Consider the following 230,686-nt stretch of genomic DNA (forward strand, 5'->3'; position numbering starts at 1 on the left):
CCGGCCCAGGCATGGTGGGATGTTCCCGTGGCCGAGACCGCGACCCGCGCGGCGGCGGTCAAGGCCCGCGAGGAGTACGACCGGCACACCCGGGCCCGGCGCCGCCACCTGTGAGCACGAGCACGAGCCGTGGCCGCGATCTGTGAGCGCGTCCTGCGAGCAGTGCGTCCTGTGAGCGCGATTTCTGAGGGAGTAACGCAATGAAGACCGTCCACCACTGGATCGGTGGCAAGACCGTCGAGGGCGCCTCGGGCAACTGGGGTCCCGTCACGGACCCGGCCACCGGAGCCGTCACGACCCAGGTCGCGCTGGCCTCCACCGAGGAGGTGGACGCGGCGGTCGCCGTCGCGAAAGCCGCGTACGCGACCTGGGGCACGTCGTCCCTCTCCCAGCGGACGGGCATCCTCTTCCGCTACCGCGCGCTCCTCGACGCCCACCGCGACGACCTGGCCGCGCTGATCACCGCCGAGCACGGCAAGGTCCACTCCGACGCGCTCGGCGAGGTCGCGCGCGGCCTGGAGATCGTGGAGCTGGCCTGCGGGATCACCACGCAGCTCAAGGGCGAGCTGTCCACCCAGGTGTCCAACCGGGTCGACGTGTCCTCGATCCGCCAGTCGCTGGGTGTCGTCGCGGGCATCACGCCCTTCAACTTCCCGGCGATGGTGCCGATGTGGATGTTCCCGCTGGCCGTCGCCTGCGGCAACACCTTCGTCCTCAAGCCCAGCGAGAAGGACCCGTCGGCCGCCAACCTCCTGGCCGAGCTGGCTTCCGAGGCCGGGCTGCCCGACGGCGTGCTGAACGTGGTGCACGGCGACCGGGTCGCGGTGGAGGCGCTGTTGGCCCACCCGGACATCGCGGCGGTCTCCTTCGTCGGCTCCACCCCCATCGCCCGCCACATCCACACGACCGCCTCCGCGAACCACAAGCGGGTCCAGGCCCTCGGCGGCGCCAAGAACCACATGCTGGTCCTGCCCGACGCCGACCTGGACGCGGCGGCGGACGCGGCGGTCTCGGCGGCGTACGGCTCCGCGGGTGAGCGCTGCATGGCCATCTCGGCCGTCGTGGCGGTCGGCGCGATCGGCGACGAGCTGGTCGACAAGATCCGCGAGCGCGCCGAGAAGATCGTCATCGGCCCCGGCAACGACCCCGCCTCCGAGATGGGCCCGCTGATCACCAAGGCCCACCGCGACAAGGTCGCCTCGTACGTCACGGGCGCCGCGGCCCAGGGCGCGGAGGTCGTCCTCGACGGCACGGGCCACACGGTCGAGGGCTTCGAGGACGGCCACTGGATCGGCCTGTCCCTCCTCGACAAGGTCTCCACCGACTCCGACGCGTACCGCGACGAGATCTTCGGCCCGGTCCTGGTGGTGCTCCGCGCGGAGACGTACGAGGAGGGCATCGCCCTGATCAACGCCTCGCCGTTCGGCAACGGCACGGCGATCTTCACCCGCGACGGTGGCGCCGCCCGCCGCTTCCAGCTGGAGGTCGAGGCGGGCATGGTCGGCGTGAACGTACCGATTCCCGTCCCCGTGGGCTACCACTCCTTCGGCGGCTGGAAGGACTCCCTCTTCGGCGACCACCACATCTACGGCAACGACGGCGTGCACTTCTACACGCGCGGCAAGGTGGTCACCACCCGCTGGCCGGACCCGTCGGAGACCCCGGCAGGCGTGGACCTGGGCTTCCCCCGCAACCACTGACGCCTCGCACCCTTACAGGCCGCCCCCGCCGGTGCACTCAACTTCCCGGCGGGGGTTGCCAGTTCATCCCACCGTCACGCGGGTGTCGCGGTCTCGGTGGCCAGGAACGGGCGCAGTAGCGTGAGCAGGGCGCGGGGGCGGTGCAGGGGGATGATGTGGCCGCAGTCCTCGATGACGTGGCCCGTGAGGTTGTCGGTGAGTGGGCGGAGTTGGCGTTCCAGGGCGGTGCCGACCGGGTGGGCGCCCAGTGCCATCGTCGGGACCGTCAGGCGGGACGTGGTGACCGCCTGTTCGATCTGTGCGGCGCTCTCGGGCAGCGCCCGGTAGTACGAGAACGCGCGGCTCAACGCCTCGAGGCCGGTGTACGCGTGGACGAAGGCGTCCCGGAGGGCGGGGCGCACCCGGTCGCCGAGCGTGCCGGCGCGCAGGAACCAGTCGACGTAGTCGGCCTCGTGGCCCTCCAACACGGTCTCGGCGAGACCCTGCGCGGCGGAGTGGAAGCCGAACCACCACGGCGGCCCGCCGGCGAGGAAGTCCTCGGCGCCGGGCAGCGTGCCCAGGAGGGCTTCCATGACGACCAGGCGCCGGACGAGCCCGGGGCGGCGCAGCGCGAGGAGGAAGGCCGGAGCCGTACCCGCGTCGATGCCCACCACCGCGGCCGAGGACACGCCGAGCGCGGTGAGGAGCGCCGCGGCGTCCTTGGCGAGGGTGCCCGCGTCGTAGCCGGTGGCGGCCGGGCCGCTCGCGCCGAACCCGCGCAGGTCCGGTGCGATGACGCGGTAGTGGTCGGACAGGCCGGCCATGACGTCCGTCCACAGCTCCCAGGTGTGCGGGAAGCCGTGCAACAGCAGGACGGCCGGGCCCGATCCGGCGAGGGCGACGTTGAGTTCGACGCCGTTGACGGGGACGCGCCGCAGTTCGGGCATGGAAAGGCTCCCGTTGGGGTGGGGTGAGGAAGGGTGACCAGGTCACGCTAGGGGACTAGGCTGGGCCGCCCAAGACGGCACTTTCCCTTCAGGTGGTGAGCCCGGGGTGACCACGTCGAGGCCCGGTGAGCGCGGCGATCTGCTGGATCCGCTCTGCCCGGTCCGCCAATTGCTCGACCGTATCGGCACCAAGTGGACGTCGATGGTGGTCAAGGTGCTGGCCGAGGAGGCGCCGGACGAGATTCGCTTCGCGGAACTGCGCCGCCGTATCCCCGGCATCTCGCAGAAGATGCTGTCCGTCACCCTCCAGAGCCTGGTCCGCGACGGCCTGGTCGCGCGCCGCGTGGAACCCACCGTGCCGCCCGCCGTCCACTACCGGCTCACCGAACTGGGCCTGTCCCTCGAAGGACCGCTCTCCGCACTGCGGGACTGGGCCGAGACACACATGCCGGAGATCGACCGCAGCAACCAACTCGCCGACGAGCCGGCCCCCGTCCTGTCCCCGCTCGGGGAACACTGATGCCGCCCGGGACGCCCCCGAACCGGATCCGCGCGCTGCACACCGCTGACACGATCACCGTCTACCAGGCGTACGCGCCGGCCATCGGGCTGCCCGCCGCCCGCGACGGGCGGTTTCCCGAGGTCTGGAAGCGGGACCGGATGACGTGGGTCAAGCCGTCGTTCCTGTGGATGATGTACCGCTGCGGGTGGGGTCTCAAGGAGGGCCAGGAGACCGTTCTCGCCGTGGAGATCTCGCGGGAGGGGTTCGACTGGGCGTTGCGGCATGCGTGTCCGGCGCGGTACGACCGGCGGGTGTATGCCGACCAGGCCTCGTGGAAGCGGGAGTTGAAGCGGGCGCCCGCGCGGGTGCAGTGGGATCCGGAGCGGGATCTGCGGCTCTCCGCGCTGCCGTACCGTTCGTTGCAGCTCGGGCTGGTGGGGGAAGCGGCGCGGCGGTACGCGGACGAGTGGACCGTGGGCATCACGGACGTGACGCCGCTCGCCCGGCGGGTGCACGAGTTGGTGCGGGCGGGTGAAGTGGAGGGCGCCGGTGCGCTGTTGCCGGTGGAGACTCCGTATCCGTAAGTACGAGACCTTCGGCGCCGCTAGGCATTGCCTTTCGTGACGGCGCATCGCGGATAATATTCTTCACGCTCCTCGGGCGCCCCGTTCGGAGTAGCAGAGAAACGAAACTTCCGAGGCGTATCGTAAGGACATAGTAAAGTCACGGATGTCCCTGTGACCTGCTGCATTTGATCAAACGGGTACTGCCTTCCCGATTTGTTTTACTACTCCTTGAATCTCTGGAACATTTGAGATCAGAGACGTCGGCCGACGCGCGGCCGCGTTCTTGACTGAGGAGAGCGCATGCAGTACGGAACGAACTTACGCGAGGCCGTCGGGGCGCCCGGGACGACACCCCTCATCGGGATCTACGACATGTATTCGGCCTCCATCGCGGCCCAGCACTACGACGGATTCTTCGTCTCCGGATTCGGTTTCGCCGCCTCGCACTACGGGTTGCCGGACATCGGGTTCATCGCGTGGCCCGACATGGTCGAGTTCACCGAGCGGCTGCGCCTGGCGTTCCCCACCCACCACCTGCTGGTCGACATCGACGACGGGTACGTGGACCCCGAAGTGGCCTGCCACGTGGTGCAACGCCTGGAGCGGGCCGGGGCGTCGGGCGTGATCCTGGAGGACCAGAAGAGACCCCGCAGGTGCGGGCACGCGGACGGGAAGCAGATCCTGCCCCTGGAGGAGTACCTGGAGAAGCTCGACCTCGTGCTGGAGAGCCGCCAGGACCTCCTTGTCGTCGCGCGTACCGACGCCACCGAGGAATCCGAGATCATCCGGCGGGCCGCCGCGCTGGCGGAGACGGACGCGGACGTCGTTCTTGTCGACGGGGTCCGCAGCGTGGAATGGATCAGCCGCATTCGCGAGGTCGTCGGCGGCAAACCGTTGCTGTTCAACCAGATCGCCGGCGGGAAGTCGCCGCGCCTTTCCCTCACGGAACTGACCGACCTCGCCGTCGACGTCGCCATTTACAGCACCCCGTGCCTTTTCGCCGCGCACAGCGCGATCGACAGCGCGCTGCTCGAACTGAAAGCGGCCGACGGCCGGCTCCCGGCGATGGCCCACACCGGCGCCGTCGGGGTGAAAGCCGCGACGGAACTGCTGGAGAAGAACATCAGCAGGCACCACGAGCGCCGCGCGCCGGTCTCGGCCCTGTGAATCCGTTACGATCCCGCGGCGGCCGCCCAGGTCTCCCCGGCGAGCCGGGCGGCGCCCTCACCCTGGCGTCCGCGACCGGACTCCTCGTCATGGCGACCGCGAGCCTGCTGTGCGGCACGGTCGCCGCGCACGCCGCCGACACGGCGCCCCCTCCCGTCGCCCCCCAGTCCCTCGCCGAGGCCGACGGCGACGACGACGATGACGAGTCGGAGGACCGGGCGCGGCCCGGCCAGACCATCGGGCTGCTGGTGGTCGACAACTCGTCCCGGGACTCGATCCTTGAAGTCGACCGGACCTTCAACACGCTGTTCCGCAGCAAGGGCACGGCGGGCAGCGACCACGACGGGGGCGGCGGCGCCATCGACGTACAGTCCCAGGAGGAGCCCGGTCCCGGCACGGCCGCGGTCGGGCATCCACCCTGGCAGGGCGAGGGCAGTGAGTGAGATGACGTCGCCGGCCCCGCGCCCCGAACCCCCGGCCGCGCGCCCCGAACCCTCGCCCCCGGGCGCCTCCCGGCCGCGCCGCCTGCCGAAGCTGGTCGACCCGTACGTCGCGATGCTCCTCGGTACGGTCGGGCTGGCCGTGCTCCTGCCCGCCACCGGCCGGGGCGCCACGGTCGCGGAGGGCACGGCGGACGTCGCCATCGCCCTGCTGTTCTTCCTGTACGGCGCGCGGCTCTCCACCCGCGAGGTGGTGGACGGTCTGCGGCAGTGGAGGCTCCACCTCACCGTGGGGGCCAGCACCTTCGTGCTCTTCCCGCTCCTCGGGCTGGCGGCGGGCCTCTTCGTCCCCCACCTCCTCGGTGAGCGGCTCTACCTCGGCCTGCTCTTCCTCTGTGTGGTCCCCTCGACCATCCAGTCGTCCATCACGCTGACCTCCACCGCGCGGGGCAACGTCCCGGCAGCCGTCTGCGCGGGCACGTACTCCAGCCTGTTCGGGATGATCGCCACCCCGCTGCTGGCCGCCTGGCTCGTCGGCTCCGAGGTCGGATTCTCGCCCCACGGGCTGCTGTCCATCGCCGGCCAACTGCTGCTGCCCTTCCTGGCGGGGCAGTTGGCGCGCCGCTGGATCGGCGCGTTCGTCGGCCGCCACAAGAAGACGCTCGGCGTCCTGGACCGGGGAGTGATCCTCCTCGTGGTCTACACGGCGTTCAGCAGGGGCATGGCCCAGGGCATCTGGCACCAGGTGACCCCTGGCCGGCTGATCGCCCTGTTCTGCCTGACCGCACTCCTGCTGGCCGTGGCCCTCAGCACCACGTCCTTCGCGGCGCGGCGGCTGGGATTCGGCCGGGAGGACCGTGTCACCGTCGTGTTCTGCGGCTCCAACAAGAGCCTCGCGACGGGACTGCCCATGGCGGCGGTGCTGTTCGGGGGATCGGCCGGGCTCGTGATCCTGCCCCTGATGCTCTACCACCAACTCCAGCTCGCGGTCTGCTCGGTGATCGCGAACCGCTGGTCCCGCGTGCCCCCACTCTCACCCGCCCCCGGCTTTCCCTGCGGGGAGGATCTGCGACGAGTCAAGGACTCTTTTACGTGAAAGTTCACACAGATGGCACATAAGGGGTGTACTGGTTGAATTAGCAACATATACCGCTCTCGAACGGATATGCCCCATGGCAACTCTGACCCGGCCCCCAGCGCCAGGACCGCTGGGATCCACGCGGACTCCGCATCCCTCGTCCCCAGGGCTGCGCAGACTCCACGGCGCCGCCGTCGTGCGGATCGGCTTCGGCCTCCTCTGGGCCGCCGACGCCACGTTCAAGTGGCTGCCCGGCTTCATTCACGGGCAGACCATCGGCGCGGACCTGGGCGCGGCCGCGACCGTGCACACGCCCGTCATCCATCAGTGGCTCGACTTCTGGAACACCGTGGGCTCCGCCCACCCCATGCTGTTCGCCGTCGGCACCGCGATCGTGGAGAGCTTGATCGCGCTCGGTCTGATCTTCGGCGCGTTCAGCAACCTGGTCTTCGTGGGCAGTGCGATCTTCTCCCTCGGGATCTGGTCGTCCGCCGAGGCCTTCGGCCTTCCCTGGAGCCCCGGGACGACCGATCCGGGCACGTCGATCGGCTATGTCTTCGCGTCGCTGGCGCTCTTCTACGCGGTCGCCGGCGCCACGTGGAGTCTCGATTCCCGAATCCGGCCGAAGCTCGGCCGCCTCCGCCGGCTCAGCAGCCGGGTCCCCGAGGCCGCCGAGCCGACAGGCATCGACGCCTGACCGTGCCCCGAAGGACCCGCGCGAAAGGCGGGTCCTTCGGGGTGAACGGCCGGGGCGGGCTCAGAACAGCGAGTACAGCAGCTTGTTCGGCGAGCCCGTGCGCGGATCGATGACCTTGTTGTTCGTCGCGCCGGCCACCAGCGCGTCCCTGACCTGCTGCGGGGTCGCCGTCGGGTGCGTCGCCAGGTACAGCGCGCCCACGCCCGCGGTGTGCGGGGTGGCCATCGAGGTGCCGGAGATCGTGTTCGTGGCGGTGTCGCTCGTCCGCCAGGCCGACGTGATGCTCACGCCCGGTGCGAACAGGTCGAGGCACGTACCGAAGTTGGAGAACGACGCCCGGCGGTCGGCGCTGTCCGTCGCTCCCACGGTGATCGCCTCCGCGACCCGCGCGGGCGAGTAGTTGCAGGCGTTCTGCGGAGTGCCGAAGGCGTTGCCGTTGCCCGCGGCGATCGCGTACGTGATGCCGCTGGCGATCGACCTTCGCACCGCGTTGTCGAGGACGGTGTCCGCGCCGCCGCCCAGGCTCATGTTGGCGATGGCGGGCTTCACGGCGTTGGCCGTCACCCAGTCGATGCCGGCGGCGACCCCGGCCGTCGTACCGGACCCCTGGCAGTTCAGGACCCGTACGGCGATGAGCTTGACGCCCTTCGCGACCCCGTACGTACCGCCGCCGACCGTTCCCGCGACGTGCGTGCCGTGGCCCTGGCAGTCCTGGCCGTTCTGACCGCCGCCGACGGTGTCCGTACCGACCGACGCCCGGCCGCCGAACTCGCTGTGCGAGGTCCGGATCCCGGTGTCGATGATGTACGCGTTCACGTTCGACGCCGTCGTGTTGTACGTGTACGAGGCCGACAGCGGCAGGTCACGCTGGTCGACGCGGTCGAGGCCCCAGGTCGGGTTCGCCTGCGTGGCGTTGAGCTGGACGGTCGCGTTCTGCTCGACGTACGACACACGCGGGTCGGCGGCCAGCTTCCGCGCCGAGGCCGTGGACATCGTCGTGGAGAAACCCTTGAGCGCCGTGCGGTAGACGTGCTGGGGGGTGGCGCCGAGATCCGCAGCGCTGGTGGAACCGTCCTTGAGGACCACGATCCAGCTGTTCTGGACCGCCGTCCCGGCGGCGGCGAGACGGACCTCGCCGGTGGGCGCGCTCTGGGCGGCGGGGGCCGCGGCGAACTGGAGGCCGGCGGCGAGGGCGATCACGGGGATCAGCGCGCCGAAGCGGCGGACAGAGGAGGGCATTGTCGTGCACCTGACCTTTCGTTGTCCGGATTGCGGGCAAGTACGGGGTGCGGGGTGCGGGATACGTGGTGCGGGATACGTGCTGCGCGGGCCTGGGGCGCCGCAAGGTGCGTGACGTACGGGGTGGGGATGCGCGCCAGCGTCTCGCGCGGCCGGGGGGCGCACAAGACGCGAATATCGGCCGCCGTTTGCGCGCCATCACTACTACGGCTGCTGTACGGCGGCGCCGTGACGTAATACCAAAGGAGGTCATCCGGCTCAGACCGGCGTCAGCGGCGGATTCCCCAAGGCGCGCTTAGGGTTCCTGTATGGAGACCCCACCCCCACGTCGCGGGCCCCGGCCGCGTGCACGCTGGCTCGCGGGCGCGGCCGCCGTCCTGGTGCTGGTAGGCGCCGGCACCTGGACCGCCGTCGCGTCCGGCGAAGAGCCCACCGTGCGCCGGCAAGACCAGATCATGCAGATGCCCGGCGCCACCATCGACACCTCGTACTTCACCAGCGGCACCGGGCGCAGACCCGCCGTGCTGATCGGGCACGGCTTCGGCGGCGACAAGGACGACGTACGGGCGCAGGCGGAGAGCCTGGCCCGCAACGGTTTCGCCGTCCTGACCTGGTCGGCGCGCGGCTTCGGGAAGTCCACCGGCAAGATCGGGCTCAACGACCCCGACCGTGAGGTCAAGGACGTGTCCCGGATGATCGACTGGCTGGCGAAGCGGCCGGAGGTGGAGCTCGACAAGGCGGGCGACCCCCGGGTCGGGATGACCGGGCAGTCGTACGGCGGCGCGGTCTCGCTGCTCGCCGCGGGCCACGACAAGCGGGTCGACGCGATCGCCCCCCAGATCACCTACTGGAACCTCGCCGACGCCCTCTTCCCCGACGGGGTCTTCAAGAAGCTCTGGGCCGGCATCTTCTTCTCCGCGGGCGGCGGTGGCTGCGCCTCCTACGAGAAGCAACTCTGCGACATGTACGAGCGGGTCGCCGTCTCCGGCACCCCGGACGCCGCCGCCCGTACCCTGCTCGAACAGCGCAGCCCCTCCGCCGTCGGCGACCGCATCGACGTACCCGCGCTGATCGTCCAGGGACAGAGCGACTCGCTCTTCCCCCTCGGCCAGGCCGACGCGATGGCGAAGGCCATCAGCGCCAACGGCGCGCCGGTCGACGTCGACTGGAAGCAGGGCGGCCACGACGGCGGCGACCCCGAGACCGGACGCGTCCAGAGCCGGATCACGTCGTGGTTCGACCGCTACCTCAAGGACGACAAGGGCGCCGACACCGGACCCGCGTTCCGCGTCACCCGGACCGGCGGCGTCGATTCCACCGACGGCGTGGCCGTGTTGCGCGGCGCGAGCAGCACCCGCTACCCAGGCCTGGAGAGCGGCGGCACCGACGTGCCGCTGCGCGGCCGCGCCCAGACCTTCCACAACCCGCCGGGGGCCAGCCCGCCCGCCATCTCCACCGTCCCCGGTCTCGGCGGCGGACTCTCCCAACTGTCCTCGTTCGGCCTCGGGTTCTCCCTCGACTTCCCCGGTCAGTACGCGAGCTTCGACTCCCGGCCGCTCGGCGAGGCGCTGCGGATCACCGGCTCCCCGACCGTCCGGGTCACCGTCACCTCCGACACCGGGGATGCCGTGCTCTTCGGCAAGGTCTACGACGTCGGCCCCGACGGCAGACAGCAGGTCCTGCCCTCCCAACTCGTCGCACCTGTCAGGGTCGAGGGCGCCCGCCAGGGCAAGGCCGTCGAGCTGACCATGCCCGCCGTCGACCACGAGGTCGACGCCGGCCACCGGCTCCGGGTCGTCGTCGCCGCCACCGACCTCGGCTTCGCCTCCCCGGTCGCCCCCGCCACCTACCGGGTCTCCGTGGACAGCCCGCTGACCGTCCCGACCGTGCCCGGCCTCATCACCGCCGCCGCCGGGACGCCCTGGTGGGTCTGGGGATTCCCGGTCATCGGCCTCCTCGTCGCCGCCGGCCTCCTCCTCACGGCCAGGCGCCGCACCGACGCGCCCGCGCCCGACCCGGCACTCGCCGCCGTGCCCCTCCTGATCACCGGCCTGACCAAGCGCTACGCCAAGTCCGCCGACCGCTACGCCGTCCGTGACCTCTCCTTCCAGGTCGAGAAGGGCCAGGTGCTCGGCCTGCTGGGCCCCAACGGCGCCGGCAAGACCACCACCCTGCGCATGCTGATGGGGCTCATCGCCCCGGACGCCGGTGAGATCCGGGTGTTCGGCCACGCGATCCGGCCGGGCGCGCCGGTGCTCTCGCGGGTCGGCTCGTTCGTCGAGGGCGCGGGCTTCCTCCCGCACCTGTCGGGACGCGAGAACCTGGAGCTGTACTGGCGGGCGACCGGCCGCCCCGTCGAGGACTCCCACATCGAGGAGGCCCTGAAGATCGCCGGGCTGGGGGACGCGCTCTCCCGGGCCGTACGCACCTACTCGCAGGGCATGCGCCAGCGGCTCGCCATCGCGCAGGCCATGCTCGGTATGCCGGACCTCCTGATCCTGGACGAGCCGACCAACGGCCTCGACCCGCCCCAGATCCGCGAGATGAGGGACGTCATGATCAGGTACGCGGCCGGCGGCCGGACGGTCATCGTCTCCAGTCACCTCCTCTCCGAGGTCGAACAGTCCTGCACCCATCTCGTGGTCATGCACCAGGGCCGGCTGGTCCAGGCCGGTCCGGTCGCCGAGATCACCGGCTCCGGTGACACGCTGCTCGTCACGACCGCCGAGCCGGTGTCAGAAACCGTCCTGGAGAGGATCACCGCGATGCCGGGGGTCGCCTCCGCCGTCCTGACGGACAACGGCCTCCTGGTCGCCCTCGGCGGAACGCTGTCGACGGGCGCGCTCGTCACCGAACTGGTCCGGCTCGACGTGTCGCTGACGAGCGTCGGACCGCACCGCCGCCTCGAGGACGCGTTCCTCACCCTGATCTCCGGAGGCACCGCATGAGCGCGCTGACCGAACCGGCCACCGGAACCGCCGGGCCCGTCGGCCCCGCGGGGGAGCCGGCCACCGAATCGGCCCCCGGCTACCGCTCCCGCCACACCCTGCCGTTCCGCGTCGAGGCACTGCGCCAGCTCAAGCGGCGGCGCACGCTGGTGATGGGCGCCATCCTCGGCCTCCTTCCCTTCGTCCTCGTCGTCGCCTTCGCCGTCGGTGGCACCGCCGCCGACAACAACAGCGGGGAGGTCGACGACCACCTCAACCTGATGGACACCGCGACCGCCTCGGGCGCCAACTTCGCCGCGACCTGCCTCTTCGTCTCGGCGAGCTTCCTGCTCGTGGTGCCCGTCGCGCTCTTCCACGGCGACACCGTCGCCTCCGAGGCCAGCTGGTCCTCGCTGCGCTACCTGCTCGCCGCGCCCGTGCCGCGGGCCCGGCTGCTCTGGAGCAAGCTGGTGGTCGCGCTGGCGATGAGCGCGGCGGCGATGGTTCTGCTCCCGCTGGTCGGCCTGGCCGTGGGCACGGTGGCCTACGGGTGGGGGTCGTTGAAGCTGCCGGCCGGCGGCTCCCTGGCCGCGGCCGACACCGCGCCCAGGCTGGCGCTGGTGGTCGTGTTCATCTTCGTCTCCCAACTGGTCACGGCGGCGCTCGCCTTCTGGTTGTCGACCAAGACCGACGCCCCGCTGGGCGCGGTCGGCGGTGCGGTGGGGCTCACGATCATCGGCAACGTGCTGGACGCCGTGACCGCGCTCGGGTCGTGGCGGGAGTTCCTCCCCGCGCACTGGCAGTTCGCCTGGGCCGACGCGCTCCAGCCGCAACTGGAGTGGGGCGGCATGCTCAAGGGCACGGTGATCTCGGTGACGTACGCCGTCGTGCTGTTCGCCCTCGCCTTCCGGGGCTTCTCCCGCAAGGACATCGTGTCCTAGATCCACCCACGACGAGCCGCTTCCGCGCCCGCCCGGAAGCGGCTCGTCGTGCCGAGGGCGGTGAGCAGGTCGCACACCCGCCGGCTGTACGTGCGCCCCGACATGCCCAGGCGCGTCGCCGCCGCCTCGTCCGTGAGGCCCGCGAGCAGCGCCTCCAGCACCGGTCGCAACGACTCCGGCAGCAGGCCCGGCGCCGACATCGAGAGCGTGTCGGCGGGCAGCTCCTCACCCGTCTCCCACCACAACTGGTGCGTACGGACCAGGGCCTGGACGATCACGGGGTCACGGATCAGCAGCACACCGTTGTAGTGGAGCTGGAGATCCAGGGGGACGGCGGCGACCGCGCGGTCCACCAGGACCATCTTGAACGGGATCGAGTCCGTCTGCCTGGCCCGGCCCGGCAGCGGCCACGGCGCCGGTATCGGCAGCCCCGCCAGGCCCTGCCTCGGCACGATCCGCCGGACCGTCACGGCGGGACCCCGCGCCGGGGCACGGCCCCCGGAGCCGCCCCCCGCGCCCGGCACGTCACCCCGCGGCAGCCGCTCACCCGCCGCCCGCACGCACGAGTCCGCGAACTCGAGGAACTGCTCCGGGATGCCCTGCCCCAGGCAGCTCCCCGGATCGTCGAAGATCAGGAACTCCCGGCGGGCCGAGCGCACCAACGCCGTGAGCGCGGCCGTCACTTCCCGTATGCCCCGGATCGCCCGGCCCGGCGTCCTGAGCGGATCCATCCCTGCGGACATGGCTGCCACGCCCATCACGCCCGTCTTGCCCGCCTGCGTGATGCTCCTCGTCACGACGCCCTTCGACAGTGACAGCGCGGACCGACTGAGAACCGCGCCTGAAACCTCCGCCACGGCTGACCACCCCCGCATCCCCTCGGAGCCGTACGCCACTCCATGTACGCACATGATTGCGCTCCGTGACAAGTGCCAGTTCAGAGAGTGGCGACTCCATGCCAGTGGCATGCTCGCGTCTTCGAAAAGTGCTCAAGAACCGCACCGGCGTGACCACGTACTGCGACATGATGGTCGCCATGGCCACCTTGCTGCTCGCCCTGTCCGCGATATCCACCGGTCTGTTCGCGGGTTACTTCCTGATCTTTCAGACCGGCATCATGCCCGCCCTGGGCCAGTTGACGGATGAGCAGTTCGTCCCCGCCATGCGCCGGGTGAACCAGTACGTGCCGCGCCCGGTGTTCCTGCTGACCTTCTTTGCCATCGTGGGCTTCCCGGCGGCCGCGCTCGCCGTCCCCGTCGACGGCCGCTCGGACAACCAGAAGTGGCTGCTCGTGGCCGGACTCGTGTGCGCGGTGATCAACCACCTGGTGACCATCGGCGGCAACGTCCCGCTCAACAACGCCCTGGAGTCGTCCCCGGCGCCGGCCCGCGCGGCCCGCCTCGCCTTCGAGGGCCGCTGGAACGCGTTCCACCGCGTCCGCACGCTGTTCTCCGTGGCGGCCTTCGTCCTGGTGGTCAGCGCGACGCTCTCCTGACGCGCCCGTATCCCAGGACCCCGCCGCCGTACCCGTACCCCCGCACCCCGTACAGCAGAGTCCGCTGACCGGCCCCCCGTGGCGTCGGTCAGCGGACTCCGATGGTTCACGCCGAGGCGCGGTTCATGGGGAGGGTGGCACGCGCTCACTATGCGGGCTGAGACTATCCACTCGCAACTGATCGCTCTGATAATTTCAGAATGCGTCCTACCGCACTGGTTCGTGCCCCGGCCAGCTGTCAGAATCGCCGCAATGAGTCGGCGTCAGGAGGCGGCACGTGAGTGACTCCCGTACGGGAACCGCTCCCACGGTCCTGCGTATGGTTCTCGGTAAGCGACTCGGTGCTCTGCGTGAGAAAGCGCGGGTGACCCGCGAGACGGCGGCCGGAATCCTGGACGTGACCCCCCTCACCGTCCGGCGCATGGAAAATTCCGAAGTAGGCCTCAAACTCCCCTATGTCCGGCTGCTCCTGGCCGCGTACGGTGTCGCGGACGCCGAGGCCGAGGAATTCGTCGAGCTGGTGAAGGCGGCCAACAAGCCCGGCTGGTGGCACCGTTACCGCGACGCCCTGCCGAGCTGGTTCAGCGCCTACGTCAGCCTGGAGGACGAGGCCCGTCTGATCAGGACGTACGAACCGCACTACGTACCAGGGCTGTTGCAGACGGAGGACTACGCCCGCGCCGTGCTGCGGGCCGGCGCGCCCCGCAATCCCGCCGAGCTCGAACGGCGCGTGGCGCTGCGCGCCAAACGCCAGCAGTTGCTCACCAAACCCGACGCGCCGATTCTCTGGATCCTCATGGAGGAAGCGGTGTTGCGCCGGCCCGTCGGCGGAGTGGACGTCATGCGCGGGCAGATCGACCGGCTGATCGAGGTGGTCGCCCGGCCCAATGTGACACTCCAGATCATGCCGTTCTCGATCGGTCCGCATCTGGGCGCGTTCGGACCGTTCCATCTCTTCCGGTTCGATCTCGTCGACCTGCCGGACATCGTCTACACCGAGAATCTCACCGGCGCGGTCTATATGGACCAGCGCCCCGATGTCGCCGCCTATCTGGAGGTTCTGGACAACATGTCGGTCCGGGCCTCGGGGGTGGACGGAACAAGAGACTTTCTCCAAGGAATACGCAAGGAGTTCTGATGATCCGGGACATATTCAACGGGATGCCGGCCGACGCCCTCGGGACCGAGGGCTGGGAGCGGCCCTGGAGCGGTCCCAACGGCGGCAGTTGTGTGGAGGCCAAGCGGGTGGACGGCGGGCGCGTCGCGGTCCGCCAGTCCTCGGACCCCTCGGGTCCCGCGCTGATCTGCACGGTGGCCGCCATGGCGGGCTTCGTCGAAGGGGCGAAGAACGGCCTCGCCGACTTCCTGCTCTGAGCCGACCTCCGAGCCGATCTCTGAGCAGATCCTTGAGCCGATCTCTCAGCCGACACCCCGGCCAGGGCCGCCGCCCGAGAAACGGATGGATCCATGACGGACCTCGACCCGCCCCCGGCCGGTGACTTCGACGGCGCGGCGGACCTCGACACCGCACGCCCGCACGCCGCCCGTATGTACGACTACTTCCTCCGCGGCAAGGACTACTACGAGGTCGACCGCCTGGCCGCCGCCCGCGTGGAGGCCATCGCCCCCGGCGCCAGGACGGCCGCCACGATCAACCGGCTGTTCATGCACCGGGCGACCCGCTGGCTGGCCGGCGAGGCGGGCGTCCGCCAGTTCCTGGACATCGGTACGGGCATCCCCGCCAGCCCCAACCTCCACCAGGTCGCCCAGGAGACCGCCCCGGACGCGCGCGTCGTCTACGTCGACAACGACCCGGTCGTCCTGCGGCACGCCGAGGCCCTGATGCACAGCACCCCCGAGGGCCGCACGGCCTTCGTCCACGCCGACTTCCGGGATCCGCGGAGCATCATCGAGTCGGCCCCGCTGCGCCGCACCCTGGACCTGAGCCGCCCGGTCGCGCTGTCGCTGAACGCGCTGCTCCACTTCGTCCCCGACACGGACCGGCCGTACGACGCCGTACGGTTCCTGCTCGACGCGCTGCCCTCCGGCAGCTACCTCGGACTCTCGCACTGCACCCCGGACTTCGACCCGGAGCGGTGGGTGGAGATCCTCGACGTCTACCACAGCAACGGCATCCCCGGGCAGGTCCGCTCCCGTGACGAGATCCTCCGCTTCTTCGACGGCCTCGACCTCGTCGAACCGGGCGTGGAGGTCCCGCACCGCTGGCGTCCGGAGGGCGAGCCTCCGGAAGGTGCCACCGACGGTGCGGTCTCCCTCTACGCGGGCCTGGCCCGCAAGCCGTAGGCCGGTCGCGGTACGGCCCGGCCGACCCCGCCGCCCTGTCCCGCCCGCTCACCGGCGAGCGCGAGGGGAAGGCGGTGGACCGGTGGGTGGTCGACGTCGAGTTCCGGCCGCCAGGTGGTGAGGATCTGGGCGGACGGTACGAACAGCGGGCTGGGCAGCTCGTCCGTCCCCACCCACCGCCACTCGGCGATCGACTCCGGCTCCGCCGCGAACGGGACCCCTTCGTACGCGGTGACGACGGCCGCCATCGTGACGCGTGTGAGGCCGGCCGTGGTGTCGTGGAGCATCGCGAAGACGGTCACGTCCCGCTCCTGGGCGCCCAGCCCGGTCTCCTCGCGCAGTTCGCGCACGGCCGCCGCGGCGACGGACTCGCCGGGCTCCAACTTGCCGCCCGGCAGCTCCCACGTCCCGCCGCGGTGCAGGCCGAGGAGGATGCGGCCGGTCCGGTTCCGCACGATCACGCCGACGCCGATCGTGGAGTGCGCCCGGGGCGGCGCCGCGGCGCGCGCCCGGCTGGTGACGCGCGGGCGCGGGAGCGCCAGGCGCCGGCGTGCGCGGATCAGCCGGCAGAGCACCGGAGCGCCCTGGTCGAGGACGCTGACCGGCACGATCTCGTCCACGATGAAGCCCGCCTCGACGAGGAGGTCCTCCCACAGCTCCTGGGTGAGTTCCCCGGTCCGTACGGTCAGCTCCAGCCGGCCGCCCGGCGGGATCTCGGCGGCCAGGCGCGGGAGCAGCCGCGCCGGGTCGACGGGGTCGGGCGGGCCGCCGGCCGTGTCGACCGAGGTCACGGCGCGATCGCGCGCTGACCCCTCGTGGTCGGTCACTGTCCCCTCGTGATCGCTCATACGAAGAGCCCCCGCTCCAGCCGCTCCAGCGTCCGCGTTCCCCGCGCCGTGACCTCGTCGTCCCCGTGCGCCGGCCCGTACGCCAGGCCGCTCACCGCGTCGAGCGCGGCCAGACACGTCAGCGCCTGGCGCTCGGAGTCGGTGAGGTCGCGCCCGTACCCGTGGAAGAAGGCGTCGCGCAGGTCGGGGCGGTCCTGCCAGGGACCGCAGGCCAGCCGTACGAAGTCCTGCACGGCGGGCGCGTACCGGGACCGCCCGAAGTCGACGACGGCCAGTCGGCCGGATCCCGCGGCCGTCCACAGGGCGTTCCGTTCCCGCGCGTCGCCGTGGATGTGGGCGGGTACGAGCCGGTCGGTCAGCTGGAGGAGATGCTCGGCCGCGCGCCGTACGAGCGCCCGCCGGTGCCCGGTCAGCAGAGCCCCGGCCCGTACGAGATGTGTCTCGACCTCCGTGGTCGCCGTGTGCTCGACGGCCTCCGCCGCGGCCCGGCGGCCCGGGCCCGGCATTCTGTCGCTGCCGTGCAGCCGCCGCAGCAGGGCCCCGAACTGCCGGTGCGCCGACCGGTGCGCGGCCGTGGTGAGGGTGAGCCGGGAGAGCGGGGTGCCCGGTACGGCGGTCAGGAGCAGCGCCAGGTCGCGGGCGTCGCTGGCCACGAGCCGGGGGGCGCCGCCGAAGCCGAGGGCGGGCACGGCCGACTGGTAGCCGAACGTCTCGCACGCGTAGGACGCGGGTGTCGGTGACTGTTTGACGAAGAAGTGCCGGCCTTGTGCGTCCGTGATGTCCCAGACCCGCGAGTCCGCGCGGGGGTGCGAGGCGTCCTGTACGGCTCCGAGGGGGCCGACGGAGCGTTCCGCCCACGCCCGCAGGGGCGGCGGAAGTGTCTTGGCGAGGTTCATGCATCCCTCCCCGGTGTCGGTCGTGATGCCAGGGCCGCGCGGCGGGCGGGGACGTCAACACGACGGGCCGCGGCGAGGGGCGTCGTACCGCCGTTCTCGAACGCGGGATGACCGGGAACAGGGCGGGCGGGAGCGGGGACAGGTCGCATGATTCCTCCGGAGGGCGCGGGGTGATGAGCGGGCGCCCGGACAACGGCCCTGATCAAGGGCCTGTAACGGGGGGCGCCGGGGGAATCATAGAACAAACGTTCGAGTCGGGTCCGGGACCCGTGCGGGGTGGGCGTCAGCGGCTGTGATGGTGCGTTCGAACCACCCGTGAGGTGGGTGGGCACTCTATCGGGGGATTGCGCGGCTGGGTCCGGGTGACGGTACGGGTCCGGCCACGCCCCCGGCGGCCCCGGCGGAGATTGGCCGGATCGCGCGCGCGAGGCGCGGCCTCGCGGGGGCGCGCGGCCCACCCGTACCTCGCCCGTGCCCCGTCCGCGCCCAGCCCGGACCCTGCCGTTTCGTTGACTTTTCGCGGTGAATGATCAGGAGTTTGTGATCGGCCGTACAGAAATTGCACGCACTCATCTTGTCCGTGCGTTGTCATGTCCATATGTTGTCGGCGAGCGGCGGTCCGCCGGGACGCGGGCCGCCGCTCGTACTCCCCGACCGGTACGCCGAGCCGACAGCGAGGAATCCCCCATGGCCATCTCCAGACGCTCCGTCATCGTGTCCGCACTCGCCGGGACCGCCACCGCGGGACTCGGCGGACTGCCGGGCACCCTCACCCAGGCCGCCGCCGCCCCCACCGCCCCGGCCGCCTCCCCGCCCGGCGACGTGGTCGGCAAGGTGACGGTGGGCTACCAGGGCTGGTTCGCCTGCATCGGCGACGGAGCGCCCATCAACAGCTGGTGGCACTACAGCCGGAACGCCGGGCAGCCGCCGTCGCCGAGCAACACCACCCTCGTGTCGTGGCCCGACATGCGGGAGTACACGCGGAGTTACCCGACCGCGTACCCGAACCTCGGCAACGGCCAGCGCGCCACGCTGTTCTCGTCCTGGGACCAGCAGACGGTCGACACGCACTTCCGGTGGATGCGGGAGAACGGCTGCGACACCGCGGCGCTCCAGCGCTTCAACCCGTTCGGCGCCGAGGGCCCCACGCGGGACGGGATGGCCCAGAAGGTACGGCAGTCGGCGGAGGCGTACGGCCGGAAGTTCTACATCATGTACGACGTCACCGACTGGACGAACATGCAGTCGGAGATCAAGCAGGACTGGACGACCAAGATGCGGGCGTACACGGCGTCGAGCGCGTACGCCGTGCAGAACGGCAAGCCCGTCGTCTGCATCTGGGGCTTCGGATTCAACGACCCGGGACGGCCGTTCGCGCCCGCGCCCTGCAAGGACGTCGTCGACTGGTTCAAGGCGCAGGGCTGTTACGTGATCGGCGGGGTGCCCACCCACTGGCGCAACGGCATCAACGACTCACGCCCCGGCTTCCTGGACGTCTACCACTCGTTCGACATGATCTCGCCCTGGATGGTCGGCCGGATCACCAACGTCAGCCAGGCCGACCAGTTCTACCGGGACCTCAACACCCCCGACCAGGCGGACTGCGACGCGCGCGGCATCGACTACCAGCCCTGCGTCATCCCCGGCGACCTCCAGTCGGGGCACCGCGCGCACGGCGAGCTGATGTGGCGTCAGTTCTACAACCTCTGCCGGGTGGGGGTGCAGGGCTTCTACATCTCCATGTTCGACGAGTTCAACGAGGGCAACCAGATCGCGAAGACGACAGAGACGAGCGCGGAGGTGCCCGCGGGGTCCGGCATCCGTGCGCTGAACGAGGACGGGACGGCCTGCTCCGCCGACTACTACCTCCGGCTCACCGCCGACGGCGGGCGCATGCTCAAGGGGCAGTTGGCGCTGACGGCCGTACGGCCCACCGTGCCGTTCCCCGGGGGCGGCGGGCCGACGCAGCCGACCGGTGACCTCGCGCTGAACCGGCCCGCCACGGCCAGCAGCGTCACGCAGAACTACGGCGCGGGCAACGCGGTCGACGGGAACGGTTCGAGCTACTGGGAGAGCGCCAACAACGCCTTCCCGCAATGGATCCAGGTCGACCTGGGGGCGGCGTCGGCCGTCAAGCGTGTGGTGCTCTCGCTGCCGCCGAACCCGGCCTGGGGGAGCCGTACGCAGACCGTGGCCGTACTGGGATCCACCAACGGCTCGGACTTCAGCACCCTTTCGGCCGCCGCGGGCCGCACCTTCGACCCCGCGTCGGGGAACACCACCACGGTGACCCTCGCGACGGCCGCCAACGCCCGTTACGTACGGCTCCAGTTCACCGGGAACACGGGCTGGCCGGCCGGACAGCTGTCGGGCTTCAGCGTGTACGCGTCCTAGGGCGCCCCGGCGGGTCCTTCGATGTGGGGTCCTGTGGCGTGACGTCCTGCGGCGTCGCGTCCTGGGGCGTCGCGTCCTGAGGGGTGCGGTCGCAGGCGCGGAACAGCCGCAGCAGCTCCTGGGCGGGCGGGCTGTCCGCGTCGAAGCCGACGAGGCGCCGGTGCTCCTCGGGCACGGCGGGTCCCCACATCCGGAGGTTGTGGCACTGGAAACAGAAGGCGATCTCGAAGAGCGGGCCGTCCGCGCCGTGCGCCCTGATTCCCCAGCCGGGGAAGAAGCAGCGGTGCATGTCCCGGTCCGGCAGGCCGGCGATCAGCGCCAGGGCCTGCCGGACCTCGTCCGCCGCCCAGACCTCCAGACCGTCGCCGGTCAGGCTGTCGGGCATCGGCGCGCCGCTGAGCCGGACGACCTCGATCAACTCGGTGTGCTCGTGACCCGGTGGCAGATGCATGCCCCCAGGATCCCCCGGCGGCCGCCCCCGGTGCGCCCGGGGATTTCCCCGCGCCCGCCGGGAGCTGCTGTACTTCGGGATGATTGGGGCGAAACGCGGCTGGAGGCATGGAGTGGGACGGTTCGAGATCGCGGGCGCGAGCGCCGACGACATCAGGACGCTCGGCGCGTGGGCGGCCGACGAGGGCTGGAATCCGGGGGACTCCGACGGGCAGGCGTTCTTCCCCGTGGACCCGGAGGGCTTCCTCTTCGGCCGGCTGGACGGCGAGCCCGTGGCCTCGATCTCCGCCGTGCGGTACGGGACGGACTTCGGCTTCGTCGGGTTCTACATCGCCCGCCCCTCCGTACGAGGCCAGGGGTACGGGATCCAGCTGTGGCGCGCGGGCACGGCGCGCCTGGCCGGGCGGAACGTCGGGCTCGACGGGGTGATCGACCAGCAGGACAACTACCGTGCGTCCGGGTTCCGCCGGGCCTGGAACAACATCCGGTACGAGGGGGTGCCGTCGAGCGGGGGCGTCCCGCAGCGTGACGACGTCACGCTGCGGGACGCCCGTACCGTACCGATCGCCCAACTCGCCGCGTACGACCGGCGGTTCTTCCCGGCACCCCGGCCCGGCTTCCTCGCCTCCTGGGTGGGGCTGCCCGACCGGACCGCGCTGGTCGCGGTCCGGGACGGCCGGCTGGACGGCTTCGGCGTCCTGCGCGCCTCCCGGGGCGCCTCCCGCGTCGGCCCCCTCTACGCGGCGTCGCAGGAGGTCGCCGCGGCGCTGGTGAGCGGCTTGGCGGCGGCCTCCCCGGGGTCGCCGGTGGCGATCGACGTCCCCGACGTCAACACGCGATCCGTCGAGCTGATGGAACGACTGGGGCTGCGACCGTCGTTCGAGGCGGCACGGATGTACACCGGCCCCACCCCGGCCGTGGACCTCACCGGCCTGTACGCCGTCACGAGCCTGGAGCTGGGCTGAGGGGGCGGTCCTGCGGCGCTGTCCCAAGGCCGCCGGCTGACGGCCGCCGTCGCGCGGCCGCCGACTTCACGGCCGCGGACGGCCGCAGGCTCATGGCCACAGGAGTTGCTTTGCCCAGACCTTGCCCTGTCGGGCGTACTGGAGGCGGGTGTGGTTGCGTTGTTGGTCGCCCTGCCAGAACTCGACCTGTTCGGCGCGCAGGGAGTACAGCGTCCACTCCGGCGTCACCAGTCCCGGTTCCCGCTCGACGCGTTCCAGGGACGCGGCCGTCGCCGCGTCGCGGGCCGCGAGATCCGTCAACGGGCGGCTCTGGAAGCCGAGCAGTGCCTCCGCCCTGGCCTCGGGGGAGCGGGCGAGGAAGTCGGCGGCACTGCGCTCGGCCGGCTCGGCGGTCACCGGGCCGCGTACCCGTACCTGCCGGGCCAGTTGGGGCCAGTAGAAGGTGAGCGCGGCCCTGCCGTGGGCGGCGAGGTCCCGGCCCTTGGGGCTGGCGGCGTGCACGGCGAACTGCCAGCCGTCCGCGTCCACGTTCTTGAGGATCAACACCCGGGCGTCCGGGTTCCCTTCGGGGTCGACGGTCGAGAGCGTCATCGCGTGCGGTTCGCGCACGCCCACGTCCACGGCCTCGAACAGCCAGTCCACGAAGAGCGGTTCGGGGTCCGAGGGGGCCGTGTGCGGCTCGAAGGAGGGGAGTTCGCCCGCGAACACGTCGAGTGCGCGCAGGGTCTCGCGCAACGACTCGCGGGGAGGGGGCGTGTGGGGGGCGGGGTCGGCTGCGGTGTCGGGGGCGTCGGGGGCGGCCGCCGTGACGAGGGCCAGGGCGAACCCGTCGTACCCCTTGCTTCCCACCGTCTGGATCGCGGTCGCGCTCAACCGGGGCTCGGACGCGACGAGTTCGGTGAAGCGCCGTACCCCCTGGACCTTGGGATCGGGGCTCTCCGGGTCGATCACCTCGCCGGCGCGCACGACGTTGTCCGTGATGATGACGCTGCCGGGCCGGGACAGCGCCAGGGCCCAGGTCAGGTACTCCGGATTGCTGGGCTTGTCGGCGTCGATGAAGATCAGGTCGAACGGCCCGTGTCCGGCCTCCGCCAGCCGGGGCAGCGTCTCCAGCGCCGGACCGGTGATCACCTCGACCGTGCCGGCCAGCCCCGCGCGCTCGATGTTCGCGCGGGCCACGTCGGCGTGGGCCGGGTCGGCCTCCAGGGTGATCAGCTTGCCGCCGGCGGGCAGGGCGCGGGCGAGCCAGATCGTGCTGTACCCGCCGAGTGTGCCGATCTCCAGCACCGTCCGCGCGCCGTGCACGCGGGCCAGCAGGTGCAGCAACTTGCCCTGGACGGGCGCGACATGGATGGCCGGCAGCCCGGCGGCCGTACTGTCCGCGAGTGCCTGGTCGAGGGCGGGGTCGCTGCCCACCAGACGATCACCGAAGTACCGGTCCACATCGGTCCACAGGTTCTGGTCCACGGTGCTCCTTCTTCTCAGCTGTCCGGCTGCCGTACGCCTACTAAGTTCCGCGACTAAACATACTCCCGGGGCGGCCCGGAGCGCCGGATATCATCCAGCCGTGCTTCCTTCCCCCGCCGCCCTGGTCCGTGAATTCCACCAGGCCTTCGGCCTCGACGCCCGTACGACCCCGGCCGAGGTCCCCGCACAACTCGCCGCACACCGGCAGGAGTTGCTGGACGAGGAGGTCGGCGAGGTCGCGGAGGCCTCTCGGGAGGGGGCCCTGGACCATCTCGCCCACGAGCTCGCGGACGTCGTCTACATCGCGTACGGCACCGCCCTGGTCCACGGGATCGACCTCGACGCGGTGATCGCCGAGATCCACCGGGCCAACATGACCAAGCTGGGGCCGGACGGGCGGCCGGTCCTGCGCGCCGACGGGAAGGTGCTCAAGGGGGAGCACTACCGGGCCCCGGACGTGGCGGAGGTGCTGCGCCGGCAGGGCTGGGCGGGCGGGGAGGGGTAGGGGCGCCGCGCCTGGGTGAGGGGTGGCCACTCCCCGGCGGTGGCGCCGCTCCCGCACGGAGGGCGCCTACGGCCGGTCGACGTGCACGTTGGTCGACTTCACCCGGGCCGTGACGGTCACCCCGACCTCGATCCCCAGCTCCTCGACGGCCTCGCGGGTCACCAGCGACACCAGCCGGTGCGGCCCCGACTGGACCTCCACCTGGGCCACGACGTCGTCCAGCACCACCCCGGTCACGATCCCGGCGAAGGAGTTGCGTACGGACGTGGACACCTCACCGGGCACCGGGTGCAGCCCCACGGCCCGGTCCTTCGCGAAACCGGCGAGGCTGACCCCGTCGATCACGCGGTTCCCGGTGCCGTCCCGCTCCATGCGCAACTGACCCCCGTCGGCCCAGCGACGGACGGTCTCCGAACTCACGCCGAGCAGTCCCGCTGCCTGGCCAATGCTGTACGACGGCACGTAGGCACTCTATGCCGGGGCGGAACGGCGCAATTCGCCACTCGCCCCTCCTGCTGCGATGATCGCCCGTGTGCGGCGCGGACAGCAGCGCGGACAACAGCGCGGACGACGGCGCACACCCACAACGGCACGTACGAGGCACGGACAACAGCAGGGAAGCGGGTGCGTGATGTCGGCCGAGCTGATGCGGTTGCGGTGCCGGGGGCACCGGGACATCCGCGCCACCCACACCAAGACCCTCGAATTCACCACCAGCTCCGACATCACCGGCCGCGCGACCTGCGTGATCGGCGTCGGCGCCACGATCGAGGGGCCGGCGCCCGCGCGCCTGGCCGGCCCGCTGCGGATCACCCTGAGCGTCGGCGATCACCGCTTCACCGTCCGGGCGCTGGCCAATTCCGCCTGGCGGCCCGGTTCGGGCGCGGTGGTACGGCTCAGCTCCGAGCGCCTGCCGAACACCCTGGCCACCGACGCCGACCGGGCCTCCGCCGACCTGCCCCGCGAGCTGCTGCACGCGCTCACGGACCCGGACGCCGAGATCACGATCGTCGTCGCGCGGGATACCGAGGCCGCCGACGGCCGGCTGGTCCTCTACCGCGCGGGCGACGAGCGGGACGACCGCCTCGCGGCGGAGATCGCGGCGGCGGACACGGTGATCGCGGAGGACGCGGGGGCCGGCCAGGTCATCACCGCACTGGGGGCGGACGCGGACCCCTGGGACTCGGTCCTGCCGTCCGTCGCGGCGGGCGGGCGGGTCCTGGCCGTGTCGACCGAGGACACCAGGAGCGCGCCGGTCGGCAAACTGCTTGCCGCGCGGGATCGCCCGGCGGTCGAAGTCATCGGTCTCCCGGCGGAGTTGGCGGTGGCGGCGCTGTCGCCGCACCCGGTGCCGGTTCTCCTCGCCCCCCACGAGCGCAGGCGGCAGATCGGCAAGCTGCTCGGCGCGCACCGGCTGTCGCGGGTGGTGTTCCGGGCCCCGGCCGCCGAACTGCCGAAGATCCTCGACGAGGCGGGGCGGACGCTGGGCGCGCGTACCGCCGCGGTGACCGCCGCGACGGCCGCGGCGGCGGAACGCCCCTGGTGGGGCCCGGTGGCGGAGGCCGCGGCGCGGGTCACCGGCGGCGGGGACGTGCTGTGCTGCGTGGACCCGGCGGAGGAGGTCCCCGAGGGGGCCGAGGACTCGGACGTGGACCTGTCCGCCCTGGTCGGAGCGTTGGCGGCGCAATCGGTCTCTTCGAAGACGCTGGCGCTGGCACTGGCGACGCTGCCGACGTGGTCGAGGAAGCGGGCGTACGACTTCGTACTGGAGGCGGCGAAGGCGCGGCAGCCCGCCGGGCCCGACCGGCCGGACTCGCGGGCGACAAAAGGCTGAGCCCGGCCCCCGACCGACCGGGTGGGCTGCCGCTCAGACCCCCGGCGCGGGCGCGGCAGCCCCGTCCCCGTGCCCATCCTCGGGCTCAGCGGCAGGGTCAGGCTCCCGTGTCGGATTGACGACACCGGTCAGGGCGAGGACGTCGAGCTGCGCCCGTGTCGAGTTCAGCCGCCGCGTCCACGACGTCGAGAGCGCGGCGATCTCCTCGGCGTCCAGGTACTTCGCCTCGTCCAGCCGCCACCCGGCCGCCGCCAGCAGCGGGCCGAGCTCCTTGACCGCGGACTCGGGGGTCGGCTCCGGGTGGTCGCCCACCTCGGGTACGGGCGGGCGCCACGCGTGCAGGTTCAGCGTGGTCAGGAAGCGCGCGTCCGGCTCGCAGACCGCCGCCAGCCCCCGCAGCATCGACGGGTCGGAACCGAGCATCCCGCGCAGCAGGCTGCCCCAGGGCATCAGCATGTGCAGCTCGGTGACGCCCCGCAGCCCGGCGGGCAGCTGCTCGGCGGGCGACCACAGGTAGAGCAGGTTGGCCAGCCCGCCCTTGGCGGGGTTCGCGGCCGCCTTCGCCGCGGTCTTGCGGAGGTTGTCCTTGGCGGCGTCCAGGCCGATGACCAGCTGGTCGGGCCGCTGCCGGGCCAAGTGGAACGGGTGCTTCCCGTCGCCCGTACCGACGTCCAGGACCACGCCCTCGTGGCGGGCGAGAAGATCGTCGAAGGCGCCTTCGCCGATCTCCACGATGCGCTTCCCCAGCACGCGACGCATGGCCATGAACAGACGCTCCAGTGGTACTGGGGCGTCGCTCCTGGTCAAGCCCCCGGGGCGTCGAGTCTAGCCGGACGGGAAATCGGGGCGGGCGGGAGAGAAAGCGGGCCGACAAGCGTTCCGTACACGTGGGGCCTGTACGTACGAGCCGGTACGTACGGGCCGATACGTACGGCGCTGTACGTGCGCGACCTGGTGCGCGCCGGGTCCGGTACGTACCGGACCTGCCCGCACGCGCTCCGGCGCCGCGGCTACGATCGCTCGGGGTACAGGTACACGTCACCTTCTCCACGATCATGTGTTTGTCCACGACCACATTCACGATCACGGTCCTCGATCACGTCCGCATAGGAGCGCCTCATGACGGCGAGCACGCCCAAGCCTCAGGTCGACACCAGCAAGCCGCATCCGGCGCGTGTCTACGACTTCCTCCTCGGCGGCAAGGACAACTACCAGGTCGACCAGGAAGTGGGCGAGAAGCTCCCCGCGGAGGCGAAGGCCGCCGCCCGGCAGAACCGCGCGTTCATGCAGCGCGCCGCCGCCTGGCTGGCGCGCAGCGGCGTCGACCAGTTCCTCGACATCGGTACGGGGATCCCGACCGAGCCGAACCTGCACCAGATCGTCCAGGGGATCAATCCCAAGGCGCGGATCGTCTACACGGACAACGACCCCATCGTGCTGCGGCACGCGGAGGCCCTGCTCATCAGCTCGCCGGAGGGCGTCACCGACTACATCCAGGCGGACGTCCGCGAGCCCGAGGTGATCCTCGAACACGCGCGTACGCTCTTGGACTTCAGCCGCCCCATCGCCCTGTCGCTCATCGCGCTCCTGCACTTCATCCCCGAGGACCAGGACCCGTACGGCATCACGGACACGCTCGTGGGCGCCCTCCCCGCCGGCAGCTACCTGGTGCTGTCGCACGCCGCCTCCGACCTCTTCCCGGAGCTGTCGGCGCGTGTGACGGCGGAGTACGCGAAGGGCGGCATCACCCTCGGCTTCCGTACCCGCGACGGCGTGACCCGCTTCTTCGACGGCCTCGACCTGGTGGCCCCCGGCGTGGTGACGGCCACGAAGTGGTTCAAGGACACCGAGGCCCCCGAGGACGAGGACTGCGGCCTGTACGCGGGAGTGGCCCGTATCGGCTGACGCACTTCCAGGGCGCCCGGGACACGGTCCGGGGCGCCCTGTGGCACGGGTCGGCAAGGCCGGGCAACGGGGCAACGGGGGCGGCTCATGAACAGTCCGTCTACCTCGTCTACCTCGTCTACCTCGTCAACACGGCGAACGCGTTCCGGCTCCCGATGCGCCGGGACGAGCACGACCGCCTCATGGAGGCGGCCCGCCGCCTCGATCCCTCGGACCCAACTGCTGTTCCCCGCCTGAGGCGTGGGCGGACAGGTGGCCGCTCGCGACCCGGGCGCGGGGTCAGTCCCAGATCTCCGGTACCTGTGAGGCGATGAGGTGCGCCACGAAGTCGCGGCGGCTGCGGACGCCCGCCTTGGTGAACACCGACTTGAGGTGGTCCTGCACGGTCAGCGGTGTCAGCGACAGGACCCGGGCGATCTCCCGGGTGTCGCTGCCCCGCAGCACGTGCAGGGCCACCTCGCGCTCGCGGACGGTCAGGCCGTACGTGGCGAAGACGACCGGCATGACGTCCGCCGCGGTCGCCGGGGTGATCACCACGGCCGCCAGGTGGTCGGCGCCGCTGCCCATGATCGACGTGCTGAGCACGAGCCACGCCCCCGTGTGGGTACGGACCCGCAGTCGCGGCGCCACCCGCGCGGCGGCCTGCGCCGACCTGGCCTGTTCCACGGCCATCAGCAGCGAGGTCGGTACCTGGAACACCCCCACCGCGTCGTCCGCGATCTCCCGGAGCAGCGCCTCGGCCCGGTCGTCGGCGCGGACGACCCGGTTGCGGGAGTCCAGGAGCAGCACCGCCGGCGGGTGGCCGCCCTCCGATGTGCCCGCGGCGCGCAGCTGGCTGCTCCGCAGGGCCACCCCGAGGACGCGGGCGGCGCGCTCGGCGAGCGCCACCTCGCCGGGCCGGAAGGCGCCCCGCTCCGGGGCCCGCATGAACGCGGCGCAGCCCCAGGAGGCGCCCGCGGAGTCGAACAGGGCCCGCAGTTCGTCCCCGAACCCGGCCGGGGCTATCTGCTCGCGGAAGCGCCGGCTCGTACCGGGGCGTCCGCGCGTGGCCCGGCTGAGGGACTCGGCGTCGCGGCTGCTGCGCCTCAGATCCGCGAACTGGGACACGTCCTCGGTCCAGATCTCCAGCTCCACGGCCTGCCGGAAGTCCTCCAGCTGGAGGTCGTCGGTGAGCACCGAGGTGACCAGGCCGGTCGCGGGGTCGGTGCCGTGCCAGCACACCCCGTCGTACCCGAGGGCCCCGCGCAGCACCTCGTCGGCTCTCCGGAAGATCTGTCCGGTGTCCAGCGGCAGACCGACCAGCTCGCGCAACTCGGCGAGTGCGCGCCGCTGTTGGTCCCTCTGTGAAGTCATGGCCAGAGCATAGGAACGATGATCGCGTTCCGGAAGATCTTCATCTTCCTCGCGGAGCCGACACGTCCGGCGCCGGTCAGGCCGGGTCGGGCCGCCGGGGTCAGGCCGGGATCAAGCCGAGGTCAGGACCGGACGAGCAGGCCCTTCAGCTCGGCCAGTTTGGCCGCGGCGGGCGATCCGGCCGGGGTGCTGTGGACGTTCATCCTCTGGACCGGGTCGCCGGGTACGGGGAAGGCCTCGCAGTCGAGCCGGAACTCGCCGACGGCGGGGTGGCGTATCGCCGTGCTGGCGAAGGTGCACTCGAACGCGCCCTGCTTCGCCCACATCCGGCGGAAGTCCGCGCTGCGCTCGCGCAGGGTCGCGATCACCTCGGCCACCCGCGCGTCGCCGGGCCGGCCCGCCGCCTGCATGCGCAGGCCGTCGGCCATGCCCTGGGCGATCCGCTCCCACTCGACGTACCGCTCCCTGGCCTCCGGGGCGAGGAAAACCCACACGGCGAGGTTCCGCTCGGCGGCCGGTACGGAGGCGGGGTCGAAGAAGATCGCGGCGGCCAGCGCGTTCGCCGCGAGGACGTCCATGCCGCGGCCGGTCACCATCACGGGCACGTCGGCGAAGGAGTCCACGAGGCGCCGGACCGTCGGCCGCACCCGTTCGCCGCGGGGCGGCGGGGTGCCCGGGCGGGACGCGGGGGAGGGGCGGCGCGGCCCCTCCATCAGATCGCGGAGGTAGCGGCGCTCCGCCTCGTCGAGCGCGAGGGCGTTCGCGACGCCCGTCAGGACGGCGTCGGAGACCTGGCCGATGCGGCCCTGTTCGAGCCGGGCGTAGTAGTCGAAGCTGACGCCGGCGAGCTGGGCGACCTCCTCGCGGCGCAGGCCCTTGACGCGGCGTTGCCGGGGGTCGGTGCCGGTGCTGGTACCCGTACCCGTACCCGCACCTGTGCCCGTGGCGGGGGACGTGCGGGCGCGGGCGGCGCGGAGGAATCGGCCGAAGTCTTCCCTGGCGTCCGTCGTGCCCGTGGTGCCCGCCGTGTCCGTCGTGGCGCTGCTGTTCCTGGTGTCCATCGCGCCTCCGGCTCCTCTGCCCGTCGATGCCCGTCGATGCCCGTCGTAATGAGTACTGCCAGTCCTAGGTAACGCAGGGCCGACCGGACCGCATTCCTGACCCCTCGTTCCCGGTTGTGATGGGTGGACGCGCAACACGGCGTCCACCCGTCGTGTCCCGACCGAGTCCGGACCCAGTTCCGACCGAGGAGAAACCATGTCCAAAGTGCTCATCATGCTCACCGGCGCCCGTGTCTGGAGCCAGAACGACGGCGCCCAGCGCCCGACCGGCTTCTGGGGCGAGGAGTTCGCCGTCCCGCACGAGCTGCTGACCGAGGCGGGCGTCGAGCTCACCCTGGCCACCCCGGGCGGCGTGGTGCCCGTCGTCGACGAGCTGAGCCTGTCGGCCGAGTCCAACAACGGAGACGCGGACGCGGCCGCGCGCTTCCGCTCCTACCTCGACCGGGTGAGCGGGTTCCTCGGCCATCCGTCGCGCCTGGAGGACATCGACCCGGCGGAGTACGACGCGGTCCTCGTCCCGGGCGGTCACGGACCGATGCAGGACCTGGCCGTGAACGCCGACGCGGGCCGCATCCTTGCCGCGATGCTGCCGGACGGCGCCAAGACGGTGGCCGCCCTCTGCCACGGCCAGGCCTCCTTTCTCTCCGCGGGCGACGCGGACGGCAAGTGGATCTTCACAGGCCGCAGGATGACCTCGTTCACCGACGAGGAGGAGCACGTCACGGGTCTCGACGCCAACGCGCCGTGGCTCCTGGAGTCGCGGCTGCGCGCGGGTGGCGCCGAGGTCACCGGCGGCCCGGCCTGGCGGTCGCACGTCGTGGTCGACGGCAACCTGATCACCGGCCAGAACCCGGCGTCGGGCGCCGCCGTCGCCACGAGGCTCATCGAGGCCCTCGGCGCACGCAAGACGGCCACCGGGGCGGACGGCGGGAGCGACGGCGGGACCGCGACCGGCACTGACACCGACAGCGGCACCAGGACCGGCACCGACACCGGCACGCCGCGGGACGCCGTACCGAAGGGGACGGCCCCCGCCGGCGTCGCGCCCCGGTCCGTCGAGGAGGCCAACAAGGCGATCGTCCGGCGGGCCTACGAACTCGCCGCAGCCAACGATCTCGAAGCCCTCTTCGAGGTCCGCGCGGCGGACTACCGGCTGACGCTCCCCGACGGCCATCCGGTACCCGGCTCGTGGACGGGTCTCGACGCCAACGCCGCCCGCGAGCGCATCTTCGCCGCCCTCGGCGCCGACGGGGTGACCACGCACGAACTCGTCGCGGACGGCCCCCACCGCGTGATCGCCCTGGTCGAGCCGACCGGCCTCGACGGCGCGGGCGACCGCTGGTCGATGCTGTTGGCCGAGCTGTTCCGGATCGAGGACGGAAAGATCACCGAGATCGAGCCGTTCTGGTGGGACATCGTGGAACTCAACCGGATAGCCGACAGCAGGATCCGCCTCTGACCCGTCCCCGACCCGCCCTGATCCGGGCCTTACGCGGCGCCCGCTACGGTTGCTCTGACCTGCGGAAAGGCTCTCCCTCGGGGAGAGCCGCGCTTCGCGCGTAGAAACGTGCCCCCGGCAGGACTCGAACCTGCGGCCAAGTGCTTAGAAGGCACCTGCTCTATCCACTGAGCTACGGGGGCCGGACGAGCGGCCTCGGGCGGTCCCGGAGCCCCCCGGTGGGCGGTTCCGCGACCTTGCCGGGACAAGGATAGGGCTCCCATCCCCCTGACCCGGTTGCTTCACGTGCGTGGCACGATGTGGAGGTTCAGTGAAGCGAACCGATAATCGCAGGCAGGTGCGAATCCCGCACCGCTTTTTCGCTCTCGCGCCACGGGTGTTGTGCACTCGTTATGCCTGTGTCCCACTCATCCCGTCTGTCCCGAGTGTCTGACCGGCGCGCAGAGATGTCCATACGCTTCAAAAAGCCGCTAAAACCGGGCATTCTTCGCATGTGGTGACCTTGGATGTACGCCCCCAGCTGATCGACGCACTCTCCGCGCTGCGCGACCGTGTCGCGGCGGTGCGTCTTCCACTGCCTCTTCCCGGGGCGCCGCGGGCCCGGCAGACCCGGGCCGAGCTGCTCGCGCAGCTCGACGACTATCTCCTGCCCCGGCTCAGGGAACCCGACGCGCCGGTGCTCGCCGTCGTCGGCGGGTCCACCGGCGCGGGCAAGTCCACCCTCGTCAACTCCCTTGTGGGGCGGCGCGTCAGCGAGGCGGGGGTACTGCGCCCGACCACGCGGACGCCCGTCCTGGTGTGCCACCCCGACGACCACCACTGGTTCGCGGGCATGCGGATCCTGCCGCACCTCACCCGGATCTGGCTGCCCCAGGAGGAGGACGGCGACGAGGGGGAGGCGGCGGGCGAGGACCGGCGGAGGGACGGCACGTCGGTCGGTCGCGAGGCCGGGCAAGCCGGGCAGGGGGGCGGGTCGGGCGTCGGTACGGGGAGTGTTCGTGCCTTCGGGGCCACCGGTAGGCACCCGCGGCCGGCCGGCCGTACCGGTCTCACCGGCAGGCCCCACGGCCGCGACCGCGTCGGCACCGACTCGCTGCGCATCGACACCGCCGCCAGCCTCCCCCGCGGCCTCGCGCTCCTCGACGCCCCCGACATCGACTCGCTCGTGGTGGAGAACCGGGTGCTGGCCGCCGAGTTGATCTGCGCGGCCGACGTCTGGGTCATGGTGACCACCGCCAGCCGCTACGCCGACGCCGTGCCGTGGCACCTGCTGCGTACGGCCAAGGAGTACGACGCCTCGCTCGTCACCGTCCTCGACCGCGTCCCCCACCAGTTGGTGGAGGAGGTGTCGCGGCAGTACGGCGCCCTCCTGACCAGGGCCGGCCTCGGGGACGTACCCCGCTTCACGATTCCCGAGCTGCCCGAGTCGGCGGGCGGGGGCAGCGGACTGCTCCCCACCACGGCCGTCGCCCCGCTGCTCGCCTGGCTCGCGCACCGGGTGCAGGATCCGGCGGCCCGTCAGCAGGCCGTCGTCCGGACGGCGTCGGGGGTCATCGACTCGCTGGACGTACGGATGCCGGAGCTGGCGGGCGCGGTCGCCGCGCAGTACGCCGCGTCCGTACGGCTGATGGCCGCGGTGGAGGACGCGTACACCGCGGAAGGCGAGCGGGTACGCCGTCAGCTCCAGCGCGGCGCCGTCCTCGCCGGGGACGCGCGGACCCGCTGGCGGGGCTATCCGAGGGACAGTTCGTCGCGGGAACTGCTCGACTCGCTCGTGGAGAGCCTCGGCGCGCTCCTCCAGTGCGCCGTCGCCGCCGCCGACGAACGCGTCGAGGAGGCCTGGCGGCGCGAGCCGGCCGCCGGGGCCGTCGACGTGTCCGGCGCGGACGGCGAGGCGACGGAGCGGATCGGGATGGCGGTACGGCGCTGGCGCCGCGTCCTGGAGGAACTGGCCGAGGACGAGGTACGGCAGCTGGAACGCAGCGCCGCGCCCGAACCCGAGGCCGTCGCCGCCCTCCTCGCGGCCGCCCTCCTAGGAGGACGGCGGGCCCGGGTCGCGGGGGAGCGCCTCGCGGAGAGCGTCGGGGCGCAGGGCGCGCTGCGGTTGCGCGACCGGGGCGCCGAGCTGGTGACGACGTACATCGACCGTGTCCTGCACGGGGAGCGCGACCGGCGGCTCGCGCCCCTCGATGCCCTTGAGGTGACCCCGGAGCCCCAGGCGGAACTGATCGCCGCGCTGTCCGTACTCCAGAAGGAAAGCAGGAGGAAAGGTGACCGACGTGACTGAGGTGAACGCCGCGGACGTGACGGAGGGCGCCGACGCCGAGGGCGGGCGCGGGCCCGGCCGGCCGGACGGCACGGGGAAGGGCGCCGGGCGCTGGGACGACGGGCTGATCGCCCGCCGGGCCGGGGAGCGCGGCGCCAGGCGCCGGGCGGGCGGGCGGTCCGGACCGGACGGGCTGGACGGGCTCAACGGGCTCGACGGACTGGACGGCCTGGACGGACCGGACGGGTTGGACGGGCTGGATGGTTTCGACGGGCCGGGCGGGGTGACGGACGGGTCGCGCGGCCCGGGCGGGTTCGACGCGCTCGACGGGACCGGCCGTCCCGGCGGCCCTGACGGGCCTCACGGCGGCTCCGGCGCGCTCGGGGCGGGCGAGTCCCACACCCCCATCGGCGGGCCCTACGGCGGCGCCCTGCGGGTCCGGCTGGACGCGCTGGGCGAGCTGGTCGGCCTGTCCCGTACCCGGCTCGAAGGGTCCATCCTCGCCGAGGCGGGCCGGGTCCTCGACGAGGCGTCGGCCCGGCAGCGGCTGTCCTCGCGCCACACCGTCGTCGCCATCGCGGGAGCGACCGGCAGCGGCAAGTCGACGCTGTTCAACGCCCTCGCCGAGGTGCCCATCTCGGAGACCGGGCTGCGCCGCCCCACCACCTCCGCCCCGATCGCCTGCACGTGGTCGGACGGCGCGGCGGGGCTGCTCGACCGGCTCGCCATCCCGGGAAGGTTGCGCCGCAGGCCGCTGGCGGGCGGGGACGGCGACGAGGAACTGCACGGGCTCGTCCTGGTCGACCTCCCCGACCACGACTCGGCCGTCACCCGCCACCGCGACCAGGTCGACCGGGTGCTGGGGCTCGTGGACGCCGTGATCTGGGTGGTAGATCCCGAGAAGTACGCGGACGCCGCGCTCCACGAGCGCTACCTGCGGCCGCTCGCCGGGCACGCCGAGGTCACGTTCGTCGTGCTCAACCAGGTCGACCGGCTGCCCGGGGACGCCTCCCACCAGGTCCTGGACGACCTGCGCAGGCTGCTGGACGAGGACGGCATGGCCCTGGGCGAACACGGCGAGCCGGGCGCCACCGTCCTCGCGCTCTCCGCGCTCACCGGACAGGGCGTGGGCGAACTGCGCGAGTTGCTCGGCCGGTTCGTCCAGGAGCGGAACGCCGCCGCGCGCCGCCTGTCCGCCGACGTCGACGCCGCCTCCGTACGGATGCGCTCCGCCTACGTCGCCGACGGGCACCCCGGTCTCGGCGAACGCTCGCGCGAGCAGTTCGCGGACCGGCTGGCGTGGGCCGTCGGCGCGGTGGCCGCCGGGGAGGCGGCCGAGCGCGAGTGGCGCAGGAACGCGGGACGGGCCTGCGGCACGCCGTGGCTGCGCCTCTACCGCTGGTACGAGCGGAAGCGGACGCCCGGCGGCGAGGTCACGTCGTCCGAGGTGCTGGTGGAGGAGGAGCTGACGGCCCGCCAGCGGGTCGAGCAGGCCGTCCGTACGGTGTCGGAGGAGGCGTCCGCCGGTCTGCCCGCGCCCTGGGCGCACGCGGTGCGCGAGGCGGCCGTACGGGGCGCGGAGGGCCTGCCCGAGGCGCTGGACGAGCTGGCGGTGACGGTGGGGGCGCCGGCGGGCCGCCCGCCGCGCCCCGCCTGGTGGCCGGCGGCGGTCCTGGCCCAGGCCTCGATGACGCTGCTCCAGATCTTCGGCGCGCTCTGGCTGCTGGGCCAGATCGTCGGGCTCCTGGAACCGGGGCTGCTGCCGCCGGTGCTGGTGATGCTCGCGGGGATCGTCGGCGGGCCGTTCGTGGAGTGGGCCTGCGGGGCGGCGGCGCGGGGGCCGGCGCGGCGGTACGGGCAGGACGCGGAGCGGCGGCTGCGGGAGGCGGCGGCCGGGTGCGGGCGGGCGAGGGTGCTGGACCCGGTGTCGGCGGAGCTGATGCGGTACCGGGAGGTGCGGGAGCAGTACGTCACGGTGTCGGGGGTGGTGCCGTTGGCGCGGTGAGTCGGCGTGTTGCCGCGTCGGGGGTGGTGCCGCGTCGGCGTGTTGCGCGTCGGAGTGCTGCCACGGCGGCGTGTTGCCGCGTCCGGGTGAGCGACTTTTCCACAACTGGCTGGTAATCCACAGGCGTCAGCGGATTCTTTCCGTTCGGCTCAGCATGGGTGCAGTGGCATCACGCAATGCAGTCGGACGGAAGTGGGCGGTTATGAACGACACAGTGGTGACCGTGGTGGGCAATGTCGCGACCGGTGTGGAATTCAGGGAGTCGGCGACCGGGGGAGTGGCGCGGTTCCGATTCGCGGTGAGCGCGCGCCGCTGGGACCGGCAGAAGGAGACCTGGGCGGACGGGCCCACGAGCTTCTACACGGTGTGCGCGTGGCGGACGCTCGGGGCGAATCTCGCCGCCTCGGTGTCGGTCGGCGAGCCCCTCGTGGTGCACGGGCGGCTGAGGGTGCGCGAGGAGGAACGGGAAGGCCAGCGGCGGACGTTCGTGGACATCGACGCGCTGGCGGTGGGCCACGACATGACCCGCGGGACGTCGGCCTTCAGGCGTGTGGCCAGGGCGACTCCCTCTTTGACGGAGCGTCACGGCGTCGCGACCCAGGGCCAGGAGGCCGTGCCGCGGGCGGCCCGGGCGGAGTCGGCGGGGCAGGCACGGCAGGTGCAGGGCCAGTTGCCCGTGCCGGGGGCGGACCCCGGCGGGCGGGAGGAGCCCGTCGGCGTGGGGGCGGGGGCCGGGATGTAGGGGATCGATCCTGAGAGGTCGCTGTGAAGACTTGTCGATACGCGCGGGCGTATGCGGTCGTATTCCAGGGATACGCCGATCATTCGATAACGATTCTGATTCGGAACGGTTGCCTGATCGGTTGATCGGGCACCCGCGACACCCGCCGTCCATAGGATTCCGGTGTACTCACGGGGCACTTGAGTCAGTCGGCGAGGCACAACCCCCCACGCGTCCCACGCGAAACTCCTCGCCCGAAGGGGAATTCTGTGGTCTCTGCGATATCCGAGTCACGCGCGTCGTCCGCTTCCTCCGGGGCGCCCGGGCCGGCCGTCTCCTCTGCGTCGGCGGCGCCGTTCGCGCGTTCCGTGTGGCGCCGGGGCGCCGCCCGTCTCGCCGCCGCCGTGCTGCTCCCCGGGCTCCTCGCGGTGGGCACGCTGGCCGGGGCGGGGACGGCCGCCGCCGACGACGTGCCGCAGCACCTGGGGGGCGCGTCCGCCACGCTCGACGGGCTCAAGACGTTCGGCGGCGCCGTGCTCCACACGGCGGGCGAGGACCAGGAGTTGCCCGCCGGGCTGTTCGAGATGACGGTCGAGGGCGGCGGCACGCTCAAGACGTACTGCATCGACATCCACAACCCGACCCAGGCGCAGGCGAAGTACCAGGAGACCCCCTGGGCCCAGACCTCGCTGGGCGCCAACGACGACGCGGGCCGGATCCGCTGGATCCTGGAGCACTCGTACCCGCAGGTCGACGACCTGGCACACCTCGCGGCGGTCGCGAAGACGGGGCCGCTCACCGACCAGACCGCGGCCGCGGGCACCCAGGTCGCCATCTGGCGCTTCTCGGACGGCGCGGATGTCGACGCGAGCGACCCGGCGGCGGAGAAGCTCGCCGACTGGCTGGAGAAGAACGCGCGGGACACCCCGGAGCCGGCGGCGTCGCTCACCCTGGACTCCGCCGCGGTCTCGGGGCGGGCGGGCGAGAGGCTCGGACCGGTCACCGTCCGCACGAACGCGGACCGGGTCACGGTGACGCCGCCCGTCGACGTCGGCGTGGCGGACGTCGCGAGCGCCGCGGGCGTGAAGATCACCGACAAGGCGGGCAAGGAGGTCACCACGGCGACGAACGGCTCGCAGCTGTTCTTCGACGTCCCTGCGGGCGCCGACGACGGCACCGCGTCGCTCGCCGTGCAGGCCACGACCTCCGTCCCGGTCGGCCGGGCCTTCGCCGGCGTGACCAGGAGCCAGACGCAGATCCTCGCGGGGTCGAGCGACTCCACGGTCTCGGCGACGGCCACCGCCACCTGGGCCGCGAGCGGCGCCATTCCGGCGATCTCGGCGGCGAAGAACTGCGCCAGGAGCGGTGTGGACGTCACGGTCGCCAACGAGGGGGACGCCGAGTTCACCTTCGAGCTGGCGGGCGACGAGCACGCGGTCGCGCCGGGTGAGTCCCGCACGGTCACGGTGCCGGTGGTCGAGGACCAGCCGTACGAGTTCGCGGTGAACGGCCCCGACGGACTCACCAAGACCTTCAAGGGCGTCCTGGACTGCCGTACCACCGGCACCGCGCCCCCGCCGGACGAGCAGATCACCACCCAGCTGGGCACGGACTCGGAGGGCGCGGCGACGGCGGGCCTCACCGACAACCTCGCCGAGACGGGCAGTTCGAGCGCCACCCCCCTGATCGCGGGCATCGCGATCGCCCTGGTAGCCCTCGGCGGCGCCGCGATCTTCCTCCTCCGCAAGAGGAAGCCCACACCCCCGACGGACTAGCCCACACCGCACGAGCAACACCCCGGCGCCCCCGCGCCCCCGCAGCGCGCGGGGCGCGGGGGCGCGGGAGCGTGAGGACCACGCGCGACACGGCGAGGAGTGGGAGAACCCCACCCTCGACCGCTTCCTGGACGCCCTGGGCGCCTGGATCGCCGACGCCCCCGGCTCGTACGCCCACCGCGAGCAGGAGCTGCCCGCCGAAGGTGACTGGACGTTCTTCGCCAGGGCGCTCAGCGCCGCCCGCTTCTACGAGTGACCACGTACCCGGAGTCGCTCCGGGCCCTCCGTCGGGCGGGCGGGGGTTAACCCCAGGGTGCTCAGTGGCCTCAGCGGCACCGCCGACCGGCCTGCCAGCCGGATTCTTCGCGGGGCCGCGTCCCCGAATGATCGGAGAGGCACAGCAGCACCCCTCGAACGCCGAAGGACCACTCATGTCCCGCACTCTCCGCAGGCACCGGACCACGTACCGTGTCCTGTCCTCCCTCGCCCTGCTGACCCTCGCCGCCGGAGCCGTCACGGCGTGCGGCGACAACGGGTCCGGCGCCGCCCGTCCGGCCTCGTCGGCCGTCACCTCGTCCGCCCCGGCGGGGACGGGCAGGGCGGCCGCGGCGAAGCCGTACATGGTCGACAACGGCGGTCACCGCCTGGCCTTCTACGTCACGCGGGGCAGCGCCTCCACGATCGTCCTGGACTCGGGCGGCGGCGAGTACTCCACGCAGTGGAAGGACATCGCCCCCGAGCTCCACGCGGCCACCGGCGCCACCGTCATCACCTACGACCGCGCCGGGCTCGGCAGGAGCGACGTGGTGCCCGGCCCGTGGAAGGCCGAGGACGCCGTCAGCGACCTCAAGGCGGGGCTCGAGCAGCTCGGCGTCACCCATGACGTGACCCTGGTGTCCCACTCCCAGGCCGGTGAGATCGCGAACTACCTGGCCGAGGGCGACCCGCACCTGCTCTCCGGCGCGGTCCTGGTCGACGCCAACCTCCCCCAGTTCTTCACCGACAAGGAGATCCCCCGACTCGTGGCCGCGACCCAGCCCGAGGTCGACGCGGCGAAGAAGGACCCCGAGAAGCCCGAGAACCGCCAGCTCATCGCCACCGCGGAGGGCTTCGCCGCGGCGCACCGGGCGTTCCACCGCGTGACCTGGCCGGACTCGGTGCCCGCGACGGTGATGGTCTCGGAGAAGACCCCGTTCGACGGATCCCCCGAGGACGCGCAGCGCTGGCGCGACGCCGCCGCCTCGTTCGCCCACGAGGCACCCAACCGCACCCTCGTCACCGCCCAGGGCACCTCCCACGAGATCCCGACGGAACGCCCCGACCTCGTGCTCAAGGCGGTCGAAGCCATGTTCGCCGCACACCACTGACCCCGGAACGCGATCTCCCACCGCCCGAGGCGTCCGAGGCGTGGGCGGGCGGTTTCCCCCCGGGGTTGGACGTCAGGCAAGATGGGTGTATCTGCCCTCACGCGGCGGAGCCGCACATTGGCCCTTCTCGATTGCCGGACGGTTTCTCTTGGCTGAGTACATCTACACGATGCGCAAGACGCGTAAGGCGCACGGCGACAAGGTCATCCTCGATGACGTGACGCTGAGCTTCCTGCCGGGCGCGAAGATCGGTGTGGTGGGTCCGAACGGCGCCGGAAAGTCCACCGTGCTGAAGATCATGGCGGGCCTGGAGCAGCCGTCCAACGGCGACGCCTTCCTCTCGCCGGGCTATACGGTCGGCATGCTCCTCCAGGAGCCGCCGCTCGACGAGACCAAGACGGTGCTGGAGAACGTCCAGCAGGGCGCGGCCGAGATCATGGGCAAGCTCCACCGCTTCAACGAGGTCGCCGAGTTGATGGCGACCGACTACTCCGAAGCGCTGCTCGACGAGATGGGCAAGCTCCAGGAGGACCTCGACCACGCCAACGCGTGGGACCTGGACACCCAGCTCGAACAGGCCATGGACGCCCTCGGCTGCCCGCCCGGCGACTGGCCCGTCACCAACCTCTCCGGTGGTGAGCGCCGCCGCGTCGCGCTCTGCAAGCTGCTCCTGGAGGCGCCCGACCTCCTGCTCCTCGACGAGCCCACCAACCACCTGGACGCCGAGTCCGTGCAGTGGCTGGAGCAGCACCTCGCCAAGTACCCCGGCACCGTCGTCGCCGTGACCCACGACCGGTACTTCCTCGACAACGTCGCCGGCTGGATCCTGGAGCTCGACCGCGGCCGCGCCATCGGCTACGAGGGCAACTACTCCACGTACCTGGAGAGCAAGCAGGCCCGCCTCAAGGTCGAGGGCCAGAAGGACGCCAAGCGCGCCAAGCGGCTCAAGGAAGAGCTGGAGTGGGTCCGCTCCAACGCGAAGGGACGGCAGGTCAAGTCCAAGGCCCGCCTGGCCCGTTACGAGGAGATGGCCGCCGAGGCGGACAAGATGCGGAAGCTGGACTTCGACGAGATCCAGATCCCGCCGGGCCCGCGCCTGGGCAACGTCGTCGTCGAGGTCCAGAACCTCACCAAGGCGTTCGGCGACAAGGTCCTGATCGACGACCTCTCGTTCACGCTGCCCCGCATGGGCATCGTCGGCGTGATCGGCCCCAACGGCGCCGGCAAGACCACGCTGTTCAAGATGATCCAGGGCTTCGAGCAGCCGGACTCCGGCTCCATCAAGGTCGGCGAGACCGTCAAGATCAGTTACGTCGACCAGGGCCGCGGCAACATCGACCCCAAGAAGTCGCTGTGGGCCGTCGTCTCCGACGAGCTGGACTACATCAACGTCGGCCAGGTCGAGATGCCTTCGCGCGCGTACGTCTCCGCGTTCGGCTTCAAGGGCCCCGACCAGCAGAAGCCGGCCGGCGTCCTCTCCGGTGGTGAGCGCAACCGCCTGAACCTCGCGCTGACCCTCAAGCAGGGCGGCAACCTGCTGCTCCTCGACGAACCGACCAACGACCTCGACGTCGAGACGCTCTCCTCGCTGGAGAACGCGCTCCTCGAATTCCCCGGCGCGGCCGTGGTCGTCAGCCACGACCGGTGGTTCCTGGACCGGGTCGCGACGCACATCCTCGCGTACGAGGGCAACTCCAAGTGGTTCTGGTTCGAGGGCAACTTCGACTCGTACGAGAAGAACAAGGTCGAGCGCCTCGGCGCGGACGCCGCGCGTCCCACCCGTGCCACCTACAAGAAGCTGACGCGAGGCTGAGATGGCCCGGCACATCTACAGCTGCCCCCTGCGCTGGTCGGACATGGACGCCTTCGGGCACGTCAACAACGTGGTCTTCCTCCGGTACTTGGAGGAGGCCCGTATCGACTTCATGTTCCGACTGGCGCCCGGGGACGGCTCGCCGTCCTTCTCGGGCGGGTCCGTCGTCGCCCGGCACGAGATCGACTACAAGCGCCCGCTGGTCCACCGGCACACGCCGGTGGTCATCGAGTCCTGGGTGACGTCGATCACCGCCGCGTCGCTGACCATCGCGTACGAGATCAAGGACGCCGAGGGCGCCGACGAGGTGTACGTGAAGGCCTCGACGGTGGTCGTGCCGTACAACCTGGAAGCGGGACGGCCGCGGCGCATCACGGACGAGGAGAAGTCGTTCCTCCTCCACTACCTGGACGACGGCGGGAACGGCGCGAACGGCGCCGGCTCCCGGCGCGGCGACAAGAAGAAGGATGCTCTCGCGGCATGACATCGCCTGTCCTGACACTGGACTTCGCCGATGCGAGGGAGGCGGCGGACCTCGCCGCCTTCCTCGGCCGGCTGATCCACTACGACCGCGCCGCGGCGGTCAGGATCCAGGCCGGCGGCGGCGCGCTCGCCGTGTTCGGCAGGCCGGCGTCGTTCGACGTGCTGGCCGTCCGTTCGGCCGGGCTCGCCACCCCGCACGAGCTGGACGTCACCGTCTCCGCCGGTGAACTCCTCGAAGGCATCGAGGAGTCGGCGGGCACGGCACGGGTCCCCGCCGCCGTCACCGGCCCACCGTGGGCCGGGATGCTGCCGCCGCGCGGCGGCTGGCAGCAGCTCCCCGGGCTGCCGGAGGAGGACGCGATACGCGGTGCGGTGTCCGCGGCCGTCGGCGAATTCCGGGCGCGGGACGAGCGGTTGGCGCCCGGCGACCGGACCAGGGCGGCGCGCGACCGGATCGGGCACGAGATCTGGTCCAGGACGCTCGGCGAGACCCCACTCCCGCTGCGGGCCGCGCACGCCGCCCAGTCGCTCGGATTCCTGCGTCCGGTACGGGCGTTGGTGCCGGCGGGCGGGGCCCCGGAGCGGACGGTGGCGCTGCTGGCGTCCGGCAACTGGCTGCGGCTGCGGACGCGTTTCGGCTCGATCGCGGTACGCAGGGCGGGAGTCGGCGGGTTGTCGGTCACGCCCGCGTGAGAGCGCCGGACCGGGGGCCGCGGGCGGTCTGCCCGTCGCCCCGGGTCCGTCCCGGGGCCGGTGGCCTCAGCCCGGGGTGTTCACCATCGACGCCGCCGCGTACGTGAGGTAGTCCCACAGCTGCTTCCTGTGCTCCTCGGACAGCCCCAGCTCGTCGACCGCCACCCGCATGTGCCCGAGCCACGCGTCGTGCGCCGCCTGGTTCACCACGAACGGGGCGTGCCGCATCCGCAGCCGCGGGTGGCCGCGGTGGTCGCTGTACGTGCGGGGGCCGCCCCAGTACTGCATCAGGAACAGCGTGAAGCGCTCCTCGGCGGGACCGAGGTCCTCCTCCGGGTACATGGCCCGCAGCTCGGGGTCCCCGGCCACCCCCTCGTAGAAGCGGTGGACCAGGCGCCGGAAGGTCTGCTCCCCGCCGACCTGCTCGTAGAAGGTCTGCTCCTGAAGCGTGCCGCGCGGAATCTCGTTCACCTGACCATCGTCTCAGACACGACGGGTTCCCTGCCTCGGTCCAGCGACCTAGGGCCCCGGCGCGGAGGAGGCCGCGGAGGCCGCCGTGAGGCCGCCGTACGGACCCGGCCCGCTCGCCTCCCGGCCGCGTACCCAGGACAGTGGGGGGATGGGCGCACACCGGGAGCAGGACGCGTACCGGCCGGACGACGCGGCGGCCGACGAGGCGCGGGCCGCGCTCGTACGGGAGATCGCGCTGTCCGGGGCGCTGGACGATCCGGCCTGGCACCGGGCGTTCGCGCAGGTCCCGCGCCATCTGTTCGTCCCGTACTACTTCGTCGGCCGGCCCGGCGGCTACGACCGGCTCTGGTACGGGGACCCCGACCCCCGGCGGCGGGAGCGCTGGCTGCGCGGGGCGTACGCGGACAGCGCGATCGCCACACGCGTACGGGACGGCGAGCTGATCTCGTCCAGCAGCCAGCCCTCCCTGATGGCCCGCATGCTCCACGAGCTGGGGGTCGGGGACGGCGACCGGGTCCTGGAGATCGGCGCGGGCAGCGGGTACAACGCGGCGCTGCTCTCCCACCGGCTCGGCGAGGACCACGTCACCACCATCGACCTGGACCCGGAGATCACGGAGTCCGCCCGCACCCATCTCGCGACCGCCGGCTACCGCCCCGCCGTCGTCACCGGCGACGGGGTGCGCGGCTGCCCCGAGCGCGCGCCCTTCGACCGGATCATCGCGACCTGCGCCCTGCCGTCGGTCCCCGTCGGGTGGCTGGCGCAGTGCGCCCCCGGGGCCAGGATCCTCGCCCCGCTCGCCACCGGGCTGATCGTCCTGAACGCCGGGGAGGCGAGGGACGCGGGGGAGCCCGGGCGGGCGGGCCGCCCGGACTTCGCGGAGGGGCGTTTCCTCCCGACCCCGGCCTTCTTCGTACCGCTGCGGGGCACGCCCCAGGGGGTGCCCATGGCGGCCCGGCCCCTCGGCGGGCTGCCGAAGGCCGTCAAGGACCACGACCTCTTCCGCTTCCTGCTCGCGCTGACCGAGGGCAGCCTCGACCCGCACGAGGCGCTCTCCCTCTGGGAGCTGGAGGGCCGCCCGGGCCGTGAGCGGTACGGCGTCACCGTCAGCGGCGGCCGGCAGTGGGCCTGGCTGGACGACCCGGCGGGGCCGTACGTATGGCCGCTCGAACCCGCCGATCCGGCGACCGCCGGGCTGATCAGCCCCGGCGGACCGTGATCGTCGTCCAGGCGCCGACGTGCACCCGGTCGCCGTCCGACAGCGGGACGGGGACGTAGGGCTGGATCGGGTCCTCGGCGCCGTTGATCGTCGTGCCGTTCGTGGAGTTCTGGTCGACGACCGCCCAGGTGCCGTCCGGCTGGCGGACCAGGACCGCGTGCTGGTGCGAGACGCCCGGGTCCTCCGGCGGGACGGACAGGTCGATGTCCGGGGACTCGCCGGTGGAGTGCCGGCGGCGGCCGATGGTCAGCTGGTTCCCGTCGAGCGTCAGCCGCTGCTCGGGGGAGTACGCGGGCAGGTTGAGCCCCGTCGCCTCGGGGCCGCTGCGCTGCATCATCGCCATGAAGTACTCACGGTCGGGGCCGACGACGGCCGTCCACCCGGCGGGCGGGGCGTACGCCGAGGGCGGCGGGCCGTGCTGCGGGGAGGGCGGGCCGTGCTGCGGCAGCGGCGACTGGCCGGCCGAGGGCGGCGGGAGCATCCAGTCGTCCTCGGCGGTGCCGCGCGACTGGGGCGGCGCGGGCGGGGCCGACGACTGCTGCTGGAAGACGGGCGGGAGCGGGGGGCCTTGGTGCTGGTACGGCGGCGGGGGCGGCGGGCCCTGCCGGTGCGGGTCGCCCTGGTGCGGGCCCTGCTGGGGCTGGCCCGGCTGCCCTGGCTGAGGTGGGCCCGGCCGCTGGAAGGCCGACGGGGGCGGCGGCCCCTGCGGCGACCCGTGCTGCGGTGCGTGCGGTCCGCCCTGCTGCGGCCCCTGGGGTCCCTGCGGTCCCTGCTCGGGCGCGAGCGGCTCGGCGGGCCGGTTCAGCTGGGAGGGGCGTGAGCCCTGGTACTCGTACGGGTCAGGCTGCCTCGGCGGCCCCTGCGACTGGAACCCCGGGGGCAGGTTGACGCCCGGCACCGCTCCCGTCGGACGGCCGCCGCCTCCCTGCGGGGCGAGCGGGGTGTACGACGTCGCCGTGTTCGTGAGGAAGTTCCACCGGCACTCCTCGCAGAACGGGGCCATCGGCTCGCGCGGGGTGCGGCACTGCGGGCACAGCTGCGCCTGGACGGTCGGGTCGGGCCCGCGCCCGGGAGCGGGGGCGGGCGGGAAGCCGTAGCCCGGCGCGGCCGGCGGCGGGGGAGGGGGCTGGGGCACGGAGCCCGCGGGCGCCTGGCCGGTCATGCGATGGCCGCAGACCTCGCACCAGTCGTCGGATCCCGACTGGTGTCCGTTCGGGCATGTCGGCATATCGGCGCTTCCCCCTTCCTGTGCGGCCCGGAGGCCGGATTCCTCACCGCTGCTTTCCGGACGGTGCCGCTCGGCGCCGCCCGGCCGCTCTACTTCTTGACGCGAACCGTCTTGGTCGAGCGGGTCTCGAGGGTCATCTCGTCCGCTTCCGCGACTTTCGCCTTCAGTCGCACAGTACCGCTCGCTTCGTCGACGACGTCCACCACCTTCGAAAGCAGTTTCGCCGTATCCGCGTTCCCCGAGAAGGCGGCGAGCTGCACGGCGCGGCCCAGTTTCGCCGTCGCCCCGTCCAGATCACCCATCTTCCGTGCCGCCAGGCCCTGTTGGATGACCTGTGCCAGCTCGGCCTGTCCGGTGTAGTGCGCGACCTGGGGATTGATGGAGGTGGAGGCCTCCATGTCGTCCGTCCACACCGCCCGTACCAACCCCTGGGACAGCACCTCGGGGGTGCCGCTGTCCGCCGCCGGGATGATCAGCGACACGCGCGCCGCCAGCATCTCCCTGCCTATCCCGGCTTCCGGGACCCGCACGCACACGTGGTAGTCGCGGGACTCGTCGCCCCAGGAACCGGTCGGGTAGTCGCCCGCGCGCGGCCCCGCCTCCGTACGCCGGTCCGTGAGCTGCTCGACCCGGGGCGCGACCTGCTTGACGAACGCGATCTCCACCCCGACCGGCGTCCACAGCCGCAGCGCCACGTCCGCGACCTCCTTGCCCATCGCGTTCGCCATCATCTGCGTGAAGTCCGCGGCCAGTCCGGCCGGGTCGGCGACGATGTCGGAGGTGCCGAGCAGCGCCGACGCGATGCCGGTGACCTCCTTCACCTCCCAGTCCGTCCCCACGCCCCTGGCGTCACACGTGAAGCGGCCGGCGCACTCGTCCAGCGCCGCCTTGAGTGCCTCCGACGACTCGTGCTCGTTCCGGCCGTCCGTGAGGAGGATGCCGTGGCGGATGGAGACGTCGGCGGTGCCCAACAGCCGGTCGGCCAGGCGCAGCCAGGTGCTGATCGCCGTGCCGCCGCCCGCGCTGAGCCGGCGCAGCGCCTGTCTCGCCTCCTCCCTGGTCCGGGCGTCGGCGACGGCCAGCCGGCCGTTGCCCGGGTAGACCTCCTTCGCCAGGTGCGTACCGGCGACCACCGCGAAGGCGACTCCGTCCCGCAGGGTGTCGACGGCGGCCGCCGTCGCGTCGCGCGCGTTGCGCATCTTCGTCGGCGGGTACTCCATCGAACCCGAACAGTCGACCATGATCACCACGGCCGCGTCGGGACTGCTGCCCGGCACCGCCGAGGGGGTCGCCGAGCCGCCGAGCAGCGGGACGCGGCCCGAGGTGCCGCCGCCCGTGGACGTGACGGTGACGATGGCGTTGACCTCACGGCCGCCCTCGGGCAGGTATTCGTTCTGGTACACGTCGACGGAGAACTGCGGCACGTTCGACTTGGAGAAGTTGGCCATCGCTTATCGCTCCTTGACGCTCCACACAGGAACAAGAGAAGAGGAATCAGGGGGAGGGCAGGGGCCTGGCGGTGCCTAGGCCGATCCTGCCCCTTGCCGCGGTACGGCGAACGGCACCAGGGCCACCGTTACGTTGTCGTGGCCCCCACCGTCGAGCGCGTGTCCGACGAGGACGCGCGCCGCGTGCAGCGGGCGGGCCGCCGCGTCGGGCGGGAGGACCCTCGCCATGTCGTCGGCGCCCTCGGCGTAGTTCCACAGCCCGTCCGTGCAGACCACCACGACGCCGGGGCGGTCCGGTTTGAACGACGCGGTGTGCGGTTCCAGTTCGTACGCGTCGGCGCCGAGCCAGCCCGTGATGGCGTGGGCGCGCTCGTCCGCGTACGCCTCCGCCTCGTTCATCAGGCCCGCCGCGACCATCTGCGCGGCCCACGAGTCGTCCTCGGTGAGGCGGGCCGGCGGGCCGTCGCGGTCGTCGGGGACCCAGTAGGCCCTGCTGTCGCCGATCCAGCCGACGACGAGCAGGCCGCTCGCGACGACGGCGCCGACGATGGTGCACGCGGGGGCGTTCTGGTGGCGGTGCGGCTCGTGCTCCGAGGCCCGGCCGGGCTCGGGGGCCAGCGCGTTGACCGCCTCGGCGGCGGCGACGATCGCCTCGTGCATCGCCTGCTGCGGGTGCGTGCCGCGCGGCAGGGCGGCGAGCAGCGACTCGTTGGCGCGGGCCGCGGCGGCGGCAGAGGCCTCGTCGGGGCGGGTCGCCGAGGAGACGCCGTCGCAGACGATCGCCACGACGGCGGGGGAGGCGTCGGGCAGGGCCGCCTCGGACACGGCGAACGCGTCCTCGTTGCGGTGGTGGCGCAGGCCCCGGTCGCTGACCGCGGCGACGGCGCCCAACTCCTGCTCCATGTGGTCGCGTTCGCGCGGTTGGGCGTGGCCGCAGTTCTCGCAGTAGCCGTCGAGGTCCACGCGGCCGGCGCGGCAGGCGACGCACACCTTGGCGCCGGCGGCGGGGGGCGCGGTACGGGGATCGCCCGCGGCGCTTCCGGCGGGAGCGGGGACGGGGGCGGGGGCGCCGGCCGGGGCGCTCGCGCCCGGTGCGTCGGTCCGTACCGGCGGGTGGGGCGCGGGCAGCTCGAAGTCGCCCGCGTGGGCGGGGCCGGCCGCCGGGGGCGGCAGCGGCGCACCGCTCCCCTGCGCGGGCGCGGGCGGGACGGCCGGGGCGGGTGGCACCGGCGGGTGGGCGGTGGCGGGCTGCTGGGCCGGGCGCGGGGGTACGGGAGGCGGCGGGCCGAACCCCGGTGCCGGCTGCCGGGGGGCCGCCGGGGGCGTGGGCGGGTGGACCGACAGCGGGGTGCCCGCCGAGTCCAGGCCCGGCAGCTCGCCGGGCACATGGACGGGCGCGGGCACGTGGGAGCTGTCCGTCTCGGCGGCGGGCGGCCAGGCGACGGCGCCGGGAGCACCCCCCACGGGAGCACCCCCCACGGGAGCGCCGCCGACAGGAGCGGCGCCCACCGGGCCGCCGCTCAGGGCGACCGTCGGGCGGTCACCGCCGCCCGTGCCCGTGGCCACGGCCGACAGGTCGTACCCGCACGCCCCGCAGAACAGGTCGCCGGGCTCCAGCGGATCCCCGCAGCCGGGGCAGGTCGGGCCATCGGTCGACCGGTGCATCTGCGCCATCACTCACACCCACGTCCGGGGGCGGAAACGGTTGGCCCGTTCCACCAGTTCGATCCTCTCCTCGCCGCGCTGAGCGAGCCGGGCGAGTACCCGGTACGAGCGTTCCAGCCCGAAACGCAGGCCGCGCTCGTCCAACGCGCTGCCGAGCAGCACGGTCCGGCCGGGGTGGCCCCCCGGACTACCGGAGAGTACCCAGTCCAGAGCCGTGCCCAGTACCTCCGTCGACAACTGTTCACGCCGCACCGCGTCCAGGTCGAACTGCTCCAGCGCGGAGACCTGGTGCGCCGCCGCCGTCAGATCGTCGATCAGGGCCGGTTCCGCGCCGCCCGCGCCCGTGCCCGCTCCCCGGCCGGGTGCGGCCACGTCCCGCTCGCGCAGTCTGGCCCGTACGGCCGCCACCCGCGCCGCCGTGTAGTGGATCGACGCCTCGGGCACGGACTCCAGGGTCCGTACCGCCGAGGCCCGGTCACCGGCGGCCAACTGCACCCTGGCCAGGCCGAACGCGGCGCTGACGTAGCTCGGGTCGGTCGTCCAGACCAGGCGGTAGTACTCGGCCGCGTTGTCGAGCTGGCCGAGCACCTCGGCGCAGACCCCCAGCGCCAGCTTGGGCGCGGGCTCGCCCGGGAACGCGTCGTAGATGGCGTCGTACGCCAGCGCCGCGCTCTCGTGGTCGCCGGTGGCCAGGGAGAACAGGCCGCGGTACCAGACGACCCGCCAGTCGTCGGGGTGCTCCGCCTCCAGCGCGCGCACCGCCTCACCGGCGCTGGCCAGGTCGTTCATCTCCAGCCGGGCCCGCAGTTCGCGCAGCCGGCGCTCCACGGTGTCGGCCGGCGCCGACGCCAGCGCGGACATGAGTTCGGCGGGGGCGGCGGCCATCAGGCTCGCCAGGAACCCCGCGTTCGGGTCGTTCGGATCGACCCGGGGCACGGGCAGGGCGAGCGCGGTCGCGGGGGCGTCCATGACGACAAGACGCGGCCCGCCGGTCCCGTACCCGCCGTGGGCCCGGCCGACCGGAGCGGACGCCGGACCCGGAACGGACGCCGGACCCGGGCCGTACGCCGGGGCCTGGACGCCGAGCGCCACCGGCGCCGGGGCCTCGCCCTGGGCCGGGATCGGCAGGGCCGAGCCGTGGCCCTGACCCGGGCCGTACGCCGGGGGTTGGCCCGGGGCCGGCGCCTGGACCGCCGCGTACGCGGGGGTCTGGGCCGGGATCCGGGCCCGGCCCGTCCTGCGGGGGCGGCCCGTACGCCCCCCGGCCGCCGCCGTACGGCCGCCCAGGCGGGACACGTCCTCCGTCGGCCGCGCGAACAGCTCGGTGTCCGTGACCCGGACCTCCGTGCCGAACAGCGTCGACAACGCCGGGCGCGGGCGCCCCGTCTGGACCGCCACGACCTCCCGCAGCACCCCGGTCAGCTGCTCGGCCATCTCCAGGGCCGAGGAGAACCGCCGCGCCGGGTCCGGGTCCGTCGCCCGGACCAGCAGGCGGTAGAACGACTCGTACGTACGGAAGACCTCGATGGTGTCCGGGTCCGGCAGGGAGTCCACGTACACGTTCGTGTAGCCCTGGAAGTCGAAGGTCAGCACCGCGAGCGTGCGCGCCACCGTGTACAGGTCCGACGCGACCGACGGCCCCGTCTCCGCGACCTCCGGCGCCTGGTACCCGACGGTCCCGTAGATCGCCGACTCGTCGTCGTCCACCCGGCGGACCGCGCCCATGTCGATCAGCTTGAGCTGGTTCTCGGTCTGGATCGCGTTGTCGACCTTGAAGTCGCAGTACAGCAGGTTCCGGCTGTGCAGGTGGCCGAGCGCCTCCAGCGCCTCGATGCCGTACGCGCACGCCTGCTCCACCGGCAGCGGATCGCGCTGGCCGGTCGCGGTGCGCCGCTCGTTGGCGATCTCCTTGAGCGACTTCCCGCCCACGTACTCCATGACGATGTAGCCGTCCATGGAGCCGGTCCGCTGGTCCAGGTGCTCCACGAAGTTGTAGATGCGGACGATGTTGGAGTGCTCGATCTCGGCGAGGAAGCGCCGCTCGGAGATCGCCGCCTCCATCGCGTCCTGGTCACCGGTGTCCAGCAGGCCCTTGAGGACGACCCAGCGGTCCGAGACGGCCCGGTCTATCGCCAGGTAGACCCAGCCCAGACCGCCGTGCGCCAGGCAGCCCTTGACCTCGTACTGCCCGTGCACCACGTCGCCCCGGGTCAGCTTCGGCACGAACGAGTACGGGTGGCCGCACTTGGTGCAGAACCCTTCCGTACGGCCGGGCCGGTCGCCGCGTGAACGCCCCACCGGCGCGCCGCAGTCGGAGCGCGAGCAGAACCGCTTGCGCTCCGGCACCTCCGCCTTCTCCATCACCGCGGCCTGCGGGTCGGGCCGCGGCACGTCCGGTACGGAGACCAGCCCGGCGCCCAGCCTGCCGCGCCCCGAGGTCGTCGAGGACACCCCGGAGCTGCGGACCGACACCGACCGGCCGGACGCCGCCGTGCCCGACAGGGCCAGGGAGAGCCGGCCGGACACCGAGCGGCGGGAGGTGGAGGAGCGCGCGGACGCCCGGGAGGAGGCCCGCGACGACGAAGTGCCGCGCGCGGAACGCCCGCTGACCCGGGCGCCGCCCGTGATGCCCGTGGCCGGCGAGGACAGCTCGCCGCGGGCGCCCACCACCGGGGCGAGACCGCAGGTGTCGCAGTACAGCTCCCCGCCGCCCATGTCCTCGTACGAGCCCTCGCACCCGGGGCGCTGGCATGTGCCCGTCCCGCTCATCGGTCCCCTCCTGTCCGTGTCCCTGTCGGTGGATCTGTCCGCGGATCCGTCCGTGGATTCGTCTGTGGATCGGTCTGTGGATTCGCCTGCCGGTCGGCCGGTCGGCCGGTCCGCGTGTCCGCCGCCGGTACGGGCGGCCGCGGGACCAGGAGGTCCGCCGCCGCCTGCTGGTAGCGCAGGACGGCCTGCTCGGCGACGCGCAGGTCGCAGGGCGCGCTCCACAGCATCCGGCGGGCCGCGTCGTACCGCTCGATCAGCAGCGGGTCCTCCGCCATGCCGTGCCGGGCGACCTTCGCCTTGTACGCGTCGAGCCGGCCGCGCAGCTCGGCGCGGACCGCGAGCGGCTGGGTGACGGCGGTCAACGACTCGCGCGCCCGCAGCAGTTCGTCCTCGGCCTCCCGCTCCAGCGACTCCAGCAGCGGGGAGAGCCGGTGCCACTGGGCGTGCCTGCGGTACTCGGCGGCCGTCGACAGCCGTTCGTGGAGGACGGTCGGCGGGCCGCTGACCGCGGGCACCTCCGACGCGGCGATCTTGGCGAGCACCTCGCCGCGCGCGGCGCGGGCCTCGGTGAGGGTGCGGTCGGCGCGCGACACGACGTCACGCAGCCGCATCAGTCGCTCCTCGGAGTCCTGGCGTACGGCCAGGACCGCTTCGATCTCGCGCCGTACGTCCTCCAGCGCGCGGGCCGCCCGGTCGTACCGCTCGGTGTCCGGCCGTCCGCCGCCGGGGGCCGAACTCCCCGACGCGGGCCGCCAGAAGGCCAGCGGGTCGGACACCACCTGGGCGCGCAGGGCGGTCAGTTCGCCGGTGATCGACTCCAGGTCGTCCCCGGCGGGGTGCTCCCCGGGCCGTACGCCCACGGAGTGCGCGAGCGACAGGGTGCGCCGCAGCTCGGTGGAGAGCAGGTCGATCCGGGCGGGCAGCGCCGACCACACCGAGTCGGCGGCCACGACCATGTCGAGCGAGCGCGCGTACAGCTCGTTCATGCGGGTGACCAGCTCCGCGAGCGTGAAGCGCTCGGCGAGCTTGGCGGGGCCGGTGATCGACGCGGGCGGCTGGTGTTCGGCGGAACCGGCGAGGGCGGCGGTGCCCGAGAGCGTGACGCCGCTGCCGCGCAGCGTCTCGGTCAGCTCCACCAGGTCGTCCCGATTGGGCCAGCGGCGCCGGGCGCGGGCATCACGGGCACCGGTCAGGGCCGCGCTGTAGGCGTCGAAGTACGCCCAGAGCAGCGTGATCGACTGCTCGGTCGCCGCCCAGCGCTCCTTCGTGACGCCGGTGAGCCCGGCCCCTTCGAGGAGTCTGCGGCCCGCGTGGTCCTGGAGGGCGAGGAGGGAGGTCTCGATGGCTTCGTGCTCGGCTTCGAGGCGCGCCAGAGCACGGTCCACCTCGTCCCGGTCCATCACCGGTCCCGATGGCACTCCCCTGGAGTCGGGGAAGGAGCCCGCGCCGCCCATCGATCACCTCTCCGCTCGCTCGTGTCCTGCCGGAACTCCCTGTCGAAACACCGCACCTCCCCGGGACCGTGCGCACCCCGGGGACCGCGTACGTCCTGAGGAGCACGCACCTCCCGGGCGCCGCCCGAGCGGTCCGCCTACCCGTTCCTGTACTTGGGCGCGGGCGGCGCCGTGATCCCCGGCAGCCCCGCCGCCAGCCACTTCCGGTACGAGGTCATCCAGGGGCTGTTGTTCCCCCCGGCGCGATACCCCACCAGCACCTCGTTCACCCGGCGGACCAGGTCGTCGTTCCCGAGCTTGACCGCCACGCCGTAGTACTCCGTGGTGAACGGCTTGCCCGTCAGCCGGATCGCCGGGTCCTGCGCGGCCTGGCCGGCGGCGAGCGCGTTGTCCGTCACCACCGCGTCGACCTCGCCCAACTGGAGGCGGACCAGGCAGTCGAGCTGGTTGGGGACCGTCAACAGGTCCTCGTCGCCGGCCTTCCCGTCGTTCTTGTCCTGGAAGATCGCGCCGAACGACTTCGCTTCCAGCGCCTCGTACGCCGTCGAGCCCTCCGCCGTGCAGACCCGCTTCCCGGACAGCGACTTGTCGTAGCCCGTGATCGTCGAGTCCTTCGGGGCGAGCACCTGCTGCCCCGCCTGGAAGTACGCGGTGGAGAAGGCGACCTGCTTGATCCGGGCGCAGTTGATGGTCATCGTCCTGACGACGACGTCCACCGTGTCGTTCTCCAGCGCGGGCACCCGCTGGTTGGTCGGGATGGCGCGGAAGATGACGGCGTCCGGGCTGCCCAGGATGTCGTCGGCTATCGCGCGGGCAAGGTCGATGTCGAAGCCCTGGAGGGTGTTGGTCTCCGGGTCGCGATACCCCCAGCGGTAGCTGTTCTGGTCGACGCCCACGATCAGCTTCTTGCGGGCCTTGATCCGCTCGATCGTGCTGCCGTCGGCGCCGGAGGGGGCCAGGCTGGCTTCCGGGTCGGCGCAGTCCTCCGCGGCGGCGGACACCCCCGTGGTGATGCGCTGGCCCGCCGTGTCCGGGCCCCCGGCCGGCGTGCTGCGGCTGAGCGGCAGCAGCGTGAGCGCCGCCGTCACCACACAGGCCGCGGCCATGGCGGTGACGCCGCCCCAGCCGCGGAGCCTGCCGGAGGCGCGCGGCGTGCCGGACGGGTCCGGTCCGCCGGACCGGCGGAGCCTGTCCATGGAAGTCATGCCTCCGCCTCTCACCGGTACTCCGAAAGCCTGCGGCCTATGCCGAGGATCGCGCCCACCGCGCCGAGCAGGGCCAGGACCCCGGCCCCGACGGCCAGCCCCGTCAGCGCGTTCCTGCCGTCCTCGGCGGACGCGTCGAACTCCACCTGCTCGTGCGCGATCGCCGTCTCCAGGGCCGCGTCCACCTGGTCGAAGCACTCACCGGTGGAGCCCTTGGTGCCGATCACCTTCGCGAGCGCGGCCTCGTAGTTGCCGGCCTTGTCCGTGGCGCTCGCCGACGTGTGGCGCTGCCGCCACTCCCCGGCGGAGGCGATGGCGGCGGCCACCGGCCGCACGCCCGAGCTGTCGTCGGCCAGGTCCTTCGCCCGGTCGAGCGCGGTGGTGAGCTTCGCCATGCCCGCGGTGTAGTCCGTCTCGTACTTGTCGTTCTTGCCGTCCGGCGTGAGGACCGCGCCCCGCGCCACCAGCGTCAGGTTCTCGTTCGCCCGGGCCTTGAGCGAGTTGATCCGCGCCTCGTTGAGGACCGCGAGCGACTCCTGCCCGTGGACCTGCGCGTTGTTCAGCTCGGTGCGCGCGATCGTCTGCCCGACCGCCAGCCAGAGCAGGATGACGGTGGACGCGGCGGTCGCCGCGAGCAGGCCGTGGTTGAACAGCCTGTTCGTCCGGTGGAAGTTGCGCCGCTGCGCCCAGAACAGGACCGCGAAGGCCAGCACGCCCAGCGCGAGGGAGACGAACGGCCACACGCGCGCGTCGTCGTTGTCCCGGTCGAGCCGGGCCGTCTCCTCCGCGTACAGCCTCTCGGCCGCCGGCAGCAGGTCGCTCGTCATCTGCTGGTTCGCGTACCGCAGGTAGGCGCCGCCCAGCGGCAGGCCCTGGCGGTTGTTCGCCCGGGCGCGCTCGATCAGGCCGGTGTACCGGGGGAGGCCCTCGTTGAGCGTGGCTATCTGCCGGGCCGCGTCACCGCCACCGGAACCCCCGGTGTTGGCGGCGGCCTTGACCAGCAGCTTGGACGCCGTCTCTATGTCCTTCTGATACCGGGCCAGGTCCTCGGGGCGCTCCTGCGCGCCCGTCAGGAAGCCGGTCGCCGCGGCCGTGTCCGCGTCGGCCAGCGAGCGGTACAGATTCGCCGCGTCCGCGCTCAGCGGCTGACTGCGGGTCACCACGTCGTCGGCGGCGGCGAAGCGGTCGGACACCTCCCAGGCCGCCACCGAGCCGAAGGCCAGGACCAGCAGGGCCAGGGCGGCCCCGATGATCCGCAGCCGCCCGGGCTCCGTCGTCGCGGAAGCGCGCAGGCGCTCCACGGCCTCGGCCCACGCGCCGCGTGGTGCGGGCGACGGAGACGCTGGGTATGTCACGTGACCTCCCCCTGGGTCTGTCGGACGGTGGCGGCTCACCCCCCTTGCGAGCCCGGGAATCCCTCCCGGCCAGCAGTATGGCCGCAGGGACGGACATTGGCAGCGGCCTTGACGCGATCTTGTACGGATCGGACCGGGCCGGTGCGTGTCCGCGCCTGTGCGGCTTCCCACCATGAATACGTCGCGCACGCTTGATCGGTTCCCGTTCGGGGGTGTTCGCGCGCGTTCGTGGCGATCACTCGCCACGCCTCCGGAGGGGCCTCCTGGGGCGCCGTACGAGGGTGCCGTACGAGGCCGCCGCACGAGGCCGCCGCCCCGGGCCGCCGTACAACGACCGTGCCGCCGCCGGAAGATCCCCGGCGGCGGCACATGTCAGGAACGACGCCTCACCCGAAGTGCTCACCCAGCCGCACGTGCGCCTCCGCGCTCGCGCCCACGTGGTCGAGCCCCAGCAGCGCCGCGCCCAGCACCGGCGGCGCCGTGACGACCTCGACGTACGCCTTCGGCGCCTTCGCCGCGAGCCGTTCCGCGATCCCGTCGTCCAACTGCGGGTGCCGCGCGGCCAGCACGCTGCCGCCGAGGAGCACCGGCGCCTCCTCGTCCAGCAGGTCGAGCTTGCCGAGCGCGACCGTCGACAGCGCCACGACCTCCTCCGCCAGCCGGTCCACGAGCGACCGGGCGACCGGGTCGCCCGCCGCGCTCGTCGCGAACAGCACCGGCGTCAGCTCGTGCCGCCGCGCGTACGGGATGTGCCCCCGGTGCAGCGCCTCGATCAGGTCGTACATGGTCGCGAGCCCGAAGTGCCCGGGCAGCGTCCGGACCAACTCAGTCGGCCCGCCCCGGCCGTCCTCGGCCCTCGCGCCGTGGTACATCGCCTCCTCCGCGAGCCCCGAACCGCCGCCCCAGTCACCGGAGATGCGCCCGAGCGCGGGGAACCGCGCCGTACGCCCGTCCGGCAGCATGCCGACGCAGTTGATGCCCGCCCCGCACACCACGGCCACCCCGCGCGGCGCCGCCCCGCTCGGCAGGCCGGCCCGCAGTATCGCGAAGGTGTCGTTGCGCACGTCGGTCGTACGCCCCCACCCCCGCGCCTGCACGGCCTCCGCCAACTCGGCCTCCTCGACGGGCAGGTCGGCGTTGGCCAGACACGCCGACACGTGGTCCGCGAAGTCCCGCTCCGGCAGACCCGCCGCCGACGCGGCCTCGGCGACCGCCACCTCCAGGATGTCGATCGCCGCCTCGATCCCGACGACCGGCGGCTGGAAGCCGCCCCCGCGGGCCGTGCCCAGCACCGAACCGTCGGCGCCGATCACCGCCACGTCGGTCTTGCTGTTCCCGGCGTCGACGGCGAGGACGCTGCCGCGCCCCGCCGCCGGGCCGGCCGTGCCCGTACCCACGCTCATGCCCACGCGAGGTGCTCCCGGTTGTGCGCGATCAGCTGGTCGGTGAGCGCCTCGGCGTACTCGTACTGCCCGATCAGCGGATGCGACAGCAGCGCCTTGAAGACCCGGTCGCGCCCGCCGTGCACGGCCGCCTGGAGGGCGAGATCCTCGTACGCCGTGACGTTCGCGATCAGCCCCGCGTACAGCGGGTCCAGCTCCGGCACCGCGAGCGGCACCGCGCCGGTCGTGCCGACCTTCGCCTGGACCTCGATGACCGCGTTGTCGGGCAGGAACGGCAGGGTGCCGTTGTTGTACGTGTTCACCACCTGCACCGGGCTGCCGCCGCCGCGCAGCAGCGAGGCGGCCAGGTCCACGGCGGCCTCCGAGTAGAAGGCGCCGCCGCGCTTGGCGAGCAGCTCGGGCTTCTCGTCCAGCGTGGGGTCGCCGTACATCTCCAGCAGCTGCTTCTCCATCGCCGCGACCTCGGAGGCGCGCGACGGCTTCTCCCGCAACTCCCGTACGACGGCGTCGTGCTGGTAGTAGTAGCGCAGGTAGTACGAGGGGACGACGCCGAGCCGGTCGACGATCTCGCGCGGCATGTGCAGGTCCTCGGCCACGGCCGTGCCGTGCTCGGACAGCAGCTTGGGCAGCAGGTTCTCGCCCTCGGGCCCGCCCAGGCGCACGCCCAGCTCCCACGTGAGGTGGTTGAGCCCCACGTGGTCGAGGAAGACCTCGGACGGCGCGACGTCCAGCAGCGCGGCGAACTTGCGCTGGAAGCCGATCGCCACGTTGCACAGCCCGACGGCCTTGTGCCCGGCCTCCAGGAGCGCGCGGGTCACGATCCCCACCGGGTTGGTGAAGTCGATGATCCACGCGTCGGGGTTGGTACGGCGCACCCGCTCGGCGATGTCGAGCACCACCGGCACCGTGCGCAGCGCCTTGGCGAGCCCCCCGGCGCCCGTCGTCTCCTGCCCGACGCAGCCGCACTCCAGCGGCCAGGTCTCGTCCTGGTTCCGCGCGGCCTGCCCGCCGACCCGCAGCTGGAGCAGGACGGCGTCGGCGCCCTCGACCCCGGCGTCCAGGTCGGACGTGGTGGTGATGCGCCCCGGGTGGCCGAGCTTGGCGAAGATGCGCCGGGCCAGGCCCCCGACCAGTTCGAGCCGGTCGGCCGAAGGGTCGATCAGTACGAGTTCCTCGATCGGCAGAGTGTCCCTCAGCCTCGCGAATCCGTCGATGAGTTCGGGTGTGTAGGTCGATCCTCCGCCTACCACTGCGAGCTTCATGGTTCTCAGCCCTTTACTCCGGTGAGCGTGACGCCTTCAACGAAGGCCTTTTGTGCGAAGAAGAACACGATGATGACCGGGGCCATCACCAGCAATGTTGCCGCCATGGTCAGGTTCCAGTTGACCGAGTGCGCGCTCTTGAACGATTCCAGTCCGTAACTCAGTGTCCAGGCACCCGGGTTCTGCGCGGCGTAGATCTGCGGCCCGAAGTAGTCGTTCCAGCAGTAGAAGAACTGGAAGAGGGCGACGGCCGCGATGCCGGGCTTCGCCATCGGTACGACGATCTTGAGCAGCGTGCGCAGTTCGCCGCAGCCGTCGACCTTCGCCGACTCGATGTACTCCTGCGGGATCGTCAGCAGGAACTGCCGCAGCAGGAAGATCGAGTACGCGTCGCCGAACGCCATCGGGATGATGAGCGGCCACAGCGAGCCCGACAGGTGGAACTGCTGCGCCCACACCAGGTACATCGGGATGATGATGACCTGCGGCGGCAGCATCATCGTGGAGATGACGAGGATCATGGCCGTACGGCGGCCCCGGAAGCGGAACTTGGCGAGGGCGTACGCGACCGGGACCGACGAACAGACCGTGAAGACGGTGCCGAGGACCGCGTACACCAGCGAGTTGCGCCACCAGGTCAGGAAGCCCGGCGTGTGGAACACCGTCGAGTAGTTCGACCAGTGCCACGAGGTCGGCCACAGGTCGCCGCTCAGCGCCTGCCCGTCGCTCATCACCGAGGTGAGGAAGACGAACACGAACGGCAGGACGAAGAACAGCGCCAGCGCGAGCGCCACGGAGTGGACCGCTATCCAGTTCAGGATCTGCTTGCGGCGGTGCCGCGCGGCGTCGGGTCCGCGGTCGCGGGTGCGGCCGGCGGCGGTGGCGGGTGGTGCGGTCAGGGTCGTGGTGGTCATCTCAGTCCTCCGCCGGGATGAGGCCGACGCTCTTGCGCATCAGCAGCAGGGTGACGGCCATGGCGATGGCGAAGAGCACGAGCGAGAGCACACATGCCGCGCCGGTGTTGAAGTTCTGGAAGCCCAGCGAGTAGACGAGCTGCGGGACCGTCAGGGTCGAGTGGTCGGGGTAGCCGGGCTGGATCACCGTGCCGGGTCCGATGGAGACACCCGACGCGAGCTTCCCGGCGACCAGGGCCTGCGTGTAGTACTGCATGGTCTGGACGACCCCGGTGACCACGGCGAACAGCACGATCGGGGTGATCGCCGGCCACGTGACGTAACGGAACTTCGACCAGGCCCCGGCCCCGTCGAGGTCGGCGGCCTCGTACTGCTCCTTGGGCACGTCCAGCAGCGAGGCCATGAAGATGACCATCAGGTCGCCGATGCCCCACACGGAGAGCAGCACCAGCGACGGCTTCGACCAGTTGGGGTCGTTGAACCAGTTCGGGCCGTGCAGGCCGATCCAGCCCAGCATCTCGTTGACCGGGCCCGTGGACGGGTTCAGCAGGAAGACGAAGGCCACGGTCGCGGCGACCGGCGGTGCCAGGTACGGGATGTAGAAGGCGGTACGGAACAGGCCGACGCCCGTCTTGATCTTGGTGACCAGCAGGCCGATGCCGAGGCCGAAGGCCACCCGCAGCGCGACCATCACCACGACCAGCCACATCGTGTTCCACAGCGCGGGACCGAAGAGCGGCATCTGCTGGAACACGTACTTCCAGTTCCGCAGCCCCACGAAGTCGGGGGCCTTGATCTGGTTGTAGTGCATGAACGAGAAGTAGACGGTGGCGATCAGCGGATAGGCGAAGAAGACCGAGAAGCCGATCAGCCAGGGGGACAGGAAGCCCAGGGTGCGCAGCCGGTCGCGGTTCTGCTTGCGGCGCAGCGGGGTGTTGCGCGGTGCCCCGGCGGCCCCGGACCTGGCGGTCTTCGCCGAGGTGGTGAGTGACAGTGCCATGACCCGGCTCCTCAGTTCTCGGACTGGACGTTGTCGGCGTCGATCTGGTCGTCGAGTTCTTTCAAGGCGCCGTGCAGGTCCTTGAGCGGCGTCCTGCCCGATTCGACGGACTGCGAGAAGTCACCGAACGAGTTGATGTACTGGCCGCCGTTGTTGGACGGCGGGACCGCCTGGCTGTGCGGGTTCTGGGCGATCTTGAGGAACTCCTGGAACGCCGGGTCCTGGTCCAGCTTCGGCGACCTGAGCGCCTCGTTGGTGGACGGCACGTTGTGGATCGCGTTGGCGAAGCTGACGACCGAGTCGGTGTCGACGGTCAGGAACTTCACCAGCTCCCACGCGGCGTTCTGGTGCATGCTGCTGTGCGCGATCCCGGCGACGGTCCCGGTCAGGTAGCCGCGCCCGTACGTGTCCGCCTGGTCGTCGGGGACGGGCAGCGGGGCCACGCCCCAGTCGAACTTCGCCTTCTCGTCGTCCAGCATCAGCCCGCGCCACTCACCGTCCAGGTGCATGGCGAGCTTGCCGTTGAGGAAGGCGTTGCCGTTGGAGTACTCGTCGCCGAAGGTCTGGCGCAGCCGCTCCATGGCCGCGTAGCCGCCCTGCGCGTCCGCGACGGACTTCATCGTGCTGAAGAAGTCCTCGGTCTTGGACTCGTCGGCGAGCCGCGCCTTGCCCTTGGCGTCGAAGTACTGGGGGCCCCACTGCGCGAACATCCGGTCCGGCGCGTTCTGGTAGAGCTGGTAGTTCGGCATGAAGCCGGCGCGCTTGATCGAGCCGTCCTTGTTCTTCACGGTCAGCTTGACCGCGTCGGCCTTCAGCTCGGACATCGTCCGCGGCGGCCGGGCGATCCCGGCGGCCTTGAACGCGTCCTTGTTGTAGTACATGCCGAACGCGTCCGCGAGCAGCGGCACCGCGCACTGGACGCCCTGGTACTGCGTGTAGTCCAGCAGGGTCTTGGGGAAGACCTTCGCCTTGTCGATCCCGCTCTTCTTGAAGAAGGGGTCGAGGTCCACCCACATGTCGGACGAGCAGTACTGGCCGACGTTGTTGGTGGTGAACGAGGTCACCACGTCGGGAGCCTTGCTGCCGCCGGCGCGCAGCGCCTGGTTGATCGTCTCGTCGCCGACGTTGCCGGTGGAGACGACCTTGATGTTCGGGTGGAGCTTCTCGAAGCGGGCGATGTTCGCGTTGATCGCCTTCACCTCGCCGGGCGCCGACCAGCCGTGCCAGAACTTCAGCGTGACCGGCTTCGTCGGGTCGTCGGTGTCGCTCCCGGTGCTCGGGTTCGCGCAGCCGGACAACAGCAGCGCCGATGCGGCGAGCGCCGCGGACACGCAGGTGCGTATACGCCATCGCGCCATGGCGGACTTCCTTTACGGGGGAGAGGTACGGGAAAACGGCGGCGGGTGGGTTCTGAGGGGACGCGCGAGCGTCGCGGGGACGGCGGGGGGAGCACACGCAAGCGGGTACGCGTGCGGGACAAGGGGCGTGTGGGGGGTGGTGTGGGGTACGGGGGGACGCGGCGCACCGGGCGCCGGTCCGCGCGGGCGCGCCGTCAGGTGGTGTCGAAGACGGTGTCGCGCGCCTGGGTCAGGGCCGAGCGCAGCGCCCCGGTCAGGATCGGGTCGCTGTCCAGGTCACTGATCCGCAGCAGGGGTCTGGGGAGGATGAGCCCGGTCAGTTCGGTCTCGACCCGCTTCCGCAGCGCCTCCCCGCCGGCCTCGGCGACCGCGCCGGAGAGCACGACCAGCTCGGGGTCGACCACCGCGACCACCGCGGCCAGTCCGGTGGCCAGCATCGCCGCCACCTGGTCGAGCACCGCCTCGTCGGCGAGGGCCTCGGCCAGCGGCACCCCGCCGGCGAGCTTGCGTACGGCGGGGGTGGAGACCTGGCTCTGGAATCCGCCGCCCGCGTCGTCGCCGGCCCAGTCGCGGACCCCGCCCCGGGCGAGCGGCGCGCCCGGCAGCGGCATGTAGCCGATCTCCCCGGCGCCGCCGGTGGCGCCCCGGAGCAGGGTGCCGCCCAGCACGATCGCGGCGCCGACGCCCTCGTCCAGGTAGGCGAGCACGAAGTCGTCGTGGTCCTGGGCCGCGCCCTCGTACTGCTCGGCGATCGCCGCGAGGTTCACGTCGTTCTCGATGAAGACCGGGGTGCCCAGCACTTCCGCGAGATCGGCCCGGAGCGTCCGCGAGTGCCAGCCCGGCAGGTGCGGCGCGTACCGCAGCTGGCCGGTGTGCGGGTCGATGGCGCCCGGCGTACCGATGACCGTGCAGCGCAGGTCGTCGTGGTCGAGCCCGGCCGCGAGGAGCGCGCCGTTGACGGCCTCGGCGACCAGTTGCGCGGTGCGGTGGCCCACGTCCTTCGCGGCGGGGCCCGCCTCGACCCGGCAGCTGCCCACGACGGCGCCGGTGATGTCGGCGACCACCGCGTCGATGCCGGTGGGCCCCGCGGAGAGTGCGGCGACGTGGCCGGAGCGCGGGTCGATCTCGTACAGGACGGCGTTGGGTCCCGGCCGGCCGCTCTGGCTGCCGGTCGTACGGACCAGTCCCGCGCTCTCCAGCCGCGTGAGCAGCTGGGACGCCGTGGGCTTGGAGAGGCCGGTCAGCTCACCGATCCGGGTGCGCGTGAGCGGTCCGTGGGCTGTCAGCAGGTCCAGCGCGGCCCGGTCGTTCATGGCCCGCAGCACGCTGGGCGTCCCCGGTGACGGAGTGGATGATCCTGACACTGACCGGACACCTGCCTTGTCTCTGCTCGCTCTCCCGCGTGGCACATCGGTGACACTGTTAGGAAAGTTTCCTATTGGGATGCGAGGAAAGTAGGCCCGCTGTCAGGAATCAGTCAATACCCCCCGACGCAAAGCACCCCCGAGGCAACCAAAGCGTTACCTACGGGGGTGCGGGAGACGGCGATCGGCCGGAGTTTGTTACACGGGCCGTCATCGGTACGGAGGCGGTCATCGCGCCCCGGACGTCACTTGCCCGGCCCCTGGGCGGTCGGCGGCGGCACCTGCGGGGTCAGCGGGGACGCCGCCTGGGACTGCGGTGACGTGGGGCTGGACAGCGCGGAGGGCGCCGACACGCCCGCCGACGGGTCGGCGGGCTCCTCGTCCACCTGGGGCGGGACGCCGCCCACGATCCGTATCCCCTCCTCGTCGAACGCCCGCTTGACCCGCCAGCGCAGCTCACGCTCCACGCTCAGCGACTGGCCGGGCATCGTCTTGGCGGAGAGCCGTACGGTCATCGAGTCCAGCAGGACGGAGTCCAGGCCGAGCACCTCGATCGGGCCCCACAGGCGCTCCGCCCACGGGTCGTCCTTGGCCATCGTCTCCGCGACCTGCCGGATGACCGCGCGGACCTTCTCCAGGTCCTCCGACGGCCGCACCATCACGTCGACGGCCGCCGTGGCCCAGCCCTGGCTGAGGTTGCCGATCCGCTTCACCTCGCCGTTGCGCACGTACCAGATCTCGCCGTTCTCGCCGCGCAGCTTGGTCACCCGCAGGCCGACCTCGATGACCTCGCCGGTGGCCACGCCCGCGTCGATGCTGTCGCCGACGCCGTACTGGTCCTCCAGGATCATGAACACACCGGAGAGGAAGTCGGTGACCAGGTTGCGGGCGCCGAAGCCCAGCGCCACCCCGGCGACCCCGGCGGAGGCGAGCAGCGGCGCCAGGTTGATGTTCAGCGCCCCCAGCATCATCAGCGCCGCCGTGCCCAGGATCAGGAACGACGTCACCGAGCGCAGCACCGAACCGATGGCCTCCGAGCGCTGGCGGCGGCGCTCCGCGTTCACCAGCAGCCCGCCCAGCGCGGTGCCCTCCACCGCCTGCACACTGCGGTTCATCCGGTCGATGAGCTTGGTGAGGGCGCGGCGGATCACATGGCGCAGGACGAGGGCTATGACCAGGATCAGCACGATGCGCAGGCCGACGCTCAACCAGGTGGACCAGTTCTCCTCCACCCAGCCCGCCGCGTCGTTCGCCCGGCCCGCGGCCCCTTCGAGGGTGCCGGGACCGGACGGCGGGGCAGCGGCCGACAGGGCGGACCAGGACACGACGGGAACCTCCGGATAGGGGTCGGGCTGGCCAACCACACTAACGGGGCAGCGGGCGGCACCCTCCGCCACCAGGGGGCGGAGAGACGCTCCTCACGCGGGAGCACGCGATATCGCGCGGGATCGGGCCGCGCGCGGGCGGTGCGGGGGCGTCCTGTGGTCGAAAACACTCCGAGCCCGTTACCTGGACGTGGTGGCGTTTCCACCAGGCATGAGGAGAGACTGAGAGCAGATCGTCCCGGCGCGAGCCACGCGCCGCCGGCGTAATAGGAGGCATCCGTGCCGCATGTCCTGGTCCTCAACGCGTCGTACGAGCCGCTCGGCGTCGTACCGCTCCGCCGTGCGCTCGTCCTCGTCCTGGAGAACAAGGCCACCAGCCTCGAGGAATCCGGCGCCTTCATGCACAGCGCGACCCGCGTCGTCCCAGCCCCCAGCGTCGTCCGGCTGAAGCGGTTCGTGCGGGTCCCCTACCGGGGGCCCGTTCCACTGACCCGCCGTGCGCTCTTCGCCAGGGACGGGGGCCGTTGCATGTACTGCGGCGCCGTCGCCACCAGCGTCGACCACGTCGTCCCCCGCAGCCGCGGGGGACAGCACGCGTGGGACAACGTCGTGGCCGCGTGCCGCAGGTGCAACCACGTCAAGGCCGACCGGCACCTGCGGGAGCTGGGCTGGCGTCTGCACCAACAACCGGCCCCGCCGTCCGGGCTCGCCTGGCGGATCATCGGGACCGGACACCGTGACCCGCGCTGGATGCCGTACCTGCAACCGTACGGCGCGGAGGACGCGGTGGCCCGGATCGACGGCATTTCAGCCTGAGGTCCGGGCCTTTGTCGTTCCCCCTGGCCAGGCGGGTGCCCGCCGGGGGGACCGGCGGCATGCGCCGCGCCGGGGGCGCCGCCGCGCGGGCGGGGAGAGGGAAGCCTGCCGTGGCCGCCGGGCCGGGGAGCCTTGGCACGGCCGCGGGGCCGGGGAGCGCCGGTACGGGCCGGCCGGGGCCGTGAAGCCTTGCCGGCGTCGGGGGGCCGGTCAGCGCCGGTACGGCTGCGGCGCCCGTCGGCCTTGATGCGGCTGCGGGCGTGGGGAGCCTGCCGTAGCCGTAGCCGTAGCCGTAGCCGTAGCCGTAGCCGTAGCCGTAGCCGTAGCCGCAGCCGCAGCCGTCGGCCCGGGGAGCCCTGCCGCAGCCCAGGCGCAGCCGTCGCCCCCGGGAGCCTTGCTACGGCGCGACCGCGTAGACCTCCGCCGAGAACAGTGAGTAGCCGTACTTCGTGGCGCGGGTGTCGCCCTGGACGCGGACGAAGCGGGTGTCCTTCGCGTCCATCCCGATCGCCTCCCGCCCGCCCCGGCCGTCGGTGACCGTCGCCGCGGTCCGCCAGGTGCGGCCGTCGGCGGAGACCTGGACGCGGTAGCGGCTCGCGTACGCCTCCTGCCAGGTCAGGACGACCTGCCCGACCCGCGCCGCGCCCGGCAGCTCCACCTGCCACCAGGCCCCGTCCTCCACCGGGGAGGACCAGCGGGTCGCCGGGTCCCCGTCGACCGCCGCCGACGCCGGGAAGTCCGGGGTCTCGTCGCCCGACGACGAGGCGGCCGCCCCGCGCGCGAGGTCGGGACCCGCGGTGCGCGGCGAGGCCCGTACGGTCAGCGTGCTCCGCTCGTCGCCGAAGGCGACCGGCACCTCGTACGAACCGGCCGGGGTGCCCGCCTTCACCCGCACCTCCAGCGGGACCGTCGTGTCGGCGCCGCGCGGCACGGTCGTCTCCTTGGGCGCCGTCACCCGGATGCCGGACGGCGCCTTCGCGGTGAGCGACCCGCGCACCTCGCCGGGGCGCCGCCCCTCCAGCCGGGCCTCGACCCGCTCCGGCTTCCCGCCGATCTGCGCGTCCGCCTCGCGGGGCGCCAGGTCCAGCCGGGCCCCCGGCTCGTCGGCGAACCACGGCACCACCTTCCGTACGGCCGGGGCGGGCGCGCCCGGCCCCAGCACGCCGGAGGCGGCACCCGCGGCCGGCCACACGATCCGTACCGCGTCGGCCAGGACGCCCTGCGCGTCCGCCTGCGTCCAGCCGCTCGTCGACAGCGCGCCCAGCGGACGCCAGCCCGCACCCGGGACCCGTACCTCGACCCGCGCCCCCGCGCCCGTGCCCGGCTCGGTCATCGCGGTCACCGCCGTCACCGGTCTCGCCCGGTCCAGGCGCACGGTGTAGGACCCGGCGTCCCGGGCGACGTCCCCGCCCGTGTCGCGGTCCGCGCCCGTCCACCCGGCGGCGGCCTTCACGGCCCGGTCCAGGAACGGGCCCAGCGTGCCCTCGCCCACCACGGCCTCGCTCGCGCGCAGCTTCCCGCGCAGCGGCTCCAGCGCCAGCGACGCCCGCCACGCGGCCGCGCCGTCCCCGCGGTCCTGGGCGGTGAGCGTGTCGACGGCCAGCTCCCCGGCCTGTCCGTAGCGCGCCAACTGGTCGAGCCACGGCCGTACTTCGTCGTCCAGCCGGCCCCCGGCCGTCGCCGAGAGCCGCTCGGGCGCCCCGGCCATCACGGTGAAGGCGGCCCGCAACCGGGCCGCGGCCTCGCTCCTGGCGCGCGCGTCCGACGTGGCACGGGACGCCCAGAAAGCGGTGAACAGCGGCTTCAGATAGGCCGATTCGGACCGGTCGAGCAGGGACGAGGCGTCGTTGCCCGCGAGGGCCCGCAGCGCCTCCCGGGCCGCCGTGTCCTCGCCCGCCAGGTCGTCCACGGCCGCCCGCCAGGACTCCGCGGGGACGTAACCCCGCGGATTCCAGGCGTAGTCGGCCGCCGTGAACAGCGGGACCCGGGACGCCGACGCCTGCTCCATGGCGTTGGCGAGCAGCGCGACCGAGCCGCCCGCGACGGCCGGCTCCCGGCCGGTGTACGGGCCGAGGAAGATCCGCCCGGGCTCGTAGTCGTTGACCGGATAGTTGTCCATCGTCACCATCGGATGCGCGAACGCGGCCTTGGCACCGGCCAGTTCACGGCCGGTGATGGTACGGGGCACCACCCCGACACCCGTCCACGCCACATGGACCCCGCCGTCGAGCGTCCCCGCCAGCGCCGTGCGGTACGCGGTGACGCCGTCCTGGTGGTACTCGGTCGGCATGACCGTGAGCGGCTCCGAGTCCGGGTGCCGCTCCGCCAGGTGCTCCGCCACCGCGTTCGCGACCCGGGCCTGCGCCCTCGCCGCCGCCTCGGGGCCCGAGCCGAACGTGTCGGCGTCCGCGTCGCAGTGCCACTCGCTGTAACTCACGTCCTGGAACTGGAGCTGGAAGGCCCGCACACCCAGCGCCCACATCGCGTCGATCTTCCGGTTGAGCGCCCGCAGGTCGTCCCCGGACGTCATGCACATGGACTGCGCGGGCGCCACGGCCCAGGCGAGCGTCACATGGTTGCGCGCGGCCCGCTCGGCCAGCTCACGGAACGCGGCACGCTCCGCCGCCGGGTACGGGTCGCGCCAGCGCGCCTGCCGGAACGGGTCGTCGCCCGGCGCGTAGAGGAAGCGGTTCTGCTTGGTGCGCCCCATGAAGTCGATCTGCGCCAGGCGCTCCCGCGGAGTCCACGGCTCCCCGTAGAAGCCCTCCGTCGTGCCCCGTACGAGCGTGCCGGGCCAGTCGCGCACGACGACACCGGGGACGGTCGCCCCCGCTCCCGCCTTCGCACCGGGCTTCACGTTCCGCGGCTTCACGTTCCGCGGCTTCACGATCAGCTGGCGCAGGGTCTGCGCGCCGTGGAAGAGGCCGTCCTCGCCGACGCCGTCCAGCGCTATCGTGTCGCGCCCCGCGACCTTGCCCACCGCGAGCCGGTACCCCCCGGACGGCAGCCCGGCGCCGTCGCCCGCGCGCAAGGCGCGCAGCGCCTCCCGCGCACGGGTGCCGCCCGCCAGGACGACCGTGCCCGCGCCGAGCGGATCCGTGGCCGCGGCCTGGCCGACCGTACGGACACCGGCGGTACGCAGCAGGTCCGTCAGCGCCTGGACGGCGACCGGGTCGGCGTCCTCGCCCACGACGACGGTGACCAGGTCACCGAGCGGGACCGCCCGCCCCGCCGCCTCGATCGTCTGCGGCCTGGGCCACACGTCCGGCACCGCCGCCCGGCCCGCGTGCGCGGGCGTGGCGGCCACCGGGGCGCCCTTGTCGCCCGGCGCGGCGTACGCGCCCGGTGCCCCGCCGAGGAGCCCGCCGATCACGGCGACCGCGACCGCCGTCGCCGTCCGTCCTGTACGCCCGAGCCGCACGCCGTGCCCCTCTCGTCTTCCCTGGTCCCCCCGTGATTCGCGTCAAGCGGGCACGAGCCCACCACCCCGAGGTCAGGGTGTCAATGCGCGTGGCCGCTGTGTCTCCTTTGCCCCCTGTGACAGGCTGGGGATCCAACTGCCGGGCGGGGAGCGGATCGTGACACGCGGGAGACGAACGGCGGTCCGGACACCTCCTCACCGGCACAGGTTCACCCTTCGTACGTGCCTGGCTCCGCCTACGCTGGGTAGGGCTGTTGTGTCCCGTCCCCTCGCCCGGTCCCGTCCCCCAGCCCCTGGAGAAGCCGTCATGGCCGCACCCGCGCCGCGCCTGGTTCCCGGCCCCTCCGAACGGCCGGCCCCCCGGCCGTCGGTCCCCGGCCCGGCGCAGCCCGCGGGCCCGCTGACCAGCGAGCCCCCGCTCGCCGACGCGGCGCCCCTGACGAGCGAGCCGCCGCTCGCCGACACCGCCCCCCTCACCAGCGAACCGACAGCTCCCGGCACCGCCGGGGGCACGGAGTCCCCGGGAGTCTGAATGGGCCTGGCCAGGCTCGCCGCACTGCACGGTGTCGCCACCTCGTACGCCCCCTCGCCCGACGTCACCGTCCAGGTCCCGGACGACACCGTCGTCGCGGTGCTCGCCGCGCTCGGCGTCGACGCGTCCACGCCCGCCGCGGTGACGGACGCGCTCACCCGCGCGGAGTCCGCCGCCGCCGAGAGGCTGCTGCCCCCGACCGTGGTGCTGTGGAGCGCCCCCGAGGGGGAGCGGCCCGACGTCCCAACCTGGGTGACCGGACTGCCGCCCGGGACGACGCTCCGGGTCGACCCGGAGGACGCCGATACGACCCCACCCCGCGCCGCCGCCCCCGACCCGGGCGCCCCCGCCGCGAACCCAGCTCTCGCGGACCCAGCCGCCGCGGATCCAGCCCCCGCCGACCCGGGCGCCCCGGCCACCGGCGCCCCGGCCGCTCCCGACCCGGCCGCCCCCGACCCAGCCGCCGCTGACCCGGGCACGCCATCCACCGGCGCCCCGGCCACCGGCGCCCCAGCCGCCCCCGACCCGGCCGCCCCCGACCGAGGCGCCCCCGCCGCCGCCCCCGGCGACCCCGCCACCGTCCCGGCCGCCGCCGCCCCCGGCGACCCCGCCGCCGCCCCAGGCATCCCCGCCGTCGTGGCCGCCGCGCCCCTGGGCGTGCACCGGCTCACCGCGCGCGCCCCCGACGGGCGTGAGGCCGCCGCCACCCTGGTGGTCGCCCCCTCCCGGGTGCCGCAGCCCCCGCCCCGTACCCACGGCTTCCTGGTGCAGCTCTACTCGCTGCTCTCGGAGCGCTCCTGGGGCATGGGCGACCTCGGGGACCTCGCCGAGCTGGCCGCCTGGTCGGGCCGGCACCTCGGCGCCGGGTTCGTCCAGATCAACCCGCTGCACGCCGCCGTCCCCGGCGACCCGACCGACCCCTCCCCGTACCGCCCCTCCTCGCGCCGCTTCCCCGACCCCGTCCACCTGCGGATCGAGGCCGTGCCGGAGTACGCGTACGTCCGCGGCGCCGACCGCGAGCAGCTCGACGCGCTCGGCGAGAAGGCCGCGGCCCTGCGCGCGTCCGTCCTCGGCGAGGACGCGCTCATCGACCGCGACGCCGTCTGGGCGCTCAAGCTCCCCGCCCTGGAGATCCTGGCGGCCGTCCCCCTCGGCCCCGGCCGCGACGCCGAGTACCGCGACTTCCTCGCCGCCCAGGGGCAGGCCCTGGAGGACCACGCCACCTGGTACGCGCTCGCCGAGGCGCACGGACCCCAGTGGCAGGACTGGCCGGCCGCCCTGCGCGACCCGCGCTCGCCCGAGACCGCCCGGGCCCGCCGCGACCTGGCCGACCGCGTCGACTTCCACCGCCGCCTCGCCTGGCTGACCGACCAGCAGCTCGCCGCCGCGTCCGCCGCCGGGCGGGACGCCGGCATGGCCGTCGGGATCGTCCACGACCTCGCCGTCGGCGTGCACCCCGGCGGGGCCGACGCCTGGGCCCAGCAGGACGCCTTCGCCGCCGGCATGTCCGTCGGCGCCCCGCCCGACGCCTTCAACGCCCTCGGCCAGGACTGGGGCCTGCCGCCCTGGCGCCCCGACGTCCTCGCCGCGTCCGGCTACGCCCCGTACCGCGGCCTGCTCCAGGGCCTCCTGCGGAACGCCGGCGCGCTGCGCATCGACCACGTCATGGGGCTGTTCCGGCTCTGGTGGGTCCCCCGGGGCGAACAGCCCACCCAGGGAACGTATGTACGGTACGACGCCGAGGCGATGCTCGCCGTCCTCGTCCTGGAGGCGCACCGCGCGGGCGCCCCGGTCGTCGGCGAGGATCTCGGCACGGTCGAACCGGGCGTGCGCGAGGCGCTGGAGCGGCGCGGGGTGCTCGGCACGTCCGTGCTGTGGTTCGAACGGGACTGGGAGGGGCCGGGACAGCCCCCTCTGCCCCCGGAGACCTGGCGCGAGGGCTGCGTCGCCACCGCGACCACCCACGACCTGCCGTCCACTGCGGCCCGGTTGACCGGCGAGCACGTGGAACTGCGCCACCGCCTGGGCCTGCTCACCCGGCCGCTGGCCGAGGAACAGGCCGAGGACCGCGAGGAGGTCGGCGAGTGGCTCACGTACCTGGAACGCCTGGGACTGCTGCCCGGCGGCCCGGGTGACGAGGAGGAGGAGATCCGCGCGGTCTACCGCTTCCTGCTGCGCACCCCGGCGCGGATGGTCGGCGTCTGGCTGCCGGACGCGGTGGGCGACCGCCGCCCGCAGAACCTGCCGGGCACCTGGGACCAGTACCCCAACTGGCGCCTGCCGGTGGCGGACGCGCAGGGCCGGCCGATGACGCTGGAGGAACTGACCGCGTCCCCCCGGCTGCACCGCCTGATGGACGTCCTGCGACCGTGACCTCCCGGCGGCGCGACAGGGCCGTACGGGACCCCGCGCGCGCGGCGGACCCCGCCGTTCGCTACGTTGGCACCGTGGACAAGAAGAACGCGATGCGCGCGGGCGCCCTGGCGGCCGGTACGACGCTGATGATGCTGCTCATGACGTCCCCGGCGCTCGCCCTGACCCGCGACGACGGTGACGACCCGGGCCCCGGCCTGAGCGTGGCGGAGACCCTCGGCCTGTTCGTGGGCATCCCGCTGCTGCTGTTCGCCGTCATCACCGGCCTGGTGATGGTCCTGGACAAGTCGCACCCGTCCCACCGCGTCACCAAGCCCAAGCAGGGCTGACCACCCGCCCCCCGCACGCGGAAAGCGCCGCACGCCCACCGTGCGGCGCTTTCGCGCGCCCGGACCACCTAGGACAGGCCCTGACCGACGGCGGGGACCGGTTGCTCCGGGGAATCCAGCCACGCCCGGGGTACCCCGTCCGGAGTCAGCGTGAGGCCGAAACGTTCGAGCCCCGGCCGCCCTTGGCCGTTCCACCAGGTGTACGCGGCCTCCACCTCTCCCCACAGCGCGCGGGGACCGCCCTGGTAGACCAGGAACGTGTCCTTGTCCGGTACGTAGTCGACGGTGGCCCAGGAAGTCACCTTGTCGTCCCGGAGCCACAGCACATAGGACCCGTCGTCGTCCGGCTCCCGGAAGGGGGCCGTACCCGACAACTGGAGCCCGAGGACGAACCTCGGGAGCCAGTCGGCCACCTCCTCCGGGGAAAGACCCGTTTCCGAGCGGCGGCCGTCGGCGGGCCAGTCCCCGCCCAAGTACTCCCTGGTGTGGGGCCAGTTCTCCCGCTGCTGCCGGAGTCGCATGAAAGCGGAGTCCATGACGAACGGACCGGACGCGCTCCCGTCCTCGTGGACGGTCAGCCGGACGACGGCCTCCGCGCCGTAGGGCGTGCCGTAGGGGCAGACGATGATTCCACCGGCCCGGGTCTGGCGGACGATCTCCCCCGGGATCTCCCGGACCCCCGCCGTGACGAGCACCCGGTCGTACGGCGCACGAGCCGGCCAGCCCTCGGAGCCGTCGGCGACCACGGTCGCCGGCTGGTAGCCCGCCGCGTCCAGCCGGAGGCGGGCCGCGGCCGCGTTGTCCCCGTCGAACTCGACGGTGACGACGTGGGAGGACCCGAGCCGTTCGGACAGCAGTGCCGCGTTCCATCCGGTGCCGGTGCCCACCTCCAAGGCGGCGAACTCCGGCGGGACGTCCGGCGGGATGTCCAGGGCTCGCAGCATGGAGAACACCACGGATGGCTGCGTGTTGCTGCACGTCGGCACCTTCCCGCGAAGGGTGCCCGTGTGCGCCCCGTCGTCCCACTGGGTCGTGAGGGACCCGTCCGAGTACACCGCGCGGAGCCATGCCTCCGGGTCCTCGCCCCGGACGACGGCCTCCGCGCGACCGGTGCCGGCACCCACGCCCGTCCACACCACGTCAGGGACGAACAACTCCCTGGGCACGGCTCGGTAGGCCGCGAGCCAGTCGGGCGTGAGAGCCCCGGCATCCAGGAGCCGGGAGGCCAGCCCCTCCGGGCCTGCCTCCGTCACGCCGCGTTCGTTCATTTCTGGGCGGGCTTCGAGTCGTCGCGGTTCACGTCACCGTCCCCGGAGCCGCCCCCTCCGTGCTTGGGGCCGGAGTTGCTGTCGTCCTGCTGGCTTCCGCCCTGCCCCGAACCGGTACCGCCGCCGTGCGTTCCCATGAGTGATCCTCTCGTGAAGACGGGATGGTGCGCTTCGGACAGTACGGCCGGGCACCCGGCCGGAGCGGGGCTGATTCGCCGTGATTCCCGGACCGGTCCGTGATCTTCCGGTGGATTCTCATGCAGTACCGAGAGCGTGCCGGGCACAGGCGATGACGCGGTGCGCCTCGGCGCCGTACACGGCGGACTCGGCGAGCGTCTGCCACACCTTTCCGTACATGCCGACGCTGTCCGCGTCGTCCAGCCAGAGTTCCGCGTGCCAGTCCTCCGCGATCACGAGGCGGTCGTCGTACAGCCAGAAGGCGTTGGCCGGGGGAATCTTGAGAGGGGCGCCCAACGGGACGATGCCCAGGGAGACGGTGTCCAGCCCGAGAACGCCCACCAAGCGGTCGAGTTGGGCGGCCAGCACGGGAGGCGGGCACACGAGAGCCCGGAGCGCGGCCTCCCACATCACGATGTGGAAGGTGCGCCCCGGTGTGTACAGCAGCTCCTGGCGTTTCACCCGGGCCCGTACGGCCTCCTCGGTGTCGCGGACGGACTGGTGGAGGTCGGCGTACCGGGTGAAGACGTGGCGGGCGTACTCGGCGGTCTGGAGCATCCCCGGTACGAGGGAACTCTCCCAACACCGGACCGTTCTGGACCGCTCGTACTCCACCGTGAGCGCGTCCTGGACGGGCTTGTGTCCCGCGGCCAGCTGTCTGCGCCAGGACCGGGTGCGGGACTCCAGGCTCCTCAGCCGGGAGATCAGCTCCCCGGCGGCCTCAGGGTGCTCCGTGCTCTCGGCCCAGGCCCGCAGATCCTCGGTCGTCGCGGTCTGCCGTCCGGTCTCCAGCTTGCTGACCTTGGACTGGGGCCAGCCCAGCCGTGCCGCCAGTTGGCGCCCGGTGAGACACCGGTCGGTGCGCAGCTCGCGGAGCCGCGCACCGAGGGCGGTTCTTGCCTGCTGGAAGTCGGTGGTCACTCGGCGGGCGGCACCTGTTCCACCGGCAGTCGGAGACACTCGGCCTCGGCGCGCCACAGGTTACGGATGTCCTCGCCCACCGCGATGTTCCGGCGGGCGTTGTCGAGGAGATAGCGCTGGCCCACGGTGGGCGGGTCGTCCACGACACGCACCCGCTCGAACCGCTTGCCCAGCGAGGTCTGCTGCTTGCGCCCCAGGCACCAGGGGTCGTCCAGGTCCCAGCCCGGGTCCTCACCCGACGTGAAGCGCCGATAGGTCTCGGTCTCCTCGTCGGAGGCGTACCGGCGCCGGGACTCCAGCCGCCACGCGCCGTGTTCGCACTTCCGGAACATGTCCTCGAACTCGTCCCAGGTGATCACCTGGGGAACCCGGTCGGCGTCCCTCGGCGCGAAGTCCGCCAGCAGCACACGGGGGACGACCACTAAGCCCTCGCTGTCCTTGACGTTCCGGAGCTGAGCGAGGTCCTCGGGATCGGTCACCACGTCACCTTGGACCAGGACCTCCCCGGTGTCCAGATCCTCGTACAGCGTCGGGCACCCGCTGTTGCCGGAGTTGGTACCGATGAACCTGAGTCGCCGAGCCATTGCCGTTTCCTTCCCACCAGCGGACAAGTCCCCACCAGCATGGGAGGGCGCGGCCACCCTGTGCCGCGTAATTCGCGATGATTCTCGTATGCCGGAGTCCTGCCTCGTGCACAGACAGCGGGGCCCCGTCCGGTGGGAACGTCCCCCGGACAGGGCCCCGCTGGACAGGGGGCTACGCCGACGGCGCCGCCGCCGCGTCCGCCTGCTGGGCTCGCAGGGCGCGCTCCACGCCCGCGCGCGACTCCGAGATCAGGCGGCGCAGGGCCGCGTTCGGGCCCGCTGACGCCAGCCACGCGTCCGTCGCGTCCAGCGTCTCCCGCGAGACCTGGAGCGACGGGTACAGGCCCACCGCCACCTGCTGCGCCATCTCGTGCGAGCGGGACTCCCACACCTCCGCGACCGCCGCGAAGTACTTCTCCGTGTACGGCGCGAGCAGCTCGCGCTGGTCGGTCTGGACGAAGCCGCCGATCACCGCCTCCTGGAGGGAGTTCGGGAGCTTGTCGCTCTCCACGACCGACGCCCACGCCTCGGCCTTCGCCTCGGCCGTCGGCCGCGCCGCGCGTGCCGCCGCCGCGTGCTGCTCGCCCGCCGAGGTCTTGTCGCGCTCGTACTCCGCCGCGATCTCCTCGGTGTCGTGCACCCCGACCGCCGCGAGCCGCTGCACGAACGCCCAGCGCAGGTCCGTGTCCACGGCCAGGCCCTCGACCGTCTCCGTACCGTCCAGCAGCCCCTGGAGCAGGTCCAGCTGCTGCGGCGTACGGGCGGTCGACGCGAACGCCCGCGCCCACGCCAGCTGGTGGTCGCTGCCCGGCTCCGCCGCCCGCAGGTGCGCGAGCGTCGCCTCCGTCCACTGCGTCAGGCCCGTCTCGCGCCACACCGGCGCCGCGTACAGGTCGAGCGCCAGCTTCACCTGGCGGTGCAGCGACTGCACGACGCCGATGTCCGTCTCCTTGGAGATCCCGGACAGCACCAGCGCCAGGTAGTCGCGCGTCGCCAGCTCGCCGTCCCGCGTCATGTCCCACGCGGAGGCCCAGGACAGGGCGCGCGGCAGCGACTCGGCGAAGTCGCCCAGGTGCGCGGTGACGACCCGCAGCGACTCCTCGTCGAGGCGGACCTTCGCGTACGACAGGTCGTCGTCGTTGAGCAGGACGACCGCCGGACGCGGGGTGTTCTGCGGGAACGGCACCTCCGTGCGCTCGCCGTCGACGTCCAGCTCGATCCGGCTCGTACGGACCAGCTTGCCGTTCGCGTCCAGGTCGTAGCAGCCGATCGCGATGCGGTGCGGCCGCAGGACGGGCTCGCCCTTGGCGCCGGCGGGCAGCGCGGGCGCCTCCTGCGTGACGAAGAACGACGCCACGTGCCCCGACGCGTCGAGGGTGATCTCCGGGCGCAGGATGTTGATCCCGGCCGTCTCCAGCCACGCCTTCGACCAGGACTTGAGGTCACGCCCGGAGGTCTCCTCCAGCGCGCCCAGCAGGTCGGAGAGGCGCGAGTTCCCGAAGGCGTGCGCCTTGAAGTACGCCTGCACGCCCCGGAAGAACTCGTCCTGGCCGACGTACGCGACGAGCTGCTTGAGCACCGACGCGCCCTTGGCGTACGTGATGCCGTCGAAGTTGACCAGCACGTCGTCCAGGTCGCGGATGTCCGCCATGATCGGGTGCGTGGAGGGCAGCTGGTCCTGGCGGTAGGCCCAGGTCTTCATGGAGTTGGCGAACGTCGTCCACGACTGCGGCCACCGGGAGCCGGGCGCGTCGGCCTGGCAGGCGATCGAGGTGTACGTGGCGAACGACTCGTTCAGCCAGAGGTCATTCCACCACTCCATGGTGACCAGGTCGCCGAACCACATGTGCGCCAGCTCGTGCAGGATCGTCTCGGCGCGCGTCTCGTACGCCGCGTCCGTGACCTTCGAGCGGAACACGTACTGGTCGCGGATGGTCACCGCGCCCGCGTTCTCCATCGCGCCCGCGTTGAACTCCGGGACGAACAGCTGGTCGTACTTGGCGAAGGGGTAGTCGTAGTCGAACTTCTCCTGGAACCAGGCGAATCCCTGCCGGGTGACCTCGAAGATCGCGTCCGCGTCCAGGAACTCCGCCAGCGACGGCCGGCAGTAGATGCCCAGCGGCACCGACTGGCCGTCCTTCTCGTACGTGCTGTGCACCGCGTGGTACGGACCGGCGATCAGGGCCGTGATGTACGTCGAGATGCGCGGCGTCGGCGCGAAGTGCCAGAGGTTGTCCTTCGGCTCCGGCGTCGGCGAGTTGGAGATGACCGTCCAGCCCTCGGGGGCCCGCACGGAGAACTGGAACGTCGCCTTGAGGTCCGGCTGCTCGAACGACGCGAACACCCGCCGGGCGTCCGGGACCTCGAACTGCGTGTACAGGTAGGCCTGCTCGTCGACCGGGTCGACGAACCGGTGCAGCCCCTCGCCGGTGTTGGTGTACGCGCACTCCGCGACGACCGTCAGGTCGTTCGGACCCTCCAGCAGGCCGGGCAGCGCGATCCGCGAGTCCTTGAAGACGGCGGCGGCGTCCAGCGGGGTGCCGTTGAGGACGACCTCGTGGACGGCGGGCGCCACCAGGTCGATGAAGGTCTCTGCCCCGGCCTCGGCGCTGTCGAAGCGGACCGTGGTCACGGACCGGTAGGTACCGCCCTCCTGGGCCCCGCTCAGGTCGAGGTCGATCGCGTACGAGTCCACGGTGAGCAGGCGCGCACGCAGCTGCGCCTCCTCGCGGGTCAGATTTGTGCCAGGCACCCGGTCATCTCCTCGGTATAGGACGTTTCGGCTCATCCTTCCACGGCGGGTCGCGTTCACCCGATCGTGGGGACCTCGGGCTACCGTGGCGGAGAGGACGGGCGCCGTTCCTACGCTGACCGCGGAAGGAGGCGCCGCGATGAACGTGCCGGTCGAACCGCCGCGCGACGCGCGGCCGGAATCCGCGGAGTCCGACTACGCAGACTCTTTCGGGGCGTGGGAGGCGAGTGGCGACGGTGTGGTTTGGGACCGGAGCATCGGGGACGGTCTGGCCGACGGGCCGCGCTGACGGTCGTCCCGGGTGACGGCGGGCCCGGCCGTTCTCCTGGCCGGGCCCGCACGCAGATCCGGGGTCAGCCCGTGAGTTCCGCTGCGACCAGCTCCGCGATCTGGACCGCGTTCAGGGCCGCGCCCTTGCGGAGGTTGTCGTTGGAGACGAACAGCGCCAGGCCGTTCTCGACCGTCTCGTCGACCCGGATGCGCCCCACGAAGGACGCGTCCTTCCCGGCCGCCTGGAGCGGGGTCGGGATGTCCGACAGCTCGACGCCCGGCGCGTCCTTGAGCAGCTCGTACGCCCGCTCCACGCTGATCGGGCGGTCGAAGCGCACGTTCACCTGGAGTGAGTGCCCGGAGAACACCGGCACCCGTACGCACGTCCCGGACACCTTCAGCTCCGGGATCTCCAGGATCTTGCGGGACTCGTTGCGGAGCTTCTGCTCCTCGTCGGTCTCGAAGGAGCCGTCGTCCACGAGGTTGCCCGCGAGCGGCACCACGTTGAAGGCGATGGGGCGCTGGTAGACGGCCGGCGCGGGAAACTCGACCGCCCCGCCGTCGTGCGTCAGCCTGTCCGCGTCGGCGACGACCCGCTTCGCCTGCTCGTGCAGCTCCGCGACCCCGGCCAGCCCCGACCCGGAGACCGCCTGGTAGGTGGTGGCGACCAGCGCGGCGAGCCCCGCCTCGTCGTGCAGCGGGCGCAGCACGGGCATGGCGGCCATCGTGGTGCAGTTCGGGTTCGCGATGATGCCCTTGGGGCGGTCCTTGATCGCGTGCGGGTTGACCTCGGAGACGACCAGCGGGACCTGCGGGTCACGCCGCCACGCGGACGAGTTGTCGATCACGACGGCGCCCTGGGCGGCGACCTTCTCGGCCAGCGCCTTCGACGTCGACCCCCCGGCGGAGAAGATCACGATGTCGAGACCCGACCAGTCCGCCGTGCCCGAGTCCTCCACCGTGACCGGCTCGCCCCGCCAGTCGAGGGTGGACCCCGCGGACCGGGCGGAGGCGAAGAGCCGCAGCTCGGTGACCGGGAAGTTCCGCTCGGCCAGGATCCTGAGCATGACTGTGCCGACCTGACCGGTGGCTCCGACGATTCCGACCTTCACGGGGTGTCCTCCGTCTGTACGCGCGTATGCACGAGCTGCATGGGTGCCGTTCCATGATGCGGGTCGGGCCGCCGGTCTTGTCCAATCACTTGTCCGAAGGACGGGACGGGGCGGTCGCGGCACGCGCGTCGAACGTTTCGTACGACTCCCGCGTCCAAGGAGTGGCGCGAAGTGCTGGGGCGGGTGACGGAGGGGAGAGCATCGGTGCGGATCAGGAGATCCCCGGGTGCGGCGGCGGATCCGCTGGACGAGGTCCAGGCCGGCCGGGTGCGCGCGGTGCTCGCGCTCGGGGGCGTACCGCAGGCGGACCTGCCGGACGGCTTGCAGCAGGTACGGCTGCGGCTGCTGGAGCGCCGGGCGCGCGGCCAGGAGCCGCCGCGCGACGTCGGCGCGTGGGCGGCCGTGGTCGCGTCGAACCTCGCGGCGGACTGGCACCGCACCCACCACCGGCAGGAGCGGGTCAGCGCCCGGCTCACCCTGCTGAGCGCCCCGGACGCGGGGGTCCAGGGCGGCCCGGAGAGCGGCCTGCTGGCCATGGCCGTCGCCGAGGCGCTCGACGGGCTGCCCGAGGCGCAGCGGCAGGTGCTCGTCCTGCGCTACTACGCGGACCTGTCGGTGCCGCGGATCGCCGAGGAGCTGGGGATCCCGGTGGGCACGGTCAAGAGCCGGCTGTTCGCGGCGGCGAAGCTGATGCGGGAGCGCCTTCGACTGGAAGAGGTGGTGTGAGGGTGGACAGGGACGAGCACCTGATGGCGGTGCTGCTGGGGGAGTCCGTCCCGCGGGAATCCGTCCCCCGGGAAGGGGAGGGGGGTGCCGGGCGCGCGGCGGCCGAGCGGGACATGGCGCTGGTACGGGAGCACCTCCACCGGATCGGCGACGGCCTGGCCGGTGCGGCGGCCCCCACGCCCGAACCGGCCCCCGAACCGGCCCCGGCTGGGCGCCGGCGGGCGCGGTTCCGGCGCCGCGTGCTGTACGGCCTCGCGGCGTCCGTCGCCCTCGCGCTCCTGGGCACGGGCGGCGCGTACCTCGCCGCGCACCACGGGGGCGGCGGGGGGCAGGCCCTGCTCACCGACGGGGGCCTCGTCGCCTGCTCCACCGCGATCGCCGAGGGGACGATCGCCGGGGTGGAGCCCGCGGGCGGCCGGCACCGGTTCAGGATCGTGCTCGACGTCGAGCAGTCCTACCGGCCGGCGGCGGGGAAGCCGCGACTGGTCTTCACCGAAGAGGGCGCGGAGGTCCCGGCGTACTACCGGAAGGGCGCGCGCATGCTGGTCGTCGTCTCCGGGACCCCGGGGGAGCCACCACTGACCTTCCGGGCCGGTGACCCGGCGTACGACCGCGAGTCCGCTCATGACGGCGAGTCCACCCACGACGGCACGTCGGAGCCGCCGCGTGACGCCCTGGAGTGGGGACGCCGCTGGGTCGAGCGGGCGCTCCCCGAGGCCCGGGGGCTGGAGTGCCGCGTCGGCTGACCCGCTCCCGGCGAGCGTGGTCCCGGCGAGCGTGGTCCCGGCCGGAAAGGGCGATGCCCCGGCCCCCCGCAGCGGGGGACCGGGGCATCACCTGTGGGTCACACCGGCTCGGTTCAGCCGGTGGTCTTCGTGATCTGGACGCTGCCGCCGCCCGCGACGGTGCCGCGCGCGTTCAACAGGCTCACGTCGCCGAAGAACTGACGTCCCTCGGGAGCCGCGCTGTTCACCACGACCTCGGCCGTGACCTGCGCCGACGCGCCGCTGGCGAGCTTCACCGGCTTCGAGTCGTCGACCTTGATGGAGCCGAGCGCCGCCGAGTAGTAGACGTCGCGGTAGTCGAACTCCGTCGTGCCGGCCGGGACCGAGTAGCCGTCGACCACCACCGTGTACGTACCGGCGGCGGGCTTGGTGAGGCTGACCGACTCCTCGGAGTCACCGTCGGCCGACTGGCCCACGACCACGCCGTCCTTGGCGACCGTGAGGTCGAGGTCGGCGGAGAGGTCCGAGGGGTTGCCGATGGCGACGTCGAGGCGGTCGACGCCCTCACCGACGACGATCGTGGAGACGAGCTGGTCCAGGTTCGCGATCGTCGGCCGTTCGATCTTCGCCGAGCCCAGCGGACCGCCCGCGAGCTTGCCGTCGAGGGCCGCGAAGTCGTTCTTGACCGTCCACTGGACCGGGGTGGGCGTGCCGATCTTCGCCTCGGGCAGCGTGGTCACCGCCGGGTCGAAGGTGGCACCGAGCAGCGACACGTCGAGCGTGTACTTGTTGTCGAGCAGCGGCGACGTACGACGCGCCTCGACCTCGATCTCCCACACGCCGGGCGTCGGGTCCGTGTACGAACGCACGTCCGGGCGGCAGGTGTTGGTGGGGTTCGGGTAGTTCGGGTAGCAGAAGATCGTCGAGCTGTCCTCGACCGGCACACCGTACGGGTGGATCGAGATGAACCGGGTCTGGCTGTCCTTGGCGAGTCCGCCGAGCGCCACCTCCAGGGTCTTCGCGCCCGCCGGCACCGTCAGGAAGTACGACTTCGAGCTGTTGCGCTGCACCGAGCTGGTCGCCTGGAAGGCGTACGTCGGCTTCGCCAGCTCCTTGGAGACGACCACGGTGGCGAGGATCTGCTTGTCCACGCCCTCCGTACGGCGGTCGTCCGCCTCCAGGATCGCGCTGTGCACGCCCGCCGAGGTGGGCCTTGCCTGGACGGTGACGGTGACCGGCTGGTTCAGCGGCAGCTTGATCTTGTCACTGCCGAGCAGCCGGAACGTGCCGTCGTCGTTCTTCCAGTCCAGCCGGTGTTCCACCGCGCCCTTGGGGCCGGTGGTCCGGGTGATGGTGACGTCGTACGTACGGCTCTTGCCGGCCTGGAGGCCGCCGTCGCGGTCGTACAGACCCGTGCCGAAGCCCGGGGTCTTGAGCCTGTCGTCGAGCGTGGTGTCGACCGGGGCCTTCACCGTGTACTCGTGCGCGGTGGCGCCGTGCTCGATCTCCTTCCACGCCTTGACGACGTCGATGAGACCCGCGCCCTGCTCGTGCGCCTGGAGACCGGGGATCCGGTCGGCGCTGCTGGTGAGCGCCGTCCGCAGGTCGGCGGGCGTGAGCGTGCGGTGCTTCTGCTTGGCGGCCGAGATCAGCAGCGCGCTCGCGCCGGTGGCCTGCGGGGACGCCATCGAGGTGCCCTGGAGCATGGAGTAGCCGGGCGGCAGGGTGTAGCCCGCCTCGGCGACCGGGCCACCGGGGTACCAGGTCTGGGTGGTGTTGATCGCGGCGCCGGGCGCGGTGATCGTCGGCGTGAAGCCGCCGTCCTCACGCGGGCCGCGGGCCGAGAACGGCAGGAGGCCGTACTTGGTCGTCACACCGGAGCCGTAGTTGGCGGCCCAGGTCTCCTTGGAGATGGAGGCGCCGACCGAGATGACCTTGTCCGCCACGGCGGGGTCGCTGATGGTGTTGGTGCCCGGGCCGTCGTTGCCGGCCGAGATCACGAGCTGCACGCCGTAGGTGTCGATGAGCTGCGTGTACAGCAGGGCGCGCGCGTTGTTGGCGTCGTTGAGGGGCGGCAGGCCGCCGATCGACATGTTGACGATGTCGACGCCGCGGTTGATGACGAGGTCGGCCATGCCCTCGGTCAGCGCGATGTTGGTGCAGCCGCCGCTCCACGTGCAGGCGCGGGAGGAGACCAGCTTGGCGCCGGGGGCGGCGCCGTTCATCTTGCCGCCGAACAGGCCGTTGGCGGCGGTGATGCCGGCGACGTGCGTGCCGTGCTCACCCTCGATGACACCGATGTTGACGTAGTCGGACTTCGCGCCGGACGCGTTGTAGACGACGTCCTTGCGGATCTCGACCACGAACGGGATGCGCTCGACGATCGGGGTCGCGGGGTTGTCCGTACCGAAGTAACCGATCTGGAAGCCGTCCTTGTACGGCTTCAGCGCGGTGTCGTTCGTGAAGTTGCCGTCGTTGTTCAGGTCCACCCGCACGGTGCCGTTCGCGGGGTCGTACAGCACGCCCCACGCGTCGGTCGTGTCGCCGTCCCGGTTCAGGTCACCGGCCATGTCGCCGCCGGTGGTGACGCGCTCGGCGAAGGGGATGAACTTGTACGAGCCGGCCGGCGCGGTCCAGGTGCGGCCCGACGCGGTGAACGTGGGGCCGGTGACCGCGCTGTTCATCCGCAGCCAGGTGCCGTCGCCGTCGCTGACCGGGTCCGTCGCGGTCACCCAGTCGACGATCTTGCGCTCGCCCGTGGTGGTCTTCTGGAGGGCCGGGTGGCCCAGGTCGACGCCGGAGTCCAGGATGCCGATGGTGACACCGCGGCCGTCGGCCTTCGGGTGCTGCTTGACGAAGTCGACCGCACCGGTCTCGAAGGACGGGTTGTACGGGTTCTTCGCCGGGGTCTTGCTGCTCGGCGCCGGGTACTTCTCCGCGGCCGAACCCTTGGAGCCCTTCGCGTGCGCGACCGTGTCGGCCGCCGGCGTCGGGTCGTCCAGCTGGATCTCCTGCTTGAGGTCGATCCCGTGGACGGAGGAGAGCTTCGCGGCCGCCTTGATCGCCGCGTCCGCCTTGGCGGTCGGGAGCGTGGCGCGTACGTAACCGATCTTGTCGTACGTCTTGCCGACGGTCGCACCCGCGACGTCGCCCAGCTGATCCGCCACCTGCTCGGTCGCGCCGGGGGCGGTGGCGACCATCAGGGTGACGTTCTTCGTGCCCTCGGCCTCGGCCTGGGACAGCAGTTGGGCGTCCGCGGCGCCGAGCTTGTCGGACGCGCGGTCCGACTTCACCGCGGCGGTCGCGCCCGGGTCGTCGGTGCCCGTCTCGGAGAAGGCGGGTGCGGCGCCGGTGGCGATCAGCGCGGCGACGAGGCCGGCGGCTGCCGCGATCCTGGCCACGCGTCTCGGCCCGGATATGGAGCCAGATTCGGAGGTCATCAGCATCCCTGTGGTGTGAAAGAGAAGATCCGGATTTCGGTACCGGTGACCGCTCAGCTTTTCGTACGGCACACAGGTTTGTGGAGTGTTGACGGCGGCGGGATTCGGTCATGGCGGACACCCGCCAACGCGGCCCGACCGCCAGGGAGGAGGAACCGGCCCAACCGGCGAACATGCCCGGCCCGAGGGGTGGTTGGGCGCTCTCGCGGAGCCGTTCCCTCCGCTCGGCGGGCGCGGTGACGCGCGTAGTACGCGGCCGGGGGCGGCCCTCCCGTATCCTGCCGCCGCCCCCTCCGAACGACCGGAACACGATCAACCCCGCCGCCCCGGGCAACTCCCCGCGCACCGCAGCGGTCCTGTCCGCCGACCACATCGCACGCACGGAGGAGTTCCCCATGTCGGCACGTACGACCGCCTCGCACGCCACCCCCACCAGCCGCCCCGCGCGCAGAGCCGCCCGCCGCGCCCGCCTCGCCTGGACCGGGGCGCTCGCCGCGGCGGCCCTCGCGTCCACCGCGCTGGTCGGCCCCGCGGTGGCGAGCACGGGCACGGCGGGCATCGGCTCCGCCGACCGCGGCGCGCGGCACTCCGCCACGCAGCGGGCGCTCGACGCCGCCGTCGCGGACGGGGTGCCCGGGGTCCTCGCCCGCGCGGAGACCCGTACCGGCAGCTGGTCCGGCACCGCCGGCCTTGGGGACACGGCCACCGGCCGCGAACGCGGGGCGCGCGACCACTTCCGCGTCGGGTCGATCACCAAGACGTTCGTCGCGACGGTCCTGCTCCAACTGGAGGCCGAGGGACGGCTCGACCTGGACGACACCGTCGACCACTGGCTGCCCGGCGTGGTCAGCGGCCACGGCCACGACGGACGCCGGGTGACGATCCGCCAGCTCCTCAACCACACCAGCGGCGTCTACGGCTACACCGCCGACCCGGACTTCCAGCGGAAGGTCTTCAGCGCGGAGTTCTTCAAGAACCGCTACCGGACCTGGCAGCCGGGCGAACTCGTCGCGATCGCCATGGCACACGAGCCGGACTTCGCCCCCGGCACGGACTGGAACTACTCCAACACCAACTACGTGCTCGCCGGGATGGTCGTGGAGAAGGTGACGGGACGTTCGTACGCCACCGAGATCGAGCGCCGCATCCTGCGCCCCCTGCACCTGACGGACACCCGCCTGCCCGGTACGGACCCCCGGCTGCCGCGGCCGTCGGGCCGCGCGTACGGGATCCTCGCCGACGACCCGGCGCAGACGGTCCACGACGTCACCGAACTCAACGCGACGATGGCGGGAGCGGCCGGCAGCATGATCTCCGACGCCGCCGACCTCAACCGCTTCTTCAGCGCGCTCCTCAAGGGCCGCCTGCTGCCCCCGGCCCAGCTCGACGAGATGAGGACCACCGTCACGCCCGAGGGCGGCGAGCCCGGCTCCGGCTACGGACTCGGCCTGCAGAAGACCCGGTTGTCCTGCGGCACGGTCGTCTGGGGCCACGGCGGCGGGGTCCACGGCTCCTCGTCGGGCGCCTTCACCACCGCCGACGGCACCCACTCGCTCGCCGTGAACTTCAACGCCGACTGGACCGGTGACCCGGGGCAGGTCGTGGAGGCGGAGTTCTGCGGCTGAGCGGAGTCCCGCGAGTGACGTGAGGTGAGGTGAACAGAGGGGACGGGGGACGGGCGCGAGTCGCGCCCGTCCCCTCTTCCTGCGCCGCCGCCGCGCCTCACCTCGGCAGGACCACCACGTACGCCGCCGGGTCCCGCTCGTCCGCCGCCGTCAGCGCCGTCCCCACCACCATCGCCTGCTGCTCCAGGGACTCCCGCAGCTTCCTCGGCGTCAGATGGACGACCGTGACGCCCAGCCGCTCCAGGTGCTCCCGCTTGCGGGCGTACTCCGACCAGATCGCGTCGTCGTCCTGCGGCCCGCCCTGCCGGGGCGCCCGCGTGTCCAGCTCCACGGCCACCGCCTGCTCCGGCCAGTACGCGTCGACCCCGCCCAGGTGCAGGCCGCCCGGGAGCCGCAGGTCGACGTTCCAGACCGGCTCGGGCAGCGCGTACGTCCGCACCATCTCGTACAACCGCCCCTCGGCCAGCGACCGCCCCTCCGCGAGCAGCGCGTCTACCGCGTCGACCACATGCGGGCGGGCCAGCAGCCGCGCCTGGTTCAACTCCCGCACAACAGCGGCCGGTTCGCAGTGACCACCGCGTACCGCCTCGGCCAGCACCGCCCGTACGTCTGCCGCCTCCGACAGCTCCGCGACCGCGTCGGCCACCGCGCGCGCCACCGGCGCCACCGGCACCCCGGTCACCAGCTCGGGCCGGGGCAGCGCGTGGGCGCGGATCAGCCGGGCGAACCCCGTGGACCGCAGCCGGCGGGTACGCGGCACGAGCACGTCGATCACGTCGAGGGCCCGCAACCCCGGGGTGGACCCGAACCCGTGCAACGCCAGCGCGGCGAGGCCCGTCACCATCACCCCGCCGTACGGGGACGCCGGGGGACGGGCGGAGGGAGAAACCGAGGAAGAAACGGAGGGAGAGGGCGACGGGACCGACCCCGGCTGCGCCGGCACCCCCTTCGCCTCCGGCCCCGGCCGCCCCGCGTACAACAGCACCGCGTGCAGCCGCTCCTCGCTCGTCGGCGCCCCCGGGTGCAACAGGTAGACCCCCGGCAGCAGTTGCTGCCAGGGGCCACCGGGCCGGCACTGCGCGGCGGCGCGCGCGGCCGCGACGCCGTGCTCGCGCAGTTGTGCGGCCGAGAACACGCGGCGCCGCACCGCGTCGACGAGGTGACTGAGGGGGCGGGGGGTGACCGGGGTGTTGTTGTTCATGTCCCGGGGTCTCCCCACCCTGTGACCACCGTCTAACCCGTTGTTACCTGTTCGTCGACAAAACCGGACAAGCTCGTCCTAAAGTACGGACGTTCGAGTGCCGATCACGCGCGGGTCCCCGCCGCGGCCGCGTCGCACTCCTGTCCCCGCAGCGACCGCGCCAGGTCGTCCGTCGCCTCCAGCACCAGCCTGCGCAGCGCCGGGGCCACCTCCTCGTGCGAGGCGAGCCACGCCTCGGCCGCCTCCAGGGTCGAGCGGTCGCCCTGCGCCGCCGGGAACAGCCCGCGCACGACGTGCATCGCGATCTGGATCGAACGCTCCGCCCACACCCGCTCGATCACCTCGAAGTACTTCTCCGCGTACGGGGCCAGCAGCTCCCGCTGGTCCGACCGGGCGAACCCGGCGATCGTCGCCTCGACGAGCGCGTTCGACAGCGTGTCCGACTCCACCAGGCTCACCCACGCCTGCGCCTTCACCGCCGCCGACGGCCGGGCCGCCAGGCAGCGCACCTCGTGCCGCTTGCCCGACGCGGTGTCGTCGTGGGCCAGTTCGGCCGCGACGGCCGCCTCGTCCGCGCGGCCGTGCGCGGTCAGCGGCTCCAGGAAGCCCCACCGCAACTCCTGGTCGACGTCGAGCCCGTCGACCTTGGCCGTCCCGTCCAGCAGCCCCTGGAGCAGCTGGAAGTCCGCGTCCGTCGTGGCGACGGCGGCGAAGAACCGGGCCCAGGTCAGCTGGTGCTGGCCGCCGGGCTCCGCCGTCCGCAACTCCCGCAGCGCGCCCTCGGCCAGCAGCCGCCCGCCCTCCTCGCGCCACGCGGGGACCGCGTAGAGGGTGAGGGCGCCCCGCGCCCACGTGTGGAGCATCTGGAGCACGCCGATGTCCGTCTCGCGCCCCCCGTGGGTGAGCACCAGGCCGATGAAGTCCCGGGCCGGCATCAGCGCGTCGCGGGTCAGGCTCCACAGCGCGGACCAGCACAGCGCCCGCGCCAACGGGTCGGTGAGGGAACCGAGATGGGTGCGCAGGGTGTCCAGCGAGGCCGCGTCGAAGCGGGTCTTGCAGTACGTCAGGTCCTCGTCGTTGACCAGGATCAGGTCGGGCTTCTCCGCGCCGGCCAGCTCGGTGATGACCGTACGGGGTCCGGCGACGTCCGTCTCGGCGCGCGCGTACCGGACGAGGTCCCCGTCGGGTGTGCGGTGGTAGAGCCCGACCGCGACCCGGTGCGGGCGCAGTTCGGGGTGGGAGGGGGCGGCGTCCTGGAGGACGGCCAGTTCGGCGATCCGGCCGTCGGCGCCGTACGCGGCCTCCGGGGTGAGGGAGTTGACCCCGGCCGTCTCCAGCCAGGACCGCGACCAGCCGGTCATGTCGCGGCCGGACGTCTCCTCCAGCACGGCGAGCAGGTCGCCGAGGCTGGTGTTGCCGTACGCGTGCCGCTTGAAGTAGCGCCGGGCGCCCTCCAGGAACGCGTCCCGGCCCACGTACGCGACGAGCTGCTTGAGGACGGAGGCGCCCTTCGCGTACGTGATCCCGTCGAAGTTCAGCTTGGCGTCCTCCAGGTCACGGATGTCGGCCGTGATCGGGTGCGTGGACGGCAGTTGGTCGGCGCGGTAGGCCCAGGCCTTGCGGTTGTTGGCGAAGGTGATCCAGCCGTGCCGGAAGCGGGTGGCCTCGACGAGCGAGAAGGTCCCCATGAACTCCGCGAAGGACTCCTTGAGCCACAGGTCGTCCCACCAGGTCATGGTGACGAGGTCGCCGAACCACATGTGCGCCATCTCGTGCAGGATGACGTTCGCCCGGTGCTCGTACGACGCCTGCGTCACCTTGCCGCGGAAGATGTACTCCTCGCGGAAGGTCACCAGGCCCGGGTTCTCCATCGCGCCGAGGTTGTACTCGGGCACGAACGCCTGGTCGTACTTCCCGAAGGGGTACGGGTAGTCGAAGTGGTCGTGGAAGAAGTCCAGGCCCTGCTTGGTCAGCAGGAAGACGTCGTCCGCGTCGAAGTGGCGGGCGAGGCCCTTGCGGCACATCGCGCCGAGCGGGATCTCCAGGACCGTGCCGTCGTCGAACGTACGGCGGTAGGAGTCGGTGACGTGGTGGTACGGGCCCGCCAGGACCGTTGTGATGTACGTGGAGATCGGCTTCGTCTCCGCGAAGCTCCACGCCCCGTCGTCGCCCAGGGTCCCCTCGCCGTTGCTCCAGACCCGCCAGCCCTCGGGCGCGGTCACCCGGAAGCGGTACGGGGCCTTGAGGTCGGGCTGCTCGAAGTTGGTGAAGACGCGGCGGGCGTCGGCGGGCTCGTACTGCGTGTAGAGGTAGACCTCGCCGTCCTCGGGGTCGACGAAGCGGTGCATGCCCTCGCCGGACCGGCTGTAGGCGCACCGCGCGTCGACCACCAGCACGTTCTCCGCGCAGAGGTCCTCCAGCGCGACCCGTGAGCCGTCGAAGACCGTGGCGGGGTCCAGGGCACGGCCGTTGAGGGTGACGGCGGTCACACTCGGGGCGATCAGGTCGGCGAAGGTGGCCGCGCCGGGCTCCGAGGAGCGGAAGCGGATCGTCGTCACCGAGCGGAAGGTGCGGGGCCCGGGACCGTCCGGCGCCTCACCCACCGCCGAGCGCAGGTCGAGGTCGACCTCGTACCCGTCTACGGACAGCAGGCCGGCCCGTACACGGGCCTCGTCGCGGGACAGATTCTCACCGGGCACGGGCACTCCTTCGTGGCTCGTTCGAAACAGTGACGATCCTCGCATGTGCGGCCGTGCTCGGTCAGCCGGGAATTCCGGCGTCGCGCGGGGACGTTGCCGCTCTGAGGTCCGCCGGGTACCGGCGGGTAGCCGGGACGCCCGTTCACGAGGCCCGTTCACGAGGAGAGACATGTCCGAGAAGACTCCCGTCGATTTCTGGTTCGACCCGCTGTGCCCCTGGGCCTGGATGACCTCCCGCTGGGTCCTGGAGGTGGAGAAGGTCAGGGACATCGACGTCCGCTGGCACGTGATGAGCCTCGCCGTCCTGAACGAGGACAGGCTCGACGAGATGCCGGAGCAGTACCGGGAAATGATGCGGACGCAGGCGTGGGGGCCGGTCCGCGTGGTGGTCGCGGCCCAGCAGAAGCACGGCGACGAGGTGGTGGGCAAGCTCTACACCGCGCTCGGCACCCGGATCCACAACCAGGGCGAGGGCCCCACGCGCGAGGCGATCGCCGGGTCCCTGGCGGACGTCGGCCTGCCGGCCGACCTCCTGGAGTACGCCGACTCCGACGCGTACGACAAGGAACTGCGGGCCTCGCACAAGGAAGGCATAGACAAGGTCGGCCAGGAGGTCGGCACCCCGGTCATCGCGGTCCCCGGCGCGGACGGCGAGCAGGTCGCCTTCTTCGGCCCGGTCGTCACCCCGGCCCCCAAGGGCGAGGACGCGGCGAAGCTCTGGGACGGCACGCTGCTGGTGGCGTCGATCCCGGGCTTCTACGAGATCAAGCGGACCCGTACCCAGGGCCCGATTTTCGACTAGGACGACCGTTCTTCCGACAGGACGACCGTTCTTCCGACAGGACGGCAGCTCTTCCGGCCGGAACCACCGGCGGACGGCCCCCGCGAGTCATGTCCTCGCGGGGGCCGTCCATTCCGTCCGCCCGCCGTGAAGGTTGAGAAGACGATCACGAGCAGGACGTGCGCCGCCTCCCCGCACGGGGGAGGCCCCCGGTCAGGGGGCGATCAGGAGGTTGTTCGCGTTCTTCCGGGCGGCGCTGTAGCGCTTCGCCACGTCCTGCCAGTTGACGACCCGCCACATCGCCTCGACGAAGTCCACCTTCTGGTTCTTGTACTGGAGGTAGAAGGCGTGCTCCCAGGCGTCGAAGACGAGGATCGGGACCGAGCCCTGGCCGACGTTGCCCTGGTGGTCGTAGATCTGCTCCACGATCAGCCGGCCGCTCACGGGCTCGTACGCCAGCACGCCCCACCCCGACCCCTGCGTGGTCGCCGCCGCCTTCGTCAGCTGGGCCTTGAAGCCCGCGAAGGACCCGAAGGACGCGGCGATCGCGTCGGCCAGCTCCCCGACCCCGTCCGCCGCGAGCGGCTCGCCGCCGCCGTCACCGGTCATGTTGTGCCAGTAGATCGAGTGCAGGATGTGGCCGGAGAGGTGGAACGCGAGGCTCTTCTCCAGCCCGTTGATCGCCCCCCACGACTCCTTGTCCCGCGCCTCCGCGAGCTGTTCGAGCGTGTCGTTGGCGCCCTTGACGTAGGCCGCGTGGTGCTTGTCGTGGTGCAGCTCGACGATCTGCGGGTTGATGACGGGTTCGAGCGCCGCGTAGTCGTACGGAAGTTCAGGAAGTGTGTAAACGGCCATGTCCAAGCCCTCCGAAACTCTTATTGCACATCTTATGCAGGTGCACGCTAACAGCAAGAGGGCTCAGGGAGGCGCAGCGCCCTTGTGACACCCCCGACAAGCCGCTGACCTCCTCTTTGTGGGCGTCCGACGGTGATCGGGCCAGGACGGCCGGGTTACGGTCGGACCGTCCCCCTGCCCGGTACACGCCACGGCCTGCCCCGGCGCACCCCCTCACGACCGCCGGAGTCCCCATGAGCACCGCTGCCGCCGCCCCCCGTACCGGAGTGGTCCTCGCCGATCTCCTCCCGGCCCACCGCGCCCGCGCGCGGGACCTCGCGCTGGTGGTCGGCGGCGCCGTCCTGACCGGCCTCGCGGCCCAGCTCTCGGTGCCCGTCCCCGGCTCGCCGGTGCCGGTCACGGGACAGACGTTCGCCGCGCTGCTCATCGGCGTCTCCCTCGGCGCCGGCCGCGGCTTCCTCTCGCTGGCGCTGTACACGCTGCTCGGCATGGCCGGGGTCCCGTGGTTCTCCGAGGGCGCGTCGGGCGCGGGCTTCCCCACCCTCGGGTACGTCCTCGGGATGCTGGTCGCCGCGACGGTCGTGGGCGCGCTGGCCCGCCGCGGCGGCGACCGGTCCGTCGTGCGGACGGCCGGGACGATGGTGCTGGGCTCCGCGATCATCTACGCGGTGGGCGTCCCCTACCTCGCCGTCTCCGCGGGCATGTCGCTGAGCGCCGCGGTCTCGGTCGGCCTGGTGCCGTTCCTGCTGGGCGACGCGCTCAAGGCGGCGCTGGCGATGGGCGCGCTGCCCGCCGCGTGGAAGCTGGCCGGCCGCCGGGGCTGACACGTACCGTCCGCCGACCCGGACCGCGCGCCGCCCCGCACCGTCCGGCCCCGATGACGGTCACCCAGCGGCACACATGCCACACTCGGAGCATGCGCGTGTACCTCGGTTCCGACCATGCCGGCTTTGAACTCAAGAACCACCTGGTCCAGTGGCTCACGGCCCACGGCCACGAGCCCGTCGACTGCGGGCCCCACATCTACGACGCCCAGGACGACTACCCGCCGTTCTGCCTGCGCGCCGCGGAGCGTACGGCGGCCGACCCGGACAGCCTCGGCATCGTGATCGGCGGCTCCGGCAACGGGGAGCAGATCGCGGCCAACAAGGTCAAGGGCGTACGGGCCGTCCTCGCCTGGAGCGAGCAGACGGCGGCGCTGGGCCGCGAGCACAACAACGCGAACGTCATCTCCGTCGGCGGCCGGATGCACACGGAGGAGGAGGCGACCTCCTTCGTCGAGACCTTCCTGACGACGCCGTACTCGGGCGAGGAGCGGCACGCGCGCCGGATCGAGATGCTCGCGGAGTACGAGACCACCCACGTCCTCCCGCCGATCCCGCCGCACCACCCGCAGCAGGACTAGCAGGACCAGCAGGACCGGCACCACCCCACGACCCCTGTGCCGCCGGGCACCCGGAGCACCACCGCCCGGCGGCACCGTCATGCCGACCACGCTTCCGCGGCACCGCCGTCCCGACCGCATCCGAGGAGACCACCGTGCCCGAGGGGCATACGATCCACCGCCTCGCCGAGGACCACCTCGACCGCTTCGGCGGCCGGCCGGTACGGGTCAGCAGCCCGCAGGGCAAGTTCTCCGACAGCGCGGCCCTGCTCGACGGTCAGGTCCTCGACACGGTGGACGCCCACGGCAAGCACCTCTTCCTGGGCTTCGGGCACACCGGCTGGGTCCACGTCCACCTCGGCCTCTTCGGCAAGGTCGCCCTCGGCGACACCCCCGCCCCACCGCCCACGGACACCGTCCGGCTGCGCCTCGTCTCCGCCACGGCGTACATGGACCTGCGCGGCCCCACGACCTGCGCCCTGATCACCGCCCCCGAGAAGCAGGCGATACACGACCGGCTCGGCCCCGACCCCCTGCGGGTACGGGACGACGCCCCCGGCCAGGACCCCGCGGACGCCGGGAGCGACGGCGAGAAGGCCTGGGCCCGGATCTCCCGCTCCCGTACGACCGTCGCCGCCCTCCTCATGGACCAGAAGGTCATCGCCGGGGTCGGCAACGTCTACCGCGCCGAGGTCCTCTTCCGCCACGGCATCGACCCGTACCGCCCCGGCAAGGACCTCACCCGCGCCGAATGGGACGCGATCTGGGCCGACCTGGTGGAGCTGATGCGCGAGGGCGTACGGAACAACCGCATCGACACCGTCCGCCCCGCCCACACCCCCGAGGCCATGGGACGCCCGCCCCGCGTCGACGATCACGGCGGCGAGGTCTACGTCTACCGGCGGGCGTCGATGCCGTGCCTCCTGTGCGGTACGGAGATCCGCACCGCCCCCCTCGCCGCCCGCAACCTCTTCTGGTGCCCCCGCTGCCAGACCCCCGCCCCCGCCTAGGGCCTGTCCGGACCCTAGAACCCGTGCGGCAGCCACGGCGCGACGTCCGAGCTGAACGCCGTCGACGCCTCCGCCAGGGCGCCCGGGCGCAGTTCGGTCACGCGGCCCGCGCCCGCCAGCGAGGTCAGCGACACGCCGCCCAGGTAGGCCGCCGCCAACTCCCGTACCGACAGCGCCAGATCGGCCTGGTCCGCGGTGCGCACGCACGCCGCGCCCTTCGCGTCCCCGGTCAGCCGCCAACGCCCCTCGTTCCAGGGGCAGAAGGCGTCCTCCACCTCCAGCACCACGTCCACGGGCGTCCGGTACGTCCGTGCCTCCAGCGCCGCGCCCACCTCCACCAGCCGTACGTACAGCGCGTCCCTGACCTGGAGCCCGCAGCGCCGCACGTCCGAGACCAGGTGCTGGAACGGGTCGTCCACGGGCCGGTTGCGCGCCCGGACCGTCGAGGTCAGGTCGATGCCGAAGAGGAAGCGCCACAGCTCGCCGTACGCCTCCGCGTCCCGCGCGTACAGCTCGCGCAGCTCGACCGTGCCCTTCGGGCCCGAGCGGTCCCACTCCGGCTTCACGCGGTAGAGGGTGAAGCCCGCCACCTCGCCGTCCCGCTCCACCAGCACGCACTGGACCGGCGACATCCCGTCGCGCTCGCGCTCCCCGTTCACGACGGGCAGCCGCTCCCAGCCGGGCGTACGGGCGATCATGCCGGGCCGCTCCGGGACCACCGCGGCGTAGATCTCCTCGCACGCGGCCCGCACGGCCGGGTCGGTCGCCCCGACCTGCCGCAGCCGGATCCGGCCCGCCCCTGCCCCGCCCTCGCCGGTCCCGCCCCGCGGGACCCCGTCCGCGTCCACGGCGCGGCGGGGCGGCGCGATCCGCACCCGGGCCGTGTCGATCTCCGCGGCCAGCTCCTGCGTCGCCGCCCCGTACCCGAACCGCCCGTAGATCGGCGGTTCCGACGCCGTCAGGATCGCCAGCGGCTCACCCCACGCCCGCACGTCGTCGAGCTGCCGCCGCATCATCGCCGAGAGCAGCCCGCGCCGCCGGTACGTCGGCGCCACGCTCACCATCGTGATCCCCGCCGCGTCCACCCGCGCGCCGCCCGGCACCGTGAGACCGAAGCGGAACGCCCCCGCCGTCGCGACGCACTCGTCCTCGTCCCAGACCCCGAGGGAGCGGCCGAACTCCGTGAGATCCCGCCACAGGGCACGTTCCTGAGCGGTCTCCGTCACACCGCCGAAGGCGTGCTCGAACGCCTTGTACCAGCGGTCCCAGTCGTCCGGCGTGAGCACACGCAGATCAGTCGTCATATGCCATGAGTAGCAGGGGTACGACGATCGGGCGACCCGATTTCGAACACAATGTCACAGGGGTCCCCCTGCACGCGGGGCAGGCGGATGGATAGGGTCCACAACAATGGCCGGCAACGCGAGAACGGACTCCTTCACGGCCCGGATGCGCAGAAGACTGCACCGGGGCCGTATCGCCCTGCGCAAATCAGGGGTCGACTACTTCCGCGGGGACGGGTCCGACTGGATCGCTCTCGCGGGCCTGTTGCTCACGGTCCCGGTCATCGCCGTCGTCACCGTCGCGGTCCCGGTCTGGTGCGCGCCCTCCACGCTCGTCCTGCCCATCGTGGCCGGCGGTCTGCTGCTGCGGCCCGCCAGCCTGCTCGGCCTGTACGCGGCGGCGGCCGGCGCGCTGATCGTCGAGTCGGTCGTCCTCGGCCCGTACACGGAAGGCACCGGCCGGGTCACCCCCGGCGTGGTGCTGGTCGTGGCGGCCTGCGGGCTGTTCGGCCTGCTCATCGCCCAGTTCAGGGCCCGGGTCGGGGTGCCCTGGCGGCGCGGCGGGACGATGCTCTTCGACCTGCGCGAACGCATCCGCGTGCAGAGCGCGCTGCCGCAGCTGCCCCAGGGCTGGCACCACGAGATGGCGCTGCGCCCGGCGGGCGGGCAGTCGTTCTCCGGGGACTTCGTGGTCGCGGCCCGTACGCACGGCGGGCGCACGCTCGAAGTGGTCCTCACGGACGTGTCCGGCAAGGGGATGGACGCCGGCTCGCGCGCCCTGCTGCTGTCGGGGGCCTTCGGCGGCCTGCTCGGGTCGCTCCCTCCGCACGGCTTCCTCACCGCCGCCAACGGCTACCTGCTGCGGCAGGACTGGGACGAGGGCTTCGCCACCTCCATCCACCTGGTCCTCGACCTGGACTCCGGCGACTACGAACTGCTCTCCGCGGGCCACCTGCCCGCCCTCCAACTGCACGCGGGCAGCGGCCGCTGGGACGAGATGTCCGGCGAGGGCCCGCTGCTGGGTGTCTACGACGCGGCGCAGTTCGACCCGGTCAAGGGCTCGTTGCGGCCGGGGGACGTCCTGATGCTCTTCACCGACGGGCTGGTGGAGGCGCCGGGCCGGGACCTCGCGGAGGGGATCGACCGGCTGACCGGCGAGGCCGACCGCTATGTGGCGGGCGGCTTCGAGGGCGCGGCCTGGCACCTGATCGAGGCGGTGGCCAAGGACGTCAACGACGACCGGGCGCTGCTGCTGATCTGCCGCGAGGCGTGACGTCCACCTCGCCGGCGGTGACGTTCTTCTTCCGTAAGACTTTCCCGGCTCCCCTGCGGGAGGCGAGGGAGGAAGCTGGGGCGGTCACGCGCGCATCCGCGCGGACAGGGCGACCCGGAACGGAACAGAACATGGTGGTTCGCGGTGTGGGCGGGGTCATTCTGTGCTTGCTGGGCGCGCTCTGGATCGCCCAGGGCACGGGCGCGGTGAGCGGCTCGGGGATGTCGGGCAAGAGCCAGTACGCGTTCCTGGGCGCCCTGGTGGTGCTGGCGGGCGCGTACCTCCTCTTCCGCGCCTGGCGCATCCGGGGCCGCGAACGCCCCTGACCCGCACCGCCCGTGCCGCCCGTCCCCGGCCTCGGTGGGCGGCCCCGGCGGTGGACGTCCTACCGGCCGCCCGAGACGCGCAGGACCGTGCCCGTGGTGTACGAGGCGTCGGGGGAGAGGAGCCAGGAGATGGCGGCGGCGATCTCCTGGGGCTCGCCCGGGCGGCCCAGGGGGATGGTGGCGGCGGCCTTGGCGGGGCGGTCGGGGTCGCCCATCGCCGCGTGCATCCCGGTGTTGATGATGCCGGGCGCGACCGCGTTGACGCGGATGCCCTCGGGGCCCAGTTCCCTGGCCAGGCCGAGCGTCAGGGAGTCGGTGGCCGCCTTCGTCGCCGCGTAGTGGACGTACTCGCCGGGACTGCCGAGCCCGGCGGCGGTGGACGAGACGTTGACGATGGCGCCCGAACCGCGCGCCCCCATGTCCCGGGCCGCCCGGCGGCAACAGAGCAGGTAGCCGAGGAGGTTCACCTCCAGCACCCGCCGCAGGTCGGCGGTGCGGGTGTCGGCGAGGCGGCCCAGCGGGCCGGTCACCCCCGCGTTGTTGACCAGGTGGTCCACCGGCCCGAGCCGGTCCGCGGCGACGTCGAACAGCCGCTCCACGTCCGCCTCGTCGGCGGTGTCCACCCGTACGGTGAGGCACCGCGCCCCGGCCGCCCGCACGGCGAGCGCGGTCGACTCGGCGGCGGTGGCGTCGTTGACGTACCCGAGGACCAGGTCGTGCCCGTCGGCGGCCAGCCGGACGCACGTGGCCGCGCCGATTCCCCGGCTGCCCCCGGTGACGATGGTGACCGGACGTGACACGTGATGCCTCCTGTGATCTCCCCATGCCGTCCGCGACCACTGCGGCGTGACCGGCGTGACCGGCGTGACCGGCGGGGCGAGCGGTGCGACGTGATCGCCGCGGACCCAGTCGTACCGCACCGCCCGCGCCCCCGGCCGGCAGGGTCCCGTCTCAGCTCACCGGCTCCTTCTCCCGCGCCGCCACGGCCCCGTCGCTCCCGCCGGCCGCTGTCGGCGCCCGGCCGCCCGGCAGCACCCGGGCCAGCCAGTGCGAACGGCCCGCCGCCAGCGGCCCCAGGACCGCCAGGACCAGCACGTAACCCGCGATGAACGGCGCCAACCGCGCGTCCAGCGCGGCCCCCGCCGCCATCGTCGCCAGGATCAGGGCGAACTCGCCGCGCGCCAGCAGCGTCGTCGAGATGTTCGCCGCCGGCCCCGCGCCGAAGCCGTTGATGCGCGCCGCCACCAGTCCCGCGAGCACGTTCATCACCAGCGTCACCGCCACCGCCGCGAGCACCGGCCACAGCACCGTCGGCAGGTCGCCCGGGTTGATCGACAGGCCGAAGGCGAAGAAGAAGATCGCGCCGAAGGCGTCCCGCAGAGGGTGGACCAGCTTCCTGATCCGCCCGCCGGACGACGTACTGCCCAGCATCAGCCCCACCATGAACGCGCCGATGGCGTCCGCGACCCCGAACCACTCCGAGACCCCCGCCACGAACACGGCCGCGCCCAGGAAGGAGATGACGAGCAGCTCGTCGTCCTTCGTGTCGATGAGCCGGCCGACCACCTTCGTCCCGAACCGCGCCGCCAGCGCGAGCAGCAGCAGGAACCCGAAGGCCTTCCCGCCGTCCAGCAGCGCCGCCCGGAGGCTGTCCGCGCCGGACAGGATCGGCTGGAGTGCCGCGAGGTAGAGCGCGAGGAAGATGTCCTCGACGACGATGATGCCGAGGATCGGCTTCGTCTCGGGATTGCCGATACGGCCCAGGTCCACCAGCACCTTGGTGACGATCGCGGACGACGAGATGCCGAGCACCCCGGCCAGCACGAGCGCCTCGGAGGTGCCCCAGCCCAGCGCGAAGCCGAAGCCGAGCCCCGCGCCGACGTTCAGCGTCAGGTACGCGCCCCCGGCGAGCGCCATCTTGCGGCCGCCCGCCCTGAGGTCGTCCAGGTGGAATTCCAGGCCCAGGTAGAAGAGCAGCAGCACCAGGCCGAGGGCGGACAGCATCTCCAGGTCGTGGGGGTCGGAGACCAGCACGATGCCGGGGGTGTGCGGGCCGAGGAGGATCCCGGCCAGGATGAACAGGGGGATGGTGGGCAGCTCGATACGGCTGCCGAGGCGGGCGAGCAGGGCGGCGGCGAGGAACGCGCCGCCCATGGCGATGAGGGTCTCCGCGTGTCCGATGGGCTTTCCTCCGTCGGCTGGGGCATGGGCAAGGGCAGGAGCGAAGGTCAAGGGAAGGTCAAGTAATCGTCAGTAGTTACTTTACCAAAGAGTTTAACAAGCAACTTTCCCCGCACCCGTCCCAGCCCGGTAGGGCTACCCCCACCCCCGGTCCGCCAGGCACCGCCATGGCCCGCCCCACCCCCGCTCACTAGCGTCGGAACGGCAGGGGTCACGGGCCCGTCGGAGCCGGCCCCGCTACGCGAGAGGGCGGACACCATGGGATTACGACGCACACGCACCCGGCACGACGGCGACGGCGGCGGGGAGCGCGGCATCGCCGTCGAACTCCGCGACGTACGCCGTCAGTACGGACGCGGCCCGGCCGCCGTCCACGCCCTGCGCGGGATCGACCTCGCCCTCCCGCGCGGCAGCTTCACCGCGGTCATGGGCCCCTCGGGCTCCGGCAAGTCCACGTTCCTCCAGTGCGCGGCCGGTCTCGACCACCCGACGACCGGTTCCGTGCGGCTCGGCGGCACGAAGATCACCGGCATGAGCGAGACCCGGCTCACCGAACTGCGCCGCACCCGGCTCGGCTTCGTCTTCCAGGCGTTCAACCTGCTGCCCGCGCTGACCGTCGGCCAGAACATCGAACTGCCCGGGCGCCTCGCGGGCCACCGCCCCGACCGGCGCCGTACCGCCGAGATCCTCGCCCGGCTCGGCCTCGCCGACAAGGCGAGGCGCCGGCCCGCCGAACTGTCCGGCGGCCAGCAACAGCGCGTCGCCATCGCGCGCGCCCTCGTCAACGAGCCCGACGTCGTCTTCGCCGACGAGCCGACGGGCGCCCTCGACACCGCCACGGCCGCCGAGATCCTGTCGCTCCTGCGCACCGCCGTCGACTCCCTCGGCGCGACCGTGGTCATGGTCACCCACGACCCGGCGGCCGCCGCCTACGCGGACCGCGTCCTCTTCCTCGCCGACGGCCTCATCGCGGACAGCCTGCCCCGCGCCGGCGCGGCCCGGATCGCCGCCCGCATGACGTCCCTCACCGCCCCGGCCTTCTCCCGCACGGGGGCCGCGGCCTGAGGCCGCCCGCGCGGCGGAGGGCCGGTACAGTCCGCGCATGCCGCACCTGACCCTGACCCTGGCCGAGGTCGAGGCCCTCGCCCGCGAGGCCCACGCCACCCAGACCGACAAGGCCGGCCGGCCCTACGCGGAACACCTGAGCGCGGTCGCCGCGGGGGTACGGGCCCGGGGCGGGTCCGACGCGCAGATCGCCGCCGCCTGGCTGCACGACGCCGTCGAGGACGACGCCCTGTCCCGCGAGTGGCTCGCCGCCGCCCCGCTCCCGCCCGAGGTCAAGGACATGGTCCTCGCCCTGACGAAGGAGAAGGGCGAGGCCCTCGACGCGTACACCGCCCGGATCCTGGCCACGCCGGGCGCCCTCCTGGTCAAGGAGTCGGACCTCGCGCACAACGCCGACCCGGCCCGGCTCGCCGTACTCGACGAGCCGACCAGGACCCGCCTCGCCGCGAAGTACGCGACGGTACGACGCCTGCTTGGCCTGACCGCGTAGCCGCAGCTGTCCCGGATCCCGGCGTGTCGGCCACAGCGGAGGCACAGCTTCCGGTCCCTGGACCCGATCGGGACGCCGGAAAGGCCGGGCGGCGGACCCACGCCGTAACCGTTACGGAACCGGGCGGGCCGGTCGCGCCCCGGCCATGCGCAAAACGTTTCGTAAAGCTTTCCCGGCCCACCCGGGGCACGGAATGCGGGCACCCCTCCTCCCCCCAACACCCGCCCTCTATGCCCGGATCGACCCGCACAAAAGCGGTCAAGGGGTCACCTCTGCTCACCCTTGCCGCACCGACTCTGACACCAAGTCAATCGACGCGTCCCCGCCCCCGCAGGCCGTCCGCAGGTGACAGGGAAATGAGCCGCGGATTAATTCTGCGAGGGGCCGGGTGTCGGACCGAATTCGCACGGGTATTCATCTCCCGCCGGGCGCGGCGGAGTTGACCGCAACCCGGCGCGCCGGACGCGCGATTGGCGAGAACTTGACGTCGATGTTTCGTCACGGAGCAACATCAACAAGGGTGTTGATGGCACGATGGTCGGAGCGAGGTGTGCGACGTCGTGCGCTTCTGCGGCTGAGCGAGGCGGACCGACGGAGGGTGTGATCAGTTGTGGCCATTTCACTGTCTGTGGTGGTGCTGTTGGCGATCATCCTCGTGGTGCTGATCCGAGGCGGCTCCCTCAAGGGCGGCCCGGCGGTGGTCGCCGTGCTGTTCGGCTTCTTCCTCGCGTCCACGAACATGGCGCCGGCGGTGAACCGGACGCTCAACTCGATAGCGGACACGATCAGCAACATCACGTTCTAACGGCAACATCACGTTCTGACCGGCGGCCCCGCGCCTCGACGCCGACCCGGCGCGGAACCGGGCGGCGGAACGCGAACGGCCCGGCCGGTGGCTTGCGCACACGGGCCGGGCCGAAGCTGTGGAGCGGGCGACGGGAATCGAACCCGCGTAGCTAGTTTGGAAGACTAGGGCTCTACCATTGAGCTACGCCCGCACAACGCGCGCCGCCGGTCGGACGACCGCGGCACGAACAGCATCGTAGCGGGTCACCGCCGTTCCCCGCACATCACTTGGCGCCGGTGCGGCGCGGACGGCGTACTCAGTGCCCTCGGGCATGTACCCTACGTGTCGCACCAACGGGGTGTGGCGCAGCTTGGTAGCGCGTCCGCTTTGGGAGCGGAAGGTCGTCGGTTCGAATCCGGCCACCCCGACCAGTAGCCCGACCGCACGACAAGATCACGTTGTGGGGCTCTTCCCGCTTGCGGTTACTATGCAAGCTGCGTGCCTGTGTGTCTGAAGAGTCTTCTGAAGGATCTGACGAAGCCGGGCCGAATCCGCTGTGGCCGCCGCGAGTGCGGCGGAGACAGCAGAACCCCAGAATTCAGCCACCAAGGAGACCGAACCGTGAAGAGCGCCGTGGAGACCCTGAACCCGACTCGGGTTCGGCTCACAGTCGAGGTGCCCTTCGAGGAGCTCAAGGACAGCCTCGACGCGGCGTACAAGAAGATCAACCAGCAGGTCACGGTGAAGGGCTTCCGCAAGGGCAAGATCCCGGCCCGGGTCATCGACCAGCGGTTCGGCCGTGGTGCTGTGCTGGAGGAGGCCGTCAACGACGCCCTCCCGAAGTTCTACACCGAGGCTGTCAACGAAGGTGAGCTCAACGTCCTCGGCCAGCCCGAGGTCGACATCAAGGAGCTCAAGGACGGCGAGCTGCTGTCCTTCACCGCCGAGGTGGACATCCGCCCCGAGATCGAGATCCCGGACTACTCCGGCATCGAGGTCACCGTGGACGCGGTCGAGGTCACCGACGAGGACGTCGACAAGTCGGTCGAGCAGCTGCGCGACCGCTTCGCGACGACCAACGTCGTCGAGCGCGCCGCCGCCGCCGGCGACGTCGTGTCGATCGACCTGGAGGCCAAGGTCGACGGCGAGGTCCTGCCGGACGGCGTGGCCAACGACGTGTCGTACACCATCGGTTCCGGCGAGCTGCTCGACGGCATCGACGAGGCCGTCATCGGCCTGGAGGCCGGTGGCGAGGCCACCTTCACCTCCGAGCTCAAGGGCGGCGCCGCCGAGGGCAAGCCCGCCGAGGTCACCGTCAAGGTGCTCACGGTCTCGGCCCGCGAACTCCCCGAGCTGGACGACGACTTCGCCCAGACGGCGAGCGAGTTCGACACCCTCGACGAGCTCAAGGCCGACAGCCGCAAGCGGCTGGAGAACATGAAGCAGTACGACCAGGCCACCCAGGCCCAGGAGCGCGTCCTCGAAGAGCTGCTCAAGCTCGCCGAGGTGCCGATCCCGGAGAAGCTGCTCGCGGACGAGATCAACACCCGCAAGCACAACCTGGAGCACCACCAGCTCGGTCAGATGGGCCTCGACCTCGCGAAGTACCTGGAGATCCAGGGCAAGACCGAGGAGGAGTTCGAGGAGGAGACCAAGGACCAGGCGGTCAAGGGCATCAAGACCCAGTTCATCCTCGACGAGCTGGTGAACAAGGAGAAGCTGAACGTCAGCCAGGAGGAGCTCACCGAGCACCTCATGCGCCGCGCGCAGTCCTCCGGCATGTCCCCGGACCAGTTCGCCCAGGCGGTCGTCGAAGGCGGCCAGGTCCCGATGCTCGTGGGCGAGGTCGCCCGCGGCAAGGCGCTCGCTGTGGTCGTCGAGTCCGCCAAGGTCGTCGACACCAACGGTGAGACGGTCGACCTGGAGGACGACGAAGACGAGGCTGCCGAGGCCGCCGAGGGCGCCGAGACCGTCGAGGCCGCCACCCCGGCCGACGACGCCTCCGCCGCCGACGGCGAGCAGGGCGACGAGGCCAAGGCGGGCAAGACCGACGCCTGATCCACCGCGTCACCGCACCTGAGGACGGGCCCCGGACGCGACACGCGCCCGGGGCCCGCCCCCTTCCGCCCCGGCGGACACCCGTCACCCCGTCCCGGAGCCCCGCTGACGGCCTCCGGAGGACCCCGGGGCCCCGCATCGGGGCGGCGCGTCCCGCGGGCCCGCCCAGGGCCGCTGGGAGCCCCAACTGCCTTGCGCTCCCAGCGAACAGTCACGGAAGCGGGATGGCCCTCGCCGACCAGCGCGTTAGGGTCCATGAATACGAGGGCAGGGGAGTCCCCCGACCCCTCGGAACGAAGACGCTGAGACGGCCGCAGCCGTCAGAGACGAGCAGGTGGATACGTGACGAATCTGATGCCTTACGCCGCCGGTGAGCCGTCCCTCGGTGGTGGCCTCGGCGACCAGGTCTACAGCCGACTGCTCGGAGAGCGGATCATCTTCCTCGGCCAGCAGGTCGACGACGACATCGCCAACAAGATCACGGCGCAGCTCCTCCTCCTGGCGGCCGAGCCCGAGAAGGACATCTACCTCTACATCAACAGCCCCGGTGGATCCGTGACGGCCGGCATGGCCGTCTACGACACCATGCAGTACATCCCCAACGACGTGGTGACCATCGGCATGGGCATGGCGGCCTCCATGGGCCAGTTCCTGCTGACCGGCGGCACGGCCGGCAAGCGCTTCGCGCTGCCCAACACGGACATCCTCATGCACCAGGGTTCCGCGGGCCTCGGGGGCACCGCCTCCGACATCAAGATCCAGGCCCAGCAGCTCCTCCGTACGAAGAAGCGCATGGCCGAGATCACGGCCCGCCACACCGGCCAGACCGAAGAGACGATCATCCGCGACGGTGACCGCGACCGCTGGTTCACCGCCGAGGAAGCCGTTGCCTACGGCATCATCGACGAGATCATCTCCGTTGCCTCGGGTGTTCCGGGCGGCGGCGGCACCGGGGCCTGAGCACCACCGCCCCGATTCGGCCGACCGACCAGCCCCCGCAGCCCCGCCCAGCGAATGCCATCAGGATGGTGAACACCCACATGAACAACAATCCCGCGAGCTACACCGCGTCCGGCCTGTACACCGGCCCGCAGGTGGACAACCGCTACGTCATCCCGCGCTTCGTGGAGCGCACCTCGCAGGGCGTGCGCGAGTACGACCCGTACGCGAAGCTCTTCGAGGAGCGCGTGATCTTCCTCGGCGTGCAGATCGACGACGCGTCCGCCAACGACGTCATGGCGCAGCTCCTGTGCCTGGAGTCGATGGACCCGGACCGGGACATCTCGATCTACATCAACAGCCCCGGCGGCTCGATGACGGCCCTCACGGCCATCTACGACACGATGCAGTTCGTGAAGCCGGACATCCAGACCGTGTGCATGGGACAGGCCGCCTCGGCCGCCGCCGTGCTGCTCGCCGCCGGCACCCCCGGCAAGCGACTGGCCCTCCCGAACGCGCGCGTGCTGATCCACCAGCCCTCCAGCCAGACCGGCCGCGAGCAGCTCTCCGACCTGGAGATCGCGGCCAACGAGATCCTCCGGATGCGCGCGCAGCTGGAAGACATGCTGGCCAAGCACTCGACGACGCCGATCGAGAAGGTCCGCGACGACATCGAGCGCGACAAGATCCTCACCGCCGAGGACGCGCTCGCGTACGGTCTGGTCGACCAGATCGTGTCGACCCGCAAGACGACGGCCGCTGCCGCGGCCGCCTGAGGCACCCGGCGCCCTCGGCGCGGGTCGCACAGGTCATGATCGGACGTCGCGGACGGTACGGCGGAGTCCCACGACCATGTGAACCGCGCCAAGGGGGGCCCGAACGGGGGCCCGGGCAAGGTACCGTCGGATATGAGGCACAGGAGCCGCTGAACCAAGCTGCTCCCAGGCGAAGGGGAAGCACCTCGTGGCACGCATCGGTGATGGCGGCGACCTGCTCAAGTGCTCGTTCTGCGGGAAGAGCCAGAAGCAGGTGAAGAAGCTCATCGCAGGTCCCGGTGTCTACATCTGCGACGAGTGCATCGACCTCTGCAACGAGATCATCGAGGAGGAGCTCGCGGAGACCTCCGAGGTGCGGTGGGAGGAACTGCCCAAGCCGCGGGAGATCTACGAGTTCCTCGAGGGGTACGTCGTCGGGCAGGAGCCCGCGAAGAAGGCCCTCTCGGTGGCGGTCTACAACCACTACAAGCGCGTCCAGGCCGGCGAGAACGGCGGCGGGGCGGGCCGTGACGACGCGATCGAGCTCGCCAAGTCCAACATCCTGCTGCTGGGCCCCACGGGCTCCGGCAAGACGCTGCTCGCCCAGACCCTGGCGCGCATGCTGAACGTCCCGTTCGCCATCGCCGACGCGACGGCGCTGACGGAGGCCGGCTATGTCGGCGAGGACGTCGAGAACATCCTGCTGAAGCTGATCCAGGCGGCCGACTACGACGTCAAGAAGGCCGAGACCGGGATCATCTACATCGACGAGATCGACAAGGTCGCCCGCAAGAGCGAGAACCCGTCGATCACGCGCGACGTCTCCGGCGAGGGCGTCCAGCAGGCCCTGCTGAAGATCCTGGAGGGCACCACGGCCTCGGTCCCGCCGCAGGGCGGCCGTAAGCACCCTCACCAGGAATTCATCCAGATCGACACGACGAACGTGCTGTTCATCGTGGGCGGCGCGTTCTCCGGCCTGGAGCGGATCATCGAGTCGCGGGCCGGCGCCAAGGGCATCGGCTTCGGTGCCACGATCCGCTCGAAGCGCGAGATCGAGGCGAGCGACCAGTTCCAGGAGGTCATGCCGGAGGACCTGGTGAAGTTCGGGATGATCCCCGAGTTCATCGGCCGCCTGCCGGTCCTGACCTCGGTGCACAACCTGGACCGCGAGGCCCTCCTCCAGATCCTCGTCGAGCCGCGCAACGCGCTGGTGAAGCAGTACCAGCGCCTCTTCGAACTCGACGGCGTGGAGCTGGACTTCGACCGCCCGTCGCTGGAGGCGATCGCCGACCAGGCGATCCTGCGCGGCACGGGCGCCCGCGGGTTGCGCGCCATCATGGAAGAGGTCCTCCAGTCGGTCATGTACGACGTCCCGTCCCGCAAGGACGTGGCGCGCGTGGTCATCACGGAGGACGTGGTCCTCTCGCACGTGAACCCGACGCTGGTCCCGCGGGAGCCGCGCATCGTCAAGAACGACGGCCGCCACGAGAAGTCCGCGTAACGGCCGACGCGCAGGAGCCGCCACCGGATACACGACAGGGGCGCCCGACCGGTTCACACCGGATCGGGCGCCCCTGCGTCGTGCGGGCGGGCGCGCGGGGGTCAGGACTTGACGCGCACGTCCTTGCGGAGCTTCGCCGCGATGTCGGCGGCGTTCTCCAGCGGTCCGCTCTTGCCGGTCATCGCGTTCGCCACCTCGACATAGGTGACGGAGGCGACGGTGCTGTGGTCGCCCCAGATGCACATCGGGAAGGCGATCTCCGCGGGCCCGCCGGCGGTCGCGCCGGAGTCATTGGTCTTGACCTTGATCTCCTGGCACTTCATGACCGCGCCGTCGAGCCCGGCCGGCGTGTACGCCTTGGGGCTGCCGACGAGGGTGCCGACGGACTGGCTGTCCGCGTCCTTCTCGGACTGCGTCTTGAGGTACGCGAACATCGCGTCGACGGTCTTCTCCGGGTCCGCGATCTCGCCGTACACGCCGCTGAACGTCAGGACCTTCCCGGCCAACGGGTTCGCCTCGTCACCGGACTTGTAGCTGGCGCCCACGTCCTTGGCGTTCTTCACGCCCCACTGCTCGGCGTCCTTGAGATCGCTCTCGGTCATGCCGGTCTCGGCGCTCTGCGCCTTGTCCTTCTTGTACGTCCCGTTGATCACGGTCTCGGGGGCGGTGAGCTTGTGCGCCCCGTCGTCCGCGACGGAGGCGCCGCCACCGCCGCTGCCCTGCGTCACGAAGTACGCGCCGCCGGCTATCACCGCGAGAGCCACCACGACGACGCCGATGATCAGCCCCGTCTTCTTCTTCGGCGCGGGACCCGGCGGGGGCGGGAACGGCCCGCCGCCGTACGGGGGCTGCTGCGGCGGCTGCCCGTACGGCCCCGGCTGCTGGCCCGGCTGCCCGTAGGGTCCGGCAGGCTGCGGGGGCTGTCCGTACGGTCCGGGCTGCTGGCCCGGCTGCTGCGGGTAGCCGTACCCCGGCTGGGGCGGCTGGCCCTGCGGAGGGTAACCGTAGCCGGGCTGCGGCGGACCCTGCGGCGGCTGCTGGCCGTAGGGACCCGGCTGACCGTACGGCCCTGGCTGCTGAGGCTGCTGCCCACCGTACGGGCCCGGCTGGTTGCTGCTCATGTGATCTGTCCCCTCCAGATGCTTTATGCGTTACGAACATCCTGACGGAAGGGTCACCCGCGGGGATCACCGGGGACGGCACCGTTACGGAACATCTCGTTTCAGGACAGGCCTGTGACACCTCTAAACTGGGCCCGTGACCGAGAACGCTCAGCACCCGCAGCCAGCCAGCACCCCCGAACTGCCGACCCAGTACGCGCCGGCCGAGGTGGAGGGGAAACTGTACGAGCGCTGGGTAGAACGCGGTTACTTCGAAGCGGACGCGAAGAGCGAGAAGCCCCCGTACACGATCGTCATCCCGCCGCCGAACGTCACGGGCACGCTCCACCTCGGCCACGCCTTCCAGCACACGCTGATGGACGCTCTCACCCGCCGCAAGCGGATGCAGGGTTACGAGTCGCTGTGGCTGCCGGGCATGGACCACGCCGGGATCGCCACCCAGAACAAGGTGGAGCAGCAGCTCGCCGAGGAGGGCAAGTCCCGGCAGGACATCGGCCGTGAGGCGTTCACCGAGCGCGTCTGGCAGTGGAAGGAGGAGTACGGCGGCCGGATCCTCGGCCAGATGCGCCGGCTCGGCGACGGGGTCGACTGGTCCCGCGAGCGCTTCACCATGGACGAGGGGCTGTCCCGGTCCGTCCAGACGATCTTCAAGAAGCTGTACGACGACGAGCTGATCTACCGCGCCGAGCGCATCATCAACTGGTGCCCGCGCTGCCTGACGGCGATCTCCGACATCGAGGTCGACTACCAGGAGGACGACGGCGAGCTCGTCTCCATCAAGTACGGCGAGGGCGACGAGACGCTGGTCGTCGCGACGACCCGGGTCGAGACGATGCTCGGCGACACCGCCGTCGCCGTCCACCCCGACGACGCGCGGTACGCGCACCTCATCGGCAAGCGGATCAAGCTGCCCCTCACCGACCGTACGATCCCGGTCGTCGCCGACACCCACGTCGACCCCGAGTTCGGCACCGGCGCGGTCAAGGTGACCCCGGCGCACGACCCGAACGACTTCGCGATCGGCCAGCGGCACGGCCTGGAGTCGCTGACGATCATGGACGAGCGGGCCGTCATCACCGTGCCGGGCCCCTTCGCGGGGCTCGACCGCTTCGAGGCGCGCTCCGCCATCGTCGAGGCGCTGCGCCAGCAGGGCCGGATCGTCGCCGAGAAGCGCCCGTACGTCCACTCCGTCGGCCACTGCTCGCGGTGCCGGACCACCATCGAGCCGCGGCTGTCCCTCCAGTGGTGGGTCAAGGTCGCCCCGCTCGCCCAGGCCGCGGGCGACGCGGTCCGCGACGGCCGGGTCGCGATCCACCCCCAGGACATGTCGAAGCGCTACTTCGACTGGGTCGACAACATGCACGACTGGTGCATCTCGCGCCAGCTGTGGTGGGGGCACCGGATCCCGGTCTGGTACGGCCCGAACGGCGAGACGGTCTGCGTCGGCCCCGATGACGAGGCGCCGACGGGCGAGGGCTGGACGCAGGACGCCGACGTCCTGGACACGTGGTTCTCGTCGGCGCTGTGGCCGTTCTCGACCCTCGGCTGGCCCGAACGGACCCCGGATCTCGAGAAGTTCTATCCCACGGACGTCCTCCTCACCGGCCACGACATCATCTTCTTCTGGGTCGCCCGGATGATGATGTTCGGCCTCTACGCGATGGACGGCCAAGCGCCCTTCCACACCATCGCGTTGACCGGTCTGGTCCGTGACGAGTTCGGCAAGAAGATGTCGAAGTCCAACCCGAACGCCGTGGATCCGCTGGACTGGATGAACGCGTACGGCTCCGACGCCGTCCGCTTCACCCTCGCGCGCGGCGCCAACCCCGGCGCGGACGTCCCGATCGGCGAGGACTGGGTCCAGGCGTCCCGTAACTTCGCCAACAAGATCTGGAACGCGACCCGGTTCGCGATGATGAACGGCGCCACGGTCGACGGACCGCTCCCCGAGGCGGCGCGCCTGTCGGCCACCGACCGCTGGATCCTCTCCCGTCTCAACGAGACCGTCGCGCAGGTCGACGCGTACTACGACGACTACCAGTTCGCCAAACTCAGCGACGCGCTCTACCACTTCGCCTGGGACGAGGTCTTCGACTGGTACGTCGAGCTCTCCAAGACCACCTTCTTCGAGGGCGGCGAGCAGGCCAAGGTCTCCGGGCGCGTCCTCGGCGAGGTGCTCGACGTGACCCTGCGCCTCCTCCACCCCGTCGTCCCCTTCGTCACCGAGACGCTGTGGACGACCCTCACCGGCAAGGAGTCGGTGGTCATCGCCGACTGGCCGGCCGACAGCGGGTTCCGCGACCCGGCCGCCGAGCGGGAGATCGAGCACCTCCAGCAGGTGATCACCGAGGTCCGCCGCTTCCGCGCCGACCAGGGTCTCCAGCCCGGCCAGAAGGTCCCGGCCCGGCTCGACCTGTCCGGTACGCCGCTGGCCGCGCACGAGGCGGCCATCCGGCAGCTGCTGCGGCTCCAGCCGGAGGGCGACGGGTTCCACGCGACCGCCACCCTGCCGGTCGCGGGCGCGACCGTGGCGCTCGACCTGTCCGGGACGATCGACGTCGAGGCCGAGCGCAAGCGGCTGACGAAGGACCTGGGCGCGGCCGAGAAGGAGAAGGCGCAGGCGACGGCGAAGCTCGGCAACGAGGCGTTCCTCGCCAAGGCGCCGGACAACGTCGTGGACAAGATCCGTACGCGCCTGGCCAAGGCCGAGGCGGACATCGCGCGGATCACCGCGCAGATCGCGGGCCTGCCGCAGGGCTGACCGCACCGCGTGCGACACCCTCCACCGCGCGCCGGCCGGGTCGAAATCGGCCCGTCCGGCGAGCGGGGACGGCGCTCTCCGTAGACTGGACCCGTGAGTGAGCAGCGTCCTTCCGACCAGCCCGGTGAGTACGACGACTTTGACGAGATCGTCGCGGCCGAGACCGACCGAGACCCCGACCTCGCCGTGATCGAGGCGGGCAGCCGCACCCTGCGCGCCCAGGCCGGGCCGCAGCGGGGTGACGAGGTGCCGTCCCGTCCCGAGGACCCCGAGGTGGACAAGGCGCTGCGCGCCGTCGAGCAGGAGCTCGGCGGGCGCTGGGGGGAGACGAAGCTCGACCCCTCGCTGGGGCGGATCGAGGCCCTGATGGACGTGCTGGGCGACCCCCAGCGCGCGTACCCGACGATCCACATCACCGGGACCAACGGCAAGACGTCCACGGCCCGCATGATCGAGGCGCTGCTGAGCGCGTTCGAGCTGCGGACCGGGCGGTACACGAGCCCGCACGTCCAGTCGGTCACCGAGCGGATCAGCCTGGACGGCGCCCCGATCCCCGCCGAGCGCTTCGTCGAGACGTACGACGACATCAAGGCGTTCGTCGAGATGGTCGACGCGGCGCAGGAGCACCGGCTGTCGTTCTTCGAGGTGCTCACGGGCATGGCGTACGCGGCGTTCGCGGACGCGCCGGTGGACGTGGCGGTCATCGAGGTCGGGATGGGCGGCAGCTGGGACGCGACGAACGTCATCGACGCGTCGGTCGCGGTGGTCACCCCCATCGACCTGGACCACACGGACCGGCTCGGGTCGACGCCCGGCGAGATCGCCGTGGAGAAGTCCGGGATCATCAAGGCGGGCGCGACGGTCGTCCTGGCGCAGCAGCCGGTGGACGCGGCGCAGGTGATGCTGAAGAAGGCCGTCGAGGTCGACGCGACGGTGGCCCGGGAGGGCCTGGAGTTCGGGATCGTCGCCCGGGAGATCGCGGTCGGCGGGCAGCTGCTGACGCTGCGCGGCCTCGGCGGTGAGTACGAGCAGGTGTTCCTCCCGCTGTACGGCGCGCACCAGGCGCACAACGCGGCGGTGGCGCTGGCGGCGGTGGAGGCGTTCTTCGGGGTCGGCGCGGAGCACGCGCGCCCGCTGGACATGGACACGGTCCGCAAGGCGTTCGCGTCGGTGTCCTCGCCGGGCCGCCTGGAGGTGATGCGGCGTTCGCCCACGGTGGTGCTGGACGCGGCGCACAACCCGGCGGGCGCGCGGGCGGCGGCCGAGGGCATCACCGAGTCGTTCGGGTTCAGCCGGCTGATCGGGGTGATCGGGTCGAGCGAGGGCAAGGACGTGCGCGGGGTGCTGGAGGCGCTGGAGCCGATCTGTACGGAGCTGGTGGTCACGCAGAACTCCAGCCACCGCGCGATGGACGTGGACGAGCTGGCCGCGGTGGCCGTCGAGGTGTTCGGCGACGAGCGGGTGGTGGTCGAGGCGCGGCTGGACGACGCGCTGGAGGCGGCGATCACGCTCGCCGAGGACGACGCGGAGTTCGCCGGGGCCGGTGTTCTGGTGACGGGTTCCGTCATCACGGTGGGCGAGGCCCGGCTGCTTCTGGGAAGGCGCTGAATTCGATGCGTACGCTGTGTGCGTCCACTCTGATCGCCGAATTCTTCGTCATCGGATTCGCCGGACTGGTCGCGATGAAGTCGGGCGATCTGTCGACGGGAACGGTCTGGGCGGTGTGCGGGGCCGCGATGCTCCTGTCCGTTCTGCTCTGCGGGCTGATCACCCGTCCGGGCGGGGTGGCGCTCGGCTGGGCGTTCCACGTCGCGCTGATCGCGGGCGGCCTGGTCGTACCGGCGATGTTCGTCCTCGGCCCGGTCTTCACCGCCCTGTGGTGGGCGTCGGTCCATTACGGCCGGGTCATCGACGAGACGAAGGCCCGCTGGGCCGCCCAGGCGGCGCAGGGCGCGGAAGCGCCCTAGCTCAGGCCTGATCGGTGAGCCGAGGTCCGGGTGCCGCGGGCTCGGTGGCGAGCGGTAACCTCGCACCACCGCTCGTATATATGCCTGCAAGGAGCCGCACACATGACCCAGCGCACCCTCGTCCTGCTCAAGCCGGACGCGGTCCGGAGAGGACTCGTGGGCGAGATCATCGGCCGTATCGAGCGCAAGGCGGGCTGGACCATCGCCGCGCTGGAGCTGCGCACGCTCGACCACGAGACGCTGGAGCAGCACTACGGCGAGCACAAGGGCCGGCCCTTCTACGAGCCGCTGGTCGCGTTCATGGCCTCGGGTCCCGTCGTCGCACTGGTGGTCGAGGGCGAGCGGGTCATCGAAGGCGTCCGCGCCCTCGCGGGTCCCACTGACCCGATCGCCGCAGCGCCTGGGTCCATCCGGGGGGACTTCGGCACGATTGTCCGGGAGAATCTCATCCACGCCTCGGACTCCGAAGAGTCCGCCATTCGGGAACTGAAGCTTTTCTTCCCCGGTCTTTCCTGACCGCGTGTCAGCCAAACGGCGGTGAAGCCCTGGGGCGACCGAAGGAATTCGGTCGCCCTGCGGCATATGCGAGCCGATTCCGGGAACGCAATGGTGCGAAACATCGTCACCTTTACTGAGGTGGGCCACCGCGCCGTCAGCGTGCGGGCGGCACTACGATGAGCCTCCAAGCCACAGCACCCACCTCGCCATCCTGAAAAGCCATCAAACGCTTCGATTGGGAAGGCCAGACGCATCCTCATGGGGAACAACATGTCGTTCATCGGCCGTGACATGGCTGTCGACCTCGGGACCGCCAACACGCTGGTGTACGTCAGAGGCCGGGGGATCGTCCTCAACGAGCCGTCCGTCGTCGCCATCAACACCAACACGGGCGGCATTCTCGCGGTCGGCGCCGAAGCGAAGAAGATGATCGGCCGGACGCCGGGCAACATCGTTGCCGTCCGGCCACTGAAGGACGGTGTCATCGCCGACTTCGAGATCACCGAGCGCATGCTGCGGTACTTCATCCTGAAGATCCACAAGCGCCGCTATCTGGCCCGCCCGCGCGTGGTCGTCTGTGTGCCCTCGGGCATCACGGGCGTCGAGCGCCGTGCGGTCATCGAGGCATCCACCCAGGCGGGCGCACGCCAGGTGCACATCATCGAAGAGCCGATGGCCGCGGCCATCGGCTCCGGACTCCCTGTCCATGAAGCCACGGGCAACATGGTCGTCGACATCGGCGGTGGCACCACAGAGGTCGCCGTCATCTCGCTCGGCGGGATCGTCACAGCGCAGTCCATCCGGGTCGCCGGGGACGAGCTGGACAACGCGATCATCCAGCACATCAAGAAGGAGTACTCCCTCCTCCTCGGTGAGCGGACCGCCGAGAGCATCAAGATCACCATCGGTTCCGCGTACGACCTCGACAAGGACGAGCACACCGAGATCCGCGGCCGGGACCTCGTCTCCGGGCTTCCGAAGACCGTGGTCATCTCCGCGGCCGAGGTGCGCAAGGCCATCGAGGAACCGGTCAACGCGATCGTCGACGCCGTGAAGACGACGCTCGACAAGTGCCCGCCCGAGCTGTCGGGCGATGTGATGGACCGTGGGATCGTGCTCACCGGCGGCGGCGCCCTGCTGCGCGGCCTCGACGAGCGGCTCCGCCGGGAGACCGGCATGCCGATCCACATCGCGGAGAACCCGCTGGACTCCGTCGCGCTCGGATCCGGCAAGTGCGTCGAGGAGTTCGAGGCGCTCCAGCAGGTCCTGGACGCCCAGCCGCGCCGCTGAACACACCGCGCCGGACCACACGCGTCCCCCCGGACCCCTCGCGGGTCCGGGGGTTCACGTGGCGGGGGGCCCGCTTCCCCCCGCACGGCGGATCGTTGACCTACAGGCACCACGACCACAGGCACGACGACTACAGGCACAACCATTCCTACGAGGAAGGCACGGCCGCCGCACGTGAGGGACACAAAGGAGAGCCGGCTGCTCCTGGTGCTGCTGATCGCCATCGCGTTCGCACTGATCACGGTGGACATCCGCGGGGGTGAGGATTCCCCGGTCGACGGCGCGCGGCAGGCAGCCGCCTCCGTCTTCGGTCCCGTCGAGAACGGCGTCGCCTCCGCGGTCGACCCGGTCGGCAACGCCATCGGAGCCGTACGGGACTCCGGCGAGCGCCACGACCGCATCGCCGCGCTCCAGCAGGAGAACACCGCACTGAAGCAGAAGCTCGGCAGCGACGACCGCAACCGCAGCCGCGTGCGCGAGCTGGACAGCATGCTCAAGAAGGCCGGCACCGGGCAGTACGGCATCAAGGGCGCCGAGGTCATCGCCATAGGAGCGGCCCAGGGCTTCTCCTGGACCGTCACCATCGACGCCGGGGCCGACGACGGCATCCGGCGCGACATGACCGTACTCAACGGCGACGGACTGGTCGGCCGCGTCACCACCGTCGGCCCCGGCACCGCGACCGTACTGCTCGCCAACGACCCGGACTTCACCGTCGGCACCCGGATGGAGAAGACCGACGAGCTGGGCTTCGCCACCGGGCAGGGCGACCGCCCGCTCGCCGTCCAGCTGCTCAACGGCAAGGCCAAGGTCAGGACGGGCGACCGGCTGGTGACCTTCGGCTCCAGCAAGGACAAGCCCTTCGTGCCCGGCGTCCCGGTCGGCACGGTCGTGCGCGTGGACCCGTCCGGCGGGGACCTCACCCGGACCGTGTACGTACGCCCGTTCGTCGGCTTCACCAAGCTCGACATCGTCGGTGTTGTCGTCCAGGCGCCCAGGGAGGACCCGCGGGACACCGTCCTGCCGGCCAAGCCGAAGCCCACCCCCACACCCACCGTCACCGTCACGGTCACCCCGTCGCCGACCGCCGGCGCCGACGTGGGTCAGATTGTTGACGAGCAGAGGTAGAGCTGATCCCCATGCGCTTCAACCGGATGCTGCTCTCGGCCACGCTGGTCGTGGTAGCCCTGGTCATCCAGGTGACCGTCCTCGCCCGGCTCCAGCTTCCCGGCGCCGTCCCCGACCTGATGCTCCTCGTCGTGCTCGCCCTGGCGTTCGTGTACGGGCATGTCGGCGGCGCCCTCATCGGCTTCTTCGCGGGCCTGCTCGCGGACCTCGCCCCGCCCGCCGACCACGCCGCGGGACGCTACGCCCTGGTGCTCTGCGTCATCGGCTACCTGGCGGGCCTCGCCCGTCCCGAGAACGGCCAGATCAGGTCGGCGCTCGGCCCGATGGCCGTGGTCGTCGGCGCGGCCGTCGGCTCGACGCTGCTGTACGCGGGCGTCGGCGCCCTCGTCGGTGACACCGCGGCCCGCCATGTGGGCCTCGTCAGCCTGCTGTTCACCGCGGCCGTCTACGACCTGCTGCTCGCGCCGTTCACCGTCCCGTTCATCATGTGGCTGGCCAGACGCGCCGACAACGACCCCCTCTCCGAACCGCAGGGCAGCGGCGGTGGCGGCGACGTCGCGGCCGGCTGGCTCGCCACCGGCACGGGTCTGCGGATCGGCAGCCAGCGCGGCGGGCTGCGGGTCAAGGCCGCCCGCAACCGCGCCGCCCGGGCGGGCCGTATCAAGGGGGTGAAACGCCTGTGAGCAACATCCCGGAGACGGGCAGGACCCCCCGCGTCAAGATCCGGCTGATCGTGATCCAGGTGCTCGTCTTCTCCCTGCTGCTCACGCTCGGTGGCCGTCTCTGGTACCTCCAGGTGCGCAACGGCCGCGAGTACACGGACGAGGCGAAGAACAACCACGTCCAGCAGGTCGTCCAGCCGGCCGTCCGGGGCTCGATCCTGGACACGCGCGGGGTGCCGCTCGCGGACAACGAGACCCGGTTGGTCGTCTCGGCCAGCCGTACCGAACTGATGAAGATGCCCGACGACGGCAAGGCCGTCCTGGCCCGGCTCGCGGACGTCCTCGGGGTCAAACCCAAGGAAGTGACCGACAAGGTCCGGCTGTGCGACGCGAAGACGCCGCAGCCCTGTTGGAACGGCTCGCCGTACCAGCCCATCCCGGTGACCGACGAGGCCACCACGCAGCAGGCCCTCCAGATCCGTGAGCGCACCGAGGACTTCCCCGGCATCACCGCCGAGCCCACGGCCGTCCGCCGCTACGCCGCGCCGGGTCTCGCCAACACCTCGCAGGTGCTCGGCTACCTCTCGCCGGTCACCGACGAGGAGATCACCGAGGCGCAGGACACCAGCTCGCCGTACCTGCGCTCGGACCAGGTGGGCCGCTCGGGCCTGGAGCGCACGTACGACCGGGAGTTGCGCGGCAAGGCGGGCGTGACCCGCTACGAGGTCGACAACCTGGGCCGGGTCATCGGGCAGGCCCGGAGCGACGAGGCGCGGCCCGGCGCGAACGTGGTCACGTCGATCGACGCGCGGGTGCAGGCCGTCGCCGAGTACGAACTCCACAACGCGATGAAGATCGCCCGCAAGGAGATCGACCGCAACACGAGCGTGCACTACAAGGCGGACTCCGGCGCCGTCGTGGTGATGGAGGCGAAGACCGGCCGGGTGGTGGCGATGGCCTCGCAGCCGACGTACGACCCGAACGCGTGGGTCGGCGGCATCTCCGCGAAGGACTACGCGAAGCTGACCGGCAAGAAGTCCAACTTCCCGCTGCTGAACCGGGCGATCCAGGGCCAGGCGGCCCCCGGGTCCATCTTCAAGGTCATCTCCTCGACGGCGGCCGTCAACGCCGGGTACGAGTTCAACGGCAGCTACCCGTGCCCGAGTTCGTACTCCGTCGGTGGGCAGGTCTTCAAGAACTTCGAGTCCCAGGGCTACGGCAGCATCACCATCGGCAAGGCCCTGGAGGTCTCCTGCGACACCGTCTACTACGGGATCGCGCACAAGGAGTGGCAGAAGGACGGCGGGATGACGCCGAAGAAGCACCCCGGCGACTGGTTCTACAAGACGGCCCACCAGTTCGGCCTGGGCAAGGAGACCGGCATCGACCTCCCCAACGAGGTCTCCGGCCGGGTCCCGGACCGGCAGTGGAAGAAGAACTTCTGGAAGGCCAACAAGGCCGCCTGGTGCAAGCAGGGCAAGAAGGGCGGCACGTACGTCGAGCAGATCGCGTACGAAGGCTGCCTCGAAGGCGACCGGATGCGCGCCGGTGACTCCGTCAACTACTCGATCGGGCAGGGCGACACGCTCGTCACCCCGATCCAGATGGCGACGATCTACTCGGCGATCTCCAACGGAGGGACGCTCTTCAACCCCACCGTCGGCAAGGCGATCATCAGCGCCGACGGCAGGCGGGTCGAGGAGATCGCGCCCAAGGACCACGGCAGGCTCCCGTTCGACCAGAAGACCCGGGACGAGATCGACGAGGCGCTGGCGGGCGTCGCCACCCGCGGTTCCGCCGCGTGGCGCTTCGGCGGCTGGCCGCAGAAGCAGATCCCGATGCACGCCAAGACCGGTACGGCGGAGGTCTACGGCAAGCAGACGACCTCGTGGTTCGCGTCGTACACGAAGGACTACACGATCGTCATGACGATCTCCCAGGGTGGTACGGGATCCGGCGCCTCCGGTCCCGCCGTCCGGAAGATCTACGAGGCGATGTACGGGCTGGACGCGAAGGGCAAGCAGAACATGAAGAAGGCCCTGATGCCGGTGCCCGCCACCGCGCTGCCGAGGATCGGGCCCGACGGTTCGATCGACGCCCCGAAGGTCAGGCCGTACATGCCGCCGAAGCCCGAGGCCGACACCCAGGTGGTCGCCGGCGCGGCGGCCCCGCACGTCCGGAGGGACTGAGCCATGGCCGGTACAAGTGGCTTCTCGGTCTCCGGGTACGGCCCGGAACGGAGCACGTGGGCGCGGCTCGCGGCCCGTGACTCGCTCGCGCGGCGGCTGGACTGGCCGCTGCTGTTCTCGGCGATCGCCCTGTCCCTGCTGGGCTCCCTGCTGGTCTGGTCGGCGACCAGGAACCGTACGGTCCTGAACCACGGCGACCCGTACTACTTCCTCTTCCGGCACCTGCTGAACACCGGCATAGGGTTCGCCCTCATGATCGCCACGATCTGGCTGGGCCACCGCACCCTGCGGGGCGCCGTCCCGGTGCTCTACGGCCTGTCGGTCCTGCTGGTGATACTGGTCCTCACCCCGCTCGGCGCGACCATCAACGGCGCCCACGCGTGGATCGTCATCGGCGGCGGCTTCTCGCTCCAGCCGTCGGAGTTCGTGAAGATCACGATCATTCTGGGCATGGCGATGATGCTGGCGGCCCGGGTCGACGCGGGCGACCAGCTGCATCCCGACCACCGCACGGTCGCCAAGGCGCTGGGCCTCGCCGTCGTCCCGATGGCGATCGTCATGCTGATGCCGGACCTCGGGTCGGTCATGGTCATGGCCGTCATCGTGCTCGGTGTCCTGCTCGCGTCCGGCGCGTCCAACCGCTGGGTGTTCGGCCTGGTCGGGGCGGGGGTCGTCGGCGCGATCGCGGTCGCCGCGCTCGGGGTGCTCGACGAGTACCAGATCAACCGCTTCGCGGCCTTCGCCAACCCGGAGCTGGACCCGGCCGGCGTCGGCTACAACACCAACCAGGCGCGCATCGCCATCGGTTCGGGCGGGCTGACCGGGACGGGGCTCTTCAAGGGCTCGCAGACCACCGGGCAGTTCGTGCCCGAGCAGCAGACGGACTTCGTCTTCACCGTCGCCGGCGAGGAACTGGGCTTCGTGGGGGCCGGGCTGATCCTCCTGCTGCTGGGCGTGGTGCTGTGGCGCGCGTGCCGCATCGCCCGCGAGACGACCGAGCTGTACGGGACGGTCGTGGCGGCCGGGATCATCGCGTGGTTCGCGTTCCAGTCGTTCGAGAACATCGGGATGACGCTCGGGATCATGCCGGTGGCGGGGCTGCCGCTGCCGTTCGTGTCGTACGGAGGCACGTCGATGTTCGCGGTGTGGATCGCGGTGGGGCTGCTCCAGTCGATCCGCGTCCAGAGACCCATGAGCGCGTAGGGGAACGTGCGGGAGGGCGCCGGACGGGCATTTTTCGAGCCCGTCCGGCGATTGAGGGCGCTTTTGGGGGATAGGTACCTTCTATGGCGGACACAAAGCGCGAGATCGAACGCAAGTACGAACTCCCTGTGCGTGCCGGTGGCGGTGCGGACGCCCGGCCCACCCTGCCGGACCTGACCCGGGTCCCCGGCGTCTCGTCCCTCTTCGACCAGGGCGTCGCGGAGCTCGACGCGGTCTACTACGACACCGCGGACCTGCGCCTCGCGGCGGACAAGCTCACCCTGCGCCGCAGGACCGGCGGCGCCGACGCGGGCTGGCACCTCAAGTTCCCGGTGTCCACGGGCATCCGCGACGAGATCCAGGCCCCCCTGGCCGACACCGTCCCCGACGAGCTGGCCGCCCTGCTCCGCTCCCGCCTGCGCGGCTCCGCCCTCATCCCCGTCGTCCGGCTGCGCTCCTCCCGCGAGGTCACCCACCTGCTGGACGCGGACGGCGCGCTGCTCGCCGAGGTCAGCGTCGACACCGTCCTCGCCGAACGCCTGACCGGGATGCCGGGCCGGGTCGCGGCCTGGGCCGAGGTCGAGGTGGAGCTCGCCGACGGCGGCGACCCCGCGATCCTGGACGCCGTCGAGAAGAAGCTCCGCAAGGGCGGGCTGCGGCCCGCCGCCGCGCCCTCCAAGCTCAGCAGGGCCCTCAAGGAGACCGCCCCCGAGGGCGCCGTGGACGGCTCCGCCCGGCATCCCGTCCCGGTCACCGCCGGGGACCACGTCCTCGCGTACGTCAGGGCGCAGGCCGACGCGATCACCGCCCAGGACCCGGCCGTCCGCCGCGACCTGCCGGACGCCGTGCACCAGATGCGGGTCGCCACCCGCCGGATGCGCTCGGCGTTCCGTACGTACCGCAAGATCCTCGACCGGTCCGTCACCGACCCGATCGCCGACGAGCTGAAGTGGCTGGCGGGCGAGCTGGGCGTCGACCGCGACCACGAGGTCCTCGCCGAGCGCATCACCGCCCGGCTCGACGCGCTGCCCGGGACGCTGGTCCTCGGACCCGTGCGCGCCCGTGTCCAGATCTGGAACGCGGCGGGGAGCACCGACTCCCGCGGCGCGACCGTCGCCGTCCTGGACGGCGAGCGCTACCTCGCCCTGCTGCGGTCCGTCGACGCGCTGCTCGCGGACCCGCCGCTGCGCAAGGGCGCGGACGTCCCGCCCGACCAGGCGCTGCCCAAGGCGATCCTCAAGGACTACGGCCGGCTGGCCGCCCGTATCGAGCACGCCCTGGCCCTGCGCCCCGGCGAGGAGCGGGACGTGGCGCTGCACGAGGCGAGGAAGGCGGCGAAGCGCGCGCGGTACGCGGGCGAGGCGGCGAAGCCGGTGCTGGGCCGGCCCGCCAAGCGGTTCGCCGACCGGATGAAGGCCGTGCAGACCGTGCTCGGCGACCACCAGGACAGCGTGGTGGCCCGCGAGGCCCTGCGCGCCCTCGCGGTCAAGGCGCACGCGGCCGGCGAGACGGCGTTCACCTGGGGACTCCTGTACGGCCAGGAGGAGGCGCAGGCCGAGCGGCGGGAGCGGGAGCTGCCCCGGGTGTGGGCGGAGGCCTCGGACCGGGAAGGGCGGGCGGCGCTGGCCGGCTGAGCACCGGGGTAGTCTGGTGGGTCAATCCAGCCGGCCCACGAAAGAACCTTTCCTGATGCGTGCCGAATCGGTCTTCCCGCAGCTCGAAGCCCTGCTCCCGCATGTGCAGAAGCCGATCCAATATGTCGGTGGCGAGCTCAACTCCACGGTCAAGCCCTGGGATTCGTGCGACGTCCGCTGGGCGCTGATGTACCCGGACGCGTACGAGGTCGGGCTGCCCAACCAGGGCGTCATGATCCTGTACGAGGTGCTCAACGAGCGCGAGGGCGTGCTGGCGGAGCGTACGTACAGCGTGTGGCCGGACCTGGAGGAGCTGATGCGCGAGCACGGCGTCCCGCAGTTCACGGTGGACTCGCACCGGCCCGTCTCCGCCTTCGACGTGTTCGGGCTGAGCTTCTCCACCGAGCTGGGCTACACGAACATGCTCACCGCCCTGGACCTCGCGGGCATCCCGCTGGAGGCCAGGAACCGTACCGTCGACCACCCGATCGTCGTCGCCGGCGGGCACGCGGCCTTCAACCCCGAGCCGATCGCGGAGTTCATCGACTGCGCGGTCATCGGCGACGGCGAGCAGGCCGTGCTGGAGATCACCGAGATCGTCCGCGCCTGGAAGGCGGCTGACCGCCCGGGCGGGCGCGAGGAGCTGCTCCTGCGGCTCGCGAAGACCGGCGGGGTGTACGTCCCCGGCTTCTACGACGTCGAGTACCTCCCCGACGGGCGCATCGGCCGTGTCGTACCGAACCGCTCCGGTGTCCCGTGGCGGGTGTCCAAGCACACCGTCATGGACCTCGACGAGTGGCCGTACCCGAAGCAGCCGCTGGTGCCGCTGGCCGAGACGGTCCACGAGCGGATGTCCGTCGAGATCTTCCGCGGCTGCACGCGCGGCTGCCGCTTCTGCCAGGCCGGCATGATCACACGCCCGGTGCGCGAGCGCAGCATCACCGGCATCGGCGAGATGGTCGAGAAGGGCCTGAAGGCGACCGGCTTCGAGGAAGTCGGCCTGCTGTCGCTGTCCTCCGCCGACCACAGCGAGATCGGCGACATCGCCAAGGGCCTCGCGGACCGCTACGAGGCGGACAAGGTCGGCCTGTCGCTGCCCTCGACCCGCGTCGACGCGTTCAACGTCGACCTGGCCAACGAGCTGACCAGGAACGGCCGCAGGTCGGGCCTCACCTTCGCCCCCGAGGGGGGCTCCGAGCGGCTGCGCAAGGTCATCAACAAGATGGTCTCGGAGGAGGACCTGATCCGCACGGTCTCCACCGCGTACGGCAACGGCTGGCGCCAGGTGAAGCTGTACTTCATGTGCGGCCTGCCCACCGAGACCGACGACGACGTCCTCCAGATCGGCGACATGGCGGTCAAGGTCATCGCCGAGGGCCGCCGCGTCTCCGGCCAGGGCGACATCCGCTGCACGGTGTCGATCGGCGGGTTCGTGCCCAAGCCGCACACCCCGTTCCAGTGGGCGCCGCAGCTCAGCGCCGAGGAGACCGACGCGCGCCTCAAGAAGCTCAAGGACAAGATCCAGGGCGACAAGAAGTACGGCCGCTCGATCGGCTTCCGCTACCACGACGGCAAGCCCGGCATCGTCGAGGGCCTCCTCTCCCGCGGCGACCGCCGCGTCGGCGCGGTCATCCGCGCGGTCTACGAGGCCGGCGGCCGCTTCGACGGCTGGCGCGAACACTTCAGCTACGACCGCTGGATGGCCGCCGCCGAGAAGACCCTCCCCGACTTCGGCGTGGACGTCGCCTGGTACACCACCCGCGAGCGCACGTACGAGGAAGTCCTCCCCTGGGACCACCTGGACTCCGGCCTCGACAAGGACTGGCTCTGGGAGGACTGGCAGGACGCCCTGGACGAGACAGAGGTCGAGGACTGCCGCTGGACCCCCTGCTTCGACTGCGGCGTCTGCCCCCAACTCGACCTGGACATCCAGATCGGCCCCACAGGCAAGAAACTCCTCCCGCTGACGGTGGTCAAGTAGGCGTAGCGACCTGGCACCAAGCCGCCTTTCCTGTGTGGGAAAGGCGGCTTCCTTGACCTTGCCCGCGGCAGCTCGGGAGCATTGAGGCCAGCCACCGAAACAAGGGGGAAGCCATGGGCTTACCGCTGCGCAAATTGTCCGGGGATCCGGATTGCAAGAACGGGACCTGCCCGACCCTGTGGGCGACGGAGGACGGGAAAAGCTACGTGGTCCAGGGGTATGTCGAGACGGACCCCGAGCGGCTGGCGCAGCTCGACCTGCCCGAAGGGGAAAGCGCCGTGATCGTTCCGGCTGCCGTTCTTGAGGAATTCTTCCGTGCTCAGCGGTGAGGACTTCGGTCGTCTCTTCGGTGCCTTCGAGCGGACGGCGTTCCGGCTGGAGACACTGGCCGAGTACGACGTGGAAGAGGAGCGGGACGAGATCGCGCGGTTCCTGGCGGGTGAGGACATGGGGCCCGGGTGGGACGACAATCCGTGGGTACGTTCGATGACGGACAAGGGCAAGAGCGTGTCGCGTGTTCATGTCCTGCGCTCGCCTCTGACCGCTTATCTGCGCTATGAACTGGCGGCTTACCCCGGGAACATCAGAGCAGGGGAGTCCGTCGGGATCATCGACCTGGCGGAGCAGGCGGTGGCCGGTCTGCCTGATCACGACTTCTGGCTTTTCGACGACCGGGACGTGTACCGCATGCACTACACCCCTGCCGGCGCGTTCGTCGGCTGTGAACTCCTGCCTGCCGATCGACTCACGGAGTACCGGGGGTACCGGACCCTGGCACTCGCCCACGCCGTACCGTTCGCGTCGTACTGGGAACGCCACAACTGACTGTGGACTCGATCGGGAAAGCCCTGCGGGCACTGCGGGACACATCGGGGCTGACCGGTGACACGGTGGCCCGCAGGGCTTCCATGTCCGCCGGGAAGCTGTCGAAGATCGAGAACGGTCGGACTCTGCCCACCGTGCAGGACGTCGACCTGGTTCTCTCCGCGCTCGGGGTCTCGGAGGAGGTGAAGGAGCAATTCCTCACGACTGCCCGAGCCGAGGTCACGGAGGCCACAGCGTGGCGGCTGCTGCGCCGGATGGGGCCGTGGAAACACCAGAACACCATCAGGGCGATCGAGGCGGGCACCGCCGGCCTCAGGCTTTTTCAGGGGCAGCTCATCCCGGGACTGCTCCAGACCCCGGAGTACGCGACGGCCGTGTTCTCGTTGCCGCCCGCGCTGCCGGACGAGACGCGGGCCCGGACGGTGACAGCCAGGCTGGAGCGCCAGGCAACGCTCTACGAAGAGGGCAGGTCCTTCCACTTCGTCATCTGCGAGCACGTCCTTCGGTGGCTGGTCTGTGAGCCTGCCGTCATGGCTGTCCAGCTCGACCGGCTCGTGTCCCTGTCCCGGCTTCCCCGCGTGCTGATCGGGATCGTGCCGTTGGCCGGCCGGATGCCGGACTTTCCCATGACGTGCTTCAGCATTCACGACGACCGGCTCGTGCTGGTCGAGACATTCCACTCCGAGATCACGACGCGAGAGCCCAAGGACGTGCAGACGTACGTCGACACCTTCGAGCGATTCGCGGAGGTAGCGCTCTACGGCGAAGGTATGCGGACCTTGGTCGAGGGAATCCGGGACGGGTTCTTGCCTCAACAAGAAAGAAGCTAGGGCTACTTCCTCCCAGCCTCAAGGATGGATCCGTAGACAGGACGGGAAGGATTCTCATGACAGTGACCATCGAGTCCCCCAGACCCATCAAGACACGCGATCCCCGCCAGATCCTCAACGATGTGGAGCCGTACCTCCAACATCTCACCGTGAACGTTCTCGACGCAGGGATGTCCCTGTGGGAGCGAGAGGTAACCCTCCTGCTCCGGGACCACACCATGGTGCGAGACATGGCGGAACGCGTCCTCGGAAACGCGGTCATGTACGTCATCGCGTCCATCGAACGCCCGGACGTACATCTGGGCGTGGGCAAGATCGTGGACATCGGTGTGCATCAGCTCATCCTCGACACGCCCGTGTGGTTCGCCATCTGCGCCGCTTACAACGGCGGCAGGTACAAGCACCACGCACCCTTCATCGAGCGGCGCCGGGACGGCCTTTGTCTGCGCACCGAGGAGTTCATCCGCTCCCTGGGCTTCACGCCCGACGAGGAGCTGTGGGCGATCGACGGGACAGAGTGCTCACCGTGTGACAACAAGGTTCCCGACTCCCACTGAGCAGGCGCACGCGACGTGCCCCGCACCGGCTCACCAGCGGCCGGCGCGGGGCACGCCCTTACGAAGAGAGCTACGGTGCCGGCACGCCATAACCACGATGACGAACGTGATCTCTGGGATGCGTACGCGACCAGCGTCACCAGGGAGATCGGTGCTCCGGTGATGAACTGGACGCAGTACGCCGGGCACGGCCCAGGTGTGGAGCTTCTTGGTAGCCCGGGCACCGTACTCGAGATCGGGTGCGGCACGGGACGGACTCTCGCCTATCTCGCAGAACGGGGGGTGAAGGGGACGGGAGTGGACATGTCCCCTGTCATGGTGGACGCCGTGCGGGAACGGTGGGGGGACCGGGTGTCGTTCCACTGCGCGGAAGTGCTGGACTTCCTGCGTGATCACGGGGAGCGGTACGACGCGGTCTACTCGATCTTCGGCGCGGTCTGGTTCACGGACCCGGCCAAGCTTCTTCCGCTTGTGCTCAACGCGCTCAAGCCGGGCGGGAGCCTGGTCTTCTCACACCCGCCGGCCATCCCCGGAGCCTACGGGCCGCAGGGCATGTACAAGGGAGGATTCGCAGGCCGGGCACGGTTCACCTACCGCTACAGCTACACCCCTGGGAGGTGGGAGAGCATCTTGCTGAGGTCTGGTTTCTCGAAAGCGGAGGTTCGGATTCTGGATGCTCCCGAGCCGGACCACATTGGAACGTTGATCGGCCAGGCCGTGACAGGTTGAAGCGGAGCCGGGCGCGCCTGGTTCGCCTCCGTGACGTGCTTCCCGGCCCGCGCGCACGCCCGGTGGGAGACTGGGGGGATGCCTCAGTTCATTGCTCCCGACGTCCTCGTTCATGCCTCGTTCCTCGACGCGATGGGGGAGTTCGTGGAGGAGGGGGATGGTGAGCGGTCGTTGCTCGTGCACGAGATGGAGCGGTACGCGGGTAGTTGGCATCGGGCTGACGTGTTCGCCGGGTATGTGGAGCGGCTCAACGCCGAGCCGTTGGAGGAGACGCCGCGGGTCGAGGGGTGGGTGCCCAGCACCACGCTCTGGTACGTCGAGGGCGACACGTTCCTCGGGCGGCTCGCGATCCGGCACCGGCTCAACCCGTTCCTGCGCGAGCTGGGCGGGCACATCGGGTACGCCGTACGGCCCACCGCCCGTCGGCGGGGGTACGCGACCGCGATGCTCGCCGGGTCGCTTCCCGTGGCGCGGCGGATCGGGATCGACCCCGTACTGGTCACCTGCGACACCACCAACACCGCCTCGCGCAAGGTGATCGAGGCCGTGGGCGGGGTTCTGGAGGACCAGCGCGGCGGAAAGCTCCGGTTCTGGATCCGGACAGGCTCCTGACGCGTCCTGTTCGGTAGAGGGGGCCGACATGGGCGTGAGTGGGGACAAAGGGCGGCGGGACGACGAGCGAGGGGTGCGGCCGTACGGGGCGCACCGGGCGCCGGCGTCGTACGAGGGGTACGAAGGCGGCGAGGGCTGTCTGACCGTGGCCGTGCGGATCCCGGTGCGGATCGTCGTCCTGGTGGTCGTGCTGCCCGTAAGCGTGGTGTGGGACCTGCTCGCCGCCGGCGCCAGGGCGGTGGACCGGTCGGTGCTGCGGCCGGTGGGGCGGGGGCTGCTCCTCGGCCTCGCCTGGCTGGGCCGGGCGTTGGGTGCGCTGGGGCGGGCGCTGGTCGTCGTCCCGCTGGTCTGGTTGTACGGGGCGGTCGCCGTACCGCTCGCCAAGGGGCTGCGATGGCTCGCCGTCGCGGTGTTGGTGTGGCCGTTGGTGGGGCTGTGGCGGTACGTGGTGGTGCCGGTGTGGCGGTACGGCGTGGTCGTGCCCCTGGTGTGGGTGTGGCGCGCGGTGCTCGTCCCGTCCGGCCGAGCGCTGGACCGGCTGTGGACGGCCGCGTACGAGAGCTTGCTCACCCCGCTCGGCAAGGGGCTGCGGTGGCTGGCCGTCGCGGTGTTGGTGTGGCCGGTGGTGGGGCTGTGGCGGTACGTGGTGGTGCCGGTGTGGCGGTACGGCGTCGTCGCCCCCGCCGCGTGGGTGTGGCGCGCGGCGCTGGTCCCGCTCGGGAAGGGGATCGGGTGGCTGCTCACCGGTCTCGGCCGCGGCCTCGTGTCCGGCGCCCGCGTCCTGTGGGCCGCCGTCGTGTGGCTCGCCCTCGCCCTGGTCGTCGTCCCCGGCGGGTGGATCGTCCGGCGGATCCTCGTCCCGGTGGGCCGGGAGACCGGCGCCGCGTTCTCCACCGCCTGGCGGATCGCCGGGTACCTCTCGCGGGCCCTCGGCAGGGTGCTGGCCTGGCTGGCCTGGAATGCGGTGGGGCGGCCGGGACGTTGGACGTACCAGAACGTGTGCACCCCTGTGGGGCACTGGGTACGCGACCGGATGCTGGACCCGGCCGGGCGCGCCTCCCGCGAGATCGGCCGCGTCGCACGGGAAACGCTGGCGAGCGCCCGGGAGACGTTCCGGCAGACACGGCATGACGCGTGGCGCGCGCTGGTCGGAACGCGGCAGGACGCACGGCGGGACAGACGACCGGGCGCACCACGGATGACCGAGCCCCGGGAACCTGTGGCGCACCGTACGCGTACTCTGGGTAGTACAACGACTGTCCCCGGCGCGGTGCCCGCACCTGAGATCTCCTTGCGCAAGCAGGGGTGAGCCGGGGGACCCGGGGCCACCCGGACGTCCGAGGGCGGCACGCGAGCGTGTTCCGCCCCGCACCGAGGAGAAGAACCACTGGGCAAGCGACAGCCCGAGGGGCCGCCAGCCACACCGGCGGTGCAGCGCATCCGTTTGCGCTACACCAAGCGGGGCCGCCTCCGGTTCACCAGCCACCGAGACTTCCAGCGCGCCTTCGAGCGGGCGCTGCGCCGCGCCGAGGTGCCGATGGCGTACTCGGCGGGGTTCACCCCGCACCCGAAGGTGTCGTACGCCAATGCCGCACCCACCGGCACGGGCAGTGAGGCCGAGTTCCTGGAGATCGCCCTGGTGGAGCACCGCGACCCGGAGAAGCTGCGTCAGCTGCTCGACGAGTCGCTGCCCACCGGTCTCGACATCACCGACGCCGTCGAGGCCCGTACGTCGGGACTCGCCGACCGGCTGACCGCTTCCGTATGGGAGCTGCGGCTGGAGGGCGTCGGTCCCGAGGAGGCCGGACACGCCGTGTCCGTCTTCCTGAACGCGGAATCGGTCGAGGTCGAGCGCCGTATGAAGAACGGTGTGCGGACCTTCGACACCCGTGCCGCGGTGGTCTCCCTGGAGGTCACCCCGCCCCGGTCCGATAGGCCGGGGGACGGGCCCTGTGCGATACTGCGCCTGGTTGTTCGGCACGTGACACCTGCCGTGCGACCTGACGACGTCCTGTCCGGTCTCCGAGCTGTGGCCGACCTGGCGCCGCCGGTCCCCGCAGCGGTGACCAGGCTGGCGCAGGGGCTCTTCGACGAGGAGTCCGGCACGGTGACCGACCCGCTCGCGCCCGACCGCGAGGCAGCGACGGCCGGCCTGCGACAGGCCGCCGGAACCGCCGCCGCGAAAGCGCCGGAAGGTGCGGGTTCCGCATAGGCGGTCGTCACAGCGCAGCCCTGGTACTCGGGAGCCACCTGGGTCGGGCGGCGCGTCCTACCAAAACAGACTTTCGCCAGGCCGTACGTACTTCGCGTAGGGAACCGGCGAGCCAGACATAACAGTTCCCGTGCGGCGCCCGCGCCCCGGACGGCGGCGATCGCGCGATGCGCGAGCCGCGGCCGGACCGGAATCAGGCGCGGCGCCCGGGAACGCGACGGGAGAAACCCCGCATGCTCGAGAACGACGAACCCGGTACGGCCGGGACCACCGAAGAAGACAACAACACCCCCAGCGACACGCTGCCCCCCCGGCGCAGGCGCCGCGCGGCCTCCCGCCCCGCGGGTCCGCCGGTGGCGGGCACCGAGGCGGCGGAAGCCGCCGGCTCGGAAGCCGTGAGCGGTACGGAGAACGGCGCGGCGGCAGCCGCACCGGCGGCGGACGAGGCGTCTGCCGAGGCACCCGCGCCCCGAGCCCGGCGCCGGGCCACCCGCAAGGTGGCCGCGCCCGTGACGAGCACGGAGACGGCGGACGCCCCCGCGGAGCCGGTCGCAGCCCCCGTGGCGGAGGAGACGGCCGCGGCGTCCGACGAGGCGCCCGCGCCGCGTACGCGCCGCCGTGCCACCCGCAAGGCCACCGCGCCCGCCGGGCCGCCGCAGGCCGAGGACGCGGCGGAGACCGCGCAGGCCGCGCAGGTCACGGACACCGCGCAGAGCGCCGACGCCGTCACGGCCGAGGAGACACCCGCCGGGACGGCCGACGAGGCGCCCGCGCCGCGTACCCGCCGCCGCGCCACCCGCAAGGTCGCCGCACCCGTGACGACCCCGCAGGACGAGGCCCCGGCGGCCGAGGAGACCCCGGCCGCGACCGCGACCGACACCCCGGCCGAGGCCCCCGCCGAGGACGCGGCGCCCGCCGCCCGCCCCCGCCGCCGTGCCACCCGCAGGGCCACCGCGCCCGCCGGTGCGCCCGCCCCCGGCACGGCAGCCGCCGACGAGACCGAGCCCGTGGCCGGCGAGAGCCTGCCCGAGGAGGCCGTCGCCCAGATCAGCGCCGACGAGACCCAGGTCGAGGCGGCCGCCAAGGCCGCGACCCGGGGCCGTACGCGCCGCAGGGCCGCCGCCCCCGAGACCACCCCCGCCGCCTCCGAGCCCGTGGAGAGCGCCCCCGAGCCCCAGGCCGCCAGGAAGCCGGAGCCGGCCAGGAAGGCCGAGCCGGTCAAGCAGCCCGAGCGGGAGCCCGAGGCCCCCGAGCGCTCGCGCCGCCGCGCCGCGCGGCCCGCCGTGGCCGTCTTCCAGGCCCCGGTCTTCACCGAGCCGATGTTCCAGACCCCCGAGACGGCCGCCGCGATGGCCGCGGCCGCGGGGACCCGCGGGCACGACGACCTCGACGACCACATCGACGAGGACGAGGAGACGCAGGACTCGAACGACACGGACACGACGGAGAACACGGCGCACGCCGAGCCCGTCGCCGCTCCCGAGCCGGGTGGCCGCCGCAGGCGCCGCCGTCGCGGTGAGTCCGCCGAGCCCGCCGAGGCCCCGCGCGCCGTCGAGGCGCCCGCCGCCCAGGAGCAGCACGCCGACGACAGCGAGCCGGAGACCGACCAGGGCGCCGAGGGCGCCGACGGTTCCTTCGACGACGGCGACGAGTACGGTGACCGCCCGTCGCGGCGCCGCCGCCGCGGTGGCCGCCGCCGCCGTCGCGGTGAGTCCGCCGAGTCGGACGACACGCAGGACGAGCAGCAGGACGACCAGCACGACCAGCACGACCGTCAGGACCGGCACGACCGCCCCGCCCGCGCGGCCGACCGTACGCACGACCAGGCCGGCCACGACGGCGACGAGGCGGAGCGGTCGTTCGACGACGGCGACGAGTCCTCCTACGACGAGGACAACGGGTCGGGCGCCGGTTCCTCCAGCAGCCGCCGCCGTCGCCGCAGGCGCCGCCGCAGCGGTGACAGCGGCCCCGAGGCCGAGGCCACGCAGAACGGCCAGGACGACCCGGAGCGTACGGTCGTCAAGGTCCGCGAGCCGCGTGAGCGGCGCGCGAAGGAGACCGACCGCGAGCGCGAGATCCACAGCGGCTCCGACGAGGTGCAGTCCATCAAGGGCTCGACCCGCCTGGAGGCCAAGAAGCAGCGCCGCCGCGAGGGGCGCGAGCAGGGCCGCCGCCGCGTACCGATCATCACCGAGGCGGAGTTCCTCGCCCGGCGCGAGGCCGTCGAGCGCGTGATGGTCGTCCGCCAGAACGGCGAGCGCACCCAGATCGGCGTCCTCGAGGACAACGTGCTCGTCGAGCACTACGTCAACAAGGAACAGGCCACCAGCTACGTCGGCAACGTGTACCTGGGCAAGGTGCAGAACGTACTGCCGTCCATGGAGGCCGCGTTCGTCGACATCGGCAAGGGGCGCAACGCCGTCCTGTACGCCGGTGAGGTCAACTTCGAGGCGCTGGGCATGGCCAACGGCCCGCGCCGCATCGAGACCGCGCTCAAGTCCGGCCAGTCGGTGCTCGTCCAGGTGACGAAGGACCCGATCGGCCACAAGGGCGCGCGCCTCACCAGCCAGGTGTCCCTGCCCGGCCGCTACCTGGTCTACGTGCCCGAGGGCTCGATGACCGGCATCAGCCGCAAGCTGCCCGACACCGAGCGGGCCCGGCTCAAGTCCATCCTCAAGAAGATCGTCCCCGATGACGCCGGCGTCATCGTCCGCACGGCCGCCGAGGGCGCCAGCGAGGACGAGCTGCGCCGTGACGTCGAGCGCCTCCAGGGCCAGTGGGAGGACATCAAGAAGAAGTCGAAGAGCGGCAACGCCCCGACGCTTCTCTACGGTGAGCCCGACATGACCGTCCGGGTCGTCCGCGACATCTTCAACGAGGACTTCACGAAGGTCATCGTCAGCGGCGACGACGCGTGGCAGACCATCCACGGTTACGTGGCGCACGTGGCGCCCGACCTCTCCGACCGGCTGACGCGCTGGACGAGCGAGGTCGACGTCTTCGCGACGTACCGCATCGACGAGCAGCTGATGAAGGCGCTGGACCGCAAGGTCTGGTTGCCCAGCGGTGGTTCGCTGGTCATCGACAAGACCGAGGCCATGATCGTGGTCGACGTCAACACCGGGAAGTTCACCGGCCAGGGCGGCAACCTGGAGGAGACCGTCACCAGGAACAACCTGGAGGCGGCCGAGGAGATCGTGCGCCAGCTGCGGCTGCGCGACCTCGGTGGCATCGTCGTGATCGACTTCATCGACATGGTGCTGGAGTCCAACCGGGACCTGGTGCTGCGGCGCCTGCTGGAGTGCCTGGGCCGGGACCGTACGAAGCACCAGGTGGCCGAGGTCACCTCGCTCGGCCTGGTCCAGATGACCCGCAAGCGGGTCGGCCAGGGCCTGCTGGAGTCGTTCTCCGAGACCTGCGTCCACTGCAACGGCCGCGGTGTCATCGTCCACATGGAACAGCCCACGGCGTCCGGTGGCGGTGGCGGGAACAGCCACCAGAACGGCAACGGCGGCGCGGTGAGCGGGAACGGCAAGCGTTCCAAGAAGCGCGGCCGCGGCGGCTCGGCGGGTACGGACCAGGACCACGGTCACGACAGCCACGAGCACGACCACGAGGACGTGCTCACCGAGCCGGAGCACGAGACGGAGGCCGAGCTGGCCGCCGAGGTGGCGACGCCGGTCCCGTTCGCCGTGGCGGAGTTCGCGCCGGACGAGGAGCTGTTCAGCAGCGTCGCGGAGGCCGAGGCGTCCGTACGCGGCCGTTCGCGCCGCCGGGCGTCGCGCAAGGCGTCGGCCCCGGCCGGTTCGCCGCGGGCGGCCGAGGCGGAGGCGGCGGAGATCGTCGTGGAGACGCCTGTCACCGAGGCCCCGCCGGTCGTGGAGGAGTCCGCCGAGGACACCACCGCGCCCGTCGAGGCGCCCGCGCAGGAGACCCCCATCGAGGAGGCGGCCCCCGTGGGCCGTACCCGCCGCAGGGCGACCCGTAAGGCGACGGCTCCGGCCGGTTCGCCCAAGGCCGCCGACGCGGAGGCCACGGCCGAGGTCGTCGTCCCCGTGACCGAGCCCGAGCCTGTGCCCGAGCCGGCTCCCGTCGCGGAGGCCCCCGCGGCCCCCGCGGCGGAGGCGACGCCGGACGCCGCCCCGCCGCGGGCCCGCCGCAGGGCGACCCGCAAGGTCACCGCCCCCGCCGGTTCGCCGACGGGCGCGGAGGACGCGGCGGTGGTCGTGGTCGCGGCGCCGAAGCCCGACGAGGCGGCCGCACCGGCCGAGGCGCCGGTCGCTGAGGAAGGGACCCAGGAGGCGCCCGACGCGGACGCCGCCCCGGCCAAGAAGACGGCCCGCAAGACCGTCAAGAAGGCCGTCGCCAAGAAGGCCGCGGTGAAGAAGACCGCAGCCAAGAAGACCGTGGCGAAGAAGACCACGGCCAAGAAGACGACGAAGTCGGCGGCGAAGAAGACGTCGGCGGCCGAGCAGACGGCTCCGGGCGTCACGGCGTCGACCGACAGCTGAGCCACCCGGCCGCTCGCCCCGGCGTACGGCAGTAGAACGGCCCGCGCCCCGCCCCGGACTTCCCGGGGCGGGGCGCGGGCCGTCGCCGCCACCGGGCTGGTTTGACCCCCCCGGTGGCCTGCCCGTACTCTAGGCCGTCGGCGTGTTTATGTACGCGCCAATCCCTGAGCACCCACCTTCCGGCGCCGCTCCATCTCGCCGGAGGAGGCCGCTCGTCCTTTCGGATCGCCACGGCCCCGGGCCGTGCGAGCGGCTGGCGTCAGGGGTTTCCGTTCCGAGCGAGAGTGAGTTCCGCGTGTACGCCATCGTGCGCAGCGGTGGCCGCCAGCACAAGGTTGCTGTCGGCGACATCGTTGAGGTTGACAAGATTCCCACCGCCAAGGTTGGCGACACGGTCGAGCTCTCGACCCTGCTCGTGGTCGACGGCGACGCCGTCACCAGCGACCCGTGGGTCCTGGACGGCATCAAGGTCCAGGCCGAGATCGTGGATCACCACAAGGGTGTCAAGATCGACATCCTTCGCTACAAGAACAAGACCGGCTACCGCCGTCGCCAGGGTCACCGCCAGCAGTACACGGCGATCAAGGTCACCGGTATCCCCGCGGCTGCGAAGTAAGGGACTGAGGAGACATGGCACACAAGAAGGGCGCATCGTCCACTCGGAACGGGCGCGATTCGAATGCTCAGCGGCTCGGCGTGAAGCGCTTCGGCGGTCAGGTCGTCAACGCCGGTGAGATCCTGGTCCGCCAGCGCGGCACACACTTCCACCCGGGTTCCGGCGTCGGCCGTGGCGGCGACGACACGCTGTTCGCGCTGAGCGCCGGCGCGGTGGAGTTCGGCACCAGCCGTGGCCGCAAGGTCGTGAACATCGTTCCGGTCGCCTGAGACCCATCGGTCGTCAGGCACCTGTAGAACGGGTTTCTTCGCGAGGGCGGACCTCACTTCCCGGAGCATCGGGAAGCGGGTCCGCCCTTCGCGTGTTCTTGTAAAGACATTTCCGTATGTACTGGAGGCAACCCCCATGACCACCTTCGTGGACCGCGTCGAGCTGCATGTCGCCGCGGGTAGCGGAGGCCACGGCTGCGCCTCCGTACACCGTGAGAAGTTCAAGCCGCTCGGCGGACCCGACGGCGGCAACGGCGGTCACGGCGGCGACGTCATCCTGGTCGTCGACCAGGACGTGACCACGCTGCTCGACTACCACCACACGCCCCACCGCAAGGCCACCAACGGCCAGCCCGGCGCCGGCGCCAACCGCTCCGGCAAGGACGGCCAGGACCTCGTCCTGCCCGTCCCCGACGGCACGGTCGTCCTCGACAAGGCCGGCAATGTCCTCGCCGACCTCGTCGGCCAGGGCACGACGTACGTGGCGGCGGAAGGCGGTCGCGGCGGCCTCGGCAACGCGTCGCTCGCGTCCGCCCGCCGCAAGGCCCCCGGCTTCGCGCTGCTCGGCGTGCCCGGTGGCGGCGGTGACATTGTCCTGGAGCTCAAGACCGTCGCCGACGTCGCGCTCGTCGGCTACCCGAGCGCCGGCAAGTCGTCGCTGATCTCCGTGCTGTCGGCCGCCAAGCCGAAGATCGCGGACTACCCGTTCACCACGCTCATCCCCAACCTCGGTGTGGTCACGGCCGGTTCGGTCGTCTACACGATCGCGGACGTGCCGGGACTCATCCCCGGCGCCAGCCAGGGCCGCGGCCTGGGGCTGGAGTTCCTGCGCCACGTCGAGCGCTGCTCGGTGCTGCTGCACGTCCTGGACACCGCCACGCTGGAGTCCGACCGCGACCCGGTCACCGACCTCGACGTGATCGAGGCGGAGCTGGCGCTGTACGGGGGCCTGGAGGACCGGCCGCGCATGGTCGTCCTCAACAAGGTCGACATCCCGGACGGCAAGGACCTCGCCGACATGATCCGGCCCGAGCTGGAGAAGCGCGGCTACCACGTCTTCGAGGCCTCCGCCGTGGACCGTACCGGTCTCAAGGAGCTCTCCTTCGGACTCGCCGAGGCCGTGGCCAAGGCCCGCGCCGAGAAGCCGCAGGAGGAGGCGACCCGGATCGTCATCCGGCCCAAGGCCGTCGACGACGCGGGCTTCACCGTCACCCTGGAGGAGGACGGGATCTACCGCGTGCGCGGCGAGAAGCCCGAACGCTGGGTGCGCCAGACCGACTTCAGCAACGACGAGGCCGTCGGCTACCTCGCGGACCGGCTCAGCCGGCTCGGTGTCGAGGACCAGCTGATGAAGGCCGGCGCCCGGTCCGGCGACGGCGTGGCGATCGGCGCCGAGGACAACGCGGTCGTCTTCGACTGGGAGCCCACCATGATGGCGGGCGCCGAGATGCTCGGCCGCCGCGGCGAGGACCACCGCCTGGAGGCCCCCCGCCCCGCGTCGCAGCGCCGCAGGGACCGGGACGCCGAGCGCGACGACGTACAGAAGGAGTACGACGAGTTCGACCCCTTCTAGCCGGACCGGTTCACTTCCGGCCGGACCGGTTCGCGCCGTTCCGGGCGCACGGGCCGGACGTCCCACCGGCGCCGTGATGTGACAGGCGTCTCCCACGGTCGCCGTACGGAGGAGGACCCCTCCGTGCGGCGACCGTGTCATGACCAGTGCGGCAGTAGCCTGTCCAGGTGAATCAGGGGTTGCGTGGGGGTGGCTGACAGCCGTGCTCCGCCTTGCGGGACGATTGCCGCGGGTGGGACCATCGATTCATCCTCTGAGTCCGCAAGGTAGGTCAGTTACGTGTCTGCAACTTCCGCGTCCAACGCGAGGCCCCGCACCACCGCCGTCGTCCTGGCGGGCGGTACAGGTCAGCGCGTGGGCCTGTCGATCCCCAAGCAGTTGCTGAAGATCGCGGGCAAGGCGGTCATCGAGCACACGCTGTCGATCTTCCAGCAGGCCGACGGGATCGACGACGTGATCGTGCTCATGGCGCCGGGCTTCGTCCCCGACGTGGAGAAGATCGTCGTCAAGGCGGGGCTGACGAAGGTCACCCGGGTGATCGAGGGCGGCACGACACGGAACGAGACCACCCAGCGCGCCATCGCCGCGCTGGGCGAGGGACTGGCGGAGGGCGAGGACGCCAACGTCCTGTTCCACGACGCGGTACGGCCCCTGCTCTCGCAGCGCGTGATCCAGGACTGCGTGGACGCGCTCGACCGCTACCAGGCCGTCGACGTCGCGATCCCCTCCGCGGACACCATCATCGTGACCCGTACGCACGGCGGCGACGGCGAGTTCATCACCGAGGTCCCCGAGCGCGCCCGGCTGCGCCGCGGCCAGACCCCGCAGGCCTTCAAGCTCTCCACGATCCGCAAGGCGTACGACGTCGCCGGCGGCGACCCCAACTTCCAGGCCACGGACGACTGCTCCGTCGTGCTCAAGTACCTGCCGGACGTGCCGATCTACGTCGTCGCGGGCGACGAGTACAACATGAAGGTCACCCAGCCCGTCGACGTCTTCATCGCCGACAAGCTCTTCCAGCTGGCCTCCACCGCCGCCCCCGCCCAGGCCGACGAGGCCGCGTACCGTGAACTGCTCTCCGGCCGCACGCTGGTGGTCTTCGGCGGTTCGTACGGCATCGGCGCGGACATCGCCGCCCTGGCGAAGCAGTACGGCGCCTCGGTGTACGCGCTCGGCCGCTCCACCACCGGCACCCACGTCGAGAATCCGGAGCACGTCGACGACGCCCTGTCCAAGGCGTACTCGGAGACCGGCCGCATCGACTACGTGATCAACACCGCGGGCGTCCTGCGCATCGGCAAGCTCGCCGAGACGGACAACACGACGATCCAGGAAGCGCTGAACGTCAACTACCTGGCGCCGGTGCAGATCGCGCGGGCCTCGTACAAGTACCTGGCCGAGACCAAGGGCCAGTTGCTCCTCTACACGTCCTCCAGCTACACCCGGGGCCGCGCCGAGTACAGCCTCTACTCGTCCACGAAGGCCGCCATGGTGAACCTGACCCAGGCGCTGTCGGACGAATGGGCCGCCGAGGGCATCCGCGTCAACTGCGTCAACCCCGAGCGCACCGCGACCCCCATGCGGACCAAGGCCTTCGGCCAGGAGCCCGTCGGGTCGCTGCTCTCCTCCGAGGCGGTCGCCAGGACCTCCCTGGACGTCCTGCTCTCCGAACTGACCGGGCACGTCATCGACGTACGGCAGCAGGACCCCACGCGCACCGCGTCCCAGGCGTCCGGATTCGAGCAGGCGCTCGCCGCCGTCCTGGACCGTCAGGAAGATGTGTAATAATTCTTGACAATCCATGATATGGGCCTTCGCGGTTGCGGAATTACGCACCGCGGGGGCCCGAGTTCGTGAAGCTCCGTCTTCACACTTTCGTCGCATAGGTCATCAGCCGGCACGGTCTGGAGCAGGTTTTTCGTGATTTCGACGGCCATTCGCCTCGCCCGGGTAGGCAGCGGATCAGAGCTGGCAGCGGCACTTCTTCTGGTGCTGAGTTTCCCGTCCATCATGCTCGCCGCGATAATTCCTGACATCTGGCTGTTCACAGCCGCGGTAGCCGTCAGTTACCTCGCGGACGCGCATCTGCACCAGCGCGGCAGCTATCTGGTGAACCGGCTCGCCAAGGTGCGGGCCGGCCTGTCCATCCGCTTCCTGATCCGGCAGCTGCTCCTCGTGCTGCTCGTCGCCCGTTCCGGGCTCGGTCAGGACCGCATCTTCTACGTGACCGTCGTGACGGTCCTCGTCTTCTACGGCCTCCAGGCCCCGCACGGCGCGGTGGTGACCCTCCTCCGGCTGCGCCGCCGGCTCCCCGTGGTCACGCGGAACATCGACCTCTCCGCCATCCGGATCCCGGACGCCCCGCCGCGCTGGCTGCTCCAGCGGTCCGCCGAGAAGATGCTCCACCTGGACCTCTTCGCCATGGCGGGCCTGATCGCCGCGCTGGCCACGGACGAGAACCTCTACGGGTACGCGGCCCTCGGGCTCACCCTGGTGTTCGGCGTCGGGTACGTCCTGGCCCTGCTGCCGTACCTGCGGCCCAGCCGGCTGGTGCCGCCCGCCGACAAGGTCCTGGCGGCCGTGGACGGCTGGCTCGCCACGTACAAGCCGACGACCATCCTCTACTTCTCCGGCTCCAAGGAGTCCGCGTACCAGGTCAACATGTGGCTGGAGACGATGGACCAGCTGGAGGGCCGGCCGCTGATCCTGCTGCGTGAGCGGGTCATCGCCCAGCAGCTCCTGCCGACGGCCGTGCCGGTCCTGTGCGTCCCCGGCGGGGTGCACCTGATGAACCTGGACCTGTCGACCGTCCGGGTCGCGCTGTACGCGGCGAACGTGGGCAAGAACATCCACATGCTGCGCGTACCGACCATGAAGCACGTCTTCATCGGGCACGGCGACAGCGACAAGCTCGCCAGCGTCAACCCGTTCAGCAAGGCGTACGACGAGGTGTGGACGGCGGGCCGGGCCGGCCGCGACCGGTACGCGCTCGCCGACGTCGGCGTCCTCGACCAGGACATCGTCGAGGTGGGGCGCCCGCAGCTCGCCCCGATCGAGGCCGGGACCGGCGTGCCGCGCCACCCCGTCCCCACCGTGCTGTACGCGCCCACCTGGGAGGGCTGGGACGACAACCCGGGCAACACCTCCCTGCTGCTGGCCGGCGAGAACATCGTGAAGCGGCTGCTCGCCGCCGAGCGGCCCGTACGCCTCCTGTACAAGCCGCACCCCTTCACCGGGACCCGCAGCCCCAAGGCGAAGGCCGTGCACGAGCGCATCGTCGCGCTGGTCGCGAAGGCCGCCGCGGAGCGCGCGGGCGACACCCGCTGGGCGAGCGCCGCGCTGCGCGAGGAGCAGGCCGCCGCCCGCGCCGAGCTCCAGCGCGTCGAGGCGCGCCTGACCCTGCTGTCCGCGGGGTCGGACGCGAGCCGCGACGAGGCCGAGGAGTCGCGTGACGCCAAGGCCGACCCGGCGCGGCAGGCGGAGCTGACACGGCTCAGGGCCGAGTGGAACGCGGCGTACTGGCGTTCCTTCGGCTGGTGGGAGCACCGGGTCATCAGCGGCGCCGAGCCGCGGCTGTACGACTGCTTCAACGAGTCGGACGCCATGGTCTCCGACATCTCCAGCGTGGTGTCGGACTTCATCGCGAGCGGCAAGCCGTACGCGGTCACCGACTCCGCCGACCTGGGCGCCGAGGAGTTCAAGCGGCAGAACACCGCCGTGCGGGCCGCGGTGATCCTGTCCAACAGCGCCGCGGAGCTGGACGAGCTGCTGGCCACGCTGACGGACCCGGCCGCGGACACCAGGGCGGCCGCCCGGCACGAGCTGAAGCGGTATCTGCTGGGTCCCGACGAGCCCACGTCGATTGAGCAGTTCAACGCGGCCACCCGCACGCTGGCCGGCAAGTCCCTGTCGCGCAACGTCGGCGTCGAGCAGCGTCTCGCCGAGCCCGAGGGCGGGGCCGAGGCGGCTGCGCCGGACGACTCGGCGCCGGTGGCGGCCAGGGCGGAGGAGGGGCTGGAGACGGCCGCCGACGCGTTGGTCGAGCCGGAGAACAACGACCTGGATCCGTCTCTCCGGGGCTGAGTCCTGACGCTTCGCAGCGAAGACCCGCGGCGCACCTTCCGGTGTGCCGCGGGTTTCTGTGTCGTACCGTACGACGGCGCGCGGCGCGACCACGTCGTGAGCGACGTCACAACTGAGGTGATGAGGGCGAGGCAACCGATGCTCGGCGGCGATTGTCTTAAAACCTGATGAACAACATGGCTGTTCCTGATGTGAGCGTCATCGTGGGCGCGTACGAGGCGATGCCTTATCTCGTCCGCTGCCTGGAATCGGTGGAGAAGCAGACCCTGGGGGCCGGCCGGATCGAGATCGTCGCCGTCGACGACGGCTCGACCGACGGCACAGGGGAGTACCTCGAGAAATTCGCCGCCGAGTCCGCCGTTCCCACCAGAGTGGTGCGCCAGGCCAATTCCGGCGGGCCCAGCGGCCCCCGCAATGTGGGCCTTTCCCTGGCGCGCGGCCGCTATGTGTTCTTCCTCGACGCCGACGACTACTTCGGCGAGGAGGCGTTGGAGCGGATGGTCGCCATGGCCGACCGCGCCGGTACGGACGTGGTGCTCGGCAAGGTCGAGGGCGTCAACCGCACCGCCCCCTCCTCCATGTGGGGCAGGACCGTCGAGCGGGTCGACCTCTACAACTCGCGCGCCATCTTCACGCTCAGCGCGCAGAAGCTCTTCCGGCGCGATCTGCTCACCCGGCTGGACCTGACCTTCGACGAGGGCCTGAGGACCGGCGAGGACGCCCTCTTCACCCTGGAGGCGTTCCTGCGCGGCGCCGGTGTCTCCATCGTCGCCGATCACACCTGCTACTACCTCGTCGGCCGTGACGACGGCAAGCACGTCACCAGGTCCGGCGGGTACGTGCTGCGGTTCGACTCGGCGCGGGCCCTGATGCGGCTGATCGCCGACCTCGTACCGCCCGGCGTGAAGCGCGACAAGCTGATGGTGCGGCCGTTCACGATCACCCTGCTCCAGCAGTTCACCCCGCGCCTGCTCAAGGAGTCCGACGACGTCAGGCGCCACAAGATGGAGCTCGCCGCGCCCCTGATGGCCGAACACTGGACGCCGGGTCTCGCGGCCCGCCTCAAGGTGAACGAGCGGCTGCGCCTGGAATGTGTCGCCCGGGGCCGGCTCGACCTGCTCCTCGACGTCCTCACCTTCATCAGGGACGGCGCCGCGCCCGAGGTCGTCCGCAAGGGCGGCATGACGTACCTGGCCTTCCCGCACTTCGGCAGCCCCGGGGCGGGTGTGCCGGACGTGACGTACGAGGTCACCGTGAACGACTGGTCGGGCAAGCGCCGCGTCGAGCCGGCGCGGACCATCCGCAGGCCCGGGCCCCTCGCGCGGTGGGCCGTCCGGCGTGTACGGGGCAGGGTGCGCGCCCTGACGGCGCGCGGATGACCAGGGACTCCCGCGTCACCCGGAACGGGGCCGGGAGCGCGTCCGCGGGCCGGTCCGCAGGTGGCCGCGGAGCGCCCTGACAGGAAACGCTGGGTAAAATCGCGCCTGACGCGTGTCAGCGCGGGCACCAACCGCGAACCAACAAACATCAGTGAGGTCGGAAAACGTGAAGGCTCTCGTGCTGTCCGGTGGGGCGGGTACCCGTCTGCGCCCCATCACGCACACCTCCGCCAAACAACTGGTACCGGTGGCGAACAAGCCGGTGCTCTTCTACGGCCTGGAAGCCATCGCGGAAGCGGGCATCACTGAGGTCGGCGTGATCGTCGGCGACACCGCGGACGAGATCCGCGAGGCGGTCGGCGACGGCTCGCAGTTCGGCATGGAGGTCACCTACCTCCAGCAGGACGCCCCGCTCGGCCTGGCGCACGCGGTGCTGATCGCCCGCGAGTACCTGGGCGACGACGACTTCGTGATGTACCTGGGCGACAACTTCATCGTCGGCGGCATCTCCGGTCTCGTCGACGGGTTCCGCGCCGAGCGGCCCGACGCGCAGATCCTGCTGACCCAGGTGCCCAACCCGACCTCCTTCGGTGTGGCCGAACTCGACCTCGGCGGCCGGGTGGTGGCCCTGGAGGAGAAGCCGAAGCAGCCGAAGAGCGACCTCGCGCTGGTCGGCGTGTACCTCTTCACCCCGGCCATCCACGAGGCCGTACGGTCCATCGACCCCTCCTGGCGCGGCGAGCTGGAGATCACCCACGCCATCCAGTGGCTGATCGACCAGAAGCGGGACGTCCGGTCCACCACCATCTCCGGGTACTGGAAGGACACCGGCAACGTCACCGACATGCTGGAGGTCAACCGGTCGGTGCTGGAGCGGATCGAGCCCCACTGCGACGGCACGGTCGACGAGGCCAGCGAGATCATCGGCCGCGTCAGGATCGAGAAGGGCGCGAAGGTGACGGGAAGCCGGATCGTCGGCCCCGCGATCATCGGCGCGGACACGGTGGTCAGCGACGCCTACATCGGCCCCTTCACCTCGGTCTCCGAGGAGTGCACGATCGAGGACAGCGAGATCGAGTACTCCATCATCCTGCGGGGTGCCTCCATCACCGGTGTCCACCGCGTCGAGGCGTCGCTGATCGGCCGCAACGTCGAGGTCACCCCCGCCCCCCGCCACCCGTCCGCCCACCGCCTTGTCCTCGGCGACCACAGCAAGGTACAGATCTCGTCATGACAACCTCCGCCACTTCCGGCCGCCCCACCAGGATCCTGGTGACCGGCGGGGCCGGCTTCATCGGCTCGCACTACGTCCGTACGGTGCTCGGCCCGCAGGGCCCCGGCGACATCGCCGTCACCGTGCTCGACAAGCTCACCTACGCCGGCAACCCGGCCAACCTCGACGAGGTCCGTGACCACCCCGGGTTCTCCTTCGTCGAGGGTGACATCTGCGACCCCCAGCTGGCCGCCAAGCTGATGGCCGAGCACGACCAGGTGGTGCACTTCGCCGCCGAGTCCCACGTCGACCGCTCCATCGACGGCGGCGCCGAGTTCGTCCGTACGAACGTCGTCGGCACGCACACCCTGATCGACGCGGCCCACCGCGCCGGGGTGAAGACCTTCGTGCACATCTCCACCGACGAGGTCTACGGCTCGATCGACGAGGGTTCCTGGCCCGAGACCGACCCGCTGGCGCCCAACTCGCCGTACTCGGCCGCGAAGGCGTCCAGCGACCTGATCGCGCTCTCGTACCACCGCACCCACGGCCTCGACGTGCGCGTGACCCGCTGCTCCAACAACTACGGGCACCACCACTTCCCCGAGAAGGTCATCCCGCTGTTCATCACGAACCTGCTGGACGGCAAGAAGGTCCCGCTCTACGGCGACGGCGGCAACGTGCGCGACTGGCTGCACATCGACGACCACGTCCAGGGCATCGAGCTGGTCCGTACGAAGGGCCGCGCGGGCGAGGTCTACAACATCGGCGGCGGTACGGAACTGTCCAACAAAAAGCTGACCGGGCTGCTGCTGGAGGCGTGCGGGGCGGACTGGGACACCAGCGTCGAGTACGTCACCGACCGCAAGGGCCACGACCGGCGCTACTCCGTCGACTGCACGAAGATCAGCACCGAGCTGGGCTACACGCCCCGCAAGGACTTCGCCGCCGGCCTCGCCGAGACCGTGGCCTGGTACCGCGACAACCGCGCGTGGTGGGAGCCCCTCAAGGAGCGTGCTGCCCTGTGAGCCGCTGGCTGGTCACCGGGGCGGGCGGGATGCTGGGCCAGGACCTGCTGGCCCGGCTCGCGGCGGACGGGGAGGCCGTGACCGGCCTGTCCCGGGCCGCCCTGGACATCACCGACCCCGCGTCCGTACGGGCCGCCCTGGACGAGCACCGCCCCGCGGTCGTGGTGAACTGCGCGGCCTGGACGGCGGTGGACGACGCCGAGTCCGCGGAGGAGGCCGCCCTCGCGGCCAACGGCACCGGCCCCCGGGTCCTCGCCGAGGCCTGCCGGGACTCCGGCGCCCTCCTGCTCCAGGTCTCCACGGACTACGTCCTCGCGGGCGACGCGGCCTCCCCGTACCCGGAGGACGCCCCGCTGGCGCCGCTCAACGCCTACGGCCGTACGAAGGCCGCCGGCGAGCGCGCCGTGCTGGAGACGCTCCCGGAGACCGGGTTCGTCGTCCGTACCGCGTGGCTCTACGGCGCCGGCGGCGGCAATTTCATCCGAACAATGATCAAGCTGGAGGGCGTCAAGGACACCCTCGATGTGGTGAATGACCAGAGGGGTCAGCCCACCTGGTCGGCGGACCTCGCGCGGCTGCTGGCGGACCTCGGCAGGAGCGCCCTGCGGGGGGAGGCGCCGGCCGGCGTCTACCACGGGACGAACGGGGGCGAAACGACCTGGTTCGGCCTCACGCGGGAGATCTTCCGGCTGCTCGGCGCCGACCCCGCCCGGGTGCGCCCCACGACCAGCGAGTCCTTCGTCCGGCCCGCGCCCCGGCCCGCCTACAGCGTGCTGGGACACGACCGGTGGAAGGAGGCCGGACTCGCCCCGCCGCGGGAGTGGCGTGAAGCGCTCGCGGAAGCCTTCCCGGCCTTGCTGGAGAGCGAGCGCGGAGGCGCTGCTACCGGTCGGTAGCCATTTACGTTCTGTCCGCTGAGGGACTACCTTCACTCGGAATTAACGACTCCAATGTTTGCTTCTCAGTGAAGGGCCCTCAGTGGATCGCCACGGTTTCCTGCGTCAACTGCACCGCGTCTACAAACCCCGTACCTACCTGGAGATCGGGGTCAACGACGGTCGCAGCCTGGCTCTCTCCCGCGCTCCCTCCGTAGCGGTCGACCCCGCCTTCAAGGTGGTCAAGGCGCTCAGCTGCGACGTCCACCTGGTCCGTGCGACCAGCGACGACTTCTTCGCCCGCAAGGACCCCCTGCTGCACCTGCGGCCCCAGCGCAACCCGTTCCGCGCGCTGGCCCGCAAGGACCCCTTCGCGCTGTTCGGCGGGGACCCCAAGCTCGACCTGTCGTTCATCGACGGCATGCACCTCTTCGAGTTCGCCCTGCGCGACTTCATGAACGTCGAGCGCCACGCGCGCTGGTCGAGCGTGATCGTCCTCGACGACATGCTGCCCCGCAACATCGACGAGGCGGCCCGCGACCGCCACACCGACGCCTGGACCGGGGACGTCTACAAGGTCGCCACCGTGCTCCGCCGCTTCCGCCCCGACCTGCTCGTGGTCGAGGTCGACACGCAGCCGACCGGCGTGGTGCTCGTCTTCGGCGCCGACCCGACCAGCACGGTCCTCAAGGACGCGTACGACAAGATCATCGAGGAGTACGTCGTCCCGGACCCGCAGGCCGTCCCGGACGAGGTGATCGTCCGCAAGAACGCGATCGCCCCCGAGACCGTCCTCGGCGCGGACTTCTGGCGCGGGCTCACCCGCGCCCGCGACCTGCGCCGCGGGCGCTCCGCGTTCGGTCCGCTGCGCAAGCAGATCGAGTCCGTCGGCCGCTGAACCGCCGGCCACCCGGTCCGGTACGACCATCGGGCCGGGTGGCCGAGGCTGTGGACAACATGGCCGAGGGGTTACGGCCAGGGGATATTGTGGGTTTCCGATGTCCCGCGACCAGACGCCGGGGCCGACTTCACCAGTGGGGCTTTCTGCATGTCCGTCAAGGTCAGCGTGGTTATTCCGGTGTACAACCCCGGTCCGTACATCGAGGACTGCATCTCCTCGTTGCTGCGCCAGAGCCTGCCGGACGACGCGTACGAAGCCATCTTCGTCAACGACGGATCGACGGACGAGACCCCCGCGCGGCTCGACCGGCTCGCCGCCGAGCACCCCCACATGCACGTGATCCACCAGGAGCCGTCCGGCTGGTCCGGGAAGCCGCGCAACGTCGGGATCGCCGCGGCACAGGGCGAGTTCGTGATGTTCGTCGACAACGACGACTGGCTCGGTGACGAAGCCCTGGAGCGGATGTATGAGTACGGCGTCGCCAACGACGCCGACGTGATCGTCGGCAAGATGGCGGGCAAGGGCCGGCCGGTCCCGCTCGAACTGTTCCGGGTCAACCGCCCGCGCGCGAGCGTCGACAACGCCCCGCTGATCGACAGCCTGACCCCGCACAAGATGTTCCGGAAGTCCTTCCTGGACTCCCACGACATCCGGTTCAAGGAAGGCCGGCGCCGGCTGGAGGACCATGTCTTCGTCGCCGAGACCTACTTGCTCGCGTCGAACATCGCGGTGCTGAGCGACTACCTCTGCTACTACCACGTCAAGCGTGAGGACGCGTCGAACGCCGGCTTCCAGCGCTTCGACCCGGTCGGCTACTTCGCGAACCTGCGCGAGGCGCTGGACGTCGTCGAGCGCAACACCGAGCCCGGCGCGCTCCGCGACAAGCTCTACCGCCGCTGGCTGCGCAACGAGATGGTCGAGCGGCTGCGCGGGCGCCGGCTCCTGGCCCTGCCCGAGGACTACCGCCGCGAGCTGTACGACGAGATCCGCAAGGTCGTCGTCGAGCGGATGGGCCCCGGGGTCGCCGCCGGGCTCGCGCCCACCCAGCAGATCGTCGCCGCGCTGATCGTCGCCGACCGCTTCGCCGACCTGGAGGAGCTGGCCCGGTGGGAGGCGGAGATCAAGCCCACCGCCTGGCTGGAGTCGCTCGGCTGGGAGGCCGGGGCGCTGCGCATCGGCTTCACCGCCGAGTACGAGGTGAACGGCTCCCCGATCACCTTCCGCACCGAGGACGGCGAGGACCGCCTCGGCCTGCCCTTCCCCGCGGAGACCGTCGCCGAGATCCGGGAGCTCGGGGCAAGCACGGCCGCCCCGGTGGACCGGGCCAAGGTCGACCTCGTCGTACGGGAACGCGCCACGGCCGCCGAGTTCTACCAGCCCGTCGAGCTGACCCGCGAGCGGGTGGCGGAGGACGGGGCCTTCCGGCTCCTCCTGCACGCCGAGTCGGTCGTGGACCCCGAGATCGCCGCCAACCGCGCCCCGCTCGGCCCCGGCATCTGGGACATCCACTTCCGGATCAGCGCCTGCGGCTGGACGAAGGAAGCCCGGCTGGGAGCCGTCCGCGGGGAGAACGTGGACGCGGCCCGCCAGGGTGCCCTCAGCGGCGCGCCCCGGCGCCTGGTGCTGCCCTACTGGACCGAGCCACACGGCAACGTCTCGCTGGACGTCGACCACGCCACCAGCCGCTTCGACCGTGACGTCGCGGACATCACCCCCACCGACGTGACGTACGACGCGGGCACCCTCGCCGTACCGGTGCGGCTGCACACCGCCGACCCGCAGGACGTGCGGCTGCGCCTGACGGACACGGTCGCCGGCGGGAAGACCGAGACCCCGGCCACGCTCGTCGCCAAGGGGGACGCGTCGCTCCTCACCGCGGAGCTGCCCGCGCCGCCCACGGGCCGGGCCTGGCGCCTGGAACTGGGGCTGCCGTCCGCCAAGCGCGGCGCGCCGCGCTGGACGGCCCTGCCCGTCGGCCTGAAGTTCACCGAGGACGGCGCGGCGACGGTCGTCGCGGCGAGCGCGCTGCCGCGCAAGAAGAAGGCGGCCCCCGCGGCGACGGTGGCTCCTGCCAAGCGGCCCCTGCTGCGGCGGGTGCTCGGCCGGGTCCGCCGCAGCCTGAGCCGATGACGCCGGCGCCCGCCTCCGACTGACCTTTTCCGTATGCCACTTCCGTACGCCCGTCGGCGCACGGCCACAGCGAGGAATCAGCACACATCATGCGACCCCTGTCGATCGAAGGCGCCTGGATCCACGAACCCAAGGTGTTCCCCGACGAGCGCGGCAGCTTCCACGAGTGGTTCCGCGCCGCCGACTTCCGCGAGGCGACCGGCCAGGACCTCGACCTCGCCCAGGCCAACTACTCGGTCTCCAAGCGGGGGACCCTGCGCGGCATCCACTACGCCGACGTGCCGCCCAGCCAGGCCAAGTACGTCAAGTGCGTGCGCGGCGCGATCCTGGACGCCGTCGTGGACATCCGGGTCGGCTCGCCCACGTACGGGCAGTCGGAGATCGTCCGGCTCGACGACGAGACCCACCACGCCCTCTACCTCTCCGAGGGGCTCGGGCACGCCTTCCTCGCGCTGACCGACGACACGGTCGTCGTCTACCTCTGCTCCGAGGGGTACGCGCCCACCCGCGAGCACGGCATCCACCCGCTCGACCCCGCCCTGGCCGTCGAGTGGCCCACCGACATCCCCCCGCTGCTCTCGCCCAAGGACGCCGAGGCGCCCACCCTGGCCGAGGCCGAGCGGCAGGGCCTGCTGCCCGCGTACGAGGACTGCGTGTCCTTCCGCGGCGAGTTGCGCGCCCGCCGTCTCAGCGGCTGAAAAGCCCCGCCGCCCGCTGCCCGGGTACGCGTACGCTGATCGGCCGGGAGGCGGCCCGACAGTGAGAGCAGAGGCAAGGCACGTGGCAGCGGTACGGCAGGACGTGGTGGCAGGGGCCCGCAGGATCGTCGTCAAGGTTGGTTCCTCCTCGCTGACGACCGCCTCCGGCGGGCTCGACGCCGACCGGGTCGACGCCCTGGTGGACGTCCTGGCCACGGTGCGCGGCGGGCACGGCGAGCAGGCACCGGGCGAGAACGGCCCCAAGGAGATCGTGCTCGTGTCCAGCGGCGCCATCGCCGCCGGACTCGCACCGCTCGGCCTCACCGGACGCCCCAAGGACCTGGCGCGCCAGCAGGCCGCCGCGAGCGTCGGCCAGGGGCTCCTGGTCGCCCGGTACACCGCTTCCTTCGCCCGGTACGGCGTCCGGGTCGGCCAGGTGCTCCTGACCACCGACGACACCAGCCGCCGCGCCCACTACCGCAACGCCTACCGCACCCTGGACCAACTCCTCGGCATGGGCGCGATCCCCGTCGTCAACGAGAACGACACCGTCGCCACCGACGAGATCCGCTTCGGCGACAACGACCGGCTGGCGGCGCTCGTCGCCCACCTCGTCCGGGCCGACCTCCTCGTCCTGCTCTCCGACGTCGACGGCCTCTACGACGGCAACCCGAGCACCCCCGGCACCACCCGGATCGCCGAGGTCCGCGGCCCCGCCGACCTCGCGGGCGTCTCGCTGGGCAGCGCGGGCAAGGCGGGTGTGGGCACCGGCGGCATGGTCACCAAGGTCGAGGCCGCCAGGATCGCCGCCGCCGCCGGGATCCCGGTCGTGCTCACCTCCGCCAGTCACGCCGCCGACGGCCTCGCGGGCCGCGACACCGGCACGTACTTCCACCGCACCGGACGCCGCTCGGCCGACCGCCTCCTCTGGCTGGCCCACGCCTCCACCCCGCAGGGCGCCCTCACCCTCGACGACGGCGCCGTACGGGCCGTCGTGGAGCGCCGCACCTCGCTGCTGCCGGCCGGGATCGCCGCCGTGGAGGGCGAGTTCAGCGCGGGCGACCCCGTGGAACTGCGCGACACCGAGGGCCGCGCCGTCGCCCGCGGGCTCGTCAACTTTGACGCGAAGGAGATCCCCCAGCTCCTCGGCCGCTCCACCCGCGAACTGGCCCGCGAACTGGGCCCCGCCTACGAACGCGAGGTCGTACACAGGGACGATCTGGTGATCCTCCACCCGGGCCCGCGGCTCTGAAACGGCCGAAAGCAACGCCGTTGAGCAGGGACCTTGGGGAAAACCGCCCCACGTCGACTCCCGGGCTGGTCAACTTTGTCCCAGGGGTAATCCAAGGGCCGGTCCCAGGGGCGACCTTCGGGGTCAGGACCGGTCGGTCCACAGGGGAACAGCACGACGACGCAGCAACAAACAGGAGGCCGCTGGTGAGACGAGCGCGCCCGGGGGCGGTGCCCCGAGGGAACGGCGGCAGTGCCGACGCCAGGCGGGTGGCGGGGAAGACACGTGCCCTGACCAGCGTCGAAGCGGGACAGGACTTCGACCGCGACGGCGGCGACGACAACGGGTCACAGAGGGAGGCCGGATCGGCGAAGGACGCGCGCGGGGAAGAGCGCCAGGTGTCCAAGCTCTGGCACATCACACTCAGCGTCTCGGGCTCCGAGGCCCCGCTGACGGAGGTCAGGCGTGGCCTGGAACAGCTGGCCCACGACCACCCCTTCCTGCTGACCAGCCGGTACGCCAACGACCACGCGGAGATCCGCTACTGGGAGGAGGCCCGGGACCTGCACGACGCGGCCGCCGTGGCGCTGCGGCTCTGGGGCGAGCACCGCTCCAGCGCGAAGCTGCCGCCGTGGGAGATCGTCGGCCTGGAGGTCATCGACCGGGAGACGTACCACCAGCGCATCGCGGAGGGGTACGGGCCGCCGCCCGCCGCGCCCGTGGGGGTCCATCCGTTCTGACCCGTCCGCCGCACCCGGCCCACGCGTCCCACGGCGTGTCTCGGAGTGCGGAATACGTGCGGAATGCCCGCGGGGCGCGCACTACCCTGCGGGCATGACCTCGCTCTCGCCGTACGACAATCTCTCCCCGGTCGCCAGGACCGCCTACCGTTCCCGGGCGGCGGCCGCCGACATCGCGCCGCTGCCGCGCGCGGCCAAGGACGACGCCCTCCTGGCGATCGCGGACGCGCTGGAGGTCCGTACCCACGAGATCGTCACGGCCAACGCCGAGGACGTCGCCCGGGCCCGGGAGGCGGGTGCCACCGAGACCGTCATCGACCGGCTGACCCTCACCCCCGAGCGGGTGCGGGCCATCGCCGCCGACGTCCGGGACGTGGCGGCGCTGCCCGACCCGGTCGGCGAGGTCGTGCGCGGCTCGACGCTGCCCAACGGCATCGACCTGCGGCAGGTACGGGTGCCCCTCGGCGTCGTCGGGATCATCTACGAGGCCCGCCCCAACGTCACCGTGGACGCCGCCGCCCTGTGCCTCAAGTCGGGCAACGCCGTACTGCTGCGCGGCTCGTCCTCCGCGATCTCCTCCAACACCGCGCTCGTCCGGGTGCTGCGCGACGCCGTCGGAGGCGCCGGGCTGCCCGCCGACGCAGTCCAGTTGGTGCCCGGCGAGGGCCGGGACTCCGTACGCGAGCTGATGCGGGCGCGCGGCCTGGTCGACGTCCTCATCCCGCGCGGCGGCGCCTCCCTGATCCGTACGGTCGTTGAGGAGTCCACCGTCCCGGTCATCGAGACCGGCACCGGCAACTGCCATGTGTACGTGGACGCCGAGACCGACCTCGACATGGCCGTCGACATCCTGATCAACTCCAAGGCCCAGCGGCCCAGCGTCTGCAACTCCGCCGAGACGCTCCTCGTCCACCAGGACATCGCGGCGGCGTTCCTGCCCCGCGCGCTGGACGCGCTCGCCGACGCGGGCGTGACCGTGCACGCCGACGAGCGGGTCCTCGCCTACGCCGCCGGCACCAAGGCGACCGTCGTGGCGGCCACGGCGGAGGACTGGGAGACCGAGTACCTGTCGTACGACATCGCCGCGGCTGTCGTGGACTCGCTGGACTCGGCCGTCGCGCACATCAGGCTCTGGTCCTCGGGCCACACCGAGGCGATCGTGACCACCTCGCAGGCCGCCGCCCGCCGATTCACCCAGTTGGTGGACTCCACGACGGTCGCGGTGAACGCCTCGACCCGGTTCACCGACGGCGGCCAGTTCGGGTTCGGCGCCGAGATCGGCATCTCCACCCAGAAGCTGCACGCCCGCGGGCCGATGGGGCTGCCGGAACTCACGTCCACCAAGTACATCGTCACCGGGGACGGTCACACCAGGTGACGGCTTGACCGGACTTCGGACTCCACCTGCCCAAAACGACGCGCCCGGTTTACCCTGGGATCGTGCCGGACGACGTGGGGGGCAGGCCGTTCCCGGACGGCTGGGAGCCCGACGACGACCGCGGAGGCGCGGACGAGGACTTCGCCTCCGTGGTGTTCGACGAGGCCTTCATCAAGTCCGCCACCTTCCACGAACCGAGCGCCGTCGAGCGGCTGCTGGCCGCCGCCGAGGCACGCGCCGCCGCCGAGGCGGCCCGCCTGCGCTCCGGCGGGCCCCCGGACGACGAGTTCTACGACGAGTTCTACGGACCCGGTGGCGGATACGACCAGGACGACCTCCCCGAGTACGACCCCGACGACCCGGACGGGTACCGGGGGCCGTACGGACCGCACGGCGGCGCCCTGCGCCCGTACCGCGGCAACGCCCGCTGGCACCGGCCCGTCGCCTGGCTCCTCGCCCTGCTGATGGGCATCGGGATGGTCGCGCTCGCCTTCAGCGCCGTCTACCGCGGCGCGTCCAGCGGCCGCCAGGAACCGGCGCCCGCGCCGGCCACGACCGGGGTCGACATGACCCGTTCGGGCGCGCCCGTCATCGGTCCCGTGATCGGGCCCGGGGCCTCCCAGGACCGTACGGCCCCGGCGACCGGCGCCGTACCGCACACGCCCTGACCCCGCCCGACCCGGCGCCAGGCCGGGGCGTTCCGGGGCCCGCTCACCCGAACGGACCAACGGCGCCCGCCGGAACTCGCCCCGAGTCACCGCGTTTATGTTCGCCCCCGCCGACCTACCCTGAAGGTATGGCAGGGCGCGGAGAGCCACCTGAAGGGGCACCCGAGGGCTCCCCCAACGGCGATGACGAGTACCGGTCCGTCGTCTTCGACGAATCGTTCATCCGCGCTGCCCGGCTCCAGGAGTACTCGGCGCGGGAGCGGATGGGCGGCGACCACGCGCACGCGGCGGTGCGGAGCCTGCCGCCCAAGCACGTCAGGCGGGGCAGGCGCCGCGGCTTCATGCGCGGCCCCCGGCAGGCGCTCGTCCTGCTCCTGGTGGTCGCCCTGGCCTTCGGCACCGCGATCTACCTGGGCGTCCGCAGCCCGTACCGGCCCACGACCCACGGCACCGCCGAGGCGCTGCGGATGACGGTGATCCCGCTGGCCCCGGCCGGGAAGGTGCCGGGCGGCACCCCCGACGACCTCTACGCGCACAGTCCGGCCGCGCAGTTCCGCGCCGGGGCGTCCGGGATCACCCTGCCGGGCGTGCGGGGGACGAGAAGTTTCACGGAGAGCCAGGTCGTCGCCGCGCTGACCACCGTCAAGGACTACCTCGTGGCGTCCTCGCTGGACCCGGACGTCCTCGCCGGCCGTACCGTACGGCCCGTACGGGCACTGCTCGACCCGGACCAGCACACCCAGTTCGACCGGAGCTTCAGCGCGCCGGCGGACGACGGGCGGCACGTCCCGGCCGGGTGGCTGGTGCGGTTCGACCCGGCGAAGGTGGCCCCGGCCGCCGACGAGGTGCGCGTGCACGGCACGCTCCGGGTCGAGGAGACGGGGCCGGGGATCCTGGAGGTCAGCTCCGACCACACCTTCGTCTACGCGGTGCGGCCCGCCCGGTCGTCGGCGGAGCCCGTCCAGGACGCCTCGCTGTACACCGTCCGGCGCGAGCTGCGCTTCCGCTTCGACCAGAACGACCTGGCGAAGCACCAGGCCGAGCTGCTGCTGAGCCAGGCCCAGGTCGGCCCGCAGGCCTGCTCGGCCGCGGCGCCGACGACGCTGCGGCCCCTCCTGGCGGGCGCGCGGACCACGCCGGCCGAGCGGCCCCCCGGCACCAACCCGTTCTCGACCGGCCCGATCGGGACGGGCCTGTGCGGCACGCTGTCGACCGGGGCGGAACCCACGCCGTAGAGCCGCGCCGCCGTAGGGCCCGGGCGCGTACGCGGCCCCCGATGCGGGAGCCCGCGTACGTGTGGAGATCCCAGGCTCAGGCCTGGCCCTCCGCCGCGTCCGGGTCCCGCGGCGGCTTCGGCCCCGCCGTACCGCCCGTGAAGCGGTCCCGCAGCTTCCCGCCCAGGTCCCCCGCGCCGCCCGCGATGTTGCCGACCAGCTTCAGCAGCGGGTCCTTGCTGGTGCGGACCGTGTCCGCGTAGTGCGACGCCGAGTCGCGGAAGGAGTCCGCCACCGACGTGTCCTTGTCCTCGTCGCGGCGGGGGTAGTGGCCGTCCAGGATCCGCTGGTAGTCGCGGCTCTCCGCCCACTTCTTCAGCTCCGCCGCCCGGACCGTGGTGAACGGGTGCGTCCGCGGCAGGACGTTGAGGATCTTGAGGACCGAGTCGCGCAGGTCGCCCCCGGCCTCGTACTCCTCGGCCTGCTCCAGGAACGCGTCCACGTTCATCTCGTGCAGGTGGTTCCCGCCCGCGATCTTCATCAGGCCGCGCATGGACGCCTTGAGGTCCTGACCGACCAGCAGTCCCGCCCGGTCCGCGGACAGTTCCGACTTGCGGAACCACTCCCGCAGCGCCGTCACGATCGCCATGATCGCGACGTTGCCCAGCGGGATCCACGCGACCTTGAGCGCGAGGTTGGTGAGGAAGAGCAGGATCGTGCGGTAGACCGAGTGGCCGGACAGGGCGTGCCCCACCTCGTGCCCGACGACCGCCCGCATCTCCTCCTCGTCGAGCAGCTCCACCAGCCCGGTCGTCACCACGATGATCGGCTCGTCCAGCCCGATGCACATGGCGTTGGGCCGCGGGTCCTGCGTCACGTACATCGCGGGGACCTTCGCCAGGTCCAGGACGTAACACGCGTCGAGGAGCATGCCGTGCAGGTGCGCGAACTGCGCCTCGCTCACGCGCACCGAGTCCGACAGGAACAGCAGGCGCAGGCTCCGCTCCGGCAGCAGCCCGCTGAGCGCCTTGAACACCGTGTCGAACCCGGTGAGCTTGCGCAGCGCCACCAGCGCCGAGCGGTCCGCGGGATGCTCGTACGCCCGTGACGAGATGCCCGGGAAGCGCTTGCGCTGCCTGCTCGGCACGTTGTCGTGAATCTCTTCTGTCATGGATGCCCCCTGTTCGTACGGTCCACGGCCCGTCCCCCTGACGGACCCCACCCTAGGCGCTGGGCGTGCTGGGTCTACCGTGTTGCGGGGGCCCGAGAACCCCGAGAAGACCTAGGAGCACCACCGACATGCCCTATACCGCCACACTGCTCGCCGCGGCCTCCGACCAGCAGGGCCCCGGCGATACGATCCGGATCGTGCTCGTCGTCTCCCTGGTCGGAGTCGCCCTGCTCGCCTGGTTCCTGTTGCGCGGTTACCGCGACAAGGACAACAACGACTGAGTCGGCGTTCGCGTGCCCGGCGGGCCCGCATACGATGTGCGCGACGTCTCTCCGACTCCCGACGAAAAGGGCCTGCTGAAGATGAGCCTCACCGGCACCGCCGCCAATCTGGTCACGCTCGCCGAGGGTGCCGAGCACGGCGGCGGCAACCACGAAAGCCTCAGCCCGTACCTCACGGGCGGCGGCGCGCTGTTCGTGCTCCTCATGCTGCTGTGGATCACCACCCGCTTCAACCGCGACCGCTGAGGCCGGTACGTAACCCGGTGCAAGTACGCTCTGCACGCATGGGAGAGCAGCAGACGCCCACCGGCCCCCTCGCGGCTCCCGGTCGGGGCAGGCGCCGACTCGGCGTGATGGGCGGTACCTTCGACCCGATCCACCATGGGCACCTGGTCGCGGCCAGCGAGGTCGCCATACGGTTCCAGCTGGACGAGGTGGTGTTCGTACCGACCGGACAGCCGTGGCAGAAGAGTCGTCAGGTGGTCTCCCCGGCGGAGGACCGCTATCTGATGACGGTCATCGCCACGGCGTCCAATCCGCAGTTCTCGGTCAGCCGCATCGACATCGACCGCGGCGGGCCGACGTACACGATCGACACGTTGCGGGACCTGCGGTCCCGCAACGACGACGCGGACCTCTTCTTCATCACCGGGGCCGACGCGCTCTCGCAGATCCTGAGCTGGCGCGACCACGAGGAGCTGTTCTCGCTGGCCCACTTCATCGGGGTCACCCGGCCCGGCCACGACCTGACGGACGACGGGCTGCCCAAGGGCGGTGTCTCGCTGGTGGAGGTCCCGGCGCTGGCGATCTCGTCCACGGACTGCCGGGAGCGCGTCGCGAAGGGCGATCCGGTCTGGTACCTGGTCCCGGACGGTGTGGTGCGTTACATCGACAAGAGGCAGTTGTACCGCGGCGAATGAGTCACGGAGAGGGACACCGGTGAACGACCAGCAGCAGCCGTACGACCCGTACGACCCCTATTACGCTCAGCCTCGGCTCGTCGGGTACGACGAGTACGGGCAGCCGGTGTACGAGCAGCCTCAGACGCAGCAGTACGACGCTTACGGTCAGCCGCAACAGCAGGCTTACGACCCCTACGGTCAGCAGCCTTCGCAGGCGCCGACGCAGCCGCAGTCGTACGACAACTACGGCGTGCAGCAGGCCCCTCAGCAGCCCCAATCGCCCCAACAGCCCCAGCAGCAGGACGGCTACGGGTACGACGGGTACGGCTACGACACCGGGCAGCAGCAGCACGTCCAGCAACCCGTCCAGCAGCCCGTGGCCGTCGACGCGACCCAGCAGTGGATCCCGCAGCAGCAGGAGCCCCAGCAGGACCCACCGCGGGAGTCCCAGCAGCAGCCGCCGCCCCGGCAGGCCGCGCCCGAGGCCGGGCAGGCCGCCGTACCCGAGCAGCGCCGCCCCGCCGTGGACGAGCAGTTCGCCTTCACCGAGGAGCCCGACGAGGACTCCGAGGACGTCATCGACTGGCTCAAGTTCACGGAAAGCCGCTCCGAGCGGCGCGAGGAGGCCAAGCGCCGGGGCCGCTCCCGGGTGGTGGCCCTGGTCGTCGCCGTCGCGCTGGTCGTCGCGGGCGGGGTCGGCTACCTCTGGTACGCGGGCAAGCTGCCCGGATCCGGCGCCGCGGACACCAAGGGGAGCACCGCCGCGGGCGGCGCGCAGAAGCGCGACGTGATCGTCGTCCACCTGCACAACACCAAGGCGAAGGGCACCTCCACCGCGCTGCTCGTCAACAACGCCACCACCGGCCAGGGCACCACCATCCTGCTCCCCAACTCCCTCTCCGTGGAGGGCGACGACGGCACCGGTGTCACGCTCGCCAAGTCCGTCGACGACGACGGCTCCGACACCACCCGCAAGGCCCTCGGCACCCTCCTCGGCACCGACATCTCCGGCACCTGGCGGCTCGACACCCCGTACCTGGACAGCCTCGTCCAGCTCGTCGGCAACATCGACCTGACCACCGACACCGACGTGCCCGGCGCGAAGAAGGGCGACCAGCCCCTGGTACGGAAGGGCGAGAACCAGACCCTCAGCGGCAAGGCGGCCGTCGCCTACGCCACGTACCAGGGACCCGGCGAGCCCGAGACCAAGCAGCTCCAGCGCTTCGGCCAGGTCCTCCAGGGGGTGCTGCGGAAGATGTCCGACGACCCCAAGGCCGCGACGGTCACCGTGCAGACCCTCGGGCAGATCCTCGACCCGTCGCTGACCGAGGCCGACCTCGGCGCCGCCCTCGCCAAGCTGTCCCTGCACGCGAAGGAGGGCGACTACAAGACGGCCGTCCTGCCCGTGCAGCCCGACGGCACCCTCAGCGACGCCGCCGTCTCCGGTGTGGTGAAGGACATTCTCGGCGGCTCGGTGAGCGCCCCGGAGAAGGGCAGCGCCCTGCGCGTGGGGGTCAAGGACGCCAGCGGCGGCAGCAGCGCGTCCGAGGCCGCCCGTACCGCGGTGATCAACGGCGGCTACAGCTACGTGGACGCCGGATCGGCGGGTGCGGAGACGTCCTCGCAGGTCATCTACGGTGACGCGGCGATCAAGGAACAGGCCGTGGAGGTCGCGAAGACCCTCGGACTGCCGACCGACGCCGTGAAGAAGGGCACCCCCGCCGCCAACGTCGACGTGTCGGTCGTCCTCGGCCAGGACTACGCGCCGAACTGAGTCCCGCCCCGCCCCGGCCGCCTTCGGCGCGGCCGGGGCGCGAGAGCTGCGCCCGGCGTCGGCGGTCCGTGAGATCCTGGTTCTCTCCACGACCGCCGACACGAAAGCCTGCTTGTGACCGCAACCGAACGTTCCGTCGAGCTCGTCACCGTCGCCGCCCAGGCGGCCGCCGACCGGCTCGGGCACGACATCATCGCGTACGACGTCAGCGACGTGCTGTCGATCACGGACGCCTTCCTCCTCGCGTCCGCGCCCAACGACCGCCAGGTCAAGTCGATCGTCGACGAGATCGAGGAGCAGATCCAGAAGCAGCTCGGCGTCAAGCCGGTGCGCCGTGAGGGCGACCGCGACGCCCGCTGGATCCTGCTCGACTATGTCGACATCGTCGTCCACGTGCAGCACACCGAGGAGCGTGTCTTCTACGCCCTGGAGCGGCTGTGGAAGGACTGCCCCGAGCTGCCCCTGCCCGAGGACGCCGTGAAGACCCGCACGAAGGCCGCCGAGCCCGCCGGGATCGCCGGTGACGCGGACGGTGAGCTGAGCTGAACGGCAGCAAACGCGGCAGAGGACGCCGCATCGTCCTGTGGCGGCACGGCCAGACGGCCTGGAACCTGGAACGCCGCTTCCAGGGCTCCACGGACATCGAGCTGACCGCCACGGGCGTGGCCCAGGCACGGCGCTCCGCGCGGCTGCTGGCGTCCCTGGGGCCCGACGCGATCGTCGCCTCCGACCTCGCCAGGGCCTCGGCCACCGCCGCCGAGCTGGCCGGCCTCACCGGCCTGGAGGTCGCGTACGACGCCGGGCTCCGCGAGACCTTCGCGGGGGACTGGCAGGGGCTGACCCACGAGGAGATCGTCGGGCGGTTCGGCGAGCAGTACGCCGCGTGGAAGCGCGGCGAGCCCGTGCGGCGCGGCGGCGGCGAGCTGGAGACCGAGGTCGCCGACCGGGCCGCGCCGGTGGTGCTCCGGCATGCCGAGAAGCTGCCCGACGACGGCACGCTCGTCGTCGTCAGCCACGGCGGCACGATCCGCACCACCATCGGCCGGCTGCTCGGCCTGGAGGCGCACCACTGGGAAGGCCTCGGGGGCCTCTCGAACTGCTGCTGGTCCGTCCTCGGCGAAGGCGCGCGCGGCTGGCGGCTCCTGGAGCACAACGCCGGCACTCTCCCCGAGCCGGTTCTCGGCGACGACGTCTGATTTCACTTTCGGGCTGGTCGCAGGCTAAAGTTCTTCTAGTCCGAAGCGCGCGGCGCACAGGACACGAGGGGCTATAGCTCAGTTGGTAGAGCGCCTGCATGGCATGCAGGAGGTCAGGAGTTCAATTCTCCTTAGCTCCACAATCAGTCGGGTCTCAGTCCGACGTCAGTGGTACGGAAGTGCGGATCCCGTCCCCCGCAGGGGGCGGGATCTTTTCTGTGCGCCGCGCGCGGAGGAACGCCGTCCGCTCGCGGCTCTCCTCGTCGTCCGGGGTGTAGACGACGATCCGGCACTCCGGCATGCCGATGATCGACAGCGAGACCGACGTCATCCGTATCTCGCCCACCTCCTCGTGCCGGAAGGTCTTCGTCCGGGCACCGGACGGCGCCACGTCCCCCCGCTCCCACAACTCGGCGAAGTACGGGCTCGCGTGGGCCAGGCGGCGGATGAACGACTCCCAGACGGGCTCCCCGACGTGCCGGCCGTACGAGGCCCGCAGCGTCGCGACCATCATCGGCAGCTCCCGCTGCGGGAAGACCAGCGGGCAGCGTGCCGCGGGCACGGTGAACAGGACCCACAGCACGTTCCACGGGTCGCTGGGACGCGGCGTCTCCTCGAAGAGGTCGATGTACGCCGCGTTGGTCGCCAGGATGTCGTACCGCCCGTTGTAGATCACCGCGGGGAGCGGGTCGAGGGCGTCGATGATGCCCTGGACCTCGGGGCCGACGGCCCGCTCCGTCTCCGGGGCGGGATCGTGCGGCACCTCCGCCAGGTGGTAGAGGTGCTCACGCTCCGTACGGTCCAGGCGCAGTGTGCGCGCGATGGCGTCCAGCACCTGGGCGGAGGCGTTGATCGGGCGGCCCTGCTCCAGCCATGTGTACCAGGTCACCCCCACCCCGGAGAGCGTGGCGACCTCCTCGCGCCGCAGCCCCGGGGTCCGGCGCCGCAGGCCCGGGGCCATGCCGACGTCGGCGGGGGTCACGCGGGCCCGGCGGCTGCGGAGGAAGGCCGCCAGCTCGGGCCTGCGCCGGCTGCCGCTTGCGGTGTGCTGCACGGTCATCGTTGTCACGCCCCCCATCGTGCGCCTCGGGAGAGGCCGCTGCCAGGTGGTGCCAGTACCAGCATCAAGGGGCTCTGGTTACCCGTATCCGACGCACCGCAGGCTCGGTGCCATGACCACGACCCCATCGACCCCCGCCACACCCGCGTCCGCCCCCACCGCGTCCCCATCCGCCTCCACCGTGTCCTCTCCGTCCGGCATATCCGTTCCGTCCCGTGAGTCCAGTAAAGCGGGCCCCACTGACAAACGCCCCGGGCTGCTGCTCGCGGTGGTGCTCGCCGCCCAGTTCATGGCGCTGCTCGACGTCTTCATCGTCAACGTCGCCGCCCCGACGATCCGTACCGAACTGCACGCCTCCGGCGCCGGGTTGCAGATGGTGATCGCCGGCTACACCATCTCGTACGCCGTCCTGCTGATCACCGGGGCCAGGCTGGGCGACCTGCTGGGCCACCGGCGCATGTACCTCGGCGGGCTCGCCGTCTTCACCCTCTCCTCGCTCGCCTGCGGACTGGCCGCCGGCACCGGGCAGTTGATCGCCTTCCGGCTGGTCCAGGGCGCCGGCGCGGCCCTGATGATCCCTCAGGTGCTCAGCCTCATCCAGCGCAACTTCACCGGCGAGAGCCGCGGGCGCGCGCTCGGCGCGTACTCCGCCGTGCTCGCCACCGGGGCCGCGGCCGGGCAGGTCGTGGGCGGAGTGCTCGTCAGCGCCGACCTGTTCGGGGAGGGCTGGCGGCCGGTCTTCCTGGTCAACGTGCCCGTGGGCGCGGTCCTGTTGGTGCTCGGCGCCCGGGTGCTGCCCAAGGACCGGCGCGGCGAGCCGGAACGCTCGCGCTCGCTCGACCTGCCGGGCCTCGTGCTGCTGGCCGGGGCCGTGTCGCTGCTCACGGTGCCGCTGGTGCTCGGGCAGGAGGAGGGCTGGCCCCTGTGGTCCTGGCTGTCGCTGGCGGCCTCCGTGGCCTGCTTCTGCGGCTTCCTCGCCTTCGAGTCGCGGCTCGCGCGCACCGGCGGGGCCCCGCTGATCGCCCCGCGCGTACTGCGCATTCCGGGGATGTCCCTGGCGGCCGTGCGCATCCTGCTGGTCATGGCCGTCAACTCCGGCTTCCTCTTCGCCCTCACCCTCTACATCCAAGGCACCCTCGGCTACAGCCCGTTGCGCGCGGGACTGTCCTTCGCGCCGACCGCCGTCGTCTTCGGCCTCGTCGGGCTGACCTGGCGCACCTGGCCCGGGCGGTGGCACAACGCCCTGGTCCCGGCCGGGTTCGCGGTGGCCGCCGTGTCCGTCGTCGCCGTCGGATGGGTGCTGCGCGACGTCGGCGACGGCGGGATCGCGATGTACGCCGCCTTCATGGGCGTCGGCGCGGGACTGTCCCTCGGCTTCAGCCCGGCGCTCACGCGCGCGTTGTCGACGGTCCGCCAGGAGGACGCGGCCGACGCCAGCGGATTCCTCGCCACCGTCACCCAACTCGGCCAGCTCATCGGCGTGGCGACATTCGGGACACTCTTCCTGAACCGACTGGACGCCTCGGGACCCGGTGCGGCGGTGGACGCGCTGTGGATCTGCGCGCTCGCGCTCGCCGGCGCGTGCGTCCTGGGCGCGGCAGCCGGAGTTGTCTCCGGGCGAAAGGCCCCTACCGTGCGCTGACGTCCGCTATGAGCCCTCACCGGCAGGCCTTTTCATGCTGACCCCGTTGCGCGGGCGTGGCAGAATCGGACGGCCGGAGGGGGACGCCGGCCTGGACCCGGAGGGAGTGCGCGCATGTCCGCCAGCGGCGTCGAGGGGGACGATGACCTGCCTGCCACGGCGGAGGCCTGCGGCCGCATGCGGAGCTGAGTGATGGGTGCTCACAGGCGTAAGTGCGACTGGTGCGGCAGCGGTACGCCGATCGTCAGGGACATGGATCCACTCCACGCCGACTTCCAGTACTGGTGCGAGGAGTGCGCACGGGCACTGATCATAAAAGGCGACCCGATCGAGACCTACCGTGAGCTCGAAGGTGAGCCCATCTACGGACGTCTCCTCGACGAACACTGCACGCTCAAACGCTTCTACTCCTTCGCGACCGCCTGACGGCCCCGTGCCCCTGCGGCTCGGCGCCCTCGTGGCCCGGCGCTGTCGGGGCACGGCCGTGATCCGGCCGACCGGACGTGTCCGAGCACGGCCAGGGCGGCCAGCGGGTAGAGGGCGGAAAGGGCCGTCCGCGGTCCGTCCAGCGCCAGTTCGGGCCGGGCGGGGCCGTGCGGCACCCACCAGAGCGCGTACGAGCAGAAGACCAGCCCCGCCAGGACCGCCGGGCGCGGGCCCGCCCGTACGGCGAGGAACAGCACCATCGGCACGCACCACACCCAGTGGTGGGACCACGACACCGGGCTGACGAGCAGGGCCGTCGCGGCGCAGGCCACGGCAGCGCCCGCCCGCTCCCCGTGCAGGGCCGCCGCGACCGCCACCGCGAGACCGGCCGCGGCTGTCACGGCGGCCGCAGCCAGCCACCACGCCGGGTCGCCGGTGTGCAGCAGCCGGGCCAGGACCCCGCGCAACGACTGGTTGGCGGTGTCCTCGGCGCGGCCCGCGCGGTCCGCGTCGAGGACCACCGCCGTCCAGAAGCGCGCCGAGTCGCGGGGCAGGACGACGGCCGCGGCCAGGGTCGCGGCGGTGAAGGCCGCCGCGGCGGTCGCCGCCTGCCGCAGCCACGGGTTCCACCCCGCCTCCCGGGCGCGCACCACCCCGGCGAGGAACAGCAGCACGGCGAAGAGCGCCGGGGTGAGCTTGACCGCCGCCGCCAGACCGATGCCCGTCCCCGTCCAGCGGTGCCCGTCCCGGCGCGAGAGGTCCCACAGCACCGCCGTCGCCAGCAGCAGGTTGACCTGGCCGTAGCGCAGGGTGGTCCACACCGGCTCGCACCAGACGGCGAGCGCGGACACCCACAGCGTCGCTTCCTTAGGAGGCGGGGTCGTTCCGCGGAGGACGAGCCGCAGGGAGAGCCGTACGAACGCGACGAGCAGCAGCAGGTTCCCGGCCGTGACCACCACGCGCCACCCGGTCGCCCCGGACAGGGCGAGCGGGGTGAACAGCAGCGCGGCGAACGGCGGGTAGGTCGCCGGCAGCCCGGCCGCGGTCGCCCGTACCGCGTACAGGTCCCGCCCGTCGAGCACCGCCCGCCCCTCGGCCCGGTACACCGTCAGATCGGCCATCGACACCTGGGCCGCGTCCTGCGCCGCGAGGAATCCCACGAACGACACCAGGCAGACCGAGGCCGCGACCACGGCCGGTCCGACCGCTTTGTACGGAAACGCGGACACGGTCACGAAGGGCGACAGTACCGGGCGTATCCGTACACCGGGGAATCGATTTGGTGCTCGGCGGGAGGGACCGTTAATGTTGGCGACACCGCAGGGGAGACCCGGCGCGGGGCTATAGCTCAGTTGGTAGAGCGCTTGCATGGCATGCAAGAGGTCAGGAGTTCAATTCTCCTTAGCTCCACAAGACGGACAGGGTTGCTCACAACCCGACCGGACGCTTTACAAGATCCCGCACGATCGTTCCGATCGGGCGGGATCTTTGTTGTTGCCGCGCCCGGGTGGCGCGAGGGATTCCCCGCGCTTCGTACGACAGGAGAAGCGGGCCGCCCGGGATCGGGGGCCCGCTTCTCTCGTGGTCAACTGCGGCCGGGGCCCAGGGCCTTGCGGCCGCTGGCGGGGGGGAGGGCCGTGCGGGCGGGGCGTTCCGGCTCGGGCTGCTCGATACGGAGCGCCAGTGCCGGGCAGCGGCGTACCGCGCGCTGGGCGCGGCCCCGCATGTGCATCGGGACCGACGCGTCCGCGAGCGCCGGGTAGCCGTCGGGGCCCAGCCGGATCAGCTCGGGCACGATGTCCGCGCAGAGCCCGTGGCCCTGGCAGAGCGTCCAGTCCACGGCGAGCTTCTCGCCGCTCGGGATCGACTCCTCCGCCTCCTGGTAGCCGGGGCCCGGCAGCGGCAGCACGCCGGTCGTCTCGCGACCGCAGCCGCCGTGCAGCATGTGCGCGGCCAGGTCGTCCGTGAACGCCGACAGGGTCGAGGCGAAGAACCGCGCCGAGCCGTCGGGGTGCTTGCACGCGCCCCGGCCCTTGACGGCCTGGGTGACCGCCCGCAGCGCCTCCAGGGCGGTCGGGCCGCCGCCGTTGATCACGTCGGACAGGCCGCCGGCCGCGGCGGGCAGCCCGAGCTTGCAGGGACCGCACTGCCCGGCCGTCTCCGCCGCGAGCCAGTTGGCGACCCGCAGGGCCTCGCCCAGCGGGCACGTCTCGGGGCCGATGGGCAGGATCGCCCCGGCGCCCAGGGAGCCGCCCACGGCCGCCAGGGAGGCCCGGGAGACGACCGCCTCGTGCGCGGCCACCGCGTCGATCCAGTTGCCGTGGTAGCCGCCGGTGAGCACCCCTTGGGGGAGCGGCGGGGCGCCGGCCATCTGGAGGACGTACCGCAGCGGCACACCGGTCGGCACCTCGATGACCATCGGCCGGGCGACCGCGCCCGACACGGTCAGCATCACGGTGCCCGGCTCGTCCTCCAGGCCGGTGTGGCCGTAGCGGCGGGCGCCGATCCGGGCGCCGACGGCCAGTTGGGCGTACGTCTCCGCGTTGGACAGCAGCGTCGGCGCTCCGCCGACACCGGACTCCGCCGCGCGCTCCCGGCGCCCCGGCGGCAGGGCGGGCCCGCCGCCGATGGCGCGGATCACCGCCGAGGCCTCGCCGGAGACCATGCGCTCGGGCGTACGGACCACCCGCGCGCGCAACTGCTGGCCGCGCCGGTCGGACAGACCGCGCTCGGCGAGCGCCGCCCGCATGGATATCTCCGTGGAGTTGCGGGTGACCGCGACGACCAGGGTGCGGGCGCCGAGCGCCTCGGCGGCCAGCAGGGCGCCGTCCAGGATCAGGTGCGGCGCCCGGTTGAGCAGCACGGTGTCCTTGCGGCACGCGGGCTCGCCCTCACTGCCGTTGATCACCACGACGGGCCTGACCCCGCGGCGGATCGACGCCTGGGCGACCGCCCGCAGCTTCTTCCCGAAGGGGAAGCCTGCGCCGCCGCGGCCGCGCAGGGTGATGTTCTCGGCGAGCTGCGCCAGCCGCTCGCCGGTCATCGGCTGGAGCGGGCCGTGCACCTTGAGGTGCATCGGCAGGTCGAGCCGCTCGACCAGGTCGAACCCCTGCGTCAGCTGGGGCAGGCCGACGACGCGGACTTCGGGTACGTCGGGGAGGGGCGCGTTCACGGTCGGTCTCCTGCGGGTGCGTTCCAGGGCTCCCCGGCCGGGGGCTGGTAGAGCGGACCCGGCGGGGGCTCGCTGCCGGGACGGGGCCCCGTTCCGTCGTACGCCGAGCCTTCGTAGGAAGGACCGACCGGGGAGGCGGGAGCCTGGCCCGTGTACGGCGGAAGGTTGCCCGTGTCGTAGGCGGGGAGGGCGCCTGTGTCGTACGCGGGGATCGCGCCGGTGTCGTACGGGGAGGCCGCGTTGGGGCCGTAGACGGGTACGGAACCGGTGTCGTACTGAGGAGCGGAACCGGTGTCGTACGCGGGCGTCGCGCCCGCGTCGTACGTCGGGACCGAACCGGTGTCATAAGGGGGCGTCGCGCCCGTGTCGTACGTGGGCACGGAACCCGTGTCGTACGGGGAGGGCGCCGCCGGGGCGGGTGTGGGGGCGGGGGGTGTGAAGGCCTGTCCGGGCGGCGGCGGGGAGGGCGCCGGCCAGGAGCCGGGACGGCCGGTGGACTCTTCGGTGATGATCGGCAGTTCCTCGGTCATGGGGATGCGTTCGGCGAGCGGGACGTCACCGGACGGCGTGCCGGACGGGGAGCCGGGCGCCGCGCCGTAGGGGGGTGTGACCGGGAGCACCGTGGTCGGGTCCGTACCCAGGGAGACCGCGCGGTAGCCGGCCGAGAGGCCGGTTCCGGGTCCGGACACCGGATCGGGGGTGCGACCCGAGAAGGGGTCGGCGAACGCGTCGGACGGCGAATCGCCGCCCGAGCCGCCCGCACCGCCCGCGTACAGGCCCATGGGGGCCCGCTCCGCCTCGTAAAGAGGCGGGGACGGCGGGGAGAGCCGCGGTGGGGTCCGCGGCCGGCCGAGAGGGGCACCCAGCGGCTGCCCCGACAGCGAGGGCTCACGGCGCAGCTGCTCGTACTGGGGCTGCGGCGCGAGGCCCGTCGCCCCGGGCAGCGGATCCGCCGACAGGTCCCGGAGCGACTGCTCCGGCTCCCTCGTACGGCGCTGCCCGCCGGTCATCGCGATGAGCCGGTCGGCGATCTCGTTCTGGAGATGGCGGGGGAGGAGCCGCAGGGACACGGCCGCCGCCACTCCCACGAGGGAGATGCAGTACATCGTGGTCACCCAGGTCGCCGCCAGCCGGCCTGTGTAGAGGCCGTGCACCAGGGCGAAGCACCACGCCGGGTAGGCGACCATGTGCATCGCCCGCCAGCGGCCGGCGATCCGGCCCGGCGTGGCGAAGGCGCTGCGCATCGCCCCGGTGGTGGCGGCGACGATCATCAGGAGCCCGGCGAGCGAACCGAAGCCGATGAGGCCGTTCGTACCGGTCAGCCCCAGGCCGAACGGCACCACGGCGCCGATCAGCGAGACGTGCCCGAGCGACACCTTGACGGTGACGTGCAGCAGGAGGAAGCCGAGCGAGGCCACGGCCGTCGCCCGGTGGATGCCCTGCGCGAGCAACCGGTGCCGCGAGGAGAGCAGCAACCGGTCGGTGGCTATCAACCCCCACGCGACGGCCGCCGTCAGGGACACGAGGGAAAGCACGCCGGCCGCGAAGTCGAGCGCGGCGCGGAAGGCGTCGCCTGTCGCGACGGCGAGAAGGGGTACCAGTACCAGTGCAGCGACGGTCAGCCCGCCCTGGACCTGTCGGCTCATGCCGGGGTCCAGCGCGGGCGACGAACTGATCCTGCGATTGCGAGAAGGGTTCATGGGGTCGACTCCGAATGGCTCGGGAAAGCGGTCCCGTTGCCGCATGCTAAGTGGAGCGATACCAGGCAGCGCACGATTCGCAGGTTTAACCAAGGGAAGGTGAGGTAAACGACTTTGAGCTTGCCCCGGATAGGGGCGATACGCGGAGTAAGGCACTCCCCATCGGTCCGCCGACCCGCCCCGGTGGATCTCCGGTGCGGCCCGTCCGGGCCCTGCGGTACCCTGACGCCATGCGTGCCGTACGCCTTCTGCTTAGCGGGCCGCGCTGATCAGTCCCGACGGATGGAAGATCCGGTCGGAATCGGCGCGGCTGACCCCTCCTGTGCGAGGGGCTTTTTCATTCGCCGCAGGCAGAGACGATCGATGGAGCTTCGAAGGATCATGAGCGAGACGAATTCCGCTGCCGCCGAGACGGCTCCGGCCGCCACCGAGACGGCCGCGCCGCACCGCTACACGGCTGCCATGGCCGCCGACATCGAGGCACGCTGGCAGGACGTCTGGGCCGCCGAGGGCACGTACGAGGCGCCGAACCCCACCGGTGACCTGGCCGGGGATCCCGCCCTGGTCGCGCGGCCCAAGAAGTTCATCATGGACATGTTCCCGTACCCCTCCGGCGCGGGACTGCACGTCGGGCACCCCCTCGGGTACATCGCGACGGACGTCTTCGCCCGCCACCAGCGCATGACCGGCCACAACGTCCTGCACACGCTGGGCTTCGACGCGTTCGGCCTGCCCGCCGAGCAGTACGCGGTCCAGACCGGCACGCACCCCCGGGCCTCCACCGAGGCCAACATGGAGAACATGAAGGTCCAGCTGCGCCGGCTGGGTCTGGGACACGACACGCGCCGCTCCTTCGCGACGATCGACCCGGACTACTACCGGTGGACGCAGTGGATCTTCGTCCAGATCTTCAACTCCTGGTACGACGACGAGGCCGACAAGGCGCGGCCGATCGACGAGTTGGTGGCGCAGTTCGAGAGCGGACGGCGCACGACGCCCGACGGGCGCCCCTGGAGCGCGCTGGACGCCGTCGAACGCGCCGACGTGCTGGGCGAGTACCGGCTCGCGTACACCTCCGACGCCCCCGTCAACTGGTGCCCCGGCCTGGGCACGGTCCTGGCGAACGAGGAAGTCACCGCCGAAGGCCGCTCCGAGCGGGGCAACTTCCCCGTCTTCAAGCGGAAGCTGCGCCAGTGGAACATGCGCATCACGGCCTACGCCGACCGCCTGCTGGCCGACCTGGACGCGCTGGACTGGCCGGACGCCATCAAGGCGCAGCAGCGCAACTGGATCGGCCGCAGCGAAGGCGCGCGGGTCGACTTCCCGGTCGGTGACGCCGGCGCGATCACCGTGTTCACGACCCGTCAGGACACCCTCTTCGGCGCCACCTACATGGTGCTGTCGCCGGAACACGAACTGGTCGAGCGGATCGTCCCCGCCGCCTGGCCCGCCGACACGCACGCGGTGTGGACGGGCGGCCACGCGACCCCGGCCGAGGCCGTCGACGCGTACCGCAAGCAGGCCGCGTCGAAGTCCGACGTCGAGCGGCAGGCCGAGGCCAAGGACAAGACCGGCGTCTTCACCGGCGCGTACGCGACCAACCCGGTCAGCGGCGAGCCCGTGCCCGTCTTCATCGCCGACTACGTCCTGATGGGGTACGGCACCGGCGCGATCATGGCCGTCCCGGCGCACGACAGCCGCGACTTCGCGTTCGCGCGCGCCTTCGAGCTGCCGATGCGCTGCGTGGTCGAGCCGTCCGACGGCCGGTCGGCCGACCCGGCGGAGTGGGACGACGCGTTCGCCTCCTACGACGCGAAGCTCATCAACTCCACGAGCGACGACATCGCCCTGGACGGCCTGGGCGTCGCCGACGCCAAGGCGCGGATCACCGACTGGCTGGCGTCGCGCGGGATCGGCGAGGGCACGGTCAACTTCCGGCTGCGGGACTGGCTGTTCAGCCGCCAGCGCTACTGGGGCGAGCCCTTCCCGATCGTGTACGACGAGGACGGCGTCGCGCACCCGCTGCCCGAGTCGATGCTGCCGCTGGAACTGCCCGAGGTCGACGACTACTCGCCGCGGACGTTCGACCCGGACTACGCCGACACCCAGCCCGAGCCCCCGCTGTCGCGGAAGCAGGACTGGGTCGACGTGGAACTGGACCTGGGCCGGGGCGAGGGCGTCAGGCGCTACCGCCGCGAGACCAACACCATGCCCAACTGGGCCGGTTCCTGCTGGTACGAGCTGCGCTACCTCGACCCGCACAACAGCGAGAAGCTGGTCGACCCGGCCATCGAGCAGTACTGGATGGGCCCCCGCGAGGGGCAGCCGCACGGCGGCGTGGACCTGTACGTGGGCGGCGCCGAACACGCCGTACTGCACCTGCTGTACGCGCGGTTCTGGTCCAAGATGCTGTTCGACCTGGGCCACATCTCGTCGGTCGAGCCCTTCCACAAGCTCTACAACCAGGGCATGATCCAGGCGTTCGTCTACCGGGACAGCCGGGGCATCGCGGTGCCGGCCACCGAGGTCGAGGAGCGCGACGGCGGGTACTGGCACCAGGGCGCCAAGGTCACCCGCGTCCTGGGCAAGATGGGCAAGTCCCTCAAGAACGCCGTCACTCCGGACGAGATCTGCGCCGAGTACGGGGCGGACACCCTGCGTCTGTACGAGATGGCCATGGGCCCCCTGGACGTCTCGCGTCCGTGGGACACGCGCGCGGTCGTCGGTCAGTACCGGCTGCTCCAGCGGCTGTGGCGCAACGTCGTCGACGAGACGACGGGCGAGGTCACCGTGGTCGACACGGAGCCCGGCGAGGAGACCCTGCGCGCGTTGCACAAGGCCGTCGACGGGGTCGCGCAGGACATGGCGGGGTTGCGGTTCAACACCGCGATCGCCAAGGTCACCGAGCTGAACAACCACCTGACGAAGGTCGGCGGCCCGGTGTCGCGGACCGTCGCCGAGCGGCTGGTGCTGCTGGTCGCGCCGCTGGCCCCGCACATCGCCGAAGAGCTGTGGCGCAGGCTGGGCCACACCGACTCGGTGGTGCACCAGGACTTCCCGGTCGCCGACCCCGCGTACGTCGTGGACGACACCGTGACGTGCGTGGTGCAGGTCAAGGGCAAGGTCAAGGCGCGTCTGGAGGTGCCCGCGTCGATCTCGGACGCGGAGCTGGAGGCGCTGGTGCTGGGCGAGGCGGCGGTGGTCGTGGCGGTGGGCGGCGCGACGATCCGCAAGGTGATCGTGCGGGCGCCGAAGCTGGTGAACATCGTCGTATGACGGGCGGGGGCCTGCCTCTAGGGGCAGGCTGCGGGTCGCCACGGGCCGGTCGGGGGTTCCTGCGGGCCGGTTGAGGGTTTCGATTACGGGCAGGTTGAGGGTTTCCACGGAACCCTTTGCCTGCCCGTTCCGTTTACGGTGGAAGAACAACCGCGGAAGCCACAACGGACGACGACAAGTTTCCGACCCAACCCCGAGGGGCGCTCATGGAAGCCGTGATCCTGATCCTGGCGCTACTCTTCGTCGCCTTCGTGGCGCTGGGGGTGTTCGTGAGCGTCAAGGCGGTCAAGGCGGCCAAGCGCGGGGTCGACCGCACGATCTCGCAGGCCCGCAGGACCGTGGAGGACACCACGCTGCGCGCGCGGAGCCTCGGACAGATGGGCGTGCCGGGCGAGCTGGCCCAGCTGCGGGTCCGGTTGCGTACGTCGATGAAGGCCACGCAGGACGCGCTGCACGCGGGCGCGGCCGAGGACGCGTCCCTGTCGGAGTCGGTCGGCCTGTTCGAGCGCCTCAGCGTGCACGGCAGGGAGCTGGACGACGACCTCCGGCAGATGGAGCGGGACCCGGACCGGGCGAGGGTCGCGGAGCGCCTGGAGGGGCTGCGGGAGCGCACGGAGCGGATCACGCGTTCGGCGGACTCGTTGCGGTGGGCGGCGCGGGACCGGGCGCGGAAGTTCGCGGAGGACGACCTGTCGTCCCTGAGCGAGCAGATCGACGTGGAGTCGGGGGCGCTGCGGCACTGGTCGACGGTGGACGAGTCGGCGGGGGGCGCGGCGGCGGGACAGTGGCCGTCCGAGGGGCATTCCGAGGGGCCTACGGAAGCGGACCGGGCCAGGGGTACGGCGGAGGCCATCGAGCCCCCGGATCCCCGGCAGAACGTCTATCCGTGGCAGAAGCCGGCCAGGCAGCCGCAGCCACGCCCGGAGGCCACGAACTGAAGGGGACGGGGCTTTCGGGACGTGCCCTGGGTGACGGGATTCGGACGCGGTAAGTGACGGGATGCGGGCGCGGGAAGTGACGGATTCGACGTCGGTCCGGACGGAAGCGATCATTGAGGCGGTCCCGGGCTGCCTACCGGCGGCGACGGCGGGTAACCTCCCGCTCATGTCCCGCCATGTCGCGATCGTCACCGATTCCACGGCCTACCTGCCGGCCCAGACGATGGAGCGGCACGGCATCACCGCGGTCCCGCTGACCGTCGTGCTGGGCGACAGGGCGTGGGAAGAGGGTACGGAGATCTCGGCGCGGTCGCTGGCCGTCGCCCTCCAGAAGCGACGCTCCGTGACGACGTCCCGGCCGAGCCCCGAGGTCTTCGCCGCCGCGTACCGGGCGGCCGCCGAGGCCGGCGCGAGCGGGATCGTTTCGCTCCACCTGTCCGCCGAGTTCTCCGGGACCTACGACGCCGCCGTGCTGGCCGCGAAGGAGGCTCCGGTGCCGGTTCGGGTCGTGGACACCGGGATGGTGGCGATGGCGCTCGGGTTCTGCGCGCTGGCGGCGGCCGAGGCGGCGGAGGCGGACGGCACGCTGGACGAGGCGGTGGCGGCGGCGGAGAAGCGGGCCGCCGGGACCTCGGCGTACTTCTACGTCGACACCCTGGACTATCTGCGCCGGGGCGGGCGGATCGGCGCGGCCCAGGCGCTGTTCGGTTCGGCCCTCGCCGTGAAGCCGCTGTTGCAGCTGGAGGGCGGGCGCATCGAGATGCTGGAGAAGGTGCGGACGGCGTCGAAGGCCATCGCCCGGCTGGAGGAGATCGTCGCCGAGCGGGCCGGGGTCGGTGACGTGGACATCGCGGTGCACCACCTCGCGGCGCCCGAGCGGGCGACGGCGCTGGCCGAGCGGTTGCGCGAGCGGATTCCCGGACTGGTGGACCTGCACGTCAGCGAGGTGGGCGCGGTGATCGGGGCGCACACCGGGCCGGGGCTGCTGGGGGCCGTGATCTCCCCGCGCTGACTCGTACGGGTGACACGTACAGGTGACGAAGTTATCCACAACGGATCGGTTGTCCACCGGAATTGAGGGTGATCCGCGAGGTTCGGCGGCGGTGCCTAACGTGTTGAGGCATGACCTTGCGAACACGTTCCGTGACCAGTTCTCCGACCAGTGGCCCGGGCCGGGCGCCCGGCTCCGACAGCCGTGCGCGGCACGGCCGTCGTCTCCGCGCGCGTTCACGCGGGGGCGGATCCGCGGCGGCCACGACGTCCGCGGCGCTGCGGCTGCGGGCGGAGGCGCTGTTCACCGACGGGCCCAGGGGTGACGGACTGTCACCGCCGCGGCTTCCTTCGGTATCCGCCGCGCCTGATCGTCCGCCGACGGGGCGGCGGCGGGAGCGTGTGGTTCTGGCGGTGCGGGAGCGGTTGCCGTTGTGGCTGCAACTGCGGTGCGGCCTGGAGCCCAGGACGCTCGCCGCCCTGGCCGTGGTGCTGGTCGTGGCGGGGATCCTGGCGGCCCAGCACTTCTGGGCGGCGCGACCGAGGTCGGTGCAGGCCCCGCAGACGGTGGTTCGGGCGGCGGCGGTGGTTCCGCGGTCGTCACCGCCGCCGGGGTCGGGGGTGGGGGCGGCGGTTCCGGACCGGGTGGTGGTCGATGTGGGCGGCAAGGTGCGGAGGCCGGGGGTGCTGCGCCTGCCGGCGGGTTCGCGGGTCGCCGACGCGTTGCGTGCCGCGGGCGGTGTGGAGCCGGGCGCGGACACCGCGGCGCTGAACCGGGCGCGGGTGCTGACGGACGGCGAGCAGGTGGTGGTGGGCGTACCGGCCCCGCCTGCCGCCGAGGCGCCGCTTGGTGGCCCGCGTCCTCCGGAACCGGTCAGCCTCAACACCGGCACGGCGGAGCAGTTGGACACACTGCCCGGGGTCGGCCCGGTGCTCGCCCAGCGCATCCTCGACCACCGCGACGAGCACGGCGGGTTTCGGTCCGTGGACGAGTTGCGCGAGGTGAACGGCATCGGCGACCGCCGCTTCGCCGACCTCCGGCCGCTGGTCCGGCCATGACGCGCTCGACGAGCCCGCCGCGTCCGGCGGTGCACGTGGCCGCCGGCAACCCCCTGGGGGCCTCCGATCCCCGCCAGGAGGGGCCGACGGACCTTCGGCTGGTGCCGCCCGCGCTGGCGGCCTGGGGGGCCGCGGCGCTGGCGCTGGGCGCCGAGGGGTCCTGGACGGCCGCTGGTGTCCTCGTGTGCCTTCTGGCGGCCGGGCTGACCCTCACAGGGGTGGCGGTGAGGGGGACGGCGGCGAGAGGGGCGCTTCGGTGGGTGGGGGTGGGGTGGGGGCGGCTCAACGGGGTGGCTCTGGCCGCGGTGTTGCTGTGCGGGGCCGCGGGGGCGGCTGCCGCCGGGTTGTACGGGGCGGATCTGCGGCGGGGGCCCGTGCCGGGGCTGGCGGAGCGGTACGCACGGGTGACGGTCGAGGTGATCGTCACCTCCGATCCGCGGCCCACCCGGCCCCGGGTGTTCGGCGACCGGATGTCCGGCGGCGCGTTCCTGCTGGAGGCCGAGGTGACGCGCGTGACGGCCTCCGACGGTGCGGTCACCTCGGCTCGGACGCCCGTGCTGGTCCTCGCCGACCCCGGTGCGTACGCGGGGCGGTGGCGGGGGGTGCTGCCCTCCACCCGGTTACGGCTGACCGGGCGGCTCTCCCCGCCCCCGTACGGCGACGACCGGTACGCGGCCGCGCTGCGCGGGGGAGGGGCGGGGCCGCCGCGGGTCATCGGGGAGCCGTCCGTCCCGCAGCGGGTGGCCGGGGCGCTCCGGGCCGGGCTGCGGGAGGCCACCGAGGGGCTGCCCGCCGACGCCCGCGCGCTGTTGCCCGGACTGGTGGTGGGCGACACGTCGCGGATTCCGCCCGACCTCCATGACGCGTTCAAGGCGACGGACCTCTCTCACCTGACGGCCGTCTCCGGGAGCAATCTCACCATCGTCCTCGTCCTGCTGATCGGCCCGCCGGGGCTCGCGCTCAGGGCCGAACGACGCGGCCTGGCGCCCAGGCTGAGGATCTCGCTGCGGTCGACCGCGCTGCTCGGCGGGGCGCTCACGCTCGCCTTCGTGATCGTCTGCCGCCCCGACCCCAGCGTGCTGCGGGCCGCGGCCTGCGGCTGCATCACTCTGCTCGCCATCGGCACGGGCCGCCGCAGGTCCCTGATCCCGGCCCTGGCCGGCGCCGTCCTGTTCCTGGTGCTGTACGACCCGTGGCTGGCGCGGAGTTACGGATTCCTCCTCTCCGTCCTCGCCACGGGCGCGCTGCTCACGCTCGGGCCCCGCTGGAGCGCCACGCTGCGGCGACGGGGCGTGCCTCCCCGGCTCGCCGAGGCGCTGGCCGCGGCCGGGGCCGCGCAGGCCATGTGCGCGCCGGTCGTGGCGGTGTTCGCGGCCCGGGTCAGCCTGGTGGCGATCCCGTGCAACCTCTTCGCCGAGTTGGCCGTGGCCCCGGCGACCGTGCTCGGTTTCGCCGCCCTGGCCGCGGCGCCTCTGGCGATGCCCGTCGCCGAGGTGCTGGCCCGGTGCGCCGGGTGGCCGGCGGGGTGGATCGCCTCGGTGGCCCGGCGCGGGGCCGCCCTGCCGGGCGCCGAGGCCGGCTGGCCCGGGGGGTGGTGGGGCGGGCTGCTGCTGGCCGCCCTGACGGCTCTTGTCGTGCTCGCCGCCCGACGCGTCCCGCGTCACCCCTGGACCGCCGCCGCCTGCGCGGTGCTCCTGCTCCTGGTGATCCTTCGGCCACCACCGCTGACCCGGCTGGTGACGGGATGGCCGCCGCCGGGCTGGTCGTTCGCGATGTGCGACGTCGGCCAGGGGGACAGCACCGTCCTGGCGGCCGGGGACGGCACGGCCGTGGTCGTGGACGCCGGACCCGATCCGCTCCTTGCCGACCGATGTCTGCGGGATCTCGGCATCACGCGCGTGCCGTTGTTGCTGCTCACGCACCTGCACGCCGACCATGTCGCGGGACTGCCCGGGGTGCTGCGGGGCCGGGCGGTCGGCGCGATCCAGACGACGCGGCTCCAGGAACCCGCGGACCAGGGCGCGTTCGTGAGGAGGACGGCCGCGGAGGCGGGGGTGCCCGTCGTCCGGGCGGGACCCGGGGAGCGGCGCCGGGTGGGGCCCTTGAGCTGGCAGGTGCTGTGGCCCCGGGCGGATCCGGTGGCGGGCGAGCCGAACGACGCGAGCGTCACCCTGTTCGTGCGCGTCCGCGGCGGGCCCACGCTGCTGCTGCTCGGCGACCTGGAACCCCCGGCGCAGCGAGGCCTGTTGCGCGACCACCCGGCGCTCCCGCCGGTCGACGTCCTCAAGGTCGCCCACCACGGCTCGCCCTTCCAGCACCCCGGCCTGCTCCGGGCGGTCCGTCCACGGCTGGCCCTGATCTCGGTCGGCGCGGAGAACCTGTACGGACATCCGTCGCCCCGGACGGTCGGTGCGCTGAGGGCCGGGGGAGCGGCGGTGCTCCGTACGGACACGGACGGGGCCATCGCGGTCACGGGGACGGGCCGCGGCCTGCGCGCGGTGCCACGCGGCGCGAGGGACGGGCCGGGGGCGGGGTAGGGGCGGGGTAGGGCTCGGGAGCCGGTTGAGAATGTCTTGTTCTCGCCGTAGGCGGCGCGGGGCCGGGCGAGGTTCGCCGCGATCGGTCTGTGGGGACCGCACCGGACGTGGCAGCGGTTGTGGGGGTCTGGAGGGGGGTGCGGGGGCCGCGGTCGGACACGGTTCAATAACGGCTGGATATACCGGACTCCGTACTCCGGCGTACGTTTGCCTCGAACGACGCAAGGGTGATCGAATGCGTATTCGTCATGGGCCGCCGCCCCGCTGAGGACGTAGTGCCGTGCGCGGCCCCGTAGAGCCCGAACGCACAGGGGTACGTAGCGCATGATCAGTCGCCTGCGCGGCCGACGGACGGCCGCTCACCAGAAGAGCAATCCACTCGCGGGACTGACGGTGCCCACCGGTGCGGGCCTGCTCACCTGTCGCGTGCTCGATCCCGTCAACGAGCCCGTCCGGCAGGCCGAGTTCACGGTCTCCGACGGGAACGGGCGGAAGGTCGTCAGCGGGGAGACCGACCCGTTCGGGACGATCGTGGCGATGGTGCCGAACGGGGAGTACCGGCTGGCGGTGTCGGCCGACAGCTTCAGCTCGTACCGGGGCAGTGTCTCGATCGCCGAGGACGGCCAGCACGCCGGACTCGGGGACATCACCCTCCAGATCGCGCCCTCGCTCCCGCTGCCCACCCCCGGCGAGTGGGAGATCGAACCGGCCCACTCCCGTATCGGCTTCATCGCGCGCCACATCGGGCTCGCGCGGGTGCACGGGCGGTTCGACAACTTCGCCGGGGCCATCCGGATCGGCGAGACGATCGAGCAGTCGGCGATGCACGTCATCATCGGCGCCGCCTCGATCGACACGAACGTGCAGATGCGCGATGACCACCTGCGGTCGGCCGACTTCCTCGACGTGGCGAACTACCCGACGCTGGAGTTCTACAGCGACCGCTTCGTGCACCGCGGCGGGAACAACTGGGCGATCACCGGGGCGCTCACCCTGCACGGCGTGACCCGCACGGTCACCCTGGACGCGCAGTACCTCGGCATCGGCAACGGCATGGAGGGCGAGACCCGCGTGGCCGTCCGCGCCTCCACCGAGCTGCACCGTGAGGACTACACGGTGAGCTGGCAGTCGATGCTGGCGCGGGGCATCGCGGTGGTCGGCTCCAGCATCAAGATCGACCTCGACATCCAGATCATCCCCAAGACCCAGATCCAGGGTTAGGCGAAGGATCGGGGGGCGATCCCGGACGGCCCGGCGGGAGAATGCGGGGGTGAGCGACGTGAGACATGTGCTGGTGCTGCCCGACCGTGACGCCGCGGAGGAGGTGGCGCGGGAGCTGGGCGAGCGGTTCGCCGTGACCGAGGAGCCCCAGCTCGTCCGGGACGCCCTGGCCGGCGAGGACGACGCGGAGGACGCCCAGTGGCTCGTCGTCGTGGAGGACCCGGGGGGCCGGCTCGACGCCGCTGAGCTGGACACGTTCGTCGCCGACTGGGACGGCTGGCGCGAGGCGCCGTAGGAAGCGCGCCCCGCGAGGGTGGGGGACGGGGCTGGTCGTATTCGGCGGCCGGAACTGCGCGCCTCCGCGCGGGCGGGTGATGCTTTTTGCGTGGGCGGGTGCATAGGTCCCCCGTGCGGGTGGGTTCGCCCCCCAGGGCGGGTTCGTGCGGTCTTGGTGCGGCTGGGGCGTACTTTCGTGCGGGCGGGTGCGTACACGTCCCCCGTGCGGGCGGGTTCGACCTCCCCGCGGGTGGGTTGGTGCGGCCTCCGCGCGGCTGGGTGGTGCTTCTTGCGCGGGCGGGTGCGTACGTCCCCCGCGAGGGTGGGTTCGCCCCCTAAGGCGGGTTCGTGCGGCTCCGTGCGGGTGGGTCGTGCTTTCGTGTGGGCGGGTGCGTACGCATCACCTGTGCGGGCGGGTTCGGCCTCTCCGCGGGTGGGTTGGTGCGGCCTCCGCGCGGCTGGGTGGTGCTTTCGTGCGGGCCGGTTCGCGCCCCCCCGGGCGGGTTCGTGCGGTCTTCGCGTGGCTGGGTCGTACTTCGTGCGGGCAGGTTCGTATGCCTCCCGTGCGGGCGGGTTCGGCCCCGGGCGGGTTGGTGCGGGCTTTGTGCGGCTGGGTGGTGCTTTTGCGGGCCGATTCGTGTGGGCAGGTTCGCAGGCTTCCGTGCGTGCGGTCCGTGTGCCTCCGCGTGGGCGGTTCGTGTGTCTGTGGGTGGGGGGTGGGCGGGGGCGGGGGTGTGTCGGTGGGGCGTGCCATGCTGGTTCGCGATGGCCACCAGAAAAGCTTCCCCCGACGACCTGCTCGCCCCGCTCACGCTCGCCGTGGGTCAGGAGGACCTGCTGCTCGACCGTGCCGTGCAGCAGGTCGTGGCGGCGGCCCGCGCCTCCGACGCCGACACGGACGTCCGTGATCTCACCTCCGACCAGCTCCAGCCCGGCACGCTCGCCGAGCTGACCAGCCCGTCGCTCTTCGCGGAGCGCAAGGTCGTCATCGTGCGGAACGCGCAGGATCTCTCGGCCGACACGATCAAGGACGTCAAGGCGTACCTCGACGCGCCCGCCGAGGAGATCACGCTCGTCCTGCTGCACGCGGGCGGGGCCAAGGGCAAGGCGCTGCTGGACGCGGCGCGCAAGGCGGGTGCGCGGGAGGTCGCGTGCCCCAAGACCACGAAGCCGGCGGAGCGCCTGAGCTTCGTACGGTCCGAGTTCCGCGTGCTGGGCCGTTCGGCCACGCCCGAGGCGTGCCAGGCCCTCGTCGACTCGATCGGCAGCGATCTGCGGGAGCTGGCGAGCGCGGTCTCGCAGCTCGCGGCGGACGTGGAGGGCACGATCGACGAGGAGATCGTCGCCCGCTACTACACGGGCCGTGCGGAGGCCTCCTCCTTCACGGTCGCGGACCGTGCCGTGGAGGGGCGTGCGGCCGAGGCGCTGGAGGCGTTGCGGTGGTCGTTGTCGACGGGGGTGGCGCCCGTGCTGATCACCAGCGCGCTCGCCCAGGGCGTCCGGGCCATCGGGAAGCTCTCGTCGGCCCGGGGGGGGCGGCCCGCCGACCTCGCGCGTGAGCTGGGGATGCCGCCGTGGAAGATCGATCGGGTTCGGCAGCAGATGCGTGGATGGACCCCGGACGGGGTGGCGGCGGCGCTGGTGGCGGTGGCCGAGGCGGATGCGGGGGTGAAGGGGGGTGGGGATGACCCGGAGTACGCGTTGGAGAAGGCGGTCGTCGCGATTGCCAGGGCTGCGCGGGCCGGTAGGTAGGTAGCGGTCGCGGGGTGCCGGTTCGCGGGCGGGTGCGGGTGGCTCGGCGGGGCGGTTGCTCGGCCTTCGGCCTTGCTTTGTCCTCAAACGCCGGACGGGCTGGAAGGGGTCGCTGTGCCCGTGCGGGTAGTTCTGCGGGGCTGTTGCTCGGCCTTCGGCCTCGCTTGTCCTCAATCGCCGGACGGGCTGGTGTGAGGGGTCGGGGTGTGACGAAGGCCCGGTGGCGTCCTGGGTGGGACGGCATCGGGCCTTCGACGTCAAACCTGTGTGGATTCGCACCCGCGTGGCGAACGCAGTCGTGTGCGAATCCTGGGTCCGCCGGTCAGGAGCGGTAGAGAGGGCCCGCTGGGTCCCTTCCGGCGATCACATCATGTGGAGCGGGTACTCAGGCCTGGAGAGCGGCAACCTTGGAGGCCAGCGCCGACTTCTTGTTGGCGGCGGCGTTCTTGTGGATGACGCCCTTCGAGGCGGCCTTGTCGAGCTGGCGGGACGCCTCGCGAGCGGCCGCGGTGGCCTTCTCGACGTCGCCCTCGACAGCCGCCTCGCGAGCCTTGCGGATCGAGGTCTTGAGCGCGGACTTGACGGACTTGTTGCGCAGGCGCGCCTTCTCGTTCGTCTTGTTCCGCTTGATCTGGGACTTGATGTTCGCCACGAATGAGCCTTTTCAGGTTTGATGATCTTCGAGTGAGTGTCCCGGACCGAGACGGCACGGGACACAGCTGCTCAGGCTACCAGCCACCGCCGACGCGGCCCAAACCGGTCGCAGCCCCGTACCCATGGGACGATAGGGGCTACGTATCGCTCCGAGTCGACCCGAGACGAGACGCCGCGCGTCTCAAGAATCAGGACCCTGCGTGCCCGCGACCCCTACCCACGTGCCCGAGCCGAGCCGTACGGACCCGGCGCTGCTCCGCAACTTCTGCATCATCGCGCACATCGACCACGGCAAGTCGACCCTCGCCGACCGGATGCTCCAGCTGACCGGTGTGGTCGACTCGCGGCAGATGCGCGCCCAGTATCTCGACCGGATGGACATCGAGCGCGAGCGCGGCATCACGATCAAGTCCCAGGCGGTCCGGCTGCCCTGGGCGCCCAGGACGGGCGAGGACGTGGGCAGGACCCACGTCCTGAACATGATCGACACGCCGGGCCACGTGGACTTCACCTACGAGGTCTCCCGCTCGCTCGCCGCCTGCGAGGGCACGGTCCTGCTGGTGGACGCCGCGCAGGGCATCGAGGCCCAGACCCTCGCCAACCTGTACCTGGCGATGGAGAACGACCTCACCATCGTCCCGGTGCTCAACAAGATCGACCTGCCGGCCGCCCAGCCCGAGAAGTTCGCCGAGGAGTTGGCCAACCTCATCGGCTGCCAGCCCGAGGACGTCCTCAGGGTCTCGGCGAAGACCGGCGTCGGCGTGGACGCGCTGCTCGACCGGGTGGTCAGGGACGTACCGGCGCCGGTCGGCGACGCGGACGCCCCCGCCCGCGCGATGATCTTCGACTCCGTCTACGACTCGTACCGCGGCGTCGTCACGTACGTCCGTGTCATCGACGGCAGCCTCAACAAGCGCGAGCGCATCCGGATGATGTCCACCAACGCCACCCACGAGTTGCTGGAGATCGGGGTCTCCTCCCCGGAGATGACCCCGGCCGACGGCATCGGCGTCGGTGAGGTGGGCTACATCATCACCGGCGTGAAGGACGTCCGGCAGTCCAAGGTCGGTGACACGATCACCACCCTGAACAAGGGGGCGACCGAGGCGCTCGGCGGCTACAAGGACCCCAAGCCGATGGTGTTCTCCGGCCTGTACCCGCTGGACGGCTCCGACTACCCCGAGCTGCGCGACGCCCTCGACAAGCTCCAGCTCAACGACGCCGCGCTGGTGTACGAGCCGGAGACCTCCGCGGCCCTCGGCTTCGGCTTCCGCGTCGGCTTCCTCGGCCTGCTGCACCTCGACGTGATCCGCGAGCGGCTGGAGCGGGAGTTCGGCCTCGACCTGATCGCCACCGCGCCCAACGTGGTCTACCGGGTGGTGATGGAGGACCGCAAGGAGCACATCGTCACCAACCCGAGCGAGTTCCCCGACGGGAAGATCGACGCGGTGTTCGAGCCGGTCGTCAAGGCCACGATCCTCGCCCCCAGCGAGTTCATCGGCTCGATCATGGAGCTGTGCCAGGCCCGCCGCGGCACGCTGCTCGGCATGGACTACCTCTCCGAGGACCGGGTCGAGATCCGCTACACCCTGCCCCTCGCCGAGATCGTCTTCGACTTCTTCGACCAGCTGAAGTCCAAGACGCGCGGGTACGCCTCGCTCGACTACGAACCGACCGGCGAGCAGTCGGCGCAGCTCGTGAAGGTCGACATCCTGCTCCACGGCGACAAGGTCGACGCGTTCTCGGCGATCACCCACAAGGACGCGGCGTACGCGTACGGCGTGCGGCTCGTCGCCACCCTGCGCGGGCTCATCCCCCGCCAGGCCTTCGAGATCCCGATCCAGGCCGCGATCGGCTCGCGGGTCATCGCCCGCGAGACCATCCGCGCCATCCGCAAGGACGTCCTCGCCAAGTGCTACGGCGGTGACATCTCCCGTAAGCGGAAGCTGCTGGAGAAGCAGAAGGAAGGCAAGAAGCGGATGAAGATGGTCGGCAGCGTGGAGGTCCCGCAGGAGGCCTTCATCTCGGTGCTGTCCAGCGACGAGTCGGGCGGCAAGGCCAAGAAGTAGGCGGCAAGGCCAAGAAGTAGTAGTACGGCGCCCGCACCCCGGCGGCGCCCGCGGGCCCCCACGCCACGGCGTGCGGGCCCGCGGGCCGTTCCACGGATCCTGGTCCCGTGAGGGGTCCAGGGGCGTGATTCCCCGGGCCGGTTCCATCGGCCGGGTTTGTTATGAAGCGGCGGCGCGCAGGCACTTACGTACCGGCCGGACGGCATCTAGTCTGATCGCAGATCGGTAGTTACTCGCGAGTTAGTTACTCGACAGTTGGAACAGCAGTCCGTCACGCAGAGCTGCGGACGGGCCCGGAGGATGCCGTGAGCGACACACAGAACTTGATCGAGAACCGGCCGCCCTCCGTGGCGGTCCTCTTCGTTGAGCGCGTGGCGGCCACGCCCGACGCCGAGGCCTACCGCTACCCGGTCCCCCCGGCCTCCGGCGAGGGTCCCGACGACTGGCGGTCGCTGACCTGGAGCGAGGCCGCCGAGCGCGTGTACGCCGTCGCGGCGGGCCTGATCGAGCTGGGTGTACGACCCGAGGAGCGCGTCGCGCTCGCCGCCGCCACCAGTGTCGACTGGATTCTCACCGATCTCGGCGTGATGTGCGCGGGCGCCGCGACGACCACGGTCTACCCCTCCACCAACGCCCAGGAGTGCGCGTACATCCTCGCCGACTCCGGGAGCCGCGTCCTGATCGCCGAGGACGCCGTCCAGCTCGCCAAGGCCCGCGAGCGCCGCGCCGAACTGCCCGACCTCGCCCACGTGGTGGTCATCGACCCCGCCGGCGCGACCCCCGCCGAAGGGGACCCGGACGGCTGGGTGCTCTCCCTCGCCGACCTGGAGACCCGCGGGCGCGCGTACCTCGCCCGGAACCCCGGCGCCGTGAAGGAACGCCTCGGCGCCATCCGCGCGGACCAACTCGCCACCCTCATCTACACGTCGGGCACCACCGGCCGCCCCAAGGGCGTGCGGCTCCTGCACGACAACTGGTCGTACATGGCCAAGGCCACCGTGGGAACGGGCCTGATCCGCCACGACGACGTCCAGTACCTGTGGCTCCCGCTCGCCCACGTGTTCGGCAAGGTGCTGACCTCCGGCCACATCGAGGCCGGGCACGTCACCGCCGTGGACGGCCGCGTCGACAAGATCATCGAGAACCTGCCGGTGGTGAGACCCACCTACATGGCGGCCGTACCGAGAATCTTCGAGAAGGTCTACAACGGGGTCGCCGCCAAGGCACGGGCCGGCGGCGGCGCCAAGTACAAGATCTTCCAGTGGGCCGCCGAACTGGCCCGCGAGTCCGCCAAGATCTCCCAGGACAACTTCCGCCGTACGGGCAGGGCGTCGCTCCCCTTCGCCCTCGGCGCGAAGCACAAGGTCGCCGACGCGCTCGTCTACTCCAAGCTCCGCGAGGCCTTCGGCGGCCGGCTGCGCGCCGCCATCTCCGGGTCCGCCGCGCTCGCCCCCGACATCGGCTTCTTCTTCTCCGGCGCCGGGATCCACATCCTCGAAGGCTACGGACTGACCGAGTCCAGCGCCGCGAGCTTCGTCAACCCCGGCGAGGCGTACCGCACCGGCACGGTCGGCAAGCCCCTGCCCGGCAACGAGGTGCGGATCGCCGACGACGGGGAGATCCTGCTGCGCGGCCCCGGCATCATGTCCGGCTACCACGGGCTGCCCGAGAAGACCGCCGAGGTGCTGGAGGCCGACGGCTGGTTCCACACCGGTGACATCGGCGAGCTGTCCGTCGACGGCTACCTGCGCATCACCGACCGCAAGAAGGACCTGATCAAGACCTCCGGCGGCAAGTACATCGCGCCGGCCGAGATCGAGGGCCAGTTCAAGGCGGTCTGCCCGTTCGTCTCCAACATCCTGGTGCACGGCGCCGACCGCAACTTCTGTACGGCCCTGATCGCGCTCGACGAGCCGACCATCCTCGGCTGGGCCGCGGAGCACGGCATGGCGGGCAGGTCGTACGAGGACGTCGTGGCGTCGCCGGCCGTCGTCCAGCTCATCGACGGCTACGTACAGCGCCTCAACGAGGGGCTCCAGCGCTGGCAGACGGTCAAGAAGTTCCGGCTGCTGCCCCGCGACCTGGACATCGAGCACGGCGAGCTGACGCCGAGCCTCAAGCTCAAGAGGCCCGTGGTGGAGCGGGAGTACAAGGACCTGCTGGAGGAGATGTACGCGGGCACCAAGGCGGTCTGAGGACGACCCGGGCGGGGTGTTCCGGTACGGCCACCCCGCCCCCGGTCCCTCCACGGCGCCCGTCCGGCGAGAGGCGCCCTACTGTTCCCGCTCCCGGCGCAGCTCGCCCAAGGTCTCCTCGATGCGGGTCAGTTGGTGGCCGAGGACGGCGAGATCGTTCGGGTCGCCCTGCGCCAGCTCCTTCTCGATCGACGCGAGCCGGTCCCCGATCCGCCCCAGCTGCTCCTGCTCCCGGGCCAGCAGCCGCTCCAACTGCCGCTTGCCCCGGTGCAGTTCGAGGAAGACCCGGACCTTCGCCCGGAGCACCCACGGGTCGAAGGGCTTCGTCAGGAAGTCCGCGGCGCCCGTCGCGTACCCCCGGAACGCGTAACCCCCGTCGGAGTCCGACCCGTTCAGGAAGATGATCGGGATGTCCTTCGCGTGGTCGAGCCGTTTGACCGCGGTGGCCGTCTCGAAGCCGTCCATGCCCGGCATCCGCACGTCCAGCAGGATCACCGCGAACTGCTGCCGCCCGAGCGCCCGTAACGCCTCCTCGCCCGAACGGGCCCGTACGAGAGGCTCGTCGAGGGAAGCGAGGACCGCTTCCAGCGCGACGAGATTGTCCTCCATGTCGTCCACGAGGAGGATGCTCGCGCGATCCTCGGCGGGCGCGGTTCTGCTCATTCCGGGCTCCTTGTCCGGCCCCTGTTCGGCCAGCGAGGCAAGAATGCTCTGTCCGGGGCGTGTTCGCACGCCGTTCCGGCGGTTTGGTGGCAGGCGGCCGGTGTCACTTCCATGACTCGGCGCGTATGGTCGGCCTCCGTCTGTCACTCTGTCGGGATCGTAAGCGGCGCAACGCCAGAACCGGAACCGGACCAGGAGCCGCACAGTGGGTCGCATTCCGATCCCGCGCGCAACCGCCCGCAGACCGGCACCGCAGGTGCCGTTACGCAAGGACGCGCGGTCGACGTCACGTACCAGCCTGCCCGGCAACCCGCTCGCCCCGGCCGCCGCCCGCCGCTTCGCGCGGGCCGCACTCGCCGACTGGACGAGCCTGGGCCTGCTGGCCACCTGCATCTTCTGCCCGGGGGAGAACGGCTGTTCCCCCGGACAGCACAGCACGGACCTGCTCGCCGACGACGCGGTGCTGATCGTCGATGAACTGGTCACCAACGCGGTGGTGCACGCGGGCACCGACGTCGAGCTGCTCTGCCGGCTGGAGGACCCCGCCCAGGACCCCTCCGCGAGCGACGACGGGCCGGACGAGGTGGGCGCCGCGCTGGTCCTGGAGGTGTCCGACCACCACCCCGCCCGCGGCGTGCTGAGCGACGGGCGGGGGCGGGCGCCGGCCGGGACGCCGGAGTACGGGCGGGGCCTCGAACTGGTCGCCGCGCTCGCCGAGCGGTGGGGCATCACGTACCGCTCGGGCACCAAGACCGTATGGGCGCGGCTGCCGCTCGACGTGCGGGACGGGGCGGGGGAGGCGCCTGGGGCGCCTGTGACGGGTTCCGGGGGTGCAGGGGTGTCCCAGGCGTCCGGGGATGCCAGGGAGGCGTCCGTGGCCCCTGAGGCGGCCGGGGACAGCGGTACGGGAGTGGGCGTCGGGGCCGGCGGGCCGGCGGCCGAGCCGGTGGTACGGCGGGAACTGCGCGCCGCCGAGATCCTCACCCCCGCCCCGCGCCGCGCCGTGCGCGACGACCCCGACTGGGTCGGGCGCGCCGCGCTCTCGTTCCTCGCGGAGGCCTCCGACCTGCTGGCCGGGCAGCTCGACGAGGACCTCGTCGCCGCCCTGGCCTGCCAGTTGCTCGTGCCCCGCCTCGCGGACTGGTGCGCGGTCTGGCTCGACGCCGAGGGCGGGCAGGCCGGGGCGGCGCCGCGGCTCGCGCGGGTCTGGCACGCCGAGGAGTCCCGTATCGAGGAACTGCGCGCGGTCCTGGAGCAGGAGTCCCTGCGCAAGGAACTGCCCCGGCTGCCGGAGAGCCTGCGGGGCGGGCCGGTCCCGGTGTCGGTGCCGTGGCGGCCCGCCGCTGAAGCCGACGCCTCCGCCTTCGACGCTGACGACGGCGACGGTACGGACGAGGGCGCCGCCCTTGCCTGCCGGCTCGTCGCCAACGGACGCCCGCTCGGCACGCTGCTGCTCGGCGGCGCGGGCCGCACCCGCGTCCCCGACGAGGTGTCGGCCCTCATCGAGGACTTCGCGCGCCGGGTGGCCCTCGCGATCGGCGCCGCGCGCCGGTACACGCGGCAGGCCACGATCAGCCGGGTCCTCCAACGCGGGCTGCTGCCCAGCCAGGTGGCGCGCATCCCCGGCGTCGAGAGCGCCCTGGTCTACGAACCCAGCGACGAGGGGCTGGCGGGCGGCGACTTCTACGACGTCTTCCCCTGCCCGCCCGGCGGCCGGTGGTGCTTCATGCTCGGCGACGTCCAGGGCAGCGGCCCCGAGGCCGCCGTCGTCACCGGCCTCGCCCGCCCGTGGCTGCGGCTGCTGGCCCGCGAGGGGTACCGCGTCGGCGCGGTCCTCGACCGGCTCAACCGGCTCCTCCTGGACGACGCCACCGAGGCGGCGGCGGCCGTCGCGGCGGCGCCCGAGGGGGGTGCGGTGCGGGAGGAGAACCGGCCGCGCTTCCTGTCGCTCCTGTACGGGGAGCTGGTGCCGCTGCCCCTCGGCGGGGGTGCGCGCTGCACGCTCGCCAGCGCGGGGCATCCGCTGCCGCTGTTGCTGCGGCCCGACGGCACGGTGACGTCCGCGGCGACGCCGCAGCTGTTGCTGGGGGTGGAGGAGAACGTGTCGTACCAGAGCCGTACGTTCGACCTGGCCCCCGGGGACACGCTCCTGTGCGTCACGGACGGCGTGACCGAACGGCGCTCGGGGCGGCGGATGCTCGACGACGGGGATGGGTTGGCGCGGGCGTTGGAGCAGTGTGTGGGGTTGTCGGCGGAGGGGGTGGCGGAGCGGATACGGCGGGCGGTGCACGACTTCGACGGGGCGCCGCCCGGGGACGACGTAGCGCTCCTGGTCTTCCAGGCCGGGGGCCCACCCCCAACGACCTGACCTGCCCCCACGCGGGCGCGCCTCACCGATGTCCTCAATCGCCGGACGGGCTGGATGTGGCGCGGGCCCGTTGACCGTGCGGGTCAAGGACGTCCTCAATCGCCGGACGGGCTTGATCAGGTTGTTTTGACGTGCGCCTGGAAGGGGGGCGGGCAGGGGTCGTGTCCGGAACGTAGAGCGTGTTTTGTGTCGCGTGACGGGGGTTAGCGGGACAGCTGGTTGCGCGCGACGTAAAACATGCAGTGCAGGACGCGGCCCCTGGCCGACCCCCGGCGACAACCCGCAGCCGGAAGACGGCCCGCAGCGGCACAATCAAGCCCGTCCGGCGATTGAGGACAAAGCGGTGACCCGGCGCTGGCCGGGAGTGCGGGACACTGGGGGTATGCCTTCCGTACTGCCCGACGGCGACCCCATGCCCGACACCGGCACCCTGCCAACGCACGCCCTCGACGCCGCCGCGGACCGCCCGCTCGGGTTCTACCTGCACGTTCCCTACTGCGCCACCCGCTGCGGGTACTGCGACTTCAACACCTACACCGCCACCGAGCTCCGCGGCACCGGCGGCGTGCTGGCCTCGCGGGACAACTACGCCGACACCCTGATCGACGAGGTCCGGCTGGCCAGGAAGGTGCTGGGGGACGACAGGCGCCCCGTCCGCACGGTGTTCGTCGGAGGCGGCACCCCCACCCTCCTCGCCGCCGACGACCTCGTCCGCATGCTCGCCGCCGTCCGCGACGAGTTCGGGCTCGCGGACGACGCGGAGATCACCACCGAGGCCAACCCGGACTCCGTGGACCCGGCGTACCTCGCGGCGCTCCGGGAGGGCGGCTTCAACCGGATCTCCTTCGGCATGCAGAGCGCGCGGCAGCACGTGCTCAAGGTCCTGGACCGCACGCACACCCCCGGCCGCCCCGAGGCGTGCGTCGCCGAGGCGCGGGCCGCCGGGTTCGAGCACGTCAATCTCGACCTGATCTACGGCACCCCCGGCGAGACCGACGACGACTGGCGCGCCTCGCTGGCCGCCGCGGTGGGCGCCGGACCCGACCACATCAGCGCCTACGCGCTCATCGTGGAGGAGGGCACCCAGCTCGCCCGCCGCATCCGGCGCGGCGAGGTCCCGATGACGGACGACGACGAGCACGCGGACCGCTACCTGATCGCGGACGACGTGCTCGCGAAGGCCGGGTTCTCCTGGTACGAGGTGTCGAACTGGGCCACCACCGACGCCGGCCGCTGCCTGCACAACGAGCTGTACTGGCGCGGCGCCGACTGGTGGGGCGCGGGCCCCGGCGCCCACAGCCACGTCGGCGGGGTGCGCTGGTGGAACGTGAAGCACCCGGGCGCCTACGCCGCCGCCCTGGCCGAGGGCCGCTCGCCCGGCGCGGGCCGGGAGATCCTGACGGCGGAGGACCGCCGGGTCGAGCGCATCCTGCTCGAACTGCGGCTGTCCGACGGGGCCCCTCTCGACCTGCTCGCGACGGCCGGCCTCGCCGCCGCCGCCCGCGCGGTCGCGGACGGCCTGCTGGAGCCGGGACCGTACGACGAGGGCCGGGCGGTCCTGACCCTGCGCGGCCGCCTGCTCGCGGACGCGGTCGTCAGGGACCTGGTGGACTAGCCGGCCCGGTGGACCCGAGCCCGGCCGTCGGCCAAGCTCTCGTACCGATGAGTTCCGTACCGGAGGTAGGTCTTCCGTACATGACTACGTTGCACACGCTCCTGCGCTCCCACGTCGACGACGGAACCGTCCCCGGCGCCGTGGCCCTGGTCGCCAAGGACGGGCGGGTCGAGGTGGCGGCCGTCGGGGACGTCGACACCGAGGGCACCGCGCCGATGGCCCGGGACTCGATCTTCCGTATCGCCTCGATCAGCAAGCCCGTCGTCGCCGCGGCCGTCCTGATGCTCGTCGACGACGGGCTGATCGCGCTCGGCGACCCGGTACGCCGGTGGCTGCCCGAGCTGGCCCAGCCGATGGTCGTCCGGACGCCCGGAGCGCCGGTGGACGACGTCGTGCCCGCCGCCCGCCCGATCACCGTCGCCGACCTGCTCAGCTCCCGCGCCGGGTACGGCTTCGCGGCCGACTTCTCGCTGCCCGCCGTCGGGCTGCTCTTCAGCGAGCTGAAGCAAGGAGGGCCGCACCCGGACGCCGTCGCGCCGCCCGACGCGTGGACGGCGGCCCTCGGCCGCATCCCGCTGCTGCGCCAGCCGGGCGAGGCCTGGCTGTACAACACCTGCTCCGACATCCAGGGCGTCCTGGTCGCGCGGGTCACCGAACGGCCCTTGGGCGAGTTCCTGGCCGAGCGGCTGTTCGAGCCCCTCGGCATGACCGACACCGGCTTCTCCGTGCCGCCCGCCGCCCTCGACCGCTTCACCAGCTTCTACCGCGACGACCTGACCCTGGCCGACGCCCCGGACGGGAAGTGGAGCACGCCCCCGGCGTTCGAGTCCGGCGCCGGCGGGCTCGTCTCGACCGCCGACGACTGGTACGCCTTCGCCCGGCTGCTCGTCGACGGCGGAAGCGTCGCCGGAAGCGGCGGCGGCCGGCGGCTGCTGTCCGCCGAGTCGGTGCGGCTGATGACCACCGACCACCTGACCCCCGTCCAACGAGCCGAGGGCGCGCTGTTCCTGGAGGGCCAGGGATGGGGGTACGGCGGCTCGGTGGACGTGGCGGCCGTCGATCCGTGGAACGTACCGGGGCGGTACGGCTGGGTCGGCGGTACGGGCACCACCGCGCACGTCGTCCCGTCGACCGGCGCGGTCAGCGTCCTGCTCACCCAGCGGGCGATGGCGGACCCCACCCCGCCCGCCCTGATGCGGGAGTTCTGGCGGTACGCCGCCACCGCCTGACGCGGAAGGACCTGACGGCGAGGCGCCCTGCGCCGAGGTGCCCGGCGATCAGGGCGCCGGCTCCGTCACGAAGTCGATCAGCCGCTCCACCGACCCCAGCAGCGTCGGCTCCAGGTCGCGGTACGAGTGGACCTTGGACAGGATGTGCTGCCACGCCGCCCCGGTGTTCTCCGGCCAGCCCAGCGCCCGGCACACGCCCGTCTTCCAGTCCTCGCCCCTCGGCACCCGCGGCCACGCCGCGATGCCCACGGACGACGGCTTCACGGCCTCCCACACGTCGATGTACGGGTGCCCCACGACCAGCACGTCCGCGCCCGTCACCGCCGCCGCGATCCGGGACTCCTTCGAGCCCGGCACCAGGTGGTCCACCAGGACGCCCAGCCGCGCGTCCGGCGCCGGGCCGAACTCCTCCACCACCGCGGGCAGGTCGTCCACGCCCTCCAGGTACTCCACGACCACCCCCTCGATCCGCAGGTCGTCGCCCCAGACCCGCTCGACCAGCTCCGCGTCGTGGCGGCCCTCCACATAGATCCGCCCCGCCCTGGCCACCCGGGCGCGCGCCCCGGGGACGGCGACCGAGCCGGAGGCCGTACGGGTGGGGCGTACCGGACCCCCCGCCGTCGGCCGGACCAGTGTGACGACCTTGCCCTCCAGCAGGAACCCCCGGACCGCCAGCGGGAACACCCGGTGCTTGCCGAAGCGGTCCTCCAGGGTCACGGTCGGGCCCTCGGCCGTCTTCTCGCAGCGGATCACCGCGCCGCAGAACCCGGTCGCCACCTCCTCGACCACCAGATCCGGTTCCGCGGGCACCTCCGGCGCCGGGGTCGGCTTCTTCCACGGAGGGGTCAGGTCGGGGCTGTAGCTGCGCATGGCCAAGACGATAAACGGACGGGCGGCGGGCGGAGGGGCCGCCCGCTACCGCGACACGCCGAAACGTACCGCCAGCGCGTCCCGCTGGGCCCGGACGAACGCCGCGTCCACCACCGCCCCGTGCCCGGGCACGTACACCGCGTCCTCCCCGCCCAGCGCGAGCAGCCGGTCCAGCGCCGCCGGCCACCGGCCCGGGATCGCGTCAGGGCCCGCCTGCGGCTCCCCCGACTCCTCCACCAGGTCGCCGCAGAAGAGCACCGGAGCCGCGCCGTCCGCGCCCGGGACCAGCAGGGCCAGGTCGTGGGCGGTGTGCCCGGGCCCCACGTTCGCCAGCAGCACCTGGAGGCCGCCGAGGTCGAGGGCCAGCTCACCCGACACGGCGTGCCCCGGCGGGACGAGCGCGTCACGCGCCCCGGCCGCCTCCGCCGCGTCCATCCCCTCGCGCACGGCGTCCTCGTACAGCGCGCCGCCGCCCCGCGCCAGCAGCTCCGCGAGGCCCACCGCCCCGTACACCTCCGCCTCCGGGAACGCCGCCGTCCCCAGCACGTGGTCGAAGTGCGGATGGCTCAGCGCGACCCGCGTCACGTGCCGCCCGGGTCCCAGGAGGGCGCCGGTGTCCGCCCGCAGCGCCGCGCCCTCGCGGGGCGTCGCGCCCGTGTCGAACAGCAGGGCGCCGGTGTCCCCGGCCACGAGTCCGGCGGTCGCGTCCCACCCGGGCAGCCGGCGCCGGCCCGCCCGCGGGGACAGCCGCTCCCACCCGCGCTCTTCCCAACGGATGTCCATGGGACGACGCTATCCGTAAGAGACGCGGCAAGAGGCGGGCGCATCGCGCGGTAGCGTGGTCGGTCACCCTTGCTAGGGGCGTACCCCACAGCCGTACACTGTCGGGGGGGAATGCTGGCACTCCCTCCGGGCGAGTGCCAAGCCGGATCCGACGGACGACAGCGGGAGGTGTGCGCGATGCTCAGTGAACGCAGACTCGAAGTGCTCCGCGCGATCGTCCAGGACTACGTCGGCACCGAGGAGCCGGTCGGCTCCAAGGCGCTGACCGAGCGGCACAAGCTCGGCGTGTCACCGGCGACGGTCCGCAACGACATGGCGGTGCTGGAGGACGAGGGCTTCATCGCCCAGCCGCACACCAGCGCCGGCCGCATCCCGACCGACAAGGGCTACCGGCTCTTCGTGGACCGGCTGGCCGGGGTCAAGCCCCTGTCCTCGCCGGAGCGCCGGGCCATCCAGAACTTCCTGGACAGCGCGGTCGACCTCGACGACGTCGTGGGGCGTACGGTACGGCTGCTCGCGCAGCTGACCCGGCAGGTCGCGGTGGTGCAGTACCCCTCGCTGACCCGCTCCACGGTGCGCCACGTGGAGCTGCTCGGCCTGTCCCCGGCGCGGCTGATGCTCGTGCTGATCACGGACACCGGCCGGGTCGAACAACGCATGATCGACTGCCCCGCCCCCTTCGGGGAGACCGCCCTCGCGGATCTGCGGGCCCGGCTCAACAGCCGGGTCGTCGGACGCCGCTTCTCGGACGTGCCGCAGTTGGTGCAGGATCTCCCCGACTCGTTCGAGCAGGAGGACCGCGGGGTGGTCACCACCGTGCTCGCGACCCTGCTCGAAACGCTGGTCGAGGAGACCGAGGAGCGGTTGGTGATCGGCGGTACGGCCAATCTCACCCGCTTCGGACACGATTTCCCGCTCACCATCCGGCCGGTGCTGGAGGCGCTGGAGGAGCAGGTCGTGCTCCTCAAGCTGCTGGGTGAGGCGGAGCACCCGGGCATGACCGTACGTATCGGGCACGAGAACGCCCATGAGGGCCTCAACTCCACGTCCGTCGTCGCGGTCGGCTACGGTTCGGGCGACGAGGCAGTCGCCAAACTCGGCGTGGTCGGACCGACCCGCATGGACTACCCCGGAACGATGGGAGCGGTACGCGCAGTGGCACGTTACGTCGGACAGATCCTGGCGGAGTCGTAAGTGGCCACGGACTACTACGCCGTTCTCGGCGTGCGCCGCGACGCGTCTCAGGACGAGATCAAGAAGGCATTCCGCAGGCTCGCCCGCGAGCTGCACCCGGATGTCAATCCCGATCCCAAGACGCAGGAGCGCTTCAAGGAGATCAACGCCGCGTACGAGGTGCTGTCGGACCCGCAGAAGAAGCAGGTCTACGACCTCGGCGGGGACCCGCTGTCCGCGAGCGGCGGAGGCGGTGCGGGCGGTTTCGGAGCCGGCGGCTTCGGCAACTTCTCGGACATCATGGACGCGTTCTTCGGTACGTCGCAGCAGCGCGGGCCGCGCTCGCGGACGCGGCGCGGCCAGGACGCGATGATCCGGCTGGAGATCGACCTCAACGAGTCGGCCTTCGGCACCACCAAGGACATCCAGGTCGACACGGCCGTGGTCTGCACGACCTGCTCGGGCGAGGGGGCGGCGCCGGGCACCTCGGCGCAGACCTGCGACATGTGCCGCGGACGCGGTGAGGTCTCGCAGGTCACGCGGTCCTTCCTGGGCCAGGTCATGACCTCGCGGCCCTGCCCGCAGTGCCAGGGCTTCGGCACGGTCGTGCCGACGCCGTGCCCCGAGTGCGCCGGCGACGGGCGGATCCGCTCGCGCCGCACGCTCACGGTCAAGATCCCGGCGGGCGTCGACAACGGCACGCGGATCCAGCTCGCGGGCGAGGGCGAGGTCGGCCCCGGCGGCGGCCCCGCCGGTGACCTGTACGTGGAGATCCACGAGCTGCCGCACGCGGTGTTCCAGCGGCGCGGCGACGACCTGCACTGCACGGTCACCGTGCCCATGACGGCCGCGTCGCTGGGCACGAAGTGTCCGCTGGAGACGCTGGACGGGGTGGAGGACATCGACGTACGGCCCGGCACGCAGTCGGGGCAGTCGATCCCGCTGCACGGCCGTGGCATCACCCACCTCCGCGGCGGCGGGCGCGGTGACCTCATCGTGCACGTCGAGGTCACGACGCCGTCGAAGCTGGACGCGGAGCAGGAACGCCTGCTGCGCGAGCTGGCCGTCCTGCGCGGCGAGGAACGCCCCCTGGGCCAGTTCCAGCCGGGCCAGCAGGGCCTGTTCTCCCGCCTGAAGGACGCGTTCAACGGGCGCTAGTCCTGTGACCGCGTGAGGCCGGTCGCCGTTCCGTCCTCAATCGCCGGACGGGCTTTCAAGCCCGTCCGGCGATTGAGGACACGGGTGCGGCGGTAGGCCGCCCGGACAGCTCCGAGGCCGTGGCCCAAGCCCTGGCCGGATTCGGAGCTCGGAGAGCGGCATGGCACCATGCTTCGCATGTCCTCCGCACTGACCGACCTCTGCCGGTACCCCATCGTGCAGGCCCCCATGGCGGGCGGTGCCTCCACCCCGCAGCTCGCCGCGGCCGTCTCCGACGCCGGGGGGCTCGGCTTCCTCGCCGCCGGGTACAAATCGGTCGATGTCATGTACGAGGAGATCAAGCACCTGCGTGGTCTCACCTCGCGCCCCTTCGGCGTGAACCTCTTCATGCCCCAGCCGCAGTACGCGGACGCCGGGGTCGTGGAGGTCTACCGCAACCAGCTCGCCGGTGAGGCCACCTGGTACGAGACCCCCCTCGGCGACCCGGAGAGCGGCCGCGACGACGGGTACGAGGCGAAGCTCGCGATCCTGCTGGACGACCCGGTGCCGGTCGTCTCGTTCACCTTCGGCTGCCCCACCCGTACGACCCTCGACGCCTTCGCGAAGGTCGGCACGCTCACCGTCGTCACCGTCACCACCCCGGAGGAGGCCCAGACCGCCCAGTGGTCCGGCGCCGACGTGGTCTGCGTCCAGGGCATCGAGGCCGGCGGACACCAGGGCACCCACCGCGACGACCCGGAGAACGACGGCGTGGGCCTCGGCCTGCTCTCGCTGCTCGCCCTGGTCAAGGAGACCGTCGACCTCCCGGTCATCGCGACCGGCGGCATCATGCGCGGCGGCCAGATCGCCGCGGTCCTCGCGGCGGGCGCCGAGGCCGCGCAGCTCGGCACCGCGTTCCTGGTGTGCCCCGAGTCCGGCGCGAGCGACCTGCACAAGGACGCCATGACCAACCCGCTGTTCGTACGGACGCAGCTCACGCGCGCGTTCTCCGGCCGCCCCGCCCGGGGCCTCGTCAACCGCTTCATGAGCGAGCACGGCAAGTACGCCCCCGCCGCCTACCCCGAGGTGCACCACCTCACCTCCGGACTGCGCAAGGCCGCGGCCAAGGTCGGCGACGCCCAGGGCATGGCGCTGTGGGCCGGACAGGGCCACCGCCTGGCCCGGGACCTGCCGGCCGCGACCCTGGTCAACGTCCTCGTCACCGAGTTCGAGACGGCCGTCGAGACCCTCGGCCGGCCGGGCAACGCCTCGTGACCGCCCCGGTGTTCGTGGTGGACGGCTTCGACGCCGGACCCGCCGGACGCTTCGTCCTGGACGGCCCCGAGGGGCGGCACGCCGTGGCCGTGAAGCGGCTGCACGCCGGCGAGGACGTCGTCCTGACCGACGGCAGGGGCCGCTGGGCGGACGCCGTGGTGCTCGGGACCGAGGGCAAGGACCGGCTGATCGTCCAGCTCGACGCGTACGCCGAGGAACCGCCCGGGAGCCCGCACATCACCGTCGTCCAGGCCCTGCCCAAGGGCGACCGGGGCGAGGTGGCCGTCGAGACCATGACGGAGACCGGCGTGGACGCCGTCGTCCCGTGGTCGGCCTCCCGGTGCGTCACGCGGTGGAACGGGGAGCGCGGGGCCAAGGCGCTCGCCAAGTGGCGGTCCACGGCCCGGGAGTCGGGGAAGCAGTCGCGTCGGGTGCGGTTCCCCGAGGTGGCGGACGCGATGACCACGAAGCAGGTCGCCGCGCTGCTGGCGACGGCCGACTTCGCCGCCGTCCTGCACGAGGACCGGGACGCCGCGAGCGCCGCGCTGGCCTCGGCCGACCTGCCCCGCGAGGGGTCGGTGGTCCTGGTCGTCGGGCCCGAAGGGGGCGTGTCCCCCGAGGAGTTGGCGGCCTTCGCGGCGGTGGGGGCGAAGCCGTACCGGCTGGGCCGCAGTGTGCTGCGTACGTCCACGGCGGGGACGGCGGCGGTGGCCGTGGTCATGTCCCGTACCGGCCGCTGGTCCTGATCCGTACGGCTCCCGCCCGCTAGCATGGGCGGTTCGTGATCGCCGTCGTCACCGACACCGTCATCGCCGGATTCGAGGAGGGCCAGGACCCATGGCCGGAGAACCACAGGCCGACTGCCTGTTCTGCAAGATCGTGGCGGGGGACGTGCCGGCCACCGTGGTCCGCGAGACGGCGACCACCGTCGCCTTCCGGGACATCCACCCGCAGGCCCCCACCCACGTGCTCGTCATCCCCCGGGTGCACTACCCGGACGCGGCCTCGCTCGCCGCCGCCGAACCGCAGGTCGCCGCCGACGTGCTGGCCGAGGCCGGGGCCGTAGCCGCCGCCGAGAAGGCCGACGCGACCGGCTACCGGATCGTGTTCAACACCGGCAGCGGCGCCGGCCAGACCGTCTTCCACGCGCACGCCCACCTGCTGGGCGGCCGGGGTCTCAACTGGCCCCCTGGATAACCGCCTTGTCCGTACGGGAACTGGTCGTCCTGGGCACCGCCAGCCAGGTGCCCACACGCCACCGCAACCACAACGGCTATCTGCTGCGCTGGGACGGCGAGGGCCTGCTCTTCGACCCGGGCGAGGGCACCCAGCGGCAGATGCTCCGCGCCGGGGTCGCCGCGCACGACATCAACCGCATCTGCGTCACGCACTTCCACGGAGACCACGCGCTCGGGCTGGCCGGGGTGATCCAGCGGATCAACCTCGACCGGGTCCCGCACCCGCTCACCGCGCACTACCCGGCGAGCGGGCAGCACTTCTTCGAACGGCTGCGGTACGCGACGGCCTACCGCGAGACCGTCCGGCTCACCGAGGCGCCGGTCACCGGCGACGGCGTCCTCGCGCGGACCGCCGCGTACACGCTGGAGGCACACGTCCTCTCGCACCCCGTCGAGTCGTACGGCTACCGCCTCACCGAGCCCGACGGGCGCCGGATGCTGCCGGAGCGGCTGGCCGCGCACGGCATCAAGGGCCCGGACGTCGGCCGCCTCGCCCGGGACGGCGTCCTGGGCGGGGTCACGCTCGACGAGGTCAGTGAGATCCGTACCGGACAGCGCTTCGCGTTCGTCATGGACACCCGGCTCTGCGACGGCGTGCACACGCTCGCCGAGGGGTGCGACATGCTGGTGATCGAGTCGACGTTCCTGGACGAGGACGAGACCCTCGCCACCGACCACGGCCACCTCACGGCGGGCCAGGCGGGGCGGGTGGCGCGGGACGCGGGCGTACGGCACCTGGTGCTCACCCACTTCTCACAGCGGTACGGCGACCCGGAGGCGTTCGCGCGGCAGGCGCGGGCGGCGGGCTTCACCGGCGAACTGACCGTGGCGGCCGACCTGGTACGGGTCCCGCTCCCGCGACGCGGCGCCTGACCGCCGTACCGCGCCCGACCCCGCCCCCGACGGCCTGAAATGGACGGTCCGTCCCCGCCTCCCGGGACACGGAAGCGCCCCGGACCGGCCAACCTGCCGCCACGCCGCGCATCGGGCAGACTGTCCGGATCCGCACGCGACCGGGGAGCACGCCGTGACCACATCCACCCCACCCGCCGGAGATCCGCAGGACCGGACCGCCGCCGTCGACCCGCTCGGCGGGCTGCGCGCCCCGGACGATCCGCGGTGCGACGTCTACCTCACGGGCACGGTCTTCCTCGACATCGTCTTCACCGGCCTGGCCGCCGCCCCCGTGCGCGGCACCGAGTCCTGGGCGCGGGGGATGGGCTCCAGCCCCGGCGGGATCGCCAACATGGCCACCGCCCTGGCCCGCCTCGGACTGCGGACCTCGCTCGCCGCCGCGTTCGGCGACGACCACTACGGGGAGTACTGCTGGGACGCGCTGGAGCAGGGCGAGGGCATCGACCTGTCCGGGTCCCGCAAGGTCCCCGGCTGGCACTCGCCGGTCACCGTCTCCATGGCGTACGAGGGCGAGCGCACGATGGTCTCGCACGGCCACGAGGCCCCGCCGCCCGAGGGCGCCCTGCCCGAGTGCCCGCCGCGCGCCCGGGCCGCCATCGCCGCCCTGCTGCCGGGCCGCGGCGACCCCTGGATCGGCCGGGCCGCCTCCCACGGGTCGCTGATCTTCGCGGACGTCGGCTGGGACGACTCCGGCCGCTGGGACCTCGCCGGGCTCGTGGACCTGGAGCACTGCGAGGCGTTCCTGCCCAACGCCGCGGAGGCGATGCGCTACACCCGGACCGACGACCCCAGGAAGGCCGCCTGGAAGCTGGCCGAGAAGGTGCCGGTCGCCGTGGTCACGCTGGGCGCGGAGGGCGCGTACGCCGTGGACGGGCGCACCGGCGAGAGCGCGCGGGTCCCCGCCATCGCGGTGGAGGCCCTCGACCCGACCGGCGCGGGGGACGTCTTCGTGGCCGGGTTCGTCACCGGTACGCTCGCCGGCTGGCCGCTCGCGGACCGGCTCGCGTTCGCCGGGCTGACCGCCGCGCTGTCGGTGCAGGAGTTCGGCGGGTCGCTCTCCGCGCCCGGCTGGTCGGAGGTGGCGACCTGGTGGCGGTCGGTGCAGGGGGTCGCCGACCAAGACCCGGCGGCGCTGCGGCGGTACGGCTTCCTGGAGGACCTGCTGCCCGCGCCGAGCAGGCCGTGGCCGCTGCGCAGGGCCGTACCGACCATCGGGTTCGGCAGCGTCGGCTGACGGGTCGCGGCGGGGTGCCGTCCGGGGGCGTGGCGGGGCGCGGGGAAAGGGCGCGTCGAAGGCGCGCGGAAAAGTCCTACGGTGTTGTCGGTGCGGAGTCGTAGGCTGGTGGTCCAGAGGTTGTCGAGCGGCGAGAACCCTGCAACGGGAGGTATGTGCAGGCCACAGTGCCGGCCCATGACTCAGACACCTACAGACCCGACCCCCGCACCGGCGCAGGCGCGTGCCCAGTTCACCGTCCCCGACAGCCACCCGATGGTGATGGTCCTGGGTTCGAGGGATTCCCTGCTGCGTGTGATCGAGAAGGCGTTCCCGGCCGCAGACATCCATGTCCGGGGAAACGAGATCAGTGCCACAGGCAGCGCGACGGACGTCGCGCTCGTCCAGCGCCTGCTCGACGAGATGATGCTGGTGCTCCGCACCGGTCAGCCGATGACGGAGGACGCAGTGGAACGTTCCATCGCCATGCTCAGGGCGAGCGAGAACGGCGGGGCCGACGGCGAGGAGACCCCCGCCGAGGTGCTCACGCAGAACATCGTGTCCAGTCGTGGACGCACGATCCGCCCCAAGACCCTCAACCAGAAGCGGTATGTCGACGCGATCGACAAGAACACGATCGTCTTCGGCATCGGCCCCGCCGGCACGGGCAAGACCTATCTGGCCATGGCCAAGGCGGTCCAGGCCCTCCAGTCGAAGCAGGTCAGCCGCATCATCCTGACCAGGCCCGCCGTCGAGGCGGGGGAGCGGCTCGGCTTCCTGCCGGGGACGCTCTACGAGAAGATCGACCCGTACCTGCGCCCGCTCTACGACGCGCTGCACGACATGCTCGACCCCGAGTCGATCCCCCGCCTGATGGCGGCGGGCACGATCGAGGTCGCGCCGCTGGCGTACATGCGCGGCCGCACCCTGAACGACGCGTTCATCATCCTGGACGAGGCGCAGAACACCAGCCCCGAGCAGATGAAGATGTTCCTCACCCGCCTCGGCTTCGAGTCGAAGATCGTGATCACGGGTGACGTCACGCAGGTGGACCTCCCGGGCGGCACGAAGAGCGGTCTGCGGCAGGTGCAGGACATCCTCGAAGGGGTCGAGGACGTGCACTTCTCCCGGCTGACGTCGGAGGATGTCGTACGGCACAAGCTCGTCGGCCGTATCGTCGACGCCTACGAGCAGTACGACAGCCGCAACGGCAACGAACAGCACCGCTGAACCCGCTGGACGAGGCCCGCGCGGCACTAACCGGGAGAGTCACACCGCACCATGTCGATCGACGTCAACAACGAGTCAGGCACCGAGGTCGACGAGCAGGCGATTCTCGACGTCGCCCGCTACGCGCTCACCCGGATGCGCATCCACCCGCTCTCCGAGCTGTCGGTGATCGTGGTGGACGAGGCCGCGATGGAGCAGTTGCACCTCCAGTGGATGGACCTGCCGGGTCCCACGGATGTCATGTCCTTCCCGATGGACGAGCTGCGTCCGCCGGCCAAGGACGACGAGGAGCCCCCGCAGGGGCTCCTCGGTGACATCGTGCTCTGCCCCGAGGTGGCCAAGAAGCAGGGCGAGGAGGCCCCGACGCGGCACTCCATGGACGAGGAGCTCCAACTCCTCACCGTCCACGGGGTGCTGCACCTCCTCGGGTACGACCACGAGGTGCCGGACGAGAAGGCCGAGATGTTCGGCCTCCAGGCCGCGATCGTCGACGGGTGGCGGTCCGAGCACGGGCTCGAAGGGCCCTCGCCCGCGCCGACCGTCTCGTGACCGCCCAACTGATCGTCGGGGCCGTCGCCCTGGTCGTCGTCGCCTGGCTGGCGGCGTCGGCCGAGGCGGGGCTCGCCCGCGTCTCCAGCTTCCGGGCGGCCGAGGCCGTCCGGTCCGGGCGCCGGGGCGCGGCCAAGCTCGCCCAGATCGCCGCCGACCCCACGCGCTACCTGAACGTCGCCCTGCTGGTGCGCGTCGCCTGCGAGATGGCCGCCGGGGTGCTCGTCACGTACGTCTGCCTGAACGGGTTCGACCAGACGTGGGTGGCGCTGGTCGTCGCGATCGGCGTCATGGTCCTGGTGTCGTACGTCGCGGTGGGGGTCTCGCCGCGCACGATCGGCCGCCAGCACCCGCTGAACGTGGCCACGGCGTCCGCGTACGTGCTGCTGCCGTTGGCCAGGGTCATGGGCCCGATCCCGCAGCTGCTGATCCTCCTCGGCAACGCGCTCACGCCCGGCAAGGGCTTCCGCAAGGGGCCGTTCGCCAGTGAGGCCGAGCTGCGCGCGATGGTCGACCTGGCCGAGCAGGAGTCCCTGATCGAGGACGACGAGCGCCGGATGGTGCACTCCGTCTTCGAGCTGGGGGACACGCTCGTGCGCGAGGTGATGGTGCCGCGCACGGATCTGGTCGCCATCGAGCGGTCCAAGACGATCCGTCAGGCGCTGACCCTGGCGCTGCGCTCCGGTTTCTCGCGCATCCCGGTCACGGGGGAGAACGAGGACGACATCGTCGGGATCGTCTACCTCAAGGACCTGGTGCGGAAGACCCACATCAACCGGGACTCGGAGGCCGACCTCGTCTCGACGGCGATGCGCCCGGCGGCCTTCGTCCCGGACACGAAGAACGCGGGCGACCTGCTGCGCGAGATGCAGCAGGAGCGCAGCCACGTGGCCGTGGTCATCGACGAGTACGGCGGTACGGCCGGGATCGTCACGATCGAGGACATCCTGGAGGAGATCGTCGGGGAGATCACGGACGAGTACGACCGTGAGCTGCCCCCGGTCGAGGAGATCGGCGACGGCTCGTACCGGGTCACAGCCCGGCTCGACATCGGGGACCTCGGGGAGCTGTTCGGGCTCGACGCGTTCGACGACGAGGACGTGGAGACGGTCGGCGGGCTGCTCGCGAAGGCGCTGGGCCGGGTGCCGATCGCCGGGGCGAGCGCGGAGGTCGACCTGCCGGACGGGCGGACGCTGCGGCTGACGGCGGAGTCGCCGGCGGGTCGCCGGAACAAGATCGTGACGGTCCTGGCGGAGCCGCAGCCGGCGCGGCAGCCGAACCCGTGACGGCAGCCGAGCCCGCGTCCTCCCCCGGCATGACGGCGGACGAGGTGCGGGCCTGCTGCCTGGAGTTGAACGGGACGTCGTCCGACGTCCCGTTCCCCGGCAGCCCCGGCCTGACCGTCTTCCGCGTCGGCGGCAAGATCTTCGCGTTCTGCGCCCCCGAGGAGCGCCCGCTCAAGATCTCGCTCAAGTGCGATCCCGAGGAGGCGGTCCGCCTGCGGGCGGCCCACCCCGAGATCGCCCCCGGCTGGCACCTCAACAAGCGCCACTGGAACACGGTGACGGTCGCGGGCCTGCCCGCCCGGATGGTCCGCGAACTGATCGAGGACTCGTACGACCTGGTCGTCGCCGGCCTCCCCAGGGCGGACCGGCTCCGGCTCGACCGCCCCTGAGAGCGATCTCCTATGCTCACCCCATGACGCAGAGCACCGGCCCCGGTCCCGATCTCGACCCCGAGGACCGCAAGATCATCACGCTGGCCCGCAGCGCCCGCGCCCGCAACGGCGTGCCCGAGGGCGCGGCCGTACGGGACAACACCGGCAGGACGTACGTGGCCGGCACGGTCGACCTCCCCTCCCTCAAGCTCAGCGCCCTCAGGACGGCCGTCGCGATGGCGGTCGCCAGCGGAGCCGACTCCCTGGAGGCCGCGGCGGTCGTCTCGGAGTCCACCACCGTCCCCGACGAGGACCGCGCCGCGGTACGCGACCTCGGCGGTGACCTGACGCCCGTGCTGCTCGCGGGCCCCGACGGCGTCCCCCGCGTCACGGTCCAGGCCGGCTGACGGCGGGGCGTCGCCCTCCCGTTGCCGGGCGCCCGGGGCGCGTCCCGTCGGTGGCTGGTCGGCGGGGCGTGCGGGATCGGGGAGAATGGGCGCCATGAGCGCTCGTACCCCCTCTTCGTCCGAGGCACCCGAAGCCCCTCACCGGGCCGGCTTCGCCTGCTTCGTCGGCCGCCCCAACGCGGGCAAGTCCACCCTCACGAACGCTCTGGTCGGTCAGAAGGTGGCCATCACCTCGAACCGGCCCCAGACCACCCGCCACACCGTCCGGGGCATCGTCCACCGGCCGGAGGCGCAGCTGATCCTGGTCGACACCCCCGGCCTCCACAAGCCGCGCACACTGCTCGGCGAGCGCCTCAACGACGTCGTGCGCGCCACCTGGTCCGAGGTCGACGTGATCGGCTTCTGCCTGCCCGCCGACCAGAAGCTCGGCCCCGGCGACCGGTTCATCGCCAAGGAACTGGCCGGGATCAAGAAGACGCCGAAGGTCGCCGTCGTCACCAAGACCGACCTGGTCGAGTCCAGGACCCTCGCCGAGCAGCTCATCGCCATCGACCAGCTCGGCAAGGAGATCGGCCTGGAGTGGGCCGAGATCGTCCCGGTGTCGGCGGTCGGCGACCAGCAGGTCGGTCTCCTCGCCGACCTCCTCGTCCCGCTGCTCCCCGTGAGCCCGCCGCTCTACCCGGAGGGCGACCTCACGGACGAGCCCGAGATGGTCATGGTCGCCGAGCTGATCCGGGAAGCCGCGCTGGAAGGCGTACGGGACGAGCTGCCGCACTCGATCGCGGTGGTCGTCGAGGAGATGCTGCCGCGCGAGGACCGCCCGGCGGACAAGCCGCTGCTCGACATCCACGCCAACGTCTACATCGAGCGGCCCAGTCAGAAGGGCATCATCATCGGCCCGAAGGGCAAGCGGCTCAAGGAGGTCGGGACGAAGTCCCGCAAGCACATCGAGGCGCTGCTCGGTACGCCGGTCTTCCTCGACCTGCACGTCAAGGTCGCCAAGGACTGGCAGCGCGACCCGAAGCAGCTGCGCAAGCTGGGCTTCTGAGGTCCCGGGGGCCGGACTCCCGGCCGCTCCGGAGGGCGGACACGGAACCTTCCGGGGAAGTGGTCCCGTATCCGGGCACCCTGCCCTGTCGGCCCGATATGCCGATATTCTGATTGTCGTGTCGACCACTGATCCCACCGACGTCCTGCGCGAGGGGTTCGCACGTTTCCTGGAGCGGCTGCGGGAGGTCGACGAGGACGAGGACGACCCGGTCGCCGAGCTGTTCGCGCTCTGCCGCGCGTACCGGGAGTTCGCCCTCACCGAACCCGACGTCTACGCCGTGCTGTTCGGCGGCTCGGGACTCTCCGGCTTCCAACCGGGCGTCGCGCACCGGGAGATGGGTCTGTACGTGCTCCGCGTGCCGAACGGCGCGATCCAGCGCGCGGTCGCGGCGGGCCGGTTCCGTCAGGCCGACGAAGGCCTGCTCGTCCGCCGACTGTGGTGCCTGCTGCACGGGATGGCCGAGCTGGAGCGGACCGGGTACCTCCCCGGGCGGTACGGCCACCGGGCCTTCCTGGACGCCGCCGTACGGGACTTCGCGGTCGGCGCGGGCGACACCTTCGAGGCGGCGACGGCGTCAGGCGCCTTCCTTGAGGACGCGTGACACGAGCGCGCGCTGCGCGTCGGACAGGTGCGGGTCCGCGCAGCGGAAGACGCGGCCGTCGACCGTGACCGTATAGCTGAAACCGTCGGGCACGACCGACCGGGGCGCTTCCCGGGCGTCGGCCAGCGCCTGTTCGGCGAGGGCCCGCCAGCCCGCCGCGTCGGGCAGGGCCGAGATGTCGATCCCGGCCCTGCGCTCGATGCCCGCGAAACCGCCTGTGCGCCGTACGTCGATCCGCATGGGTCCTGTCTAACGCAACCGGGGCGCCCGTGGGGAGGGCGACGCACCCCGGGCGCCGCTCACGCCGTGCTGACCCCGACCTCCGTCCAGGCCTTCAGCACCGCCTCGTGCTCCGGCGTGCCGTCCCCGAAGCGGGTACGCGCCGCCGCGACCGTCTGCCCGGCGAACTCCGTGAAGTTCGCGTCGACCTCCAGGCCGCCGCCGGTCAGCACGTCGAACCAGATCTGCCCCGCCCGCTCCCAGGACTTCCCGCCGAGTTGCGTGGCGAGCAGGTGGAACGCCCGGTTGGGGATCCCGGAGTTGATGTGCACGCCGCCGTTGTCGCGTCCCGTCCGCACGTAGTCGTCCATCGACCCCGGCTGCGGGTCCTTGCCGAGGACGTCGTCGTCGTACGCGCTGCCCGGCTCCTTCATCGAGCGCAGGGCGACTCCCGAGACGCGCGGGGCGAGCAGCCCGGCGCCGATGAGCCAGTCCGCCTCGGCGGCCGTCTGGTCCAGCGTGTACTGCTTGACCAGGGAGCCGAAGACGTCGGACACGGACTCGTTGAGGGCGCCCGGCTGCCCGTAGTAGCTCAGGTTGGCGGTGTACTGCGTCAGGCCGTGGGCCAGTTCGTGCGCGATCACGTCGACCGGCAGCGTGAAGTCGAGGAAGATCTCCCCGTCCCCGTCGCCGAACACCATCTGCTCGCCGTCCCAGAACGCGTTCCCGTAGTCCTGGTCGTAGTGGACGCTCGCGACGAGCGGCAGCCCCGCGCCGTCCAGCGAGTCCCGCCCGTACGCCGACAGCAGCAGCTCGAACGTCGCGCCGAGCCCGCCGTACGCCCGGTTGACGGTGGCGTCCGTGCCCGGCTCGTCGCCCTCGGACCTGACCTTCCTGCCCGGCAGGGCCGTACGGTTCCCGCAGTCGTGGATGGTCCGCTCGGGCCGGCCGGTCGGCGCGTCGGGGGTCGCGGGGGCGCCCAGGGTGGTCGTGAGCGCGCGGCGCGTACGGCGCGCGGCGTCCGCCTCCAGGGTGCGGCGGGCGGGCCCGGAGAGGGCCGGGTCGTCGGCCCTGGCGAGTTTGTCGAGCACGTGCGGCGGCACGATCGTGCAGAAGACGGGGTGCGGGACTGCGGAACGGTTGGCATCCATGAGAGGAATGTGGCACCACGTGCGCGCTCTGTCACTCAATGCCACCATGATGGCTGAAATGGAGTGATCTGCCGGTATTCGGTCCCGCATACTGATACGGACGGTCCGGGGCGGGCCGCCTCGGATACAGTGCCAGGCATCATGCGTTACGGGCTGCTTCTCCTTAGCTGCCGCGGCGAGGGTCTGTAGTCGCAGGCCGACCCCCTCCCCGCGGAGTCTGGTGTTGCGGTTTTCCCGCCCCGTCGGCCGTCCCAGCGGACACACGAGGAGCCCTGCGCAATGTCTGAGCCTTCCGTCACTTCTGTCGGTCGCCCCACGCCCGTGACCAACGCGACCCACACCCAGAAGCCTTCCGGGATGCCGATTCACAAGTACGGCCGGTACGAGGCCGTGGCGATCCCGGACCGTACGTGGCCGGAGAAGCGGGTCACCACCGCGCCGCGCTGGCTGTCCACCGACCTGCGCGACGGCAATCAGGCGCTGATCGATCCGATGTCCCCGGCGCGCAAGCGGGAGATGTTCGATCTGCTGGTGCGGATGGGTTACAAGGAGATCGAGGTGGGTTTCCCGTCCTCGGGTGAGACCGACTTCGCGTTCGTGCGGTCGATCATCGAGGAAGGCGCGATCCCCGAGGACGTGACGATCTCCGTCCTGACCCAGGCCCGTGAGGAGCTGATCGAGCGCACGGTGGAGTCCCTGCGGGGCGCGCACCGGGCGACGGTGCATCTGTACAACGCGACCGCGCCCACCTTCCGCCGGGTGGTGTTCCGGGGGACGAAGGAGCAGGTCAGGCAGATCGCGGTGGACGGTACGCGGCTGGTGATGGAGTACGCGGAGAAGATCCTCGGCCCCGAGACGATCTTCGGCTACCAGTACAGCCCGGAGATCTTCACCGACACCGAGCTGGACTTCGCGCTGGAGGTCTGCGAGGCGGTCATGGACGTCTGGCAGCCGGAGGCCGGCCGCGAGATCATCCTCAACCTGCCGGCCACGGTGGAGCGTTCGACGCCCTCGACCCACGCGGACCGCTTCGAGTGGATGTCGCGGAACCTGTCGCGTCGTGAGTTCGTGTGCCTGTCGGTGCATCCGCACAACGACCGGGGTACGGCCGTCGCCGCCGCCGAGCTGGCGCTGATGGCCGGGGCCGACCGGATCGAGGGGTGTCTGTTCGGGCAGGGCGAGCGCACCGGCAACGTGGACCTGGTGACGCTGGGGATGAACCTCTTCTCCCAGGGCGTCGACCCGCAGATCGACTTCTCGCAGATCGACGAGATCCGGCGCACCAGTGAGTACTGCAACCAGATGGAGATCCACCCGCGGCATCCCTACGCGGGCGATCTGGTCTACACGTCGTTCTCGGGTTCGCATCAGGACGCGATCAAGAAGGGCTTCGACGCGATGGCCGCGGACGCGGCGGCCCGGGGGAAGGGTGTGGACGAGATCGAGTGGGCGGTGCCGTACCTGCCGATCGATCCGAAGGACGTGGGGCGGTCGTACGAGGCGGTCATCCGGGTCAACTCGCAGTCGGGGAAGGGTGGTGTGGCGTATGTCCTGAAGAACGGGCACAAGCTGGACCTGCCGCGGCGGATGCAGATCGAGTTCTCCCGGATCATCCAGAGCAAGACCGACGCCGAGGGCGGCGAGGTCACCCCGGGCCAGATCTGGTCCGTGTTCCAGGACGAGTACCTGCCCAACCCCGACAACCCCTGGGGCCGGATCCAGCTCACTTCCGGCCAGACCACGACCGGCACCGACGGCCAGGACACCCTGACCGTGCACGCCTCCGTGGACGGTACGGAAACGGTCCTGAGCGGCACCGGCAACGGCCCGATCTCCGCCTTCTTCGACGCCCTGGCCGCGGTCGGCGTGGACGCCAGGCTGCTGGACTACCAGGAGCACACCATGAGCGAGGGCGCGAGCGCCCAGGCCGCCTCGTACATCGAGTGCGCGATCGACGGAAAGGTCCTGTGGGGCATCGGGATCGACGCGAACACCACACGCGCGTCACTCAAGGCGGTCATTTCCGCGGTGAACCGCGCCGCGCGCTGATCCGGCCTCCGCACCCCGCTGACCTGAGGTTTCGCGAGCCCCGCCCACCCGGACCGGTGGGCGGGGTTCAGCCATTCATGGCGATCTCGCGCCGGGGTGCTGACGCCGCTTCGAAGATGTGGCTAACATCACGTCAACGCGGCAATGTTGCCGGAGCGTTACGGAGGTGCGCGACGTGCTGCCAGCTCAGGGATCAAGTGGCCGAAAAGTGCGCATCTGTGGCGTTCGTACGTCCTGGAACACAGTGGGCGACGGGGAGTTCTTCTGCCCCGACTGCGGAGGCGACCGCAACTACCGCCGCCGCACGGGCCGTCGCCGCTTCACGGTCCTCGGCGTGCCGCTACTGGCGCGCGGGACGGCGGGACCGGTCGTCGAATGCGCCGCCTGCCACGCCCACTTCGGTACGGACGTGCTCGACCACCCCACCACGGTCCGGTTCTCCGCGATGCTGCGCGACGCCGTCCACACGGTGGCGCTCGCCGTCCTGGTGGCCGGCGGCACCGCCTCCTCCACGGTCCGCGAGACGGCCGTCCACGCCGTCCGCGCGGCGGGCTTCGACGACTGCACGGAGGAGAAGCTGACGGACCTCGTGGAGGCCCTGGCGGCCGACACGGGCCGCTTCATCATCGACCCGGGCCCCTGCGGCGCCGCGCTCGCCATCGAGCTGCACGAGGCGCTGGAGCCGCTCGCACCGCACCTCGCCCAGCCGGGCCGGGAGTCGATCCTCGTCCAGGGCGCCAGGATCGCCCTCGCCGACGGCCCGTACATCCCGGCGGAACGCGAAGTGCTCGCCACGGTCGGCCGCGCCCTGCGCCTGTGCGTCGCGGACACGGAGAGACTCCTCCTGGCAGCGGCCCGCACACCGTCCTGACGGGCGTGAGCCGTCCCAGCGGCGGGGGAGCGCCCGTCGTACGGGACAATGGGGTCCATGAGTCTGTTCCGGGACGACGGCGTCGTGCTGCGCACCCAGAAGCTCGGTGAGGCCGACCGCATCATCACGCTTCTGACCCGTGGCCACGGGCGCGTCCGGGCCGTCGCCCGGGGAGTGCGGCGCACGAAGTCGAAGTTCGGGGCGCGGCTGGAGCCGTTCTCCCATGTCGACGTGCAGTTCTTCGCGCGCGGCAGCGAGCTGATCGGGCGCGGGCTGCCGCTCTGCACCCAGAGCGAGACCATCGCCCCGTACGGCGGCGGCATCGTCACCGACTACGCCCGCTACACCGCGGGCACGGCCATGCTGGAGACGGCGGAGCGGTTCACGGACCACGAGGGCGAGCCGGCCGTCCAGCAGTACCTGCTGCTCGTCGGCGGCCTGCGGACGCTCGCCCGCGGGGAGCACGCCCCCCACCTGATCCTGGACGCCTTCCTCCTGCGCTCCCTCGCCGTCAACGGCTACGCGCCGAGCTTCGACGACTGCGCGAAGTGCGGCCTCGCCGGACCGAACCGTTTCTTCTCGGTCGCGGCGGGTGGGGTCATATGCGGTGACTGCCGGGTGCCGGGCAGCGTCGTACCCTCTGCGGAGGCCGTCGTCCTGCTCAGCGCGCTGCTGACCGGCGACTGGGAGACGGCCGACGCGTGCGAGGCACGGCATGTCAGGGAGGGCAGCGGGCTGGTGTCCGCCTATCTGCACTGGCATCTGGAGCGCGGCCTGCGCTCACTCCGGTACGTGGAGAAGACCTGAAGAGCACCGCAGCACGAGGAGACAAGAGCGCATGGCACGACGCGGAATCCTGGGGCGTTCCCGCCGCGAGTACAAGACGCCGGAGCCGCACCCTTCGGGCGCGGTACCGCCGCAGATCCAGAGCGAGCTGATCCCGAAGCACGTCGCGTGCGTGATGGACGGGAACGGCCGCTGGGCCAAGGAGCGCGGCCTGCCGCGTACCGAGGGGCACAAGGTCGGCGAGGGGGTGGTCCTCGACGTCCTCAAGGGCTGCCTGGAGATGGGCGTCAAGAACCTCTCGCTGTACGCGTTCTCCACGGAGAACTGGAAGCGCACGCCCGACGAGGTGCGGTTCCTGATGAACTTCAACCGCGACGTCATCCGCCGCCGCCGCGACGAGATGGACGAGCTGGGCATCAGGATCCGCTGGGTCGGCCGGATGCCGAAGATGTGGAAGTCGGTGGTCCAGGAGCTCCAGGTGGCACAGGAGCAGACCAAGGACAACGATGCCATGACGCTGTACTTCTGCGTCAACTACGGCGGCCGGGCGGAGATCGCGGACGCGGCGCAGGCGCTGGCCAGGGACGTCGCGTCGGGCAAGCTCGACCCGTCCAAGGTCAACGAGAAGACCTTCGCCAAGTACCTGTACTACCCGGACATGCCGGACGTGGACCTCTTCCTGCGTCCGAGCGGTGAGCAGCGTACGTCCAACTACCTGATCTGGCAGAGCAGTTACGCCGAGATGGTCTTCCAGGACGTGCTGTGGCCCGACTTCGACCGGCGGGACCTGTGGCGGGCGTGCCTGGAATTCGCCTCACGGGACCGGCGGTTCGGCGGGGCGCTGCCCAACCTGTCGACGGGTGAGGACGACGAGATAGAGGAGCCGCAGGACAACTGAGCGGCGGGCGGGGCGGCGTACAGATCCGTGGGTCCGTACGCCCCCTCCGCGTCCGCTTCTCAGTTCTTGGCCGCCGCCGCCGCGCACTCCGCGCAGGTGCCGAAGATCTCCACCGTGTGCGCCACCGCCACGTACCCGTGCTGGGCGGCGATCGTCTCCGCCCACTGCTCGACGGCGGGGCCCTCGACCTCCACGGCCTTGCCGCAGATCCGGCAGACGAGATGGTGGTGGTGGTCGCCGGTCGAGCAGCGCCGGTAGACGGACTCGCCGTCGTTCGTCCGCAGGACGTCCACCTCGCCGGCGTCGGCGAGGGACTGGAGGGTGCGGTAGACGGTCGTCAGGCCGACCGAGTCGCCGCGGTGCTTGAGCATGTCGTGGAGCTCCTGCGCGCTGCGGAACTCGTCCACCTGGTCCAGCGCCGCCGCCACCGCGGCCCGCTGGCGGGTGGATCGGCCGCGCACGGGGGCCGTGCCCGCTCCATCGCCGGTCGCAGTCGTCACAGGTGCCTCCTTGCCTCTGCCCGTATCCGCCGGGCGTCGCCCGCTTACGTCGGGCCATTCTGCCAGCTCGCGGTCACACCGCGATGTCATCACCGGCCCGCCGGGCGCCTGGGACGGCCTTCACGGACCGTTCCGTGGCCGGTTCGGACCGGTTCCCCTCCGCCGTGCCCCCCACCGGGCTCTCCCGGGGTCCCTCCGCAGGTCCCTCCGGCGTTTCGCGCGCCGTCAGGGCCCGCGCCCGCCGTCTCGCCAGGGGGGTGGCGAGGACGGTCAGGACCACGAAGAGTCCGATGGCCAGCAATACGATTGTCGCGCCCGGCGGCACGTCCTGGTAGTACGAGGTGACCGTGCCGCCCACCGAGACCGTCGTCCCGATCACGACGGCCAGCACGAAGGTGACCGCGAACGACCGGGTGACCTGCTGGGCCGCCGCCACCGGCACCACCATCAGCGCGCTCACCAGCAGCAGCCCCACGACCCGCATGGCGACGGTGACGGTGACGGCCGCCGTGACGGCCACCAGCAGGTTCAGGGTCCGTACCGGCAGCCCGGTGACCCGGGCGAACTCCTCGTCCTGGCTGACCGCGAACAGCTGGCGCCGCAGCCCCACGGTGACCAGCACCACGAAGGCCGCGAGCACGGAGATCGAGATCACGTCCTGGGACGAGACCGTCGACAACGAGCCGAAGAGGAACGACAGCAGATTCGCGTTCGACCCGTTCGGCGCGAGGTTGATCAGCAGGACGCCGCCGGACATCCCGCCGTAGAAGAGCATGGCGAGCGCGATGTCGCCGCGGGTGCGGCCGTACGCCCGGATCAGTTCCATCGTGACCGCGCCGCCCACCGACACCAGCGTCGCCGTCCACACGGGGCTCCAGGACAGCAGGAAGCCCAGGCCGACGCCGGTGAGGGCGACGTGCCCGATGCCGTCGCCCATGAGCGCCTGGCGGCGCTGGACGAGGTAGATGCCGATGGCGGGGGCGGTGACGCCGATCAGCACGGCGGCGATCAGCGCGCGCTGCATGAACGGGGCCTGGAGGATTTCCATCAGCTCAGCAGTCCTGTACGGAGCGGCTCGCCGGCCGCGTGGGGGTGGACGTGGTCGTGGCCGGGCAGGGCGTGCTGGCCGACCGCCTTGGGCGGCGGCCCGTCGTGCAGGACGCAGCCTTCGCGCAGCACCACCGCGCGGTCGATGAGGGGCTCCAGCGGGCCCAGTTCGTGCAGGACGAGCAGCACCGTCGTACCGGCCGCGACCTGTTCGCGCAGGGTCGACGCGAGGATCTCCTGGCTGGCCAGGTCGACGCCGGCCATCGGCTCGTCCATGATCAGGAGTTCGGGTTCGGAGGCGAGCGCCCGGGCTATCAGCACGCGCTGGTACTGGCCGCCGGACAGCGCGTTCACGGAGTCCTTGGCCCGGTCGGCGAGGCCCACCAGCTCGATGACCCGCTCGACGGCCGCCCGGTCGGCCTTGCCGGGCCACCGCAGCCCCGTACGGGACAGGCGCCCGGCGGCGACGATCTCGCGGACCGTCGCGGGCACGCCGCCCTCGGCGGTGGTGCGCTGCGGTACGTACCCGACGCGCGACCAGTCGCGGAAGCGGCGCAGCGGGGTCGAGAACAGCGCGACCTCGCCGGCGGTGAGCGGGACCTGCCCGATCACCGCGCGGACGGCGGTGGACTTGCCGGAACCGTTGGCGCCGAGCAGGGCGACGACCTCGCCGTGGTGCACGGTGAGGTCGATGCCGCGCAGCACCGGGCGGGCGCCGAGGGTGGCCGTCGCGCCCCGCAGGGAGATGACGGGGGCGCCCGGGGCGTCCCGGCCCGCGGACCGCCGCTCGTCGTTCGCGTTCGCCTTCGCGGTTGCCTTCGCGTTCGCCTTCACGTTCACCGTCGCCATGCCGGTCGCCTCCGTCGGTATCGCTGTCGGCTGCTTCACGTCTGTTTCAAGCCACATCGCCTCGATCCGGGAGCCTCGCTCACTTCGCGCCCAGAGCCTTTTGGAGCGCGGCGAGATTGGCCTCCATGACCTCCAGGTAGTCAGCGCCCTTGGACTTGTCCGTGATTCCCTCCAGGGGGTCCAGGACGTCCGTCCGCAGGCCCGCGTCCCCGGCGAGGGTCTTCGCGGTCCTGTCGCTGGCGAGCGTCTCGAAGAATACGGTGCTGACCTTGTCCTGCCGGGCAATGGTCCCCAGCTCCTTGACGCGTGCGGGACTGGGCTCCGCCTCGGGGTCGACGCCGGCGATCGCCTCCTGCTCCAGGCCGTACCGCTCGGCGAGGTAGCCGAAGGCGGCGTGGGTGGTGATGAAGGTCTTGGTGGTGGTGTCCGCGAGGCCCTGCTCGAAGGCGGTGTCGAGGGCGCCGAGCTGTCCGACGAGGGTGCCGGTGTTCGTCCGGTACGTGGCGGCGTGGTCCGGGTCCGCCTTCTCCAGGGCGGCGCCGACGCCCTTGGCGACCTCGGCGTACTTCACCGGATCCAGCCAGATGTGGGGGTCCTTGCCGCCCGCGGACTCCTCCGCGTGGTCCTCGTCGCCGTGGTCCTCTTCGCCCGCGTGGTCGTCGTGGCCGTGGCCGGCCTCGGTGCCGTGCTGTTCCAGCGTGGTGAGCGAGGCCGCGTCGACGATCTTTCCCGCGCCGGACTGGCCGATGGCGTCGTCGACGGCGGGGGCGATGCCCTTGAGGTACAGCACGACGTCGGCCTGGCCGAGCCGGGCGGTCTCCCGGGGGCTCAGCTCCAGGTCGTGCGGCTCGGTGCCGGGCTTGGTGAGCGTCGTGACGGAGACATGATCGCCGCCTATGCGCTCGGCCAGGAACTGCATGGGGTAGAACGACGCGGTCACCGCCAGCTTGCCGTCGCTCCCGCCACCGCTCGTGCCTCCGGCCGGGTCGGAGGAGGAGCAGGCGGACAGCGCCAGCAGGCCGAGCGTGACCGCTCCGGCCGTGGCGGCGGTGGGTATCAGACGTCGTACGTTCATGACAGTCATTTTCAACTAATGTGGAAACGATTGTCAACAACGTGCGGTCCTGCCCGTTCCCGCATACCGATTTGATACAGGGGGTGCGGCCGCCGCTAATCTGGGGCATTCGCCGTTCGTCGCCGTCGTAATGAAGAGAGCACCGTGGCCGCCGACAAGATCGACACCATCGTCAACCTGAGCAAGCGCCGTGGCTTCGTCTACCCGTCCAGTGAGATCTATGGTGGTCAGCGGGCCGCCTGGGACTACGGGCCGCTCGGAGTCGAGCTGAAGGAAAACCTCAAGCGCCAGTGGTGGCGCTCCATGGTCACCTCGCGCGAGGACGTCGTCGGTATCGACTCGTCGGTGATCCTTGCCACCGAGGTCTGGGAGGCGTCCGGCCACGTCGCGACCTTCACGGACCCGCTGACCGAATGCACCTCCTGCCACAAGCGTTACCGCGCCGACCACCTGGAGGAGGCGTACGAGGAGAAGCACGGCAAGGCGCCGGTGAACGGCCTCGCCGACCTCAACTGCCCCAACTGCGGCAACAAGGGCACCTTCACCGAGCCCAAGTCGTTCTCGGGTCTTCTTTCCACGCACCTCGGCCCGACCCAGGACACGGGCTCGGTCGCCTACCTGCGCCCCGAGACGGCGCAGGGCATCTTCACCAACTTCGGCCAGGTCCTCCAGACGTCGCGCAAGAAGCCGCCGTTCGGCATCGCGCAGATGGGCAAGTCCTTCCGGAACGAGATCACTCCGGGCAACTTCATCTTCCGCACCCGCGAGTTCGAGCAGATGGAGATGGAGTTCTTCGTCAAGCCGGGCGAGGACGAGAAGTGGCACGAGTACTGGATGGAGCAGCGCTGGAACTGGTACCGCGACCTCGGCCTGCGCGAGGAGAACATGCGGTGGTTCGAGCACGCTCAGGAGAAGCTCGCGCACTACGCGAAGCGCACGGTCGACATCGAGTACCGCTTCTCCTTCGGCGGCAGCGAGTGGGGTGAGCTGGAAGGCGTGGCGAACCGCACCGACTACGACCTCTCCGTGCACTCCAAGGCGTCGGGCCACGACCTGCTGTACTTCGACCAGGAGAACAACGAGCGCTGGACCCCGTACGTCATCGAGCCGGCCGCCGGTGTCGGCCGCGCGATGCTCGCCTTCCTCCTCGACGCGTACAACGAGGACGAGGCGCCCAACGCCAAGGGCGTGCTGGAGAAGCGCACCGTGCTCCGCCTCGACCCGCGCCTCGCGCCGGTCAAGGTCGCGATCCTGCCGCTCTCCCGCAACCCGCAGCTCTCGCCGAAGGCCAAGGGCCTCGCGGAGGACCTGCGGCGCAACTGGAACATCGAGTTCGACGACGCGGGCGCCATCGGCCGCCGCTACCGCCGCCAGGACGAGATCGGCACGCCGTTCTGCGTCACCGTCGACTTCGACACCCTGGAGGACAACGCGGTGACCGTGCGCGAGCGCGACACCATGCTCCAGGAGCGCGTCTCCCTGGACCAGATCCAGGCGTACCTGGGCGGCCGCCTCCTCGGCTGCTGACGTATCACGTTCCCGGCTCGAAGCCCCCGGTTCCGTTACGGAGCCGGGGGCTTCGTCGCACACTGGCGGTACGCCGACGCCCCATGCCCGCACGCCCACGTGTCACAACAGGAGGTTCGGATGCCGTCCACGACCACCAGCACCGTCCGCCGATGGGATCAGCACGGACGCGAGCATGTCGTACGCGTCCAGAAGTCAGGTGTCCTGCGGTCGCTGGTCTGCGACACCTGCGACTGGCGAATAAACGCGCAGTTCCTGCCCTGGCTCAAGGCCGAGGAACACCTGACGGAGGCTCACCAGGCCACGGTGAACCCGGCGAAGGACTGAGGGCGACGGCCCGGGCGACGGGCTGTCGTCCACGACGACCCGGGCGGGCCCCCGCCCCGCGCCGCCCGGGTCAGGTGCGCAGGCCCCGGACCACCAGGTCGCAGACCGCGCTGAACTCGTCGTCCATCGACGGCTTCTGCCACTCGGGGGCGTACGTCGGGTCGTGGAACCGGGCCGTCGCCGCGAAGACCGCGACGGCCACCCGGTGCGGGTCCGGCGCCGTGAACTCGCCCGCCCGCACGCCCTCTTCGACGATCCGGGTGAGCTGGCTCGTCAGTATCGACAGGTGCGTCTCGGTCACGCCGCTGTTCTCGCGGGCGAGCGTGTCGTACGTGGCGAACAGCTCCGGGTCGTCGCCCGCCTTGTGCCGCTTGGCCTCGAACAGGGCCATGAGCCAGCCGCGCAGCTTCTCCGCGCCCCCGGGGGTGATGGCGTCGGTGATGCTCTCCAGCGTGATCTCCGTACGCTCCAGCCAGCGCTGGGTGACCGCCTCGCGGAGCGCGGCCTTCGTCCGGAAGTGGCGGTACACGCTCCCGTGGCTGACACCCAGCAGCCGTGCCACGTCGACCACCGTGGCCTTCGCCGGACCGTAACGGCGCAGGACCTCTTCGGTCGCTTCGAGGATGCGCTCGGCGGTCAGGGTCTCGGTGGTCATCGGGGGAGCGACCTTTCATGGCTGGTACGGCGGCCCTTACCCGTCGACATTACCCGCCACCCGCCCGCCGGGTCGGCCTCCTGTCCGCGGCGCACGCCGCTCAGTGTTCGCTGTCGAGGTGCGCCATCTGGGAGCTCGGGTACCGGTCGCCCTGGGCCGCGCCGGCCGGGACGGCCCGCTCGATGGCGGCCAGGTCGTCGGCGTCGAGCGTCACGGTGAGCGCACCGAGGGACTCGGCCAGCCGGTCGCGGTGACGGGCGCCGACCAGCGGCACGATGTCCTCACCCCGGGACAGCACCCAGGCGATGGCCGTCTGCGCGACGGTCACCCCCTTCTGCTCCGCGACCTTGCGCAGGGACTCGACCAGATCGAGGTTGTGGCGGAGGTTCTCCCCCTGGAAGCGGGGGCTGATCGCCCGGAAGTCGGTTGCCGCCAGCTCGCGGTCCGGCGTGAAGTGGCCGCTGATGAGACCGCGCGACAGCACCCCGTACGCCGTGATGCCTATGCCCAGCTCCCGGGCGGTCGGCAGGATCGTGTCCTCGATGCCGCGCGAGATCAGCGAGTACTCGATCTGGAGGTCGGATATCGGGGCGACGGACGCCGCCCGGCGGAGGGTGTCCGCGCCGGCCTCCGAGAGCCCGATGTGCCGCACATGGCCCGCCTGGACCAGCTCGGCGATCGCGCCGACCGTCTCCTCGACGGGCACGGCCGGGTCGACGCGCGCGATCCGGTAGATGTCGATGTGGTCCGTGCCCAGGCGCTGCAAGGAATACGCCGCGAAGTTCCGCACCGCCGCCGGGCGGCCGTCGACCGGGCCCCACCCGTTGTCGGGGTCGCGCATGCCGCCGAACTTCACGCTGATCACCGCACGCTCACGGGCGCCCGCGGGGGCGGTGCGCAGCGCTTCGTTGATCAGCATCTCGTTGCTGCCCATGCCGTAGAAGTCGCCCGTGTCGATCAGGGTGACACCGGCGTCGAGCGCGGCATGCAGCGTGGCGAGGGACTCGGCGCGGTCCCCGCCCTCGTACAGCGCGGACATGCCCATCGCGCCCAGGCCGAGCGCGGAGACCTGCGGGCCGGTCGAGCCGAGCCGGCGGGTGGGGACGGGGGAGGGGGTGCCCGAGGCGGGGGTGGTCACGGGCGTCGTCTTCTCGGAAGATGTCATGCGACAAGAGTGGCATGACCGATGACAGATTTCAATATCTGTCATTCACTACTTCGGGGGACCCGTCCGGGGGTTTCGGCCGATGTGGGCGAATAACCGCGTGACGGCCGCCCCCCACCCGGTGGTAGCGTCACTGGCATGTTCTTCCAGATCTACGAGTGAGCGCGCGGCGGCCACGGCCCGCCCCCCACCGACGATTCCGCAGATCACTTCACATCACTTCGGGAGAACCCCGTGGCAAAGAGCCGCAACAACCTTCTCGGCGTCGGCGGGCAGCGCAAGAAGCTGTCCCGCGCCGACCAGCAGGGCAACGGCCCCGCCCGTAACGCCGACCGCGCGGTCGCCGCCGACCAGAAGCAGGAGCTGCTCCGCAAGATGCGCGAGCGCGCCGCGGGCGGCGAAGACCAGCAGGCCGACGGCGCCGAAGGCGCCGCGGGTGGGGCGGCCGAGACCGAGACGCCCGCGTCCTGACCTGACACACAGCGATACACGGCGATACACCGCGATACACCGCGTGCCCGTACCCAACGCCAGGCGTTGGGTACGGGCACGCGGTGCTTCACGTCACCGCGATGCGGTGCGGCGCGTCAGCTCATCGCTTCGGGGCGTACCGCGCCGAGTACTCGGCGAGCTTCTCCTCGAACGGCCCGGCCTGCTGAAGCCCGTTCTCGAACGACTGCCTCACCCACTCCCGCACCTCGGGCGTCGCCAGCGCGGCCAGGAACAGGCGGGCCTGCGCCGCGAGTTCGGCCTCCTCCGGGAGCGTGCGCGGATCGACCTCGCTCTTCAGCTCCCGGATCGTACTGACCGAGAACCCGGAGACACGCGTCACGAACGCGTCGACGAACGCCTCGAACTCCGCGTCCGGGACCGCCCTGTTGACGTATCCGTACCGCTCCGCGAGCTCGCCGTCGAAGTCCTCGCCACCCGCCATGATCTCCAGCGCCCGCCCGCGCCCCACCAGGCGCGGCAGGCGCGCGACACCGCCCCCGCCCGGGATGGCACCGGCCGTCACCTCGAACTGGCCCAGCACGGCCCGCTCCCGGCTCGCGAACCGGATGTCGGTGGCGAGCACGAACTCACTGCCCGCCCCCCGGGCGCGCCCGCGGATCGCGCTCACGGTCAGCGCGGGGACCTTGCTCAGGCGGACCAGCACGTCCGTGAACGGCGTCAGGCCCTCCACCAGAGGTGGCTGGCCCGCGAGCGCCGAACCGTCGTCGGCGAGGTCCCAGTGCGCGAGGAAGTAGTCGGGATCGGCGCTCTCGAAGAGGATCACCGCGAGGTCCGGATCGTTCTCCGCCGCCTCCAGGATCGCGCGCAACTCGATGATGAACTGCGACCCCACCAGGTTGACCGGCGGATTCTCGATGGACACCCGCCACAGGGAGGCGGAGGACCTGGTGAGGGTGAGTTGTGTCATGAAAAGGAAGATATCGGGCGAATCAACGTTTCACGGCCCCCGACTCGTACCCGCATGACCGGATGTCCCCCGACGGGCAGCGGCGGGGCTGATGTCAGAGGGGTCCGGTTGGATGGGGACGTGACTGTCTACGACGTAGCCCGCCGGCTTCCCGCCATCGCCGACCTGCGGGACCTGTGCCGCTCGCTTGCGATGCTCGACGCGATCCTGAGCCCGGAGTGGGAGAGCCGATACCACTCCTTCGCCGCCGATTGGGCGGAAGGCGAGGAAATGGCCTCGATGCGCGACGGGTCAGGAGACGACTGGTCCATCGTCTTCTCGGCGGCCGGGGCCTACATACGGGGCTTCGGCCACGAATCGCCGATGAGCCCGTACGGCCGCGACGGCGGGCCCTGGCCGGGAGTGATCGACGATGTTCCCGCTGCCTTCAAGCCCTTCGTCGAGGACCCGGCGTTCACCGACGAGGACGGCGTCCCCGTGGTGACGGCCTGCTTGTGGCGTGAGGCGAAGGACGATCGGTGGCACCACGGCACGATCGACTTCCCGTCGAACCACGTCGACCCTGACGGGGCGACGGGTCTGTTCCAGCTACTGGTCGACCGATCACCCGAAGCGTTCCAGAGCTTCGCCGAGGACTATTACGAGGTCTCCGTGGATCTGGGAGCGGTGCGTGACCTGTATGCCTTGCGGCCGCTGGATCAGGAGCTCGTGTCGTTGTTGAACGTGGAGGTCACCCTGGCGGACCTGGCCGAAGACATCTCCGGAATCGGCTATCCGCAGGCCCGTTGAGAATCGATCCGCCTGCCCGCCGGCACGTTTTGCCGGCGGGCTGCGCCGGGCGGGCCGTCCTCTAGCTCACCGTTCGGGGCAGGCGCAGGCTCAGCAGGCCCGTCAGCAGGATCAGGCCCATCATCGCCAGCAGGGTGACCGTCAGCGCGTACCCCATGCCCTGGGAGGTCGTCAGGCTCAGGAACAGCGTCCCCAGCGTGGCCACCCCCAGCGCCAGCGACGCCTGCTGCGCCGTGACCATCACGCCGCTGCCCACACCCGCCCGCTCGGGCGGTACGTCGGAGAGCACGATGCGGAACAGGTTCGGCAGCTGGAGGCCGCCGCCCAGGCCCGCCACGGCCACCCCCGGCAGCAGGTCCAGCGCGCTGACCGACGGCCAGTCCTGCCAGACGCGCAGGGCCAGCAGTCCCAGCCCGGTGAGCTGGATCGCCGCACCGACCGTCAGTACGCGCGTGCCGTAGCGCGCGAGCAGCCGCGGACCCGCCAGCGACGCCGCGAAGAACGTCACCGCCAGGGGCACCAGCGCCAGCCCCGACCCGACCGCGCTCATGTGCAGGCCCTGCTGGAGCCCGATCGCGAGGACGAACATGAACCCGCCGAAGCAGATCGCGAACGGCACGGTCAGGCCCACCCCGCGCCGCAGCGAGACCAGCCGGAACAGGCTCGGCGGCAGCAGCGGTATCCGCCCCTGCCGGTCCTCGCGCCGCTCCACCCACAGGAACGCCGCCGTGGCCACCGGGAAGGCGCCCAGCGTGATCCAGGTCCACAGCGGCCACCCCGCCGCGCGGCCCTCGGTCAGCGGTACGAGCAGCGTCACCAGGGCCGTGGTCAGCAGCAGCGTGCCCGGTACGTCGATCGGCGCGGGCTGCTGGGACTTGGTCTCCGGCACCGTACGGAACGCCAGGAAGAGACCGATCAGCGCGACCGGTACGTTCACCAGGAAGATCGCCCGCCAGCCGCTCCCGCCGATGTCCGCCGCCACCAGCACGCCGCCCAGGATCTGGCCCGCCACCATGGAGAGCCCCGCGGTCGCGCCGTACAGGCTGAGCGCCTTCGCCCGCCGCTCCCCGGCCGTCGTCGCGTGGATGGTGGCCAGCACCTGCGGCAGCATCAGCGCCGCCGCCGCGCCTTGGGCCACCCGCGCGCCCACCAGCGTCCAAGCGTCGGGCGCCAGACCGCAGGCCAGCGAGGTGATGCCGAAGGCCGCGATGCCCGCGATGAACAGGCGCCGGCGGCCGAGCGTGTCGCCGAGCCGACCGCCGAGGACGAGGAGGACGGCGTACGCGACGCCGTAACCGGCCACGACCAGTTCGAGCAGGGCGGGGCCCGCCGACAGGTCCTTGTCGATCGTCGGCAGGGCGACGTTGACGATGAAGAAGTCGATCAGGGGAAGGGCCGCTCCGAGCAGGACGGTGAACAGGCCGAGGCTGCCGAGGACCGGGCCGTGGTCGTGGATCACCGGACCGGGAGAGGAAGCGGAGGTGGAGGAAGAAGGGGAAGCGGGAGGGGCCGTGGCCGGAACACCGGACTGCGGACGGGATGCTGTACTCACGGAAGCCAGACTCACCCTGTTGGAAGCCTGGTACCAGAGTGTCTTTATCCTGGTACAAGGAGTACCTGGCAATGGGCTGAGGCCTCCTGCAACCTGGAGGAATGGCAACGATGGTGCAGGAAAGTGGCACGACGCCCTCCGGCGGACCCGACGTGGCATCCGACGGGCCCGACGTGACACCCGACGCGACACCCGACGGGCAGCCCCTCCGCGAGCCCGACATCCGCCGCCACGAACTGGCCGGCTTCCTCCGCAGCCGCCGCGAGCGCATCCTGCCCGAGCAGGTCGGCCTCCCGCGCGGCATCCGCCGGCGCACGCCGGGCCTGCGCCGCGAAGAGGTCGCCCAGCTCTCCGCCGTGGGCGTCACCTGGTACACGTGGCTCGAACAGGCCAGGCCCATCCAGGTCTCCGCCCAGGTCCTCGACGCCCTCTCCCGTGCCCTGCTCCTCGACCGCAGCGAGCGCGCCCACCTCTTCGCCCTGGCCGGCGCCGTGGACCCCGCGCCCGGCACGCCGTGCGCCACCATCACCCCCGCCGTACGGTCGATGCTGGAGCGCCTGGAGCCGTTCCCGGCCTGCGTGCAGAACAGCCGGTACGACATCCTCGCGTACAACCGCACCTACGCCCTGATGATGCGCGACATGGACGCCCTGGCACCCGAGGACCGCAACTGCATCTGGCTCGCCTTCACCGACGCGCAGTGGCAGGCCTCCCTGATGAACCCCCGGGAGACCAAGCGGACGCTCGTGGCCCGCTTCCGCTCCGACATGGCCGAGCACCTCGCCGAGCCGCCGTGGAAGGCGCTGCTCGCGCGGCTGCGGAACGCGTCGCCGGAGTTCCGCGAGATCTGGGAGCGCCACGAGGTGATCGGCAACACGACCCGGAGCAAGCGATTCGTGAACGCGCGCGTCGGGACGCTCAACGTCGTCCACACGAACCTCTGGCTCGGGCCGACGGCCGGGTCCCGGCTGGTCAGTTACGTCCCCGAGGACGAGGAGACGCGGGCCCGGCTGGAGAAGCTCCTGACCCTGAAGACGCTGGAGGCGCGCCAGCCGGCGGCACTCTGACGGTACGGGCGCGGGCGGGGCCTGCGGGCGCGGGGACGAGGGTGGGTCCTACGGACGCGGGGACGAGGGCGGGTCCTACGGACGCGGGGACGAGGGTGGGTCCTACGGACGCGGGCAGACCGCGTCTCAGGCCCGCGACCCCGCCGCCGACGTCCGGTCGTCCGGCGACGGGTCCAGCTTCCGCGCCGTACGTACGGCCGTCCCGCGCGCCCACGTCCCGCTGCTCAGCAACCCCACCACCAGCACCGCCGCCCCGCACCCCGTGATGATCCACCACGCCGGCCGGCTCGCGTCCGCGAACTCGCGCGCCCCGGCCGCCGAGGCCATCCGGCCCGTGGCGGACAGCGCCACCCCGCCCGCCAGTACGGCCCCGATCACCGCGACGCCCAGCGTCTGCCCGATCTGACGGCTCGTCGACGCGACGGCGGCGGCCACCCCCGCCTGGGAATTGGGCATGCCGGAGACGGCGGTGTTCGTGATCGGCGCGTTCACCATGCCGAAGCCGATGCCGAAGATCACGTACCCGGTGAAGAGCAGCGGAGTGTGCTGCTCCGCCTTGAACGCGGCGAACAGCACCCCGCTCGCCGTCATCGCGATCCCGGCGACCAGCAGCGACAGCCGCGGCCCCCGGTTGCCGACCAGCCGCCCGGACAGCGGGGCGCACAGGAAGGTCATGGCCGCCATCGGCAGGATGTACAGCCCGGCCTTGAGCGCCGACAGCCCGCGTACGTCCTGGAGGTAGAGCGTGTTCAGGAAGAGGAACCCGCTCAGCCCGGCGAACGAGCACACGGCGATCAGCGTGGCCCCGCTGAACGGCGCGCTGCTGAAGAACCGCAGGTCGATCAGGGGCTCGTCGCGCCTCGGCTCGTACAGGATCAGGGCGATCAGCGACAGTATCGAGAAGCCCGCGAAGGGCAGGATCTCGGGCGAGGTCCAACCGGACTTGGGCGCCTCGATGATCGCGTACGTCAGGGTCGCCAGCACCCCGATGACCAGCAGCTGACCCACCGGGTCGGGCCTGCGGGCCTTCGGCGCGCGCGACTCGGGGACGTACCGCCAGGTCAGGATGAGCGCGGTGATCCCGATCGGGATGTTCAGCCAGAAGATCGCCCGCCAGCTGATCGTGTCCACCAGCAGCCCGCCGATGATCGGCCCCAGCGCCAGCGAGATGCCGACCACCGCGCCCCAGGCGCCGATGGCGCGGGCGCGCTCGCGCCGCTCGGTGAAGGTGTTGGTGATGATCGACACCGCCACCGGGTTGAGCATCGAGCCGCCCACGGCCTGGAGGATCCGGAACGCGACGAGCGATTCCAGGTTCGGCGCGGCCGAGCAGAGCGCCGAGCCGACCGTGAAGACCACCAGCCCGGTCATGAAGACCTTGCGCCGGCCGATCCGGTCGGCGGTGGAGCCCGCGAGCAGCAGCAGGGACGCCAGGACGAGGGTGTACGCGTCGATGGTCCACTGGAGCCCCGCGACCGACGCGTGCAGATCCTTCTGCAACGTGGGGAGGGCGACGTTCAGGATCGTGTTGTCGAGGCTGACGATCAGCAGGCTCATGCAGCAGATCACCAGCACCAGGGTCCGCCGCCGGCGGCTGAGCTCAGGCATGAGCACGATAGTACGTCTAACTAACCATTCTCCGAGGGAGGGGTCGGTGGGCCACAATGGTGAGATGACCGCAGCACTGTCCCCGTCCGCGTTCCCGTCCGCCGCCCCGCTCGCGACACTGTCGCCGCTGGTCATCGGCCCGTACGCGGTGCGCCCGCCGGTGGTCCTCGCCCCCATGGCCGGCATCACGAACGCGCCCTTCCGGACGCTGTGCCGCGAGTTCAGCGGGGGCAAGGGGCTGTTCGTCAGTGAGATGATCACCACACGGGCGCTCGTCGAACGCAACGAGAAGACCATGCAGCTGATCCGTTTCGACGCGTCGGAGACGCCGCGCTCGATCCAGCTGTACGGGGTCGACCCGGTCACCGTCGGCAAGGCGGTCCGCATGATCGTGGACGAGGGCCTCGCCGACCACATCGACCTGAACTTCGGCTGCCCGGTCCCGAAGGTCACCCGCAAGGGCGGCGGCTCGGCCCTCCCGTACAAGCGGCCCCTGCTGCGCGCGATCCTGCACGAGGCGGTCTCGAACGCCGGCGACCTCCCCGTCACCATGAAGATGCGCAAGGGCATCGACGACGACCACATCACGTACCTCGACGCGGGGCGGATCGCGGTCGAGGAGGGCGTGACGGCGATCGCCCTGCACGGCAGGACGGCGGCACAGCACTACGGCGGCACGGCGGACTGGGACGCGATCGCGCGCCTCAAGGAGCACGTGCCGGAGATCCCGGTCCTCGGCAACGGCGACATCTGGTCGGCGGACGACGCGCTGCGGATGATGCGCGAGACCGGCTGCGACGGGGTGGTGGTCGGTCGCGGCTGCCTGGGCCGGCCGTGGCTCTTCGGCGACCTGGTGGCCGCCTTCGAGGGTACGGGGGCCCCGGCGCGCCCCGGCCTGCGCGAGGTGTCGGCCGTGATGCTCCGTCACGCGGAACTGCTGGGGGAGTGGATCGGCGACGAGGCGCGCGGCGTGATCGACTTCCGCAAGCACGTGGCGTGGTACCTGAAGGGGTTCGCGGTCGGCTCGGAGATGCGGCGGCGCCTGGCGATCAGCTCGTCCCTGGCCGAACTGGGGGCGCTCCTCTCGGAGTTGGACCTCGACCAGCCGTGGCCGGACGGCGCGGACGGCCCACGCGGCCGCACGTCGGGCAACAACCGCGTGGTCCTGCCGGACGGCTGGCTGAAGGACCCGTACGACTGCTCGGGCGTGAGCGCGGACGCGGAACTGGACACGTCCGGAGGGTGACGCTGCGCTGGGCGTGTGCCTCAGCGGGTGACGTACGCGACGAAGTCCGCCCACGCGGAGGCGGAGACGACGAGCGCGGGCCCGCTGGGGTTCTTGCTGTCGCGCACGGGGACTCGACCGGGGAGGTCGTCGGCCACCTCCAGGCACTCCCCGCCCTCGCCGTTGCTGTAACTGCTCTTGCGCCAGCTGTTGTCGGCGTTGCGGCTGAGGCTCATCTCCGGATCTCCTTCATCGCGGCCTGGATCAGATCAACTGACTCCGCCGGGCTGCATGCCCTGATCCGGGAGTGATCATAGGCGAGGGCGTACCTCGCCACCTGCTCCGGATTCATGAAGAGGTCGCCGGTAAAGGCTCCTTCAAGGTAGGCCACCCTTGGCCGGTCCGGAAGGTCCAGCAGGCACAGCGTGCCGCCCAGGGCGGGGTGGGCACCCACGTCGGTGCGGATGATCTGGATGACGGCCGTCGAGCCGTGTGCCAACTGCGCCAAGTGGCCGAGCTGATCGACCATGGCCTCGGGCCCGCAGATGGGGCGCCGGAGCAACTCCTCCTCCAAGACGAACCACAGGGTAGGCGGCTTCGCCCGGCGAAGGATTTCCTGACGTTCCAGGCGCTTCTGGATCCGGCGTTCCACCTCGTCGTCGCTCTCCTGCAACCGCGAGTTGTTGATCAGGGCCCGCACGTATCCCTCTGTCTGCAACAACCCGGGGATGAACGACGACGTGTAGGTACTGATGGCCGTCGCGGCACTCTCCAGGTTCGCGTACGACCGAACCCGGTCGGTGGAACTGGGCGACCTACTCGCGAACTGCTGCAGCCGCGCGAACAACCCATCCGTCTCCAAAGCCACGTCCAGCGCTGTCGCGTTGGCCAACGTCGCCGGAACCAGGCCCAGTTCGATCTGCGCGATACGACTCCCCGTCATATGCGCCACCGCGGCCAACTTGGTCTGACTCCACCCCCGGGCCTCCCGCCGAAGGCGTAACTCCGCGCCCAGGAAAGCCTCCGGACTGGTGTACGGATCCAACTCCTTGCCCGCCAAGTGAAATCACCGCTCTTTATGCTCGGGCCGTCAAGGGCTACCCCCTGTTGAGCGTAGTCGCGGAAGCCGATTCTTGTTGCACAGACGGTGATGAAGCGATGACGGAGGGCCCAACCCCCATGTGTGACCGAGCCCTGGAACCCCCCGCTCCCGACGGATCGGCCCAGTTGGAGGCCGTCGTGGAGAGCCGGGGCTTCCATCGCCTCCTGCCGCCTGACGACGGGGCGGCCTGCGCCCCGGTGACGGACGAACTGTTGGAGCGGGTGCTCCACGGACTGAGGCGGTTGGCGGAATGAAGGACAAGAGCAACGCGCGACGAGTTCTGGCGCGGCTGACGGAGGAATTCGGCACGGACGGCACCCTGATCGTGCCGAAGCCGAATCCCGGAGTGCGCGCCGCCGAAGGCGCGGAAGGCGCCGACCTGATCCCCGGCTCCGCCCTCCGCTGGCCCCGCTGCGAATGCGGCAATTCCGTCTGCCCCGACTACGAAGCGCCCCGGGACCGACCGTAAGGCCAACTCGGCCCGGAGCGAGCCAAATCCGGACCCAAGGCCACCACTCGGTGGCCGAGGTCTGATTGCCGCCTCGGATAAGCTGATCCTCATGGACCCTGTGTGGTCGGATCTCCTCGTCGATGCCGAACGACTGACTTCCCTTTACGCCGAGCTTCCGCCTTTGGAAGGCTTGCTGCTCAGGTCGGTCCATCTGAGTCCGTACGGCCCTGGCCTCACCTTGCGGGTAGAGCTTCCTCGCTACCCGGACCGAGTTCCCGTCGCCTGGGCTGAGGACGGCTCCGATCGACTTGAGGTTCAGATCCATTTCCGCGGAGCCGGGTATGCGCTCGATTTCGCGGCTGCGGGGGCTCTCCAGGTCAGCCACCTCAATGCCTACCGCTCCGGAACGGGGAACCCGTACTCTGTGCGGCGCCACTTCGAGAGCCGCGTGGATCAGCGTTTGTACGAGACGCTGCCGCCCGTCACCGGAAGGCCGTTCTATGACCGTCCATGATTGGTCGCTCAGCATCTCCGATCCGCGCCCGCTTGGCGAGGTTCTGGGGACACCGCCTCCGCCGTTGACCGCGTACGAACTGACCTTCTTCCATGTCGACGAAAGGGAGGCCTCGGTCTGGAGTGAAAGACCTCTCGATGGAGGGCTGGAGCAGTGAGCCGTTCACCTCTGTCTCACTGGGCAGGTCGCACGTCGAGTTGAGCGGCGACGGGAGAAGGGTGGCTTTCGACGTTGCCGAGATCAGAGCTGGTCCTCCGACGGGGCGTCTGACCGGCCGGGGTTGGTAGGACGAGGGCCGTCATGTGTCCGGTCCGTACACGACGAAGCTCCGGTTGAGTGCCGGTGACCGGTCAAGTTGTGCGAATACCCTGTGGTTCATGACCGAGCGAGTCGTTTCTCTCGCGTGGCACTGGATCGCCGAGACGTCGAGCGACGGCGCGCATCGCTTCTGCGGGATTCGTGTCACCGCACCGCCCGGCGAGATCGGTGATCCGGACGCCTGGGCAGTTGTCGGGCTGGTTCAGGGTGCGATCGACCGCATGCTGGAGGAGTTGGCGTCGCAGCCGGTGCCGCACGCGGCGGCCGACATGGGCGCCGCAGCGCTGTTCGCCGCGGCCGGCGCCGATCCGCGCGGCTATTGCGCATTGCCCGAGGGCACCGAGCTCTTCGACGGTGAAGAGGCCTATCTCGTACGCTCGGACGCAACCGGCGCCCGCCTGCTGTGGTGTGACTACGCGACCAAGGAACTCCGGGAAGTCGCGGCGGACTTCGCTGCCTACCTTGCAGGCTGGAAGGCCGTGCGCGACGCGATCGGACAGGATGGCAGCGCTGTTCTCCGGGCCAGGTGATCAGCCGTCCTGCCTGGTCGGTGTTGAGCCACTTGACCGAGCCGGCGAAGAAGACCGTGCGGGCCACCGGGGCCCTGTCCGTGCCGATCAGGTCGATCTCCGGGTCGAAACGGCGGTTCCACCAGCCGCCCACGGCCTCGGTCTCCGGCCAGGGGAAGTCGGTGGTTCCGGCGGCGAGGGCGAGTGACTCCCGGATCAGGGTTCCACGGCGCGGCCGCGGCGGGCCTGTTCGTGGGCGGCGCGCAGGGCGGCCAGGTACGGGCGCAGGTTGCTGTCGGCGACCCGGTGCAGTGCGGGCTTGCCCGGCTTGTCGGACAGGGGGTGGTCGACCGCCGGGATCCGCTTCTCCTCGGAGAGTTTGCGCAGGAGGGGGAGAGTGCCCCGGAGGGCAGGGGCGTTCTCCGGTTTCCGGCGGTGGCGGCGATGTTGGCGTGGGTACGGTCTCCGCTGCCGACCGGTTCCAGGACCCGGCAGGCCTGGTCCGGTGCGGGGAAGACCGGCGAGGCCGGGTCCGCGCACTCGGCCTCCAGGAACGCGAGCGCGGGAGTGCCCTACGGCCAGGGGCGGAGGTGGATGCGTTTGTCGGATTGTCCTGGAGTGTCATGAGGTGTCAAAGAGAACGCCAAGGTCTTCCAGGGGATGCATCCTTTGTCGCTCCCAGGGGTCGAACAGGCTGGTCAACAGACTGCTCGTCCCCTTCGTCGGGGCGCGTACCGGGCACACGACGGTCCGCCCGGCGATTTCTTACGGAGAGATCCATGCGTATTCGCGCAACGGCAGCCATCGCTGTCGTGTCGGGCGCCATCGCCCTCACCGCGGCCGTCGTACCGGCCGCTCAGGCGTCCGGTACGGCTCAGGCCGCCGCCCCGTGGCGCCACCTCGCCGCCCAGGCGCAGGCCGCCCAGCCCGCCCGTACGGCCCACGCGGCAACGGGCGCGACGCCCTTCGGCAGCCGCGCGGCGGTCAAGGCCGCCGCACAGCCGCCCGCACTGAACGTGACCTTCTCGAAGGTGCTCGTGAACAGCGGCAAGCCCGTCGCCCTGGGCATCGCCACCTACGCTCACGTGCCGTACACGTACACACTCGTGGCGAAGAACGCCAACCCGGCCGCCTCCGACTTCCTCACCGGGCTCTTCCTCTACCGGGGCTCCGCCGCCGACCCGGCCAACGAGTTGGACGGCTGGGACCCGGCGAAATGCCAGGTCACCTCCAGCACCAGCGGACCGGACTCGGTCGTCACCACCGAGACGTGCAAGGGCACGATCGACATCAACGCGGGCGAGGGCGATGTCTGGAACGCCGACGCCGGTACGTCGTGGCACACGGGCGCCGTGGCCATCGACCTCAACGGACAGGACCCGGAGAAGGCGGACCCGGCCAAGGTCTCGGTCGCCGAGAAGGACGGCTTCGCCGCGCCCGCGCTACAGCGCATCTCCAAGCTGACGGTCAACGCCTCGCCCGAGCCGGTCAAGAAGGGCAAGACGATCACCATCACCGGGGCGCTCACCCGGGCGAACTGGGAGACCAACAAGTACGGCGGTTACGCCGGTCAGCACGTCAAGCTCCAGTTCCGCAAGAAGACCAGCTCCACCTACACGACCCTCAAGACCGTGACCACCGACGCGCACGGCAACCTCAAGACCACGTCCAAGGCCACGGTCGACGGCTACTGGCGCTACTCGTTCGCCGGTGTCTCCACCACCACCGCGGTCTCCGCGGCCGGCGACTTCGTCGACGTGCGCTGACGCCGGACACCAACTGGCGCGTCCCTGCCGGGTAGTGGCCCGGCAGGGACGCGCCGTCCGTTCGCCGGCCTCGGAAAACCGCTTGATCCGCCCCTTTACGGTGGCCGCATGACGACAACTCTTCATCTGGCCGAGGTGACCGCCGCCAATCTGGAGGACGCGATCGGGGTGCGGGTCCTGCCCGATCAGGAGCATCTGGTCGCGCCGGTGGTGAAGTCCCTGGCGGAGGCGTACGTGCATCCGGGGGTTGCCTGGCCGCGGTTGATTCTGGACGGGGACCGGGTGGTCGGGTTCCTGATGGCGTTCTTCGACATCGACTTCGCCGGGGACGGCACCGGGAAGGACATCCGCTCGGGCCTGTGGCGCCTCAACATCGCCGCCGGGGAGCAGGGGCGGGGGTACGGCCGCTTCGCGGTCGAGTCCGTGGCCGCCGAGATCCGCCGCCGGGGCGGCACCCGGCTGACCGTCACCTGGCATCCCGGCGACGACGGCCCCGAGGGCTTTTACCTGGGGCTCGGGTTCCGGGCGACGGGGGAGACGAGCGGGGAGGAGAGCGTTGGGGAGTTGGAGTTGGAGTTGGGGTTGGAGGCGGGGCTGTAGTTGGGGCGGTAGTGGGGTTGCTGGGGTGGGTGGGGCTGGGGCGGGCTGAATTGGTTCGTCCGGTTCTGGTGGGGTCGGCGGGGATCCGGCCAGTGGGGTAGGGGTTTGCGTCAGATGTCCCTGAATGGTGATTCGGTGGTCGGCGGGCGGGACAGTGCTGTTGCCGGGTCCGTCGGCTTGTGGTCGGGGGCCGTCACCGAACGCCGAGCAAGGGAGTCCTGTCCGTGCCGTCCTTGTTGCACTACACCGTCGTCACCGATCCGACCTCGCTACCCGCGCCGCAGCCCGGAGCGCCCTCCGTGGGGGCGGTGTACGTGATCGTCTCCAACACCCACCAGTCCGAGGTGCGGTGGGAGTACATCGACGTGGAGATACCCGTCGGCAGCGGTCCGTCCGATCTGACGGACGATCCCGCGGTGATCATCGCGAGTGCCGACCCGGACTACACGGCCTGGCTGGAGCCGGTACCGGATTTCGGCTGGGACGCCGGCCTCGGGCGCTTCCGGGCCCGCCACCCGCAAGGGGGCCGGTTAACCCTGCCGTACGACCAGTCGTTGGTCCTCAAGCTGGAGGGCATACCGGTTTCCGGCGCGGCGGGGCTGGTCCGGGTGCGGGTGCTGGAGAAGTCCGGTGGCGGTGACGACAACGTACCGATGCGGCGGGACCATTTCACGACCACGCTCGGGTTGGTGAAGCAGGCCGCTCCGAGGATTCCGCGCAACTTCCGGCCGGACAGGAATTCGTTGGCGGATGTGGACGCGGGCGGCAACGTCATTCTGAAGTGGGACGGCCCCGACAACCTCGACTACTGGATTCGTGATCCCGAGGGCAACGAGACGGTGGTCGCGACGGCGGCCCAGGGGTCCCCGGTGACGCAGCAGGCCTACATGTGGTCGCCGATCGTCCCGCCGAAGCGGGGCACCACGTACACCCTGGTGGCGGGGACGCGCGGCCCGGGACAGCCCGAGCAGGGGTACTTCCTCACCACCACCGTTCACGCGCTGGTCCCCGAGTTCGGCAGCGGGACGCGTACGCCGTGGGTCGAGGGGACGGTGAACCAGGGTCGTATCACCTTCTCCGCGGACGGCGCGGAGATCCGTAACGGGAGCGGGGGATGGGGGACCGTCCACGCCGACAAGGCGGATGTGGACGGGGTCACTACGACGTGGGTGCGGGGGCGTGGTGCTGATGACGGCTGGATCGAGTTCCCGGAGACGGGGCTGAACGTCTTCCACGGGCAGCAGAAGGAGTGGGGTGTCGTCCACGCCGACAAGGCGGATGTGAACGGCGTCAATACCAAGTGGGTGCAGGGGCGGGGTGCTGACGACGGGCGGATCGAGTTTCCGGAGAGTGGGCTCGACGTCTTCCACGGGCAGGGGCGGGACTGGGGGGTCGTTCACGCCGACAAGGCGGACCTGAACGGTGTGAACACCAAGTGGGTGCAGGGGCGGGGTGCCGATGACGGGTGGATCGAGTTCCCCGGCACCGGGCTGAACGTCTTCCACGGGTCCGGGCGGGAGTGGGGGAACGTTCACGCCGACAAGGCCGACGTCAACGGCGTCAACACCAAGTGGGTGCAGGGGCGGGACACCGGTGACGGGTGGATCGACTTCCCGAAGTCCGGGGTACGGGTGTTCGCGGACGGGCAGGACGAGTGGGGCACGCTCAAGGCCGGCAAGGCCGATCTCGACGACCTGGTCACCGGTGAGGCCGTCGTGCGGGGGCACCTGGCCGTGGGCGGGGGGATGAAGCTGAGTCACGAGGGCGAGCCGCTCCTGCTCACCCTTCCCGACCGGATCGTGTTCCAGGGGATCAACGACTTCCAGAAGTGGGTGACCTTCGCGGACGGGTTGGCGGTCACGTACAGCAAGACCGGCTCCGTCTGGATCAGCAAGGCCGCCCAAGGCCTCATCGTGCGGGGTGACTTCCAGGTCGAGGGCGGCAACATCTCGGTGTCGAAGGGCAATCCGCCGCAGGTCAGGACCCTGTAGCCGAGGACGGTGACCCTGCCCCGGGGGACGGTGACCCCGCCCCCGGCGGCGGGGTCATGTCCGGGCCCGCCGTGCGGGCCAGGGGGGCCGCCGCCGCCGAGTTGGAGACGCTGAAGGCCACCGTACCGGCGCGGTAGCGGTCGTCCGTCCACTCGATCGTGCGGCCCGACGCCGTGTACGTCAGGTAGCGCTGGCGCAGGAGCGGGCTGCCCCGGCGGACCCGGAGGAGGCGGGCGTCCTCGCTGCCCGCCGCCACCGCGTCTATCAGGTGCTCGCCGTAGTGGGCCACGATGCCCGCGTTCTCCGCGATGCTGTTCATGATCGAGACGCAGTCGTCGGGCAA

203 protein-coding genes, 5 tRNA genes and 2 pseudogenes (2 of these 210 cut by a window edge) are annotated in these 230,686 nt (G+C 71.7%); 142 read left to right on the forward strand and 68 right to left on the reverse strand.

Annotated features, from left to right (window positions below; all coding sequences use genetic code 11):
* Both iolD and HA039_RS22925 read left to right on the forward strand, forming a co-directional pair.
* A protein-coding gene (gene iolD, locus HA039_RS22920) for a 3D-(3,5/4)-trihydroxycyclohexane-1,2-dione acylhydrolase (decyclizing) (protein ID WP_167032933.1) crosses the window boundary here: on the forward strand, window positions 1-114 show its end. 1,761 nt of this gene lie to the left of the window's left edge; 114 of the gene's 1,875 nt are visible here — the last part of the coding sequence; the start codon falls outside the window, past its left edge; the stop codon is at window positions 112-114.
* A gap of 86 nt (window positions 115-200) precedes the next feature.
* Window positions 201-1,700, forward strand: coding sequence for a CoA-acylating methylmalonate-semialdehyde dehydrogenase (locus HA039_RS22925; RefSeq protein WP_167032935.1), 1,500 nt, complete (start codon window positions 201-203; stop codon window positions 1,698-1,700).
* Between the two features lie 74 nt (window positions 1,701-1,774).
* Here the strand turns inward: HA039_RS22925 and HA039_RS22930 are convergent, their stop codons facing one another.
* Window positions 1,775-2,626 carry an alpha/beta fold hydrolase gene (locus HA039_RS22930; RefSeq protein ID WP_167032937.1) on the reverse strand — a complete coding sequence of 284 codons (852 nt, stop codon included), beginning with the start codon at window positions 2,624-2,626 and terminating at the stop codon, window positions 1,775-1,777.
* 106 nt (window positions 2,627-2,732) lie between these two features.
* Between HA039_RS22930 and HA039_RS22935 the strand changes: the two genes are divergently transcribed.
* From HA039_RS22935 to HA039_RS22960, 6 genes are all read left to right on the forward strand, one after another.
* Window positions 2,733-3,146: a winged helix-turn-helix transcriptional regulator gene (locus tag HA039_RS22935; protein WP_167032939.1), complete on the forward strand. Its 414-nt coding sequence runs from the start codon at window positions 2,733-2,735 to the stop codon at window positions 3,144-3,146.
* Window positions 3,146-3,712: a DUF4291 domain-containing protein gene (locus HA039_RS22940; protein ID WP_167032941.1), complete on the forward strand. Its 567-nt coding sequence runs from the start codon at window positions 3,146-3,148 to the stop codon at window positions 3,710-3,712. The genes HA039_RS22935 and HA039_RS22940 overlap by 1 nt, the downstream gene beginning before the upstream one ends.
* Before the next feature lie 282 nt (window positions 3,713-3,994).
* Window positions 3,995-4,861, forward strand: coding sequence for an isocitrate lyase/PEP mutase family protein (locus HA039_RS22945; RefSeq protein WP_167032943.1), 867 nt, complete (start codon window positions 3,995-3,997; stop codon window positions 4,859-4,861).
* A gap of 89 nt (window positions 4,862-4,950) precedes the next feature.
* Entirely contained in the window at window positions 4,951-5,304 is a 354-nt protein-coding gene (locus HA039_RS22950; RefSeq protein WP_167021947.1) for a hypothetical protein, read from the forward strand.
* Between the two features lie 112 nt (window positions 5,305-5,416).
* Window positions 5,417-6,397, forward strand: coding sequence for a bile acid:sodium symporter family protein (locus HA039_RS22955; RefSeq protein WP_243870234.1), 981 nt, complete (start codon window positions 5,417-5,419; stop codon window positions 6,395-6,397).
* Window positions 6,398-6,473: 76 nt separating this feature from the next.
* Window positions 6,474-7,076, forward strand: a complete 603-nt coding sequence (locus HA039_RS22960) for a hypothetical protein (protein ID WP_167032945.1) — start codon at window positions 6,474-6,476, stop codon at window positions 7,074-7,076.
* 60 nt (window positions 7,077-7,136) lie between these two features.
* Here HA039_RS22960 and HA039_RS22965 read toward each other — a convergent pair whose 3' ends face one another.
* The gene (locus tag HA039_RS22965; protein ID WP_167032947.1) at window positions 7,137-8,315 is read right to left on the reverse strand and encodes a S8 family peptidase; all 1,179 of its coding nucleotides are present in this window, start codon (window positions 8,313-8,315) and stop codon (window positions 7,137-7,139) included.
* A gap of 308 nt (window positions 8,316-8,623) precedes the next feature.
* On the opposite strand from HA039_RS22965, the gene HA039_RS22970 reads away from it, so the two are divergent.
* Together HA039_RS22970 and HA039_RS22975 are read left to right on the forward strand one after the other, a co-directional pair.
* A complete protein-coding gene (locus HA039_RS22970) occupies window positions 8,624-11,263 on the forward strand; it encodes an alpha/beta fold hydrolase (protein WP_167032949.1) in 2,640 nt (879 codons plus the stop codon).
* Window positions 11,260-12,183 carry an ABC transporter permease gene (locus tag HA039_RS22975; protein WP_167032951.1) on the forward strand — a complete coding sequence of 308 codons (924 nt, stop codon included), beginning with the start codon at window positions 11,260-11,262 and terminating at the stop codon, window positions 12,181-12,183. The genes HA039_RS22970 and HA039_RS22975 overlap by 4 nt, the downstream gene beginning before the upstream one ends.
* Here HA039_RS22975 and HA039_RS22980 read toward each other — a convergent pair.
* Window positions 12,180-12,980, reverse strand: a complete 801-nt coding sequence (locus HA039_RS22980; RefSeq protein WP_243869672.1) for a helix-turn-helix domain-containing protein — start codon at window positions 12,978-12,980, stop codon at window positions 12,180-12,182. The genes HA039_RS22975 and HA039_RS22980 overlap by 4 nt on opposite strands.
* Before the next feature lie 188 nt (window positions 12,981-13,168).
* Between HA039_RS22980 and HA039_RS22985 the strand changes: the two genes are divergently transcribed.
* The 4 genes from HA039_RS22985 to HA039_RS23000 all read left to right on the forward strand — a co-directional run bounded on the left by HA039_RS22985 (window position 13,169) and on the right by HA039_RS23000 (window position 15,982).
* Window positions 13,169-13,678: an anthrone oxygenase family protein gene (locus tag HA039_RS22985; RefSeq protein WP_341830034.1), complete on the forward strand. Its 510-nt coding sequence runs from the start codon at window positions 13,169-13,171 to the stop codon at window positions 13,676-13,678.
* Between the two features lie 277 nt (window positions 13,679-13,955).
* A complete protein-coding gene (locus HA039_RS22990) occupies window positions 13,956-14,816 on the forward strand; it encodes a helix-turn-helix domain-containing protein (protein WP_167032953.1) in 861 nt (286 codons plus the stop codon).
* Window positions 14,816-15,052: a DUF397 domain-containing protein gene (locus tag HA039_RS22995; RefSeq protein ID WP_167032955.1), complete on the forward strand. Its 237-nt coding sequence runs from the start codon at window positions 14,816-14,818 to the stop codon at window positions 15,050-15,052. The genes HA039_RS22990 and HA039_RS22995 overlap by 1 nt, the downstream gene beginning before the upstream one ends.
* Before the next feature lie 93 nt (window positions 15,053-15,145).
* Complete coding sequence (locus HA039_RS23000) at window positions 15,146-15,982, forward strand: SAM-dependent methyltransferase (RefSeq protein ID WP_167032957.1); 837 nt, start codon at window positions 15,146-15,148, stop codon at window positions 15,980-15,982.
* Here the strand turns inward: HA039_RS23000 and HA039_RS23005 are convergent.
* Window positions 15,955-16,773 carry a nucleotide triphosphate diphosphatase NUDT15 gene (locus tag HA039_RS23005; protein WP_243869674.1) on the reverse strand — a complete coding sequence of 273 codons (819 nt, stop codon included), beginning with the start codon at window positions 16,771-16,773 and terminating at the stop codon, window positions 15,955-15,957. The two genes, HA039_RS23000 and HA039_RS23005, sit on opposite strands and share 28 nt — an antisense overlap.
* A 53-nt stretch (window positions 16,774-16,826) precedes the next feature.
* The gene (locus HA039_RS23010) at window positions 16,827-17,726 is read right to left on the reverse strand and encodes a phosphotransferase enzyme family protein (protein WP_167032961.1); all 900 of its coding nucleotides are present in this window, start codon (window positions 17,724-17,726) and stop codon (window positions 16,827-16,829) included.
* Window positions 17,727-18,413: 687 nt separating this feature from the next.
* Here HA039_RS23010 and HA039_RS23015 point away from each other — a divergent pair.
* A complete protein-coding gene (locus HA039_RS23015; RefSeq protein ID WP_167032963.1) occupies window positions 18,414-20,120 on the forward strand; it encodes a glycoside hydrolase family 99 protein in 1,707 nt (568 codons plus the stop codon).
* Here HA039_RS23015 and HA039_RS23020 read toward each other — a convergent pair.
* A complete protein-coding gene (locus HA039_RS23020) occupies window positions 20,101-20,571 on the reverse strand; it encodes a hypothetical protein (protein WP_208298691.1) in 471 nt (156 codons plus the stop codon). The genes HA039_RS23015 and HA039_RS23020 overlap by 20 nt on opposite strands.
* A gap of 112 nt (window positions 20,572-20,683) precedes the next feature.
* Here HA039_RS23020 and HA039_RS23025 point away from each other — a divergent pair, with 112 nt between their 5' ends.
* The gene (locus tag HA039_RS23025) at window positions 20,684-21,535 is read left to right on the forward strand and encodes a GNAT family N-acetyltransferase (protein ID WP_167032965.1); all 852 of its coding nucleotides are present in this window, start codon (window positions 20,684-20,686) and stop codon (window positions 21,533-21,535) included.
* Window positions 21,536-21,625: 90 nt separating this feature from the next.
* Here HA039_RS23025 and HA039_RS23030 read toward each other — a convergent pair whose 3' ends face one another.
* Both HA039_RS23030 and HA039_RS23035 read right to left on the reverse strand, forming a co-directional pair.
* The gene (locus HA039_RS23030; protein WP_341830063.1) at window positions 21,626-22,243 is read right to left on the reverse strand and encodes a pyridoxine/pyridoxamine 5'-phosphate oxidase; all 618 of its coding nucleotides are present in this window, start codon (window positions 22,241-22,243) and stop codon (window positions 21,626-21,628) included.
* Window positions 22,244-22,336: 93 nt separating this feature from the next.
* Window positions 22,337-23,002 (reverse strand): annotated as a pseudogene (locus tag HA039_RS23035) (O-methyltransferase); the annotation flags it as partial.
* Between the two features lie 100 nt (window positions 23,003-23,102).
* Here HA039_RS23035 and HA039_RS23040 point away from each other — a divergent pair.
* Window positions 23,103-23,507: a pyrophosphohydrolase domain-containing protein gene (locus HA039_RS23040; protein ID WP_167032967.1), complete on the forward strand. Its 405-nt coding sequence runs from the start codon at window positions 23,103-23,105 to the stop codon at window positions 23,505-23,507.
* Window positions 23,508-23,573: 66 nt separating this feature from the next.
* On the opposite strand, the gene HA039_RS23045 is transcribed toward HA039_RS23040, so the two are convergent.
* Complete coding sequence (locus HA039_RS23045; RefSeq protein ID WP_167032969.1) at window positions 23,574-23,969, reverse strand: TOBE domain-containing protein; 396 nt, start codon at window positions 23,967-23,969, stop codon at window positions 23,574-23,576.
* 169 nt (window positions 23,970-24,138) lie between these two features.
* Here HA039_RS23045 and HA039_RS23050 point away from each other — a divergent pair, with 169 nt between their 5' ends.
* Complete coding sequence (locus HA039_RS23050) at window positions 24,139-25,341, forward strand: DUF371 domain-containing protein (RefSeq protein WP_167032971.1); 1,203 nt, start codon at window positions 24,139-24,141, stop codon at window positions 25,339-25,341.
* 33 nt (window positions 25,342-25,374) lie between these two features.
* Here HA039_RS23050 and kamB read toward each other — a convergent pair whose 3' ends face one another.
* Complete coding sequence (gene kamB, locus HA039_RS23055) at window positions 25,375-26,106, reverse strand: 16S rRNA (adenine(1408)-N(1))-methyltransferase KamB (protein ID WP_167032973.1); 732 nt, start codon at window positions 26,104-26,106, stop codon at window positions 25,375-25,377.
* A gap of 354 nt (window positions 26,107-26,460) precedes the next feature.
* Between kamB and HA039_RS23060 the strand changes: the two genes are divergently transcribed.
* A complete protein-coding gene (locus tag HA039_RS23060; protein WP_167032975.1) occupies window positions 26,461-27,246 on the forward strand; it encodes an SAM-dependent methyltransferase in 786 nt (261 codons plus the stop codon).
* A gap of 279 nt (window positions 27,247-27,525) precedes the next feature.
* Here HA039_RS23060 and HA039_RS23065 read toward each other — a convergent pair whose 3' ends face one another.
* Entirely contained in the window at window positions 27,526-28,599 is a 1,074-nt protein-coding gene (locus HA039_RS23065) for a helix-turn-helix transcriptional regulator (RefSeq protein ID WP_167032977.1), read from the reverse strand.
* 122 nt (window positions 28,600-28,721) lie between these two features.
* Window positions 28,722-29,660, reverse strand: a complete 939-nt coding sequence (locus HA039_RS23070) for a helix-turn-helix transcriptional regulator (RefSeq protein ID WP_167032979.1) — start codon at window positions 29,658-29,660, stop codon at window positions 28,722-28,724.
* Window positions 29,661-29,856: 196 nt separating this feature from the next.
* Between HA039_RS23070 and HA039_RS34540 the strand changes: the two genes are divergently transcribed.
* Entirely contained in the window at window positions 29,857-31,119 is a 1,263-nt protein-coding gene (locus HA039_RS34540; RefSeq protein ID WP_167032981.1) for a DJ-1/PfpI family protein, read from the forward strand.
* A 109-nt stretch (window positions 31,120-31,228) separates the two neighbouring features.
* Here the strand turns inward: HA039_RS34540 and HA039_RS23080 are convergent.
* Window positions 31,229-31,301: transfer RNA gene (locus HA039_RS23080), tRNA-Arg, on the reverse strand.
* Between the two features lie 320 nt (window positions 31,302-31,621).
* On the opposite strand from HA039_RS23080, the gene HA039_RS23085 reads away from it, so the two are divergent.
* The 9 genes and pseudogenes from HA039_RS23085 to HA039_RS23120 all read left to right on the forward strand — a co-directional run bounded on the left by HA039_RS23085 (window position 31,622) and on the right by HA039_RS23120 (window position 42,242).
* Window positions 31,622-33,406: a dynamin family protein gene (locus HA039_RS23085; RefSeq protein ID WP_167037449.1), complete on the forward strand. Its 1,785-nt coding sequence runs from the start codon at window positions 31,622-31,624 to the stop codon at window positions 33,404-33,406.
* Window positions 33,399-35,390: a YfjP family GTPase gene (locus HA039_RS23090; RefSeq protein ID WP_243869676.1), complete on the forward strand. Its 1,992-nt coding sequence runs from the start codon at window positions 33,399-33,401 to the stop codon at window positions 35,388-35,390. The genes HA039_RS23085 and HA039_RS23090 overlap by 8 nt, the downstream gene beginning before the upstream one ends.
* A gap of 202 nt (window positions 35,391-35,592) precedes the next feature.
* The gene (locus tag HA039_RS23095; protein WP_167032983.1) at window positions 35,593-36,132 is read left to right on the forward strand and encodes a single-stranded DNA-binding protein; all 540 of its coding nucleotides are present in this window, start codon (window positions 35,593-35,595) and stop codon (window positions 36,130-36,132) included.
* Between the two features lie 248 nt (window positions 36,133-36,380).
* Window positions 36,381-37,886: a thioester domain-containing protein gene (locus HA039_RS23100; protein WP_167032985.1), complete on the forward strand. Its 1,506-nt coding sequence runs from the start codon at window positions 36,381-36,383 to the stop codon at window positions 37,884-37,886.
* Window positions 37,887-37,968: 82 nt separating this feature from the next.
* Window positions 37,969-38,142: pseudogene (locus HA039_RS34650) on the forward strand (DUF7660 family protein); the annotation flags it as partial.
* Between the two features lie 175 nt (window positions 38,143-38,317).
* Entirely contained in the window at window positions 38,318-39,253 is a 936-nt protein-coding gene (locus HA039_RS23105; protein WP_167032987.1) for an alpha/beta fold hydrolase, read from the forward strand.
* 148 nt (window positions 39,254-39,401) lie between these two features.
* Window positions 39,402-41,066 (forward strand): energy-dependent translational throttle protein EttA, encoded by a 1,665-nt coding sequence (ettA, locus tag HA039_RS23110; RefSeq protein WP_167032989.1) that lies wholly within the window; start codon window positions 39,402-39,404, stop codon window positions 41,064-41,066.
* A gap of 1 nt (window position 41,067) precedes the next feature.
* Window positions 41,068-41,550 (forward strand): acyl-CoA thioesterase, encoded by a 483-nt coding sequence (locus HA039_RS23115; RefSeq protein ID WP_167032991.1) that lies wholly within the window; start codon window positions 41,068-41,070, stop codon window positions 41,548-41,550.
* Window positions 41,547-42,242, forward strand: coding sequence for a DUF8010 domain-containing protein (locus HA039_RS23120; RefSeq protein WP_167032994.1), 696 nt, complete (start codon window positions 41,547-41,549; stop codon window positions 42,240-42,242). The genes HA039_RS23115 and HA039_RS23120 overlap by 4 nt, the downstream gene beginning before the upstream one ends.
* Before the next feature lie 66 nt (window positions 42,243-42,308).
* Here the strand turns inward: HA039_RS23120 and HA039_RS23125 are convergent, their stop codons facing one another.
* Window positions 42,309-42,713, reverse strand: a complete 405-nt coding sequence (locus HA039_RS23125) for a globin (RefSeq protein WP_167032996.1) — start codon at window positions 42,711-42,713, stop codon at window positions 42,309-42,311.
* A 148-nt stretch (window positions 42,714-42,861) separates the two neighbouring features.
* Between HA039_RS23125 and HA039_RS23130 the strand changes: the two genes are divergently transcribed.
* Complete coding sequence (locus HA039_RS23130) at window positions 42,862-43,932, forward strand: methyltransferase domain-containing protein (protein WP_167032998.1); 1,071 nt, start codon at window positions 42,862-42,864, stop codon at window positions 43,930-43,932.
* On the opposite strand, the gene HA039_RS23135 is transcribed toward HA039_RS23130, so the two are convergent.
* From HA039_RS23135 to HA039_RS23200, 14 genes are all read right to left on the reverse strand, one after another.
* Window positions 43,913-45,160, reverse strand: coding sequence for an FHA domain-containing protein (locus tag HA039_RS23135; protein ID WP_167033000.1), 1,248 nt, complete (start codon window positions 45,158-45,160; stop codon window positions 43,913-43,915). The genes HA039_RS23130 and HA039_RS23135 overlap by 20 nt on opposite strands.
* A gap of 89 nt (window positions 45,161-45,249) precedes the next feature.
* Window positions 45,250-46,608, reverse strand: coding sequence for a vWA domain-containing protein (locus HA039_RS23140; protein WP_167033002.1), 1,359 nt, complete (start codon window positions 46,606-46,608; stop codon window positions 45,250-45,252).
* Between the two features lie 75 nt (window positions 46,609-46,683).
* Window positions 46,684-48,282 carry a PP2C family protein-serine/threonine phosphatase gene (locus HA039_RS23145; RefSeq protein WP_167033004.1) on the reverse strand — a complete coding sequence of 533 codons (1,599 nt, stop codon included), beginning with the start codon at window positions 48,280-48,282 and terminating at the stop codon, window positions 46,684-46,686.
* Between the two features lie 3 nt (window positions 48,283-48,285).
* A complete protein-coding gene (locus tag HA039_RS23150) occupies window positions 48,286-51,042 on the reverse strand; it encodes a tetratricopeptide repeat protein (protein WP_167033006.1) in 2,757 nt (918 codons plus the stop codon).
* Entirely contained in the window at window positions 51,039-52,496 is a 1,458-nt protein-coding gene (locus HA039_RS23155) for a hypothetical protein (RefSeq protein ID WP_243869678.1), read from the reverse strand. The genes HA039_RS23150 and HA039_RS23155 overlap by 4 nt, the downstream gene beginning before the upstream one ends.
* Window positions 52,497-52,633: 137 nt before the next feature.
* Entirely contained in the window at window positions 52,634-53,701 is a 1,068-nt protein-coding gene (locus tag HA039_RS23160) for a glutamate ABC transporter substrate-binding protein (RefSeq protein WP_425086377.1), read from the reverse strand.
* 11 nt (window positions 53,702-53,712) lie between these two features.
* Window positions 53,713-55,056, reverse strand: a complete 1,344-nt coding sequence (locus HA039_RS23165) for a hypothetical protein (RefSeq protein WP_167033008.1) — start codon at window positions 55,054-55,056, stop codon at window positions 53,713-53,715.
* 386 nt (window positions 55,057-55,442) lie between these two features.
* Window positions 55,443-56,459 carry an N-acetylglucosamine kinase gene (locus HA039_RS23170; RefSeq protein ID WP_167037458.1) on the reverse strand — a complete coding sequence of 339 codons (1,017 nt, stop codon included), beginning with the start codon at window positions 56,457-56,459 and terminating at the stop codon, window positions 55,443-55,445.
* Window positions 56,456-57,721, reverse strand: a complete 1,266-nt coding sequence (locus tag HA039_RS23175) for a 6-phospho-beta-glucosidase (RefSeq protein WP_167033010.1) — start codon at window positions 57,719-57,721, stop codon at window positions 56,456-56,458. Before HA039_RS23175 ends, HA039_RS23170 begins: the two co-directional genes overlap by 4 nt.
* Before the next feature lie 5 nt (window positions 57,722-57,726).
* Window positions 57,727-58,635: a carbohydrate ABC transporter permease gene (locus HA039_RS23180; RefSeq protein WP_167033011.1), complete on the reverse strand. Its 909-nt coding sequence runs from the start codon at window positions 58,633-58,635 to the stop codon at window positions 57,727-57,729.
* Window position 58,636: 1 nt separating this feature from the next.
* Entirely contained in the window at window positions 58,637-59,635 is a 999-nt protein-coding gene (locus tag HA039_RS23185) for a carbohydrate ABC transporter permease (RefSeq protein ID WP_243869680.1), read from the reverse strand.
* Window positions 59,636-59,646: 11 nt separating this feature from the next.
* Window positions 59,647-60,993: an ABC transporter substrate-binding protein gene (locus HA039_RS23190; protein ID WP_167033013.1), complete on the reverse strand. Its 1,347-nt coding sequence runs from the start codon at window positions 60,991-60,993 to the stop codon at window positions 59,647-59,649.
* Window positions 60,994-61,187: 194 nt separating this feature from the next.
* The gene (locus HA039_RS23195; RefSeq protein WP_208298832.1) at window positions 61,188-62,306 is read right to left on the reverse strand and encodes an ROK family transcriptional regulator; all 1,119 of its coding nucleotides are present in this window, start codon (window positions 62,304-62,306) and stop codon (window positions 61,188-61,190) included.
* A 296-nt stretch (window positions 62,307-62,602) separates the two neighbouring features.
* Window positions 62,603-63,682 (reverse strand): mechanosensitive ion channel family protein, encoded by a 1,080-nt coding sequence (locus tag HA039_RS23200; protein WP_167033017.1) that lies wholly within the window; start codon window positions 63,680-63,682, stop codon window positions 62,603-62,605.
* 279 nt (window positions 63,683-63,961) lie between these two features.
* On the opposite strand from HA039_RS23200, the gene HA039_RS23205 reads away from it, so the two are divergent.
* Window positions 63,962-64,498 (forward strand): HNH endonuclease, encoded by a 537-nt coding sequence (locus tag HA039_RS23205; RefSeq protein ID WP_167033018.1) that lies wholly within the window; start codon window positions 63,962-63,964, stop codon window positions 64,496-64,498.
* A 397-nt stretch (window positions 64,499-64,895) separates the two neighbouring features.
* On the opposite strand, the gene HA039_RS23210 is transcribed toward HA039_RS23205, so the two are convergent.
* Window positions 64,896-67,919, reverse strand: coding sequence for a glycoside hydrolase family 84 protein (locus tag HA039_RS23210; RefSeq protein WP_167033021.1), 3,024 nt, complete (start codon window positions 67,917-67,919; stop codon window positions 64,896-64,898).
* Window positions 67,920-68,226: 307 nt separating this feature from the next.
* Between HA039_RS23210 and HA039_RS23215 the strand changes: the two genes are divergently transcribed.
* The 3 genes from HA039_RS23215 (at window position 68,227) to HA039_RS23225 (ending at window position 71,153) form a co-directional block, all read left to right on the forward strand.
* Window positions 68,227-68,451, forward strand: a complete 225-nt coding sequence (locus HA039_RS23215; protein ID WP_167033023.1) for a hypothetical protein — start codon at window positions 68,227-68,229, stop codon at window positions 68,449-68,451.
* Complete coding sequence (gene malQ / locus HA039_RS23220; RefSeq protein ID WP_167033025.1) at window positions 68,452-70,824, forward strand: 4-alpha-glucanotransferase; 2,373 nt, start codon at window positions 68,452-68,454, stop codon at window positions 70,822-70,824.
* A gap of 74 nt (window positions 70,825-70,898) precedes the next feature.
* Window positions 70,899-71,153, forward strand: coding sequence for a hypothetical protein (locus tag HA039_RS23225; protein ID WP_167033027.1), 255 nt, complete (start codon window positions 70,899-70,901; stop codon window positions 71,151-71,153).
* A gap of 68 nt (window positions 71,154-71,221) precedes the next feature.
* Here HA039_RS23225 and HA039_RS23230 read toward each other — a convergent pair whose 3' ends face one another.
* The 6 genes from HA039_RS23230 to HA039_RS23255 form a co-directional block, all read right to left on the reverse strand.
* Window positions 71,222-72,406, reverse strand: a complete 1,185-nt coding sequence (locus HA039_RS23230) for a protein-L-isoaspartate O-methyltransferase family protein (RefSeq protein ID WP_243869682.1) — start codon at window positions 72,404-72,406, stop codon at window positions 71,222-71,224.
* An 11-nt stretch (window positions 72,407-72,417) separates the two neighbouring features.
* Window positions 72,418-72,558 carry a hypothetical protein gene (locus tag HA039_RS23235; protein WP_167033030.1) on the reverse strand — a complete coding sequence of 47 codons (141 nt, stop codon included), beginning with the start codon at window positions 72,556-72,558 and terminating at the stop codon, window positions 72,418-72,420.
* A gap of 118 nt (window positions 72,559-72,676) precedes the next feature.
* The gene (locus HA039_RS23240) at window positions 72,677-73,519 is read right to left on the reverse strand and encodes a helix-turn-helix domain-containing protein (RefSeq protein WP_167033032.1); all 843 of its coding nucleotides are present in this window, start codon (window positions 73,517-73,519) and stop codon (window positions 72,677-72,679) included.
* On the reverse strand, window positions 73,516-74,103 hold the full coding sequence (locus tag HA039_RS23245) for a DUF6879 family protein (RefSeq protein ID WP_167033034.1): 588 nt from the start codon (window positions 74,101-74,103) through the stop codon (window positions 73,516-73,518). The genes HA039_RS23240 and HA039_RS23245 overlap by 4 nt, the downstream gene beginning before the upstream one ends.
* A 172-nt stretch (window positions 74,104-74,275) precedes the next feature.
* Window positions 74,276-76,855 carry an aminopeptidase N gene (gene pepN / locus HA039_RS23250; RefSeq protein ID WP_167033036.1) on the reverse strand — a complete coding sequence of 860 codons (2,580 nt, stop codon included), beginning with the start codon at window positions 76,853-76,855 and terminating at the stop codon, window positions 74,276-74,278.
* A gap of 353 nt (window positions 76,856-77,208) precedes the next feature.
* On the reverse strand, window positions 77,209-78,237 hold the full coding sequence (locus HA039_RS23255) for an aspartate-semialdehyde dehydrogenase (protein ID WP_167033038.1): 1,029 nt from the start codon (window positions 78,235-78,237) through the stop codon (window positions 77,209-77,211).
* 204 nt (window positions 78,238-78,441) lie between these two features.
* On the opposite strand from HA039_RS23255, the gene HA039_RS23260 reads away from it, so the two are divergent.
* Together HA039_RS23260 and HA039_RS23265 are read left to right on the forward strand one after the other, a co-directional pair.
* Entirely contained in the window at window positions 78,442-78,963 is a 522-nt protein-coding gene (locus tag HA039_RS23260; protein ID WP_167033041.1) for an RNA polymerase sigma factor, read from the forward strand.
* A 2-nt stretch (window positions 78,964-78,965) separates the two neighbouring features.
* The gene (locus HA039_RS23265) at window positions 78,966-79,709 is read left to right on the forward strand and encodes a hypothetical protein (RefSeq protein ID WP_167033043.1); all 744 of its coding nucleotides are present in this window, start codon (window positions 78,966-78,968) and stop codon (window positions 79,707-79,709) included.
* Window positions 79,710-79,822: 113 nt separating this feature from the next.
* On the opposite strand, the gene HA039_RS23270 is transcribed toward HA039_RS23265, so the two are convergent.
* Complete coding sequence (locus tag HA039_RS23270) at window positions 79,823-83,134, reverse strand: S8 family serine peptidase (protein WP_208298693.1); 3,312 nt, start codon at window positions 83,132-83,134, stop codon at window positions 79,823-79,825.
* A 389-nt stretch (window positions 83,135-83,523) separates the two neighbouring features.
* Here HA039_RS23270 and HA039_RS23275 point away from each other — a divergent pair, with 389 nt between their 5' ends.
* Window positions 83,524-84,753, forward strand: coding sequence for a serine hydrolase domain-containing protein (locus HA039_RS23275; protein ID WP_167033047.1), 1,230 nt, complete (start codon window positions 83,524-83,526; stop codon window positions 84,751-84,753).
* Between the two features lie 97 nt (window positions 84,754-84,850).
* Here HA039_RS23275 and HA039_RS23280 read toward each other — a convergent pair whose 3' ends face one another.
* Entirely contained in the window at window positions 84,851-85,954 is a 1,104-nt protein-coding gene (locus HA039_RS23280) for a hypothetical protein (RefSeq protein WP_167033049.1), read from the reverse strand.
* Window positions 85,955-86,058: 104 nt separating this feature from the next.
* Window positions 86,059-88,653: an aminopeptidase N gene (gene pepN, locus HA039_RS23285; RefSeq protein ID WP_167033051.1), complete on the reverse strand. Its 2,595-nt coding sequence runs from the start codon at window positions 88,651-88,653 to the stop codon at window positions 86,059-86,061.
* A 169-nt stretch (window positions 88,654-88,822) separates the two neighbouring features.
* Here pepN (HA039_RS23285) and HA039_RS23290 point away from each other — a divergent pair, with 169 nt between their 5' ends.
* On the forward strand, window positions 88,823-89,455 hold the full coding sequence (locus HA039_RS23290; RefSeq protein ID WP_167033053.1) for a mycothiol-dependent nitroreductase Rv2466c family protein: 633 nt from the start codon (window positions 88,823-88,825) through the stop codon (window positions 89,453-89,455).
* Window positions 89,456-89,647: 192 nt separating this feature from the next.
* Here the strand turns inward: HA039_RS23290 and HA039_RS23295 are convergent, their stop codons facing one another.
* Complete coding sequence (locus HA039_RS23295) at window positions 89,648-90,289, reverse strand: superoxide dismutase (RefSeq protein ID WP_167033055.1); 642 nt, start codon at window positions 90,287-90,289, stop codon at window positions 89,648-89,650.
* Between the two features lie 233 nt (window positions 90,290-90,522).
* On the opposite strand from HA039_RS23295, the gene HA039_RS23300 reads away from it, so the two are divergent.
* The 3 genes from HA039_RS23300 (at window position 90,523) to HA039_RS23310 (ending at window position 92,683) form a co-directional block, all read left to right on the forward strand.
* Window positions 90,523-91,113 (forward strand): biotin transporter BioY, encoded by a 591-nt coding sequence (locus tag HA039_RS23300; protein ID WP_167033057.1) that lies wholly within the window; start codon window positions 90,523-90,525, stop codon window positions 91,111-91,113.
* A gap of 92 nt (window positions 91,114-91,205) precedes the next feature.
* On the forward strand, window positions 91,206-91,694 hold the full coding sequence (locus HA039_RS23305; protein ID WP_167033059.1) for a ribose-5-phosphate isomerase: 489 nt from the start codon (window positions 91,206-91,208) through the stop codon (window positions 91,692-91,694).
* A 134-nt stretch (window positions 91,695-91,828) separates the two neighbouring features.
* A complete protein-coding gene (locus HA039_RS23310) occupies window positions 91,829-92,683 on the forward strand; it encodes an Fpg/Nei family DNA glycosylase (protein ID WP_167033061.1) in 855 nt (284 codons plus the stop codon).
* A 14-nt stretch (window positions 92,684-92,697) separates the two neighbouring features.
* On the opposite strand, the gene HA039_RS23315 is transcribed toward HA039_RS23310, so the two are convergent.
* The gene (locus HA039_RS23315) at window positions 92,698-93,987 is read right to left on the reverse strand and encodes a GNAT family N-acetyltransferase (protein WP_167033063.1); all 1,290 of its coding nucleotides are present in this window, start codon (window positions 93,985-93,987) and stop codon (window positions 92,698-92,700) included.
* A 106-nt stretch (window positions 93,988-94,093) separates the two neighbouring features.
* Between HA039_RS23315 and HA039_RS23320 the strand changes: the two genes are divergently transcribed.
* Both HA039_RS23320 and HA039_RS23325 read left to right on the forward strand, forming a co-directional pair.
* Window positions 94,094-95,239, forward strand: a complete 1,146-nt coding sequence (locus HA039_RS23320) for a PP2C family protein-serine/threonine phosphatase (RefSeq protein WP_243869684.1) — start codon at window positions 94,094-94,096, stop codon at window positions 95,237-95,239.
* A 131-nt stretch (window positions 95,240-95,370) separates the two neighbouring features.
* Window positions 95,371-95,565, forward strand: a complete 195-nt coding sequence (locus HA039_RS23325; RefSeq protein WP_167033065.1) for a hypothetical protein — start codon at window positions 95,371-95,373, stop codon at window positions 95,563-95,565.
* Between the two features lie 59 nt (window positions 95,566-95,624).
* Here HA039_RS23325 and HA039_RS23330 read toward each other — a convergent pair whose 3' ends face one another.
* Together HA039_RS23330 and HA039_RS23335 are read right to left on the reverse strand one after the other, a co-directional pair.
* The gene (locus HA039_RS23330; protein WP_167033067.1) at window positions 95,625-96,365 is read right to left on the reverse strand and encodes an SDR family NAD(P)-dependent oxidoreductase; all 741 of its coding nucleotides are present in this window, start codon (window positions 96,363-96,365) and stop codon (window positions 95,625-95,627) included.
* Window positions 96,366-96,516: 151 nt separating this feature from the next.
* Window positions 96,517-97,719: a cation:proton antiporter gene (locus tag HA039_RS23335; protein WP_167033070.1), complete on the reverse strand. Its 1,203-nt coding sequence runs from the start codon at window positions 97,717-97,719 to the stop codon at window positions 96,517-96,519.
* Between the two features lie 285 nt (window positions 97,720-98,004).
* Between HA039_RS23335 and HA039_RS23340 the strand changes: the two genes are divergently transcribed.
* The 3 genes from HA039_RS23340 (at window position 98,005) to HA039_RS23350 (ending at window position 100,106) form a co-directional block, all read left to right on the forward strand.
* Entirely contained in the window at window positions 98,005-98,811 is an 807-nt protein-coding gene (locus HA039_RS23340; protein WP_167033072.1) for an ABC transporter ATP-binding protein, read from the forward strand.
* Between the two features lie 37 nt (window positions 98,812-98,848).
* Window positions 98,849-99,301 carry an HD domain-containing protein gene (locus HA039_RS23345; protein ID WP_167033074.1) on the forward strand — a complete coding sequence of 151 codons (453 nt, stop codon included), beginning with the start codon at window positions 98,849-98,851 and terminating at the stop codon, window positions 99,299-99,301.
* Window positions 99,302-99,911: 610 nt separating this feature from the next.
* Window positions 99,912-100,106 (forward strand): hypothetical protein, encoded by a 195-nt coding sequence (locus HA039_RS23350; RefSeq protein WP_161311462.1) that lies wholly within the window; start codon window positions 99,912-99,914, stop codon window positions 100,104-100,106.
* A gap of 119 nt (window positions 100,107-100,225) precedes the next feature.
* Here HA039_RS23350 and HA039_RS23355 read toward each other — a convergent pair.
* Window positions 100,226-100,299: transfer RNA gene (locus HA039_RS23355), tRNA-Gly, on the reverse strand.
* Window positions 100,300-100,442: 143 nt separating this feature from the next.
* On the opposite strand from HA039_RS23355, the gene HA039_RS23360 reads away from it, so the two are divergent.
* The 5 genes from HA039_RS23360 (at window position 100,443) to clpX (ending at window position 105,341) form a co-directional block, all read left to right on the forward strand.
* A tRNA-Pro gene (locus HA039_RS23360) sits at window positions 100,443-100,519 on the forward strand.
* A 190-nt stretch (window positions 100,520-100,709) separates the two neighbouring features.
* Window positions 100,710-102,146, forward strand: a complete 1,437-nt coding sequence (tig, locus tag HA039_RS23365; RefSeq protein ID WP_167033076.1) for a trigger factor — start codon at window positions 100,710-100,712, stop codon at window positions 102,144-102,146.
* Between the two features lie 354 nt (window positions 102,147-102,500).
* Window positions 102,501-103,106 (forward strand): ATP-dependent Clp protease proteolytic subunit, encoded by a 606-nt coding sequence (locus HA039_RS23370; protein WP_167037468.1) that lies wholly within the window; start codon window positions 102,501-102,503, stop codon window positions 103,104-103,106.
* 65 nt (window positions 103,107-103,171) lie between these two features.
* Complete coding sequence (locus tag HA039_RS23375; RefSeq protein WP_167033078.1) at window positions 103,172-103,861, forward strand: ATP-dependent Clp protease proteolytic subunit; 690 nt, start codon at window positions 103,172-103,174, stop codon at window positions 103,859-103,861.
* Between the two features lie 187 nt (window positions 103,862-104,048).
* Window positions 104,049-105,341: an ATP-dependent Clp protease ATP-binding subunit ClpX gene (clpX, locus tag HA039_RS23380; protein ID WP_161311458.1), complete on the forward strand. Its 1,293-nt coding sequence runs from the start codon at window positions 104,049-104,051 to the stop codon at window positions 105,339-105,341.
* 101 nt (window positions 105,342-105,442) lie between these two features.
* Here the strand turns inward: clpX and HA039_RS23385 are convergent, their stop codons facing one another.
* Complete coding sequence (locus HA039_RS23385) at window positions 105,443-106,462, reverse strand: hypothetical protein (protein ID WP_167033080.1); 1,020 nt, start codon at window positions 106,460-106,462, stop codon at window positions 105,443-105,445.
* A 136-nt stretch (window positions 106,463-106,598) separates the two neighbouring features.
* Between HA039_RS23385 and HA039_RS23390 the strand changes: the two genes are divergently transcribed.
* The 37 genes from HA039_RS23390 to HA039_RS23570 all read left to right on the forward strand — a co-directional run bounded on the left by HA039_RS23390 (window position 106,599) and on the right by HA039_RS23570 (window position 152,068).
* Window positions 106,599-109,223, forward strand: a complete 2,625-nt coding sequence (locus tag HA039_RS23390) for a valine--tRNA ligase (protein ID WP_167033082.1) — start codon at window positions 106,599-106,601, stop codon at window positions 109,221-109,223.
* Window positions 109,224-109,316: 93 nt separating this feature from the next.
* Window positions 109,317-110,831: a bifunctional tetrahydrofolate synthase/dihydrofolate synthase gene (folC, locus tag HA039_RS23395; protein ID WP_167033084.1), complete on the forward strand. Its 1,515-nt coding sequence runs from the start codon at window positions 109,317-109,319 to the stop codon at window positions 110,829-110,831.
* A gap of 5 nt (window positions 110,832-110,836) precedes the next feature.
* Window positions 110,837-111,190, forward strand: a complete 354-nt coding sequence (locus HA039_RS23400) for a DUF4233 domain-containing protein (RefSeq protein WP_167033086.1) — start codon at window positions 110,837-110,839, stop codon at window positions 111,188-111,190.
* A gap of 102 nt (window positions 111,191-111,292) precedes the next feature.
* A complete protein-coding gene (ndk, locus tag HA039_RS23405; RefSeq protein WP_167033088.1) occupies window positions 111,293-111,706 on the forward strand; it encodes a nucleoside-diphosphate kinase in 414 nt (137 codons plus the stop codon).
* Between the two features lie 252 nt (window positions 111,707-111,958).
* A complete protein-coding gene (locus HA039_RS23410) occupies window positions 111,959-112,978 on the forward strand; it encodes a rod shape-determining protein (protein WP_041996374.1) in 1,020 nt (339 codons plus the stop codon).
* A gap of 174 nt (window positions 112,979-113,152) precedes the next feature.
* Window positions 113,153-114,106: a rod shape-determining protein MreC gene (gene mreC, locus HA039_RS23415; protein WP_167033091.1), complete on the forward strand. Its 954-nt coding sequence runs from the start codon at window positions 113,153-113,155 to the stop codon at window positions 114,104-114,106.
* A gap of 11 nt (window positions 114,107-114,117) precedes the next feature.
* On the forward strand, window positions 114,118-114,789 hold the full coding sequence (mreD, locus tag HA039_RS23420) for a rod shape-determining protein MreD (RefSeq protein ID WP_167033093.1): 672 nt from the start codon (window positions 114,118-114,120) through the stop codon (window positions 114,787-114,789).
* A complete protein-coding gene (gene mrdA, locus HA039_RS23425) occupies window positions 114,786-116,957 on the forward strand; it encodes a penicillin-binding protein 2 (RefSeq protein WP_167033095.1) in 2,172 nt (723 codons plus the stop codon). Before mreD ends, mrdA begins: the two co-directional genes overlap by 4 nt.
* A 3-nt stretch (window positions 116,958-116,960) precedes the next feature.
* Window positions 116,961-118,160, forward strand: a complete 1,200-nt coding sequence (rodA, locus tag HA039_RS23430) for a rod shape-determining protein RodA (protein ID WP_167033097.1) — start codon at window positions 116,961-116,963, stop codon at window positions 118,158-118,160.
* A gap of 83 nt (window positions 118,161-118,243) precedes the next feature.
* On the forward strand, window positions 118,244-119,794 hold the full coding sequence (locus HA039_RS23435; RefSeq protein ID WP_167033099.1) for a CYTH and CHAD domain-containing protein: 1,551 nt from the start codon (window positions 118,244-118,246) through the stop codon (window positions 119,792-119,794).
* A 55-nt stretch (window positions 119,795-119,849) separates the two neighbouring features.
* Window positions 119,850-121,775, forward strand: coding sequence for a TIGR03960 family B12-binding radical SAM protein (locus HA039_RS23440; protein ID WP_167033101.1), 1,926 nt, complete (start codon window positions 119,850-119,852; stop codon window positions 121,773-121,775).
* 113 nt (window positions 121,776-121,888) lie between these two features.
* Window positions 121,889-122,104 (forward strand): hypothetical protein, encoded by a 216-nt coding sequence (locus HA039_RS23445; RefSeq protein ID WP_167033103.1) that lies wholly within the window; start codon window positions 121,889-121,891, stop codon window positions 122,102-122,104.
* Window positions 122,091-122,600 (forward strand): DUF6879 family protein, encoded by a 510-nt coding sequence (locus tag HA039_RS23450; RefSeq protein WP_167033105.1) that lies wholly within the window; start codon window positions 122,091-122,093, stop codon window positions 122,598-122,600. Before HA039_RS23445 ends, HA039_RS23450 begins: the two co-directional genes overlap by 14 nt.
* Before the next feature lie 2 nt (window positions 122,601-122,602).
* On the forward strand, window positions 122,603-123,430 hold the full coding sequence (locus HA039_RS23455; RefSeq protein WP_341830035.1) for a helix-turn-helix domain-containing protein: 828 nt from the start codon (window positions 122,603-122,605) through the stop codon (window positions 123,428-123,430).
* 56 nt (window positions 123,431-123,486) lie between these two features.
* Window positions 123,487-123,987: a hypothetical protein gene (locus HA039_RS23460; RefSeq protein ID WP_167033107.1), complete on the forward strand. Its 501-nt coding sequence runs from the start codon at window positions 123,487-123,489 to the stop codon at window positions 123,985-123,987.
* Window positions 123,988-124,062: 75 nt separating this feature from the next.
* Window positions 124,063-124,716 (forward strand): class I SAM-dependent methyltransferase, encoded by a 654-nt coding sequence (locus HA039_RS23465; RefSeq protein WP_167033109.1) that lies wholly within the window; start codon window positions 124,063-124,065, stop codon window positions 124,714-124,716.
* 78 nt (window positions 124,717-124,794) lie between these two features.
* Complete coding sequence (locus HA039_RS23470; protein WP_167033111.1) at window positions 124,795-125,328, forward strand: GNAT family N-acetyltransferase; 534 nt, start codon at window positions 124,795-124,797, stop codon at window positions 125,326-125,328.
* A 34-nt stretch (window positions 125,329-125,362) separates the two neighbouring features.
* Window positions 125,363-126,637, forward strand: a complete 1,275-nt coding sequence (locus HA039_RS23475; RefSeq protein ID WP_243869686.1) for a hypothetical protein — start codon at window positions 125,363-125,365, stop codon at window positions 126,635-126,637.
* Between the two features lie 120 nt (window positions 126,638-126,757).
* A complete protein-coding gene (locus HA039_RS23480; RefSeq protein ID WP_167033115.1) occupies window positions 126,758-127,540 on the forward strand; it encodes a TIGR03936 family radical SAM-associated protein in 783 nt (260 codons plus the stop codon).
* A gap of 233 nt (window positions 127,541-127,773) precedes the next feature.
* Window positions 127,774-132,051, forward strand: a complete 4,278-nt coding sequence (locus HA039_RS23485) for an Rne/Rng family ribonuclease (protein WP_167033117.1) — start codon at window positions 127,774-127,776, stop codon at window positions 132,049-132,051.
* A 295-nt stretch (window positions 132,052-132,346) separates the two neighbouring features.
* Window positions 132,347-132,667 (forward strand): 50S ribosomal protein L21, encoded by a 321-nt coding sequence (rplU, locus tag HA039_RS23490; protein ID WP_161307631.1) that lies wholly within the window; start codon window positions 132,347-132,349, stop codon window positions 132,665-132,667.
* 14 nt (window positions 132,668-132,681) lie between these two features.
* Entirely contained in the window at window positions 132,682-132,936 is a 255-nt protein-coding gene (rpmA, locus tag HA039_RS23495) for a 50S ribosomal protein L27 (RefSeq protein ID WP_161307630.1), read from the forward strand.
* Between the two features lie 136 nt (window positions 132,937-133,072).
* A complete protein-coding gene (gene obgE, locus HA039_RS23500) occupies window positions 133,073-134,509 on the forward strand; it encodes a GTPase ObgE (RefSeq protein ID WP_167033119.1) in 1,437 nt (478 codons plus the stop codon).
* A 279-nt stretch (window positions 134,510-134,788) separates the two neighbouring features.
* Window positions 134,789-136,294 (forward strand): bifunctional cytidylyltransferase/SDR family oxidoreductase, encoded by a 1,506-nt coding sequence (locus HA039_RS23505; protein WP_167033121.1) that lies wholly within the window; start codon window positions 134,789-134,791, stop codon window positions 136,292-136,294.
* 135 nt (window positions 136,295-136,429) lie between these two features.
* Window positions 136,430-138,592 carry a hypothetical protein gene (locus HA039_RS23510; RefSeq protein ID WP_167033123.1) on the forward strand — a complete coding sequence of 721 codons (2,163 nt, stop codon included), beginning with the start codon at window positions 136,430-136,432 and terminating at the stop codon, window positions 138,590-138,592.
* A gap of 176 nt (window positions 138,593-138,768) precedes the next feature.
* The gene (locus HA039_RS23515; protein ID WP_243869688.1) at window positions 138,769-139,971 is read left to right on the forward strand and encodes a glycosyltransferase family 2 protein; all 1,203 of its coding nucleotides are present in this window, start codon (window positions 138,769-138,771) and stop codon (window positions 139,969-139,971) included.
* Window positions 139,972-140,137: 166 nt separating this feature from the next.
* The gene (locus HA039_RS23520; RefSeq protein WP_167033128.1) at window positions 140,138-141,205 is read left to right on the forward strand and encodes a glucose-1-phosphate thymidylyltransferase; all 1,068 of its coding nucleotides are present in this window, start codon (window positions 140,138-140,140) and stop codon (window positions 141,203-141,205) included.
* Entirely contained in the window at window positions 141,202-142,212 is a 1,011-nt protein-coding gene (gene rfbB / locus HA039_RS23525; RefSeq protein ID WP_167033130.1) for a dTDP-glucose 4,6-dehydratase, read from the forward strand. Before HA039_RS23520 ends, rfbB begins: the two co-directional genes overlap by 4 nt.
* Window positions 142,213-142,241: 29 nt before the next feature.
* On the forward strand, window positions 142,242-143,108 hold the full coding sequence (gene rfbD, locus HA039_RS23530) for a dTDP-4-dehydrorhamnose reductase (RefSeq protein ID WP_243870241.1): 867 nt from the start codon (window positions 142,242-142,244) through the stop codon (window positions 143,106-143,108).
* 82 nt (window positions 143,109-143,190) lie between these two features.
* Window positions 143,191-143,985, forward strand: coding sequence for a class I SAM-dependent methyltransferase (locus tag HA039_RS23535; RefSeq protein ID WP_167033134.1), 795 nt, complete (start codon window positions 143,191-143,193; stop codon window positions 143,983-143,985).
* A 150-nt stretch (window positions 143,986-144,135) separates the two neighbouring features.
* Complete coding sequence (locus tag HA039_RS23540) at window positions 144,136-146,118, forward strand: glycosyltransferase family 2 protein (protein WP_167033136.1); 1,983 nt, start codon at window positions 144,136-144,138, stop codon at window positions 146,116-146,118.
* 89 nt (window positions 146,119-146,207) lie between these two features.
* Window positions 146,208-146,816, forward strand: coding sequence for a dTDP-4-dehydrorhamnose 3,5-epimerase (rfbC, locus tag HA039_RS23545; RefSeq protein ID WP_167033138.1), 609 nt, complete (start codon window positions 146,208-146,210; stop codon window positions 146,814-146,816).
* Between the two features lie 106 nt (window positions 146,817-146,922).
* Window positions 146,923-148,068 (forward strand): glutamate 5-kinase, encoded by a 1,146-nt coding sequence (gene proB / locus HA039_RS23550; RefSeq protein WP_167037474.1) that lies wholly within the window; start codon window positions 146,923-146,925, stop codon window positions 148,066-148,068.
* Between the two features lie 185 nt (window positions 148,069-148,253).
* On the forward strand, window positions 148,254-148,787 hold the full coding sequence (locus HA039_RS23555) for a hypothetical protein (RefSeq protein WP_167033140.1): 534 nt from the start codon (window positions 148,254-148,256) through the stop codon (window positions 148,785-148,787).
* Window positions 148,788-148,881: 94 nt separating this feature from the next.
* A complete protein-coding gene (locus tag HA039_RS23560; RefSeq protein WP_167033142.1) occupies window positions 148,882-150,165 on the forward strand; it encodes a glutamate-5-semialdehyde dehydrogenase in 1,284 nt (427 codons plus the stop codon).
* A 62-nt stretch (window positions 150,166-150,227) separates the two neighbouring features.
* A complete protein-coding gene (locus HA039_RS23565) occupies window positions 150,228-150,833 on the forward strand; it encodes an SCO2584 family spore wall biosynthesis protein (protein WP_167033144.1) in 606 nt (201 codons plus the stop codon).
* 128 nt (window positions 150,834-150,961) lie between these two features.
* A complete protein-coding gene (locus HA039_RS23570; protein ID WP_167033146.1) occupies window positions 150,962-152,068 on the forward strand; it encodes an SCO2583 family membrane protein in 1,107 nt (368 codons plus the stop codon).
* Between the two features lie 76 nt (window positions 152,069-152,144).
* Here HA039_RS23570 and HA039_RS23575 read toward each other — a convergent pair whose 3' ends face one another.
* The gene (locus HA039_RS23575; protein ID WP_167033147.1) at window positions 152,145-153,218 is read right to left on the reverse strand and encodes a M48 family metallopeptidase; all 1,074 of its coding nucleotides are present in this window, start codon (window positions 153,216-153,218) and stop codon (window positions 152,145-152,147) included.
* 128 nt (window positions 153,219-153,346) lie between these two features.
* Between HA039_RS23575 and HA039_RS23580 the strand changes: the two genes are divergently transcribed.
* The 7 genes from HA039_RS23580 to HA039_RS23610 all read left to right on the forward strand — a co-directional run bounded on the left by HA039_RS23580 (window position 153,347) and on the right by HA039_RS23610 (window position 157,511).
* Entirely contained in the window at window positions 153,347-153,499 is a 153-nt protein-coding gene (locus tag HA039_RS23580; RefSeq protein ID WP_167033149.1) for a hypothetical protein, read from the forward strand.
* A gap of 81 nt (window positions 153,500-153,580) precedes the next feature.
* Entirely contained in the window at window positions 153,581-153,745 is a 165-nt protein-coding gene (locus tag HA039_RS23585) for a hypothetical protein (RefSeq protein ID WP_167033151.1), read from the forward strand.
* A gap of 38 nt (window positions 153,746-153,783) precedes the next feature.
* Window positions 153,784-154,419, forward strand: coding sequence for a nicotinate-nucleotide adenylyltransferase (nadD, locus tag HA039_RS23590; RefSeq protein WP_167033153.1), 636 nt, complete (start codon window positions 153,784-153,786; stop codon window positions 154,417-154,419).
* A gap of 19 nt (window positions 154,420-154,438) precedes the next feature.
* Window positions 154,439-156,175 (forward strand): LCP family protein, encoded by a 1,737-nt coding sequence (locus tag HA039_RS23595; RefSeq protein ID WP_167033155.1) that lies wholly within the window; start codon window positions 154,439-154,441, stop codon window positions 156,173-156,175.
* Window positions 156,176-156,289: 114 nt separating this feature from the next.
* Window positions 156,290-156,721, forward strand: coding sequence for a ribosome silencing factor (rsfS, locus tag HA039_RS23600; protein WP_167033157.1), 432 nt, complete (start codon window positions 156,290-156,292; stop codon window positions 156,719-156,721).
* A complete protein-coding gene (locus tag HA039_RS23605; protein WP_167037477.1) occupies window positions 156,718-157,371 on the forward strand; it encodes a histidine phosphatase family protein in 654 nt (217 codons plus the stop codon). The genes rsfS and HA039_RS23605 overlap by 4 nt, the downstream gene beginning before the upstream one ends.
* Before the next feature lie 67 nt (window positions 157,372-157,438).
* Window positions 157,439-157,511, forward strand: a tRNA-Ala gene (locus tag HA039_RS23610).
* A 14-nt stretch (window positions 157,512-157,525) separates the two neighbouring features.
* Here HA039_RS23610 and HA039_RS23615 read toward each other — a convergent pair.
* Window positions 157,526-158,449, reverse strand: coding sequence for a helix-turn-helix transcriptional regulator (locus tag HA039_RS23615; RefSeq protein ID WP_167033159.1), 924 nt, complete (start codon window positions 158,447-158,449; stop codon window positions 157,526-157,528).
* Window positions 158,450-158,543: 94 nt separating this feature from the next.
* Here HA039_RS23615 and HA039_RS23620 point away from each other — a divergent pair, with 94 nt between their 5' ends.
* Together HA039_RS23620 and HA039_RS23625 are read left to right on the forward strand one after the other, a co-directional pair.
* Entirely contained in the window at window positions 158,544-160,073 is a 1,530-nt protein-coding gene (locus tag HA039_RS23620; RefSeq protein ID WP_208298694.1) for an MFS transporter, read from the forward strand.
* A gap of 192 nt (window positions 160,074-160,265) precedes the next feature.
* Window positions 160,266-160,499 (forward strand): hypothetical protein, encoded by a 234-nt coding sequence (locus tag HA039_RS23625; protein WP_161312004.1) that lies wholly within the window; start codon window positions 160,266-160,268, stop codon window positions 160,497-160,499.
* On the opposite strand, the gene HA039_RS23630 is transcribed toward HA039_RS23625, so the two are convergent.
* Complete coding sequence (locus tag HA039_RS23630) at window positions 160,478-161,734, reverse strand: glycosyltransferase 87 family protein (RefSeq protein ID WP_243869690.1); 1,257 nt, start codon at window positions 161,732-161,734, stop codon at window positions 160,478-160,480. The genes HA039_RS23625 and HA039_RS23630 overlap by 22 nt on opposite strands.
* A gap of 102 nt (window positions 161,735-161,836) precedes the next feature.
* Between HA039_RS23630 and HA039_RS23635 the strand changes: the two genes are divergently transcribed.
* A tRNA-Ala gene (locus HA039_RS23635) sits at window positions 161,837-161,909 on the forward strand.
* Window positions 161,910-162,084: 175 nt separating this feature from the next.
* Here HA039_RS23635 and HA039_RS23640 read toward each other — a convergent pair.
* Window positions 162,085-163,671, reverse strand: coding sequence for an NADH-quinone oxidoreductase subunit NuoF family protein (locus HA039_RS23640; RefSeq protein ID WP_167033162.1), 1,587 nt, complete (start codon window positions 163,669-163,671; stop codon window positions 162,085-162,087).
* A complete protein-coding gene (locus HA039_RS23645) occupies window positions 163,668-165,371 on the reverse strand; it encodes a ferric reductase-like transmembrane domain-containing protein (RefSeq protein WP_243869692.1) in 1,704 nt (567 codons plus the stop codon). Before HA039_RS23645 ends, HA039_RS23640 begins: the two co-directional genes overlap by 4 nt.
* A 381-nt stretch (window positions 165,372-165,752) precedes the next feature.
* Here HA039_RS23645 and leuS point away from each other — a divergent pair, with 381 nt between their 5' ends.
* The 8 genes from leuS to holA all read left to right on the forward strand — a co-directional run bounded on the left by leuS (window position 165,753) and on the right by holA (window position 177,420).
* The gene (gene leuS / locus HA039_RS23650) at window positions 165,753-168,647 is read left to right on the forward strand and encodes a leucine--tRNA ligase (protein ID WP_167033164.1); all 2,895 of its coding nucleotides are present in this window, start codon (window positions 165,753-165,755) and stop codon (window positions 168,645-168,647) included.
* A 206-nt stretch (window positions 168,648-168,853) separates the two neighbouring features.
* The gene (locus HA039_RS23655) at window positions 168,854-169,585 is read left to right on the forward strand and encodes a hypothetical protein (protein WP_167033166.1); all 732 of its coding nucleotides are present in this window, start codon (window positions 168,854-168,856) and stop codon (window positions 169,583-169,585) included.
* Between the two features lie 166 nt (window positions 169,586-169,751).
* Window positions 169,752-170,597 (forward strand): DegV family protein, encoded by an 846-nt coding sequence (locus HA039_RS23660; RefSeq protein ID WP_167033168.1) that lies wholly within the window; start codon window positions 169,752-169,754, stop codon window positions 170,595-170,597.
* A 380-nt stretch (window positions 170,598-170,977) separates the two neighbouring features.
* Window positions 170,978-171,634, forward strand: a complete 657-nt coding sequence (locus tag HA039_RS23665) for a ComEA family DNA-binding protein (protein WP_341830036.1) — start codon at window positions 170,978-170,980, stop codon at window positions 171,632-171,634.
* Window positions 171,631-174,171 (forward strand): ComEC/Rec2 family competence protein, encoded by a 2,541-nt coding sequence (locus HA039_RS23670; protein WP_167033172.1) that lies wholly within the window; start codon window positions 171,631-171,633, stop codon window positions 174,169-174,171. Before HA039_RS23665 ends, HA039_RS23670 begins: the two co-directional genes overlap by 4 nt.
* 324 nt (window positions 174,172-174,495) lie before the next feature.
* On the forward strand, window positions 174,496-175,392 hold the full coding sequence (locus tag HA039_RS23675) for a YceI family protein (RefSeq protein ID WP_167033174.1): 897 nt from the start codon (window positions 174,496-174,498) through the stop codon (window positions 175,390-175,392).
* A gap of 49 nt (window positions 175,393-175,441) precedes the next feature.
* Window positions 175,442-175,687, forward strand: a complete 246-nt coding sequence (locus tag HA039_RS23680; protein WP_167033176.1) for a hypothetical protein — start codon at window positions 175,442-175,444, stop codon at window positions 175,685-175,687.
* Between the two features lie 746 nt (window positions 175,688-176,433).
* The gene (gene holA / locus HA039_RS23685) at window positions 176,434-177,420 is read left to right on the forward strand and encodes a DNA polymerase III subunit delta (RefSeq protein ID WP_167033178.1); all 987 of its coding nucleotides are present in this window, start codon (window positions 176,434-176,436) and stop codon (window positions 177,418-177,420) included.
* Window positions 177,421-177,805: 385 nt separating this feature from the next.
* On the opposite strand, the gene rpsT is transcribed toward holA, so the two are convergent.
* Window positions 177,806-178,072, reverse strand: coding sequence for a 30S ribosomal protein S20 (gene rpsT / locus HA039_RS23690; protein ID WP_161312545.1), 267 nt, complete (start codon window positions 178,070-178,072; stop codon window positions 177,806-177,808).
* A gap of 202 nt (window positions 178,073-178,274) precedes the next feature.
* On the opposite strand from rpsT, the gene lepA reads away from it, so the two are divergent.
* Together lepA and HA039_RS23700 are read left to right on the forward strand one after the other, a co-directional pair.
* Entirely contained in the window at window positions 178,275-180,143 is a 1,869-nt protein-coding gene (gene lepA / locus HA039_RS23695; protein WP_167033180.1) for a translation elongation factor 4, read from the forward strand.
* A gap of 305 nt (window positions 180,144-180,448) precedes the next feature.
* On the forward strand, window positions 180,449-182,338 hold the full coding sequence (locus tag HA039_RS23700; protein ID WP_167033182.1) for an AMP-dependent synthetase/ligase: 1,890 nt from the start codon (window positions 180,449-180,451) through the stop codon (window positions 182,336-182,338).
* A gap of 78 nt (window positions 182,339-182,416) precedes the next feature.
* Here the strand turns inward: HA039_RS23700 and HA039_RS23705 are convergent, their stop codons facing one another.
* On the reverse strand, window positions 182,417-183,001 hold the full coding sequence (locus HA039_RS23705) for a response regulator (protein WP_167033184.1): 585 nt from the start codon (window positions 182,999-183,001) through the stop codon (window positions 182,417-182,419).
* Window positions 183,002-183,257: 256 nt separating this feature from the next.
* Here HA039_RS23705 and HA039_RS23710 point away from each other — a divergent pair, with 256 nt between their 5' ends.
* From HA039_RS23710 to HA039_RS23720, 3 genes are all read left to right on the forward strand, one after another.
* Window positions 183,258-185,369 carry an ATP-binding SpoIIE family protein phosphatase gene (locus HA039_RS23710; RefSeq protein ID WP_243869694.1) on the forward strand — a complete coding sequence of 704 codons (2,112 nt, stop codon included), beginning with the start codon at window positions 183,258-183,260 and terminating at the stop codon, window positions 185,367-185,369.
* A 382-nt stretch (window positions 185,370-185,751) separates the two neighbouring features.
* A complete protein-coding gene (gene hemW / locus HA039_RS23715) occupies window positions 185,752-186,984 on the forward strand; it encodes a radical SAM family heme chaperone HemW (RefSeq protein WP_167033186.1) in 1,233 nt (410 codons plus the stop codon).
* An 80-nt stretch (window positions 186,985-187,064) separates the two neighbouring features.
* Window positions 187,065-188,213 (forward strand): serine hydrolase domain-containing protein, encoded by a 1,149-nt coding sequence (locus HA039_RS23720; RefSeq protein WP_167033188.1) that lies wholly within the window; start codon window positions 187,065-187,067, stop codon window positions 188,211-188,213.
* Between the two features lie 48 nt (window positions 188,214-188,261).
* On the opposite strand, the gene HA039_RS23725 is transcribed toward HA039_RS23720, so the two are convergent.
* Both HA039_RS23725 and HA039_RS23730 read right to left on the reverse strand, forming a co-directional pair.
* Window positions 188,262-189,083 carry a DUF3097 domain-containing protein gene (locus HA039_RS23725; protein WP_167033190.1) on the reverse strand — a complete coding sequence of 274 codons (822 nt, stop codon included), beginning with the start codon at window positions 189,081-189,083 and terminating at the stop codon, window positions 188,262-188,264.
* Between the two features lie 45 nt (window positions 189,084-189,128).
* A complete protein-coding gene (locus HA039_RS23730) occupies window positions 189,129-189,866 on the reverse strand; it encodes an MBL fold metallo-hydrolase (protein WP_167033192.1) in 738 nt (245 codons plus the stop codon).
* Between the two features lie 177 nt (window positions 189,867-190,043).
* On the opposite strand from HA039_RS23730, the gene hrcA reads away from it, so the two are divergent.
* The 14 genes from hrcA to HA039_RS23800 all read left to right on the forward strand — a co-directional run bounded on the left by hrcA (window position 190,044) and on the right by HA039_RS23800 (window position 202,312).
* A complete protein-coding gene (gene hrcA, locus HA039_RS23735) occupies window positions 190,044-191,060 on the forward strand; it encodes a heat-inducible transcriptional repressor HrcA (RefSeq protein WP_167033194.1) in 1,017 nt (338 codons plus the stop codon).
* The gene (gene dnaJ, locus HA039_RS23740) at window positions 191,061-192,197 is read left to right on the forward strand and encodes a molecular chaperone DnaJ (RefSeq protein ID WP_167033196.1); all 1,137 of its coding nucleotides are present in this window, start codon (window positions 191,061-191,063) and stop codon (window positions 192,195-192,197) included. It begins immediately after the preceding gene.
* Between the two features lie 177 nt (window positions 192,198-192,374).
* Entirely contained in the window at window positions 192,375-193,451 is a 1,077-nt protein-coding gene (locus HA039_RS23745; protein WP_167033198.1) for a nitronate monooxygenase, read from the forward strand.
* On the forward strand, window positions 193,448-194,197 hold the full coding sequence (locus HA039_RS23750) for a 16S rRNA (uracil(1498)-N(3))-methyltransferase (RefSeq protein WP_167033200.1): 750 nt from the start codon (window positions 193,448-193,450) through the stop codon (window positions 194,195-194,197). Before HA039_RS23745 ends, HA039_RS23750 begins: the two co-directional genes overlap by 4 nt.
* Before the next feature lie 91 nt (window positions 194,198-194,288).
* Entirely contained in the window at window positions 194,289-194,648 is a 360-nt protein-coding gene (locus HA039_RS23755; RefSeq protein WP_167033203.1) for a histidine triad nucleotide-binding protein, read from the forward strand.
* Window positions 194,649-194,653: 5 nt separating this feature from the next.
* Window positions 194,654-195,562 (forward strand): ribonuclease Z, encoded by a 909-nt coding sequence (locus HA039_RS23760; RefSeq protein ID WP_167033205.1) that lies wholly within the window; start codon window positions 194,654-194,656, stop codon window positions 195,560-195,562.
* A gap of 154 nt (window positions 195,563-195,716) precedes the next feature.
* A complete protein-coding gene (locus HA039_RS23765) occupies window positions 195,717-196,838 on the forward strand; it encodes a carbohydrate kinase family protein (protein WP_167033207.1) in 1,122 nt (373 codons plus the stop codon).
* A 177-nt stretch (window positions 196,839-197,015) separates the two neighbouring features.
* A complete protein-coding gene (locus HA039_RS23770) occupies window positions 197,016-198,047 on the forward strand; it encodes a PhoH family protein (protein WP_167033209.1) in 1,032 nt (343 codons plus the stop codon).
* A gap of 51 nt (window positions 198,048-198,098) precedes the next feature.
* On the forward strand, window positions 198,099-198,596 hold the full coding sequence (gene ybeY / locus HA039_RS23775; RefSeq protein ID WP_167033211.1) for an rRNA maturation RNase YbeY: 498 nt from the start codon (window positions 198,099-198,101) through the stop codon (window positions 198,594-198,596).
* Window positions 198,593-199,882, forward strand: coding sequence for a hemolysin family protein (locus HA039_RS23780; RefSeq protein WP_167037489.1), 1,290 nt, complete (start codon window positions 198,593-198,595; stop codon window positions 199,880-199,882). Before ybeY ends, HA039_RS23780 begins: the two co-directional genes overlap by 4 nt.
* Before the next feature lie 29 nt (window positions 199,883-199,911).
* The gene (locus HA039_RS23785; protein ID WP_167037492.1) at window positions 199,912-200,271 is read left to right on the forward strand and encodes an MmcQ/YjbR family DNA-binding protein; all 360 of its coding nucleotides are present in this window, start codon (window positions 199,912-199,914) and stop codon (window positions 200,269-200,271) included.
* A gap of 23 nt (window positions 200,272-200,294) precedes the next feature.
* The gene (locus HA039_RS23790; RefSeq protein WP_167033213.1) at window positions 200,295-200,660 is read left to right on the forward strand and encodes a cytidine/deoxycytidylate deaminase family protein; all 366 of its coding nucleotides are present in this window, start codon (window positions 200,295-200,297) and stop codon (window positions 200,658-200,660) included.
* A gap of 85 nt (window positions 200,661-200,745) precedes the next feature.
* Window positions 200,746-201,708, forward strand: a complete 963-nt coding sequence (gene era, locus HA039_RS23795) for a GTPase Era (RefSeq protein WP_167033215.1) — start codon at window positions 200,746-200,748, stop codon at window positions 201,706-201,708.
* Window positions 201,709-201,826: 118 nt separating this feature from the next.
* On the forward strand, window positions 201,827-202,312 hold the full coding sequence (locus HA039_RS23800) for a TetR-like C-terminal domain-containing protein (RefSeq protein WP_167033217.1): 486 nt from the start codon (window positions 201,827-201,829) through the stop codon (window positions 202,310-202,312).
* Here HA039_RS23800 and HA039_RS23805 read toward each other — a convergent pair.
* Window positions 202,286-202,552, reverse strand: coding sequence for a protealysin inhibitor emfourin (locus tag HA039_RS23805; protein ID WP_167033220.1), 267 nt, complete (start codon window positions 202,550-202,552; stop codon window positions 202,286-202,288). The genes HA039_RS23800 and HA039_RS23805 overlap by 27 nt on opposite strands.
* A 59-nt stretch (window positions 202,553-202,611) precedes the next feature.
* Entirely contained in the window at window positions 202,612-203,682 is a 1,071-nt protein-coding gene (locus HA039_RS23810) for a M4 family metallopeptidase (protein WP_167033223.1), read from the reverse strand.
* A 279-nt stretch (window positions 203,683-203,961) separates the two neighbouring features.
* Here HA039_RS23810 and leuA point away from each other — a divergent pair, with 279 nt between their 5' ends.
* The 4 genes from leuA (at window position 203,962) to HA039_RS23830 (ending at window position 208,286) form a co-directional block, all read left to right on the forward strand.
* Window positions 203,962-205,731: a 2-isopropylmalate synthase gene (gene leuA, locus HA039_RS23815; RefSeq protein ID WP_167033225.1), complete on the forward strand. Its 1,770-nt coding sequence runs from the start codon at window positions 203,962-203,964 to the stop codon at window positions 205,729-205,731.
* A gap of 175 nt (window positions 205,732-205,906) precedes the next feature.
* Window positions 205,907-206,602, forward strand: a complete 696-nt coding sequence (locus HA039_RS23820; RefSeq protein ID WP_167033228.1) for a TerB family tellurite resistance protein — start codon at window positions 205,907-205,909, stop codon at window positions 206,600-206,602.
* A gap of 57 nt (window positions 206,603-206,659) precedes the next feature.
* Window positions 206,660-207,409 carry a DNA repair protein RecO gene (gene recO / locus HA039_RS23825; RefSeq protein WP_167033230.1) on the forward strand — a complete coding sequence of 250 codons (750 nt, stop codon included), beginning with the start codon at window positions 206,660-206,662 and terminating at the stop codon, window positions 207,407-207,409.
* Between the two features lie 31 nt (window positions 207,410-207,440).
* On the forward strand, window positions 207,441-208,286 hold the full coding sequence (locus HA039_RS23830; protein ID WP_167033232.1) for an isoprenyl transferase: 846 nt from the start codon (window positions 207,441-207,443) through the stop codon (window positions 208,284-208,286).
* Window positions 208,287-208,345: 59 nt separating this feature from the next.
* Here the strand turns inward: HA039_RS23830 and HA039_RS23835 are convergent, their stop codons facing one another.
* The 4 genes from HA039_RS23835 to HA039_RS23850 form a co-directional block, all read right to left on the reverse strand.
* On the reverse strand, window positions 208,346-208,786 hold the full coding sequence (locus tag HA039_RS23835; protein ID WP_167033234.1) for a Fur family transcriptional regulator: 441 nt from the start codon (window positions 208,784-208,786) through the stop codon (window positions 208,346-208,348).
* 73 nt (window positions 208,787-208,859) lie between these two features.
* Window positions 208,860-209,834: a metal ABC transporter permease gene (locus HA039_RS23840; RefSeq protein WP_167033237.1), complete on the reverse strand. Its 975-nt coding sequence runs from the start codon at window positions 209,832-209,834 to the stop codon at window positions 208,860-208,862.
* On the reverse strand, window positions 209,834-210,682 hold the full coding sequence (locus HA039_RS23845) for a metal ABC transporter ATP-binding protein (RefSeq protein ID WP_167037495.1): 849 nt from the start codon (window positions 210,680-210,682) through the stop codon (window positions 209,834-209,836). The genes HA039_RS23840 and HA039_RS23845 overlap by 1 nt, the downstream gene beginning before the upstream one ends.
* Before the next feature lie 79 nt (window positions 210,683-210,761).
* The gene (locus tag HA039_RS23850; protein WP_167033239.1) at window positions 210,762-211,757 is read right to left on the reverse strand and encodes a metal ABC transporter substrate-binding protein; all 996 of its coding nucleotides are present in this window, start codon (window positions 211,755-211,757) and stop codon (window positions 210,762-210,764) included.
* A gap of 144 nt (window positions 211,758-211,901) precedes the next feature.
* Here HA039_RS23850 and HA039_RS23855 point away from each other — a divergent pair, with 144 nt between their 5' ends.
* Together HA039_RS23855 and HA039_RS23860 are read left to right on the forward strand one after the other, a co-directional pair.
* Window positions 211,902-213,284 (forward strand): glycine--tRNA ligase, encoded by a 1,383-nt coding sequence (locus HA039_RS23855; RefSeq protein ID WP_167033241.1) that lies wholly within the window; start codon window positions 211,902-211,904, stop codon window positions 213,282-213,284.
* 120 nt (window positions 213,285-213,404) lie between these two features.
* On the forward strand, window positions 213,405-213,611 hold the full coding sequence (locus tag HA039_RS23860; RefSeq protein ID WP_167033244.1) for a hypothetical protein: 207 nt from the start codon (window positions 213,405-213,407) through the stop codon (window positions 213,609-213,611).
* 70 nt (window positions 213,612-213,681) lie between these two features.
* Here the strand turns inward: HA039_RS23860 and HA039_RS23865 are convergent, their stop codons facing one another.
* Both HA039_RS23865 and HA039_RS23870 read right to left on the reverse strand, forming a co-directional pair.
* Complete coding sequence (locus HA039_RS23865) at window positions 213,682-214,266, reverse strand: TetR/AcrR family transcriptional regulator (protein ID WP_167033246.1); 585 nt, start codon at window positions 214,264-214,266, stop codon at window positions 213,682-213,684.
* 100 nt (window positions 214,267-214,366) lie between these two features.
* Entirely contained in the window at window positions 214,367-215,431 is a 1,065-nt protein-coding gene (locus tag HA039_RS23870) for an aldo/keto reductase (RefSeq protein WP_167033250.1), read from the reverse strand.
* A 234-nt stretch (window positions 215,432-215,665) separates the two neighbouring features.
* Here HA039_RS23870 and HA039_RS23875 point away from each other — a divergent pair, with 234 nt between their 5' ends.
* Window positions 215,666-215,902: a DUF6243 family protein gene (locus tag HA039_RS23875; RefSeq protein ID WP_167033252.1), complete on the forward strand. Its 237-nt coding sequence runs from the start codon at window positions 215,666-215,668 to the stop codon at window positions 215,900-215,902.
* A gap of 121 nt (window positions 215,903-216,023) precedes the next feature.
* Here the strand turns inward: HA039_RS23875 and HA039_RS23880 are convergent, their stop codons facing one another.
* Window positions 216,024-216,851, reverse strand: coding sequence for an enoyl-CoA hydratase/isomerase family protein (locus tag HA039_RS23880; RefSeq protein ID WP_167033254.1), 828 nt, complete (start codon window positions 216,849-216,851; stop codon window positions 216,024-216,026).
* 120 nt (window positions 216,852-216,971) lie between these two features.
* Here HA039_RS23880 and HA039_RS23885 point away from each other — a divergent pair, with 120 nt between their 5' ends.
* Window positions 216,972-217,640, forward strand: coding sequence for a hypothetical protein (locus tag HA039_RS23885; protein ID WP_167033256.1), 669 nt, complete (start codon window positions 216,972-216,974; stop codon window positions 217,638-217,640).
* A gap of 61 nt (window positions 217,641-217,701) precedes the next feature.
* Here the strand turns inward: HA039_RS23885 and HA039_RS23890 are convergent, their stop codons facing one another.
* Complete coding sequence (locus HA039_RS23890; RefSeq protein ID WP_243869697.1) at window positions 217,702-219,099, reverse strand: MFS transporter; 1,398 nt, start codon at window positions 219,097-219,099, stop codon at window positions 217,702-217,704.
* A gap of 194 nt (window positions 219,100-219,293) precedes the next feature.
* On the opposite strand from HA039_RS23890, the gene HA039_RS23895 reads away from it, so the two are divergent.
* Window positions 219,294-220,259, forward strand: a complete 966-nt coding sequence (locus tag HA039_RS23895; RefSeq protein ID WP_425086378.1) for a helix-turn-helix transcriptional regulator — start codon at window positions 219,294-219,296, stop codon at window positions 220,257-220,259.
* A 126-nt stretch (window positions 220,260-220,385) separates the two neighbouring features.
* Here HA039_RS23895 and HA039_RS23900 read toward each other — a convergent pair whose 3' ends face one another.
* Entirely contained in the window at window positions 220,386-221,867 is a 1,482-nt protein-coding gene (locus HA039_RS23900) for an MFS transporter (protein WP_167033262.1), read from the reverse strand.
* 64 nt (window positions 221,868-221,931) lie between these two features.
* Here HA039_RS23900 and dusB point away from each other — a divergent pair, with 64 nt between their 5' ends.
* The gene (gene dusB, locus HA039_RS23905; RefSeq protein WP_167033264.1) at window positions 221,932-223,113 is read left to right on the forward strand and encodes a tRNA dihydrouridine synthase DusB; all 1,182 of its coding nucleotides are present in this window, start codon (window positions 221,932-221,934) and stop codon (window positions 223,111-223,113) included.
* Between the two features lie 20 nt (window positions 223,114-223,133).
* Here the strand turns inward: dusB and HA039_RS23910 are convergent, their stop codons facing one another.
* The gene (locus HA039_RS23910; protein ID WP_167033266.1) at window positions 223,134-223,328 is read right to left on the reverse strand and encodes a DUF397 domain-containing protein; all 195 of its coding nucleotides are present in this window, start codon (window positions 223,326-223,328) and stop codon (window positions 223,134-223,136) included.
* On the reverse strand, window positions 223,325-224,152 hold the full coding sequence (locus HA039_RS23915) for a helix-turn-helix domain-containing protein (RefSeq protein WP_167033268.1): 828 nt from the start codon (window positions 224,150-224,152) through the stop codon (window positions 223,325-223,327). The genes HA039_RS23910 and HA039_RS23915 overlap by 4 nt, the downstream gene beginning before the upstream one ends.
* A 119-nt stretch (window positions 224,153-224,271) precedes the next feature.
* Here HA039_RS23915 and HA039_RS23920 point away from each other — a divergent pair, with 119 nt between their 5' ends.
* The 4 genes from HA039_RS23920 to HA039_RS23935 all read left to right on the forward strand — a co-directional run bounded on the left by HA039_RS23920 (window position 224,272) and on the right by HA039_RS23935 (window position 226,007).
* Complete coding sequence (locus HA039_RS23920) at window positions 224,272-224,448, forward strand: hypothetical protein (RefSeq protein WP_167033270.1); 177 nt, start codon at window positions 224,272-224,274, stop codon at window positions 224,446-224,448.
* Window positions 224,445-224,663 carry a hypothetical protein gene (locus HA039_RS23925; protein ID WP_167033272.1) on the forward strand — a complete coding sequence of 73 codons (219 nt, stop codon included), beginning with the start codon at window positions 224,445-224,447 and terminating at the stop codon, window positions 224,661-224,663. The genes HA039_RS23920 and HA039_RS23925 overlap by 4 nt, the downstream gene beginning before the upstream one ends.
* Window positions 224,664-224,754: 91 nt before the next feature.
* Window positions 224,755-225,159 (forward strand): Imm50 family immunity protein, encoded by a 405-nt coding sequence (locus HA039_RS23930; protein WP_167033274.1) that lies wholly within the window; start codon window positions 224,755-224,757, stop codon window positions 225,157-225,159.
* A 377-nt stretch (window positions 225,160-225,536) separates the two neighbouring features.
* Window positions 225,537-226,007, forward strand: coding sequence for a hypothetical protein (locus tag HA039_RS23935; RefSeq protein ID WP_167021950.1), 471 nt, complete (start codon window positions 225,537-225,539; stop codon window positions 226,005-226,007).
* 195 nt (window positions 226,008-226,202) lie between these two features.
* On the opposite strand, the gene HA039_RS34175 is transcribed toward HA039_RS23935, so the two are convergent.
* Complete coding sequence (locus HA039_RS34175; protein WP_243869699.1) at window positions 226,203-226,526, reverse strand: hypothetical protein; 324 nt, start codon at window positions 226,524-226,526, stop codon at window positions 226,203-226,205.
* Window positions 226,527-226,765: 239 nt separating this feature from the next.
* Between HA039_RS34175 and HA039_RS23945 the strand changes: the two genes are divergently transcribed.
* The 3 genes from HA039_RS23945 to HA039_RS23955 all read left to right on the forward strand — a co-directional run bounded on the left by HA039_RS23945 (window position 226,766) and on the right by HA039_RS23955 (window position 230,343).
* Window positions 226,766-227,752, forward strand: coding sequence for a hypothetical protein (locus tag HA039_RS23945; RefSeq protein WP_167033276.1), 987 nt, complete (start codon window positions 226,766-226,768; stop codon window positions 227,750-227,752).
* Between the two features lie 108 nt (window positions 227,753-227,860).
* The gene (locus tag HA039_RS23950; RefSeq protein ID WP_167033278.1) at window positions 227,861-228,352 is read left to right on the forward strand and encodes a GNAT family N-acetyltransferase; all 492 of its coding nucleotides are present in this window, start codon (window positions 227,861-227,863) and stop codon (window positions 228,350-228,352) included.
* Between the two features lie 224 nt (window positions 228,353-228,576).
* Complete coding sequence (locus HA039_RS23955; protein WP_167033280.1) at window positions 228,577-230,343, forward strand: hypothetical protein; 1,767 nt, start codon at window positions 228,577-228,579, stop codon at window positions 230,341-230,343.
* On the opposite strand, the gene HA039_RS23960 is transcribed toward HA039_RS23955, so the two are convergent.
* Window positions 230,330-230,686, reverse strand: partial view of a GntR family transcriptional regulator gene (locus tag HA039_RS23960; RefSeq protein ID WP_167033282.1) — the 3' portion only. Its footprint extends 459 nt past the window's final position; the window shows 357 of its 816 coding nt (coding positions 460-816); its start codon lies beyond the right edge, outside the window — the gene reads right to left on this strand; its stop codon occupies window positions 230,330-230,332. The two genes, HA039_RS23955 and HA039_RS23960, sit on opposite strands and share 14 nt — an antisense overlap.

The organism is Streptomyces liangshanensis (genome assembly GCF_011694815.1).
In the GTDB taxonomy this organism is placed as follows: domain Bacteria; phylum Actinomycetota; class Actinomycetes; order Streptomycetales; family Streptomycetaceae; genus Streptomyces; species Streptomyces liangshanensis.

Coding starts and splice junctions, on each gene's coding strand:
- HA039_RS23300 (WP_167033057.1), top strand. CDS start 90,523: ATGAGCACCGCTGCCGCCGCCCCCCGTACCGGAGTGGTCCTCGCCGAT.
- HA039_RS23175 (WP_167033010.1), bottom strand. CDS start 57,721: ATGAAGCTCGCAGTGGTAGGCGGAGGATCGACCTACACACCCGAACTC.
- HA039_RS23575 (WP_167033147.1), bottom strand. CDS start 153,218: ATGACAGAAGAGATTCACGACAACGTGCCGAGCAGGCAGCGCAAGCGC.
- HA039_RS23375 (WP_167033078.1), top strand. CDS start 103,172: ATGGTGAACACCCACATGAACAACAATCCCGCGAGCTACACCGCGTCC.
- HA039_RS22965 (WP_167032947.1), bottom strand. CDS start 8,315: ATGCCCTCCTCTGTCCGCCGCTTCGGCGCGCTGATCCCCGTGATCGCC.
- HA039_RS23325 (WP_167033065.1), top strand. CDS start 95,371: ATGGTGGTTCGCGGTGTGGGCGGGGTCATTCTGTGCTTGCTGGGCGCG.
- malQ (WP_167033025.1), top strand. CDS start 68,452: ATGGGCCTGGCCAGGCTCGCCGCACTGCACGGTGTCGCCACCTCGTAC.
- leuS (WP_167033164.1), top strand. CDS start 165,753: ATGAGCGAGACGAATTCCGCTGCCGCCGAGACGGCTCCGGCCGCCACC.
- HA039_RS23190 (WP_167033013.1), bottom strand. CDS start 60,993: ATGGCGCGATGGCGTATACGCACCTGCGTGTCCGCGGCGCTCGCCGCA.
- HA039_RS23000 (WP_167032957.1), top strand. CDS start 15,146: ATGACGGACCTCGACCCGCCCCCGGCCGGTGACTTCGACGGCGCGGCG.
- HA039_RS23460 (WP_167033107.1), top strand. CDS start 123,487: ATGACAGTGACCATCGAGTCCCCCAGACCCATCAAGACACGCGATCCC.
- HA039_RS23435 (WP_167033099.1), top strand. CDS start 118,244: ATGGCGGACACAAAGCGCGAGATCGAACGCAAGTACGAACTCCCTGTG.
- HA039_RS23050 (WP_167032971.1), top strand. CDS start 24,139: ATGTCGGCCGAGCTGATGCGGTTGCGGTGCCGGGGGCACCGGGACATC.
- ndk (WP_167033088.1), top strand. CDS start 111,293: ATGACCCAGCGCACCCTCGTCCTGCTCAAGCCGGACGCGGTCCGGAGA.
- HA039_RS23135 (WP_167033000.1), bottom strand. CDS start 45,160: ATGCCGACATGCCCGAACGGACACCAGTCGGGATCCGACGACTGGTGC.
- obgE (WP_167033119.1), top strand. CDS start 133,073: ATGACCACCTTCGTGGACCGCGTCGAGCTGCATGTCGCCGCGGGTAGC.
- HA039_RS23830 (WP_167033232.1), top strand. CDS start 207,441: ATGGCACGACGCGGAATCCTGGGGCGTTCCCGCCGCGAGTACAAGACG.
- HA039_RS23570 (WP_167033146.1), top strand. CDS start 150,962: ATGGCAGGGCGCGGAGAGCCACCTGAAGGGGCACCCGAGGGCTCCCCC.
- HA039_RS23315 (WP_167033063.1), bottom strand. CDS start 93,987: ATGACGACTGATCTGCGTGTGCTCACGCCGGACGACTGGGACCGCTGG.
- HA039_RS23275 (WP_167033047.1), top strand. CDS start 83,524: ATGTCGGCACGTACGACCGCCTCGCACGCCACCCCCACCAGCCGCCCC.
- HA039_RS23335 (WP_167033070.1), bottom strand. CDS start 97,719: ATGGGCGGCGCGTTCCTCGCCGCCGCCCTGCTCGCCCGCCTCGGCAGC.
- HA039_RS23160 (WP_425086377.1), bottom strand. CDS start 53,701: ATGACTTCCATGGACAGGCTCCGCCGGTCCGGCGGACCGGACCCGTCC.
- HA039_RS23115 (WP_167032991.1), top strand. CDS start 41,068: ATGGCCCGGCACATCTACAGCTGCCCCCTGCGCTGGTCGGACATGGAC.
- HA039_RS23870 (WP_167033250.1), bottom strand. CDS start 215,431: ATGACATCTTCCGAGAAGACGACGCCCGTGACCACCCCCGCCTCGGGC.
- ybeY (WP_167033211.1), top strand. CDS start 198,099: ATGTCGATCGACGTCAACAACGAGTCAGGCACCGAGGTCGACGAGCAG.
- HA039_RS23945 (WP_167033276.1), top strand. CDS start 226,766: ATGCGTATTCGCGCAACGGCAGCCATCGCTGTCGTGTCGGGCGCCATC.
- HA039_RS22970 (WP_167032949.1), top strand. CDS start 8,624: ATGGAGACCCCACCCCCACGTCGCGGGCCCCGGCCGCGTGCACGCTGG.
- HA039_RS23705 (WP_167033184.1), bottom strand. CDS start 183,001: ATGAGCAGAACCGCGCCCGCCGAGGATCGCGCGAGCATCCTCCTCGTG.
- holA (WP_167033178.1), top strand. CDS start 176,434: ATGGCCACCAGAAAAGCTTCCCCCGACGACCTGCTCGCCCCGCTCACG.
- HA039_RS23615 (WP_167033159.1), bottom strand. CDS start 158,449: ATGGGGGGCGTGACAACGATGACCGTGCAGCACACCGCAAGCGGCAGC.
- HA039_RS23790 (WP_167033213.1), top strand. CDS start 200,295: ATGACGCAGAGCACCGGCCCCGGTCCCGATCTCGACCCCGAGGACCGC.
- HA039_RS23910 (WP_167033266.1), bottom strand. CDS start 223,328: ATGAGCCTCAGCCGCAACGCCGACAACAGCTGGCGCAAGAGCAGTTAC.
- HA039_RS23280 (WP_167033049.1), bottom strand. CDS start 85,954: ATGAACAACAACACCCCGGTCACCCCCCGCCCCCTCAGTCACCTCGTC.
- HA039_RS23320 (WP_243869684.1), top strand. CDS start 94,094: ATGGCCGGCAACGCGAGAACGGACTCCTTCACGGCCCGGATGCGCAGA.
- HA039_RS23015 (WP_167032963.1), top strand. CDS start 18,414: ATGGCCATCTCCAGACGCTCCGTCATCGTGTCCGCACTCGCCGGGACC.
- HA039_RS23010 (WP_167032961.1), bottom strand. CDS start 17,726: ATGAACCTCGCCAAGACACTTCCGCCGCCCCTGCGGGCGTGGGCGGAA.
- HA039_RS23295 (WP_167033055.1), bottom strand. CDS start 90,289: ATGGCCGTTTACACACTTCCTGAACTTCCGTACGACTACGCGGCGCTC.
- nadD (WP_167033153.1), top strand. CDS start 153,784: ATGGGAGAGCAGCAGACGCCCACCGGCCCCCTCGCGGCTCCCGGTCGG.
- leuA (WP_167033225.1), top strand. CDS start 203,962: ATGTCTGAGCCTTCCGTCACTTCTGTCGGTCGCCCCACGCCCGTGACC.
- HA039_RS23070 (WP_167032979.1), bottom strand. CDS start 29,660: ATGGACACCAGGAACAGCAGCGCCACGACGGACACGGCGGGCACCACG.
- HA039_RS23860 (WP_167033244.1), top strand. CDS start 213,405: ATGCCGTCCACGACCACCAGCACCGTCCGCCGATGGGATCAGCACGGA.
- HA039_RS23670 (WP_167033172.1), top strand. CDS start 171,631: ATGACGCGCTCGACGAGCCCGCCGCGTCCGGCGGTGCACGTGGCCGCC.
- HA039_RS23095 (WP_167032983.1), top strand. CDS start 35,593: ATGAACGACACAGTGGTGACCGTGGTGGGCAATGTCGCGACCGGTGTG.
- rodA (WP_167033097.1), top strand. CDS start 116,961: ATGGCCGGTACAAGTGGCTTCTCGGTCTCCGGGTACGGCCCGGAACGG.
- HA039_RS23810 (WP_167033223.1), bottom strand. CDS start 203,682: ATGGATGCCAACCGTTCCGCAGTCCCGCACCCCGTCTTCTGCACGATC.
- HA039_RS23185 (WP_243869680.1), bottom strand. CDS start 59,635: ATGGCACTGTCACTCACCACCTCGGCGAAGACCGCCAGGTCCGGGGCC.
- HA039_RS23925 (WP_167033272.1), top strand. CDS start 224,445: ATGAAGGACAAGAGCAACGCGCGACGAGTTCTGGCGCGGCTGACGGAG.
- HA039_RS23140 (WP_167033002.1), bottom strand. CDS start 46,608: ATGGCCAACTTCTCCAAGTCGAACGTGCCGCAGTTCTCCGTCGACGTG.
- HA039_RS23290 (WP_167033053.1), top strand. CDS start 88,823: ATGTCCGAGAAGACTCCCGTCGATTTCTGGTTCGACCCGCTGTGCCCC.
- HA039_RS23150 (WP_167033006.1), bottom strand. CDS start 51,042: ATGAGCGGGACGGGCACATGCCAGCGCCCCGGGTGCGAGGGCTCGTAC.
- HA039_RS22930 (WP_167032937.1), bottom strand. CDS start 2,626: ATGCCCGAACTGCGGCGCGTCCCCGTCAACGGCGTCGAACTCAACGTC.
- HA039_RS23245 (WP_167033034.1), bottom strand. CDS start 74,103: ATGGCTCGGCGACTCAGGTTCATCGGTACCAACTCCGGCAACAGCGGG.
- HA039_RS23270 (WP_208298693.1), bottom strand. CDS start 83,134: ATGCTGATGACCTCCGAATCTGGCTCCATATCCGGGCCGAGACGCGTG.
- HA039_RS23400 (WP_167033086.1), top strand. CDS start 110,837: ATGCGTACGCTGTGTGCGTCCACTCTGATCGCCGAATTCTTCGTCATC.
- HA039_RS22955 (WP_243870234.1), top strand. CDS start 5,417: ATGCTCCTCGGTACGGTCGGGCTGGCCGTGCTCCTGCCCGCCACCGGC.
- HA039_RS23370 (WP_167037468.1), top strand. CDS start 102,501: ATGCCTTACGCCGCCGGTGAGCCGTCCCTCGGTGGTGGCCTCGGCGAC.
- HA039_RS23170 (WP_167037458.1), bottom strand. CDS start 56,459: ATGAGCGTGGGTACGGGCACGGCCGGCCCGGCGGCGGGGCGCGGCAGC.
- HA039_RS23120 (WP_167032994.1), top strand. CDS start 41,547: ATGACATCGCCTGTCCTGACACTGGACTTCGCCGATGCGAGGGAGGCG.
- HA039_RS23485 (WP_167033117.1), top strand. CDS start 127,774: ATGCTCGAGAACGACGAACCCGGTACGGCCGGGACCACCGAAGAAGAC.
- HA039_RS23900 (WP_167033262.1), bottom strand. CDS start 221,867: ATGCCTGAGCTCAGCCGCCGGCGGCGGACCCTGGTGCTGGTGATCTGC.
- HA039_RS22950 (WP_167021947.1), top strand. CDS start 4,951: ATGGCGACCGCGAGCCTGCTGTGCGGCACGGTCGCCGCGCACGCCGCC.
- hrcA (WP_167033194.1), top strand. CDS start 190,044: ATGCTCAGTGAACGCAGACTCGAAGTGCTCCGCGCGATCGTCCAGGAC.
- HA039_RS23625 (WP_161312004.1), top strand. CDS start 160,266: ATGGGTGCTCACAGGCGTAAGTGCGACTGGTGCGGCAGCGGTACGCCG.
- HA039_RS22940 (WP_167032941.1), top strand. CDS start 3,146: ATGCCGCCCGGGACGCCCCCGAACCGGATCCGCGCGCTGCACACCGCT.
- HA039_RS23950 (WP_167033278.1), top strand. CDS start 227,861: ATGACGACAACTCTTCATCTGGCCGAGGTGACCGCCGCCAATCTGGAG.
- HA039_RS23065 (WP_167032977.1), bottom strand. CDS start 28,599: ATGACTTCACAGAGGGACCAACAGCGGCGCGCACTCGCCGAGTTGCGC.
- HA039_RS23020 (WP_208298691.1), bottom strand. CDS start 20,571: ATGCATCTGCCACCGGGTCACGAGCACACCGAGTTGATCGAGGTCGTC.
- HA039_RS23850 (WP_167033239.1), bottom strand. CDS start 211,757: ATGAACGTACGACGTCTGATACCCACCGCCGCCACGGCCGGAGCGGTC.
- HA039_RS23155 (WP_243869678.1), bottom strand. CDS start 52,496: ATGGGCGGCGCGGGCTCCTTCCCCGACTCCAGGGGAGTGCCATCGGGA.
- HA039_RS23235 (WP_167033030.1), bottom strand. CDS start 72,558: ATGGGAACGCACGGCGGCGGTACCGGTTCGGGGCAGGGCGGAAGCCAG.
- mreD (WP_167033093.1), top strand. CDS start 114,118: ATGCGCTTCAACCGGATGCTGCTCTCGGCCACGCTGGTCGTGGTAGCC.
- HA039_RS23560 (WP_167033142.1), top strand. CDS start 148,882: ATGACCTCGCTCTCGCCGTACGACAATCTCTCCCCGGTCGCCAGGACC.
- HA039_RS23770 (WP_167033209.1), top strand. CDS start 197,016: ATGACTCAGACACCTACAGACCCGACCCCCGCACCGGCGCAGGCGCGT.
- HA039_RS23515 (WP_243869688.1), top strand. CDS start 138,769: ATGGCTGTTCCTGATGTGAGCGTCATCGTGGGCGCGTACGAGGCGATG.
- HA039_RS23845 (WP_167037495.1), bottom strand. CDS start 210,682: ATGGCGACGGTGAACGTGAAGGCGAACGCGAAGGCAACCGCGAAGGCG.
- HA039_RS23580 (WP_167033149.1), top strand. CDS start 153,347: ATGCCCTATACCGCCACACTGCTCGCCGCGGCCTCCGACCAGCAGGGC.
- HA039_RS23920 (WP_167033270.1), top strand. CDS start 224,272: ATGTGTGACCGAGCCCTGGAACCCCCCGCTCCCGACGGATCGGCCCAG.
- HA039_RS23720 (WP_167033188.1), top strand. CDS start 187,065: ATGACTACGTTGCACACGCTCCTGCGCTCCCACGTCGACGACGGAACC.
- HA039_RS23470 (WP_167033111.1), top strand. CDS start 124,795: ATGCCTCAGTTCATTGCTCCCGACGTCCTCGTTCATGCCTCGTTCCTC.
- HA039_RS23755 (WP_167033203.1), top strand. CDS start 194,289: ATGGCCGGAGAACCACAGGCCGACTGCCTGTTCTGCAAGATCGTGGCG.
- HA039_RS23620 (WP_208298694.1), top strand. CDS start 158,544: ATGACCACGACCCCATCGACCCCCGCCACACCCGCGTCCGCCCCCACC.
- HA039_RS23930 (WP_167033274.1), top strand. CDS start 224,755: ATGGACCCTGTGTGGTCGGATCTCCTCGTCGATGCCGAACGACTGACT.
- HA039_RS34540 (WP_167032981.1), top strand. CDS start 29,857: ATGTCCAAAGTGCTCATCATGCTCACCGGCGCCCGTGTCTGGAGCCAG.
- HA039_RS23340 (WP_167033072.1), top strand. CDS start 98,005: ATGGGATTACGACGCACACGCACCCGGCACGACGGCGACGGCGGCGGG.
- HA039_RS23215 (WP_167033023.1), top strand. CDS start 68,227: ATGGCCGCACCCGCGCCGCGCCTGGTTCCCGGCCCCTCCGAACGGCCG.
- HA039_RS23935 (WP_167021950.1), top strand. CDS start 225,537: ATGACCGAGCGAGTCGTTTCTCTCGCGTGGCACTGGATCGCCGAGACG.
- HA039_RS23585 (WP_167033151.1), top strand. CDS start 153,581: ATGAGCCTCACCGGCACCGCCGCCAATCTGGTCACGCTCGCCGAGGGT.
- HA039_RS23865 (WP_167033246.1), bottom strand. CDS start 214,266: ATGACCACCGAGACCCTGACCGCCGAGCGCATCCTCGAAGCGACCGAA.
- rfbB (WP_167033130.1), top strand. CDS start 141,202: ATGACAACCTCCGCCACTTCCGGCCGCCCCACCAGGATCCTGGTGACC.
- HA039_RS23880 (WP_167033254.1), bottom strand. CDS start 216,851: ATGACACAACTCACCCTCACCAGGTCCTCCGCCTCCCTGTGGCGGGTG.
- HA039_RS23180 (WP_167033011.1), bottom strand. CDS start 58,635: ATGACCACCACGACCCTGACCGCACCACCCGCCACCGCCGCCGGCCGC.
- HA039_RS22960 (WP_167032945.1), top strand. CDS start 6,474: ATGGCAACTCTGACCCGGCCCCCAGCGCCAGGACCGCTGGGATCCACG.
- kamB (WP_167032973.1), bottom strand. CDS start 26,106: ATGGCCATGCGTCGCGTGCTGGGGAAGCGCATCGTGGAGATCGGCGAA.
- HA039_RS23645 (WP_243869692.1), bottom strand. CDS start 165,371: ATGAACCCTTCTCGCAATCGCAGGATCAGTTCGTCGCCCGCGCTGGAC.
- era (WP_167033215.1), top strand. CDS start 200,746: ATGGGCGCCATGAGCGCTCGTACCCCCTCTTCGTCCGAGGCACCCGAA.
- HA039_RS23305 (WP_167033059.1), top strand. CDS start 91,206: ATGCGCGTGTACCTCGGTTCCGACCATGCCGGCTTTGAACTCAAGAAC.
- HA039_RS23745 (WP_167033198.1), top strand. CDS start 192,375: ATGTCCTCCGCACTGACCGACCTCTGCCGGTACCCCATCGTGCAGGCC.
- rfbD (WP_243870241.1), top strand. CDS start 142,242: ATGCTGGGCCAGGACCTGCTGGCCCGGCTCGCGGCGGACGGGGAGGCC.
- HA039_RS23730 (WP_167033192.1), bottom strand. CDS start 189,866: ATGGACATCCGTTGGGAAGAGCGCGGGTGGGAGCGGCTGTCCCCGCGG.
- HA039_RS23895 (WP_425086378.1), top strand. CDS start 219,294: ATGGCAACGATGGTGCAGGAAAGTGGCACGACGCCCTCCGGCGGACCC.
- HA039_RS23445 (WP_167033103.1), top strand. CDS start 121,889: ATGGGCTTACCGCTGCGCAAATTGTCCGGGGATCCGGATTGCAAGAAC.
- HA039_RS23840 (WP_167033237.1), bottom strand. CDS start 209,834: ATGGAAATCCTCCAGGCCCCGTTCATGCAGCGCGCGCTGATCGCCGCC.
- HA039_RS23805 (WP_167033220.1), bottom strand. CDS start 202,552: ATGCGGATCGACGTACGGCGCACAGGCGGTTTCGCGGGCATCGAGCGC.
- HA039_RS23130 (WP_167032998.1), top strand. CDS start 42,862: ATGGGCGCACACCGGGAGCAGGACGCGTACCGGCCGGACGACGCGGCG.
- HA039_RS23385 (WP_167033080.1), bottom strand. CDS start 106,462: ATGAGCAGCAACCAGCCGGGCCCGTACGGTGGGCAGCAGCCTCAGCAG.
- dusB (WP_167033264.1), top strand. CDS start 221,932: ATGACCGCAGCACTGTCCCCGTCCGCGTTCCCGTCCGCCGCCCCGCTC.
- HA039_RS23145 (WP_167033004.1), bottom strand. CDS start 48,282: ATGGCGCAGATGCACCGGTCGACCGATGGCCCGACCTGCCCCGGCTGC.
- HA039_RS23440 (WP_167033101.1), top strand. CDS start 119,850: ATGCGTGCCGAATCGGTCTTCCCGCAGCTCGAAGCCCTGCTCCCGCAT.
- HA039_RS22925 (WP_167032935.1), top strand. CDS start 201: ATGAAGACCGTCCACCACTGGATCGGTGGCAAGACCGTCGAGGGCGCC.
- HA039_RS23540 (WP_167033136.1), top strand. CDS start 144,136: ATGTCCGTCAAGGTCAGCGTGGTTATTCCGGTGTACAACCCCGGTCCG.
- HA039_RS23660 (WP_167033168.1), top strand. CDS start 169,752: ATGTCCCGCCATGTCGCGATCGTCACCGATTCCACGGCCTACCTGCCG.
- HA039_RS22975 (WP_167032951.1), top strand. CDS start 11,260: ATGAGCGCGCTGACCGAACCGGCCACCGGAACCGCCGGGCCCGTCGGC.
- HA039_RS22995 (WP_167032955.1), top strand. CDS start 14,816: ATGATCCGGGACATATTCAACGGGATGCCGGCCGACGCCCTCGGGACC.
- HA039_RS23785 (WP_167037492.1), top strand. CDS start 199,912: ATGACGGCGGACGAGGTGCGGGCCTGCTGCCTGGAGTTGAACGGGACG.
- HA039_RS23410 (WP_041996374.1), top strand. CDS start 111,959: ATGTCGTTCATCGGCCGTGACATGGCTGTCGACCTCGGGACCGCCAAC.
- HA039_RS22945 (WP_167032943.1), top strand. CDS start 3,995: ATGCAGTACGGAACGAACTTACGCGAGGCCGTCGGGGCGCCCGGGACG.
- rpmA (WP_161307630.1), top strand. CDS start 132,682: ATGGCACACAAGAAGGGCGCATCGTCCACTCGGAACGGGCGCGATTCG.
- recO (WP_167033230.1), top strand. CDS start 206,660: ATGAGTCTGTTCCGGGACGACGGCGTCGTGCTGCGCACCCAGAAGCTC.
- HA039_RS23655 (WP_167033166.1), top strand. CDS start 168,854: ATGGAAGCCGTGATCCTGATCCTGGCGCTACTCTTCGTCGCCTTCGTG.
- HA039_RS23725 (WP_167033190.1), bottom strand. CDS start 189,083: ATGCGCAGCTACAGCCCCGACCTGACCCCTCCGTGGAAGAAGCCGACC.
- hemW (WP_167033186.1), top strand. CDS start 185,752: ATGCCTTCCGTACTGCCCGACGGCGACCCCATGCCCGACACCGGCACC.
- HA039_RS23105 (WP_167032987.1), top strand. CDS start 38,318: ATGTCCCGCACTCTCCGCAGGCACCGGACCACGTACCGTGTCCTGTCC.
- rfbC (WP_167033138.1), top strand. CDS start 146,208: ATGCGACCCCTGTCGATCGAAGGCGCCTGGATCCACGAACCCAAGGTG.
- HA039_RS23195 (WP_208298832.1), bottom strand. CDS start 62,306: ATGAACGACCGGGCCGCGCTGGACCTGCTGACAGCCCACGGACCGCTC.
- HA039_RS23060 (WP_167032975.1), top strand. CDS start 26,461: ATGACGGCGAGCACGCCCAAGCCTCAGGTCGACACCAGCAAGCCGCAT.
- HA039_RS23345 (WP_167033074.1), top strand. CDS start 98,849: ATGCCGCACCTGACCCTGACCCTGGCCGAGGTCGAGGCCCTCGCCCGC.
- HA039_RS23675 (WP_167033174.1), top strand. CDS start 174,496: ATGATCAGTCGCCTGCGCGGCCGACGGACGGCCGCTCACCAGAAGAGC.